Raw genomic sequence first — 229,943 nt, 5'->3', positions numbered from 1 at the left:
CTGACCGGCATGCTGGTTCACTAAAGTGACAGAGGCCGGGCGCCTTTCAGCGCGCCCGGCATCCGCCCTTTCAATCGACGCAGCGAGACCTCATGATCATTTCTGCCTCTACCGACTACCGCGCCGCAGCTCAACGCAAGCTGCCGCCGTTTCTGTTCCACTACGCCGACGGTGGCGCCTACGCCGAGTACACGCTGCGTCACAACGTCGAAGACCTGGCCAGCATCGCCCTGCGCCAACGCGTGCTGAAGAACATGTCCGAGCTGAGTCTTGAGACTCAACTGTTCAACGAAACACTGAGCATGCCGGTGGCCTTGGCCCCAGTCGGCCTGACCGGGATGTACGCCCGTCGCGGTGAAGTCCAGGCCGCACGTGCTGCTGCCGCCAAAGGCATTCCCTTCACTATGTCGACCGTATCGGTGTGTCCGATCGAGGAAGTGGCCCCGGCCATCGACCGGCCGATGTGGTTCCAGCTCTACGTCCTCAAAGACCGCGGCTTTATGCGCAACGCCCTTGAGCGCGCCAAAGCGGCTGGCGTCACTACCCTGGTGTTCACCGTGGACATGCCCGTACCGGGTGCCCGCTACCGTGATGCACACTCGGGCATGAGCGGCCCGAATGCACCGCTGCGCCGCGTCTGGCAGGCCATGACTCACCCACAGTGGGCACTGGATGTAGGTTTGCTGGGCAAGCCCCATGATCTGGGCAACATTTCCACCTATCGCGGCAGCCCTACTGGTTTGGCCGACTACATCGGCTGGCTGGGCGCCAACTTCGATCCGTCGATTTCCTGGAAAGACCTGGAGTGGATACGCGAGTTCTGGGACGGTCCGATGGTGATCAAGGGCATCCTTGATCCGCAAGATGCCAAAGACGCGGTGAAATTCGGCGCCGACGGCATCGTCGTGTCCAACCACGGTGGTCGTCAGCTCGACGGCGTGCTGTCCAGTGCTCGCGCCCTGCCGGCCATTGCCGACGCGGTGAAGGGTGACCTGAAGATCCTCGCTGACTCCGGCATCCGCAGCGGCCTGGACGTGGTGCGCATGATTGCCCTAGGCGCGGACACCGTATTGATCGGCCGTGCATTCCTGTACGCGCTGGCCACCGCCGGGGAAGCCGGGGTGAAGAACCTGCTTGAGCTGTTCGAGAAAGAAATGCGCGTGGCCATGGTGCTGACTGGCGCCAAGACCATCAGCGAGATCACCCGTGACTCGCTGGTACGCGAACTGGGCGCCTGATTGCCGCGCCCGCACCAATCACCGCCTGATTGACCGGGGCACACGGCGCGCCAGACGCCGCGGCCCCGCGAGGAGATTGCATGAGTCTGCCCGCCGCGTTCCTCGACACGGTTGAACACCTGATCCCCCGCGAGCGGCGTTTCGACGACCCGCTCTCGACCCTGGCCTTCGGCACTGACGCCAGTTTCTACCGCCTGATTCCCAAGCTTGTGATCCGCGTCGAGAGCGAGGATGAAGTCGCCACCCTGCTCAAGGCTGCCCACGCTGAGCAGGTTGCGATCACCTTCCGTGCCGCCGGCACCAGTCTGTCCGGGCAAGCGGTGAGTGACTCGGTATTGCTGGTGCTGGGCGACAACTGGAACGCGCGCGACATTCGCGACGGTGGCACGCAAATCCGCCTGCAGCCGGGTGTCATCGGTGCCCAGGCCAACGCCTGGCTGGCGCCGTTCGGGCGCAAGATCGGTCCCGATCCGGCCTCGATCAATGCCTGCAAAATCGGCGGTATCGTCGCCAACAACGCCAGCGGCATGTGCTGTGGTACCGCGCAGAACAGCTACCACACCCTGGCCGGCATGCGCCTGCTGCTCGCGGACGGCACCTTGTTCGACAGCGAACTGCCGGACAGCGTCGTGCGCTTGCAGCAAAGCCATGGCGAACTGCTTGCACAACTCGGCGAACTGGGTCGACAGACTCGCGCCAATACCGAATTGGCGGCCAAGATCCGTCACAAGTACCGCCTGAAAAACACCACTGGTTTATCGCTCAACGCGCTCGTCGATTACGACGAGCCTGTGGATATCCTCACCCACCTGATGGTTGGCTCCGAAGGGACCCTCGGCTTCATCAGTGCGGTGACCTACAACACCGTGCCGGACCATCCGCACAAGGCCAGTGCACTGATCGTCTTCCCCGATGTCGAGACCTGCTGCAAGGCAGTGCCCGTGCTCAAGCAGCAACCAGTGTCTGCGGTAGAACTGCTCGACCGCCGCAGCCTGCGCTCGGTGGAGAACATGCAGGGCATGCCGGAGTGGGTGAAGAGCCTGTCCGCCGGTGCCTGTGCGTTGCTGATCGAGTCACGCGCCGCGACGCAATCGCTGCTGCACGAACAGTTGGCACATATCAGTGCCTCCATCGCTGAGTTCCCGGTGGAAAAGCAGGTTGATTTCAGCGAAGACCCGGTGGTCTACAACCAGCTCTGGCGTATCCGCAAAGACACCTTCCCGGCCGTCGGCGCGGTACGCGAAACCGGCACCACAGTGATTATCGAAGATGTCACCTTCCCCGTCGAAAAGCTCGCCGAGGGTGTCAATCGCCTGATCGCGTTGTTCGACAAGCACGGCTACGACGAGGCGATCCTGTTCGGTCATGCCCTGGAAGGTAACTTGCACTTCGTCTTCACCCAAGGCTTCGACTCGTCAGAACAAGTGACGCGCTATTCGGCCTTCATGGATGACGTCGCGCAGCTGGTTGCCGTGGAGTACGGCGGCTCGCTCAAGGCCGAGCACGGCACCGGACGCAACATGGCGCCCTTCGTCGAGCTGGAATGGGGGCATGACGCCTATCAGCTGATGTGGCAACTCAAGCGCCTTCTGGACCCAGCCGGCATCCTCAATCCAGACGTGGTGTTGACCGACGACCCGCAGCTGCACCTGAAGAACCTCAAGCCCTTGCCTGCCGCCGACGAGATCGTCGACAAGTGCATCGAATGTGGTTTCTGCGAGCCGGTGTGCCCGTCCAAGGGGCTGACCCTCAGCCCGCGCCAGCGTATCGTTATGTGGCGCGACATCCAGGCGAAAAAGCGCGCCGGTAGCGATACTCGCCAGCTAGAGCGTGACTACCAGTACCAAGGCATCGACACCTGCGCCGCAACAGGTTTGTGCGCACAACGCTGCCCGGTGGGCATCAATACCGGCGAGCTGGTGAAGAAACTGCGCGGCCAGGTCGCTGGCCATGTGAAGACCGCCGATTGGCTGGCGGAAAATTTTCACACCGCACTCAGCGGCGCACGCTTTACCTTGCAGGCCGCCAACGCTGCGCGCAAGTTGCTCGGAGCACCGCGCTTGAGTCGCCTTAGCAGCCGCCTCAGCAAAGCCAGTCACGGCCGCGTTCCGCAGTGGACGTCGGCCATGCCGCAGCCGCTCAAAGCCATCTCACTGAGCCCCGCGAGTAACGATGCCCGACCTCGGGTGGTGTACCTGGCCGCCTGTGTGTCGCGGGTAATGGGCCCGGCAGCGACCGACCGTGAACAAACCTCATTGCTCGACAAGACCCGCACCCTATTGGAAAAGGCGGGCTATCAAGTAGTCTTCCCGGAGAATCAGGACAACCTGTGCTGCGGCCAACCCTTCGCCTCCAAGGGGTATGCCGAACAGGCCGAACACAAGCGCCAGGAGTTGATCAACGCCCTGCTGCATGCCAGCCGTGGCGGGCTTGATCCGATCTACTGCGACACCAGCCCCTGTACCTTGCGCCTGGTTCAGGACCTGGCTGAAACCCGCCTGGACCTCTATGACCCGGTGCGTTTCATCCGCACTCACCTGCTCGACAAACTGGAGTTCACGCCTCAGGACGAACCGATTGCAGTACACGTGACCTGCAGCACCCAACACCTGGGTGAAAGCCAGGCGCTGATCGACCTGGCCCGGCGCTGCAGCACACAGGTGGTGATTCCTGAAGGTATCCACTGCTGCGGCTTTGCCGGTGATAAAGGCTTCACCACGCCAGAGCTCAATGCCCACTCGCTGCGTAGCCTCAAGGATGCGGTGCAGTATTGCGGTGAAGGGATTTCCACCAGCCGCACCTGTGAGATTGGTTTGTCGAACCATGGGGGTATTGATTATCACGGCTTGGTCTACTTGGTGGACCGCGTTACCCGACCTCGAGCCATCTGAAGTCATCGGCACCGTGTCAGCTTTGGCGCGGTGCCAGTCAGATCTATCAATTCCATCTGAACCCCAGCAACACAGTGCAGTCCACCCTGATAGAGGCCTCATACGAGGCTGTCCTAGCCAAGGAGACTCACATGAAGCGTACTGCGATTTCCGGACTGTTCTTTGCCGCCGCACTGCTTGCCTCCCCTGTGTTCGCCGCCGAAGACCTGTGTACCCTCAATTTGCAGAAGATCAATGATGCCACCGCCACGGCAGGCGCTGGTGCCTCAGCCGAAAGCACCGATCAGGAGGTCATGGGTCAGGTCAAGGATGCCAAGGCTGCACAGGCCGCCGGCAATACCAAAGACTGCATCGCCATTACCACCAAAGCCTTGGACACCCTTGAAAAAGCCGACAAGAGCAGCAATGGTGGTAGTGGTCAGTAACGCCTCAACCGGGCGGCGCCAGACCAGCAGTCGACGTCGCCTGAGCGATGGCGTATACTCGACCTCAAGCGTTGAAAAGCGCTTACAGCTAGAGCGCAACAAATGGGGCCGATTAGGATTCGACGCCGGTAGTGAAACTCTAGGTGCATGCCGAGTTGGTAACAGAACTCGTAAATCCACTGTTGCAACTTTCTATAGTTGCCAATGACGAAAACTACGAGGGTTACGCTCTCGCTGCGTAAGCAGCTGAGCCCGCTCTCCTGGTAGCTTCGGCTCCAGCAATCACTAGGGGATGCCTGTAAACCCGAAGTGATTGTCATACAGAACAGGATCGCCGTGCAGTACGTTGTGGACGAAGCGGCTAAAACTTACACAACTCGTCCAAAGCACCCTGCCCGTCGGGCGGCTGCGGATTAACTCAATAGACACGGCTAAGCATGTAGTACCGACAGCGGAGCACTGGCGGACGGGGGTTCAAATCCCCCCGGTTCCACCAAATTTACATCTAAAGACGTCCACGGACGTCTTTTTTTGTGCCTGACATTCAGCAAAACCAAGGCTTTAGGGGCCAACGTCATTGATTCTGGCTTAGCGGAATATGGCGTACCACGTAGTCGAGCAATATCTTCAGGCTTTCCTCGACCGAAATTTTTCCAGTATCGATCACCAATTCAGGATGCTTCGGCGCCTCGTACGGCGCACTCACCCCCGTGAATTCAAGCAGCTTACCGGCGTGCGCCTTTTGGTATAGCCCCTTGGGGTCACGGGCTTCGCAGGTCGCCAGGTCTGCCGCGATATGTATTTCGTGAAACATTGGCCCGACCGCCTCACGCGCACGCTCGCGATCCTTGTAGTAGGGGGAAATCAAGGCGGTGATACAGATCAATCCGGCATTGGCAAACAAGCTGGCAACCTCGCCCACGCGGCGGATGTTCTCGCTCCGATGTTCGGCACTGAAACCTAAATTTGCATTCAAGCCTTTGCGCAGATTGTCACCATCGAGCACATAGCAGCTATAGCCCAGCTTCGTCAGCGCTAGTTCCAATGCCATGGACAAGGACGACTTGCCCGAAGCGGACAGCCCGGTAAACCACAGCACCGCGCCGCTGTGGCCGTAATGCGCGTTACGGTCCGACGCACTCAGGGCGTGCGGCACGCTTGTCAGGTTGTTATTCATGGTTTGTACTCACCGAGCACGGTAGAGGGGTTAATAGCAGTTCAGGCCAGCGCCGGGCCCAGTCGCTGTCATGGGCCATACCTGGGACGATCTGGCTGCGTGCACAACGGCTGGCCGTTGCGCGGACAAAATTTTGCGCGACCTGCGCCGGCACGACACGGTCATCGCCACCGCTGAAGTGGAGCTGCACGATAGACGAGACCTGCGGGGCAACGTCGATGGCATTGAGCGATTCAGGCATGGCCGAGACGTTATGCAAACGATTGACTTGCACGTGGTCCAGGTTACCGGCCACCGTGCGCAGCGAGGCAATGTCATGACGCCGGGCGGCAATCAAAATCGCCAGCGCCCCACCGCCCGAATAGCCGACCAGGTGAACGCGCTGTCCCGGTACCCGCGCGCAGTAACGGCTCAGCGCCTGGTTCATGGCCACGACGACTTCCTCGGCAAATCGCTTGTCGGTCCAGTAGGCTCGGCCGCAACGCGGGCTTTGCACTAACGGCGTGAATTGGCAAGGGCGTGCCAGGTACACGACGTTGGCCGCCGGGTCCACCGATGCCAGTGTCAAAGCCAGGGCCTGATGTGGCGTGGGGTTGTCCGAGGGCACCGTGCGCGAGCGCCAGGCCTTACCATCGCCCTCGATATAGACGGTCAATGGCAGATCCGGACGACTGATCCGGTAAAAACTGGTCAGCACGAAACCGTCGGTTTCGACCCGCTCACGCTGCAAGTGGCCGGTGAGCGCCAGGCTCTCGGCGTGCCGGTTCGGATCGGCACAACCGCTCAATCCTCCTAGCGCCACACTCACGCACGTGAGTACCGCGACGAGACAACGCGACAACGACGCGCTCGAACTTTTCACGCTTCACCTGATATGCCGCTCATAGGGGGCCTTTAAATCGGAAGTAAGACTATCTTGTACAAAAGGCGTTCGCTCTCTAGCGCTGGCGAACCTGAACGCCCATTGCCTATCACAGACAATGGGCGTTCAGGCTAAGCGCTGTTAGCCGATCAGAAGTTCCAACGCACCTGTACATCACCGGTATTGGCGGTGTAACCACTCGCCGCCTCCAGGGTGTACTTCGCCGACACGCTGAGGGCGCTACTTTGCAGCAGAGTCACGCCCAGTGTCAGCACGCCAGTGTCATCAACCGGCTTGACGCCCAGGTTGCTGAAGCTGGTGGCCCCTGCCGTGTCAGCGGCAAAGTTGGCGACCGACTGCAGACGGGTGTCATGGTACTCATGACGCCAGATCAACTGCGCCGACGGCACGACGTTGCCGTATTCAGTTGCGTAGGAGCGCTCCAGCTTGGCGCCCAGGTCGCTTTTCAGCGAGTGAGTGCTGGTGGAGTCCACATCCAGTGCCGCGCCATTGCCGCCTTCTTCGCTGAAGCTGTCTTGCTCCAGCGTGGTGTAGGTCAAGCCGCCAATCGGCGTCAGCACCGTATGGGAACCGAGGTTGATCGGGTAACCGACCTGGGCTGCAGCGATGTACTGCATTCCGTCATGCTCGCCCTTGGCCGTGCCATTGAAGCCAGGGAAGTTAACGTCACGCTGGGTGTCGTATTGGTGCTGGATCGCCCCTATCGACAGGTCCAGGTACCACGGATTGGCCGTATAGCTGGCATAGCCGAACACACCGTAAGACTTCACGTCGGCAGAGCTGCCAGCGTTATCGCCGTCGCTGTTGACCGTAGTCTGGGTGTAGCTGAACAGGCCACCGGCCTGCCAGCTGTCGTTGAGCGCCGTGTCGGCACCAATGAGCATGCCACTGTAATGGCTGGTATAGCCGGCGATATTATCACTCTCGCTCAGGCGCGAAGAACCGCCGAACGCCTGCCCCCACAGCCCGGAATTGCTGGCGGCTTCACCCGTGGCGATACCGCTGCCGGCCATGTCGTTCTGCGCAGTGCGCATCCCGTCCAGGCGTGCCGCCGTGACATTGAGCACTTGCACCGTGGACGCCATGGACGCCTGAGTCGCGGCCGACACGGTCGCCGCTGGGCTCAACTGCGCACCGGCCTTATTACCCTCAGCCGAAGAGCCAAGGGCGGCGGCAGCGTTGAACAGGTTCATCAACGGCGCATCGTAGCCGTTGTAGTTGAACAGCCCGGAGAGCGTTGCCATCCCGCTGGTGGTGGTCGCGCGATTGATCGGACCACTGGATGGCCCGTCAGGTGGCGGTGGCGTGACGTCAGGGGGTGGTGGTGTGACGTCAGATGGTGGTGGTGTGACGTCAGATGGTGGTGGTGTGACGTCAGATGGTGGTGGTGTGACGTCAGATGGTGGTGGCGTGACGTCAGATGGTGGTGGCGTGACGTCAGGTTGCGTAGCACCGCCCAATGTGACCAACAACAGGGTATTGCCGCCGCTGTCTACACTGGTACCGGAGGCGTTATAACCCGCTACTTTGTAGCGCAGGCTGCTGGCGTTATATTCGGTGTCAGGGGTGGCCGCCTGAATCACCACGTAGCGTTGACCCTGAGCAAAACCGTAGCTGCCCAGGCGCTGCAAGCCGATCGTGGAGCCCGAGGCGATGTTTGCCTTCCCGCTGACCACCAGGCGGCCATAGCCGCTGTCAGTGCTGGCATTACCGGTGGTCACGGCATTGTTGGCCACTCCGAGAATCAGGCTGGCATCGGCGCCCTGGTGGTAATTGCCAATGATATTAAGTGCATTGTTGACCTGCAGGACGCCGGTCGAATCATTGGTGACAGTATGAGTGCCGACGTCGATGTGGTCATTGAGCAACTGGTTACCCGGGCCAAACACCACGTTCGACCTGGTGTTGCTGATCTGGCCGATGTTGTCTGCCCCCACACCTGTGCCAGCACTGGAGCCCGTCAGCCTGCCGAACAGCGAGCCCGTGCCGCCGTTGATTATCAGGTCCTGCGAAGAATAGTTCATGATCTCACCGGAGATGATACCGGTGTTGGCTATGGCGCCGAGCCCGCCGTTCGATGAGGTATTTACAATTGCGTTTTGACCGCTGATGAGGCCACTGTTGTTCAGTGCACCGATGGTGCCGGAGTTGACAATGCCGTGACCACTGGAGATGGTGCCACTGTTGTTGAGCGTAGTGATGGTACCCTCGTTAGAAATGCCTATTCCTGTGCCCGAAATCGTACCATCGCCATCGTTGCTCAGGGTGGTGATAGTGCCGTCGGCGGCGTTGAAAATTCCAGAAACACCTCCAATTGTGCCCGCGTTGCTCAGCGCATCGATGGCGCCCTCATTTTTAATGCCTAACCCGCCATAGATAGTGCCGCCGGCATTATTGCTCAGTGTGGTGATAGTGCCGACGTCGGTGTTGAAAATACCAATGTTACCTTCGATATAACCTGTGTTGTTCAGGGCATCGATGATACCAATGTTACGAACCCCCGCGGCAGAACTGTCAAGCGGGTTGCCAACAATATGGCCTCCTGCGTTATTGTTCAGTCTGTTGAGGGTACCTTTGTTGAGAATGCCGTTATAACCGCTGATGGTACCGCTGTTGGTGATGGTGGAATTACCCGATGCGTCAATGCCGTCGCCGTCTATGCCCCTTTCGCCATTGTTGCCGCGTCGGCCGTCTGAGCCGTCTGTACCGCCAAAGATATATCCTTTACCACTTTCACCTCTTTTACCTCCTACACCTGCTGCACCTCCTATGCCCTGGGCCCCGCCAGTGCCGCCTTTAATAATCCCAGTGTTGACCAACACCATGTCGGAACCACTGACGCCAGCTCCACCGTTGCCCCCGTTGCCACCGTTGCCACCGTTGCCACCGTAGCCACCCCTGCCACCCTTGTTAGAATATCCACCACGACCACCAACACCACCACTACCGCCGGCACCACCAGCAGCGCCATCAGCACCATCGCCCCCAGTAATGCTGCCATTGTTGGTCAGCGTGAAGTTGTTGCCTGTGACGCCGGCACCACCGGAGGAGCCCACCCCAGCGCTAGCACCGGCACCACCGGCGCCACCAGCGCCACCAGCGCCATAAGGGCCACCAGCACCACCATTACCGCCATTGCCCCCAGCGCCCGCCGATACAACGGCAACACCCGCACCACCGCTTATGCTGGCATTGTTCGTGAGATTGAATCCGCTGCCACTGATTCCCGCTAAACCATCGCTCGGGGCAGAGTATTGGCCCTTTGAGCCCGACGTGCCGTTACCGCCCGCGACGGCATAACCACTGGAGTTCGCGCCATCCGTTCCCGAATCGCCATCCGTTGCAGACCCACCGCTACCCGGATCGCCAGTGAACTGGCCCGAAATCGTGAGGGTGATCGCGTCTCTATCTGGACCGTTCAATGACAACGATTTGCCGCCACCCACCAGGTCGCCACCGGTAATTGCCAGGGGAGCGAAAGCGTTCAGCGTCGTTGGGCCGTTACTAAATACGTCTAGGTCCCCGTCCAGGGTAATCATTGTCACTCCCGGATCGATGCTCACCGTCCCATTGTTTTTTAGTTCATCGTGCAGGGACCCCAGACCGGAACCCGCCCCCGTAGTGACGTCATAGGTCGTCGCCCACACTGAAGAGGCAATTCCCAGCGACAACAAAGCCAGTGGCCAGACGGCTCTTTTAGCGCATCGTTTCGACGCGCGAGTGCCCGACCCGGTGACGGCTACAGTGCCGCCACACGCCTTAGACTTGGCAACTTCAGAAACGACTTGCGGCGCCCCCAACCTGCTATTCCATACCAACCGATAAATGGCCTTGTTCATACGTGCAACCTATGTTTTGTTATTTTTTACCGGGGCGTTCAAAGAATCTTGACCCCGTGTGGGTTGTGCTGAGGGTGTTGCCAGAAAGCGTCACGGCTAAAGCGCGCAAATACATCAGGGGGCAGAATGGTCGAGCGGCTGGCGGCCTGTACGCTGGGCATGACGTCGTGTAGCCCAGGCGTGCCCGCCCGTTGATCGAACTCGCGAGCGTTGAACTGAACGTTGTCTGCGTTGTGCTTGAAGGGCGGCTCATCGATAAAGGCATAGATGCCGTCGAGGACCGCCTGCGGGTTGTCGACCAAACTCTCATAGCGCACCAACAGCAAACGGCTGGCGTGTGCGCCGTAAAACGCCTCTTTGAGGGCGTTGTAGGGGTAACCGAGCATGCCGTCGGCGTTGGCCACGCCATCGGTACGGCTATACACCGTGCCACCGGCCTGGTAGTTGAAAAGGACTGAAGGTGAGAGTGTATTGCGTTGGATCAAACGCTCGATGCTATCAATGATCCACGGCACCTCACGTACGCAGGCAATCACCTTGCTGCTCGGAAAAAGGCTGTGCAGCAATGCCATGCGTGAGCACCAGGCGCGATTACTGTCGAAGATCACCGACGCCGAATATTCCTCGCCATAGTACTGATCAAACAACCCGCGCATGATGCGTTGACGTTGCTGATCGGAAATAAACAGCGAATATTCGTTTTGCCCGCCCATGCCATTGAGCAGGTCATTGACCAGACCGGCCAAAGGGCTACTCATGTGCGCATGAAAGCGCGGATTTTGGCGCAACAGGGCCGACAATAACGTCGAGCCTGAACGGGGCAAGCCGGAAATGAAATGCATCGGGCGCCCGGAGTAAGTCATGTCGTTCATCCCCACGAACCACAAACAGGTACTAAACATTCAACTAGGCAAACCCACTGACCAAGCAGATCACCATTCTCAGGCGCGGCTTACCCCTCTGCGTCGGCATAGCCAAGCGCTGCCGTAGTAATGCATCTGCTCGACAAATTGGCTCTGAAATAGGTTGAACCGCCTGCCGCGGAACGATGAAAAATGCTGAAAACTTATGAAATACATTCTTTAAGCGCTGGCTCTTGCCCGCACATGGAGAAATAGGGACGCCTGCACGAAGATGACAAGTGCCTGGCAGCAGACGAGATTCAGAGCCCCAGAAAAGGACCGGAAGGGTTGTACGTTCAAGCTCAAAACCAAGGGGAAAACTGGCGGCACTCGCAAAGTAGATCAACCGACAGCGCAACAGCCGTGCATGCTCTTTATTCGCGCAGGCTCAGGCGCCGCGAGCCCGCGACTTCAGGAGGCCGAATGGAGGTACTTGTAGGGGCAGTGCCGATCATCCAAAAAAGGCCGGTGCATGCATTGCACCGGCCTCTTCATAACAACACCAAGGGCGCCTTACCAGCCGCCAGGCAACCAACCCAATGCACTGGCAATCGCATAAGCCATGCTGCACAGGTAAAGAATCACCACCATCACCTGAATCAGTGGGTGGGCAATCCAGCCACACTGCCAAGCCGGCACGATGTCACCGTTCTTGCGCGCCGAGCGCAGCATCAGGATCGGCATGATCGACAGGATCACACCGCTGAACACACCGGCAAAGTACAGCGCGTTGACGAAGCCAACCATGCCGCTATACGCCAGGATGAATGGCGGTACACAGACGATGCCCAGTACCAGCAGACGGTTCTTCGGGTTGCTTTCCGAGCCAAGGCTTTTGAACTTGTCGAAAATGTTGGTCAGGAAGCTACCGCCCAGCCCCCAGTACGAGGTCATCATCGCGCACAGGGCAAAGGTGTTGGCGGTGTAGAACGCCCATTGGCCCAAGGCCTGGCCCCACGCCAGCGTGGCCACTTCAGTCTGGTTTTCCAGGCCGTTGAGGGCAATCACCGACATCGGCACGATAGCCAGCAGGATGAAGGTGATGACCATCCCGGTGATCACTGCGACAGGCAGGCGCTTGGGCGCATGGCTGAAACCACGGGCCATTTCCGGCACCACGTACTGCGCCGAGAAGCAGAACACGGCAATGTTGAACACCGGAATCATGTAGATCCAGCTGCCGTCGAACAGGTTGCCGAAGTCAGTTTTTTCGTTGATCAGGGTCGCTGCAACCAACACCAGGGTCATCGAGACCATGCCGATGCTGATGAACTTCTCACCCTTGCCGATGGCCTTCAGGCCCAGGTACAAGACAAATGCCGCCGGCAGGAAGAACAGCAAGCTGCCCAAGGCCGGGCTGATGCCGAAGAACTCGCTGAGGATCTTGCCACTGCCGCTCATGTAGGCCGTCAGGGCGCCGATGCTGTTGACCGCCACCGACAGGAAGATCGCCCAGGCACCGAAGGAACCGACATAGCGTTGCGCCAGGCCACTCAATTGATGGTGGCTACGGGTACGCAAGGTGGTTTCCGACACATAAAGCATGGAAATGGTGGTGAAGACGCCCGCCACCGCCAGCCATAGCAGCAGAGGCATGTAACCGGCCAAACGGCTGGCATAGGCCATCGACAGTACGCCAGCACCAATGTTGGTGCCGACGATCATCGCCACAGCCTCAACGAAGGTCAGGCGTTTGACCTCCAGGCCCGACGATTCGGTAACGGACGCGTCAGCACCGCCCACGGCGGTGTTGGGGGTTGCACTCATGATCACACTCACTACGTATTTATATTTATTACCGGATGCACCTGAAGCGATGCGTCACAGGCCCATTGGGCGCTGTGCCATGGATTTCTCGAGCGGCGGGCAAAATATCACACAAGGTGTTCGAAATAACACCCAAACGAGGCGAAAGAGTGTGATCTCGGTTTTCCGAAAAATGATTGAAAAGCAGTGAGTTAGCGTTTTTTACGTGAGCCGGTGGCGGTCAAGCCCGACCAAGGTCGGGCTGCCACAAGGGAGAGGTCGATCAGAATTCCAGGCAGATTTTGCCAAAATGCTGATTGCTTTCCTGATAGCGGAACGCATCGGTGATTTGTTCCAGCGCGAAGGATTTATCGATAACCGGGCGCAGACCATTGGCATCAATTGCCCGAACCATCGCCTGCTGATGCGTCCGGCTGCCGACCAGCACACCTTGCAGACGGATCTGGCGCACCAACGCCTGTATCAGCGGGAGCTGGCCGGCGACGCCGGTCAGAATACCGATGAGCGAAATATGGCCACCGATACGCGCAGCGATCATTGATTGCTCCAGAGTGGCTGGGCCGCCCACTTCAATCACGTGATCAACGCCGCGGTTGCCAGTAAGCTGGCGTACTGTCTCACCCCAGGCTGGCGTCTTGCGGTAGTTGATCAAGTGATCAGCACCCATGGCTTTTAGACGCTCGAGCTTCTCATCGCTGGACGAAGTAGCAATTACCGTGGCACCGGCCAACTTGGCAAATTGCAGGGCGAAGATCGATACACCGCCTGTGCCTTGAACCAATACGGTATCGCCAGGCTTGAGTGAATCGTCAGCCATCAGTGCCCGCCAGGCAGTAACGCCGGCAGTGGTCAGGGTCGCCGCCTCGGCATGGCTATATCCCTTTGGGGCGTGGGTAAAGGACGTGGCGCGGGCGGTGACTTGCTCGCGGGCGTAGCCGTCGATGCCATCACCGGGGACCGTGGCAAAACCTTCCACCTGTGCCTGACCATCCTGCCAGTCAGGAAAAAACGTGCTGACGACGGCATCACCCACGGCAAACTCAGTGACACCGGCACCCACCGCCGTGACCACCCCGGCACCATCAGCCATCGGGATACGCGGCTCGTTCGGCCCCCAGATTCCGCTGACCACGGCAAAATCGTGATAGTTGAGCGAGTTGGCGTGCAGACGAACGGTGATTTCCCCCGATTTCGGCGCCGACGCTTCGCAAGTACCGACCTGCACCTTGTCGTAACCGCCGCCCGCTTGAACGTAAATGGCCTTGCTGGACATAAGCATCTCCTGAACTGATCCGACAAATAGCTGATCAGTCTTCGCCTCGCGTTGCCACCGGTCAAGCGCCAGCTCTTGCGAAATATCCTGACAAACTACAATAATGCGACTAATTATCAGTTACTGCATTGGTCAAGCCGTTCATGTCTGCTCCCGATCACGCTGCCCTGCATACGCTTTATAGCGAACATAACGGTTGGTTGAAGAACTGGCTGCGCGCCCGCCTGGGCAACGCCAGCGATGCCGCTGATCTTGCCCAGGACACCTTTATCCGGGTGCTGAGCGCGCGCAATGTGCACGCCATTCGCGAACCTCGCAGCTACTTGGGCGCCATCGCCCATGCGTTGATGGTCGACAAGTTCCGACGCAAGGCGCTGGAGCAGGCTTACCTTGCCGAGCTGGCAAACCGCCCGGAGCACTATGCCGACTCACCGGAAAGCCGTTTGCTGATCCTCGAAACCCTGGTGGGCGTGGACACCCTGCTCGATGGCTTGGGTGAGCGTACTCGGCAGATTTTCCTGGCGGTGCAACTCGAAGGCTTGAGTTATGTGGCAACCGCTGAGCGTCTTGAAATTTCGGTCACCACGGTGAAGAAGCACCTGATCCGCGCCATGACCCACTGCCTGTTGCTGACGGACGACTAAATGGCCCAGCCCCTGGATTACCACACCCTGGAAGCTGCCGCGACCTGGTACGTCCGCCTCAATGCCGCCCAGCCCAGCGACGCCCAACTGCGCGCCTGGCAGGATTGGCTAGGTAAAAGCCAGGCCCACGCCCAAGCCTGGGCACGGGTAGAGAAACTGCAGCGCCAGCTGGGCAGCCTGCCCGCCGATATCGCCCTGCCGACCCTGGCCGGTGTACGCGCCCGTCGACGCGCCGTGCTCAAGACGCTGGCCATGCTGTTGGCCGTCGGCGCCAGCGGCTGGGTCGTGCACGAAAGCAACCCGGCGCAAGCACTGATGGCCCAACTTCGCACCGGTAAAGGTCAACGGCGCCAGCTCAGGCTTAGCGATGGCAGTCAGTTGGAACTCAACTCCGACAGCGCGGTGGATATCCATTTTGACGGCCTGCAACGCCAATTGCAGCTGCACCGCGGCGAAATCATGGTGCAGACCGCCAGCGATGTCGCCGGTCGGCCATTTAGGGTGCGTACAGCCGAAGGCATGGTTCGCGCACTGGGCACCCGCTTTAGCGTGCGCAGTGAAGACGGCCTGAGCCGGGTCAGCGTGCTGCAGCACGCCGTGGAAATTCGCCCTGTGGATAAGCCGCTGTTGATGCTGCGCCTGGAAGCTGGGCAGTCGGGCAGTTTCGACAGACAGCAGATCGGCAACGCTCATGCCGCAGCACCAGGTACGGGCGCCTGGACCCAGGGCATGTTGACGGTGATCGAGTGGCGGCTGGCCGATTTTGTCAGCGAGCTGCGCCGCTATCGTCCAGGCGTGCTGCGCTGCGCCGAAGGCATCACCGACTTGCGCCTGTCCGGTGCCTTTCGCATCGATGATACCGACACCATCCTGGAAAACCTCAGCGCGTCCCTGCCCGTCAAAGTCCGCTACCTGACCCGCTATTGGGTGAGCATCGAAGCGGCCTGAAAAATTCATTCTCAAGGGTTGCCGATTTTCATTCTCATTCGGCTACGCAGTTAAAGCAGCAAATTCTAGCTGCCACTCTGCCCAGCCAATCGAAGGAAAACCTGCATGACCCGCATTTGCCCTCGGGCGCCCCGCCCTCTGGTTCGCGCCGTTCACCTGGCGCTGTTCGGCCTGACCCTGGCACCGCTACCGATGCTGGCGCTGCTGCCGACGCACGCCCAGGCGCAGAGCGTCAGTAAAGACTTCCAGATTGCGCCGGGGGCATTGGGGACCAACCTGAGCCTGTTCGCCACCCGTGCCAACATCACCCTGTCGTTTGATGCACGTCAAACCCAGGGCCGCCAGTCGGCTGGGCTGCAAGGCAATTACTCGGTGGAAGAAGGATTGGCGCGCCTGCTCCAGGGCAGTGGTTTGCAGGCCCAACGCCAGAGCAATGGCGGCTATGTGCTGGTGCCGATCAGCAGCGACGGCACGGTGGAACTGGGCGCCACTAGCATTAATGGGCAATTTCTCGGCGAAACCACGGAAAACACCGGCTCCTACACCACTGCCGTGACCCGCACCGCCACCAAACTGCCCTTGTCGATCCGTGAAACACCGCAATCGGTCACCGTCATTACCCGACAGTTGATGGACGACCAAGGCGCCCAGAGCATCTCCGATGTGTTGCGCAACACCCCGGGTATTTCTTCGCAAACTTATGACAGCGACCGCACCGAGTTCACCAGTCGCGGCCTGGTAATCACCAACTATCAATACGATGGCGTCAACACCATCTATGACGGTGTGTATGACGAAGGCACCGCCCACGTCGACATGTCGATCTATGACCGGGTTGAAGTACTCAAAGGCGCAACCGGCCTGATGACCGGCTCCGGCGACCCTTCGGCGACGGTGAACCTGATCCGCAAGAAGCCTACCGCGCAGTTCCAGGCCTCGCTCACCGGCAGTGCCGGCAGTTGGGATGACTACCGTGGCCAAGGTGATGTTTCCGGGCCATTGAACAGCACCGGCACCCTGCGTGGGCGATTCGTTGGTGCGCAGCAGGACAAGCAGGGCTACCAGGACCACTACGAGCAAAAGAAAGAGGTGTACTACGGTATTCTCGAAGCCGACATCACCCCTGACACCTTGCTGACGGTCGGCATCGATCAACAGGACACCACTCCGCGCGGCACCTCCTGGACCGGTAACCCGGTGTACTACACCGATGGCGGTCGTACCGACTTCTCCCGCTCGTTCAACCCCGGGGCCGACTGGAGTCGACGCGACTTTCAGAACCGCACCTACTTCGCCTCCCTGGAGCAGGCCCTGGCCAATGACTGGTCGCTCAAGCTCAGCGTCAACCAATTGCAGAGCGACCACGACACTCGCCTGGCATCGGCCAGTGGCGGTGCCCCTGACCGTGACGGCAACGGCATGTATTTCTTCTGGGGTCGCTGGGAAGGCCATCGGGTTCAGAACACTGCCGACCTAAACCTCTCTGGCCCGTTCAGCCTGTTTGGCCGCGAGCATGATCTGGTAGTCGGCTATAACGCCTCGTATTCACGCCAAACCGGCGCCACCTGGGACACCAGCGAATTCGCCATGGTGCCGGGCAGTATCTTTGACTGGAAGGGCCACATCGGCGTCCCCGACTTCCCGAAGAACGGCAAGTATGAGCAAAAGAAAAGCCAGACTGGCGCCTATATTGCCACCCGCCTGCGTCCAACCGATGACCTTTCGGTGATCCTCGGCACCCGCGTCAGCACCTTCAAGTACGACGACAATTATGACTATGACGGCCTGAACCCACTGTTCCCGGACAGCCAGGCCAGTTACAAGCAACATGGTGTGGTCACGCCCTACGCCGGTGTCGTGTACGACCTCAACGATACCTACTCGGTATACGCCAGCTACACCTCGATCTATCAACCGCAGAGCAATAAGGACAGTAATGGCAGCACGCTTGACCCGGTCGAAGGCGACAGCTACGAAACTGGTCTGAAAGCCGCCTACTTGGAGGGTAAGCTCAATGCCAGCCTGGCACTGTTCCGCACCGAACAAGACAATGTAGCGGAGCAGATCGGTACCAACCCGGCGACCAACGAAGGCATTTTCAAGGCCACCAGTGGGGCAACCACTGAGGGTGTGGAGCTGGAACTGAGCGGTGAGTTGCAGGAAGGCTGGAACCTGTCGGCCGGCTACACCTACGCCCGCACCCGCGATGCCGACGAACAGCGCATGTACGGGTTCCCGATGAGCACCAGCAAGCCTGAACATCTGGTACGTGTGTTCACCACTTATCGCCTGCCAGGGGTAATGGACAAGGTCACCGTCGGTGGCGGGGTGAATTGGCAGAGCGCGTTCTACGGCAAGATCTACAACCGATCAGTCAACGACTACACCTTTATCAAACAAGGCGGCTACACCCTGGTCGACCTGATGAGCCGCTACCAGTACAACGAACACCTGAGCTTTACCGTCAACGCCAACAACGTGTTCGACAAACGCTACCTGTCCGGGCTGGGTAACTTCGACACCACCTACTACGGCGAGCCGCGCAATATGATGTTGACCACGCGCTGGGATTTCTGAGAAGTGATCGCGGGCTTGTCCCGCGATTACCAACTCACTGGTTAAGCAATACCTGCAATGCCCGGCAATCCGCCGCATGCCAGTCGGTCAACTCCGGCCAGGGGTTGTCCGGCAGGTTGACCAGGACAGTCCTGGCCCCCGCCGCACGACCGCAATCGAGATCAAAACGATAGTCACCAACCATGACCATCTCGCTCGGCTGCACCTGCCAGGCGTTGGCCAGTTTCAGTAGGCCGCCAGGATGCGGCTTTGGTGGTGCCTCATCACGTCCCAGTACGTACGGCTCGGCGAAGCATTCAGCCAGGCCAATGGCTTCCAGCGTCACATGCGCCAACTCCAGCGCATTACGGGTAAGGATGCCTAACTGGCAGCCACGCCCAGCCAGCTCGCGCACCAACTCCACTGCACCGACCGCCGCCTGCGAGCCGATCGCCAGATCACGTTCGTGCTCCAGCAACCAGGCGTGCTTAGCCGCCGCTTCAGCAGCGGGCAACGCGGCCAGGTGGGTAAGGATGTCGTCCGCCGGTGGAATTTCCAGGGCCTCACGAATCGCCGCGAAATCATGCACGGCGACAGTCAAGGTGCCATCCATGTCGAACACCCAATGACGAATATCCTTGAGGCTCATGCCCAATCCTTGCGATGGCGAATCAACCCTTCCTGGCAAGACGAAGCCACCAACTGCCCGGCCTGGTTGTAGATGTTGCCGCGGGAGAATCCACGCGCATTGCCAGCCCACGGACTGTCCATGGCATACAGCAGCCACTCGTCAGCACGCAGATTGCCGTGAAACCACAGCGCATGGTCAAGGCTGGCGATCTGCATGTCCTTCTGCCACACCGATTTGCCATGGGGCAACAGCGAGGTAGTCAACAGGCCGAAGTCCGAGGCGTAGGCGAGCATGTACTTGTGCAGCGCCGGCACGTCCGGCAAGGTGCCATCGGCGCGGAACCAGATGTACTTCACCGGATCACCCGGCTTGGGGTCGAACGGATCTTCTTCCGTGACCGGGCGCATCTCGATCGGCTTGGCGCAGAGCATCTTGTCGCGGATCGTTTCCGGCAGGCGGTCAGCGATGCGCTGGAACAGCTCCACTTCCGAAGGCAGGTTCTGCGGGCCAACCACCGCCGGCATCTGCGTCTGGTGTTCAAAACCCTCTTCGTCGTATTGAAACGAAGCGCTGCAGGTAAAGATCGGCTGGCCCTTCTGAATCGCCGTCACCCGCCGGGTGCTGAAACTGCCACCGTCGCGAACCCGGTCAACCGAGTAGACCACCGGCATCGCCGCATCACCTGGGCGCAGGAAGTAACCGTGCAAGGAATGCACATGACGCGCTTCTTCAACCGTCTGGCTGGCCGCCGACAACGACTGACCCAGTACCTGGCCGCCATACAACTGACGAAAACCCAGGTCCTGACTGCGCCCGCGGAACAGATTTTCCTCGATGGCTTCCAGACTCAGCAGGTCAACCAGATCGTCCAACACGTGGCTCATTCAAGATTCTCCAAAGCAATGCGCAACTGCGACAAATGATACAGGGTTTGTCATAGCTCACCCGTATGTCGTGCAATTCAGCCGCGCAGGGTCTGTTGCCACTGGGCTCGGTTGATGCGGTACAGCACATGCGGCCGCAAGGGATGAAACTCGGGCAGTTTCGGGTGCAAGAAGCTGCCCTTCAGGTCTTGCTGCATGCCAATGGCTTGCATGACTTTCTGTGATGGCAAGTTGCTCTCGGTGGTGAAGGACACTACCTGCTCCAGGCCCAACTGGGCGAAGGCGCAGCGCAAGCTGGTCCAGGCTGCTTCGCTGGCAAAACCCAAGCCCCAGTGGCGACGGGCCAGACGCCAGCCAATTTCTACTGCGGGGGTGAAATCGGCGTCGAAATTAACGTTGAGCAGACCCGTCATGCCAATGAAGGCGCCGCTGTCTTTGCGCTCTAACGCCCACAGTCCAAAACCATATTCATTGAAATGACCACGGATACGGCCGATCAGGGCAGCGCTTTCCAGGCGAGTCAGGGGGGCAGGAAAATAGCGCATGACGTGTGGATCGGTGCACATGGCGGCGAATTCGCCGAGATCGTCGTCCTGCCATTGGCGCAGCACCAGGCGGGCGCTTTCCAGTTCAAGTATGGGGGTCATTGCCTGCTCCTCGACACATCCCCTGCAGTTTATAGCGTAGGCACCTGCAGAAAAATCGCGATTCAAACAGATAAAGACTTTTTTCACATTCGCTTCACCTGCTCTGCACAGGCCACTTTCTAAAGTGCCGCCATTCTCACCGCACCCATCGTCCTGGTTGCTACCCGATCCAATTACCCGCACGGAGTATTGTTGTTGCCAAACACCGCTGAGAACCTCGTTCTGTCCCCCTCCAAACGACGACGTTTATCCACACTCAAAACGCTGTGCATCGGGCTGAGTGTGATGCTTGCACTCGCCACCCTCAGCGCCTGGGCGTCAACGAGAACACATATCGTGGACTTGAGCAGAGACAATCGAATGTACAGCAGCGGCGTGTACCGTGAATGGTCCAAGGGCAAGGTGATCGTGCTGATCCGTCATGCCGAGCGCTGTGACCGTTCAAGCAGTACCTGCCTCAGCGACCCGAGCGGCATCACGGTGGCAGGCAGTCAGGTTGCTACAGACGTCGGAGACGGTCTGCAACATCTAGGGCTGGGCGATGCAGATGTGCTAAGTAGCCCACAAGTAAGGACCCGCCAAACGGCGCACTATATCTTTGGCAAAGCCATTAAAAGTGAAGAGTGGGTACAGCAATGCGACGAGGGCTTCGCCGAATCGGCCCTGGCGCATAAAGCTACCGATCACAATCTGGTGCTGGTCACCCATAGTGGTTGCATTGACCACCTGGAGCGTCAGCTGAATGTCCCTGGTGGTCAGCGCTCCAGCGACTATGCCAGCGCTTTGTTCGTCTCGGTCGCTGCCGATGGGAAACCGAGAATTCTCGGCAAAATGAACGCCGACCAATGGCAAAGGCTACTGGATAGCACAAACAGCTGAGCAGTTGTGCCAGCGAGTCGACACCATCAAACAACTCATAAAGTAGCGCAACGGCGCCAGCAACTGGCAAGATCAGCCTCTGTCCCGCTCAAGAATCTGTCATGCCGCTGCCGCTGATCTACCACGACGACTACAGTCCGGAATTTCCCGCTGATCACCGCTTTCCGATGGACAAGTTCCGTCTGCTGCGCGATCACCTGGTCGACAGCGGCTTGACCAGTGAGCAGGCGCTGCTACGTCCGCAGATCTGCCCCAACGACATCCTCGCCCTTGCCCATGACCGCGATTACATCGAGCGCTATATGAATGGCGAGTTGTCACACGAAGACCAGCGACGCCTCGGTCTACCCTGGAGCGAAGCACTGGCCCGACGTACGGTGCGCGCAGTGGGCGGCTCCTTGCTGGCGGCGGAACAGGCCCTGGAACATGGCATCGCCTGTCACCTGGCCGGTGGCACTCATCATGCGCACTATGACCACCCAGCCGGCTTTTGTATCTTCAACGACCTGGCCGTCATCAGCCATTACCTGCTGGAAGCCGGTCGCGTGCACAAGGTGCTGATCTTCGACTGCGATGTTCACCAGGGCGATGGTACCGCGCGGATTCTCCACGACACCCCGGACGCCATCACGGTGTCCTTGCACTGCGAGCAAAACTTCCCGGCACGCAAGGCCCAGAGCGACTGGGATATTCCGTTGCCACGGGGCATGGGTGACCAGGCCTACCTGAAAGTGGTCGAGGACGCGCTCAACTACCTGTTGCCGTTGTACCGTCCGGACCTGGTGCTCTATGACGCTGGAGTCGATGTGCACAAGGACGATGCCCTCGGCTATTTACAGCTGACCGATGAAGGCGTCGCCGCCCGTGACGAGCAGGTGCTGCGCCAGTGCCTGGGCCGCGATATTCCGGTGGTCGGGGTAATTGGCGGCGGCTACAGCAAGGACCGCCAAGCCCTGGCACGCCGTCATGGCATTCTCCATCACAGCGCCAGCCGAGTCTTGGGTTACTCACAATGACTGTGGAGCTGCCTGTGGATAACCTGAGCGAAAGCCACTGAAGCCCTTTGCCCGCTTGGCTTTGAGACGACTGTACGTTTTTTGCTCAGTGTTTCCACCTGCCCTGCTAGGGTAGAATGCCGGCTCTTTTTCCCAGCTTGCAGCCGACCATGACCGACACCCGTTCCGCCAACCGCCCACACGTTGCCATTATCGGAGGCGGGCCGGCCGGGCTGATGGCCGCCGAAGTGCTCGGCCAGGCCGGGGTCGCAGTGGACCTGTACGACGCAATGCCTTCAGTTGGACGAAAATTCCTTCTGGCTGGCGTCGGTGGCATGAACATCACCCATTCCGAACCTTACCCGGCCTTCGTCTCCCGTTACGCCGAACGCTCTGGCGAAATTGCCGGGTTGCTCGAAGGCTTTAACGCTGATGCACTGCGCCAGTGGATTCACGACCTGGGCATCGAGACGTTTGTCGGCAGCTCTGGCCGGGTTTTCCCCCGCGATATGAAAGCCGCCCCGCTGCTGCGTGCCTGGCTCAAGCGCCTGCGCGACAACGGGGTAGTTATCCACACCCGTCATCGCTGGCTCGGCTGGAATAGCGATGGCAGCCTGCGGTTGGCTTATCCACAAGGCGAACTGGCACTCAAACCTGACGCGACCCTGCTGGCGTTGGGCGGCGGCAGCTGGGCACGCTTGGGTTCCGATGCGGCCTGGGTATCTTGGTTTGTGGATAAAGGCGTGCAGGTCGCACCATTGCAGGCCGCTAACAGTGGCTTCGAGGTGCAGGCCTGGAGCGATCTGCTTAAGGCCAAATTCGCGGGTGCGCCGCTGAAGAACATCGCTCTGAGCCTTGCCGGTCAAACGCCGCGCCTGGGTGAGTGCATTGTCACAGCTCAAGGGCTGGAGGGTAGCCTGGTGTATGCCTGGTCGGCGCAGATTCGTGAGGCGATCAACCGGGCAGGCAGTGCCACTGTGCTGCTCGACCTATTGCCCAATCGCACTGTGGATAACATTCAAGCGGCCCTGGCAAAACCACGCGGCTCGCGCTCAATGGCCAAGCACTTGCACAGTCAGTTGGGTCTGGATGGCGTCAAGGCGGCATTGCTGCGTGAGCTGACCGACGCACAGTGCTTTGCTGATCCGCAATTACTGGCCCAATTGATCAAAGCCCTGCCTATTGTGCTGGTGCGCCCTCGCCCGCTGGATGAAGCGATCAGCAGCGCGGGCGGCGTAGCGTTCGAAGCACTGAACGAGGGCTTGATGCTCAAGCAACTGCCGAGCGTGTTTTGCGCTGGGGAAATGCTCGACTGGGAGGCGCCGACAGGTGGCTACCTGCTGACAGCGTGTTTTGCCAGTGGACGTAAGGCGGGTCTTGGGATTCTGGACTGGCTGAAACGCTAAGGAAAGCCAGCTCCCAGTATTACCGGTGGGAGCCGGTCTTGCCGGCGATGGGCCGCAAGGCGGCCCTAGGCGCTCAAGGCTTACGCTTGCGCGGCCCGGTATTGAACGTCGGCACCTTGCGCACCGGCTTGGCCGCAGGCGCTGCCGCCGGTGCCTCACCGCTGTCCATCCAGCGCCCCAGGCTACGTTTGCTGCTGCTTTCCTTGGGCTTCTTCGGTTTCTTGGGCTTCTTCAGCACCTGACCATTGGCATCGGTCATCGGCACCTTGTGATCAGGAATGAAGTCCGGCTCTTCGTGGCGCGGCAAGGTTTTGCGGGTCAGGGTCTCGATCGCCGACAGCAGCTGCACTTCATCAGCGCACACCAGCGAAATCGCCTCACCGGTATTGCCCTTACGGCCGGTACGACCGATACGGTGGATGTAGTCTTCGGCGACGATCGGCAGGTCAAAATTGACCACCAATGGCAGGTCGTCAATGTCCAAGCCGCGCGCTGCCACGTCGGTGGCCACGAGGATCTGGATTTCCCGCGCCTTGAAACTGTCCAGGGCACGCTGACGCGTCGCCTGGGGTTTGTCGCCATGGATGCCGTCGGCGTTCACGCCCAGGCCACGCAAGCGCTCAACCAGCTGATCGACCCCATTACGGGTCTTGGCAAACACCAGCACCTGCTTCCAGCGCTGCTTGCGCAACAGATGGCTGAACAGCTCCGGCTTGCGCTTCTTGTCCACCGGGACGATCCATTGCTTGACCGTGCTGGCGGTGACGTTACGCGGGCTGACTTCGATGCTCAGGGGATCATTCAGGGTCTGCCCGGCGAGCTGGCGGATCTCGTCAGAGAAGGTCGCCGAGAACAGCAACGTTTGCCGACGGGCCGGCAAGGCGGCATACACGGCGCGCAGTTCTTCGGCAAACCCCAGGTCGAGCATGCGGTCGGCTTCGTCGAGTACCAAAGCCTGCAATTGATTGAACTTCACCGCATTCTGGCGGAACAGATCGAGCAGGCGCCCGGGTGTCGCCACCAACAGATCGATGCCCTTGCGCAGCTTCATCATCTGCGGGTTGATACTCACCCCGCCGTACACTGCGTAGGTACTCAGGGGCAGGTGTTCGGCGTACTCGCGGATGTTGCTGTGGACCTGTTCGGCCAACTCGCGGGTCGGTACCAGGACCAGAGCACGTACCGAGTTACTGGCAACCTTGGCCCCTTCCAGGGTCAGGCGTTGCAACAGCGGCAGGGCAAAGCCTGCGGTCTTGCCGGTACCGGTCTGGGCCGCGGCCATCAGGTCACGCCCGGCCAGCACGGCAGGAATGGCCTGGGCCTGGACCGGCGTCGGGGTGTTGTAGTCCAGGCGCTCAAGCGCGCGCAGCAAAGGTTCAATCAGGCCAAGTTTGGCGAATGTCATGGCAGTACCGTCAGGGGAATTCAGCAATGGCGGCAGTTTACCTTGTTCCGCCAGCACCTTCCTGACAAACCGCTGCCTCGCTCACATGCGCTTGCGGCTTACTGACCACCGTTGTCGGTTTGCGCCACTGTGGCAGGCCAATCAACACCACTGCACCAATGATCACCGCCATGGCCACGCACTCCTCAAAGCCGATCTGCTCACCGGCAAACAGGATCCCCAGCAACACCGCCACAGCCGGGTTGACATAGGCGTAGCTGGTAGCCGCTGCCGGACGCACATGCTTGAGCAAGTACATATAGGCGCTGAAGGCCAGGATCGAACCGAACACCACCAAATACGCCAACGCCCCCCAACCGGCAGCCGTAGGCATCTGGGTCATGCGCTCACCGCTCAGGGCGCTGCCCAGCAGCAAGACGCCACCGCCCACCAGCATCTCTGCGGCACTGGCCATAGGCCCTTGGGGCAACGGCAGGCTTTTGCTCCAGACCGAGCCAAACGCCCACGAGGCGGCGGCAAACAGGATCAACGCGGCGCCCATCGGGCTGGCCTGCAGGTTTGACCCTAGGTTGAGCATGGCAATGCCGATCAGCCCGAGCAGGATCCCAGCCCATTCCAGGCGGGTGTTGCGCTGGCCCCAGAACAAGCCGAACAACAGGGTAAACAGCGGTACGGTGGCCACGGCCAACGCGGCAACCCCGGAGGCAACGCCTGCATGTTCGGCCAGGGTCACGCCCCCATTGCCACAACTGAGCAACAGTACACCGATCACCCCAGCTGCACGCCATTGTGGCCAGGTCGGTGCCGGCACCCCGCGCCAGCGCAAGAAGCCGTACAGCAGCGTTCCGGCAATCAAAAAGCGCACGCCTGCCATCAGGAGCGGTGGCCAGGACTCGACACCAATGCGAATAACCAGGTAGGTCGAGCCCCATACCAGGTACAGCGCGAGAAAGGCGCCGATCAAAACCAGGGGAAAGCGACGAGGGGCAGACATGGGAGGCTCGAATTCTGTTAACGGGAGGTTTAGTTTAGAAAGGCATATGCGTAAACATAAGTTACAAAACCTGTTTAAACGAACCATACACTTTTGAAACAACGGTTCTTCTAACCCTTAACCTTTGATTCAGCATGACCTTGAGAAATGCCATGGACAAGTACGATCGAATACTCCTCAGTGCCTTGCTGGAAAACGGCCGCGCCTCGTTTGCCGAGCTTGCGCGCAAGGTCAACCTGTCTGCTCCAGCAGTCGCCGAACGAGTGGCCAAACTTGAGGCCAGCGGTGTGATCACCGGCTACCAGGCAAAGGTCGATCTGGAGAAAATCGGCTTGCCAATCCAGTGCGTTATTGAACTGCGCTTGGCCAGTCATGGTAATCAGCAGACGTACGAAGAGCTCACCCAGATCCCGCAATTGACCGAATGCCACCGGGTCACTGGCGATCCTTGTGTGATCATGAAGGCCGCAGTGAGCTCAATGCCGGAGCTGGAAGCGTTGATCAACCGCATCGCCCAATTCGGGTTCAGCAAGACCTCGATCATTCTCTCCAGCGCAGTGGAACAGCGCTTGCCGCTGGGCCACCTTGAGCACAACGGCAGAAAAACCTAGCGGTAGGCCTGTAGCGCTTGAGCCACCTTCGCTGCCGGGACCTTCTGCAAACGGCACAGCAACTGGTGGGACACCGCATTGACGCCTTGCGCAAGCAACTGCCCAGCCAGGTGTTGAGCGAGGTTGGCGGCCATTTCCGCATCCGCCATGGCCCGGTGCGCGGTGCCGGTGTCTGGCAAGCCAGCCCAGCGGGTCAGGGTGCCAAGCTTGTGGTTGGGTGCTGTCGGCATCAAGCGTCGAGCCAACAACATCGAACAGGCAAAGTGTTGATTGCGACTGCGACCGATCTGCGCCAGCTCGTAGTCCCAGAACTTCTGGTCGAACGACGCGTTGTGCGCCAGCATCGGCGTTTCCCCGACGAACTCGGCCACTTCGTTCATCACCCGGGCAATCGGCGGGGCGCTGCGCAGCATGGACGTGGTGATGCCGGTAAGGCTCGCTACAAAAGCCGGCACTGACAACCCTGCGTTCATCAGGCTCTGGTAGCGTTCGACGATGCGCCCCTGCTCAAGCATGACCACTGCCACTTCAGTGGCGCGGCAATTGGCCCCCGGCGAAATGCCCGTGGTTTCAAAGTCGATGACAGCAATACGTTCCAAAACAAAACCTCAGTAAAACCTAGTGCCTGAGCAACAGGCCGCCCTCGATGGGCACATAACGACTGGCAGCGCGAATCAGTGAATTGGCGGTCAGGCCTGGAACGCCATAGGCAACGGCTTCGATGCCGTGACGACTGATTACCCGCTCCAGCAACAGGTCAAAATCTCCGTCACCGGACGCCAGCACCACTTCATCGACCCGTGCAGCGGCGTCGATCACGTCCAGGGTGATACCCACATCCCAATCGCCCTTGGCCGAGCCATCGCTGCGTTGAATGTAAGGTTTGAGTTTGACCGTGAAACCGAGGTTACGCAGGATCTGCTGAAACTGCTGCTGCTTGCTGTCGCCGCGATCGATGGCATAGGCCACCGCCTCGACAATCTGCCCATGCTGGCTGATGTCAGCCCAGAGCGCGGCATAATTGAAATGACAGCCATAGGCCTGGCGCACGGTGTAGTAGAGGTTCTGCACGTCGGCGAATACCGCGATCTTCTTCACCGTTTTTCCTCATGGCGCCGCGGCGCGGTTGCCGGCCTCCGCACACCGGGGCCGTTTCGGCGCCCAGTATGCCAGCCTGGAGGCGGTGCGGGTATGTGCGCTCAGACGAAGCTGTCGTCGCCGTCGAAGAAACCGCTGTCATCACTGCCGTAATCAGCGTCCATGAAGCCACCCTGATCGCTGCCGTAGTCACTGTTGTCGGCGGTCAGACGCTGGTCATCATTGCTGCCCCAGCCACCACTGTCGCTGGCAGGTGCAGGCTCTTCCTTGATCACCTCCACCACCTCTTCTGGCTGCGCGTTATGGTTGAACAGGCTGCTAATACCCTGGGCCAGCATGACGCCGCCTGCCACGCCCGCAGCGGTCTGCAGCGCACCCCCAAGGAAACTGCTCGCACCACCGCGTGGTGCCTGGGCAGGCGCTGCGTTAAAACCCTGCTGGCCGGTGAAACCTGGCTGATTGAACGAACGCGACGGTTCACGCCAGCCGCCACGGCTTGAGGCACTGGCCGGCGCTTGTGACTGCAGCGGCTGCGGATCACGAGAGCCACTGCCGAAGATACTCGACAGAAAACCACCACTGTTGCTCGGCGCAGTGGCCGCGACTTGCGCCTTCGCCTGCTTCAGTTCGGCCTGCAGTTGCTTGTTCTGCTCGTCCAGACGTTTGAGTGCAGCCTCCTGAACCAAAATCGCCTGGGCCATGTAATAAGGTGCCGAAGGTTGCTGTTGCAGGTGCTCGGCGATTCGCGCCTGGGCCTGAGCGTCGCGGGGCACGGCTGGGTCTTCGGCTTGCCTGAGTCGGCCGAACAGGCCATCGATCAGGGTTTGTTCTTCACTGTTCATGGGCAACCTCATACAAAAGCCGGGGAATTCAGGTTCACTGAAAATGGGGTGTCTGGGCCGTGGATTCAACACAAGGCGCGATGAAACTTTCTTCAGGTTAAGTGCTAGCTGGGCTAAAGTTACGCCCTGCTTTTTGCCAATACGATATCGACCGATGAATCCGCTCAGTGTTTTGCGTGACTCCCTGTATTTCTTTCGCCGCCACCTGCTGAGCATTGTTCAGCTCTGCCTGCCACTGGTGGTGCTCGAAGCCCTGTTCACCCAGTTGCTCTACCAGCAACTGGGCAAGGACGCGTCACAGGCCTACGGCATGCTCGCCAGCCTGTTGTTCTACCCACTGTACAGTGCCGCACTGATTCTCTACCTCGACACCCGCAGCAACGGTTACACCCCACTCAAGCGCAACCTGCTGGCCATGGCGTTGCGCCTGTGGCCATCGTTTGCCCTGATGGTGATGCTCAGTTCGCTGCTGATCATGGCCGGTGCTGCACTGTTTATCCTTCCCGGCATCTGGGTGATGGTCAACCTGGTGTTCGCCGAGTACCTGCTGGTGCTGCGCGGCTTGCCACCGATTGCCGCGATGCGCGAAAGTTTTCAGATGACCACCGGCAATTTCTGGCGAATCCTCACCTGTATCCTCGGCGTTCTTGCGCCGTTGTGGCTGGTTGATGGCCTGAGCCAGATGCTCGTCCCTGAGCCGTCGCCCTTGCTAGAACTGGCGCTGGACAGCGGCAACAGCTTCTTACAGCTGTTCAGTACCGTGGTGATGTTCCGTCTGTTCATGCTGATCAGCGAGCCTGCCGAGCAGCCGCCAACGTCCTGAGAAGGAAAGTTTTCGGTCTCCAATATCCGCTCACCGGATTTCACAATGCGTGCGCTGCAGCCAAGCGCTGCGCGCACCTCTGAAACCCGAAAGTTGAAAGGATAAGGAAATCACCATGACCGAAACTCATACCACAATGCTGTACGCCGAAGAGATCTCGTCATTTCAAGGCAGAATCTACCTCCTCGACGCCGGACGCAAAATCCCCCTGCGCCTCAGTCAATCTTCTGACAAGTTCACCTGGGGCATCACCCCTGAAAGCGACTGGCTCCAGGCAGGCGGCAAAGAAGAATCACCCGTGCTCAACTTCGTCTTTCATTCCCAGACCGAAAATCGTCTGCACTTCAATATCTCCGGCACAGGGCGAAATGCTGCGAAGAAACTTGGCATCAGCCGTAATGGCTACTTGGGACTGTACGAACAAGCGCAGGTCACGGATTTCTGGAAGTTCGAGCCGTTGGCCTGGACAGAGAACGGGCTGGTGTGTCGCTGGCGCGATCACCAGGGGCATCAGGTCAAAACGATCCTCGATGCCCCTCATCACGAACGAGGAACGTTCTTCCTCCTGAACGTCAAAGATGGTGAAACCCATGAGTTTCTGGTCGAACGAATCGGCTGACGGAATCGTTATGGGCTCATTGCAGTAGTGTACAAACCAGCCATCAGACCAGGTCGCCTGATGGCTGTCCGTCCTTCGCTCTCACCAAGAACGCAAGCTTCAGGTTCGCCGTGGTTTTGCTCGTGCTGTTGCCTCTGCCACCAGGGGATCATCCGGCCAATAGTGTTTCGGATAGCGGCCCTTGAGGTCCTTTTTCACGTCGGCATACGTCGTGCGCCAGAAGTTGGCCAGGTCCTGGGTTACTTGCACCGGCCGACGCGCCGGCGACAACAAGTGCAGCAGTACTTGCTGGCGACCTTGAGCAATGCGCGGGGTGTCGGCCAGGCCGAACAACTCCTGCAGACGCACGGCGAGAATAGGGGGCGTTGCACTGTAATCCAGGCGGATGTTCGACCCCGAAGGCACATTCAAGTGTACCGGTGCCCACTCATCCAGTCGCTGAGGCAAGGGCCAGGGCAGCAGATTCCGCAGGATTGATGACAGGTCGAGTTGGGCGAAATGACTCAGGCGAGTGACTTTACCCAGGTAGGGTTGTAGCCAGTCCTGCAAACTCGCCAACAACGCGCAATCACTCAGGTCTGGCCATTCACTGCTGTTTCCGGCCTGCAGATCCAGCTGGCGCAGCAGCGCCACACGCGCCTGCCATTGGCGCAATTCCGGGGTCCAGGACAGCAGCTCCAAGCCCTTGCGCCGCACCAACGCCAACAGTGCTCGGGCGCGAGCGTCTTCGTCCAAGCCGGTCAACGGCTCCCGGCTGAGCACCAACTCACCGACTTTGCGCTGACGCTCGGCGCGCAGCACATTCTCGCGTTCATCCCAATCGAGGATGTCCAGGCTTCGCACTTGTTCGGCCAGCACCCCGTCGAACAAGGCCGGATCGAACTCGGCGGCCAAATAGATACGTTCCTCACGCTGGCCCTGACGGCTGCCCAGGTCGGCGATCACCAGCCACGGGCACTTCATCAGTGCATCAGGCTCGCCAAACAGCGCCGCACGACCGTTGGCCAAGCGGTACTCAGCACCGCCCGCCCGACGTTGCTGGGCGACACGGTCCGGATAGGCTAGCGCCAACAGGGCTCCCAACCAGCGCGGATGTTCAGGATCGACAACCGCTGAGCGTGCACTGCCACGCAGGTAACCGCGATACTGCCGGGCCAATTGTCGGGCACGCTGCAACCCGCCCTGCCCGCCTTTGCTCGCCCGGGTTTCACCACTGAGCAAGGCCAGGCGGTTGTGCAGGTCTGCGCCCCCACCACGTAGAATATCGCGCTCGCCGAGTAGCGCGGCCACCTCACACGCCATGCCTGCCAGGCCCAAGTCCTGACCACGCAGCAACAGATGGGCGATGCGCGGATGCGCCGGCAGTTCGGCCATGGCCTGACCATGGTCACTGAGGTTGTCTTTACTGTCAGCTTTGAACGCCCCCAGACGCTGCAACAAGTCCAGGGCTTGGGCGAAAGCGGCGGGCGGTGGCTGATCAAGCCAGCGCAGTTGATCAGGCGTTACCCCCCAACGCGATAGCTGCAAAGCCAACCCGGCGAGGTCCGCCTGGAGGATTTCTGCTGTGCCATAAGCCGCAAATTGATCGTGCTGAGCCTCAGACCACAATCGATAGCACACACCGGGCTCAAGGCGCCCCGCACGCCCGGCACGCTGGGTGGCACTGGCGCGAGAAATACGCTGGGTGTCGAGTCGGGTCATGCCGCTGCCCGGATCAAAACGCGGCACCCGCGCCAGCCCAGCATCCACCACCACCCGCACGCCATCAATAGTCAAACTGGTCTCAGCGATGTTGGTGGCCAATACCACTTTGCGTTTACCTGCTGGTGCAGCATCAATAGCCGCCCGCTGGGCATTGAGGTCCAGTTCACCGTGCAAGGGGCACAGGAGCAGGTCCTGGCGATCAGTCAGCGCCTCCTGCAGGTGCTGGTGGACCCGACGAATTTCAGCCTGGCCAGGAAGAAACACCAGCACACTACCCGACTCATCGGCGATAGCCTGCAACACGCAATCAACCACCCGCGGCTCGATGAATTCGCCGGGCTGGAACGGCCGCCCCCAGCGTACCTCGACCGGGTACATACGCCCCTCACTGCTGATCACCGGCGCGTCACCCAGCAAGCTCGACAAGCGCTCGCCTTCGAGCGTTGCCGACATCAACAGAATCTTCAGCGGCGGGTCATCTCGCAGCAGTTCTCGGCCATTGAGGCTCAAGGCCAGAGCAAGGTCAGCATCAAGGCTACGCTCATGAAACTCGTCGAAGATCAGCAGACCAACGCCTTCAAGTGCAGGGTCAGCCTGCAAGCGGCGGGTGAGGATACCTTCGGTCACCACTTCGATGCGGGTAGTGGGGCCGACCTTACTCTCGAGGCGAATTCGATAGCCTACCGTTTGCCCGACCTGCTCACCCAGCTCACTGGCCAGGCGCTCTGCGGCAGCCCGTGCGGCCAGACGGCGTGGTTCGAGCATGAGAATGGTCTGCCCTGCCAGCCATGGCTCATTGAGTAGTGCCAGCGGTACACGAGTGGTCTTACCGGCTCCTGGCGGTGCCTCCAGCACGGTTTCATGGCGCAGGTTCAGCGCTTCACGCAAGGCTGGTATTACAGCATCGATAGGTAACGAAATCATGGTAGCCCTCAAACAATGCGCCGAGTATAACGGCGAACCGAGTCCGGCCTATCATGGTCTTAGCTGTAGATACCGGCTCATTGCCTGTATCTTTGTGGCCCTCATTCCGGAGATTTCCATGCGTATTCCTTCTCGTGTCATTGGCAGCGTTCTGGTTGCCACCCTGCTGACCCAACTGACGGCCTGTGGCACGATCTTCTACCCCGACCGGCGCGGCCAAATTGAGGGCAAGATTGATCCGGTGGTCGCCGCCATGGATGCTATTGGTATCTTGTTCTATGTACTGCCAGGCCTGATTGCGTTCGGTGTCGACTTCGCCACAGGCGCCATCTACCTGCCAGGGGGTAAATCGGCTCAGGTCGCGCCCGAGAAGCTCAACCAAGCGATCAGTGCCGACGGCAAGGTCGACAACCGCAAGCTGCAGGCTATCCTCGAAAGCGAACTGGGCCAGCGCCTGCCGCTGAACGACCCACGTCTGATCATGCATAAGGGCAGCGTTGAACAACTGGCGATGTACGGCCTCAAGCCCACCGCCTGAATTCACAGAGGAAGCTACCAGCAGCATGACACCCTCGGCTGAACATCAACGCCTGCTGCGCTTGGCCACCCGCGCGTCGTTGGCCGTGGCCAGTATCCTGATCCTGACCAAGGCGGTGGCCTGGTGGCTCAGTGGCTCGGTCAGCTTGCTGGCCGGCTTGACCGACTCGGCCCTCGATGGCGTCGCTTCGTTCCTCAACTTGCTCGCCGTGCATTACGCCTTGCGTCCAGCAGATGACGATCACCTTTACGGCCACGGCAAGGCTGAAGCCATGGCGGGAATGGCCCAAGCGCTGTTCATTGGTGTCAGCGCCGTGTTGATTGGTGTGCAGGCAGTGGAGCGTTTGCAGAACCCGCAGCCACTAGGCGACACCGCCATCGGCATTGCCGTGATGCTGCTGTCATTGGCGCTGACTGTGGCCTTACTGATGCTACAGGCCCGGGTGGTACGAATCACCGGCTCCACGGCGGTGCGTGCCGACTCATTGCACTACCGTTCCGACTTACTGCTCAATGCCAGTATCCTGCTTGCCCTGGTACTTGCGCGCCTGGGTTGGCCACAACTGGATGCCTTCTTCGGCCTGGGGATTGCCCTGTACATCCTCTGGAGCGCGCTGCAGATCGCCCGGGAAAGCTCGGCGATCCTGATGGATCAGGCTCTTCCTGGCGATATCAGTGAACAGATGCTGGCGCTGGCCTGCAGTGTGCCCGGTGTACGCGGTGCGCATGACTTGCGCACTCGGGTCTCGGGCAGCCATTGGTTCGTGCAGGTGCACCTGGAATTGCCTGGCGACTTGCCGCTGACCCAGGCCCATGCCCTGTGTGATCAGGCAGCGGCGGCAATCCATGGCAAGTACCCAAAGGCAGAAGTGCTGGTGCACGCTGATCCGGTGCAATAGGACCGTTGTGGAAACCGGCCTTGCCGGCGATGGCATCGGCGTGGTGCCAGTTGTTACGCAGTGCCTGCATCGCTGGCAAGGCCAGCTCCCACAAAAACAGACCAAGGCATCTGCACTTCATGGCCCGACGCAGTCAGTTGACAGTGTACCCGCGACCACTCAAGCAAGCACCCAATGCCCGCCGATAGCTGTCCGCCACCTGGGCCGCCGGTGCATAGCGTGCTTTCGCCGGGTCGAAGCCAGTCCGTTGCACCGCCCAGCGATGGCACTCATAGTGGTCACGGTCGACTTGCTCAGGGTACTGCCCCGTAGCCGGGTAGGCGATCACATCATAACCACCCCTCGCCTGAACCGGCGGGTGGACCACAACGTACTCACGACTGTGCTCCAGATACTGATAAAACGTGCCCGCTGCCTGAAAGAACAAGACATTCCCGACCCACACCTCACGGGCGTTGCGTGGCAAACGTTTAACCCGCGCACCATAAGGCGGCGGCATGTAGCCGTGATCTTGCCGGCCATGGCTTTCATAGCGCCGAGGAATGTCCTGGTAGTAGCCGGTACGCGGATCCTGGGTCTGGTGCACCTCATCCGGGCGCGACTGCAGCGGTGAGCCGCCCTGCTCTTCAGCCAATACCGGCAGGCTGCTGCATAACAAACCTATCCCGAGCAAATGCCAGATAGTCGACTTCATGCTGTTCCTCTGGGCATGTTGAAGGTCGCCTGGGTCAATCGATCAGGCTGTCTGACAAGGGATATCGGCCGCAGAAGTAAAAATCGCAGGCAATAAAAAAGGGAGACCTGAGGTCTCCCTTTGAGAATTTTGTCCGTGCTCGACGCTTGTGACGTCGGCTCACCTCACGCTGTCTTGTGAACAGTGTGTAGCCCGGGGGCCAAGCACAACCCTGTTGGGTTGCTGGCCGCAGCTGCCCCGATAAGGCCAGCTGCACTGGACTGATGTCCGGGCAGTGATTCTGTGTGTAAGCATAGGGCTAGAGCGGCGGCAGAGGATTGCTAAGATTGCTCAATCAAATACCACTTGCGCAATTTTTACCCAAGGATTGATAATTCAACGCAATCGAAACAGAAAAGGCATGTTCCATGAGCAAACTGGACCGCTACGACCTGAGCATTCTTGCCGAATTGCAACGCGATGCGCGTATCTCCAACCAGGAGTTGGCCGAACGCATTGGCCTGTCGCCCTCGCCCTGCTCACGCCGAGTCAAGCAACTGGAAGATGATGGCTACATCGCCCGCCAAGTAGCCTTGCTGGACCGCAAGAAGCTGGGCTTGAGCCTTACGGCTTATGTCCTGATCGGCATGGACCGCCACACCCCCGAGCGTTTCGAAGCGTTCGAAACAGCCATCCGCAACCTGCCCCAGGTGCTTGAATGCAGCCTGGTTACCGGGATGGATGCCGACTATCAGCTCAAGGTTGTGGTGCCGGACATGGATCACTATCAGAAGCTGCTGCTGGGCCACCTGACCCGCATAGAAGGCGTCACCAGCGTGCGTTCAAGCTTTGTGCTTAATCAGGTGCTGGCCAGCACCGAACTACCGCTGACGCACCTGCGTTAGTCAGACCTGCAGCCGAGGCGTATAATTGCGCGCCTCAACTTGCCGGAGAGTATCGATGGATCCTGCGTTGTTCGAAGAGTGGATGATGACCATCCTGGTCACCATCCTGATTGGTTTCATGGGTTTTATCGTCTGGGACCTGGCGAAGAAATCCAAGGCCGGTAAGTTCGGCACTTTCATCCTGTTTTTCGTCCTGGGCCTGGGCATCCTCGCCTTCATCATCAAGAGCGTGGTGATCGGCTACATCGAAGGCGTCTAGCGCCTAGCTGGCACTTCCCGCCACTGCCCTTGGTCAAGACCCTCCAGGGTCCAGTCGCCGATCCGCACCCGAACCAGGCGCAGGGTCGGCAGACCGACAGCGGCGGTCATGCGCCGTACCTGACGGTTACGCCCTTCCTTGATCACCAATTCCAGCCAACTGGTCGGCACGCTCTTGCGAAAGCGCACCGGTGGGTTGCGTGGCCACAGCTGCGGTTCTTCGAGCTGCCGGGCCTGGGCAGGCAAGGTGGGGCCATCGTTGAGGTCGACGCCATCGCGCAAACGCTGCAACTGCTCCTCGCTTGGCTCTCCCTCCACCTGCACCCAATAGGTTTTCGCCAACTTGTGCTTGGGGTCGGCAATGCGCGCCTGTAGCTGGCCGTCATTGGTCAGCAACAGCAAACCTTCACTGTCACGATCCAGACGCCCGGCCGGATAGACGCCGGGAATATCAATAAAGTCCTTGAGTGTCGCGCGCCCTTCGCCATCACTGAACTGGGTCAGGACGTCGAATGGTTTGTTGAATAGGATCAACCGCGGCTCGGCCGGCGGCGCCTTGGGTAGGCGACGCGGGCCGAGGGGTTTGGCCGCAGGTTTACGCGGCTTGGAGCGTGGGGGTAACGGCATGGGGCCTCAGCGGAACGGCGGCTCGTCAAAACTGCGCAGTTTACGCGAGTGCAGCGAATGCAGCTCGGTGCGCAGCAAGTCGAGGGCGGCGATACCGATTTTCAGGTGCTGGCTGACGGCCCGATTGTAGAAGGCATTCGCTGCACCTGGCAGCTTGATTTCACTGTGCAACGGCTTGTCGGAAACGCAGAGCAAGGTCCCATACGGTACCCGCAAGCGGTAACCCTGAGCAGCAATGGTGCCGCTTTCCATGTCGACCGCCACCGCACGCGACAGGTTGATCAGCGGCCGTTCCTGAGCCCAGCGCAACTCCCAGTTACGATCATCGTAGGTCAGCACGGTGCCGGTCCGCAGGCGTTTCTTCAGCTCCTCGCCGCGCTCGCCAGTGACTTGCGCCGCCGCTTCCTGCAGTGCCAATTGCACCTCGGCCAGGGCCGGAATCGGGATATGCGGCGGCACCACCCGATCAAGAATGCCGTCACGACGCATGTACGCATGGGCCAACACGTAATCGCCAATGGTCTGCGACTGCCGCAAGCCGCCGCAGTGACCGATCATCAACCAGCAATGCGGGCGCAGTACCGCCAGGTGGTCGGTGATGTTCTTGGCGTTGGAAGGGCCGACGCCGATATTGACCAGGGTGATGCCATCGCCATCGGCGGCGATCAGGTGATAAGCCGGCATCTGATAGCGGTGCCAGACCACGCCCGCTACCAGCGCCTGGGCCTCACCGTTGTCCATAGCCTTTTCAATGATCACATTGCCCGGCAGCACCATGCGCACGAACCGTGGGTCATCACGCAGGCGTTCCAGGCCATGGCTGACGAACTGGTCGACATAGCGGTGGTAGTTGGTCAGCAGGATCCAGGGCTGCACATGGCGCCAGTCGCTGCCGGTGTAGTGCACCAGGCGGCGCAAGGAGAAGTCCACCCGCGCCGCATCGAACAGTGCCAGCGGCAAAGGATCAACGTTAGCCCAGTCATACAAACCATCGGCGATGCCATCAGTGGCGGCCGACAGATCGGTGCTCGGGAAAACCCGTGCCAGCGCCGCTGCGGTAATGCCGGTACCCGCCAGCTCATCACCCTGTTCGACCACATAGGGATAGGGGATGTTCTGCTGACTGACGCCGACTTCGACAGTGACGGTAAAGTCGCGCATCAGCGGCTTAAGCTGCTCCAGCAGATAGCCACGGAAAGCGCCGGGATGGGTGACGGTGACACTGTAGGTGCCCGGCAACTGAACCTTGGCGTAGGCGCGGGTAATCGCCGGCACCTCACCATGGTACTGATAGGTCAGACGCAGTTCCGGGTAACGAAACAACGCGCGCTCTTCGCCAGTGGGCTCGGTGCGGTCCTTGAGGTAGCGCTTGAGCGCCAGGCTCAAGGCCGCAGTGGATTGCTCGTGCAGGCTGGCCAAACGATCGACAGCCTGCTCGGCGGTTTCTACGACAACGAAGACTTCATCAGTACGGCTCACAATGTACTTCCTGTCTGACATGCATGCGCCCATCTTGCCTATATATTCAGGCAAAGGCACGCATGTTAGAGCGGCCAGTTTGGCGTCGAGCGTGCCACCAGTTCGCCAACATTGATGCCTCGTGGCAGCACGCCATAGACGCGGCCACTACCGCTTAGGCGGCTGCCGATGAACGCATCGCTGACGGTGGCATTGCCGGCCTCAAGCAACAACTTGGCCTGCAGGCCCAAAGCGATGTCTTCGGTGAGCTGGCGGGCGCGGTATTGGATATCACCCGTGTCGGTAAACGCCGCCTTGAGGTTGCCAATGTGCGCGGCCAGCCGGGGATCGCCATGCCCGTCACCCAGCTCATCGAACAAGGCATCCAGCACACCTGGTTCCTTGGACAGGGCGCGCAGCACATCCAGGCATTGCACATTGCCCGAGCCTTCCCAGGTCGAGTTGACCGGGGCCTCACGGTACAAGCGCGGCAGGATGCTGTCTTCGACATAACCAGCACCACCCATGCACTCAGCGGCTTCGTTGATCATGGCCGGCGCACGCTTGCAGATCCAATATTTACCCACCGCAGTTACCAGGCGGGCAAAGCGTGCTTGCTGGGCGTCATCCGGCTGATCAAGGGCATGCCCCATGCGCAGGCTCAGAGCCAGCGCCGCTTCGCTCTCCAGGGCCAGATCGGCGAGGACATTCTGCATCAATGGCTGTTCGGCCAGCAGGCGTCCACCGACCTGGCGATGGGCACAGTGGTGCGCCGCCTGGGTCAGGGCCTGGCGCATCAGCGCGCTGGAGCCGACCATGCAATCGAAACGGGTCATGGCCACCATTTCGATGATGGTCGGCACCCCGCGGCCTTCCTCACCAATCATCCAGGCCAAGGCGCCGCGGAATTCCACTTCGCTGGAGGCATTGGAACAGTTGCCGAGCTTGTTCTTCAGACGCTGAATGTAGAACTGGTTGCGGTTGTCATCCGGGCGATGGCGCGGCAATAAGAAACAACTCAGGCCTTTGTCAGTCTGCGCCAAGGTCAGAAAGGCATCGCACATCGGTGCCGAACAGAACCATTTATGCCCAACCAGTTCGTACGCCTGCCCCGGCCCCGGCGTCCCCACGGGATAGGCGCGAGTGGTATTGGCGCGGACATCGGTGCCGCCCTGTTTTTCGGTCATGGCCATGCCCAGGGTAACCCCGACCTTGTGCCGGTCACCGATGTTGCGTGGGTCGTACTCGGTAGCCAGTACCTTAGGCAGCCAATATTCGGCCAGTTCCGGCTGCAATTTAAGCGCGGGTACGGCGGCAAAGGTCATGGTCAGCGGACAGCCGCTGCCCGCTTCGGCCTGGCTGTGCAGATAGGTCATTGAGGCGCGGGCAACATGAGCACCTTGGCGCGGTTCGGTCCAAGGCAGCGACGGCAAGCCGTGTTCGATGGCGGTGCGCATAAGCTCGTGGTAGGCCGGATGAAACTCCACCAGATCAATTCGGTGACCATAGCGGTCATGACTGCTGAACTGCGGCTTGTGTTGATTGGCCAAAAAACCTGCTGCCATCAACGGCCCGCCAGCCAGTGCCCCGTACGCATCAATCCGAGCCTCAGCCCAGCCTGCCCCATAGTGCCGCGACCATTGCTGCAACGGCAGGTCGATGCGATAGAGGTTGGCGCCATCCAGCGCTGGCGGCTGGTTGGTGACTTCATGGGTTTCAGCGTACTGGTGCAGGTTCATCAGGGGGCCTCCTGGATCTGACGTGACTGAAAATTCAGTGAATCACGCCCCGCCCCCCGGTCAAAGTGACAAAAACGCCTAACTAGCTGCGATTTAGCCCTGGCCTGGCCAGTGCATGCGGTTGGCTCAAGGCCAGACTCAGGCCCAGTTCAAAGCGGCTGCCCTGCCCTGGGTTAGACTCATGTTGCAGACGCGCGCCGATCAGTTCGGCCAGTTGCCGGCAAATAGCCAAACCGATACCCAGGCCACCGTATTGGCGGCTCATCGAACCATCAACCTGGAAGAAACGTTGATATAGCCCCGGCTCGGCCAAACGGTCGAAACCAATGCCACTGTCGCTGACGCTGATGGTTAGACCAAGCAGATCGGGCCCTTGCAAGCGCCCACGAACCTGCAGCATCACCCCACCCTGATGGGTAAATTTGATCCCGTTGTCGAGCAGATAACTGATACAGAGGGCCAGCTTGTGCCGGTCACCAACCAGCATCTCGGGCAAATCGGCTGGTGTGTCCAGTGTCAGGTACAGCCCCTTGCTCAATGCCGCAGCCGCGTACTTGGCACGTAACTCCTGCAGGAGGCTGCGTAGACCAAACGGCGCATTCTGCGCACTCAAACGTCCGGCCTGCAGTTCGGTGAGGATGAGGATGTCGTCGACCATACCCATCATGTCCTGGGCGGCGGAGCTGGCGGTGTGCTGGTATTGAGCCAACTCGCCGCCCATGGGCACGGTCTGCATCAGCTCCAGCGAACCGATCACACCATTCATCGGCGTGCGCAGCTCATGGGTCACGGTGGCGAGGAATTCGTCCTTCAAACGGTTGCTGTTGGCCAATTGCTGGTTGAGCACCTCCAGCGCCCGCCCGGTATCGCGCAAAGCCTGGGCCTGCTGATTACGCATGCTGTTGATGCGATCGGCCAGCGCCAACGACAGCAGGCACACTTCCAACGCCGAGCCGATCTGGCTGGCATACATCGTCAGGAACACATTGGGCAGGTAACCCAACACCATCAACGTGTTGAGCAGCCCCCCGAGCAGGAAGGCTGACCAGGCGATGATAAAGTAACGCGCCACCCGCAGGCCACGCCACCAGGCGTACACCCCGGCAGCGAAGATACTCACGGTAAACACCAAGGCCAGGGCCGTGGCCAGGCGCAGGGCGATGCCGTAACTGCTGATCAGCGACAGCAGCATAACCAGGGCACCGCTGGCCATCAGCACTTTGAGCAGGCCATCGAACGCCCGACTGTGCTGAGCCATTTGCAGGAAGCTACGAGCGAACTGGCAACCGAACAACCCCGAGGCGCCGATGAACAGAGGCGTGGCGGCATTTGCCCACCAGGGGTTGTCAGGCCAGAAGTACGCGACAGCGGCGCCGTTGACCGACACCTGGTAAAGGCCGAAAGAGGCGATATAGAGGATGTAATAGAGGTAGCTGGTGTCGCGTACGCTCAGGTAGATGAACAGGTTGTAGACCAGCATCCCCAGCAACACGCCATAGATCAGTCCGAGGACATACAGGCGTGTCGGCTGCGCTTCCAGATACGCGTCGGTGGACCACAAGGTCAGCGGCGCCTGGACCGAACCTTGGCTGTGCAAGCGTAAGTACGCGGTGGTGGTTTGCCCTGGATTAAAGGGCAACTCGAACAGGTAGTTGTTCTGCTCGATCTGGCGACTGGCATAAGGCAGTGCGTCACCGGTGCGCTGCGCGAGCCGGAAGGCCCCCGTGCTGTCCGGCAGGTACAGCTCCAGATGATCGAGCGGTGGGTAGGCCAGCTCCAGCAACCAGCTGCGCGGCGCGGCGCCAGGCAAGGCGTTGTAACGCAGGTCGAGGCGTATCCAGAACACCGAAGTTGAGTAACCGGCATTCAACACGTCAGAGTGATGGGGGCGGAAATGCTCGCTGAACGACGGGGCGCTCACCTGCGCAATACTGGCATTGCCATCGCGATCCTCAAACACCTGCATCACCCGCCCCAAGGGCAGGCTGCGCGTTGAGTCGTCGAAATCGACCGCTGTGGCCAGGAGTGGCAACCAGCTCAGCACAACAATCAGCAAATAGCGCATACAGCCCCAGCATGGTCTATTCCGGTCGTGTCGCGGTGGCCTCCTGTCCGTTTGAGGTGACGCGATCCGGATTAACCGTTATCGGTTTATTCGAGCACTCTAGCATAGCTTTTCAGGGCTGCCAGAAGCCACTTAAAATTTTAAACAAAAGGCTCTAGCACGGCACTTTCAGCGATTACAAAAACATTTTCCTGACCACTTGATCAAAAAAGCTTGGCGCCGGGGCAGACCCGACAAAAGCGTTTGGTGGTAAGCTCGCGCACCATGAATACCTACAGCTCCCGCCCCGTTGTCCTCTGTCTCTCCGGCCACGACCCCAGTGGCGGCGCCGGCTTGCAGGCAGATATCGAAGCCCTGATCGCCCAAGGCTGTCACGCCGCTCCCGCTGTGACCGCCCTGACCGTGCAGGATACCGTCAATGTCAGTGACTTCCGCGTGCTCGACCGCGAGTGGGTGCTGGCCCAAGCCAACGCCGTTCTTGCCGATTCGACGGTAGCGGCCGTCAAGCTGGGCATGCTCGGCTCACTGGAAATGGTCGACACCGTCGTCGAACTGCTCAGTGCCCACCCGCATCTGCCGCTGGTCTGCGACCCGGTACTGCGCGCTGGCGGCGGTGGCCGCCTGGGCAAGGATGAGGTCGGTTATGCCATGCGCGAACGCCTCTTACCACTGGCAACCATCGCTACCCCGAACCTGCCCGAAGCGCGCATCCTGGCTGAACTGCCTGAAGGCACGGCGGACGAGTGCGCAGAAAAACTGCTGCCTTTTGTCAGACACCTGCTGATCACCGGCGGTCACGGTGACGAGCACGAAATCCACAATCGCCTGTACAGCCGCGACGGTCAGCGTCATACCTGGACTTGCCAGCGCCTGCCGGGCAGCTACCACGGCTCGGGCTGCACCCTGGCCAGCACCCTGGCCGGTCGCCTGGCCCTTGGCGAACAACTGCAAAGCGCCGTACGCTCGGCTCTGGACTACACCTGGCGAACCCTGCGCGATGCCGAACAACTGGGCAAAGGCCAATTTGTGCCGCGTCGCCTGCCCCTGGATTTCTGCTCCTGAGCCCGAGGCCCCTAGATGAAGCTACGCGGTCTGTATGCCATTACCGACAGCCAATTGCTGGCCGGCAAGTTTCTTCCCTATGTCGAGGCCGCCCTTGAGGGCGGCGTGACCTTGCTGCAGTACCGTGACAAAAGCCAGGACGAGGCCCGCCGCTTGCGCGAGGCCGAAGCCTTGGCTGAACTCTGTGCGCGCTACAAGACCCGCCTGATCATCAACGACGATGCCGAACTGGCCGCCCGCCTGGGCGTTGGCGTCCACCTGGGCCAGACCGACGGACCGCTGACACCAGCGCGTACACTGCTTGGCCGCGAAGCAATCATCGGCTCGACTTGCCACGCCCAACTGGAGCTGGCCGAACAGGCCGCCCGCGAAGGCGCCAGCTATGTCGCCTTTGGCCGTTTCTACAATTCTGTGACCAAGCCGGGCGTTCCAGCTGCCGATCTCACTTTGCTGGAGCAAGCCCGCGCCCGGCTCAAACTGCCGATCTGCGTGATCGGCGGTATCACCCTGGACAACGCCGCCCCACTGGTCGCCCATGGCGCCGACCTGCTGGCGGTGATTCATGGCCTGTTCGGCGCCGACAGCACGCAGGAAGTTACCCGCCGTGCCCGCGCCTTCAACGCCCTGTTCGCATCTGCCTGATTGAGAGAGCCCATCATGTCTCGTTCCGAAATCCTGTTCGCCAACGCCCAGAAACACATCCCCGGTGGCGTCAACTCGCCAGTACGGGCGTTCAAGAGCGTTGGCGGCACGCCGCTGTTCTTCAAACATGCCGAAGGCGCCTACGTCACCGACGAAGATGACAAGCGCTATGTCGACTATGTCGGCTCCTGGGGCCCGATGATCCTTGGCCACAGCCACCCCGACGTACTGGATTCGGTGCGCAAACAGCTCGAACACGGTTTGTCCTACGGCGCACCGACGGCCATGGAAACCGAGATGGCCGACCTGGTCTGCTCGATCGTGCCGTCGATGGAAATGGTACGCATGGTCAGCTCCGGCACCGAAGCGACCATGAGCGCCATTCGCCTGGCCCGCGGCTACACCGGCCGTGACAGCATCATCAAGTTCGAAGGTTGCTACCACGGCCACTCCGACAGCCTGCTGGTTAAAGCTGGCTCCGGTCTGCTAACCCAAGGCGTGCCAAGCTCCGCTGGCGTACCGGCGGCGTTTGCCAAGCACACCCTGACCCTGCCGTTCAACGACATCGGCGCCGTCGAGCAAATGCTTGCTGAAGTTGGCCAGGAAGTGGCGTGCATCATCGTTGAGCCGGTGGCCGGCAACATGAACTGCGTGCCGCCAGCGCCTGGGTTCCTCGAAGGCCTGCGCAGCCTGTGTGACAAGCACGGCGTCGTGCTGATCTTCGACGAAGTGATGACCGGCTTCCGTGTTGCCCTGGGCGGCGCGCAAGCGCATTACGGGGTAACTCCGGACCTGTCGACTTTCGGCAAGATCGTCGGCGGCGGCATGCCCGTGGGCTGCTTCGGCGGCAAGCGCAAAATTATGGAGCAGATCGCACCACTGGGCCCGGTCTATCAGGCCGGCACCCTGTCGGGCAACCCGCTGGCCATGGCTGCCGGCCTGACCACCCTGAAGTTGATCAGCCGTCCGGGCTTCCACGATGAGCTCAGCGCCTACACCAGTCGTCTGCTTGATGGCCTGCAGCAACGCGCCGATGCCGCCGGCATTCCGTTCGTCACCACCCAGGCGGGTGGCATGTTCGGCCTGTACTTCAGCGGCGCTGACGACATCGTTACCTTTGATGATGTGATGGCCAGTGATGCCGAGCGCTTCAAGCGCTTCTTCCACCTGATGCTCGAAGGTGGCGTATACCTGGCGCCAAGCGCCTTTGAGGCAGGTTTCACCTCGATCGCTCACGGCGAAACCGAGCTGCAGATCACCCTGGATGCCGCTGAGCGGGCGTTCGCCAAACTCAAGGATTGATCCTGCCGGGGCTGCTTTCGCAGCCCATCGCCGGCAAGGCCAGCGCCCACAGGAATCTGCTGTGGGCGCCGGCGAAGCAGAAAATCGAGTAAAGACTTTGTAAGGTAGGCGTTGCTTATCCCATAATGTGCCACCAGACACTTTGGCCGCAGCTTTGCAGAGGTAAGTCGATCCCCATGAACCGCACCGGCCGCGCCCTCGCCCTGGGCTGCCTGTTGCTTCTTCAGCCCCTGCTGGCCTTGGCAGGCGGTAACTCGTTGCTGATTCCAGCAGCGGGCCGCTGCACCCTCAATTCCCAGCCTGAAGACCTGCCCCAAGCCTTGGCCACCTGCCAGAAGGCGGCGCAGGAAGGCGATGCGCAAGCTCAATACGAGCTCGGTGAGTTCTATTACGAAGGCACCAACACGCCACGCGACCTCAAACAAGCCCTGAGCTATTTCGAGCAAGCCTCGCTACAAGGCCATGCCCAAGCCCAATACCGCCTGGGTAGCATGTTCTTCAAGGGTGAAGGTGTTGCGGCCAACAACGTGCAAGCCTACATCGTGCTGAAAATGGCCGCCGTCAACGGTGCCGAAGAAGCCCTGGACCTGGCTGACGAAGTCTCCGAGCAAATGCCGCGTGAAGACCTGGAAGTGGCAACCCAAGTACTGGGACAGATCTTTCGCAAGTACCTGCTGGAACTGCAGACCGCCGAAGGACGCACGCCCTTCTCGCCACTTCCCTGAAACGCCGGCTTATTTTTCCGGCATCGGCATCGGGAACGGCATCACGTTGCTGACACCTCGGGCTTCACTGATCTTTGGCGTGCCCAAGCGCTCGACCTCATCAATACGCACGATTGAGTGCATCGGCACAAAACTGCGCACCACACCTTCAAACTGCGCCTTGAGCTTTTCTTCGCTCGGATCGACCACCACCTGAGTGCGTTCGCCGAACACAAATTCTTCAATTTCAAGAAAGCCCCACAGATCACTTTGGTAGATCTGCTTGGCATACATCTCGAATACCTGGCCCTGGTTGAGAAAGATCACTTTGTAGATCGGAGCTTCGCGTTTGGTCATTTCGGCGGGGACAGCCACAGGTTGTAAAGAAAGGGCAAACTATAACATAGCGCCCAGACCGAGAACGCTAGGATCCATCGCTCCAGCCCCCTATAATGTGCGGTTCTTCGAATTACCTGATGATCTCCCATGGCCAAGAAGCTTTATATCGAAACCCACGGTTGCCAGATGAACGAGTACGACAGCTCGCGCATGGTCGACCTGCTGGGTGAACATCAAGCCCTGGAGGTCACTGCGCGTGCCGAAGACGCTGACGTGATCCTGCTCAACACCTGCTCGATCCGCGAACGCGCCCAGGACCGGGTCTACTCCCAGTTGGGCCGCTGGCGCGAATTGAAGGACCTGAAGCCGGACATGGTCATCGCCGTCGGCGGCTGCGTAGCCAGCCAGGAAGGCGAATCGATTCGCAAGCGTGCGCCGTATGTGGATGTGGTGTTCGGCCCGCAGACCCTTCATCGTCTGCCAGAAATGATCGATGCCGCACGTACCACACGCTTGCCCCAGGTTGACGTGTCGTTCCCGGAAATCGAAAAATTCGACCACTTGCCCGAGCCGCGCATCGATGGCCCAACCGCCTATGTCTCGGTCATGGAAGGTTGCAGCAAATACTGCACGTTCTGCGTGGTGCCCTATACCCGTGGCGAAGAAGTCAGCCGCCCGTTCGATGATGTGCTGGCCGAAGTCATCCACCTGGCCGAAAACGGCGTGCGCGAGATCACCCTGCTGGGGCAGAACGTCAACGGCTATCGCGGCCAGACCCACGATGGCCGCCTGGCCGATCTGGCTGAGCTGATCAGGGTCGTGGCTGCCGTCGACGGAATCGACCGCATCCGTTACACCACCTCGCACCCGCTGGAATTCTCCGACAGCCTGATCCAGGCCCACGCTGAAGTGCCGGAACTGGTCAAGCACCTGCACCTGCCGGTGCAGTCGGGCTCTGATCGCGTGCTCGCAGCGATGAAGCGCAACCACACGGTCCTTGAGTACAAGTCCAAGCTGCGCAAGCTCAAGGCTGCGGTGCCGGGGATCTGCATCAGCTCTGACTTCATTGTCGGCTTCCCGGGTGAAACCGAGAAAGACTTCGAGCAGACCATGAAGCTGGTGGCCGATGTCGGTTTCGACTTCTCCTACTCCTTCGTCTACAGCCAGCGGCCGGGCACCCCAGCCTCCGACCTGCCGGACGAAACCTCGGAAGAGGTGAAGAAAGAGCGGCTCAAGGCATTGCAACATCGCCTGGATACCCAAGGTTTCGAGATCAGCCGACAAATGGTTGGCACCATCCAGCGCATCCTCGTCACGGATTACTCGCGTCGCGACCCCGGCCAACTGCAGGGGCGCACCGAGAATAACCGTATCGTCAACTTCCGCTGCGACAATCCCAAGCTGATCGGCCAGTTCGTCGACATCCAGATCGACGATGCCCGGCCCCATTCGCTGTTTGGTTCGCTGGCACATTGACCTGTCCTGCCGGGCCTGATTGCAGGCCCGGCGACCCTTGATCGTTTCAGCGCTTTCGCCCTGCAGCGGCTAGGGTTATCCTTGAGACCATCTCCATTGCCGTTGGGCGGCTGAAAAACGACCTTGAACGCACCCATAGAACCTCATCGTTTCATCCTCGAGCCTTTCGAGGCCCATCGCTTCGCCAATCTGTGCGGGCAGTTCGACGAGCATTTGCGCCTGATCGAACAGCGTCTGGCCATCGAAATCCGCAACCGCGGCAATCAGTTCGAACTGATCGGCGAACCCAAACACACCTCCTCTGCCGAGCAACTGCTGCGCCGTCTCTATCGCGAGACCAAGGCCACCGAGCTGTCGCCGGAAATGGTGCACCTGTTCCTGCAGGAATCTGCGGTAGAACAACTGGAAAACCCAGCCGTCAACGAAGTCAGTGTTTCCCTGCGTACGCGCAAGGGCATGATTCGTCCGCGCGGGCTGAACCAGCAGCGCTATGTGAAGGAAATTCTCGGCAACGACATCAACTTCGGCATTGGTCCGGCCGGTACTGGCAAGACCTACCTCGCCGTCGCCTGTGCTGTCGATGCGCTGGAACGTGAACAGGTGCGACGCATCCTGCTGGTGCGCCCTGCGGTCGAAGCGGGCGAGAAACTCGGCTTCCTGCCGGGCGACCTGGCCCAGAAGATCGACCCGTATCTGCGCCCGCTGTACGACGCGCTGTACGAGATGCTCGGCTTCGAACACGTCGCCAAGCTGATCGAGCGCCAGGTGATCGAGATTGCCCCGCTGGCGTACATGCGTGGCCGTACCCTGAACAACAGCTTCATCATCCTTGATGAGAGCCAGAACACCACGGTCGAACAGATGAAGATGTTCCTGACCCGTATCGGCTTCGGCTCCACCGCGGTGATCACCGGTGACATCACCCAGGTCGACCTGCCGCGCGGGACCAAGTCGGGCCTGGCGCATGTGATTGACGTGCTCAAGGGCGTGCCGGGCATCAGCTTTACCCATTTCCAGCCCAAAGACGTGGTTCGCCACCCCTTGGTGCAACGTATCGTCGAAGCGTACGAGCGCTTTGAGAACCACCAAAATGACATCAGCGAAGGCAACAAACGCGATGCTTGAGCTCGATCTGCAGCTGGCAAGTGATGCCCCTCACCCCACTGAAGAGCAGTTCCGCCAATGGTGCGAGCTGGCCCTGCGCCAGCGCACTGCCGACTCGGAGTTAACCATTCGTCTGGTTGATGAAGCCGAAGGCCGCGAACTGAATCACACCTGGCGTGGCAAAGACTACGCCACCAACGTTCTGTCCTTCCCGGCCGACGTACCCGATGAGCTACTCGACATTCCGCTGCTCGGCGACCTGGTGATCTGCATCGCCGTGGTCGAGCGCGAAGCGGCCGAACAGGGCAAGTCGCTGGAGGCCCATTGGGCGCACCTGGTTATCCACGGCTGCCTGCACCTGCTGGGCTACGACCACATCGAAGACGATGAGGCCGAAGAAATGGAAGCACTGGAACGAGAGTTGCTAGCGGAATTGGGTCATCCAGACCCTTACGCCGACGACGAACACGACGTACCCCACACTGATATCTGCAAGGATCACGAGTAACCGCCATGAGCGAAGATCGATCGAGCAACGGGCAAAAGTCCTGGTTAGGCAAACTGACCCAGGCTTTTGCCCATGAGCCGAAAAACCGCCAGGAGCTTCTGGAGCTGCTGCGCGAAGCCCATCAGAACAAGCTGCTCGACAGCGAGGCGCTGACCATTGTTGAAGGCGCCATCCAGGTAGCCGACCTGCAAGTACGCGACATCATGGTGCCGCGCTCGCAGATGATCAGCATCAAGGCCACGCAGTCGCCACGCGAGTTCCTCCCAGCTGTGATCGACGCTGCGCACTCGCGCTACCCGGTGGTTGGCGAAAGCCATGACGATGTCCTTGGCGTGTTGTTGGCCAAAGACCTGCTGCCGCTGATCCTCAAAGAGAACGGCGACAGCTTCAACATCAAGGACCTGCTGCGCCCGGCCACCTTCGTGCCCGAGTCCAAGCGCCTGAACGTGCTGTTGCGCGAGTTCCGCGCCAACCACAATCACATGGCCATCGTCATCGACGAGTACGGCGGTGTGGCGGGCTTGGTGACCATCGAGGACGTGCTTGAACAGATCGTCGGCGACATCGAAGACGAGCACGACGTCGAAGAAGACAGCTACATCAAGCCGCTGCCTAGCGGCGACTTCCTGATCAAGGCTCTGACCCCGATCGAGAACTTCAACGAGTTCTTCGACAGCCAGTTCTCCGACGATGAGTTCGACACCGTTGGCGGCTTGGTCATGAGCGCCTTCGGTCACTTGCCAAAGCGTAACGAGACCACTGAAATCGGCCCGTATCGCTTCCGCATTCTCAACGCCGACAGCCGCCGGATACACTTGCTGCGACTGACCCCTATCACCCGTTAAGGACAACCATGCGCTGGATCACCCGCCCCGGCTGGCCCGGTAACCTGCTGGCCGTGGCGGCCGGTGCAATCACTACCCTGGCCCTGGCGCCGTTCGACATTTGGCCACTGGCATTGCTGGCCGCCGGCCTGTTCTACCTTGGCCTGCGTGAGCTCAGCCCACGCCAGGCCTTGGGCCGTGGCTGGTGCTTCGGTTTCGGCTTGTACGCTGCCGGCACCAGCTGGATCTACGTCAGTATCAATACCTACGGCGGCGCCACGCCACTGCTGGCGACGGTTTTGCTGGTGGCGTTCTTCGCGGCCATCGCTTGGTTCTTCGCCCTGCCCGCCTGGATCTGGGCGCGTTGGCTGCGCCGCAACGAGGCCCCCCTGGCCGACGCCCTGTGCTTCGCTGCCTTGTGGGTCGGTCAGGAAGCCTTCCGCGGCTGGTTCCTCACCGGTTTCCCCTGGCTCTATTCCGGTTACAGCCAGCTTGACGGTCCGCTGTCCGGCCTGGCGCCGGTCGGTGGTATGTGGCTGATCTCCTTCTGCCTGGCCTTGTGCGCCGCCCTGCTGTGCAACTTGCCACGTTTACGTGAGCGCAAGTCGTTCCTGGCCGTAGCCATCGTCCTGTTGCTGGCGCCCTGGGCTGTGGGCCTGGCCCTGAAAAACCATGCCTGGACCGAACCTGCCGGCAAACCACTGACCGTGGCTGCGCTGCAAGGTAATGTCGAGCAGGAACTGAAGTGGAACCCGGAACACGTCAACGCCCAACTGGCCTTGTACCGGGACATGAGTTTCAGCTCCAAGCCGGTCGACCTGCTGATCTGGCCGGAAACCGCCGTGCCGATCCTCAAGGAACAAGCCCAAGGCTACCTGGACATGATGGGCAGCTTCGCCGCTGACCGCCATTCGGCGCTGATCACTGGTGTGCCGATACGTGAGGTGGTGCATCAGCAACGCCGCTACTACAACGGCATTACCGTGACTGGTGAAGGCGACGGTACCTATCTGAAGCAGAAGCTGGTGCCCTTCGGTGAGTATGTACCGCTGCAGGATATGCTCCGCGGGGTGATCGCCTTCTTCGACCTGCCAATGTCGGACTTTGCCCGCGGCCCAGAAGACCAGCCACTGCTGCAGGCCAAGGGCTACCAGATCGCGCCGTACATCTGCTACGAAGTGGTCTACCCGGAGTTCGCCGCAAGCCTGGCAGCCCGTAGCGACATCCTCCTGACCATCAGTAACGACACCTGGTTCGGCACCTCGATCGGCCCCCTACAACACCTGCAGATGGCCCAGATGCGTGCGCTGGAGGCCGGACGCTGGATGATTCGTGCCACCAACAACGGCGTCAGCGGCCTGATCGACCCCTTTGGACGCATCACCGCGCAGATCCCGCAGTTCGAGCGCGGCATCCTCTACGGTGAGGTGGTGCCAATGCAGCAGCTCACGCCGTACCTGCAATGGCGCTCCTGGCCACTGGTGATTGTCTGCGTACTGCTGTTCGGCTGGGCCCTGCTGGCCAGCCGGATCGCCAAGACTGTTTAGTAGAAGAGCCGGTAACCGAGCAGGCCAATTGCCTCATTGAGCAATTGGCCGCTCTGCCAGATCGCCTTGCTTTCCGGCAGCCAGCCGCCAAACGGGCGCGCGTGATCGCGGCCGAGAAAGCCCACTGGTGCTGGCACCACAGCAAATCCTGCGCGCTCGAAGCTCCAGCGTGAGCGCTGCATGTGCCAGGCTTGAGTCACCACGACCACCCGTTTGATACCCAGAGGCAACAGCATCTCGGCGCTCATCTGGGCATTCTCCCAGGTGGTACGGCTGCGCTCTTCCTTCCAACGCACACTCACGCCCAGGTCACGCTGCAGCGCATCGGCCATCAACTGTGCCTCGCTGGGCGGCGTGCCGTAGTGCAAGCCACCGCTGATTAACAACGGCAAGCCTGAGGCCTTGGCCAGTTGCGCGGCGTAACGCAGGCGCTCCATGGCAACACCCGTGGGCTGATCAACGAAATCCCAGGCCGGATCGCCGCGCTCACGCCCAGCCCCCAGCACCACAATGGCGTCTGCCTGCTCGGACAGGCGCGCCCATTGTTCATGACTCAGGGCAGGCTCGGTTTCCAGCACACGCGCTGAGCGCTCGACGACGATCGGCAGACTCATCGCCCACAAGCCACCCAGGCCCAGGACAAAACACAGGGCTGACAGTCGCGGCCAGGAACGGCGAAGCCACCAGGCCGCAATCAACAGCAGGAAGAGTACGCCAGGTGGCAGAAGCAATTGTTTGATGAAATAACGAATTGGCACAGGTCACCTCCATGGAGGTGCGCAGCCTAAGAGGATCGGCACCTGGCAACAATAGTCAGATGCCGATCATCTTATTTTTTGCAAAGGGGGCGCACTCCGCATTGCGCCTGGGAATCCGAACGGCTATTTGAATTGCAGCGTCCTGGATTTTGCCGTGGTGGTGGAGCGCGTCTTATCCTTGAGCCAGACGACTCTGGCCGACGGTGGCGGCTCCGCTGTTAGCTGTGCGCCAGCGCATCCATGCCTGCCCTCTGGAAGAGCATCCAGATAGGCTTTGATTACATCGAATTCAGCGCGGCTCAAGCCACGCAGTTCCAATTCAGCAGGCACTTCATCGCGTAACCGAACGGAGGTTCTGGCAACATCCAGGGCGAGCCCCAGACGATCGATCAACCGTTCGTAAAGCTCCGGTTTCGTTACTTGTAACTGCGACTCTCCCATCCGTTCACCTCATTGAAGATAAAATATCTCCCCCCAACAGTGAGCTTAGCGTCACTCGAAAAAGCAGCAGGACGCTGCGACCAACGGCCCGCAGCGGCTCTGGCAGTGCAATCAGGGTTTCCCTCGATGGACAGGGGTCATGTATGCTAGGCCGTTCACCATTTTGACACCGGATTGCCGATGCAGCGTTTTTACGCTGCCTGGATAAGGTCTCCCATTTCTCAGCGCAAAGTAGCCATGCACGAACTCTATCAGCCCCGCGAAATCGAAGCCGCCGCCCAGACCTACTGGGACGAGCGAAAGTCTTTTGAAGTCAGTGAACAGCCAGGCAAAGAATCCTACTATTGCCTATCGATGTTCCCGTACCCGAGCGGCAAGCTACACATGGGCCACGTGCGCAACTACACCATTGGTGACGTGATCGCACGTTACCAGCGCATGCAGGGCAAGAATGTCCTGCAGCCAATGGGTTGGGATGCCTTCGGTATGCCGGCAGAAAACGCCGCGATGAAAAACAACGTCGCGCCGGCCAAGTGGACCTACGAAAACATCGATTACATGAAGACCCAGCTCAAGAGCCTGGGCCTGGCCTTCGACTGGTCGCGTGAAGTCACCACCTGCAAGCCGGATTACTACCGCTGGGAACAATGGCTGTTCACTCGCCTGTTCGAAAAAGGTGTGATTTACCGTAAAAACGGTACCGTGAACTGGGACCCGGCCGACCAGACCGTACTGGCTAACGAGCAGGTCATTGACGGCCGTGGCTGGCGTTCGGGCGCGCTGATCGAGAAGCGCGAAATCCCGATGTACTACTTCAAGATCACCGACTATGCCGACGAGCTGCTGGAAAGCCTCGACGAGCTGCCGGGCTGGCCTGAACAGGTCAAGACCATGCAGCGCAACTGGATCGGCAAGTCCCGTGGCATGGAAGTCCAGTTCCCCTACGATCAGGCCAGCATTGGCCACGCCGGGGCACTGAAAGTCTTCACCACCCGTCCGGACACCCTGATGGGCGCCACCTATGTGGCCGTTGCCGCCGAGCATCCGCTGGCCACTCAAGCCGCTCAGGGTAACCCCGAGCTGCAAGCGTTCATCGATGAATGCAAGAGCGGCAGCGTCGCCGAAGCCGACGTCGCCACCCAAGAGAAGAAAGGCCTGGCCACTTCGCTGTTCGTCGAACACCCGCTGACCGGCGAAAAACTGCCGGTATGGGTCGCCAACTATGTGCTGATGCACTACGGCGATGGCGCGGTAATGGCCGTGCCGGCCCACGACGAGCGCGATTTCGAGTTCGCGAAAAAGTACAACCTGCCGTTCAAGGCCGTGATTCGCACCAGCCTTGGCGACCAAGTGGCTGCCGAATGGGATGCTGCTTGCGGCGAACACGGCGTGCTGATCAACTCCGGTGAGTTCGACGGCCTGGATTTCCCAGGTGCTTTCGATGCCCTCGAAGTGGCCCTGATCAAGAAAGACCTCGGCAAGTCGCGCACTCAGTTCCGTCTGCGCGACTGGGGTATCAGCCGTCAGCGTTACTGGGGCTGCCCGATCCCGATCATCCACTGCCCATCCTGTGGCGATGTGCCGGTCCCTGAAGACCAATTGCCCGTCATCCTGCCAGAAGACGTGGTACCCGATGGCGCCGGTTCGCCACTGGCGCGCATGCCAGAGTTCTACGAATGCACCTGCCCGAAATGCGGCACAGCGGCCAAGCGCGAAACCGACACCATGGACACCTTCGTTGAGTCGTCCTGGTATTTCGCCCGCTACGCCTCGCCGAACTACGAGGGTGGCATGGTCGATCCGAAGGCTGCCAACCACTGGCTGCCGGTAGATCAGTACATCGGTGGCATCGAACACGCCATCCTGCATTTGCTCTACGCACGCTTCTTCCACAAGCTGATGCGTGACGAAGGTCTGGTCACCTCCAACGAGCCGTTCAAGAACCTGCTGACCCAGGGCATGGTCGTTGCCGACACCTACTACCGCGTTGCCAGCAACGGCGGCAAGGACTGGTTCAACCCAGCCGACGTAGAAGTCGAACGCGACGCCAAGGCCAAGATCATCGGCGCCCGCCTGAAAACCGACGGCCTGCCGGTCGAGATCGGCGGCACCGAGAAGATGTCCAAGTCCAAGAACAACGGCGTTGACCCACAGGCAATGATTGATGCCTACGGCGCCGACACCTGCCGCCTGTTCATGATGTTCGCCTCGCCGCCCGACATGAGCCTGGAATGGTCCGACTCCGGTGTTGAAGGCGCCAACCGCTTCCTGCGTCGCGTCTGGCGCCTGGCCCAGGCCCATGTGACTCAGGGTCTGCCGGGCAAACTGGACATTGCCGCCCTGGACGACGCCCAGAAAGTGATCCGTCGCGCCATTCACGCGGCGATCAAACAGGCCAGCACCGATGTCGGCCAGCACCACAAGTTCAACACCGCCATCGCCCAGGTGATGACCCTGATGAACGTGCTGGAAAAAGCTCCGCAAGCCAGCGAACAGGATCGCGCCCTGCTGCACGAAGGCCTGGAAACCGTCGCCCTGCTGCTGGCGCCGATCACCCCGCACATCAGCCATGAGCTGTGGCAGCGCCTGGGTCACCAGGATGCAGTGATCGATGCCGGTTGGCCTGTACTGGACGAAAGCGCCCTGGTTCAGGACAGCATCGTTCTGGTCATCCAGGTTAATGGCAAGCTGCGCGGACAGATCGAAATGCCGGCCAGCGCCAGCCGCGAAGAAGTCGAAGCCGCCGCTCGCACTAACGAGAACGTACTGCGCTTCACCGAAGGCCTGAGCATCCGCAAGGTCATCGTGGTGCCGGGCAAGCTGGTCAACATCGTCGCCAACTGACAGGAATACCGGCCCGCATGAATGGCGGGCCGGTGCACAGAATCGGCCCACAAGGGAGCAACAAGATGATCAAACGCAATCTGCTGGTAATGGGCCTGGCCGTGATGCTCAGCGCCTGCGGTTTCCAGCTGCGTGGTACCGGCACCACTGAAATGGCCATCAAAGAACTGGACGTCAGCGCGCGCAACGCCTACGGCGAAACCGTGACCCAGCTGCGTCGAGCCCTGCAAACCAGCGGCGTCAACGTTCACACCGGCGCACCCTACCGTCTGGTGCTGACCAACGAAGCAGAATCCCAGCGTGCAGCCACCTATGCTGGCGGTTCGGGCAGTGCTGAGTACGAACTGACCACGGTGCTGAGCTACAGCATCAATGGCCTGAACGACACCAACCTGCTCAACGACAAGCTCGAAGTGCGCAAAGTCTACGTGTACGACGGCAACAACATCACCGGCGCCGACCAGGACTCCACCCAGACCCGCGAAGAAATGCGTCGCGAGCTGGTACAGAACATGCTGGTACGCCTGCAACTGCTGACCCCAAGCCAGCTCGACCAGCTGCAGGTAGAAGCCGATGCCCGCGCCAAGGCCGAAGCCGATGCTCTGGAAGCGGCCCGCCGCGCCCAGGACGAGACGCCTCAGCAGTCGCCCCTGCAACTGCCCGCCAACTGAGTTTGAACGGGGCACTTCGGTGCCCCGCATGCGCCCATGAAACTCGCCCCCGCCCAGCTCAACAAGCACCTGCAAGGCAGCCTCGCTCCAGTCTATGTGATCAGTGGCGATGATCCGCTGCTGTGCCAGGAAGCCGCCGACGCCGTACGTGCCGCTGCCCGCCAGCAAGGTTTTGACGAACGCCAGGTGTTCAGTGCCGACGCCAACTTCGACTGGGGTACCCTGCTCCAGGCCGGTGCCAGCCTGTCATTGTTCGCCCAGCGGCGCCTGCTGGAACTGCGCCTGCCTTCTGGCAAGCCCGGTGATAAAGGTGCTGCGGCACTGATCGAATACTGCTCGCGCCCCGCTGAGGACACCCTGCTGCTGATCAGCCTGCCCAAGCTTGACGGCAGTGCGCAGAAGACCAAGTGGGGCAAAGCACTCATTGAGGGGCAACAGGTCCAGTTCATCCAGATCTGGCCGGTCGACACCCAACAACTGCCACAGTGGATCAATCAGCGCTTGGCTCAGGCCGGGCTATCGGCTCAGCGCGACGCCGTCGACCTGATTGCCGCGCGCGTCGAAGGCAATTTGCTGGCCGCCGCCCAGGAGATCGAGAAGCTCAAGCTATTGGCTGAAGGCAATCAGATCACTGTCGAAACCGTGCAAGCGGCGGTGGCCGACAGTGCGCGTTTCGATGTCTTCGGCCTGGTCGATGCCATTCTCAATGGTGAGGCTGCGCATGCCCTGCGTATGCTCGAAGGGCTGCGCGGCGAAGGCGTTGAACCACCGGTAATTCTCTGGGCCCTGGCCCGGGAATTGCGCCTGTTGGCGAGCCTTGCTCAGCAGTACAGCCAGGGCGTGCCGTTGGACAAGGCCTTCAGCCAGGCGCGCCCACCGGTCTGGGATAAGCGCAAACCCTTGATGAGTAAAGCCTTGCAGCGCCATTCAGCACAGCGCTGGAGCCAGTTGTTACAAGATGCTCAGCGCATTGATGCGCAAATCAAGGGTCAGGCACAGGGCTCGCCCTGGACCAGCCTGGCGCGCTTATCATTGTTGATGGCGGGACAGCGCCTAGCCTTGCCAGCAGAGTGAATCTATCGCGCGTCTTCACTGGCCCCGTAGCCGCTGCCGTAAGGCTGCGATCGGGCGTGAAACGGCCGCAAAACCAGGCACCACAATCCGTCAGGTCCAACGAGGTGCCCGAGTTGCGACTGCTCTGCAGCCGATCGCAGCCTCGTGCCTCGGCAGCAGCTACAGCACGTGGTGCTCCACACGCAACTTGCCCCACCATGACTTCGCCCTTATATTGCGCAGCAACACCCACCCAGCAGGATTCCAGTCATGAGCAAAAAACCCGCAAAGCCCGGGCCCAACAAGGCCAAATCAATCATCGCCCAACCCCTGTTCCGCAGCCGCCAGGAACGAGCCGGCAAAGGCAAAGGCAGCTACCGCCGCGAAGCCTTCCAATCGAGAGATTGGGAGGCTTCTTACTTTTTGGCAGCATAAAAGCAAGAAATCGACAGGCATGGTATGGTCGTCACCTGACCTGAAATACCTGGACCTGTGCATGCCCCTTTGTCTTTCCCATCGCTGGCAACCTCGCCAGCTGATCGCTGCCTCCAGCCTCATCTTGCTTGTCGCCTGTGCGGAAAAACCCACCGCCGCCGATGCGTTGCCGCTGGCACCTGCCCAGCCTGCTCCGGTCGTGACCGTGCCAAATCCGGCGATCGACACCAGCACTGAAATTCAACCGTTACAAACCTTTGCGCAGTGGCAAGCGAGCTTCCGTCAGCAAGCCTTGCAAGCCGGCATCAATGCCAGCCTCTTTGACCGCGCCTTCCTCGGAGTCACGCCCGACATGGATGTGATCAAGGCTGACCGTAGCCAGCCAGAATTCACCCGGCCAGTCTGGGAATACCTCGACGGCGCACTGTCACCACTGCGCGTGCGCAACGGTAAAGCACTGCTGGAAAAACATGCCGAGCTGTTGGGCCAGATCGAACAACGCTACGGCGTCGACCGCAATGTGCTGGTCTCGGTCTGGGGCATGGAAAGCAACTTTGGCCAGTTCCAGGGCAGCAAATCCGTGATCCGTTCGCTGGCAACCTTGGCCTATGAAGGTCGGCGCCCACAGTTCGCCCAAGACCAACTGATCGCGGCCCTGCAGATTCTGCAGAACGGCGACATCCAGCCGGAGGCCATGCGCGGCTCTTGGGCCGGCGCTATGGGCCAGACTCAGTTCATCCCGACCACCTATAACACCCATGCGGTGGACTTCGACGGCGACGGCCGCCGGGATATCTGGAACAGCTCTGCCGATGCCCTGGCCTCCACCGCCCATTACCTGCAAAGCTCGGGCTGGAAACGCGGTCAACCCTGGGGCTTCGAAGTCCAAGTACCTGGCGGCTTCGACTACTGGATCGCCGACGGCGCGCAGCGCAAGACTGTCGCCGAATGGATGCAGTTGGGCCTGAAGCTACCGGCCGGAGTACGCCTGCCAGCCGGTAGTGAGCAGCTTTCTGCTGCCCTGTTGCTGCCCGCCGGTTATCGCGGTCCAGCGTTCCTGGTGCTGGATAACTTCCGCGCGATCCTCAGGTACAACAACTCGTCGTCCTATGCCCTGGCCGTCGGCCTGCTCGGTCAGCGTTTCGATGGCTCGGGCTACATTGCTGGCGGCTGGCCAAAAGACGATCTGCCCCTGAGTCGCAGCGAGCGCGTCGAGCTGCAGACACTGCTCAGTGCCAAAAACTACGACGCGGGCACCGCCGATGGCATTATCGGCGCCAACACCCGCAAGGCCATCCGTACTGCGCAGCAAGCGTTGGGGTGGCCGGCAGATGGCTATCCAACCCATAAGCTGCTGGACAGCCTGCGTCAGCCATAACAAAAACGCCCCGGTTACGGGGCGTTTTTTATTGTGCGAAGAGATCCTGCTGCAATCGCAGGCAATGCTGATCAGCATCCAGATGAACCTGCGCACCCAACGGCAAGGTGAGATTGGGATCGCAATGGCCACTGCGCCAACCGGCCAGCACCGGTATTTGCAAGGGTTCGAATGTTGCCTGCAACAACGGCCTCAGCGCCTCTACCTTCAATCCGGCAAAGTCCCCTACCAGCACACCGCGCAGCCCGTCAAACCTGCCAGCCAGACGCAACTGGGTCAACAACCGGTCGATGCGGTACAGCGGCTCGTTAACATCCTCGATAAACAGAATGCCATCGCGGCAGTTGAGTTCTGCTGACGTACATAAGGTTGCACAGAGCATCGCCAGATTGCCGCCCATCAGCCGCCCTGACGCAGCGCCAGAAACGATTGTGCTCAGCGGGTATCTGGCTGGGTGCTGGAAGCTGTCACCAGACTTCAACCGCCCGCTGAGCTGCTCGAAGAGCGAAGACACACTTGGCTCCTGCTTGTTTGCCAGCAACTCCGACTTGAGCATCGCGCCATGGAAGGTCACGAAACCGGCATGCCGGGCAATCGCATTGTGCAGCGCCGTGATATCGCTGTAGCCCACCAATGGTTTGGGATTACTGCGCAGCAGCGCATAGTCGAGCCCTTCCAGCAGACGCATGCTGCCGTAGCCACCGCGAAGACAGATGATGGCGTCGACATCGGTCGCCGCGAACGCCGCATGCAGGTCCGCCAGGCGCCGCGCATCACTTCCGGCCAAATAGCCCTCGGCTTCGGTGACCCCGGGATAGATCCGGCACAGGTAGCCACGTGCTTCAAACCACTTAATGGCCGTGAGCGTATCAAGCTGGGCAGGCCCAGCTGGGGCGATGATGGCGATACGACCGTTGTCAGGCAGTGCCTTGGGCAGTTTCGAGCTGTCTGCGTACAGACTGGGTTGATGATCGCAGGGAAGGTTCATCCAGACGACTCCTTGTATGGACATGAGCCCCAACGCTATGACGGTTGACGCTCAAATAGCGCGTGGAACAACTGCCAGAAACAAAAAATGCCGATGCCGCTGGCAAGCGGACATCGGCATTGTACAAAGCCAGGATCAGAGCTTGATCTTGGCCTCGTGCGCCTGCTGGTCAGCATGGTACGAAGAACGTACCAGAGGGCCGGACGCGACGTTCTTGAAGCCCATCTTATAACCTTCTTCGGCGAACCAGGCGAAGGTGTCCGGGTGCACGAAGCGCTGCACCGGCAAGTGGCTGCGCGACGGCTGCAGGTACTGCCCCAGGGTCAGCATATCGATGTTGTGCTCGCGCATGCGGTGCATCACTTCGATCACTTCTTCGTCGGTCTCGCCCAGACCCAGCATCAAGCCAGACTTGGTCGGTACGTGCGGCACCAGTTCCTTGAACTTCTGCAGCAGGGTCAGCGACCACTGATAGTCAGAACCCGGACGCGCGGCCTTGTACAGGCGCGGGACGGTTTCAAGGTTGTGGTTGAACACATCCGGCGGGGTTTCGGCGGTGATGGCCAACGCCACGTCCATCCGCCCACGGTAGTCAGGCACCAGGGTTTCCAGTTGGACACCCGGCGACAGCGCGCGGATCTCACGGATGCAGTCAGCAAAGTGCTGGGCACCACCGTCGCGCAGGTCGTCGCGGTCCACCGAGGTGATGACCACGTACTTAAGGCGCAGGTCAGCGATGGCCACCGCGAGGTTCTTCGGCTCGTCGACGTCCAGAGGCTTCGGACGACCGTGACCCACGTCGCAGAACGGGCAACGACGGGTGCAGATGTCACCCATGATCATGAAGGTCGCGGTACCACCGGAGAAGCACTCGCCCAGGTTCGGGCAGGAGGCCTCTTCACACACGCTGTGCAGCTTGTGCTTGCGCAGCAGTTGCTTGATACGGTCGACTTCCGGCGAAACCGGGATACGCACGCGGATCCAGTCAGGTTTTTTCGGCAGCTCGTCGGTGGGGATGATCTTTACCGGGATACGCGCGACTTTTTCCGCGCCACGCAGTTTGACACCCGCCTCGACCTTGGGCCGTGGTGCTGGTGTCACACTTTGCACTGGTTCTTGCACAACAGTAGTCATATTCAGAATATTCCGCCCGTAAGGGTCGTCTGCTCAGCATAGTCGAGGTGCTTGACCAGCTGCCCGCGCAGCCTTGCCCTTACCTCAGAGAGTTCGATCGAGCCTGCCTGATCGCGCAGCTGGGTCATAGCCAGCCCCGCATACCCGCAGGGGTTAATCCGGCGGAATGGCGCAAGGTCCATATCCACGTTCAAGGCAAGGCCATGGAACGAACAGCCATTGCGAATCCGCAAGCCGAGGGAGGCAATTTTCGCCCCGTCGACATACACGCCAGGCGCATCCGGCTTAGCCGCTGCCTCGACGTCATAACTGGCCAGCAACTCGATCAGGCAACGCTCGATCCGGGACACCAGATCACGCACGCCAAATCCAAGCCGGCGAACATCCAACAACAAGTAAGCCACCAGTTGGCCGGGACCGTGATAGGTCACCTGGCCGCCCCGGTCAGTCTGCACCACCGGAATATCGCCTGGCACCAGCAGGTGCTCGGCCTTGCCCGCCTGGCCCTGGGTGAACACCGCAGGGTGCTCAACCAGCCAGACCTCGTCGCCGGTTTGCGGGCCGCGCTGGTCGGTAAACCGGCGCATGGCCTCAAGTACTGGCTCGTAGGGCAACAATCCCAGATCGCGAAAGCCGAGGCTTGTCGGCATCACAGCACCATTTTTACGATGCCGGTGGCACGCAGGGCACTGTTGATATTGTGCAGCTGCTCTTCGCCAGTGGCGACGATGTGCAGTTGCACAGTGGTGTACTTGCCTTCCTTGCTCTGGCGTTCAGCCAGGGTGGCGAGGTCGACCTCGGCATATTTCTTGAGGATTTCGATCACCATGTCCTTGAAGTGGACCACGGTGTCACCGATCACCTTGATCGGGTAATCCGCGCAAGGGAATTCGATTTTGTGCGACTTATCAGCTTCGGTCATGGCAATAACGGCCTCGTAAGCCGTGGCAACAACAACGCCCCCGCGTGTGTTGGCGGGGGCGTGGCAGGTCACGATATCAGTTGAACAACCCGTAGAAGAATAGCCGAATGCTATCCCACACCCGACGGAAGAAACCACCTTCCTCGACGCCGTCCAGCGCGATCAGGTCGGCACTGTGTACAACGTTGTCATCCAGTTTGACTTCCACTTTACCGATCACGTCACCTTTGGCGATGGGCGCGGTCAGTTGTGGGTTCATGGTCATGCTTGCAGCCAGTTTCTTCAATTGGCCTTTAGGCAAAGTCATGGTCAGGTCTTGGGCCAGGCCTGCTTTGATCTGGCTCTCGGCGCCTTTCCAAACTGGCGCCTGGGCCAGCTCAGTACCCTTCTGGTAGAAGGTCTGGGTTTCGAAGAAGCGGAAACCATAGGTCAGTAGCTTCTGGGTTTCAGCAGCACGCGCTTGCTCGCTGTTGGTACCGAAGACTACGGCGATCAGACGCATGCCATCACGCACGGCCGAAGACACCATGCAGTAGCCCGCTTCGTCAGTGTGACCGGTTTTCAGGCCGTCGACGGTCTTGTCGCGCCACAGCAGCAGGTTGCGGTTAGGCTGTTTGATGTTGTTCCAGAAGAACTCTTTCTGCGAGTAGATCGCATAGTGAGCAGGGTCTTCGTGGATGATCGCGCGTGCCAGCACGGCCATGTCATGGGCCGACGAGTAGTGCTCAGGGTTCGGCAGACCGGTCGGGTTCATGAAGTGGCTGTTGCTCATGCCCAGATCAGTAGCCGTCTTATTCATCATGTCGGCGAAAGCGTCTTCGCTGCCGGCGATGTGCTCGGCCAGGGCGACGCTGGCGTCGTTACCCGACTGGATGATGATGCCGTGCAGCAGGTCGCTGACGCTGACCTGGGTGCCGACCTTGATGAACATACGCGAACCGCCAGTGCGCCAGGCGTTTTCGCTGACGGTCACCGGATCGTTCTCACCGATCTGCCCACGACGGATATCCAGGGTCGCAATGTAAGCGGTCATCAGCTTGGTCAGGCTGGCCGGCGGCAAACGCTCGTCACCATTGTTCTCGACCAGGATGTTGCCGCTGGAGGCTTCCATGAGCACGTAGGACTTGGCTGCCAGTTGCGGCGGCGACGGCATCATCTGCTCTGCGGCGAAGGCCGCAGGGGTGATCATCAGCGGTACAAGCAGGCAAAGGCGTTTGGCAAAGCTGGTTATGTTCATCCGTCTCTCGAAATGGCTAATGGGCTCATGCCCTTATGGGCAAAACGTCTTCAGGCGCAGGGCCTTGCGAGCAAAACGGCCATTGTACATGGCTGTTCCGCCCGCTTACATGACAAACCGACCAGTCCCCCCGGTCAGTCTGCCGTGACAACTTTTGGCTGGCCAAGATTGGCCAGACGCACACTGTCCTGCATCTGCTGGGCTTCGCCCTGGCTGTTGATCGGCCCCAAGCGGACCCGGTGCAGGGTCTGCTGATTGCGCACGATCGAACTGATGAAGACTGGCGCGCTGACCATACCACTCAACTTTGAACGCAGCAGTTCAGCTGCATCCGGGTTGGCGAAGGCGCCGACCTGCAAGTAAAGACCATTGCTGGCCTGACTAGCATTACTGGCGATCTGCACCGGCACTACTGCCGCGGCATGCTGTTGCGGCGGCGGTGTCCATTGCTCGACGGTGCCGGTACTGGCAGACAAGGCCTGGGTCTGGGCAACCTGCGGCTGATCCAGCACCATCGGCGCTGGCTGGCCCCGCTGGGCCCACCATTGTTTCGGGTCGATACCCTCGACACGCACCCGCGCCGTACCGGTTTCGGCATATCCGAGCTTTTTCGCCGCTGCGTAAGACAGGTCGATGATGCGGTCCGAGTAGAACGGTCCGCGGTCGTTGACCCGCAGGATCACGCTGCGATGGTTGTCGAGGTTGGTAACTTTTACGTAGGCCGGCAGTGGCAGGGTCTTGTGCGCCGCGCTCATGCCATAGAGGTCATACACCTCACCATTGGCCGTGTTCTGCCCGTGGAACTTGGTGCCATACCAGGATGCCGTGCCTTCGGCGCGGTAGTTACGCGAATCCTGGATCGGAAAGTAGGTCTTACCCAACACGGTGTAGGGGTTGGCTTTGTAATTACCGGTATGCACGGTCGGCGTCGCGTCGGGGATCTTCGAGACATCGACATCCCACCACGGCGCGCCATCTTTGTGTGCGCGGTTGATGTCCAGGCCCGGCTTGGCACGCACCACATTATTGCTGCTTTGCGGCGTCGGCTTGCTCGAAGAACAGCTGACCAGCAACAGCCCCATGGCCGCACAACCGATCAGTTTCACAGATGTAGCAGAAAACATTCCGCGCATTACTTGGCGCCCCGTGCTTGAACCAGCAGGTCCGATAGCTGATGTACCGCCATCGCGTACATCACGCTGCGGTTGTAGCGAGTGATCGCGTAGAAGTTTTTCAGGCCCAGCCAGTATTCGGGGCCGTTGTCGCCTTCGAGCCGGAAAGCGGTGACCGGCAGATCATCGCGCAGCGCATCATGACTTGACCAGCCCAGTGCCCGCAACTCCCCGACCGTCTTGACCGCGTCAATACCGGGGGTCAGGCCTTCATCGATGCGATCGCCCGTCGCCGTGGCGCGGCTAACCACTTGCTCACCGGCAACCCAGCCATGGCGCTTGAAGTAGCTGGCGACGCTGCCAATGGCATCGTCCGGGTTGTTCCAGATATTGATATGACCGTCACCATCGAAGTCCACCGCGTAGGCGCGAAAGCTGCTGGGCATGAACTGCGGCAAGCCCATGGCACCGGCGTAAGAGCCCTTGAGGGTCAATGGGTCGACCTGCTCTTCGCGGGCCAGCAGGAGGTACTCGCGCAACTCTTTGCGGAAGAAGTCAGCACGTGGCGGGTAGTCGAAGCCCAAGGTCGAGAGCGCATCGATGACCCGATAGTTGCCAGTGTTACGGCCAAAAAAGGTTTCAACGCCGATGATCGAGACGATCACCTGGGCGGGAACACCGTACTCCTGTTCGGCACGGGCCAGGGTCGCCTCGTGCTGACGCCAGAAGTCCACACCACGGGCGACCCGAGCATCGGTGAGGAACATCGGGCGGTAGTCCTTCCAGGGCTTTACCCGCTCAGCCGGACGAGAAATGGCATCGAGGATCGACTGCTTGCGCTTGACGTCGCGAAACACATCCATCAACTGCTCATCGGCAAAGCCGTAATCGCGGGTCATCTCAGCGACGAACTCAGCCACCTGCGGCGAGCCGTCATAGTCCCCGGCGGTCGCTTGCTGGCCACCACCAAGCAGGCCAAGCAGGCCTACCCAGGGCGCACAACGAGCAGCCCAGCCACGCATTGCTTGCATGTAATTCTTCACCTTATTCAAACTTGCGCAATCCATTTGCGATGCGTATGGATCGACATCAAAACTCCAAACGCTGACAGCAGCGTCACCAACGAAGTTCCGCCATAACTAATGAAAGGCAGCGGCACACCCACCACGGGCAACAAACCGCTGACCATACCGATATTGACGAATACATAAACAAAAAAAGTCATGGTCAGGCTGCCGGCCAGCAACTTGCCGTAGAGCGTCTGTGCCTGGGCGGTAATGACCAGGCCACGACCGATCAGCAACAAGTAGATCAGCAACAAGGCACAAATACCGACCAGACCAAACTCCTCGCCGAGCACGGCGATAATGAAGTCGGTGTGGCTTTCCGGGAGGAAGTCCAGGTGCGATTGAGTGCCGAGCAGCCAGCCCTTGCCGAACACGCCACCGGAACCGATGGCCGCCTTGGACTGGATAATGTTCCAGCCAGTGCCGAGCGGATCGCTTTCCGGGTCGAGGAAGGTCAGCACGCGCTGCTTCTGATAGTCGTGCATGACGAAGAACCACATCGCCACCGCCACCGGTACTGCAGCGGCGATTACACTGACAATCCAGCGCCAGCGCAGCCCCCCCATGAACAGCACGAAGGCGCCCGAGGCGAGAATCAGCAGCGCCGTACCCAGATCAGGCTGGCGCACGATGAGGATGAACGGCACGCCAATCATGATCAAGCTGATCATTACATGCTTGAGGTGCGGCGGCAGCGAGCGCTTGGCCAGGTACCAGGCGATGGTCGCCGGCATGATGATCTTCATGAACTCCGAGGGCTGGAAGCGGATCACCCCGGGAATGTTGATCCAGCGCGTGGCGCCCATGGCGTTATGGCCCATGACATCCACCACCACCAGCAGAATCACCCCGCAGACATAGGCCAAGGGCACCCAGCGCGCCATGAAACGCGGTTCCAACTGGGCGATGACGAACATCGACACCAGGCCGATGCCGAAGGAGCTGGCCTGCTTGAGCAGCAAGTCCCAATTCTTGCCACTGGCCGAATAGAGGACGAACAGGCTACCGGCCGCCAGGGTCAGCAGCAAAATCAGCAAAGGACCGTCGATATGGATGCGCTGTAGGAAACTGGCGCGGCGGCGCATCACATCCTCGCTGGAGAGCATGCGATCGAAATTACTCATCACGGGGCCGGTTCCTGGACAATGGACGGGTTGGCGAATTCAGGCTTGAGACGGCCGTCGGGGCCGAGCAACCAGGCATCCATGACCTGACGCACCACGGGTGCGGCAACCCCGGAACCGGACTCGCCGTTCTCGACCATCACCGACACCACGATTTTCGGGTTTTCGGCCGGGGCGAAGCCGACGAACAGTGCATGGTCACGGTGACGTTCCTGCAGTTTGTTTCGGTCGTAGCGCTCACCCTGCTTGATCGCCACTACCTGGGCGGTACCACTCTTGCCGGCAATCCGGTACTGGGCACCGATCGCCGCCTTGCGCGCAGTACCGCGGGCACCGTGCATCACCTGCTCCATACCGTGAGTGACCTTGTTCCAGTCGGACTTGTCACGCAGGACGATGTCTTCCATCGGGTTTTCATCCACCGGTGGCTGACCTTCGATGGTCTTGGCCAGGTGCGGGCGGTACCACTTACCCTTGCTGGCGATCAGTGCGGTGGCCTGGGCCAGTTGCAACGGCGTGGTCTGCATGTAGCCCTGGCCGATACCGAGGATCAGGGTTTCGCCCGGGAACCAGGCCTGACGGCGAGTGGCGCGCTTCCATTCACGTGAAGGCATCAGCCCCGGCGACTCTTCGAACATGTCCAGCGAGACCTTCTGGCCGATACCGAAGCGGTTCATGTAGGTAGACAGGCGATCAATGCCCATCTTGTGCGCCAGGTCGTAGAAGTAGGTGTCGTTGGAACGCATGATCGCCGTGTCGAGGTCGACCCAGCCGTCACCGCTGCGGTTCCAGTTACGGTACTTGTGATCGTAGTTGGGCAGTTGGTAGAAGCCAGGATCGAAGACCCGGCTCGAGGCGGTCACCACACCACTGTCCAGGCCGGCAATTGCCACCGCTGGCTTGATCGTCGAACCTGGCGGGTACAAGCCACGCAGCACACGGTTGAACAGCGGCCGGTCGATCGAGTCGCGCAGCTCAGCGTAGGCCTTGAAGCCGATACCGGTGACAAACAGGTTAGGGTCAAAACTCGGCTGACTGACCATCGCCAGCACTTCGCCAGTATTGGGATCAAGCGCAACGATCGCACCACGACGCCCAGCCAATGCAGCCTCGGCGGCTTCCTGCAACTTGATGTCCAGGCTCAGGACAATGTCCTTGCCAGGGATCGGGTCAGTGCGTTTGAGCACCCGCAACACTCGGCCTCGGGCGTTGGTCTCGACTTCTTCGTAACCGACCTGACCATGCAGTTCAGGCTCGTAGAAGCGCTCGACGCCAGTTTTACCGATATGGTGCGTGCCGCTGTAGTTAACCGGGTCGAGGGTTTTCAGCTCTTTCTCGTTGATCCGCCCGACATACCCGACCGAGTGGGCAAAATGCGCACCCTGCGGGTAGTGCCGCACCAACTGGGCCACCACCTCAACACCAGGCAGACGGAACTGGTTCACGGCAATCCGGGCAATCTGCTCCTCAGTCAGCTCGAACAGGATCGGCACCGGCTCAAACGGCCGGCGTCCCTGACGCATACGCTTTTCGAAGAGCGTGCGGTCATCTGGCGTCAGCTCGAGTACTTCGACGATCACGTCCAGCACCTGTTGCCAGTCGCCAGACCGTTCGCGGGTCATGCTCAGGCTGAAGCTTGGCCGGTTGTCGGCGATGATTACCCCGTTACGGTCGAAAATCAGCCCGCGGGTCGGAGGGATCGGCTGCACATGCACCCGGTTGTTTTCCGACAGGGTCGAGTGATAGTCGTACTGGATCACCTGCAGGTAATACAGGCGCGCAATCAGCACGCAAATCAGCAAGACGATCGCCACGGCACCGACCACGACGCGACTGCGCACCATACGGGCGTCTTTCTCGTGATCCTTGAGGCGAATCGGCTGCGTCATTGAAAGGCTTACAGGTTCATTTGTGGTAAGGGTGCCCGGACAGCACGGTCCAGGCGCGGTACAGCTGTTCGCCGATCAGTATCCTTACCAACGGGTGCGGCAGGGTCAGCGGCGACAGCGACCAGCGCTGCTCAGCACGCGCGCAGACTTCCGGCGCCAGCCCTTCCGGGCCGCCGACCATGAAGTTCACGGTACGCGAGTCCAACCGCCAGCGGTCCAGCTCGACCGCCAGTTGCTCAGTACTCCAGGGCTTGCCATGGACCTCCAGGGTGACAATCCGTTCCCCTGGCTGCACCTTGGCGAGCATGGCCTCACCCTCCTGACGAATCAGGCGGGCGACATCGGCATTCTTGCCCCGGGTGTTGAGCGGAATTTCCACCAGCTCCAGCGACAGCTCCGAGGGCAGGCGCTTGGCATATTCATGCCAACCGTCCTCAACCCACTTGGGCATGCGCGAGCCGACCGCGATCAGACGCAGACGCACGAGCCTTCCTTATTCCCGATCTTTCAGCTTGTCTGAAAAGTCGTGGGTGTTTTCCGGGCTGTGGTGCTTGCCATCGGCAGCGCGGCTCTGCTCGGCCCCCATCCACAGACGCTCAAGGTCGTAGAACTGACGGGCAGCGGCGGTCATCATGTGCACGATGACGTCGTTGAGGTCGAGCAGCACCCAGTCGCTGTCGCCCTTGCCTTCTTCGCCCAGTGGCTGCACGCCCTTGGCCTTGACCTGCTCACGGACCTTTTCCAGCATCGCGCTGATCTGGCGGTTGGAGGTACCAGTGGCGATGATCATGTAATCGGTCAGGCTGTGCTTTTCTTTTACGTCGATGACCTGGATGTCCTGGGCCTTGACGTCTTCCAGGGCGGACTTGGTCAGTTCGACCAGCTCTTCGGGGCTGACGTTGTGTTTTTGCTTGGTCATATAAAACTCATTCAACTCAATAGTATGAGGCGCTTCTCAGCACCCTCAGTTCGGCGCACGGTAAAGGTTGTGCGCATCGATGTAGGCCAGTACTGCGTCCGGCACCAGAAACCGCACCGACTTGCCGCTGGCCAGCAGCTGTCGGATCTGCGTGGCTGACACCGCAAGCGGCGTCTGCCAGACGAATGCAATATGTCCCGCCGGCCCAATCAGGGCCTGCGGATCACTGACTGAGCGTGCGGCCAACAGGTTGCGCAGGGCATCCGGTGGCTCGACGTCGGCATCCGGGCGTTGCAGCACCAGGATGTGACAGTGTTGCAGCAATTCTTCCCAACGGTGCCAACTGGGTAGGCCGCAAAATGCGTCCCAGCCCAGCAGCAGAAACAGTTGCTCCGAAGCGGCCATTTCGGCACGCATCAACTCAAGCGTTTCGATGGTATACGACGGTGTTTCGCGCGCCAGTTCTCGCGCATCCACCGACAAGGTCGGCACACCCTCTACCGCGCAGCGGACCATTGCCAGCCGGTCCTGCGCCGATACCTGCGGCGTGTCGCGGTGCGGCGGGCGGGCATTGGGCATCAGCCGCAGCTCGTCCAGCGCCAGCACCTCGGCCACCTCAAGCGCACTGCGCAGGTGACCGATGTGTATCGGGTCGAATGTCCCGCCGAGCACGCCGACGCGCCGGGCGGGCGACATCGTCATGACGTTGGCGAGCGTTTTGCGCTCGGCCAAGTCAGATCGACTCCTGCCCACGCAGTTGACCGTCGCCGATCACCACGTACTTTTCACAGGTCAGGCCTTCCAGACCAACCGGGCCGCGAGCATGCAGCTTGTCGGTGGAAATACCGATTTCTGCGCCCAGACCATACTCGAAGCCATCGGCAAAGCAGGTCGGGGTGTTGATCATCACCGAGGACGAATCGACCTCAGCAGTGAACTGACGGGCCTGGCCCTGGTGTTCGGTAACGATGGAATCGGTGTGGTGCGAGCCATAGTGATTGATGTGTTCGATGGCCTGGTCCAGGCCGTCGACGACACGAATCGACAGGATGGCTGCGAGGTATTCGGTGTTCCAGTCTTCTTCTGTCGCGGGTACCGCCTCGATAAAATGCCGGGTACGCTCACAACCACGCAGTTCGACGCCTTTTTGCCGAAATTGACGGGCCATTTCTGGCAAAAACTCCGCAGCGACCGATTGATCCACCAACAGGGTTTCCATCGCCCCGCAAATACCATACCGGTAGGTTTTGGCGTTGAACGCAATGCGTCGGGCCTTGTCCAGCTCGGCATGTTCAGCGACATAGACATGGCAAATGCCGTCCAGGTGCTTGATGACCGGCACCCGCGCATCACGGCTGATGCGCTCGATCAGGCCCTTGCCACCGCGCGGTACGATGACATCGACATACTCCGGCATGCTGATCAGCGCGCCTACCGCCTCGCGATCGGTGGTTTCCACCACCTGCACCACCGCGGCTGGCAAACCAGCCTCAGCCAGGCCGCGCTGAATGCAGGCGGCGATGGCGCGGTTGGAGTGAATGGCCTCGGAGCCACCGCGCAGGATGGTCGCGTTGCCCGACTTCAGGCACAGACTGGCCGCATCAATAGTCACATTCGGCCGCGACTCGTAGATGATCCCGATCACACCCAGTGGCACCCGCATCTTGCCGACCTGAATGCCCGAAGGCCGGTAGCTCATGTCGCGGATCGCCCCGACCGGGTCTGGCAGGCTGGCCACCTGACGCAAGCCGACGATCATACCGTCGATACGTGCAGGGGTCAGCGCCAGGCGCTCGAGCATGGCCGGTTCCAGGCCATTGGCGCGGCCAGCGGCCAGGTCCAGCTCGTTGGCGGCAGACAGCTCGGCGCGGGCGGCGTCCAGGGCATTGGCCGCGGCCTGCAGCGCACGGTTCTTCTGTGCGGTACTGGCGCGGGCGATGACGCGGGCAGCCTGACGGGCAGCGCGACCCAGGCGGGTCATATAGTCAAGAACGGACTCAGTCATGGGCTCAGTGTCTTGGCGAAGGGGAAATCGGCTGATTATAACTGGCACGTCGCCCCGCGCCCAGCGGTGACAGGCGGATGGTCGAAAACAGTCTGAGATTGCAGCATTTAGGCCCCCACCATGATCGGATGACGACTGCTTGTTCAGCCTCGATTAAGAGAGAAATTGCTATCATCCCGACCTGACCACCGTGAAACTGCCAGCATGCCTGACTCAGCCCCCTGCCCCGACCGGGCTTTGCCCGACAGCTTTTTCGACCGTGACGCCCAAGTGCTGGCCAAAGCCCTGCTGGGCAAGATCATCCGTCACCGCCAAGGCCCCTATTGGCTGTCGGCGCGGATCATCGAGACCGAAGCCTATTACTGCAGCGATAAAGGCAGCCACGCCTCACTCGGATACACAAAAAAACGTAAGGCGTTGTTTCTTGAAGGCGGTCACATCTACATGTATTACGCCCGTGGCGGCGACTCGTTGAACTTCAGCGCGCACGGCCCTGGCAACGCAGTGCTGATCAAATCCGCCTTTCCGTTCGTTGACGCCATCTCCGATGCCAACAGCCTGGCACAAATGCATGTGAACAACCCTGACGCCAGCGGCCAACTGCGCGCTGTCGAGCGGCTGTGCGCCGGGCAGACCCTGCTGTGTAAAGCCTTGGGCCTGAAAGTGCCACACTGGGACGCCAAGCGCTTCGATCCTGAGCAATTATTCGTCGAGGATTGCCGAATCAATGTGAAACACATTATTCAGACAACCCGTCTAGGCATCCCCACTGGCCGCGACGAACATCTGCCCTACCGTTTTGTCGACGCCGAGTTTGCCCGTCACTGCACGCGGAACCCGCTGCGCCGTGGCCAAGTCGAAGGTCGCGACTACTTTTTACTGACACAAGGAAACTGAGACGATGGGCCAATGGCTCGACAGCCTTACCGGTTGGCTAGGCGCCAACCCGCAATGGCTTGGCTTGGCGATTTTTCTGGTGGCCTGCGTGGAGTGCCTGGCAATTGCCGGGATCATTGTGCCGGGTACCGTATTGCTGTTCGCCGTCGCCGTTCTGGCAGGCAGCGGCGCGCTGTCGCTGGGCGAAACCTTGCTACTGGGTTTCTTTGGCGGCCTGCTGGGTGATGCTATCTCCTACACCCTGGGGCGCAAGTTTCACCAAAACATCCGACGCCTGCCCCTGTTGCGCCACCACCCAGAATGGATCGGCGGCGCCGAGACTTATTTCCAGCGCTATGGCATTGCCAGCCTGCTAGTGGGGCGTTTCATCGGCCCGCTACGGCCGATGCTGCCAATGGTCGCCGGCATGTTCGACATGCCTCTGCCGCGCTTTATCGCCGTCAGCCTGCTGGCTGGCGCCGGGTGGTCGGTCGCCTATCTGCTGCCAGGTTGGGCCACGGGCGCGGCGATGCGCTTGCCACTGCCCGAGGGTTTCTGGCTCGACGCCGGCATAATCGCCGCAGGCTTGGCGCTGCTGCTGGGCATCAGCATCAACTGCAGCTTACGCAGTATGCGTGGCGGCACCCGCGTGATTGCCGGCCTCAGCTTGCTCACCCTGGCCGCGCTGTTTTTTGGCTGGCCGTATTTGCATGAGTTCGATCAAGGCTTGATGACGCTGATCCAGGAGCATCGCAGCAACGTCATCGACGGCAGTGTGGTGCTAATTACGCGCATGGGCGATTTTCGCACGCAGTTTTTCCTCGGCGCCTTGCTGACCGGCCTGTTGCTGCTGGCGCGGCAATGGCGTCCGGCGATTTTTGCCAGCGCCACGCTGATCGGCACGGCACTGGCCAATGGCAGCCTGAAATGGCTGTTCGCCCGCGCCCGCCCAGAAGTACTGACAGACCCTTTGACCACCTACAGCATGCCCAGCGGTCACAGTTCGGCAGCCTTCGCGTTTTTTCTGACCCTGGCGGTACTGGCCGGACGCGGCCAACCGACACGCATGCGCCTGACCTGGATCTTGCTGGGCTGTTTGCCAGCGCTGGCGATTGCGCTTTCGAGGGTGTATCTGGGCGCTCACTGGCCAACCGATATTCTCGCTGGCGCCATGCTCGCCTGCTGTATCTGCGCCACCAGCCTGACCCTGATCCAGCACCGCGAGCCGCTCACCGCGCTGCCATTGAAAGCCTGGTGGCTGATTTTGCCGGCCTGTGTCGCCCTGCTGGCGTTTTTCAGCCTGCACTCGCTGCCACACGCCCTGCTGCGCTACCAATACTGAAGCCTCAGGCGAACAGCTCGCCCTGCAGTCGATCAAGCAACGCCTGAATGGCATCCAGGCGTTGCTGTGGAGAATCGATGGCCAGCAGGTCGAGTTTGTCTTCTTCGACAAAGGGCAGCAAATAAGCCAGTTGGTTGGCCAGCGATTGCTGACCAACGACTTCGCCAGGCATGTCCAGCGCCGCCACCATCGGGTGCTCGCCCAATGCTTTGAGTAGCGCCAGCAAGTCGTCGTCCTGATCACGCAATGGCCTATCGGGCTGCTCCTGCAACCATTGCACTTCGGCAAGCAGCAGCTGATCTTTCTGCACCTGCGCCTGGTCCACGCGGAACCGTCGGGTACCCTCAACACGAATGCCCAACAAGCCGTTGTCTTGCTGCTGGAAATCGCGAATCAGCGCCTCGCAGCCGATTGAGGCATAGCCCTCGGGCGCTTTGCCGACTTGCTCGCCCTCCAGAATGCAGACCACGCCAAACCCGCCCCCCTGTTTCATGCAGCGGCCGATCATGTCCAGGTAGCGTGCCTCAAAGATCTGCAAGTCAAGGTAGCAGCCTGGAAACAACACGGTATTCAGCGGAAACAGGGGTAACGTCATTGCAACTCCTCAAGCAACCAGGCTAACCGCCAGCGGCAGGAACACCGCTGTGGCAACCCCCATCAGGCTCATCGCCAGGGCCGCGAAGGCCCCGCACTCATCACTTTCCTGCAGGGCCACCGAGGTGCCCACCGCATGGGCCGTTACCCCCAGGGCCATGCCCCGCGCTTCCGGGCTGTGTACGCCGAACCGCGACAGCAAGCCAGGACCGAAGATTGCGCCGATCACCCCGGTGATCAGGACAAATACGGCAGCCAGCGCCGCCACGCCACCGATCTGCTCAGCGACCAGCATGGCAATTGGCGAGGTGACGGACTTGGGTGCCATGGTCATCAGGATCATGTGCTCGGCGCCAAACCACCAGCCCAGCAACAAACAGGCGCCGGTCGCCACCACCCCTCCGATTACCAGCGTAGTAAAGGTCGGCCAGAACAGCTGGCGAATACGCCGCAGATTAAGATAAAGCGGCACTGCCAAGGCCACCGTTGCCGGCCCAAGGAGGATGCTCATGATTTCGGTGCTTTTGCGGTACTCGCTGTACGTCAGGCCACAGGCAAGCAGTACGCCAATGACCGCCAGCATCGAGACCAGTACCGGCTGAAGGAAGATCCAGCGGGTTTTCTCATAGGCCGCCAGTACCAATTGATAGGCACCCAGGGTGATACCGATACCAAACAACGGATGATGAACGACAGCGTCCAGTGCGCCACTCCAATCCAGACTCATGGCTGCTCCTCACGCTTGCTCTGCCGGGCGATGAGTTTTTGCATCAGCACGCCGACAAACACCAAGGTGACCAACGCCGAGATCACCAAGGCACCAGCAATGGCCCAGAAGTCGGCAGCGATATCGGCGGCGTAAACCATCACCCCAACCGCTGGCGGCACCAGCAGCAACGGCAAGTAGCGCAGCAGGCTATTGGCCGCTTCACTCAATGGTGCGCCCACTTCACCGCGCACCATGAGAAACACCAGCAGCAGCAAAAGGCCAATGATCGGGCCAGGCAAAATCGGAACAAACAAATGATTGATCGCCGTCCCAAGCAATTGAAACAACACCAGCCAGGTCAAACCACGCAACAGCATAACTCTCTCCTTCGGGCCTGGCGGCCATTATAAGCACGCTAACGACCTGCCTATAACCTGATATTCGCTCCAAACATGCCATCTTGACCGCGTTAAGAAGGCGTGGTGATCTTAGGCTTTCGAGCTTGCCGTCGTCATAACAAAACCAAAGACAATCTGGAGAGTCACGATGCCCTTTGTACCTGTTGCAGAGCTTTCGCAGTACGTTGGAAAGGAACTGGGATGTTCCGAATGGCTGACCATCGATCAAGCGCGAATCAACCAGTTTGCCGAAGCCACAGGTGACTTTCAGTTCATCCATGTGGACCCGGTGAAGGCAGCACAAACGCCATTTGGCAGCACTATCGCGCATGGCTTTCTCACCCTGTCGCTGATTCCGAAATTGATGGAAGGCATTTTGGTGCTGCCTGAAGGCCTGAAGATGGTGGTCAACTACGGCCTCGATAGTGTGCGCTTCATCCAGCCGGTCAAGGTCGACAGTAAGGTCCGCCTCAAGGTTGGCCTGACCGATGCCACTGAGAAAAAGCCCGGCCAATGGCTGCTGAAAATCACCGCCACCCTGGAAATCGAAGGCCAGGAAAAGCCTGCTTACATTGCCGAGCCGCTGACGCTCTGCTTTGTCTGAACCTACCCGCTACTGAAACAGCCGCTGTGGCTGTTTCAGCCAGCACATTGTGCGGCATACTCGGGGCATCACCCGCCCGGACCCCGCCATGCGCCCACTCGTCCCCCTTGCCCTGACCTTGCTGCTCGCCGCCTGTGGCGATGGCGAGCCACTGTCCCCACCTGACGCCCGCCTGCCCGATGGCGGCCGCTTCCGGGGCGAGGTGGTCAATGGCCTGCTGCAAGGTGAGGGACGCATCGACTACCCCAATGGCAGCTGGTACGCCGGCAATTTCCACAATGGCCAGTGGCACGGTCAGGGCGAGTGGCATGGCAGCAATGGCGAGATATACCGCGGCCAGTTCCAACAGGGCCTGTTTCACGGCCAAGGCACCCTGAATACACCGGGCAGCAGCTATACCGGTAGCTTCAAGGTCGGTCGCCGGGAGGGTGAAGGCACCCTGAAAGAAAACGGCCTGGTGTATCGCGGCCAGTTCAAAGACGACCAATACAATGGCGCCGGGCAATTGGAGCTGGACGATGGCAGTCAATACCAAGGCCTGTTCGCCGGCGGCAAACCCAATGGCGAAGGTATTCGCAGTGACGCCAGTGGTAACCAGTTCAGTGGCCATTTTGTTAACGGCCAGCTCGAAGGCAGTGGCACCTTCAACAGCGCCGAAGGCGACCAGTACATCGGTGCCTTTCGTGACAATCGCCTGGAAGGCCGGGGCCGCTACGAGAGCAGCGAAGGCGATGTCTGGATCGGTCAGTTCAAGGACGGCACACTCAATGGCAAAGGCGAGCTGATCGGCGCCGACGGCAGCCATTACAAGGGCAGCTTCAACGATTGGCGTTTCTCTGGCAAAGGTCGCTTGCAGCTAGCCGATGGCAGCCTCTACGTCGGCGGTTTCGACAACGATACCTACCAAGGTCAGGGTCGCCTAACGTTAACCGATGGCAGCAGCCAGAGTGGCTACTGGGACAAGGGCCAGCGCGTGCGCGATGAAAAAGGCCAGCTGTTACCGGACCCTCTGGAGCAGGCTCTGCTCAATCAAGGGCCGCTGCTGGCGCAGGCGCTAGCCAAGATTCCGGCGTCAACACCCCCCATAGAGCTGTATAGCCTGGCCTTGGCCGGTGATGGCAATCAAAGCGTATTCTTGCGCGAAGTCGATTATGTCAGCAGCCTGCTCAAGAGCCGCTTCGGTGCTGTCGGTCAGGTCAAGCTGGTCAATCACCGTGACCATCTGCAAGACCGGCCCTTGGCAACCCGCGAAAACCTTACCCGCGCGGCACGCACGCTGGCCGAGCGTAGCGGCCCTGAAGATCTGGTGTTTATTTACCTGACCAGCCACGGTAGTCATGAACACGAGCTGGTGCTGGACGTACCGCGCCTGCAACTGGCCGATTTACCTGCCGATGCCCTCGCCAGCGCCCTGGCCCCCCTGAAGGAGCGCGATAAGGTTATTGTTATCTCGGCCTGTTACTCAGGCGGTTACATTGACGCACTGAAAGACAACAAGACCCTGATCATGACCGCCTCGCGCGCCGACCGGGTGTCTTTTGGCTGTTCTGAAGAGGCTGATTTCACCTATTTCGGCGATGCCTTGTTCGCCCAGGCGCTGAACCAGACCGATGACCTGCGCCAAGCCTTTGACATGGCCCGCGCCAGCATCGCCGAACGCGAGGCTGCGCAAGGATTCGAAGCCTCCGAACCACAAATCTGGGCGCCAAGCGAAGTACTGGCGCATTGGCAACGTTTGCGCCAACAGCAAGCGCGTAAAGCGCTGCAGAGTAGTGCAGGCAAGCACGCAGAGCATGCAAAAAGTACCAGTAACCACTAAGCTGACTGTATCAAGGGAGAGACATCATGTACTTGACGCCTCAGCATATCTTGCTTGCCGGAGCCACCGGACTTACCGGTGAACATTTACTCGATCGGTTGCTCAATGAGCCTACCGTGAATCGAGTGCTGGCCCCTACCCGACGCCCACTGGCCGAACACCCGCACCTGGAAAACCCGGTTGGCGATCCGGCGGTGTTCCTGCCGCAACTGGCCGGCCGCGTCGATATCGCCTTCTGCTGCCTGGGCACCACCATCAAACAAGCCGGCTCCGAGCCTGCCTTCCGCGCCGTCGACCTGGACATGGTCGTGGCCTTTGGCAAGCGTGCCCGGGAGATGGGCGCGCGCCACCTGCTGGTGGTCAGTGCGTTGGGTGCCGACCGCAGATCGCCGGTTTTCTACAACCGGGTCAAGGGTGAGATGGAAGCAGCGCTGAAGGCCCAGGATTGGCCGCAGCTGACCATTGCCCGACCTTCTTTACTGCTGGGCGACCGGCCTGAGCCACGACTGGCCGAGCGCGTTGCCGGCCCATTGTCGAAGCTGATTCCCGGAAAGTACCGTGGCATTGAAGCCTGCCAACTGGCCCGCGCGCTGTGGCGCTTGGCGCTGGAAGAGCAAGATGGCATTCGTATTGTCGAATCCGATGAACTGCGCAGGCTCGGCAAGTAAGGACACCGTAGCCGCTGCCGAGGCACGAGGCTGCGATCGGCTGCAAAGCAGACGCAATTGGGGTCATGGCCGCTCCGCGCCCAATCGCAGCCTGGCGGCAGCGGCTACGGCGACCTACAAACCACCTGTTGCCTGAAAGCCGATCCCCAACGCCGTCAATACCGACAACGGCAACAACAGGGTGTCGAGCAGCATACTGCCCGGCAGGTCCAACCCCGGATAACGCGGCGCTTGCGCACCAAAGCGATCCATCGGGCAACAGCCACCCTGCATCACATACCAGTCCAGCCGGGTGCCACTGTAGACCAGCGGCGCTCCCGGCTTGGCGGCATCCAGCGTACGCACCGTAGCGCAACCGCTAACCAGCAACCCCAGCAGCGCTACACCCAGCAGTCGCTTCATTCATCCGCGCCGAAGTGATGCTCACCCCAACGCGGCAGCATGTCCTGAGGAATGTTCAATAGGTTGAGAATCCGCGCCACAACAAAGTCGATCAAGTCGTCGATGGTCTGCGGCTGATGATAAAAGCCAGGTGCTGCCGGCAAGATCACCGCGCCCATGTTCGACAACTTGAGCATGTTCTCAAGGTGAATGGTCGAAAAGGGCGCTTCACGCGGCACCAGGATCAACTGCCGACGCTCTTTGAGGGTGACATCGGCAGCGCGTTCGATCAGGTTGTTGCAAGCCCCGGTGGCAATCGCGGACAACGTGCCCGTGGAACAGGGCACCACCACCATTGCCGCCGGCGCACCAGAACCGGATGCCACTGGCGACATCCAGTCTTCCTTGCCATACACACGAATCTGCCCGGGGGCAGCGCCGGTGTATTCGGTCAGAAAGGCCTGCATCATCTGCGGTTTAGCCGGAAGCAGCACATCGGTCTCGGTCGACATCACCAATTGCGCCGCCTTGGAGATCAAAAAATGCACCTCGCGGTCTTCGCGCACCAGGCAATCGAGCAGGCGCAGCCCATACTGCGCCCCCGAAGCCCCGGTCATGGCCAGAGTGATGCGTTCCGGCCCGCTCATTTCAACGCCTCGGCGAGCTTGCCGTGCAAGCCGCCAAAACCACCGTTGCTCATGATCACCACCTGAGTGCCGGGCTTGGCCTGGCTCTTGACCCGCTCAATGATCGCTTCAAGGCTGTCGGCGACAATCGACGGCACCTTGCATTCGGCAGCGGTGGCGGCCAGGTCCCAACCCAGGTTAGGCGGTGCATACCAGATCACCTGATCGGCGTCGTTGACACTCTCCGGCAAGCCATCACGGTGAGCGCCCAGCTTCATCGAGTTGGAGCGTGGCTCGATCACAGCGATCAGCGGTGCATCGCCGATGCGCTTGCGCAGGCCGTCGAGGGTGGTGGCAATTGCTGTCGGGTGGTGCGCAAAGTCGTCATAGATGGTGACACCCTGCACTTCAGCCACCTTCTCCATGCGCCGTTTGACGCTCTTGAACGCGCTCAGTGCGGCAATACCCATGGCTGGCACCACACCGACATGGCGAGCGGCGGCCAGAGTGGCCAGGGCGTTGGCGACGTTGTGCTGACCGGTCAGCTCCCACTCGACCACACCTTGGGTTTCGCCCTCGAAGCTGACTTCGAAGCGCGAGCCGTCGGCGCTGAGCAGTTTGACCTGCCACTGCCCGCCTTCGCCGGTGGTTTGCACCGGGGTCCAGCAGCCCATCGAAATCACCCGCTCCAAGGCTTGCTCAGTGGTGGGATGAATCACCAGGCCTTCGCTTGGAATGGTGCGCACCAAATGGTGGAACTGCCGCTCGATCGCAGCCAGATCAGGGAAAATATCCGCGTGATCAAACTCAAGGTTATTGAGGATCGCCGTGCGCGGGCGGTAGTGAACAAATTTCGAGCGTTTGTCGAAGAAGGCGCTGTCGTATTCATCGGCCTCGACCACGAAGAACGGCGTGCCGCCCAAACGTGCCGACACCGAGAAGTTCTGCGGTACGCCACCGATCAAGAAGCCCGGACTCATGCCGGCATGCTCCAGCACCCAAGCCAGCATACTGCTGGTGGTGGTTTTACCGTGGGTACCGGCCACCGCCAGCACCCAGCGCCCTTGCAGGACGTGATCCGCCAGCCACTGCGGGCCGGAGACATAAGGCAAGCCTTTGTTGAGCACATACTCGACTGCAGGGTTACCGCGCGACAGCGCGTTGCCGATGACCACCAGGTCAGGTGCCGGGTCCAGCTGAGCGGCGTCATACCCCTGGGTCAGCTCGATACCCTGGGCTTCAAGCTGGGTGCTCATGGGTGGATAGACATTGGCGTCGGAGCCGGTGACCCGATGCCCGAGTTCTTTGGCCAGCACTGCCAGAGAGCCCATGAAAGTGCCGCAAATACCAAGAATATGAATGTGCATTATCGACCTCGCAAAACGTCGAGGCAGGGTAGCCCAGGGCGCAGGAATTCGCATCCTGTGTTTCGCTCAAAGGCTACGGGCGATACCGTGTTTGCGAAGTTTTCGATACAAGGTATTGCGACTGACCCCCAACTGCGCGGCGACATGGGTCATGTGCCAGCGATATTGTTCCAGAATAGCGAGCAACGCCATGCGCTCGGCATCCTCCAACGGGAATTCACTTTTGCCCTGTGGCAGCGGCGCTGCGACGACAGCCCCATTGCGCACGATAGGCGGCAGATCACGCTGCTTGATACAGCCGTCATCACACAGCGCCACCAAGGTGCGCAAGACGTTGCGCAACTGACGCACGTTGCCCGGCCAGGCAAACCCCAGCAGCGCATCCCGCGCGCCTGGCTCGACACTGATCGCCTGATCGCCCGCCTCCTCAGCGAGGATGAAATCGAGCAATTGGGTTTTATCACTGCGCTCGCGCAGGGCTGGCAGTTCGATTTCCAGGCCGTTGAGGCGGTAATAAAGGTCTTCGCGAAAACTGCCATCCTCAACCCGTTCGAGCAGGTTGCGGTGGGTGGCACTGATGATGCGCACGTTGACGGCCTGTGGCTCGCCGCCGATCGGCACCACCATACGATCTTCCAACACCCGCAGCAGGCGGGTCTGCAAGGCCAGGGGCATGTCGCCGATCTCATCGAGCAGCAAGGTGCCGCCGTCAGCCTGTTGCAACTTACCGCGCATACCCTCCTTGCGTGCACCGGTGAAACTGCCACCGCGATAACCGAACAATTCGCTCTCGATCAGGCTTTCCGGAATGGAGGCGCAATTCAAGGCTACAAAAGCCCGCTCGCGACGCTCACTGGCCTGATGCACAGCCTTGGCGAAGGCTTCCTTGCCACTACCGGTTTCACCATTTATCAGCAGCGGCACGTCACGCTCGAACACCCTCACTGCACGACGAAACTCATGTTGCAGTTGTGGATCGAGCAGGCAGATCGCCCCCGCTTTCTCCCCCTTGGCGGCCGGCTGCGGGGTTGGCAACGAAGGTTGCAGCGGGGAGCGCACCTGGCCACGCACACTGGCGAACAGCAAGCGACCATCACGGGTGCGTAGCGGCCAGCTGGTATTGGCTTGTACGGTGGCACGGCTGAACAGCTCATCCACCGCACAATCGAAGAACATCTCCACCGGCTTGCCCAAGGCGCCGCCACGAATGGTGCCGAGCAAATTCAGCGCACTCTGGTTCACAGCGCAGATCCGCCCCTCGCCATCGAACGCCAGCAAGCCTTCACTGAACAGGCCCACCGATTCGGCCTGCAGGTGAAAGCGCAGCAACCATTGATTCTCGAAATAACGCAGGAAATAACAGCTCTCGATCATCTTCGCCGAGAGGTTGACCAGGGCCATGGTGTGGAACTGGCTCTGGCGTGAAACATCCGGACGCGCCGAAGAAACATCCAATACCGCCAGCAGCTCGCCATGTGGGTCGAATACCGGGCTCGCCGAGCAGGTCAGGCCGGTGTGCCGGCCACGGAAATGTTCGTCTTGATGGATGGTCAGTGCCTGACGCTCGACCAGACAGGTGCCAATACCGTTGGTCCCCTCGCGCGCCTCGCTCCAGTCCGCCCCCAGCCACAGCCCGGCGCGCTCGAAGATACGCCGCTCGGTCGGTGCCGTGACGCAATTGAGGATCACCCCGCGGGCATCGGTCAGCAGCACCGCATGCCCGGCGCCGGACAACTGCTGGTGCAGGCTGTTCATTTCGTTGCCGGCAATCTGAAGCACCTGCTGCAGGCGCTCGCGGCTTTCCAGCACGCGGCCGTGCTCGAGGACCGTCGGCGCCATGCTCTGCGCCGGGTCCAGATGGTAATCCTCAAGGCAACGCAACCAGGAGCGGGCAATCGACGGATCACTGCCAGGCCCATGCATCTGCGCCTTGCCCTGGGTCACCGTAAGGACTTGCCGGGCGTGCCGGCTGAGGTGATTGTTCTGCACTTTTTATTGTTCTCCCCAGACGAGTCAGGCCCAGCATCCTCCACCCGTCCACGCATTGCAATGCCGGTTCGACCGCTCAGTCACGGCCTGTGCCATTAACGGTACAAAGTGTCACCCGTACTGTACCGCCGCTGCCACAGCCCTCCCCTTCAAGGGCTGCAAAACCCCCGCAACCCATTGATTTACCTAGCCCTGGCAACAGTGGCCCAAGCCTTGCTCTATGCTTTAACTATCCTCCCAACAAACAAAATAGCCAGGAGACACACCATGCGTTACGCACATCCCGGTACCGAAGGCGCCAAGGTTTCCTTCAAGAGCCGTTATGGCAACTACATTGGTGGCGAGTTCGTTGCGCCGGTCAAAGGGCAGTACTTCGAAAACACTTCCCCGGTGAACGGCCAACTGATCGCCGAATTCCCACGCTCCACTGCCGAAGACGTCGAAAAAGCCCTGGACGCGGCCCATGCCGCCGCTGATGCCTGGGGCACCACCTCGGTGCAGGCACGCTCGCTGATCCTGCTGAAGATCGCCGACCGCATCGAACAGAACCTCGAACTGCTGGCCATTACCGAGACTTGGGACAACGGCAAAGCCATCCGCGAAACCCTCAACGCCGACATTCCCCTGGCTGCCGACCACTTCCGCTACTTCGCCGGCTGCCTGCGCGCCCAGGAAGGCGGCGCCGCTGAAATCGACGGCAATACCGTGGCTTATCACATTCATGAACCGCTGGGCGTGGTCGGACAGATAATCCCGTGGAACTTCCCGATCTTGATGGCCGCCTGGAAGCTCGCGCCAGCCCTGGCCGCTGGCAACTGTGTGGTGCTCAAGCCCGCCGAGCAGACCCCGCTGGGCATCAGCGTGCTACTGGAAGTGATCGGCGATCTGCTGCCACCGGGCGTACTCAACGTAGTTCAAGGCTATGGCCGCGAAGCCGGTGAAGCCCTGGCCACCAGCAAGCGTATCGCCAAGATTGCCTTCACCGGTTCCACCCCGGTGGGCTCGCACATCATGAAATGCGCTGCCGAGAACATCATCCCGTCGACTGTGGAACTGGGCGGCAAATCGCCGAACATCTTCTTCGAAGACATCATGCAGGCCGAGCCTTCGTTCATCGAGAAAGCGGCCGAAGGCCTGGTGCTGGCGTTCTTCAACCAGGGTGAAGTGTGCACCTGCCCATCGCGGGCTCTGGTACAGGAATCGATCTACCCAGCGTTCATGCAAGAGGTGATGAAGAAGATCAAACAGATCAAGCGCGGCGACCCACTGGATACCGACACCATGGTCGGCGCCCAGGCCTCCGAGCAACAATTCGACAAGATCCTCTCCTACCTGGAAATCGCCGAGAAGGAAGGTGCCGAGCTGCTCACCGGCGGCAAGGTGGAAAAACTCGAAGGCAGCCTGTCGACCGGTTACTACATCCAGCCGACCCTGCTCAAGGGCACCAACCAGATGCGTGTGTTCCAGGAAGAGATCTTTGGCCCAGTGGTCAGCGTCACCACCTTCAAGGATGAAGCCGAAGCCCTGGCGATCGCCAACGATACCGAATTCGGTCTCGGTGCTGGCGTCTGGACCCGCGACATCAACCGCGCCTACCGCATGGGCCGCGGCATCAAGGCGGGCCGCGTGTGGACCAACTGCTACCACCTGTACCCGGCCCACGCCGCGTTCGGTGGCTACAAGAAGTCCGGCGTCGGCCGTGAAACCCATAAAATGATGCTCGACCACTACCAGCAGACCAAAAACCTGCTGGTCAGCTACGACATCAACCCACTGGGCTTCTTCTAACCCGCAAACAGAGCGGTCCCCGCACGGGACCGCTCTGGCTCGCTTCCTGCAAGACCATCACCACAGGAACCGGCACTCGCCGGTGACGATAAAAAAAACAGGTGAACCCTATGCCAAGCGATCAATCCGGCAGCGTGCCGGCAGGCTCCTCTGTTGACTTCGAAAAAGTCGGCCACGATTACTTCCAACAACGTGAACTGAAAAAAGGTGCCGCAGGCTGGGTCCTGCTGGTAGGCCTGGGCGTTGCCTATGTGATTTCCGGCGACTACGCCGGCTGGAACTTCGGCCTGGCCCAAGGCGGCTGGGGTGGCATGTTCCTCGCCACCTTGCTGATGGCCACCATGTACTTGTGCATGTGCTTCTCCCTGGCGGAACTGTCGTCGATGATTCCCACCGCCGGTGGCGGCTACGGCTTTGCCCGCAGTGCGTTCGGGCCCTGGGGCGGGTTTCTGACCGGCACGGCAATCCTGATCGAATACGCCATCGCCCCGGCCGCGATTGCCGTGTTCATCGGTGCCTATTGTGAGTCGCTGTTCGGCATTGGCGGCTGGATGATCTACCTGGCCTTCTACATCATCTTTATCGGCATCCACATCTTTGGCGTCGGTGAAGCGCTGAAGCTGATGTTCATCATCACCGCCGTGGCGGCGATTGCCCTGGGCGTGTTCCTGGTCGCGATGGTGCCGCACTTTGATGTGAACAACCTGTTCGACATCGCCCAGACCGATGCCGCTGGCGCCAGCAGTTTCCTGCCGTTCGGCTATGTCGGAGTGTGGGCGGCGATCCCCTATGCCATCTGGTTCTTCCTCGCGGTCGAAGGCGTGCCGCTGGCCGCCGAAGAAACCAAGAACCCCAAGCGTGACCTGCCTCGCGGTCTGATTGGCGCCATGTTGGTGCTGCTGGCCTTCGCCCTGCTGATCCTCGTGGTCGGCCCTGGCGGCGCAGGCGCCGACGCACTGAAAAGCTCGGGTAACCCGCTGGTTGAAGCACTGTCCAAAGCCTATGGTGGTTCGACCTGGATGGGCGGTTTCGTCAACCTGGTGGGCCTGGCCGGCTTGATCGCCAGCTTCTTCTCGATCATCTACGCCTACTCGCGGCAGATCTTTGCCTTGTCCCGCGCAGGCTACCTGCCACGCAAACTCTCCCAGACCAACAAGAGCAAGGCGCCAGTGCTAGCGCTGGTGATCCCCGGGATTATCGGTTTTGGCCTGTCGCTGACCGGCCAGGGTGACCTGCTGATCCTGGTTGCGGTGTTCGGCGCTACGCTGTCTTATGTACTGATGATGGCCGCGCACATCACCCTGCGGATCAAACGCCCCAAAATGGAGCGCCCATACCGCACGCCGGGCGGGATCTTCACTTCAGGCGTTGCCTTGGTGCTGGCGTGCATCGCCGTAATCGCCGGCTTCCTGGTTGATCCACGGGTGGTGATTGGCGCTGCGATCATCTACGGCGTACTGATTGCGTACTTTGCGTTCTACAGCCGGCACCACCTGGTCGCCGGGACACCGGAAGAGGAATTCGCCGCGATCCAAAAGGCCGAACAGGCCCTGCACTGATCAACGCCACCTGCGCCGCAGGTTCGGCCTGCGGCGTTCTGGAGATTCTGTATGGCAAGTTTTGTACACACGGCAGGTCAGCAGACCTACCGCTTCGACAGCCTCAAAGACGTCATGGCCAAGGCCAGCCCAGCGCGCTCGGGTGATTTTCTCGCCGGCGTGGCAGCCAGCAACGATGGCGAACGGGTTGCCGCGCAGATGGCTCTGGCGGACATCCCGCTCAAGCACTTTCTCACTGAAGCCCTGATCCCTTACGAAGACGACGAAGTTACCCGCCTGATCATCGACACCCACGATGCCAGCGCCTTCGCTGCCGTAAGTCACCTGACCGTGGGCGGGTTGCGCGACTGGTTGCTCAGCGACCAAGCCGATGAAGCCAGCCTGCGCGCCCTGGCGCCAGGGCTTACGCCAGAGATGGCCGCCGCCGTGTCAAAGATCATGCGCGTGCAGGACCTGGTACTGGTGGCGCAAAAGATCCGCGTGGTCACCCGTTTTCGCGGCACCATGGGCCTGCGTGGGCGCCTGTCGACCCGTCTGCAGCCCAACCATCCGACCGATGATCCGGCCGGCATCGCCGCGAGCATTCTCGACGGCCTGCTCTATGGCAATGGCGACGCCATGATCGGCATCAACCCGGCCACTGACAGCATCGCTTCAATCTGCGCCCTGCTGGAAATGCTCGATGCCATCATTCAACGCTACGACATCCCCACCCAGGCCTGTGTACTGACCCATGTGACCACCTCCATCGAGGCGATCAACCGCGGCGTACCGCTGGACCTGGTGTTCCAGTCCATCGCTGGCACCGAAGCGGCCAACGCCAGTTTCGGCATCAACCTCAATGTCCTGCAGGAAGGCTACGACGCCGGCCTGAGCCTCAATCGCGGCACCCTCGGGCAGAACCTGATGTACTTCGAAACCGGCCAAGGCAGTGCGCTGTCGGCCAACGCCCACCACGGTGTCGACCAGCAAACCTGCGAAACCCGCGCCTATGCCGTGGCCCGGCACTTCAAACCGTTTCTGGTCAATACCGTGGTCGGTTTCATCGGCCCGGAATACCTGTACAACGGCAAGCAGATCATCCGCGCCGGCCTTGAAGACCACTTCTGCGGCAAACTGCTCGGCGTACCGATGGGCTGCGACATTTGCTACACCAACCATGCCGAAGCCGACCAGGACGACATGGACATGCTCCTGACCCTGCTGGGCGTGGCCGGGATCAACTTCATCATGGGCATCCCCGGCTCCGACGACATCATGCTCAACTACCAGACCACCTCGTTCCACGATGCCCTCTATGCCCGCCAGACCCTGGGCCTGAAACCGGCACCGGAATTCGAAGCCTGGCTGGCACGCAATGGCATCTTCACCCAAGCCGATGGCCGCGTGCGCTTCGGTGACAACCTGCCACCGGCGTTCCGCCAGGCCTTGGCACAACTGGGATAAGCGAGGCGAGCATGGACAACACCCCACAACCTGACAACGGCGCCAACCCTTGGTTGGAGCTGCGCCGCCTGACCCCCGCACGCATTGCTCTGGGCCGCACCGGCACCAGCTTGCCGACCGGTGCCCAGCTGGATTTTCAGTTCGCCCATGCCCAGGCCCGTGACGCCGTGCACCTGGCCTTCGATCACCAGAGCCTGCGTAGCCAGTTAAGTGAGCGCCAGCGTGACAGCTTGCTGCTGCACAGCGCCGCCGCCGACCGTGACAGCTACCTGCAGCGCCCGGACCTGGGTCGGCGCCTGCACCCCGACTCGGCGCAACAACTGCGCGAGCACGCCCAGGCCAATCCTGGTGGCGTCGACCTGGCGATTGTCATCGCCGATGGCCTTTCGGCCCTGGCCGTACACCGCCACACCCTGCCCTTTCTGACCCGTTTTGAAGAACAGTCTGCCGCCGACGGCTGGTCGACTGCACCGGTGATAATGGTGGAACAAGGCCGAGTGGCCGTGGCCGATGAAGTGGGCGAGATACTCGGGGCGAAGATGACCGTAATCCTCATCGGTGAGCGCCCGGGCCTGAGTTCACCGGACAGCCTCGGCCTGTATTTCACCTACAACCCCAAAGTCGGCCTGACCGACGCCTACCGCAACTGCATCTCCAACGTGCGTTTGGAGGGGCTCAGTTATGGCATGGCTGCCCATCGCTTGCTGTACCTGATGCGTGAGGCCTGCCGCCGGCAACTGTCTGGGGTAAACCTCAAGGATGAAGCACAGGTGCACAGCCTTGAGTCAGACGCCGATGCGCCGAACAAAGGAAACTTCCTGTTAAGCAAACCTTGAACGGGCATTCAATTCGTAGATTGCACTTTCTAATTACCTTCAGGCAGCATCTGCCGAGGCTGCCGGCGATAAGCCGCAAACTCCCATGGACCCTGAGGCCTGCTTATGCGGATCATCAAAGCAACCCTGGAACATCTGGACCTGCTTGCCCCCCTGTTCGTCAAATACCGTGAATTCTACGGACAACTGCCCTACCCGGACTCCTCGCGCAAATTCCTGAAAAAGCGTCTGGAGCGCGGCGAATCGGTGATCTACCTAGCCCTGCCAGACGATGACGACAACAAGCTGATGGGTTTTTGCCAGCTCTACCCGAGCTTCTCATCGCTATCGCTCAAACGCGTGTGGATCCTCAACGACATCTACGTGGCCGAAGATTCCCGGCGCATGCTGGTTGCCGACCACCTCATGCGCGAAGCCAAGGCCATGGCCAAAGAAACCAACGCCGTGCGCCTGCGAGTCTCCACCAGCAACGACAACGACGTGGCGATGAAGACCTACGAGTCCATGGGTTTTCGCGAAGACAACGAGTTCAAGAGCTACATCCTGCCCATCAACTCGGATTGAAGCCTGACGCTGAACCTGTGGGAGCTGGCGGCAGCCTGCGATAGGCTGCGCAGCGGCCCCATTGGCCTTGACTGACTGCTGGGCTGATACCTGAAATCCGCCGCTACAAACTGCGCAGGCACAATCTCGTCGCCGCCGTATAATGCGCCTCCTCAAAATGTGTGAAACTTTACCCACTACTCGGGTAGCGGCTGATCGCATTCGCACGACCAGTCAATCGCATGCCCTCGACCGGGTTCAAAGAACACAGGTGCTGTACATGGACTTCAACCCGCTGGACCTTATTCTGCATCTCGACACCTACCTCGATTTGCTGGTCAACAACTACGGCCCATGGATCTACGCGATCCTGTTTCTGGTGATCTTCTGCGAGACCGGTCTGGTGGTCATGCCGTTCCTGCCGGGCGATTCCCTGCTGTTCATTGCCGGCGCGGTTGCTGCGGGTGGCGGCATGGACCCGGTGTTGCTCGGTGGCTTGTTAATGGTGGCGGCGATCCTCGGTGACAGCACCAACTACATCATCGGCCGCACAGCGGGCGAACGCTTGTTCCGCAACCCCAACTCGAAGATCTTCCGGCGCGATTACCTGCAGCAAACCCACGAATTCTATGAGCGCCATGGCGGCAAAACCGTGACCCTGGCGCGTTTCCTGCCGATCCTGCGCACCTTCGCCCCGTTTGTCGCTGGCATCGCGAAAATGCATTACCCACGTTTTCTCGGCTTCAGCGTCGCCGGCACCGTGCTCTGGGTCGGTGGCTTGGTGACCCTTGGCTACTTCTTCGGCAACGTGCCGTTCATCAAGCAGAACCTGTCGCTGATGATCGTCGCGATCATCCTGCTGTCGCTGGTGCCGATGATCGTTGGCATCGTGCGCAGCCGCCTGCACCGCACCGCCAAGGTCAACTAAGCCCTGGCCATGTGGTCACTGAACGCCTGGCGTCGGCGCCGCACACTCGCCCGTCATCCCGTCGACCCGCAGCGCTGGCAGCGGGTTCGCCAGCGGCTGCCGATACTCGACGGCCTGAGCGCCGACGAACACCAGCGGCTACTGGAAGCTTGCGTGCTGTTTCTCGATGAAAAGCACCTGAGCCCCTTGCCCGGAGTCGAACTGGACGGTGAGCAGCGCCTGTTCCTCGCCGCTCAGGCGCAATTGCCGTTGCTGCACCTGGGCGAGCTGAACTGGTACCAGGGCTTTCACGAAATCATTCTCTACCCCGACGACTTCCTCAGCCCCCAGCGCCATCGCGACGCCAGCGGCGTGGAACATGAATGGAATGGCGAGCACAGTGGCGAAGCCTGGCAACAAGGGCCGGTGATCCTCGCTTGGCCGGGTGTGCTGGCCAGCGGGGGCTGGGAAGGCTACAACCTGGTAATCCACGAACTGGCGCACAAGCTCGACATGCTCAACGGTGACGCCAATGGCCTGCCACCGCTGCACAACGACATGCGCGTCAGCGACTGGGCGCAGGCCATGCAAGCGGCCTATGACGACCTCAATCGTCAGCTGGATCGCAACCCGGATGCCGAAACCGCCATCGACCCTTATGCGGCGGAAAACCCGGCGGAGTTTTTCGCCGTCACCAGCGAATATTTCTTCAGTGCCCCGGACCTGCTCAACGAGGCTTACCCGTCGGTGTACCAGCAACTGTGCGGTTTTTACCGCCAGAACCCACTGACGCGCCTGCAGCAATTGCAGCACAACCACCCCGGCTACCAGCAGTCGCCCGAGTAACACTGCCGGACATCAGGGCGGGCGTGGCAAGCACGGTGGAATGTGCCTATAATCGCGACCAATTTTTGGCCAAACATGGGGGCACTGCCCAATGAGCTACAGCAAGATTCCGGCTGGCAAAGACCTGCCGAACGACATCTACGTCGCCATCGAGATTCCAGCCAACCACGCCCCGATCAAATACGAGATCGACAAGGACAGCGATTGCCTGTTCGTTGACCGTTTCATGGCCACCCCGATGTTCTACCCGGCCAACTACGGTTACATCCCCAACACCCTGGCTGACGACGGCGATCCGCTGGACGTGCTGGTTGTTACGCCATACCCGGTTGCCCCAGGTTCGGTTATCCGCGCCCGTCCGGTTGGCATCTTGAACATGACCGACGACGGCGGCGGCGACGCCAAAGTCATCGCCGTACCGCACGACAAACTGTCGCAGCTGTACGTTGACGTCAAAGAGTACACCGACCTGCCAGCGCTGCTGATCCAGCAGATCGAGCACTTCTTCGCCAACTACAAGGATCTGGAGAAGGGCAAGTGGGTCAAGATCGAAGGCTGGGATGGCGCTGACGCCGCTCGCGCCGCGATCACCAAGTCGGTTGCTGCCTACAAAGGCTAAGCAAACCGCAATAAAAAAGCCCCGACCTGGTCGGGGCTTTTTATTGCTGTAGCCGCTGCCGCCAGGCTGCGATCGGGCGCGAAGCGGCCGCCTATCAGGCCCATCAGGGTGACAGGATGGCGGCTGCTACGCAGCCGATCGCAGCCTTACGGCAGCGGCTACGGCTTGTTCATCCCCAACCCCACATCATCAATGATCGCCTTGGCGAACCCGCTGAGGTAATAGGCTGCCAAAATCGTGTCTTCGTCTTTATCCGTGACACCGATCAAGATCAGCTTATGCACACACCCAAGCAACGTTGAGGCCTCTTCCAGCGCGTAGTCGCAAGGCACGCCGGGTGAAATTCGAAACAGGTCCACAGGAGGATCCTGACTTCGAATGAAGCTGGCGACCCCCACCGTCTCGTCATCCTTTGTATTCATCCCATCACTCCTCTATCCATGCCTTGCAGCTTGCTCAGCGCATGCTCGACCAACGCTCTAGCCATCTCCGCCGAATGCAGCACATTCACCAGCATGCCCTGGCCAGGTTCATTGGCGTGGGCGCGGCAGAATTCGTCGGTGGTTTCGTGGATGCCACGCAGTAGCTCACTGGCGAAGGCGAGGGAGTCAGGGGGGATGAGGTCGCTGTGGATCGAGAAGTAGGGACTGGTGACGAGGGGGCTAGGTGGATCGGGGACGATCTTTTTCATGGCGTAACTCCTAGGATCAGACAGGAGCCACCTCCCAGTCCCTCTCACAGGATTAGGGTGGCAGCCGCACGCGGGGTGAGAGACCGGAGACCTAGGAACCCGGCCAGACTAAAGTCTGCCCGCGCACGGCTGCCATAACATCGCTGCCAATAGGTCAAAGACGGGCTCTCACACCCGGTCGCCAAAACGACGACCCGAGGAAGTTAGCCCTCATGCATCTTCCCAGCAACCGGGAAAAGGCGGCAGCGTGCGTAGGATAGTTCCGAAACTCGCAAACTCTGAAATTTTTCGCCTGATTCCTGCGCGGCCAGCAAATGAAAACTCCTACTTCACCTAGGAAAATTTCTGTAAACCCATGCCATTTCACGCCTTGAAAATGAACACTCTGTTTATGGTTCAGACCGCTCAAGCCCGCTAGACTCGGGCCTCATGAATACATCCGGTGATCGTCTTAAAAACCTACTGCACGAGTGCAACCTTTCGCCTTCGGATTTTGCCGCCCAGCGCCAGGTCACCCCGCAGCACGTCAACAACTGGTTCAAACGCGGTGTGCCCTTGGCCCGTCTCGATGAAATTGCCGAGCTGCTGTGCGTGTGCAGCAAATGGCTGCGTACAGGCGAAGGCCCCAAACACCCCACCCCCTTACCGCGCTTGAACGCGGCACCACGCATACCGGGTACAGAACCGGCGGACCCAAGCCTGCTGGCTGCCCACACCCACGAAGATATTCAGTTGCCGTTCTACAGCATGCAATCGCGGCAACTAAAACCCATCGACAACCGCTACCTGCGCCTGCCTGCATACGCCCTTGACGCCCTCGGCGTAGACCCAGGCCTAGCCCTGTGCCTGAGCATGCCCGCAAGCAACATGAGCCCCTTGCTGCCGCGCGGCACCACCTTGGCCATCGACACCGGCCTTACGCGCATTGTCGAAGGTGAACTCTATGCTTTGCTGCACAACGGCCGGTTGCGCATCCACAGCCTCAGCCAGCGTGCCAATGGCACCTTGCGCTTGCACAGCCATGACAGCGACCAGCACCCGACTGAAACCTACAGCCCGGCGCAGCTTAAAAACCAGAAGCTGAGCGTGTTGGGTTGGGTGTTCTGGTGGGGGCATTTGCGTGACAGCCGCCCGTATTGAGCGGTGGCGGGTGATTTTTTGCTGGGCATCTGGCGTGAGAGCCAGTATGCTACGCCGCACATTTCGCCCCGGCTGCTTAGCACGCCAGCGGGCCTGGCGCGGCAACACATTGCCTGTCTGCCACCTCCCGGCCCCAGCGCCGGAGCAACGATTTTAAGGCGGTTGCGGCTTACCATAAATTAGCCAAGACCGTCCCCTAGGAGCCGGCCACAAGCCGGCTTTTTAATGCCTGAAATCTTTCCCCTTTCTCAGTCCCCCTCAAACACCACCGGCTTCATCGCCGCCGTATTAACCTTCAGCGTAAACACATCCGGCCGCGCATAGTGCCCGCACACATCAAAGTCCAGGTTGCTGGCCTGCCCTTCAGTCAGGTCGATTTCAGCATAAAGAATCGTCTCCTGATCAAACACCGGCCCAGCCAGCACTTGCCCGGCGGCACTGACGATCATGCTGCCACCGTGCATGATGTAGTCGCCCTCACCCGCCGCCAGACCGAAGTCCTCTCGATAGGACGCCGGATACTCACCCAGGGTGATCGCCTGACACGCAGAAAGCACCGGCACACGCCCTTCCAGGGCGATGTGCACCATCGATGCAGCCCAGGTCGGGCGGTCGTCGGCGGTAGGCGCGCAGTAGATTTCGGTGCCCTGGGCGTACATCGCCTGACGTAGCGCCGGCATGTAGTTTTCCCAGCAGATGACCGTACCCAGTTTGCCAAAGGACGTGTCCACCGGAGCAATGCTTGAGCCATCACCAAAGCCCCAGATGATGCGCTCCTGCCCCGTTGGCATGAGTTTGCGGTGATAACCGGCCACGCCCCTGCCCGGCGCCAGGGTCACGGCGGTGCAGTACAGGGTCCGGCCCAGGCGTTCGATGATGCCCATGACCACATGGACCCCGGTTTCGTTGACCACCTCGCAAAGTCCCGCCAGTTCGGGGCCGTCCAGGCTGACCGCGCCCTGCACATAGCGCAGGTACTGGGCCCGGCCGAGGTCACTGCGGCTACCGACGACGGTGCCGAACGCGGCACCTTTGGGGTAACCGCCGAGAAACGCTTCGGGGAACACCGCCAGATCGGTGTCTTGACCGGCAGCGTCGCGGATCAAGCCGGCCGCTTTCTCGGCACTCAGTTGTGGCTCGAACGGAATGGATGAAGCTTGAACAACTGCAACCTTGATCATGTGTCTTCCCTTAATGATGTTGAAGATCGGCGTTAACCACGGGTGATGTCGCGGTCCTTGGTTTCCGGGAGCAGCAACCAGAGCACGATGAAGCAGATCGCCGACACCACCGCCAGGTAGGCCGCCGGGATGTTCGGGTTGTGCGTGGCCTGGATCAGGGCGACGGCAATGAACGGGCCGGGGCCCGCCAGCAGCGCCAGGGCGACGTTGTGGCCAACAGCAGCACCAGTGGAGCGGATCGAGGCCGGGAATACTTCAACCAGCAGCACGACATCCATCACGGCGGTAATTGCGACCAGCACGGCCATGATCACCAGCCCCAGCAGAATCGCGGCGAAGCTGCCGGTGTTCATCAGCAGAAACACCGGGTAGGCCAACAGCGTCAGGCCCGCAGCCGAAGCCAATACCAGCGGACGACGACCGAAGCGATCGCTCAGACGGCCGACCAGCGGGTTGAACAGGGTGTAGAGCACCAGGGCAATACTGCACAGCCACAAGGCGGTAGATTTGCTCAGGCCAACCGTCTGGGTCAGGTGGGTGTTGGCGTAGGTGATGAAGTAGTACAGCGAGACGCCGAACAAGGCGGAGAAAGCGAACGAGATGACAAAGGCGCGCTGCTTGGCCGGGCGCGATACCTGCTCCAGAGAATTGGTCGCACGCTTATGCTCCAGCGCTTCATAGACTGGCGTATCACCGAGTTTGCGGCGGATGTACATGGCCACACCGGCCATGATGATTGAAGCGACAAAAGGTACGCGCCAGCCCCACTGCATCAGGTCGGCTTCTGACAGCGTCGCGTTGATGATGGCAGCGATCGCCGTGCCGCACAGAAATGCCGCGCCCGCAGTGCCGGTGATTACACTGGCAGCGGTCGCCCGGCGGTTGGCCGGTGCACTTTCGACGATGTAGATACCGGCGCTGGACCACTCGCCACCAACCATCATCCCTTGCAGAAAGCGCAGCGTGATCAACAGGATCGGAGCGGCAATGCCTATGGTGGCGTAGTCGGGCAACAGACCGATCAAGGTCGTCGCCAGGCCCATGCCGAACACGGTAATGATTAGCACCGCACGGCGCCCCAGCTTGTCACCGATTGGCCCCAGCACCACGGCGCCCAAGGGGCGAGAAAGAAAGCCCACGGCAAACACCGCCAATGACGACAACAGCGACACACCGGGCGCAGTGGAAGGAAAAAACAATTGCCCGATCACCGCGGCGAAATAGCCGTAGATGGCAAAGTCAAACCACTCCATGAAGTTGCCAATGCCGACGGCGATGGCCCGTTTGCGCAGCTCTGCCGCGTCGCTTGATGAGGCTGCAGGCTCACCCTGTTGCGCTTGCACTATCGAATCTTGCATCCCGAGCCACCTGTTTATTGTTGTGTTTAAGCCCTTCGAGATTAAGAATGTTGAGGCAAATTAATCAAACGAATACTAGAGATGACCATGATTAGTGTTGCTAATATCAGCAGAGTCGACCTCAACCTGCTCATCGTTTTCCAGTGCTTGATGAATGAGCGCAGCGTGACCCGTGCAGCAGCCGTGCTGCATGTCACCCAAGGGGCGGTAAGCTCCTCGCTAAAGCGGCTGCGTGAACAATTTCACGACGAGTTGTTCATTCGTACCGGCACCGGCATGGTGCCGACGCGGCGGGCGCTGGAGATCGCGCCCAAAGTCACCGAGGCGTTGACCGCGATCACCGCCATTGTCGAAAAACGGCCACAGTTTTCCGCCGAATCCTCCACTCGGGTGTTCAACATCGCGCTGTCGGACGACATCGAAAGCTATCTCTCGCCACGCCTGGTGAACGAGGCGAAGGCCCGCGGCCTTTCAGTGAAGTTTGCCTTTCACCAGAGCAATAGTTCGCTGTGGAAAACCTCGCTGGCGGACACGGACATCGACCTGGTGCTGTGTTCAGAGCCCAAGGAGCTCACTTCGCACTACAGCTCACAAGTACTGTTCTCTTCGTCTTACTCATGCTTGTACGACGGCCCGCGGCTCAATCTGAAAAGCCCACTGACCCGTGATGAATACCTCAGGCATGAGCATGTGCGGATCTCCTACGATGGTCGTCGGGGGTTTGTTGATGACCTGCTCGAAAGCGAAGGCGTCGCCCGCCGGGTTTCGGCCTCGTTCACCCACTTCAGTGGCGCTTTGGCGACTCTGGTACACAGTGACGTGATCGCCACCTTGCCGACGTTTGCCGCCCTTTCTTATGCGCGCATCGCACGCTTGACCGTAAGCCCGGTGCCCATTTTCGTCCCGGCCTTTCGCGTGTTCATGGTCTGGGATGTGGAACACAACGACGACCCGCACAACCGCTGGCTGCGCAGGTTTATCATCGACACGACGCAAGAGCTGCAGCGCGGATCAATCACCCCCACCTGAGCCTAGACACGGGTCAATGCCACTACATTGACATCAATGCTATTAGCCTCGAGACTCGCCGCTTCTCCAAGATCCTCATTGAAATGGAACGCTACATGAGAAATCTACTTGCAGTCGCTTTGGCCGCCGTCGTCCTTACCGGCTGCAGTGCCGAAATCGACAACGCGGAAGTTGTGACTAGAAACGGCTTGATCTACAAATACGCAGACGCTGACCCCTTCAGCGGCAAAGTGCTGAATATGCCAATAGGCCTGCCAGGCCTCACAGCCTTGTGCAATTCTGAGGTAGAAAAGGGACGCTTCAGCGGCAAAAGCGAATGCTCCTTTAACGGCAAAAAGGTTTACGAGGTCGAATACCTTGCCGGTAAAAAGAACGGTACCGAAGCCGTTTTCGATGCCACATCAGGTGCCAGGGTGTCGGTCAAAAACTGGAAGGATGGCCGCCAGGATGGGGTCACAGAAGCGTTTGAGAACGGTGTACTGGTTCATCAGCAAAGCTTCAAGAATGGCCAGCCGGATGCACAGGAAACCCGCTGGACCGCCGACGGCAGCAAGGTGATCACTGAGCTCACCTGGAGCAACGGCAAGAAACTCAGCGGTTATGAGACCGACTCAAACGAGACGTCGAACTATGCCAACGGCCAGCTTCACGGCGCACAGATCAAGTACGGCTACTTGATCGGCAGCCTGAAACAATACGTGGCGGCAGAACTGAACTACAACGACGGCAAGCTGGATGGCGTTCAGAAGCAGTACAAGAATATTCTGCACACCAACATTGTTCAGCAAGAGTCCGAGATCAACTACGAGAACGGCACTGCAGTTTCCGGATGGTTCCGGCAATTCAGCACACCGGATGGCAAAGTACTGCAGGAAATAAAACTCGTACGCACCGAGGAAGCTGAAGATGAGGATTTCTACAGCGGCTATCCGGGCAACCTCGTACCCGACGGCGTCATCCAGTCGTACAACCCACAAACCGGCCAGCTGGAAGGCGAAGAACGCTGGGTCAATGGCGTGAGAGAAACGCAATCATCCGTGCTTTCCACTGTTGCTGCAGTGTCTGCCGAGACCTGCCAGGATGCCTGGATGACTGCGTACCGCGCAGAGGTCGGCGAAGAAGCGATGATCACCCACGACCAAATCGGTGAATGGGAACAATGGTGCGCCGAAGGCAAGATGCCGTAACCGGCACTGCTAAGCGGGCATGCAATGAGGGCGGCTCAAGGGCCGCCCTCATTGCTTTACAGCATGTCCCCCACACGCTCAGCCCTTGACGCACACCAGCTGGCGCAAGGTATGCACGACTTCCACCAGCTCACGCTGCGCCTTCATCACCGCATCAATGTCTTTGTAGGCCATGGGAATCTCATCGATCACGTCTTTGTCCTTACGGCATTCGACATGCGCGGTGGCGCGTCTCTGGTCTTCGAGGGTGAACTGCTTTTTCGCTCGGGTGCGGCTCATTGTCCGCCCTGCACCGTGGCTGCAGGAGCAGAATGAATCTTCATTACCCAGGCCACGGACGATAAAACTCTTTGCGCCCATGGAGCCGGGGATGATGCCCAACTGGCCTTTCTGCGCCGAGACCGCGCCTTTGCGGGTGACCAGAATATCCTGGCCGAAATGGCGCTCACGCTGCACATAGTTGTGATGGCAGTTGACCGCCTCAAGGTTGGCATCAAACGGCCGCCCTATTACCTGGCGTGCTGCGGCAATCACCGCCTGCATCATCAACGCACGGTTCTGCCGGGCAAAGTCCTGGGCCCATTCGACTGCTTCGACATAGTCGGCAAAGTGCCGACTGCCTTCTTCGAAATACGCCAGGTCTTTGTCCGGCAGGTTGGCGATGTGCTGACGCATGTCAGCCTGTGCCAGCTCGATGAACAGGTTGCCGATGGCATTGCCGACGCCACGAGAGCCGCTGTGCAGCATGAACCAGACGCGGTCGGCTTCATCCAGGCAGACCTCGATGAAATGGTTGCCACCGCCCAGCGTGCCCAGGTGTTGGCGGTTGTTGGTCTTTTCCAGTTGCGGGTACTTGCCGGTAATCGCCGTGAAGCGCGTGGCCAAGTCCTTCCAGGCGTGGTCGGCCTGCGCCGGGACCTTGTCCCAGGCGCCCTGGTCGTGACGGCCGAAGGTCTTGCCGTGCGGCACGGCTTTCTCGATGGCGCTGCGCAGGCGGTGAAGGTTGTCGGGCAGGTCACGGGCAAGCAGTGAAGTACGTGCGGCAATCATGCCGCAGCCGATGTCGACACCGACCGCCGCCGGGATGATTGCCCCGAGGGTCGGAATCACGCTGCCGATGGTCGAGCCTTTGCCCAGGTGCACATCCGGCATCACCGCCAGATGCTTGAAGATGAAGGGCATCTTCGCCGTGTTCATCAGTTGCTGACGGGCCTCGTCTTCCACCGGCACGCCCTGGGTCCAGAGCTTGATCGGTTTACCACCGGCCACTTCGAGCAGGTTCATCGCACACCTCTGAATTGACACACGCCGATATACAACCTGAAACACAATCCGTTCGAGAAAATTTACAGTACACCAGACAGCAACTAAGGTGTATTTAGAGGACCGAATCGCGACTGGCAGTATGCCAGCCGACACATGCTGAGCAGGTGCCCTTCGGCATCTGGATTTGCCTCTTTTCGAGGGTGGGAAGACGACTCCATGGGGCCCCGCAAGCCAACCCGGAGTCGTCCCCACCTCTCCTTTTCCCGCCTTTACTGCAACTTCAGCTGCGTGCGCAGGTAGTCATTGAGCCCAGCCGCACTTTTGCGATAGCCGTCCGCTGTCAGGTGCACCAGATCGCCCCGTGCCAAGCCTTGCGCCTGCCAAGCAGCAATCGAACACTGCCCGCCCATATAGGCCTGCCAATCCCAGAACAGCGCATTGGCCTGTTTAGCGGCCTCACGCTGGATGCGGATGACGGCCGCCAGCTGTCGCGGCTGACGTGCTGCACAACTGCGTGCCTTGCGCTGCTTGATCGAGTCGGGTGGTCCGACGACCAACACCACAGCCCGCGGCATGTCACGGCGCAGGCGCGCAAGGGTGTTTTTGAGCTGGGTCTGATACAAGCCCAAATCCAGGGTATCGTCGAACGCTTCGTTGGTGCCGTAGGCGAGAATCACCAGATCTGGGCGCAGCAACTTGAGCGTGTCCTGCCAGCCAGGCTGCCATTTGTCCTGAACCTCGAGCCGAGCGCCATTGATGCCCAGGGCTGAATAGATCACCCCGGCATTTTTCTGCCCCTGCAGGTACCAGCCACCCAATACTGTGCCGGGGCGGCTGTCGAGGGTCAGGTCCAGCGGTAAGCCGACATTGTTCACCACCGGGCCAAAGCGCCATTGGCCACCGGTGGCTGCCAGTAGCCGACGGTTCTGGCCACGCGGGTCCCGCATGAGCAGGCTGGTGCTTTCCCGGGCCTGGTACAAAGCCGACACCCGATAACGCTGACTACTCGGCTGGCGTGCCTCGATGCGCACAGCGGGTTTTGCCACCAGTGGCACCGACAGATAGCCACCGAGGGGAAACTGCGCACTCTGCTGGTTGCGCGCCGACACCAGCTCCCACTCGCGCTTGGCCGCTTTGAGAATCACCTGGTCATAGCGCGTGCCGGGCACTGGCGTGGCGCTAACCAGGCCGATGCCGCCATCGCCATAGCGCGCCTGCAGCAAGCGGCGCATCTCACCGCTGAACAGGTCGGCAGCGGTATGCGAATCGCCAAACTGGACGATCGTGACCGGCGCACGGTTGGCGCCCTTGAACTTGCCGGCCAACACCGCCAGGTTGCCATTGCCCTGGCTTGCCACAGGCTTGGCCGGGGCATGGACCGGCCTGGCCGTGGTATTGACCGCCGCCACCGGGCTACAGCCCGGCAGCGTGCAAATCAGCAGGGCCAGTCCAAGAATGTTGTGCAGTTGACGCATCAGTGTCCCGTAACAGTGAGGCCCGGGAAGGCGATCAGCGAGAGTATCTGTTCGGCGATCAGCTTCTGCCCGGTAATGGTGAAATGGATGCCGTCATCGACCCGAGTCTTGACCCGTTTGCCCTGGCTGTTTTGCAAGGTATAGGAGAACGCGTCGTCCTGGTAACCCAGCACCGGGTTGGCCGAGAGGTAATGTTGCTGATAGAGCCCGACCTGCTCCTGGTACAGGCCGCTGAGGTAGGCCATGGCACTGGACAGTCGCGGCTTCTGCATATTCGGCGGACCGACCCAGATCACCTGTACCTGATGCTCACGGGCTTGATCCAGAATGGCATCGATACGCTGGCGGTAGGCAGTCTCCCATTCCGGCGACTTGAAGCGCAGGAATGGCTTGCCCTTGCCCTGGGGCATGTCCCAAGGATCGTTAGGGCCGAGGAAGATCACCATCAGGCGTATATTGGGGGAGTTCTCCAGGGTGCGGGCCACAGTTTGCGGCCAGTTGAAGAAACCTGGATATGCCAGCCCGGTGCTCTGCCGACTGAGGTTGACGCTCTTGATCTGATAGCGCTTGCGCAGGCTGTTGGACAGATGTGGGGCGACCCCTTGCATCAGCGAGTCCCCCACCAGAAACACTTCGTCACCTGCGGCGAGGGAGACCACGGTGGCAGACGGCAACGGGTTTGGGGATACGGCTGCAGCAGGCTTTGTCGGCGTCGCGGCCACAGCCGGAGCAGCCACCTTGGCCGCTATCGGCTTGGGCGCCACGACGGGCGGCGCGCCATGCGGTGCCTCCAGGTTCACTGGAACGACGGGCATAGGCGCTGGCAATGCAACGCTGTCGACCTGTGCCACCGCCGTACGGCTTTGCTCCAGACTACCGACAAAGCTGTCTCGGGCGGCGCCCAAGGCCTGGGTCAAGTTGCCGCCCAAGCGCCAGGCCGGGCTTTGTCCAAGTACCGGCAGCTCGCAGCTCTGGTGGTACTTCTGCTGGCAATAGAGGCTGATCGAGTCCTGATTCAGCCAGAACAGCAGCACCGTCGTCAGGACTATGCCGTAGAAGGCTTTGGCCGCATCCAGTTGCACGCGCAACAGCTGGCCGGAATTAGAAGCTGGCATAGATGAACCCCGGCACGCCCGACTGCGAAGCGAAGATAACCAACGACACGAACACCCCGAGCGGAATCGGATAGAACTGCCAGGGCAAACGGGTGGTAGCGGCAAACAACTGACGTAGCAGGGCCAGCACCTGCGGATAGACTGCGACATACAGCACACTGGCCAACAGCAGCAGACCAGTCGCCGAGAACAGCCCTTCAATGCTCAAGCCACCAATGCCGGCGAGCATGTCCATAGCGTCATCAAGGGTGCTCGCGCGGAAAAAGATCCAGGCAAACGCGACGTAGTGGAAGGTCAGCAAACGCGCCGCCAGCCCAGCCCCAGGCCAGCGCATGGGCTGCGGCAGGACATACGTGGACGCCTTGTAAAGCGCCAGCCCGATACCGTGCAGCGCGCCCCAGATAATGAAGTTGATGCTCGCGCCATGCCACAAGCCTGAAATCAGCATGGCCAGCAGCATGTTCAGGTTGCCACGCCAGACACCCTGGCGGTTGCCGCCCAGCGGGATGTAGACATAGTCGCGGATGAAAAGCGACAGGCTGATATGCCAGCGCCCCCAGAACTCTTTGAGGTTGTGCGCGGCATAAGGGGCGTTGAAGTTGTCCGGTAGGCGAAAACCCAGCAACAAGGCAATCCCGGTGACCAGGTTGGTGTAGCCACTGAAGTTGAAATAAATCAAAAAGCTGTAGCCGTAGACACTCAGCAGGATCTGTTCCGGCGAGTAACCACCTGGGGTTTCGAATACCGGGTCGACCCATTCGCTGGCCAGCCAGGCACTGCAGAAAAACAGTTTAACCACCGCCAAAGCGATCAGCCCCAGCGCCCGCTGGGGCTCTAGTACCTGGCGGATCGCCTGTGGACGGATCTGCGGCAGCATATGCGCAGCACGATTGACCGGGCCGGCGACCAAGCTGGGGAAAAAGGCCAGGTACAGGGCCAGGTCCGGCAGACTCGCCGAAGGCATTTCGCGGCGGTTGATCGACACCAAGTAGCTAACCGAATGAAAGGCGTAGAACGACAAGCCAATCGGCACCAGCACTTGCAACACCGGCAGCGATACATCGAATCCGGCACTGGCCAGCGCACCCTGCACGCCAGCCACAAAGAATTCTTGATACTTGAACAGGTAGAAGCAGCCCAAGACCAGCAAGAGCACCAACAAATAGCTGAAGCGTCGCCCGGGATACCGTTCACCCAGCCGGCCAAGCAAGTACACCAGCGCGGTATAGCCGAGCAGAACATACAGGGAATTGAGGCTGAAACTGGCCACCAGGCCATAGCTTGCCGCGAGCAGTAGCGCGTTCTGCAGCCGAACGCTCCAGCACAAGCTCCAGTAAAGGACGAAAAACAGGGTGAAGCTGAGGCCAAACTCGATCGAAAGGAAGCTCACAACGTAGTCCATTACGTGACATCAGATAAAGGAGGCTCTACCCACAGGAACCCCGCGAGCTAAAGCGGCCGCGATTATGGCAGAGAGCCACAACCCCCCACAATGCAAGCCTTGCAGGAAAATCAAGCGTAAGCCGTCAGTCTTTATGCAACAGAATGCGACGAAAGATCCGACCGCTCGATTTGCTCCCCCCGCCCCGCTCTGCTAGTGTCGCGCCGTTTATACCGCCACCGAGACAGCCGCCATGGCCCGAAAAAAAGCCTCTATTGATTTCGAGCAATCCCTCGCCGACCTGCAAGCGCTGGTCGAGCGCCTGGAGAACGGTGAGCTGTCGCTGGAAGACTCGCTGACCGCGTTCGAGCAAGGCATCAGTCTGACCCGTGACTGTCAGAGCGCCTTGGTCCAGGCCGAGCAAAAGGTTCAGGTACTGCTGGAACGCGACGGTGAACTGAAGGCTGAGCCTTTCGATGCGGAACAGGCAGAATGATTACCGACTATCAGGCCAACTGCCAGGCTCGGGTCGATGCGGCCCTTGAACAACTATTTGTTGCTCCTTCTGCAGAGCTGACCCGCCTGTACGCTGCCATGCGTTACAGCGTGATGAACGGCGGCAAGCGTGTACGCCCGCTGCTCGCCTATGCGGCCTGCGAAGCCCTCGACGTTGCGCCTGAGCACGCCAATGGTGCGGCCTGTGCCGTCGAACTGATCCATGCTTATTCACTGGTCCACGACGATTTGCCGGCGATGGACGATGACGACCTGCGCCGTGGCCAGCCGACAACCCACAAGGCCTTTGACGAAGCCTGCGCGATTCTCGCCGGTGACGGCTTGCAGAGCCTGGCGTTCAGCGCCCTGCTCGATCCGCAACTGAGCCCGCAGGCGGACAGTATCCGCCTGGCCATGGTCCAGACCCTGGCCCTGGCTGCAGGTCCGGCTGGCATGGTCGGTGGCCAGGCTATCGACCTTGGCTCGGTGGGGATCAAGCTTGATCAGCAAGCCCTTGAATTCATGCACCGGCACAAAACCGGCGCCCTGATCGAAGCCAGCGTCAGGCTCGGCGCCCTGGCCAGCGCTCGCGCCGATCACGCGCAGCTGCAAGCCCTGCAGGCTTACGCTCAGGCGATCGGCCTGGCGTTCCAGGTTCAAGACGATATTCTCGATGTCGAGAGCGACACCGCCACTCTGGGCAAACGCCAGGGTGCCGATATTGCCCGAGACAAACCGACCTACCCGGCACTGCTCGGGCTCGATGCAGCCAAGGCCTATGCGCTGGAGTTGCGTGATCAGGCCCTGGACGCATTGCGTCCGTTTGGCGCAGCAGCCGAGCCGTTGCGCGAGCTGGCCCGCTACATCGTCGAGCGACGCAACTAAGTCGCTTGGTCCGGCCTCATCGCCGGCAAGCTGGCTCCCATAAGAGCCCGCGTTGAACTATTACTGTGGGAGCCGGCCTTGCCGGCGATAGGGATCAAAGCCCCCACTCAATGGGCAGCCATTACCGCAATAAGGTAAACTGCCGCCACTTCATATCTATAACGATTCGCCTGATGCCCACGACGTTTCAAGAGATCCCCCGCGAACGCCCGGTCACGCCGCTGCTCGACCGTGCCGATACGCCTGCCGGCCTGCGTCGGTTGGCTGAAGCCGACCTGGAGAACCTGGCTGACGAACTGCGCCAGGAGCTGCTCTATACCGTTGGTCAGACCGGCGGGCATTTCGGTGCCGGCCTGGGCGTCATCGAGCTGACGATTGCCCTGCACTACGTTTTCGACACCCCGGACGACCGGCTGGTGTGGGACGTCGGTCATCAGGCCTATCCGCACAAGATCCTCACCGGTCGCCGCCAGCGCATGAACACCCTGCGCCAGAAGGACGGCCTGGCCGCCTTCCCGCGTCGCGCCGAGAGCGAGTACGACACCTTTGGCGTCGGTCACTCCAGCACCTCGATCAGTGCTGCCCTGGGCATGGCCATCGCCGCCCGGCTGCAGAACAATCCGCGCAAGTCGATTGCCGTGATCGGTGATGGCGCGCTGACAGCCGGCATGGCCTTCGAGGCGTTGAACCACGCCCAGGAAGTCGATGCCGACATGCTGGTGATCCTCAACGACAACGACATGTCGATCTCGCGCAACGTCGGTGGCTTGTCCAACTACCTGGCCAAGATCCTCTCCAGCCGTACCTATTCGAGCATGCGCGAGGGCAGCAAAAAGGTCCTCTCGCGCCTGCCAGGTGCCTGGGAAATCGCCCGCCGCACCGAAGAGTACGCCAAGGGCATGCTGGTGCCTGGCACCCTGTTCGAAGAGCTCGGCTGGAACTACATCGGCCCGATCGATGGCCACGACCTGCCAACCCTGATCACCACCCTGCGCAACATGCGCGACCTCAAGGGGCCGCAGTTCCTGCATGTGGTGACCAAAAAGGGCAAAGGTTTCGCCCCGGCAGAAGTCGACCCCATTGGCTACCACGCCATCACCAAGCTTGAGCCAGTCGACGCACCGGCCGCAGCGCCGAAAAAAGCCGGCGGCCCGAAGTACTCGGCGGTGTTCGGCCAATGGCTGTGTGACATGGCTGCCGCTGACCAGCGCCTGGTCGGCATTACCCCGGCGATGAAGGAAGGCTCAGACCTGGTGGCCTTCAGCGAACGCTATCCGGATCGCTACTTCGATGTAGCGATTGCTGAACAGCACGCGGTCACCCTGGCTGCCGGCATGGCCTGCGAAGGCGCCAAGCCGGTGGTGGCGATCTATTCGACGTTCCTGCAGCGCGCCTACGATCAGTTGATCCATGACGTTGCCGTACAAAACCTGGACGTGCTGTTCGCCATCGACCGTGCAGGTCTGGTTGGCGAAGACGGCCCGACGCACGCCGGCAGCTTCGACCTGTCCTTCTTGCGCTGCATCCCCGGCATGCTGGTGATGACCCCTAGCGACGAGAACGAGCTGCGTAAGATGCTCAGCACCGGCCACTTGTACAACGGCCCGGCGGCCGTGCGTTACCCACGCGGCAGCGGCCCGAACGCAACCATCGACAGCAGTCTTGAAGCGCTGGAAATCGGCAAGGGCGTGGTTCGCCGCCAAGGCAGCAAAGTTGCCCTGCTGGTATTCGGTGTGCAGCTTGCTGAAGCCCTCAAGGTTGCTGAAAACCTCGATGCCACGGTCGTCGACATGCGCTTCGTCAAACCCCTGGATGAAGCCATGGTCCGTGAAATGGCCACCAACCATGAACTGCTGGTGACCATCGAAGAGAACGCCATCATGGGTGGCGCCGGTGCTGCGGTCAGTGAGTTCCTGGCGCGCGAAGCCGTGCTCAAGCCGGTACTGCACCTAGGCCTGCCAGACGTTTATGTCGAACATGCCAAGCCTGCACAGATGCTGGCTGAGTGTGGCCTGGACGCTGCCGGGATCGAAGCGTCGGTGCGTCAGCGGATGCAACTGCTCGGTCTTTGATCTTTCGGGGGCCGGTTGGGCCTCATCGCTGGCACGGCCAGCTCCCACACATTCGGTATGCACTGAACCTGTGGGAGCCGGCAATGCCGGTGATAGCGATGGTACTGCCCATGAAATTCTTTCGCCTCACCCCGCTACTGCTGTGCCTGCCGACCTCCGCCCTCCTCGCCGACCCGATCGACCGTGACAGCGCCCTGAAGCTGCCCAATACCCTGATCAGCGCCAACCGCCAGGTCGAAGACCGCACGCAAACCAGTGCGGCCAACACCGTGTTTACCCGCGATGACATCGACCGGCTGCAGCCCTCCAGCGTCACGGATCTGCTGACCCGCGTGCCGGGTGTTCAGGTATCGCGCACAGGTGGGCGCGGCAGCCTGCCTGGTATTTTTATTCGCGGTACCAAGTCTGCTCAGAGCCTGGTTCTGGTCGATGGCATGCGCATCGCCAACACGTCCTCCGGCGACAGCGGCCTGCAATTTCTGAACATTGACCAAGTCGAGCGCGTAGAGGTGTTGCGCGGCTCGCGTTCAGCCATCTACGGCAGTGATGCCATCGGTGGGGTAATCCAGATTTTCACCCGCCGCGCAGACAAACCCGGCCTGCAGCCACGTTTGCACCTGGGCGCCGGCAGCAACCAGACCTGGCAACGCGATGTTGGCCTGTCTGGCGGTGATGACCGCACCCGCTTCAACCTCGCCGCTGGCCTGGAAGAGAGTGCGGGCATCGACGCAACACGCGAATCCTATCCCGCCAACGCTGATCACGACGCCTACCGCAACAAGAGCCTGAGCCTGAACCTCAGCCATGTCGTCAGTGAGTCGCTGGAGCTGGGCCTGAACCTGCTCGACAGTCGCGGGCGCAGTGAATACGACAACCTGTTCGGTGATGGCAGCGAGCCTTACACTGACTTCACCGTCAGCAGCGTCGGCACCTATGCCGACGCACAGCTCACGGAAACCTGGCACTCGCGCCTGGAACTGGGGCATAGCGAAAACCGCGACACCAAGCGCGACTCGTTACAGGCGGGTGGTAGCGAGTTCAATACCTACCGCGACGCCATCAACTGGCAGAACGACCTCAGCCTTGATGAGCGCCACAACCTTTTGCTGGGTGGCGACTGGTATGAAGACCGCTTGCATGCCAGTACCGATTTTGACGAAGACAGTCGCTGGAACCGAGCAGCCTTCGTCCAGCATCGCTACAAGGGCGACAGTTTCTCGACAGAATTGGGGGTAAGACGCGACCAGAACCAGCAGTTTGGCGGGCAGAACAGTTGGAGCGCGAGCCTTACTGTGCCGATCAATCCCGATAACGACCTGCTGTGGTCCTATAGCGAGGGCTTTCGGGCGCCCACGTTCAACGATCTCTATTACCCGGATTTCAGCAACCCCGATCTCAAGCCTGAGCGTTCAAAGAGTTACGAGCTGCAATGGCGCAGCCGGTTGAGCGAGTCCTCACAGCTGGAGGCTTCGCTATACCGAACGGATCTTCGCAACGCGATCACCTTGGGCGACAACTTTATTCCGCACAATGTCGGCTCGGCCCGAATCAACGGCTTCGAAGCCAGCTTGCGCCAGGACTGGTTTGGCTGGCAAAGCAACCTGGGCCTGTCACTGATTGATCCACGTGACCGCGATTCAGGGCACACCCTTGAACGCCGCGCGCGCCGTACACTGAGCCTGGACCTGGATCGGCAGTTTGATCGCCTGGGCCTGGGTGCCAGTTGGCAAGCGGTCAGTAGCAGTTATGCGGATGCGGAAAATGAAAGGAAGCTCAGTGGCTATGGCTTGCTAGGTTTGCGCAGCAGCTGGGCACTCAGCCGTGAGATCCGTTTAGAGCTAAAGGCCGAGAACGTATTGGACAAGACCTACAGCCGTGCGCAATACAACTATGGAACCGAATACGCGGACTACCGCGAAGAAGGCCGCACCTGGCTGCTCGGCATCACCTGGACGCCGGCGCTTTAGCCTCAAGCAGGCGACACAACTGCGCCGTCGCGTCGATCATCTGTCCACTGGGCCGCTCCAGGCCCTTGTCCGGCACCTGCAACAAACGCCCATCGCGCACTGCATTGACCTGTGGCCAAGCCTTCCAGGCGTCCAGCTGAGCCTGGTCGGGCGCCAGGATCACTTGTGGATTGCGCAGCAGCACCGACTCCAGGTTGACCTGCGGCGCTGGCACTTTCAGCTCGGCAAACACGTTGCGCGCCCCGCACACTGCCAGGGCATCGCTGACAATCTGGCCGCCACCCACGGTGTACAAGGGTTTGTCCCAGACTTGATAGAACACCTGCAACGGCTGCTCACGGTGATAGCGCTCACGTAACGCCTGTAACTGCGATCGCAACTGCTGGGCACGCACTCGCCCCTGCTCGGCGCGCCCCAGCTGCACGCCGATGGCTTCGATCTGTTCGATCAATTCATCGATACCATGGGGTTCGGCACTGTAGGTAGGGATCCCCAGGCGCTTAAGCTGGTCACGCTGGGCAGCTGGCACACTGTCCGGCCAGAGCAGCAACAGGTCAGGCTTGAGGCTGAGCAATCGCTCCATGTCGATCTGCCCGTAGCGCCCGACCGAAGGCACCTGGGCCAAGGCTGGCGGACGCTCGCCGCCATCGAGCACCCCCACCAACAGATCAGCGGCGTGTAACTCGACGACAATTTCCGACAGTGAAGGCGCCAGGCTGACCACCCGCGTGGCAGCTGTCAGCGGCGCGGCCAGCAACAGCAATATCAGCAGGCAAATGCCACGCATCAGCCCAGCTGACGCGGAATACGGTAGAGGTAGAGCAGCACCAGGCTCGAAATCGCCAGGAGGATTTGCGGAACCGCCTCCAGGCCGACAAATACCGACAAGGCCGATACCCAAGCGGGCAGGCAGGCAAATAGCATCCCAATGCGCCGGACACGCGCCAGTTCAATCCAGGCAGCGGGCTCGGCATCAGTGTTCAGGGCTTTCTGGGTAGCGATCAGCGCACGCTTGTAGGCACCGAAGCGCGGCAGGCTAAGAAACATCGAGGCCACACCAGCGATGAACATCGGCATGGCCAGGATCGGGATCAGCGCCTGCAGGTCGCCGAAGGCCCAGGCAAACACCAGCAACGGTGCCAGTGCCACCGCCAGGTACTGCCACCAAGCCAGCTCCAGCCGGCGCCGCACTTGCGCGCGGGTCACGCCCGACCGGCCTCGCCCTGGTGCTCGTTACCCATCATATGGCCGAGCTTGCCGGCCTTGGTGGCCAGGTAGTGCTTGTTATGCGGGTTATGACCGGTGTGCAGCGGTACACGCTCGGCGACCGGGATGCCCATGCCGGTCAGTGCTTTGACCTTGCGCGGGTTGTTGGTCATCAGTCGCAGTGACGTGACCCCCAGGTGTTCGAGCATTGGCTGGCACATGCCATAGTCACGCTGGTCGGCAGCAAAGCCCAGGCGCTCGTTGGCCTCGACAGTATCAGCACCACCATCCTGCAGCTCGTAGGCGCGGATTTTGTTCAGCAGGCCAATACCACGGCCTTCCTGACGCAGATACAGCAGCACACCACGCCCTTCACGGGCGATAGCTTGCAGCGCAGCCTCAAGTTGCGAACCGCAGTCACAGCGCTGGCTGAACAAGGCATCGCCGGTCAGGCATTCGGAGTGCAGGCGTCCCAGTACCGGTTGCCCATCGGCTACATCACCCAGGCTGAGCACAACATGCTCACGGCCGGTGGCTTCGTCGAGAAAACCATGCATGGTGAAAGTCGCAAACGGGGTAGGCAGCTTGGAAGCGGCAACAAAGACGACGGGCACTTTGTGCTCCTGATTTGAAAGCTTGAAGAATAAAGTGAGCCGATTGTATCAGTATGTGGACGGACTGCTCAGGTCGAATGTTTGCTCAAACCCATCGATAGGTACGATTTGACCTACTTCTGGCTTCCTTCCTGATCGAACGGGTAGGGTTGGGACCACTTGCTGAAGATTTCACGCAGCTCGCCGCTGGCTACCAGTTTTTCCATGCGCTGATCAAACAGCGCCATGAGCGCACGACCTTTTTCGGTTTTGCCAAAAGCCAGGTACATCGGCAACTCGGCAATGTGTGTGCTGCGAAATTTGCTGCGCTCATTGTCGCCCGCCTGATCCATGACATATTCGACTTCGGTCTGCGCATCAATGTAGACATCCACGCGCTTGCGCTCAAGCATGAGCAAGATCCCTTCACGCCGCTGCACCTCACGGTATTCGCCGACGTTGGGCAGGTAGCGCTGGTAGTCATAGCCACGCACCCAGGAAAGCTTGAACTGGCCCAGGTTGTCGGGGCTCGGCAACGGTATGCTGGCCAGGCTCAGGGCGTAGATATGGTCGACGTCGAAATGCCAGCGTGGATAGAGGTTGTCAGCGAGCTCTTCAAAGTAGGAACCTACCCAGGCATCGGCTTCACCGCGCTTGACCAGGCCGATCGCGCGGCTATAAGGCACGCTGATCACGGAGACACTGACCCCGGCGGGTTCGAACACCTTGCGCAGGATATCCCAGGCGATGCCGGTACCATCGGCATTGGTGTAATCCTCCCAGCGCTCACTGGCCAGTCGCACTTCTTTAGGCAGGTTGGTCGCCTCGCTGGCGTGAACACCGTTGGCGACCAGCGCCAGTATCATCAGGACCACTCGCCATCCACGCATCCTACGACTCCCTTATGTGACACTCCATACCAGCACTTGCATTCCCAACCAAGCAAAGACACCCGCCAGCACATCGTCAAGCATGATCCCCACACCGCCATGCACATGGCGGTCAATCCAGCGAATCGGCCAGGGCTTGAGAATGTCGAAAAAGCGGAACATCAAGAAACCCGCCAATAGCCATTGCCAGCCTTCGGGGACCAACCAGAGGGTGATCCACATACCGACCATTTCGTCCCAGACAATGCCTTCATGGTCGTGCACACGCAAGTCATCTGCGACTTTGCCGCACAGCCAAAAGCCGAACAGCATGGTCAGGCCAAGCATCAGCCAATAACCCCAATCGGGCAGCATCTGCCACAACGGGATAAATGGTAGAGCCACCAGCGAGCCCCAGGTTCCTGGCGCCTTGGGCAGTGTCCCGGAGCCGAAGCCGAATGCGAGAAAATGCCACGGATTGCGCCAGACCGACGGCGGAACGTTTTCCGCAGGCACCTGATTGGGGTGATCGGTCACGGTTTCTCCCTAAAATGTTGATAGCCCCGAGTTGTCGGGGTGATGTCTTGACCCTGGCCATCCACCAGGCTGACGCCAGCGCCTGTACCGGCTCGTCCCACTACTTGGATCGACCAGCCAGCCGCCAACAGCGGCGCCAGCTCAGCTTCAGGCAAGGTGAAGGCCAGGACATAGTCGTCGCCACCGGCCAATGCGGCTTGCTGGGCGCCCTCATGGCCGAGGAACGCTTGCAGCGCAGCAGACAGTGGCAGGCGATCGAGCTCGACCCGCAGGGACACCTGCGAAGCCTTGGCGATATGCCCACAGTCGGCCAACAGGCCATCGGAGATATCCAGCGCTGAAGTGGCTTTGCCACGCAGGGCCTGGCCCAAGGCGAATTGCGGCTGCGGCGACCAGTAATGGGCAAGCAGTGTTTCGGCCACAGATGCTTCGGCTTGGCGCTCGGCGAGCACCAATGGCAAAGCCCCGGCAGCATTGCCGAGGTTACCGCCGACACACAGCAGATCACCGGCGCGGGCACCACTGCGGGTCAAGGCCTGGCCTGCTGGCACACGGCCAAACACGGTCATGGTCAGGCTCAACGGGCCACGGGTGGTATCACCACCGATCAGGCTGAGCCGGCAGGCTTGAGCCATCTGGTTCAGGCCTTGGGCATAGGCTTGCAGCCAGTCGGCACGCACCTCTGGCAGGGTCAGGGCAAGGGTAAAGCCGATGGGTGTGGCACCCATGGCAGCCAGGTCACTGGCAGCGACGGCCAGCGAACGCTGACCGAGCAGAAAAGGATCGCAGACGGCCGGGAAATGTACCCCGGCCACCAGCGTGTCGGTGGAGATCGCCAACTGTTCGCCAGGCGGCAAACTGAGCAACGCACAATCGTCGCCGATGCCCAACGCCACCGCATCGCCGCCTTGCGCACAGGGCGCAGCGGCGAAGTAATGGCGAATCAGCTCGAACTCACCCATTGGCAAAAAGCGCCGGAATCAGCGCTTGAACGCCTTTACTTCGGCTTCACGCAGCCGTGGTGCCAGCTTGTCGAGCACACCGTTGACGAACTTGTGTCCGTCAGTGGCACCGAAGACCTTAGCCAGTTCGACGCCCTCGTTGATCACAACGCGGTACGGCACGTCGGCGCGCATCATGAACTCCCAGGTGGACAGGCGCAGTACCGCCAGCTCAACCGGATCGAGTTCTTCCAGAGCCAGGTCCAGGCACGGCTTCAGCGCTTCGTCGATTTCAGCCTTTTTCACCGGAACCCCGTGCAGGATTTCGCGGAAATAGGCACCGTCGACATCGGTGAAATCGTTATCGACCCGGAACTGCGCTTCGATCTCGTTCAGCGATTGCTTGGCCATGTGCCATTGGTACAGGGCCTGAGTCGCGAGCTGACGAGCTTCGCGACGCTTGGCGCTTTTCGATGGTTTGCCAGCATCCGCAGGTTTTGGATCGCGCGGGTTGAAACGATCGCTTTCGTCGCTAATCACTTGGCCTCCAACTGCGCCAGCAGGCTGACCATTTCCAGAGCGGACAGGGCAGCTTCGGCGCCTTTGTTGCCGGCTTTGGTGCCGGAGCGCTCAATGGCCTGTTCGATCGAGTCGACAGTCAGGACACCGAAGGCAACCGGTACGCCGAACTCCATGGACACCTGGGCCAGGCCCTTGGTGCATTCGCCCGCTACGTATTCGAAGTGCGGGGTACCGCCACGAATCACAGCGCCCAGGGCGATAATTGCGGCATATTCGCTTTGCTGAGCGACTTTCTGTGCTACCAGCGGGATTTCGAAGGCACCCGGGGCACGGATGATGGTGATGTCGCTTTCGCTCACGCCATGGCGAACCAGGGCATCAACAGCACCGCTTACCAGGCTTTCGACGACGAAGCTGTTGAAGCGGCCAACCACCAAAGCATAGCGACCTTTGGGGGCAATGAAGGTACCTTCGATGGTCTTCAGGGTCATTGCGGAGTTCTCATCTTAAAGAGCCAGGCCGCAAAAGGGCGGCCTGTGAGGGTTTGGGACACGAATGGCAGCGCGACAGACCGCCTGCTTTATTCGGAGGGCACGTATTCTACAACTTCCAGATCGAATCCGGATATCGCATTGAACTTCATTGGCGAACTCATCAGGCGCATTTTACGTACGCCCAAGTCGCGCAGAATCTGCGAACCGGCACCAACGGTGCTGTAAGTGGTCGGAGTTTTCGCCTGGGAAGCCTCGGCGCTTTCACGAATATGCGCCAGCAACACATCACCATCGAGCGGGTGGCCAAGCAGCAATACGACACCGCTGCCCGCCTCGGCAACCGCGCTCATGGCGGCGCGCAGGCTCCAGCGGCCGGGCTGTTTGACCATCAGTAGGTCACGCAGCGGGTCCATGTTGTGGACCCGAACCAGGGTGGGCTCTTCAGCACAGATGTTGCCCAGGGTCAGGGCCATGTGCACGTCACCTTCAACCGAATCGCGGTAGGTCACCAGGTTGAAACTGCCCAGTTCGCTGTCCAGCGGCTGCTCGGAAATCCGCTGAATGGTACGTTCATGGATCATCCGGTAGTGGATCAGGTCGGCGATGGTGCCGATCTTGATGCCATGCTCGGCGGCGAACGCTTCCAGCTCAGGGCGACGCGACATGGTGCCGTCGTCGTTCATCACTTCGCAGATCACCCCGCTCGGCTCGAAACCAGCCATGCGCGCCAAGTCGCAGGCCGCTTCGGTGTGACCAGCACGAGCCAGAGTGCCGCCAGGCTGAGCCATCAGCGGGAAGATGTGGCCCGGGCTGACGATATCTTCGGCCTTGGCATCACGGGCGGCAGCCGCCTGCACAGTACGTGCACGGTCAGCGGCGGAGATACCGGTGGTGACGCCTTCGGCGGCTTCGATCGAAACGGTGAACTTGGTGCCGAACCCCGAACCGTTGCGCGGTGCCATCAGTGGCAGCTTGAGCGTTTCGCAGCGCTCGCGCGACATCGGCATGCAGATCAGGCCACGGGCGTGCTTGGCCATGAAGTTGATGTGTTCGGCCTTGCAGCACTCGGCGGCCATGATCAGGTCGCCTTCGTTCTCGCGGTCTTCGTCATCCATGAGGATGACCATTTTGCCCTGGCGGATGTCTTCTACCAGTTCTTCGATGCTGTTGAGCGCCACGCGGCACCCCCTTTCAAATCAGGATTTCAGGTAGCCGTTGGCGGCCAGGAAACTTTCGGTAATGCCGCTGCCGTTGCTTGGCTCGGCGGCTTTGTCACCCAGCAGCAGACGCTCCAGGTAACGGGCCAGCAGGTCGACCTCAAGGTTGACCCGACGACCAGGACGGTAGTCGGCCATGATGGTTTCGGCCAGGGTATGCGGGACGATGGTCAGCTCGAACTCGGCGCCATCGACAACGTTCACGGTCAGGCTGGTGCCATCGACGGTGATCGAGCCTTTGTGGGCAATGTACTTGGCCAGCTCCTTGGGTGCACGAATGCGGAACTGGATGGCGCGGGCATTATCGCTGCGCGAAACCACTTCGCCGACACCGTCGACGTGACCGCTGACCAGGTGACCGCCAAGGCGGGTGGTCGGCGTCAGGGCCTTTTCCAGGTTGACCCGACTGCCGCTCTTGAGGTCGTCAAAGGCGGTGCAGTCCAGGGTTTCGCGGCTGACATCGGCCCAGAAGCCATCGCCAGGCAGCTCTACCGCCGTTAGGCACACGCCATTGACGGCGATGCTGTCACCGAGTTTGACGTCGCCCAGATCGAGCTTGCCGGTTTCGACATACACCCGCACGTCGCCGCCTTTGGGGGTCAGAGAACGGATGCTGCCAATCGATTCGATAATGCCGGTGAACATGAAGTCCTCCTCGAGAACAGGGCTGCGCAAGGCGCTAGCCGCAAATTATACGCCTGACGCGGGTTTCGGCACTGCAGTGACTCGCCAGTCATCGCCTACCGCGCGCATTTCAATAATTTTCAGGTGTGGCGCCTGACTCATCGTTTCCAGCGGCCACTCCAGCAGCGGCCGTGCATTGGAACCGAGAATCCGTCCGGCGACAAAAATCTGGTACTCGTCGATCAAGCCTTTCTGCGCGAAGGCGCCCACCAGCCTGGCCCCTGCTTCAAGCAGCACCTCGTTGACGCCACGGGCAGCCAGTGCCACCAGCAACGCGTTCAAGTCAATGCGGCCCTCTGCACCCGGCAGACGCAGCAATTCATGGCCAGCCTCGGCGTAGCGCGGGTCGAACTCAGCAGCGGTGACCACCAGAGCAGGCCCAGCCTGATAGAACGGTGCATCAAGGGGCAGGCGCAGGCGACCGTCGATCAGCACGCGCAAGGGTGGACGAGCCAGGACCAAGGCCGTGGTCTCCGGGTCAAGGCCCAGCTCTTCGCCACGCACCGTCATCCGCGCCTTATCGGCCAGCACACTCTCGGCGCTGGTCAACACCACACTGGAACGTGCCCGCAAACGCTGCACCGCTGAACGCGCAGCGGGGCCGGTGATCCACTGGCTCTCGCCGCTGGCCATAGCCGTACGCCCGTCCAGGCTCATCGCCAGCTTGGCCCGCACAAACGGCAACCCTTGCTCCATGCGCTTGAGGAAGCCCGGGTTCAACGCCCGCGCTTGCGTCTCGAGCACACCGCTGGCGACTTCAATGCCGACCTCAGCCAAACGCTTGAGCCCCTGCCCCGCCACTTGCGGGTTGGGGTCCTGCATGGCGGCGACTACACGTGCCACGCCGGCCTTGACCAGCGCCTCAGCACAGGGCGGCGTACGCCCGTGGTGACTGCACGGTTCAAGGGTTACATAGGCACAGGCACCGCGGGCCAGCTCGCCGGCCTGGCGCAGTGCGTGCACTTCGGCATGTGGTTCACCGGCACGCACATGCCAGCCTTCACCGACAATCTGGCCGTCGCGCACAATCACACAGCCAACGCGCGGATTCGGATGGGTCGAATACACGCCCTTACGGGCCAGCTCCAGGGCTCGGGCCATGTAGTGGGCGTCGAGTACCGCGCGTTCGTTGGACATGCTCACTCTTTAGCCGGCACACGCGCCAGGCGGTCGATTTCTTCTCGGAACTCGTTGAGGTCCTGGAAGCGGCGATAAACGGAAGCAAAGCGGATATAGGCGACTTCATCGAGCTTCTGTAGCTCGGCCATGACCAGTTCACCGACAACCAGCGACTTGATCTCGCGCTCGCCAGTGGCCCGCAGCTTGTGTTTGATGTGCGCCAGCGCCGCTTCCAGACGCTCAACGCTGACCGGTCGCTTTTCCAGCGCGCGCTGCATACCGGCGCGCAGTTTTTCTTCGTCGAACGGTTGGCGGCTGCCGTCCTGTTTGATCAGGCGCGGCAGCACCAGCTCGGCGGTTTCGAAGGTGGTGAAGCGTTCACCGCAGGCAACGCATTCGCGCCGACGGCGCACTTGCTCGCCCTCGGCAACCAGTCGCGAGTCGATGACCTTGGTGTCGTTGGCACCGCAGAAGGGACAGTGCATGGTGGCAGGCAACAAAAAAAGGGAGGGCCATGGTAGCGCATCCCACTGGCAAGACAAGCCAAAGGGGTTACCATCCACTGAGGAAATATGCCGCGAAGGAATTCCCCATGCCATTTCGAGCGCTCGTTGTGCTCAGTTTTGCCGCCTTGCTGGCAGCCTGCAGCAGCGACCAACCGCAGACCGCACCAGAGCCCAAAGCCCCGGTTGCCAGTAAAACGCCCAAGCCTCTTGGGCCGTTGCCAGCCTATCAACGGGAGTTGAGCGGGACCTTGCTCAACATTCCAGCCGGTGCCGAAGTCGAATTGGCCTTGCTGGTGATTGATGCACGTGGTCGCCCACAGAATTTACTGGCTAGCAGCACGCTCACCGGCAATGGCCTGGACATGCCATTCCAGCTGCGCTTCAACCCCGACGCCTTTCCCTCCGGGGCACGGGTGGAGTTGCGTGGCCGCGCGAGCAAGTCCGGACAATTGATACTGCACCTGCCGCCACTGCGCATCGCCCAGGCACAGAGCCAAGCCACCGGCCCACTGCGCTTTGAAAAAGCGCCATGATCGCACCGGCGCCCTTGCAACAGGCATTAGGCGAACTGCTTGGCGATGCTCGGCTGGTGATCAGCGACTTGCCTGAGTGCGCGCTCAAGCTGTGGCTGATTGATGCGCAGAACATGGACCGCGCGTTCAGCAGCGAAGAAACCCGGCGCATCCTGCATGAACCGCCGTACTGGAGCTTTTGCTGGGCCAGCGGCCTGGCCATGGCCCGCTACCTGGACCAGCACCGTTACTGGGTGGAAGGCAAGCGTGTGCTCGACTTTGGCGCAGGCTCCGGGATCGCTGCCATTGCCGCCGCCCGTGCTGGCGCCCTTGAGGTCGTGGCATGTGACCTTGATCCACTGGCCCTGCAAGCCTGCCGGGCCAATGCCGAGCTCAATAACGTGGAACTGAGCTATTCCGAGGATTTTTTCCAGGAGGCCGACCGCTTCGACCTGATCCTGGTGGCTGACGTACTCTATGACCGCGCCAACCTGCCACTGCTCGACCAATTCCTCAGCCGCGGCCAACAGGCGTTGGTGGCCGACTCGCGCGTGCGCGACTTCAGCCATCCGCTGTACCAGCCCTTGGGCGTGCTTGAGGCGCTGACCCTGCCGGACCTGGCCGAACCACACGAATTCCGCCAGGTCAGCCTGTACCACGCCAGCCGCCAGCCTTTATAGTGATGCCATTCACGGATTTTCGAGAGTCGCGATGAGCCAAGACACACCCTATGTTTTCGATACCAGCGCTGCCGATTTCGATCAGCTGGTAATCGCCAACTCCCACCACAAACCGGTGCTGGTGGATTTCTGGGCCGAATGGTGCGCGCCGTGCAAGGCGATGATGCCGTTACTCGCGCAAATCACCGAGAGCTATCAGGGCGAGCTGTTGTTGGCCAAGGTCAACTGCGATATCGAACAGGACATCGTTGCCCGCTTCGGCATTCGCAGCCTGCCTACCGTGGTGCTGTTCAAAGATGGTCAACCGGTAGACGGTTTTGCCGGTGCCCAGCCGGAGTCGGCGATCCGTGCCTTGCTTGAACCCCACGTACAAATGCCACCGCCGGCGGCCGCAGACCCGCTGGAACTGGCCCAGGCACTGTTTGCCGAAGGTCGCTTCAGCGAAGCCGAAGCCACCCTCAAGGCCTTGCTGACAGAAGACAACAGCAATGCTGCGGCGTTGATCCTGTATGCCCGCTGCCTGGCTGAGCGCGGCGAATTGGCTGAAGCTCAGACGGTGCTTGATGCGGTCAAGAGCGATGAGCACAAAGCCGCCCTGGCGGGCGCCAAGGCTCAGCTGACCTTCCTGCGTCAGGCCGCCAGCCTGCCGGAAGTGGCTGACCTCAAGGCACGCCTGGCGCAAAACAGCGAGGACGATGAAGCGGCCTACCAACTGTGCATTCAGCAGCTGTCGCGCCAGCAGTACGAAGCGGCGCTGGACGGGATGCTCAAGTTGTTCATGCGCAATCGTGGCTATGAAGGCGGCCTGCCGCATAAGACCTTGCTGCAGGTGTTCGACTTGCTGGGTAATGACCACCCGCTGGTGGGCACCTACCGTCGCAAGTTGTTTGCTGCTTTGTACTGAGCAAGGCTCCCACATTTACTGTAGCCGCTGCCGAGGCACCAGGCTGCGATCGACTGCGGAGCAGTCGCAACTCGGCCACCTCGTTGTGCCTGATGAATCGCGGCGTCAAGTTTTGCGGGCGTTTCACGCCCGATCGCAGCCTCACGGCAGCGGCTACAGGGCTACAATGCCTCACCCCACCCAGTGATAGATCGGCGCATCCGCGCCGCTTTCCACCTTCACGTCTGCACTATGGCGCAAGCGCACCAACAGGCGCTTACCCGCGGCAGTATTGCCCGCCAGCCCTTCCAGATGCTCAAGCAACGCCGGCCCATTGAGCTGCCCGGCCTTGCGCAGCACTTCCCGCGCCGCCTGCCAGAGCGCATCGTCCGGCCTGGCGTTCGCCACCGACGCCACTGCAGCCGTGGTCGCAACCGGCGTCACAGCGGTCAGTTGTCCACCCAGTTGCGCCCATTCCGCTGGCTCAAGCTCCAGGGTCAAATCCACCGGCCAGTCGCCGATATGTCCACGAATTCGCACGGTCGTTTCCTCACTCTGTGACGAGCACCATGCTCCCACGCTGACGATCCGTCGCCAAGCACGCTGGCGCCGCGCGAACAAGTTGTTATAACATAACCAAACATTTCCTGTGCTCTCGTGGAGTCTGCCCATGCGTCGCGTATTCCTTGCCTTGCCATTCGCCTTGCTGCCCCTGGCCGTCGCTCATGCCCATGAGGACCACGACCACGATCATGACCACGCTCATGGCAGCCTCGCCGCCCACGAACACGGTGTTGCCCGTCTTAACGTGGTGCTTGATGGCAAGGCACTGGAATTGGAACTGCAAAGCCCGGCGATGAACCTGGTCGGTTTCGAGCACAAGGCCAGCAGTGAGGCCGACAAAGCCAAGGTCGCTGCCGTGCGCGCCCAGCTGGAAAAGCCATTAGCGCTGTTCACCCTCGCTAAGGCTGCCGAGTGCAGTGAAAGTGCTCAAGCGCTCGAAAGCCCATTGTTCGGCGACACACCGGCAGCTACAGCAGCTGACAAACATGACCACAGCGAAATTCACGCTCACTACACATTTGCTTGCGCCAAGCCCGAGCAGCTCACTGGCTTCGATCTGAGTCCGCTGTTCAAGGCCTTCCCCGCCACGCAGAAAATTCAGCTGCAACTGATCGGACTCAACGGACAACAGGGCATTGAAGCCACCGCCGCCAACGCATCAATTCCTTTCTAAAAGCCCCTTAGCTATGAGCCAGGCATTAATTGAACTGACCGATCTGGGCTTTGCCTGGCCGGGCCAAGCCCCTTTGCTGGATATTCCAGCCTTGCGCCTTGAAGTCGGCGAATCGCTGTTTCTCAAAGGCCCCAGCGGCAGTGGTAAAACTACCCTGCTTGGTCTGCTCGGCGGCGTGCAGAAGCCTGACCGTGGCAGCATTCGCCTGCTCGGCCAGGATTTAAGTGGGCTCACGCTCGGCGCCCGTGACCGCTTTCGGGTCGATCACACCGGCTACATTTTTCAGCAATTCAACCTGCTGCCTTTTCTTTCCGTGCGCGAAAACGTCGAGTTGCCCTGCCGCTTTTCGCGCAGCCGCGCGCAACGTGCGGCGCTGCGCCACGGCAGCATCGACCAAGCCGCCGCCAGCCTGCTGGCTCATCTGGGTTTGAAAGATCCGAGTCTGCTCGCACGACGCGCCGACAGCCTGTCCATCGGCCAGCAGCAGCGAGTGGCCGCCGCCCGCGCACTGATCGGCCAGCCCGAACTGGTGATCGCTGACGAACCTACCTCAGCCCTCGACGCCGACACCCGCGAAGCCTTCATTCGGCTGTTATTCGCTGAATGCCGCGCCGCCGGCTCCAGCCTGCTGTTTGTCAGCCATGACCAGAGCCTGGCGCCACTGTTCGACCGCCAGCTGTCACTGACCGAACTCAACCGCGCCGCGCTGCCAGCCAACGACATGGAGGCCTGATGTACCTGCTCCGTCTTGCCTTGGCGAGCCTCGCCAACCGCCGTTTTACCGCCTTTCTTACGGCCTTTGCCATTGCCCTGTCGGTGTGCCTGCTGCTGGCCGTCGAACGGGTACGCACAGAAGCCCGCGCCAGTTTTGCCAGCACCATCAGTGGCACTGACCTGATCGTCGGTGCCCGTTCCGGCTCAGTCAACTTGCTGCTGTATTCAGTGTTTCGCATCGGCAATGCCACCAACAACATCCGCTGGGATAGCTACGAGCACTATGCCAATGACAAGCGAGTGAAATGGGCAATTCCCATTTCGCTCGGTGATTCGCACCGCGGTTACCGGGTTATGGGCACCACCAGCAGCTACTTCGAACATTATCAGTACGGCCGCAAACAGCCTCTGCAAATCGCCCAAGGCCGAGCGTTCGCCAACGATCCATTCGAAGTGGTGCTCGGTGCCGAAGTTGCTCAGGCCCTGCACTACACGCTCGGCGACAAGCTGGTGCTGGCCCACGGTGTGGCCGCCATCAGTCTGGTCAAGCATGACGACAAACCCTTCACTGTCGTCGGTGTGCTGCAACGCACCGGTACCCCGGTAGACCGCACGCTGCATATCAGCCTGGGCGGCATGGAAGCGATGCATATTGACTGGCACAACGGTGTCCCGGCTCGTGGAGCCGGACGAATCAGCGCCGAGCAAGCGCGCGATATGGACCTTCAGCCCGCGGCCATCACCGCGTTCATGCTGGGCCTGAATAACAAGATCGCCACGTTCAGCCTGCAGCGCGAGATCAACGAATACCGAAATGAACCGCTGCTGGCGATTCTGCCGGGAGTCGCCCTGCAAGAGCTCTGGAGCTTGATGGGCACTGCCGAGCAGGCGTTGTTCGTGGTCTCTCTGTTCGTCGTACTGACCGGGTTGATCGGCATGCTCACCGCCATCCTCACCAGCCTCAACGAGCGGCGCCGGGAGATGGCCATTTTGCGCTCGGTCGGTGCCCGTCCGTGGCATATTGCCGGGCTGCTGATGCTTGAGGCGCTGGCCCTGGCAATGCTCGGCATCGCTGCCGGTCTGGGCTTGCTGTACCTGGGGATCGCCCTGGCCCAGGGTTATGTACAAGCCAACTACGGACTGTTCCTGCCCCTGGCCTGGCCAAGCGCCCACGAATGGAGTCTGCTGGCGATCATTCTCGGGGCCGCACTGCTCATGGGTAGCGTGCCTGCCTGGCGCGCCTATCGGCAGTCCCTGGCCGACGGCCTGTCCATTCACTTGTGAGAGCTTTGATGCCACGCATTCTGCTGTCGATACTGCTGCTGATGAGCACGCCCTTATGGGCGGACGAACCGCGCACCCTGGAGTGGCCGCAACTGATTCCCGCCGGTGCGCCAATCGTCCAGCCGCAACTGGCGCCGCTGCACGACCTGTCGCAGTTAAGCGACGCCCTGGCCGCCGAGTCGGCTCCGGCCGCCCACCAACAGGTGCCGAACGCGCCGGTGGTCAAAGCCCTGGATGGCCAGCAGGTGAAGCTGCCGGGCTACATCGTACCGCTGGAAGTCAGTGAAGAGGGGCGCACCACAGAGTTTCTCCTGGTGCCCTACTACGGTGCCTGCATCCATGTGCCACCGCCACCGTCGAACCAGATTGTGCATATCGTCAGTGAGATGGGTGTCAGGGTTGAGGACCTCTATCAACCCTACTGGATCGAAGGCCGGATGCAGGTAAAGAACATCAGCAGCGAACTAGCCGACGCCGGTTACCAAATGGAAGCCGAGAAAATCTACGCTTATGAGCTAGAGTAATCAGCTTTGAATAGTGCCTTTGACGCTTTCATTGAGCTGGGTCAAATCGCCAAATCAGCGGCTCCTTACCATTGAAGGCACTTAACTCTAAACGTCCTCTGGGAGCTTCCATGAACAAGTCCTTGCTCAGCGCCTCGCTTTTCGCCTTGGCGCTCGCAGCCCCTGTTGCCCACGCCCACCAGGCTGGCGACATCATCGTGCGTGCCGGCGCAATCACTGTTAATCCCAACGAGGAAAGCAGTGACATCAAGCTCGACGGCACCAAGGTGTCCGGTACCAAGGCGACTCTGGATAGCGATACCCAACTGGGCCTGACCTTCGCCTACATGCTGACCGACCACATCGGTCTGGAGCTGCTGGCCGCCACGCCGTTCCACCACACTGTCGGCGTCAAGGGCCTCGGCCCTGGCCTGGATGGCAAGCTGGGCGACATCAAGCAACTGCCACCGACCCTGTCGCTGCAGTACTACCCGATGGAACCAAGTTCGAAGTTCCAGCCGTATGCCGGTATCGGTCTGAACTACACCATGTTCTTTGACGAAGATCTGGACAGCAACCGCAAGGCTCAGGGCTTCAGCAACCTGAAAGTCAAAGACTCGTTTGGTCTGGCCGGTCAGTTGGGCATGGACTACATGATCACCGACCACTTCCTGGTCAACGCCGCAGTCTGGTACATCGACATCGACACCAAGGCCACCATGGACGGCCCGACCGCTCTGGGCGTCGGCAAGACCAAGGTCGACGTAGATGTCGATCCATGGGTCTACATGGTCGGTGTCGGTTACAAGTTCTAAGGCTGCGGGGCCTCGGAAAGAAAAAAGCGGCGATTAAATCGCCGCTTTTTTTATTCTTTGCCGAGCAATCGGGCCAGGCCAACGGCCAACGGTGTCGGCTGCGGGAACTCAAATCGCGCCAGCAGCCGCTGGTTGTTCGCCCGTGAGTGGCGAATATCGCCAGAGCGCGCAGGCCCGTGACTGATCGCCGGTAACCCGCCCAATACTGATTTGAGCGCGTCCAGCAACTGATTCAGGGAAGTCGCCTGGTTCAGGCCGATGTTGATTGCCCCCTCTTCAACTTCCCGCAACTCCAGCGCCTGTACCATTACCGCGACCAGATCGGCGATGTAGAGAAAATCACGGGTCTGCTCGCCATCACCGAACAGCGTGATGGGGGTACCGCTCAAGGCGCGCTCGCAGAAAATGCTGATCACCCCGGAATACGGCGAAGACGGATCCTGGCGTGGCCCGAAGATGTTGAAGAAGCGGAACACCACCGGCTCCAGACCATGCTGGCGACGATAGAAGTCCAGGTATTGCTCACTGGCCAGCTTGTCCACGGCATAGGGCGTGAGAGGCGCTTTGGGTGCATCTTCCTCGACCGCCAGGCCTTCGCCGTTGTTGCCATAGACGGCCGCGCTGGAGGCAAACAGCACCCGTTTGATGCCATTGAGGCGCATGGCTTCGCAGACATTCAAGGTGCCGATGAAGTTGCTCTGGTGAGTTTTCACCGGGTCGTCCACCGAGGCCTGCACCGAGGCAACGGCGGCCAGGTGCACAACGGCCTGGCATCCCGCAGCGGCTCGCTTGACCAGTTCAGCGTCGGCTACATCACCCTCGATCAACTCAAGTTTGGGGTGGTCCATTTGCAGGTTGCTGGCTTTGCCGGTGGAAAGGTCATCGAGGATCCGTACCGCATAGCCTTTTTCCAGCAACGCATCACTCAAGTGAGAACCGATGAAACCGGCGCCACCGGTGATCAGAATTGGGGCATCAGCCATGACGATAGAATCGATCCAGTAGGGGCGGCAAACCCGAGCGCCAGGCGCGGGGTTTGATACCGAAAGTGTGCAGGATTTTCTTGCAGGCCAGCACTGCGTGTTGCGGTTCTTCGCTGGCATCCGGGCGCGCGGCGTGGGCCTGTGCAGTGGGTGCGGTCACTGCCAGTTTGTGCAGTTGCGCCGCCTCACTGAGGATAGCCTGACCGAGCGCCAGCGGCGTGGTGGCTTCATTACCGGCGTAGTGATACGTTCCCCACAGCGGCGCGGCGCAATCGAGCTGCTTGAGCACCGAAAGAATCACCCGCGCAGCGTCGTCCACCGGGGTTGGATTGCCGCGGCGGTCGTCGGCCAGCAACAATTCCTGGGGCTGCTCGGCGCGCGTCAGGAAGCGCCCTAGCACGCCATCGATACTCTCATCGAGCAACCAGCCAAAGCGCAGCATCACATGCTGCGGACAGGTTGCCCGGACACTCTGCTCAATCCGCCAGAGTGCCTGGCCACGCTGACCGAGCGGCACCGGCTCATCCTTCTCGCTGTACGCAGTGGCACGCGAGCCATCAAAGACCCGATAGCTCGACGGCTGGACCAGAATGATGTTGTGGTGCTGACACAGCTCAGCCAGACGCTCCACCGATCGTTCCTGCTGGGCCAAACGCTTTTCGCTGACCGACTCGGCCTGGAACCAATCGAAGTAATAGGCCAGGTTCACCAGGGCATCAGGACGGGTGTCGTCCAGCAGCTGGGTTAGGCTGGCCGGATCCCAGCCGTGCTCTGGCGGTCGTGGAGCCAGAAAGCCGATATCTTCCTCGGCCCCGAGGCGAATCAGCGCTTGCCCAAGGGCATTTCCACCACCCAACAGCATCAGGCGCATTCGCATAGAGTCAGCAGGTCCGATCAGATTGATTGAGGGAAAGGGTTCATTTTGCTTTTTCCAGCTGGGGAAGTCCAACGCTGGCCTGCCAAAGCGCTACTTGCGTCTGGTGTTCACGCATTTCTACTTCCAACGGCGCCATTTAGGAATCTACCTATAGTGCATGCGGAATCATCTGACCGCCCTGAATGGATTTTACCGAGTTGAATGACGGGTTCATCCATTCGCCGACTGCCAGGTCTTCCGCTTGGCATCCGGTCGATTCGGATTCCCCAATAAGATCAACAACAAGGAATGTTTGCTCATGCAGGATTCGGACGTTGTGAAATGGTGCACCCTCGCTCGTTTGCCTTTGACATCGATAACCTGGGCCAGCAGGTGCGCCTGTTCGGCTACTCCCGCTTCGCCCAACCGATTGTGATCACACAAGACCCGCTACTGGTTCGTGGCTGACACCGGAGACCGCCCCAATGCTGGAAATCGATATCACTTTGTTACTGACCCTGGCCAGCGTGGCCCTGATGGCTGGCTTTTTCGATGCCATTGCCGGTGGGGGTGGCCTGATCACCTTGCCCGTCCTGTTCGTCGCCGGCATTGACCCCTTGGCAGCAATCGCCACCAACAAGTTCCAGGCGGCGTCAGCCACCGTGTCAGCCACCTATGCCTTTACCCGTAAAGGCATGATCGACTGGGCCAGCGGCTTGCCCATGGCCGCTATGTCGTTCGCGGGTGGCGCCTTGGGAGCTTTGTCTGTGAGCCTGGTGCCAAAGGCACTTCTTCAGGCCTGTGTGCCGGTGCTGCTGATTCTGGTCGCCGCCTACTTCGCCTTCAGCCCCAAACCGGACGATCATCAGCGCAAAGCGAAGATCACCATCAGCCTGTTTTGCCTGGCTGTGGCGCCAGTCATTGGCTTTTATGACGGTGTATTTGGCCCCGGGGTTGGCTCGTTTTTCATGCTTGCCTGTGTCATTTTGCTCGGCCAGCCCTTGCTGCAAGCGGTGTGTAATAGCAAGCTGCTGAACGCGGCCTGCAACCTTGGTGCGCTATCGGTGTTTTCCCTGAGTGGCGCAATTGTCTGGCCGCTTGCACTGGCGATGGCGGGCGCGGCTTTTGTAGGTGCGCAATTGGGCGCACGGTGTGCCGTGCATTTCGGCCCTAAACTGATCAAGCCGTTGTTGGTCTGCGTGTGCTGCATCATGGCGCTAAAGCTATTGCTCAGTGCAGATAATCCGCTCGGCGAATGGCTACAACTTCAGTTCTTTTAGGCGGTGTCCATGCAACTCGACACGGATTCAACACAACGCTCTGCCTGGCAATACGATGAACCCAGCCCTGGAGCCGAGCGGTTTATCACCGAAACGTTCGACACCTATCAGCAACAGGCGCGGTTGCTGATTCCCGATGAGGAGCGCGCACCACCGCTGTTCGTCGTCGGTGGCGCACAATCAGACTTCACCCGGCTCAACCCCCTGCTCTACCGCCTACAGGCGATGGGTATCGGTTCACTGACTGCCAACCTGTCAGGGCACAGTCTGGCCAGCGAGCCCGGTGCACGCGCGCCTTCGCTTGCCACCAACCGTGAAGAAGCACTGCGCTTTCACCGGCATCTCGCACCGCGCTGCCATACCGTGATCGGTCATAGCTTGGGCGCTGCGATTGCCCTAAAGCTGGCAGCGCAGCAAGCGACTGTGGATAAGTTGATTCTCATCTGCCCCGCCGTCTATCCCGACAGCGCCCACGACGCGCCCTTTGGCCCGGCCTTCAAGTCGGCAATCAGCCAGCCCTATGGCTTTCTGGACTGCGATAGTTTCGAGTTTCTGCGCCAATTCACCGGCCGGGTATTACTGGTGATGGGGGAGTTCGATGGGCTCAACTCTCAGGCCCACGGGCAAGGTGCCGGTACGTCAGCCGGCACCCTCTGGTTGGCCGGTGCGCAACGTTACAGTCCGATTCCGGAGGAAGTTACCCGCACCCTGCTCAAATCGGTGCCTCCGCCGCATCTGGAATGCTTGTTGCTCTCCAACTGCGATCACGGCATCGCCGCACATTTGCGCAGTACACCAGGGGTAGCGGATCAGGTGGCGCAGACGGTGGCCGAATTCATTCTGGCCGACAGCTGATCGCAAAGGCGAGATCAAAGCAGTAGAAAATGGCGGAAGGCAGCGGGAGTCGAACCTGCCCGGGAACGGCTGCCGTCCCCAACCGGGTTTGAAGCCCGGCCGCGCCACCGGGCGCGATTGCCTTCCATGAATCACTCTCCTGGCGATTGTGCCAAGGCGTTGTCGGCTCGAATTTGACGCCGATCAGCCATACGTCGGGTCAGGCCGATACGATCAAAGTACTCCAGCACCTGAACGCTGCGCTTGCGACCGATCCCTAGCACATCACGAAAGGCGGCCACTTGCACCACCGGATCGTCGCTGGCCAGCTGCAAGAGCATAGCTGCCATTTGTCGGATTGTGGCTTGAGGATAAAACAGATCACGCACCACCTGGTGCACCTGCCCCAATCGCGCCAACTTGCGCAGCAACAGACGAACCTGTGCCTCCTCTTGCGCAACAGCCTTGGCCAAGTCACGGACCCAGGGCGGATCGAATCGCCCTTGCTCAAGCAACGGCTGTAATTGCAGCCACAGCGCTGCATCGGCATCACTCAGGCGAATCTGATGTTCGGGTAGATGCAGCCACGGGCCGTTGCCAACAATGGCGCCACTGGCGAGCAACTCATCAAGCAGGCTGATAAAAGCTGGACGCTCCAGCGCCAAGGCGGCAAACCGGCGCAGCCGGTCCCGATCCGGTCCAAGCTGGTCCGGCTCCTGCTGATGAAACAGCGCCAGTTGTGCCAGCATCGTCTGCTTTAACGCCTGCCATCGTGCAGCGGTAAACAACAACGGCCCCTGACGCGTGGCGATGACCTGCACATCGGTGGGCAATTCCCAGCTGCTGCGCAGGCGATTGAACTGACGCTCCAAACGCTGTGGATCGAGACCAACTTCGTCATTGGCCAGCAGCGGCGGCAAGGCCTGTTCCAGGCTGTCGACACGGGTCAGCGCCTGCAACTGCGCCAGACGCGCCGCGCTGCGCCGCTGTCGCGCCGGAGGATACGGATCAAGCACCCGACCACCGCCGAGGGTCCGCTGAGCACTGTGGTCTCGCAGGACCAGACGGTCACCATGCACAGCCTGCAGCGGCGCGTTGAGTTGCAACTGGGCAAACATCCGGCCACCGGGAAGCAGCAGCTCTCCCTGCAGCAACGCCACCCGTGCACTGACATCCTGAGTGCCCAAATGCACATGGACCGGGCTGAAATGGGTAAAGCTGCGGATTTCACTGACCAGTAATTGCAGCTCGATATCCACCCTCTGCGTCGGCCCGTGCAGCCATTCGGCGAGCAACCAGTCACCGCGACGAATCTGCGCAAGCTCCAGGCGCTCGGCGCTGATGTTCAACGCCACCCGTTGCCCCGCCCAGGCTTCGGCTACTCGCTGGTTCTGTGCATGCAGACCGCGCACCCGCACCGATTTTCCGCTCCTGCCCAGCACCAATGTATCGCCCAGTTGCACCTGGCCATCGAGCGCGGTACCGGTGACCACGATACCAGCACCGGTCACGGCGAACGCACGGTCGATGGCCAGGCGAAAACCGCCCCGGCGGCTACGCTCGTGGGCCACACGCTGAGCTTCAATCAAGGCCTCACGCAGGGCATCGACACCTTCGCCAGTGACACTGGACAGTGGAAATTGTGCAGCATTGGCATAGGGCCCAGTCGCCAGCAGGAGACTGACTTGCGCCTGAACCTCAAGGACCCGACTCGGCTCAACCCGATCGCATTTGCTGATGGCGACCAATGCCCGAGGAATCCCCAACAACTGTACGATGGCCAAGTGTTCGCGGGTCTGCGGCATCACGCCGTCATCGGCGGCAACCACTAGCAGCACTAGGTCGATGCCCTGGGCTCCGGCCAGCATGTTGTGGATAAATCGCTCGTGGCCGGGCACGTCGATAAACCCGGTCAAGGGCGCCCCCGGCTGCAGGCTCGCATAGCGATAACCGAGGTCGATGGTCATGCCACGTTCGCGTTCTTCGCGGCGATGATCGCCCGCCTGACCGGTCAGCGCTTCGAGCAACGACGTCTTGCCATGGTCGATATGCCCTGCGGTGCCAACGATCACCTCGGCGCCTCCGCCAGGTGCAAGTCCGGCAATTGCGCCAGCCAGCCCACCTCATCATCCAACTGGCGCAAGTCGAGCCATAGGGCGTCATCATCAATACGTCCGAGCACCGGGATCGGCAGCGCTCGCAAGGCCTCTTCAAGGCCGCGCAAGCTGCGCCCGCGCAAGCGCTTGGACAGTTGCGGGCGCAGGCACAAGGCAGCGCTGGGTAAACGCGCCACCGGCTGGCTGCCACTGCCAATCATGCTCAGGGCAGGCACTGCAGCGACATCCCAGTCGGCGCCCAAACGCTGCCCCAGCACCGGCGCCAGACGCTGCGCCTGGGCCAGGATCTCGGTCTGGGGGCGGGTCAACAAGCGCAGGCTAGGCAGCCGTTCAGCCAGCAGGTCAGGGTTTCGATACAAGCCCAGCACCGCCTCCAGCGCGGCGAGCGTCAGCTTGTCGACCCTGAGTGCGCGCTTGAGGGGGTTCTTCTTGATCTTCGCAATCAACGCCTTGCGTCCGACAATAATGCCGGCCTGTGGACCGCCGAGCAGCTTGTCGCCACTGAAGGTGACAATGTCTGCGCCATCAGCCAAAGCTTGTCGAACCGTCGGTTCGGCTGGCAGCCCCCAGCGGGTGAGGTCCAGCAAGCTGCCGCTACCCAAGTCCTCCAGCAACGGTAAGCCGTGCTGATGGGCCAACTGTGCCAACTGTGCCGTAGCAACCTGGGTGGTGAAGCCCTGGATGCTGTAGTTGCTGCAGTGCACTCGCATCAGCAGGCCACTGCGCGGGCCGATGGCCGCTTCATAGTCGCGGGCGTGGGTACGGTTGGTGGTGCCTACTTCATGCAGCTTGACCCCGGCCCTGGCCATGATGTCCGGTATGCGAAAAGCGCCGCCGATCTCAATCAGTTCACCACGGGAGATGATGCCTTCCTTGCGCGCGCCCAGACTGTTGAGCGCCAGCAACACCGCCGCTGCGTTGTTATTGACCACCGTCACCGCTTCAGCACCCGTGAGCTCGCGGATCAGCCCTTCAATCAGGTCATCGCGATCACCGCGCTTGCCGGTGGCCAGGTCGAACTCGAGGTTCAGTGGGTAACGGGCAGCCATTTGCACTGCATCAATGGCTTCCTCGGGCAGCAGCGCCCGCCCCAGGTTGGTGTGTAGCACGGTGCCGGTAAGGTTGAACACTCGCCGCACCTGGCTGCGGTGCTGGGCAGCAAGGCGTTCACCGGTACGGCCGGCCAGTACTGAGGGCGCCAGCTCGGCAGCATCCAGCTGGCCTTGGCGAGTGGGTTCGCGTAGATCGTCGAGCAACTGGCGCAATGTGGCCAGCACGGAATCACGGCCGTAGCGGTCGATCAGCGGCTGGCAAGCAGGGTGACGCAATAGGGTATCGATAGAGGGCAGGCGTGCAGGAAGAGCAGTGACATTCGCAGGCATTCAAAAACTCCGGCCATTTCCACTGTGGGAGCCGATGTTGCCAGCTCCCACCCCACAAAAACCTCAGTGTAGACGCTGAACTCACTCCCCTCCCGGCGCCAGCATCAGGTTCGGTGCCAGCCGCTGATAGCCTTCCTGGTCCAGACGCAGGTCCAAAGCCAGGCTTGCCAGATCCGCCGACAAGGCCTCGGCCTCGGCGTCACATTCCAGGTACAACTGTTTCAGATAGCTTTTACAGCCCGGGCAGCATTCCGCCCGTAGCGGCGCCTTACCCGCAGCATAGCGATCATCCTCAAGGCTGAAGTAGGTAAGCCCTTTGCTCTGTTCGCAATAGACGCATTTGACCCGCACCACATGCCACTCACAGGCACACAATGAGCACACCAGATAGCGCAGGCCGTTGTACTTGCCACGATGACGGATTACCCCAGCCATTGCCGGCGAACCACAGCCTGGACACTGACAGAGGCTGTCGCCAGCCTTGAGTTCAGTGTTCGGCAGGCTCAGCAGCCAATGACTCCAGGCCGCCTGCAAGGCAGCCCCGAGAAACGGCACCAGGGCTGCTGGCACCGCACTGAACTGTCCGGTGAGCAAGGCGATGCCCCAAAGCTTGCGCTGTTCGACACTGGCATCATGCAAGGTGCTCACTGCAGCACCCAGCTCGACGCTGGCAGGTGCGTGATAGCGCTGCAACAACGCATCCAGGTAAGCCAGCCAGTGCCCTTCGCGCACCAGGCTGTCAGCGGCCAGTGGCGGCAAGCCGTGCTCCAGGCACAGACGCTGACGCTCAGTTTCGGCAGGTGCTGGCACAGGTGGTTGATCGAGCAGGCTTTGCTGGATGCGGCACAGCTCGGCTATCAAACGCAGGTAATCACCTAGCGCGTTGCCCTCGGCGAGGCTGTCCAGCCGGGCCGCGCGCAAGGCGAACAGGTTGGCGGGCGGCAGGTAGAGAAACGGCGGCGTGCTGGCCGCCGCTTCGATCTGCCCAGGTTCAAGAATGGTGCTCAAGTGGTCATCCTTTTTTGCCTATCTGCGAGTCCGGCGGATCCTCGCGGGTTACTTCCCGATACCACAGTTCATGATGCTTTTTCGCCCAGGCGCGACTGACCCAACCATGCAACATCGCGCTGACCGAGCCCTTGATCCAGATCCCGGCGTAGATGTGCACAATGATGCTCAACACCAGCACAAAGGCCGCCAAGGCGTGCAGCAACGTTGCCAGGCGAATCGAGCCGATATCGAAGTACTGGCTGAACCAGGCCCTCCAGATCACTACACCACTGATCAACAGTACCAGCATGCACAGCAGCAGCGTCCAGAACAGCAGCTTCTGACCGGGGTTGTACTTGCCGATGGGGGGAACGCCCTCCTCTTCGTTGCGCATGACCCGGTCGATGCGACGTAGCCACAAGCGATCATTACCACTGATGAAGTTGGCGCGCCAAAAGCGAAACACCAGGCCGAGGAAAAACACGAACATCGCCAGCCCCAGAAACGGATGCAGGATCCGCGTCCAAGGCCCGCCACCGAACAGGTGGCTGAGCCAGAACAGCGCCGGATGAAACAGCGCCAGCCCTGACAACGCGGCGACAATGAACAGGATCGCCACTATCCAGTGGTTAGTCCGCTCATTGGCGTTGTAGCGCAGGATGGGTTTGTCGTTCATGGCCGTTCCTCCCCTTGCGCACCTGGCTTGTTCGGGTCAAACACATGCACGGTCGGATCCACCACATGCACACTGGTATCCGGCGCGCGTGGGTGCTCGTCCTCCTCGACCCGGTTCGGGCCGATGCGCACATAGTGGAAGAACCCGGCCAATACCGCCGCGCCCATGGCCAGCAGCGCCAGCGGTTTGCTCACGCCTTTCCACAGCCCTACCAGCGGGCTGATCACCGGTTGGTCCGGCAGGCCGGCGTACAGCTTGGGTTGATCAGCGTGGTGCAATACGTACATCACATGGGTCCCGCCGACGCCATCGGGGTCATACAAACCGGCGTTGTCGAAACCGCGCGACTTGAGGTCGACGATGCGTTCGGCGGCGTGCTCCTTCATGTCCTCCTTGCTGCCGAAAACGATGGCCCCCGTTGGGCAGGTCTTCACACAGGCCGGCTCCAGCCCTACCGCGACACGGTCGGAACACAAGGTGCACTTGTAGGCCTTGTGGTCTTTCTGCGAAATCCGCGGAATGTTGAACGGGCAACCGGTGATGCAATAGCCACAACCGATGCAGTGGTCCTGATTGAAGTCGACGATGCCATTGGCATGCTTGATGATCGCACCTGGGCTCGGGCAGGCCTTCAGGCAGCCAGGCTCGGCGCAGTGCATGCAGCCATCCTTGCGGATCAGCCACTCCAGGTTACCGTCGGTGTTTTCATGTTCGGTAAAGCGCATCAAGGTCCAGGTTTCTGCGCTCAGGTCTTGTGGGTTGTCGTAGGTGCCATAGCTGTGACCCACCTCGTCACGCAGCTCGTTCCACTCTGAACAAGCCACCTGACACGCCTTGCAGCCGATGCATTTGGTAGTGTCGATCAGCTTGGCCACCTCCTCCTGATGGCGGATCGACGGCGGCGCAGTGGTGGTGGCCGAACGGGCAATGATGTCTTGGCTAGCCATCAGATTTTCTCCACGTTGACCAGGAACGACTTCGATTCCGGCGTTTGGGTATTGCCGTCACCGAGGAACGGCACCAGGGTGTTGGTCAGGTAGCCGTGCCGGGTCACTCCGGTAAAGCCCCAGTGCAGCGGAATGCCAATCTGGTGCACGGTCTGGTTGTTGACCTGCAGCGGACGAATCCGCTTGGTCACCACTGCCACGGCTTCGATATGCCCGCGCTTGCAAGTGACGCGCACCCGGTCGCCAGCAGCAATGCCTTTCTCTTTCGCCAGCACCTCGCCGATTTCGACGAACTGCTCCGGCTGGGTCACGGCGTTGATCGGACAGTGTTTGGTCCAGAAGTGGAAGTGTTCGGTGAGCCGGTACGTGGTGGCAGCGTACGGGAAGTCCTTGGCTTGCCCCAACGTGTCCCAGACCGAATCGAACACCCGCCCCGCCGGGTTGCTGATCGCCTTCTTGTTGTTCGGGTGCAACGGGTTGACCCCGATGGGTGTCTCGAACGGTTCGTAATGCTCCGGGAACGGCCCTTCGGCCATTTTGTCGAGGGCAAAGAAGCGCGCTACACCCTCGGGGTTCATGATGAACGGATTCATCCCGGCTTCCGGCGGCACATCGACCTTGAAGTCTGGCACGTCGGTACCGCCCCAGGTTTTGCCGTTCCACCACACCAGACGCTTTTCCGGCGACCAGGGTTTGCCCTGCACATCCGCCGATGCCCGGTTGTAGAGAATCCGCCGGTTGGCAGGCCACGCCCAAGCCCAGCCCAGGTTCTGCTTCATGCCGAATGGGTCAGCGTTGTCGCGCCGGGCCATCTGGTTGCCCTGCTCGGTCCAGCTACCACAGAAGATCCAGCAACCAGAGGCGGTACTGCCATCGTCCTTGAGTTGTGCGAAGCCGGCCAACTGCTGCCCGGCCTTGATCGTCGCCCCGCTGGCATCAGTGACGTCTGCGACTGCGTAACCGTTGAACTCCTTGGCAATTTCTTCCGGGGTCGGCTCGTGGGCCACCTTATACGGCCAGTTGAGCTTGAGAATTGACTCGGCCCAAGCGCCACCCTCGCGTTGATAACGCTCACGCAGGCGCAAGAACAGCGCACTCATGATCCACACGTCGGTGCGCGCCTGGCCGGGGCCTTCAGCGCCCTTCCAGTGCCATTGCAACCAACGGCTACTGTTGACCAACGAGCCGTCTTCTTCGGCAAAGCAGGTGGTAGGCAGACGAATGACTTCGGTTTGCACGTTCGCCGAATCGACATCGTTGTACGGCCCGGCATTACGCCAGAACTCCGACGTTTCGGTGGCCAGCGGGTCCATCACCACCAGCCACTTGAGTTTGCTCAACGCAGCGGTGACACGGTTCTTGTCCGGCAAGGCGGCAATCGGGTTGAAGCCCTGGCAGAAGTAACCGTTGACCTGTTCCTTGGCCATCATGTCGAACATCTTCAACACGTCGTAACCGGGGATATCCAGCTTCGGCAGGTAGTCGAAGGCCCAGTTATTCTCAGCCGTGGCATTAGCGCCATACCAAGCCTTCATCAGGCTGACATGGAACTTGCCGTAGTTCTGCCAGTAGGACATCTGCCCCGGCCGCAGCGGCTTGGAAGCGCGCTTGGCAATGTAGGCGTTGTAGTCCTGTTCACCATCCGCCGGCAGGGTCAGGTAGCCCGGCAGCAAGTTGGACAGCAGCCCCAAGTCCGTCAGCCCCTGAATATTGGAGTGGCCGCGCAACGCGTTGACCCCGCCACCCGGCATACCAACGTTGCCCAGCAACAACTGGACCATCGCCGCACTGCGGATGATCTGTGAGCCGATCGAGTGCTGGGTCCAGCCCAAGGCATAGAGAATCGTCATGGTCTTGCCCGGTTTCGAGCACGTGGCGATCTCTTCCCAGACCTTGCGCATGCTGTCCACCGGCATGCCACAGATCTGACTGGCCAACTCCGGCGTGTAGCGGCTGTAGTGCTGCTTCATCAGTTGGAACACACAACGCGGGTCTTGCAGGGTCGGGTCGACCTTGGCAAAACCGTCTTCACCGATTTCATAGCTCCAGCCGGACTTATCGGTGTAATTGCGCTTGGCTGCGTCGTAGCCGCTGAACAAGCCGTCCTCGAAGCTGTAGCCCTGTTTGACGATGAACGACACGTCGGTGTAATTGCGCACGTACTCGTGCTGAATCTGGTCGGTGCTGATCAGGTAATTGATCAGGCCGCCCATGAAGGCGATATCCGTACCGGTACGAATTGGCGCGTAATAATCGGCCACCGATGCAGTTCGGGTAAAACGCGGGTCGACCACGATCAGCCGAGCCTTGTTATGGGCTTTGGCCTCGGTTACCCATTTGAAGCCACACGGATGGGCCTCTGCAGCGTTGCCACCCATCACCAGGATCAGATTCGCGTTAGCGATATCGGTCCAGTGGTTGGTCATGGCACCACGGCCGTACGTCGGGGCAAGACTTGCCACCGTCGGGCCGTGTCAGACACGCGCCTGGTTATCAAACCCCAGCATGCCTAGACTGCGAATAACCTTGTGGGTCATGTAGCCGGCTTCGTTGGACGAAGCTGAAGCGGCCAGAAAGCCTACGCTCAGCCAGCGATTGACCGTCTGTCCCTGGGCGTTCTTCTCGATGAAGTTGGCGTCGCGATCGGCCTTCATCAAATCGGCAATGCGATCGAGCGCGTCATCCCAGGACACCCGGGTCCATTCCTTGCTGCCCGGCTTGCGTACCTGAGGGTACTGCAGGCGGTTAGGGCTGTGGATAAAGTCGAGCAGACCGGCGCCTTTCGGGCACAGGGTGCCGCGGTTCACCGGGTGGTCGGCATCGCCTTCAATATGAATGATGTTTTGCGCAACGTTCTTGGCCGCATCCCCCTGGCTGTACATGATCAAGCCGCAGCCGACGGAGCAATATGGACAGGTGTTACGGGCTTCTTTGGTATGCGCCAGCTTGAAGTGACGCACCTGCTCGGCGAAGGCCGGTGTCGGGGCCATGCCCAACGCAGCCAGGCTCGAGCCTCCAAGGCCAATAGCGGCGACCTTGAAGAACTGCCGACGGTTGAGATCCATCGTGCACTCCTGATCAGGTGGTGGACGCGCGGGACGTTGCCGGCGTCTCTTGAACGATCACGGTGGTGACGTTTGTAGCAGTCACCAGTTGATACTGTAGTCAAGAATCAGGCAACGGGTGGTGAAAGCGACGCAATCGGTTGCGACAGGTCAATAAAAAAGGCCTGTAGCGCAAGCTACAGGCCTTTACGATCAGACACGGGCGTGTCAAATCAAAAAGGTAATGAGCACCTAGAAACCTAACGCTTGCGATAAAGCCATGATATCTAAGGCCTTTCTCAGAAATCGTAAAAATCTCTGTCAAATTTAGGCCCCAACGAACCTAAATTCTTTACGTTTGCAGACGCGACCTCAATCATGATTTCGCGTCGCTGCTGCTAAAGGGCAGCTACCTTCCTGATGAATTCAGCAGGTATTGTGACATGCTACTACCACGTACTCAGCCAACACAATATCGACTTCTCTATTGCCCCTAACAATGTCAGCAACGCACCCCCAACCGTCCGTATGATTTAGCCGCAGGCTGTGGCGAAAGAGCGGCAAAAAGTCGCCCGCTGGCCGGAGACTCGGGAAATTACCCTGCTTGGCTGTTATTTCAGCTCCCTTTCCGATGGCATCGCCGTTCTCGTTGAGCAGAACAACTGTGACGATCACCCTGAGGTAGCATCGAATTTAGGGACCAATGCGCGAAATCCCTAGTATTACCGGGAGGCTCCGGAAAGCATGGATATGCTGAACCACGTTTCGCATCGAGCGCCCTCCTGAACAGTGACCTCTTCATCACCGTAGAAATAGGTCCGATTACCGAGAACCTGGTAAGCGTAGGCAACCCCCACAGAAGACTCAAAACGTGTAATCGCCTCTAGAGGCTCCATCATCCATCGCCCAGACTTGTTAACGTGATCTGGGCTAACGAGCAGTACGCTTTCCAGCAGCAAACCGTCCCTCTGACTGTCCACGAGTGATCGCAGCAACTGATCGCTACTGACCATCAACATGGAATGCAAGGGAAATTCTTCGTCTTGATCCGCAGTAGCCACATAGAACCAAGGGCGATGAATGTTGTGCTCGACGTAGCTCCACGTCGTGGGGTCATCTCCAAAAAGCCCAAACCGATCGACTTTCGCTTGCTGGTAGGTCAGAAACATGTCCGCGCCCTTAAAATATACTATATATAGCATAGAACTAAGCGCTCCGACACGGCTTCATCGTTCCCTTTGCGAGTTGTTGAAATGCAAACGGAACTCAAGCGGGCGCTTGGAGAGGTACTGAAATCTTACCGACTGAATCGGAATTTCTCTCAAGAGGGTATGGGACCGAGCCAGACCTACATCAGCAATATCGAGCGAGGCAGGTGGAGCGCTTCACTCGACAAGATCGAGCAGATGTCCAATGTCCTTGGTGTACACCCTGCCAGCATCATCATCGCTGGTTACCTCACAGCACAGGGCGGTAAGACGTCGGATGAAGTTCTTGAGCGCATTCGCAGTGAACTGAAAGAGATTGGGCTTTAAGGATGCTGTGGACGACCGGCGCGACAATGCAAATAATTTCAAAGGATCTATTGGGAAGTATCACTGGTAACAGAGTAAGCGTCCCTTCAAGCCACCTTGCGTCCCACATGCCAACACCCACTGATGCGGCAGAGTTGCCCGATCTCACTTGCATGCTACGTCGGCACCTTCCTGACTCTGTCGCTTGAAGCGGTGGTGTCTACCTGAATTTTGGTGTCCCCCGACTTCTAAATAATATCGTGTCGGTTCCGAAGGGGCTCCACAAAGGAAGCGATCAACCTGGCGTCCTCGAGAGCATGGTGCGGAAACACAATACCTTCCATTAATGCCTTGTCAGCATACGAAATTGTCCCTGCAGATACTCCTTTTGGAAGCCCGGAAGGGCCAGCGAGGCGAATTAGCAATGGCCAATCCCAATGCGGCGCGTCACTTATTATTTCTAATTCATCGAACTGTCGGAGCCAGAGTTGTAGCTCATCTCTGGCTACTGTCATCGGTCTGCCGTATCGTTCAAGCGCAAGCAATGGAAGCACTATCCCTTGAACAAAATTCGAGCAATCGTTGCGCACCCAGCCATCTTCGATCTCGACATAAAATTCTGGTCCATCAGGAACGACTAACGCGAGGCTAATTAACTCGCGAAATTCGTCCAGCGAAGTGAACTCACAATCTAGATAGGCTCTGCGCATGTGGGCTACCGAATCAACGCCGTGAATTATGTGTCTCGTGATTGTCGTAGCACATAAGCAAGGAGTCGAGCACCTTTTACTTTTAAAGAAAGGAGTCCGGGAACGCGCTGAGGCCCATTTCGCTGATAGGTTTCCCGGCGGGAAGCCGCAAACGACCCTGCCGGAGTGAAACGTCATGAACGAATCGAACACGGTATTTTTATTTGAAATCCGTGATTCTTTGGCTGGTTGGCCAGAGCTAGATTTTGTGTATAGGCGTGATTTCGGTCTGTTTCTGGACGCCCTAAAGGCTCGACTACGTTCTCACACAGCCTTCACTGTGTAATTGCATGGACTTGACTACTCATTTGCATTGCCACTGTCAATTGCATCCGTGCTGACCAACCGTTTGCATTCGATTTGACCAGCACACGCCAGGGTAACGACCGACAGAGAACGACCCAAATCGGTCTCTCGCGAAGGGAAGCAATCGGCCAGAAGCGGTCATTCCGCCTGCGTACAAAACTAGAAGGATTCGGACTGCAATATATGGCCTCTTCTAGGCCTGCTGCGCTCATTCGGTACGATCCTTCTTTAGGGTTTAGAAACGTCCAGAACAAACACATCGATTAGCCCAGCTAGCTCTGGTGGCATCGTTTTCTCGATGCTGCTTTTCAGCTCCTGAGAGGTGTGGATATTTCGGTTTTTAATTCCTGCGACGTTCACATCTCGGCCAAACCAGATCACAAGATAAATGCCTTGGTGTTCAGCATCGGGGTGGATGGAGTAGCGCGCATATAGTTGCGCCGCCGCGGCAGTATATAACTCTCTATGCCACTGACCTTTTACCTCAGTCACAAGCAGCCGTCTTGTACCGCCAATCAATTTTGTCGCAGTGAAATCGCTGCGGTTAGCACTTTTTAGCTGGTGCTCCGTCGTAATTGTGATGCCTTGAGGCTTGAGTATTAGACTGAGACGTTCAGCAATGATCTCGGTAGCTCGTACTTCGTTCAAGTGCTTATCATTGTCGTAAAAGCGATCCGCAGAGTTAAATTCACCACCATTTATTGCTTTCTGAAAATCTTGAAGCTCTTGGAGGACGACTTGGCGCAAACCCTCAACATTCACCACCATGTCGCGATCCAGTCGATCGACGATTTCCTGTGGCGTTGGCGGTTCGAAAGACCTCCGTGCAATCTGACTGATTTTACGAGCACGTATGCTCCTAAGATCGTTGTACATGTCTGCGAACTTCGGATCGGCAAGGAGACGATCAATGACACGGACGGCGTCATCGGAGACGTCTAAATCGATTAACCAAACAATTTCTTTCAAAAAGCGGTACGCATTTTCTTCATCGGGGCTTCCCGTACCCCAATGGCTCGGGAGGTCTACCTTTGGCCACTTGTCAATGAAGGCCTCTAGAACCGCCACCACTTTTCTTAATGTGAGCTTGGGCCAATGGGAGTGCTCGCCATAGTTAAATCTTCCTGAGCGCTCACTAAGCGAAAATATGTTATTCTTTTCGGTTTTTAGCCAGTTCCAATATGTTTCAGGCGCGTCTTCTAAAAAATAGAAAGTGCGCACTAACCAGAAAATGCGCCTATTTTCGAGGTCTTCATCGCCGGTCGGACTGGGCCACGCGGACATAAAAGCTGAGCAACGTTCTGCGATGATTTTTTGAAGAGCATCGCGATCACCGAATTCGGCCGCAATTTCAAAGAGCGTATCAAGCGGCCCGAGCGCCAGATCAGAAAATCGGTCAAGCCATTCTATTGAGATTGCTGCCCGTAGTTGGCTGAAGACCTCATCACCGCGTAACAACCAAATTTCGGGGTGTTGACAGCCCTTTTGTGCGAGTTGGGGCTCGACATATTGCCGGAGAAAGGTTTCGGCACTTCCCGTACCTGCGAAAATCAATCGGTTGACTTCATCTTTCAGCGCATCACGTTCTTCATCCGACACTGCACCGTAGCCCATGTCGAGATTAGTTCGTAGCGCATTCAGTAACGGCAGATCGACATTTTCTAGGTTTCCGTCGCTGCGCATGATTTCCAAGCAAGCTGCAAAAAGAACAGGCTCAGTGTGCGCGCCCTGCGATGCACACTGTAATTGTGCAAGCCTGAGCAGATTAGGTACATTGGGAGCAATGAAATCCAGGCAGTTTCTGAGAGCTTTACGAACGAGCACTTCATCACCGAATTCATGCTCAATTTGATCGGGCGCGTTAAGTACGAGATCAGCAAAGCGCGCAAGGCAATTCCAATGCCGACCACTTTCAATAAGCTCTCGGTTGTCCCGCAAATATTGGATGTTCAACTTATTGATGTCGCTTTGTTCCCGGTGGCGGCGTCTCATTATCCGTCTGTGGGTAGACATGCTTTTTTTTTGGGATTGTGCAAGTTGCGCGATTGCTCTGTTGAATTTTGCCCACTCGCGCATTAAAGAAGGCTTCTCCAATGCCTGTTCACGCATGTGTCGTCGCAATTTGTTTGGGCCTCGCAGTGCTTGGCTTTGATTGAAGCTATGCATTGCGATGTAGCTCGCCCACAGGGCTGGGTTATCAATTTCAAATGCCAGGTCGACTATAAATTTGTAATCATCGGATTGAAAGCGAAGGCCGGAGTGAGCGTGAAAATCAAATTTCTGTATTTTGGTCTCGAAAATATCATCGCTATTGGTAAGGGGGCCAAGTGCCTGCGCCATAATTTCTCGGCGCAATCCATCGTCATTTTGAAGTACTTGAACTGACTTGCTCTGATCTGTTGATTTTTGCTCATGAAAAATCAGATTTTCGATCCAATGCCAAACCTTTTTAGCGGCAAAAGGAGGCATTGCCAGGTCAAAGTATCGATCCAGCATTAGTCCTACAATTTTGCTGATTCCAATTCGACAGTCGCATTCATAATGTTTTTTCTTGCATGTGCAAGCAAGGTCTTTGGTTAAGTCATCAAGTAGCCACTCGATTGACATTAAATTAAGTCCGCCAACGAAGCGCTTTATGAAGTAACGAGTGCCGACTGAGGACTTGTAAGGTACTTGATGACGAGGATAAAGGCTTGAGCAGACTCGAAAAAAGCTGGCGAGGTAATCTAAACCTAAAGCTTCTACGCCGATAGTCGTTAGGATGGTTACCGCAATTTTCAGAGAAGTATGACTGGCCTCAGAGACTAGGACTGCTAAATCGGCGCGATGGTCATGGCCGGACAGGTCGAGCAGACATCTGCTAGCCAACAAGCGAGTGTGTTCGCTCTCGCTTGAGTCTAACACTAGTTGACGCAGCTCTTGCGTCAGATGCGCAATCGCTGGTGACCCCGTCAACAGTTCAAGAATTAAATCACGCAAATGCCCATCACTGCCGCTCGCTAGCAGGGGTTTAATCTCTGTCATAACCTCTTGGGTGAAGAAACCTGAAGCACTGAACCGGCGCCAAGCATCTCCTCGGCGGAAATAGGGGTCCTTCGTTTCGACGTCTTTCAGGCCCTGTATAAGTAGACGTTTTGAGGAGTGCTCAAGTTGAGAGGGATCACCGTTCGCAAGTACCGCATAGGGATCAAGCTCAATAGCAGTCTCTTGAATGGATCTGTTGCCTAGCGCCGCGAGCCAACCCAGTAATCCCCGGAGTTCATCTCGAACTGCATTGTTCGGAGCGATGATAGGTAGGCATTTATGTAATGTCAGAGGGTCAACTGGATCAGCGATCCGCTTTGCAAGGTAGTCTGCCGCACAGTATTCAGCAACGATCTTGTGGACGGGTCGATGCTGATCTGCACTATCGCCAGGTTTGAAAAGCCGAGTTGCCAAGATGCCTTCAGCAGCAGTGTGCTTGTCAAAAAGTGATGCCAGCAGTGGATAGATTCGATCTGCGGTTAACTCGCTCGTCCCTATGCCTTCTGCTCCGGCCAGCAAAAGCTTGGCGAACACTTCGGACGACAGAGCAACCCTTTGTTTGATGGATAGCGTTTGTGCTACATTGACGTTAGCTTCCTTCGCCAGCCGCTCGACCGCTTGTGAAAATATATTTCGCTTATCTGTAAAGTGTCTGCCGCTTTCAATATAGGCATCTGCAAACATCTTGAGAAATTGGGGGTTAGGGAGTAACGCTCCTAAGTCGAATCGAGCTACTTCTGCTTGGAACTTTGAAAATTCCTCACCCCGGACATGATGATGAAAAATTTCTCGCTGTTCCCCCTCTTCAAACTCGCAAAGCCTAACCACCAGCGGTGAGCATCCTAGATAGTCTTCGAATGCATTGGTGGCAGCAGTACCCCACTCGCTGGATCGGCTCGAAATAATGACGTGCGTTGGCTTAGCTTTTCTGGCGTTAGCAAGAAGGCTGTGAATGCCCGTTTGATCGAGTTTGGCCAACTCATCAAACGCATCGATCACGAGCGGGGAATTCTCGGTGTCGGCCCCCAAGTGTTTGAACTTATTTGCGGTAACGGTTGAGGTTCCTAGCTGTCGCGCTAGGCTTCCCATAAGTTCAGTTTTTCCGCCTCCGGGTTCTGCTAGGACAACAACGTAATTCGAAGCGGCAAGCAACGCTTCTTCAGTGTAAATTCTTTCTTTACTGGAGAGGCTGCGCGGAAGGTAGAAAGTTGAATTCATAGGATAAATTCTGCGTTTTTGAATGCACCTTATTTACGGTGCTACGTCATCTCAGTCAGGTCAGTTTCACTGACTGTTCCTGCTGATGATGGTAAGCCATTTTTACCCAAAATTGGGCTTGTAAAAAACTTGACGCTCAGTTTTTTCGGTACGGTGCCAATCTCAGCAAGAGCTAGCTGTCTGATCATCGGTGCGTGATGCTGTTTTGCGTTTACACTCTACATCGCCTCCAAGTTGGTAGATACATCTGAATGACCGCTTTTGGCTGTGGATTCAACCGGTGGATGCAACACATTGGCTGAACCTGTCTGCCGGTGTTTCATAGTTTAGTGTCTTTCGAGGGCGCTCATTCAGCGTCCTCGCCACCGCATTGAGCTGGTCTTGCGTGTAGACCGAAATGTCGGTGCCCTTGGGAAAGTACTGCCGTAGCAGGCCGTTAGTATTTTCGTTTGAGCCACGTTGCCAGGGATTCTGAGGATCACAGAAGTAGACCTGGATATCGGTCGCCAATGTGAAACGCTTGTGGGCAGCCATCTCTTTACCTCTGTCCCAAGTCAGTGACCTGTAAAGCTCTTGGGGCAGCAGGCGAGCGTTCTCAATGAGTGCGTTGATTACTGACTCGGTGTCCTTGCTGGCAACTTTCACAAGCATCACGTAGCGGCTATGACGCTCGACAAGCGTGGCGATTTGGCTGTTCTTACTGCCGAATAACAGATCACCTTCCCAGTGGCCAGGTACTGCTCGATCTTCAACCGCAGCTGGACGTTCACTAATTGAAACCGTATCGCTAATCTTGCCGTGATTCTCATTCTTCTGCGTGTGATGGCGCGAACGTCGCATTGCTCGGGTGCGCCGCAAGTGCTCTAGCAATTCCTTCTTCAGGGCTCCACGAGCTTGAATGAAGAGGGTTCGATAGATCGTTTCGTGTGACACCTGAGAGCTCGCATCATCTGGAAATTCGCGCTTTAACCATCCAGCAATTTGCTCCGGCGACCACTGCAATTGGAGCTTGCTTGCTACGATCTGCGCCGCTGTTGGGTTCTTAGCCAGTTTACATATCTTGGGGCGACATGCTCGGCTCCAGGCAGCTTGCTCGGCCTGACTTGCTCGATAGCTTCCAAGACCGCCGTTGCGCTTGATCTCGCGACTGATGGTGGACGGTGCTCGCCCTAGTACCGATGCCACCGAACGGATCGACTTTCCTGCCACCACCGCACGTGAAATCTCTTCGCGCTCAGCCAATGACAACGCCAATCTGGAGCGATGACGCGCAGGAGGCTGGATACCCCCGGTCTCCGCCAAAATGCGTTGTATCGATGAGTGATTGCGGTCGAACAACTGCGCGATCTGCTGGAGAGAATCTCCCTTACGCCAGTGCTCCCACATCAAAGCCTTCTGGGTTTCGGTGTAATAGATCCGTGGTCTTTGCTTCATATGCAACACCCCTCCCGCTTACACAGAATCTAGTGTGTTGCATCGACCGGTTGAATCCACAGCCGATTTCTGCCTGTCGCCGCCGGCAGCAATGCACAGCTCTCAGCCGATCATGTTTACTACACCTGCTGGTAAAATCCGATGCAATCAGTGGTCAAGTGGAGTGCAATTTCACACTTCACCCGAAGCTGTCTGATTTGACAGGCAAAAAACGGTCTTCCTCTGCCGCTTTGGGCTGATTCTACAAGTAGCGACTGAAAGCTATGGGCGCTTACGGCTCGGTCTAGCTGTTTAAAGTTATGCCAAATAGTGATTAATTATGCATCACTGCGGATAAGTGAAAAGGCACCAAATCTCCTTTGTATAGAGCTTTGGCGCCTATTCTCGTTAATACTAAAGCACCGTCGGAGTGAGTTCTGCTGAGATAGCATTTATCGCTTTTTACTCGAGTGAAACAATAAGATTCCAGGAATACCTTCGTAAGAGCGCGGGTTATCAGTCCAGGCAAAATGGTCACTGCCGTCGATATTCACTCACAACGTCCAGGTCATTTGTGTGCCAAATCGGCCCTTCAACAATCCGGCGCATGAGTTAGGAAAGTTGAGCAACATGCTCCCACTCCATACCTATTATTTTAAAAAGTTGAATGACACTCAGCCCGAGTTTAAACTTAGGGCTGAGCGCCACCTTAAGCTCCTTGTTTTTTATTTATTAAGCTTGCAGTAATAGCATCGCTTAGGATTTCATTTTCTGTAGCGGATTTTGATATTGCGAATATTACTTTGTATCTTGCCCGAGTAACCGAAAGATACGTTTCGCGGATCATCTGTTGCTCTATTGCAGACTCAAGGGCTGGGTTTTCCTTGACCGTCAGCGCGCCTTTTTCTAATCCAACAATAATAACAGCATCAAATTCTTGGCCACCAACTTGAGCAGGTCGACATAGCACTACTACAGGTTGATCCGCCTTGATTTTTTCTCCTCGCTCGCGCAAGACTTGAAACGGCAAATCGGATTTTGATAGCTCGCCTTCAATCTCGGCCCAATAGTTTTCGGTATGACAGATGATCGCAATTTGCCGAATATTATCGGCGCGCATTTCACGAACCCGGCGAAGAATGAACCGCCCGAAGTCTCGGGAGTCAATAGCCTCCTTTTCTAAAGATGGCTTTCCAAATCGCTTATCCTTTGCAGGCATGTGAAAGCTTTCAATTGATGTGAAGTCAGGGAAATCACTACTGAAAAGATTTGTGCTTCGCTGGATGACAAAGAACGCTAGCTTTGCAATTTCTACAGTAGAGCGCCTAATGGAATCAAGGCTCTGGTTTGATATATCTTTAATTCCGAGCGTTGCAAGCCCCGCATTAGACTGCCCATAAAAAGATTGAGCCTCGTCTAATGCTAAAGCAATTGGGATGTGAGATTTTTTGTCATTCGACAGTAGGGAAAATAGGCGCTTTTCATTTTCATTAAACAGTTGCGCTTCATCTACAAAAATATAATCGAAGCCTTCGCTTTTCCGTCGTAGTCGCCAAACTGGTGTTTTTATCGAACCAAACAATGAAAGCGCAATATCGTCTGGATCTAGAGCTCCATATTTTTCAAACACTTCACTATGGTACCATTCGAATAGGCTGAAAACGAAATCCCGTTCGTCGCGCGTCAGAATCCCGTGAAATCTACTAAGATTTCGTTCGGATTCGACGTAGCGTCGACGGTCTTGCTCATACCCATGACCTTTAATGGCAATTGAAATTTCAGCAAGGACTAGCTTCGCAAAAATATCAGTTAAGTTTTTGTTCTGGTACACTGTAGTTAGCAAGCTGCTTGAGGATATTTGCTTCTCATATGATGATCTTTCCTGAGCTAAAGCCTCAAGTATTTGATGCAGTTGGTATAGCTTAGCGTCGGTGGCATCAGGATCTAGAATAGACTCTAGCTCCAAGCCAAGTTTCTTTCTGCAATATTCCGAAAGAGTAGTAACAACTACATGATCTTGATATAGCTCGGGATGTTCACTTGACAATATCTCGAATTTTTGAATGACTTTTGCACGCATCGCATCACTGTGGACAATGTACAGAATTTTGCATTCGTCACCTCGAGCCTTACAATTAACTACTTTAAATAGTGCAAGTAGCTGCATTAACAGGGTTTTCCCAGACCCGCCTGGCCCTAGGATTCGAATGGGGTTTCTATCGAGTGCATCTGGTGTAAGGATTTTTCTCTGGGCCTCGGTCAGGGGGCTATCGACCTTTACCCAGTCCCTCAAGGTGAAGTTTAATGTTTTGTAAACCTCATCGTTTGTAATCGAGGACTCGCTTGTATTTACTTGGGCATGAAAAAAGTCTTCTTGCTTTGTATTTTCTTCAAAGTAACTCTTAACACTTGCAGCCAGAAGATCAAGAGTCTCACATGCCTTGGGCTTCTCGAGCTTGCTATCATTTATTAAAGTATTAGCTTGGCGCTCAAGTGATTCTAGATTTTTTATTTCAGCTTTAATACATTGCACTACGGCGCGAAAGCTGTCGCTCGGGCCGGCCGAGACTAGGGTGCGAGTAGAGGATTCTTCCGCGCCTTTGACAACATCAAAATATCCGAGGCTATATTGCCTGGCCTCTGTTCCGCGGCCGGCCAGAAGGGTGTGTATGTTGTCATCATGTTTCCGGTGCATAAATGCACCCTCGACAAGTAACCCTTGTAGCCGTTGATTCGCAAGGTATATGGAGCGCTCAAATGACTCTTTGCTAATTCCCGGCTCTGAAAAAAGAGAAGTGCTACCAGAAAGTTTGATTAGAGCGAATGATTCGTCACCAGTTCCGCTGAGGTAGTCGGCGTGCCACAGGCATAGAAGCGTTCCTTCAGTGTTAGCAGCTAATCGGAATGGGCCTTCCAAAAAAATTGAACCCGACAGTATTTTAGGAGTGCAAACTATCTCGAATAGAGTATTGTGAATTCTTTCGATCACTCCAATTTTAGGAAGCAACCACTCTGCCATACCTTGGGTTAAAGCTAAATACATGATTAAAGCCCCTTCATTTCTGTTGCGAATTTATCAAGCGATGCCTTGGTGAAGTCTCGCGACCCTAAGCGCATAAACATACCGAGATATCTAGAAATCAAGTCTGTTAGGAAATCATCCTTTAGCCTGGAAACTTTTAATGGGTATTCCTCGAAGTGCTCAATTAGTGGAGTGGTACCGCTCATGCCCCGGCAGTCGTTTTTCCACCATTCTTCTCTCGAGGACTGTGCTGCGTCAAGAATCTCAAGAGGAATGGAGTAAACGTACCTAAACAATGCTACAGAGTGGTGTGGAATTGGCGCGAAGTCACTTGGGGCTCCGTAAGCAGGAAAAAAGTGAATATCTGATTTAAAAGAGTTGCAGAATATTTTCTTTAGAATTTCACCATACCTTCTCCCTGAAAAAATAACTTCAATATCTGGCTTTTTACTGCCTCTTGCGCCAGGAAGCGCTTGCGTATATTGAATGTACTCTTTATAGGCGGCTAGACGGTTATATAAACTGATCTGCTTTCGATCGCCTTCAAGCTGTTGAAGCGATTTCTCTATGAGATGGAGGGGTGGGTGGGAAAATCTATCAGAAGGGGCATGATCATCTGCACCATAGGGCTTTAAGCGATCGGATAATTCATTCCAGATTTCGCTATAAAACGATTTACTGTAAAGATATTCGTGTATGGGAATTATAGGAATCACTGTTGCTGTTTCAGTTTTTTTTTGACTCAAATCGCAGGCTGGAGAGATTACAATCCCAGTGGTCATTAGGTTATATGGAAGACCAAATCCGGGGAGGTTGTGCCATATGTCCCCAGTCTCATGGTCAAGGCTGGGCATATTCTTGTAGAAATCGCGAGCTTCAATCTGTGGAACTAATGGCATTTTTTTAACGTCCGAGTTAAATGCTTGTATAAATCTTTCATTAGGGTAAAGCGACCGAGACGTGATTCGCGATCACGGATTACGCAGCATTGCCGTTCGTCCTATTCAGATGCTGGTTGATGGAAGGCATAATGCCATACTCACGCCGGGGAGGGGCAGCGCCAGGGTGCTTAGAGACCTAACGGGAGACCGCCCTTATAAGGAAGTATGATCGAGGCGGCAGAGCCTTTGATTCAGCAAGCCATCGACACTCAATCCTCTGGGATCGGTAGCCCCTTCCAATGCCACGCAATCTAAACTGCTTTGACCAAATGATTAATGGCGTAGTCTCTATGGGCAAAGATAACGAGCGGCTAGAAGTGGACCTGGAAGAACTGATGAAAGCAGGCGAACCGTTGATGGCTCAGGCGGTGGCCGCATTACGTCGATACCAAGAAGCACAGGGGGAGCTACCTGCGGAGAAAGTGGAGAGCCTTCGCCTGGAGGCCGAAGCGCTTTTTACAGCGGTCAACGAGTATCAGCGACAGGCGCTGGGCGATCCCCCTCCTCGTTTTCATTGATCGAAACCTATCACCTCAGTCGGCAGTAATCGACCCAGGCTGTGTGGAAACATGCTGGACGAATTGAAAACCGGGAGTGGCTTGTATTCCGGTGTATGCAGTTCACGACGCAGCACTTTCAATGACGGTTTCACACCCTGCATGCTCATTCGCTTTTCTCTGCCGAATCGCGATCAATCCGCGGCAACGCGGCATCAAGCACGCCTTGAGAGAGGCCATGTTTTAGAGCGTTGTACTGCCATCGAACGAAGCGCTCCAGTAGGTGGCTATTCTCAGCCTTCAGCCGCTGGTTTTCACTTTCCAGACGATGAATGCGCTGCTCCGCAATAGTCAAACTTGCTGGACGCTTCGTGGGCTGAAAGCCCGCTTTCTGCTGGGTCTTCTTATCGCCAAACGCACTCTTGATTCGAGCATGCGCATTGAGGGTCTGCCGTGTTGGCCGCGTACCAATCAAGCCCTCGGCTCCATCACACAAGGCATCCCATGTGAGCTTGCCATTCCATCCATCAATCAAACCAACCAGCAGTTCAATGTCTCTCGTCGTCAGATGTTTGGCCATAACTAGAAAGCCCCCAGCAGATTTCGCAGCTCATCAATGTCGGGCTCTGGAGAAGGGAGCCTGGGGGAAGACCGGCGGGCAGCAAGCTCTCGCCTCAGCAGGCTGAACTCCTGTTCATTGCTGAGCCGAATGGCAGTACCGTCCGGGAGGTCGGGCGACTCGAGTATCTCAATCAACTGGTCCAGCCGCTCCAGAGTCTTGATCTGATGCTGACTCCAGCGGTCGGCGCCATAGGTTCCCGATGTATCTGCCGCTTTGGCCTTTTCCAGTTGCACACGAGTGAGGCTCCGCTGCTGCCTGAGACGATCAAGCTTGGTCGCGTCGCCTTTTATGCATACCTGTTCGGTACAGTTCAAGCAATCACGATGCTTCTGGCAGGGCAGCATCGAGTAGTCATGTACGCAGAATCCATACTCAGTGACATGGGCGATACCCTCCCCTGCTGCCTCGAGATCGGCGTAGGTTACCGGCATATTGGCGTGGATCTTTTCGAGCACACCACCGACGCCCGCGTTTCTGGCCAGCTCGACGTACTCGTCGTCGCTCATATGGTTGTACACGGCGTTTTGATGGATGTTTGCCCGACCCGACCACTTGGCGATGTCTAGCTGCCCCAACGCGCCCCGCTGTGCCACGGTATTGAGGAAATGACGCACCTGGTGAGAGGTCATCGAAATTTCACTGCCATCCGGATTCCTGTAACCGTGGCGCTTCCAGATGCTGTGCTCCTGGCCATCAATTAAGTTCAGGTCAGTGGTAAACGTACTCTTACCGGCTCCCCATATCTTGATAGGGCTCGGGCTAAAGTCCAAACGGAATTCGTGAGCCCTGAAACAGCAAAGGGCCTCCGAGTACTTGATGTTGCGTTCCTGACTCTTCCAAGGCCATCCGCTAGGTAGTTGGCTATGACAGTAATCATTTAAAAATGCCAGCGTCAGTGGCTCACCCTTTGACCTCAAAGTACGATAGGGGGAGTATTTCGAGAATACCTGGTTCAATGCCCCTCTCGATGCCCTAATGCCAAGCGCCATGCAACCTTGCTCGTCAGTCAGTGGATGGTCGTCAGGCACTTGGGGACAGCTTTCGTGGCGGTAGAATTTTCCGGGGTGGTCTTCATACCATTTCGCCAACGCCCGTCCTGGAGCAGACAACTCAACTAACCGGCGCACGGCTTCTGTGGCGATATCCTTGAATATGGTCGGGACCCACTTAATATCCGACCCGTAACCCTTGCCGGCATAAAACCGTAGCCCTAGTCTTTCGAGACCGTTTCCATCTGTCTCAGGATGCAAACAATTCACCGGCAGGTCTTGAACCTCCGAGACGCGAGATGGCGCGCACATCAACAGGGCAAATACGGACGTTGTGAATCGATCCCGAGCATTCACGAGATCGTTGGCAAACATCTCTGCCATTGCTTCCAGCCAGTGATCCTCTGGTAACTTTTCTGCTCGTTTTCTTTTGCCTTCCGCGTCCGTCCGGTTCATCTCTTTTGGCTTGGAGATAGGATTACGCCAGGTGATCTGATCGGGAACAATCCGACTTTCATTTAGGAACTCCACCAGCTTCAACAAGCTAACACCTGCTTGGTAGCCCGTGACCTTGTATTCCCTTGCCACTTGACCCGCTGCGTCCATGACGAGTTGATCTACCTGCGTAATGTCTGCTTTGCCCTTAACCGTCAACAAAGCCTTCTCGATGCAGCGAATCGCCTTAAATTCGCTTTTGAGTTGGGTGGGGTTGTGACCTTGCTGGTAGCGGACATATGCCTTGGCAAAGGGAATGATGTCAGCGCTCAGCAACTGTTCAGTCGTGTAGCCCCGAGCAGGTGCCCCCATTACCGTAAAGTTGCCGACCTTGGGCCAGGCATTGGCATACCAGTCCAAGTCTGCCCCGAATACCGTCAGGCGGTCACGGCACATCGCAATGAAGTCCTCTAGATTATTCTGGCTGTCACGCTGATGCTTGGGGATGAATAGCAGTATGTCAGCCATTCGCAACCTCTCCCTTGGCCTGTTTGCAGCGGTTGATCACGTCACTCACTGCCAGGATCAACCGATCATTGATCGAAGCAATTTTCAGATCTTCACAATTGTCGCGAATCCGATCCCTCTCCTCGATTAAGCGATCTAAAACCTCTTCATGCGGGCCATCAAGCCAGGGCTGAAAATGGATACAGGTATAACAAGCGATGGGGGCCAATGCACCACAGAAACCGTAGCTGCCACAGGTGCCAATGTTAGCCCTGCCGTTCGAAACCCGACTGGTCGGATCATCGCCTCGGCGTGCATCCTGCTCTGAGGTAACAAGCACCCCTCGAAATGCCTGAGCAAATGGCGCGAGCTGCAAGGCGACAGCTTTATCAATGCGCTCGACGATCTCAGGAATGTTTTTGACGTATACGCCAACGTTCTGGGTATCGGAGTGATCCAGCGCTTCAGCAATGACCATCTCCCCTCGCCCCTCACGGGCTAGATTCGTGCCGAGCGTATAGCGGAAGCGATTAGGGTTGAGAGCGATAGGCGCCCCAGTGCGCTCACTGATGACGGCAATCGTCTTTGCAACTCTCAACATCGCCTGATAGACCTCTTTGGAGGGAATATGCAGCCGATCGCTGTCGAGCAGCGCCTCAACATCGGAATCGGCTTTAAGGAAGTGCGATACGGGAAACAACGGCAGCTTTTCCTGCATTTTCTTTGGCAGAGGGGCACCTGACGGCTCGGAAAAAGCCGCTCTCACAAACTCCGCTTGCTGCTGCAAAAGCAACCAAAGATCCTCAACAATCGCAAAACGATTGAATGCACAGCGCCAGGGTGTATTTCTCTGCTTAGCCCTGGGGAAATTGATGCCATAGTCCCCTGGCAAACTGGAGTCCAAATCTTTGAGTTTGAGTGCCGCGATTTGTCCAGGGCGACGCCCCGTCATCGCCAATATCATTGAAAGACAGGTCTCCTCCAACGTAAGGCGTTGGCCGGTGAATGCATCGACCACCGCTGCGATAACACCTTGGAGTTCAATATCGGACAGCGGCCCATCCTCTGGGCACATCGACTGGACAGCGAAACCTTTCTCGTTCCCCTTGATGACCCACTTATCCAGCAGGATCAAAACTTCATCAGAGATACCTGGATAACCAAGCCTCGACCATTGACGGATCGCACCACGTAATACCCCCATGTAATACTCTGTTTTCTTGCTCAACGACGATCGATAGGAGATCAACGAGGCGACGGTAAGCAATTCAGAATCTTGCATTTGCTCGCAGTAATGCAAAAAATAATAAAAAATATTCTTTGCATGTGACGGCGACCCCGTTCTTACGTAAAACTCCAGAACCCGCCGAAATGAATAATCTCTTTCCGCTAAATATTTCGAGATTGAGCCAACCGGAATTGTTACATCCTTGCTCAGCTCCCATCGAGGGCTATCGAACTGCACGAGATAACCCTCTCTAGAATAAAAGCGATCGACTACCGCTGCCTGAAGAGCAGTCTTATCCACCGGCCACCTCATTACTGGACTTTTTCAGGTGTTTGATCTGAAGGGCAAGCACAGCTTCAGCAGCTTTTTGTTTGATATGCCGCTTGTCGTAGGTTCGAGCAGTGCCTGAGGTCTCTTCCCATCCCATCAGATAGGAGCGAGTTTTTTCCTCTGCCGCGGGGGAAATTCCCATAGCGTCACAGTGCTGGGAAAATTCGTAATTCCAATGGTGCCGGAGGGCATGCGCATGGACACTCGAGTCCTCAATGATAGAAGCGACGTCTAACATCCATTTCTGAAAGGCTGAAATCGACAGAGGGCGACCTTGAGTAGGGCCTTCCTTGTGGGTCACAAACAAATACCCATGCTTCTTCGCCCCGGGTACTTTGTTCCGATAGCGAAGCACGTATTCGTGAATCCGGGCGATGAGTTCCTGCGCGAGTGGAAAGGTTCGTTGACGAGTCTTAGCCGTAGGCTGATGAGCCCGTGAATCTCCTTTCGAATCAGGACGCCTAACTACTCGCAGCGTGTTCTTAGCGAAATCGACGTCGTCAATCTTGAGGTTCAGCAGCTCTCCGCGGCGTACCCCGGTCAGGCGAAGAATCATGAACATCAATGCATTACGCACCTGAACTGCGTGCCCCTTGGCCGGATTGTGCTCCGAACCAGGCCTAAGAGCCTGCTCCACTGCCTCTACAACGGCCTCGTCCAGATATCGCTCATCTTTGTCCAATACTGATTTGTTGGGCTTGCTGGGACGGTGAGCCCTAATCGACGCCACCATCAGTTCGACTTCCCTATCAGTTCGATTGGACGGGCACAGCCGTTTGGCCAGAAAGCCCAAATAGTCGGCCACGACGGTTAATCTGAAATAGTGGTTACTGGTACCGACTGTCTTTGCCCGTCGAGTGATTGAAACAACCTTTTTACCACTCCCCCCCGGAGCGAGAGCAAGCTGCAAGAAGTCACTAAGTCCTCTCACTCGCTCTTCCCCAAGCAACTCGCCTTGCGAAAAAAGCGGCATGAGGTCGATTCCAACCTGAGCTTCCCAGACGTGCAGGGCCTTGATTGCGCTCAACGCATTCGCAATCGAGTTGGCGGCCAAAGAGCGCGACCGCAAATGCCAAGTGGTGAAGAGAGTGGGGTAGTAAAGCGGCACACCTGAACTATCGACCAGTACCGCATAACGCTCGCCATCGGCCCCAATGAACCTACGCATGGATATATCCATCACACCTCCATAATTTACGTTTTCACATGGTGTGAAACAAATAGAAGACCATGACGGGATTTTTCACACGCTGAAAATGAAAAAACCCCGCAAGCGCGGGGTTCTTAAAGGAAAACTTTACAGTTTTCGCTAAGGTGCTCGTCAGAACGGAATATCGTCATCAAAGCTGTCGAAATCCGGAGCTGGCTGCGGTGCGGCCTGCTGAGGCGCCGGACGCTGCTGCGGAGCCGACTGCTGTGGACGCGGAGCCTGCTGGCGTGGCGCCTGGTTGTAGTTGTTGCCACCCTGCTGCTGCGCGCCATCCTGGTTCTGTGGACGGCCGCCGAGCAGCTGCATGGTGCCCTGCATGTCGACGATGATTTCGGTGGTGTAACGCTTGATGCCGTCTTTTTCCCACTCGCGGGTCTGCAGCTTGCCCTCGATGTAAACCTGCGAACCTTTACGCAGGTACTCGCCGGCGATCTCGGCAACCTTGCCGAACATCGACACGCGGTGCCACTCGGTGCGCTCGACCTTCTGGCCAGTCTGCTTGTCAGTCCACTGCTCGCTGGTAGCCAGGCTCAGGTTGGTCACGGCGTTACCGTTGGGCAGGTAGCGGACTTCTGGATCCTGACCGCAAGTACCGACCAGAATGACTTTGTTAACCCCACGGGCCATAACGTTCTCCTAGGCTTCGCACGTTGAGGAGGCTGGGTTTACCAGACGCTCCAGGGTCGTGCGATCCAAAATTTGTGTATCAAGTTTGATATAGATGGCGGCTTCATCGGCTACCACCACTGCGTCGGTCACACCCGGTACGGCCAACAGCCGTTCGGTCAGCCCTGCTTCGCGGACCGCCTCGGCCGACAACGGCATGCGCAGGCTGGTCACGTACGGCGGCTCACGCATGCTCAAGGCAACGATCCACCACACTGCGCACAAGGCCGCGCAGCCCAGGAATACTGTGCTCAGGCCTCCGTGCTGGAACAACCAGCCACCGAGAATTCCTCCCAGCGCGGCACCAAGGAACTGGCTGGTGGAATACACCCCCATGGCCGTGCCCTTGCCACCGGCGGGCGACACCTTGCTCACCAGCGAAGGCAAGGATGCCTCCAGCAGGTTGAAGGCTGTAAAGAATATCACGGTGCCGATCACCAGTTCGTGCAAGTTGTCAGCCGACAGCCAGAAGAACACCTCGGTCAACATCAACACACTGACCGCGCCCAGCAGGACACGTTTCATCTTGCGCTTTTTTTCGCCGTAGATGATGAACGGGATCATTGCAAAAAATGAGACCAGCAAGGCGGTCAGGTACACCCACCAATGCTCTTCCTTGGGCAGACCACCCCGCTCAACCAATGCCAGCGGCAAGGCGACGAAGCTGGCCATCAGAATCGCATGCAGAACGAAGATGCCGACATCCAGGCGCAGGAGGTCGGGATGACGCAAGGTCGGCCCCAGCGCCTGCTTCGCCACACCCGACTCGCGGTGTTGCAACGCACCGTGAGACGCCGGCACGACAAACGCAATCAAGGCAATACCCACCACGGCCATGGCGGCAGTGGCCATAAATAGCCCGGACAAGCCGAAGGCACGCGTCAGCAGCGGCCCGATCACCATGGCTACAGCGAACGACAAACCGATGCTCATGCCAATCATGGCCATGGCTTTGGTTCGGTGCTGTTCGCGAGTCAGATCCGATAGCAGTGCCATCACAGCCGCCGAAATCGCCCCGGCACCTTGCAGGATACGTCCGGCAATTACCCCCCAGATCGAATCAGCCTGAGATGCAAGCACGCTGCCCAGGGCAAAGATCACCAGGCCCAGGTAAATAACCGGACGCCGGCCGATCCGGTCGGAAATGACCCCGAATGGAATCTGCAGGAATGCCTGAGTCAGGCCATAGGCACCAATGGCCAGGCCAATCAGCGCCGGAGTGGCGCCCGCCAGGTCCATGCCATAGGTCGCCAGTACCGGCAGGACCATGAACATGCCCAGCATACGGAACGCGAACACCAGGGCCAGGCCGCCTGCGGCGCGGGTTTCGCTGCCACTCATGCGTTCGCTGTGGGTATCGTGCATGGATAAACCTCGTGTGAACCGGCGGCGATTCTACCAGTCCCATCGCTTAACGGCATATACGTGACGCTTTGCCGCGTAATGGCTCTGCGCCGTATACTCAACCGTTTATGCCCGCCAAGCGAGGCCGCAGTGGACAAGATTCTGATTCGTGGGGCACGGACCCACAACTTGAAGAACATCGACCTGACCCTGCCCCGGGACAAGTTGATCGTGATCACCGGCCTGTCCGGTTCCGGCAAGTCATCGCTGGCTTTCGATACCCTGTACGCTGAAGGCCAGCGCCGCTACGTCGAATCGCTATCGGCCTACGCCCGGCAGTTCCTGTCGATGATGGAAAAGCCTGACGTCGACACCATCGAAGGTCTGTCGCCAGCCATTTCCATCGAACAGAAATCGACCTCGCATAACCCGCGTTCGACTGTCGGGACTATCACCGAGATCTACGACTACCTGCGCCTGCTCTACGCCCGCGTCGGTACGCCGCGCTGCCCGGATCACGACATCCCGCTGGAGGCTCAGACCGTCAGTCAAATGGTTGACCTGGTACTGGCCCAGCCTGAAGGCAGCAAACTGATGTTGCTGGCGCCGGTGATTCGCGAGCGCAAGGGTGAGCACCTGGCGGTGTTTGATGAACTTCGCGCCCAGGGTTTTGTTCGTGCACGAGTCAACGGCAAGCTGTACGAACTTGATGAGCTGCCCAAGCTGGATAAACAGAAGAAGCACACCATCGACGTTGTGGTCGACCGTTTCAAGGTCCGTGAAGATCTCCAGCAACGTCTGGCCGAGTCTTTCGAGACTGCGCTGAAGCTGGCCGATGGCATCGCCCTGGTCGCCTCGATGGACGACGAACCGTTCGAAGAAATGATTTTCTCCGCACGCTTCGCCTGCCCAATCTGCGGCCATGCCATCAGTGAGCTGGAACCCAAGCTGTTCTCCTTCAACAACCCGGCTGGCGCCTGTCCGACTTGTGATGGGCTGGGGGTCAAGCAATTCTTCGATACCAAGCGCCTGGTCAACAGTGAACTTACTCTGGCCGAAGGTGCGATACGCGGCTGGGACCGGCGTAACGTCTATTACTTCCAGATGCTCGGCTCGCTGGCCGCGCACTATGACTTCAGCCTGGAAATACCATTCGGCGAGCTGCCGGCCGACCAGCAGAAAGTCATTCTCCATGGCAGCGGCAAGCAAAACGTCGACTTCAAGTACCTCAACGACCGCGGCGACATCGTCAAGCGCTCGCACCCATTCGAAGGCATCGTGCCGAATCTGGAGCGCCGTTACCGCGAGACCGAATCGGCAACCGTGCGCGAAGAACTGGCCAAGTTTCTTAGCACCCAGCCCTGCCCGGATTGCCGCGGCACGCGCTTGCGTCGTGAAGCACGCCACGTCTGGGTAGGTGAAAAGACCCTACCGGCGGTAACCAACCTGCCAATCGGTGATGCCAGCAATTACTTCGGCGGCCTCAAACTGACGGGGCGTCGCGGCGAAATTGCCGATAAGATTCTCAAGGAAATCTGCGAGCGCTTGCAGTTTCTGGTCAATGTCGGCCTGGACTACCTGACCCTCGACCGCAGCGCCGACACCCTCTCCGGCGGTGAAGCTCAGCGTATCCGTCTGGCCAGCCAGATCGGTGCCGGCCTAGTTGGAGTGATGTACATCCTCGACGAACCTTCCATCGGCCTGCACCAACGTGACAACGACCGCCTCCTGGGCACCCTTAACCATCTGCGTGACATCGGCAACACGGTAATCGTCGTCGAACACGACGAGGACGCCATCCGCATGGCCGACTATGTCGTGGATATCGGCCCAGGTGCCGGTGTACATGGCGGACAGATCGTCGCCGAAGGTTCACCAGCCGAGGTCATGAACCATCCAGACTCACTGACCGGCAAGTACTTGTCCGGGCGGGTGAAGATTGCCGTACCGGCCAAACGCACCCCACGCAACAAGAAGCTTTCGCTCAAGCTCAAGGGTGCCCGCGGTAATAACCTGCAGAATGTCGACCTGGAAATCCCGATTGGCCTGCTGACCTGCGTGACCGGGGTATCCGGCTCGGGCAAGTCGACGCTGATCAACAACACCCTGTTCCCGCTCAGTGCCACTGCGCTCAATGGTGCCAGTACCCTGGAGGCTGCAGCACACGACAGTTGTGACGGTCTGCAGCATCTGGACAAGGTCGTGGACATCGACCAGAGCCCGATCGGCCGCACCCCGCGCTCGAACCCGGCAACTTACACCGGACTGTTCACGCCCATCCGTGAACTGTTCTCCGGCGTCCCAGAGTCCCGCTCGCGCGGCTATGGCCCAGGGCGTTTCTCCTTCAACGTCAAAGGCGGACGCTGTGAAGCCTGTCAGGGCGACGGCCTGATCAAGGTCGAGATGCACTTCCTGCCGGACATCTACGTGCCCTGCGACGTGTGCAAGAGCAAGCGCTACAACCGCGAAACCCTGGAAATCAAATACAAGGGCAAGAACATCCACGAGGTCCTGGAAATGACCATCGAGGAAGCCCGTGAGTTCTTCGACGCGGTGCCGGCCCTGGCGCGTAAACTGCAAACCTTGATGGATGTCGGCCTGTCCTACATCAAACTGGGGCAATCGGCGACCACCCTCTCCGGTGGTGAAGCGCAGCGGGTCAAACTGTCTCGCGAGCTGTCCAAGCGCGATACTGGCAAAACCCTGTACATCCTCGACGAGCCGACCACGGGCCTGCATTTCGCCGATATTCAGCAGTTGCTTGATGTTCTGCACCGTCTGCGCGATCACGGCAACACAGTGGTAGTGATCGAGCACAACCTGGATGTGATCAAGACAGCCGACTGGATTGTCGACCTCGGCCCCGAGGGTGGCTCCAAGGGCGGACAGATCATCGCCTTCGGCACGCCGGAAGAAGTGTCCGAGATGAAACAGTCACATACCGGGCACTACCTCAAACCGTTGCTGCTGCGCGACCGCGCCTAGTCTGTTGCTCCCAGCACACAACAAAAAGCCCCGCACTGCGGGGCTTTTTTCGTTCCGGGACATTACATCTGCGATTGCAGGTAATTCTCCAAACCGATGGCTTTGATCAGGCCCTGCTGCTTCTCCAGCCAGTAGGTGTGATCTTCTTCGGTGTCAGCCAGTTGCACACGCAGGATATCGCGGCTGATGTAGTCTTTGTGCAATTCGCACAGCTCGATGCCTTTGCACAATGCGGCACGCACTTTGTACTCCAGACGCAGGTCGGCAGCGATCATTTCAGGGACCGTCGCGCCCACATCAAGATCGTCCGGGCGCATACGTGGCGTACCTTCAAGCATGAGGATACGACGCATCAGGGCATCGGCGTGCTGGGTCTCTTCTTCCATCTCGTGGTTGATACGCTCGTAGAGCTTGCTCAAGCCCCAGTCTTCGTACATCCGTGAGTGGATGAAATATTGGTCACGTGCCGCCAGTTCGCCCGTCAGCAACGTGTTGAGATAATCGATTACGTCCGGGTGACCTTGCATCGCCCTGCCTCTCCCTGTGTGAAAGTCATAGTTTGAACCAGGATCAGCGTAAGGTCACTTGAAATTGGGCAAAAAAGTGCAAAAAAGCGGGTAAACGGTAGTGATATTCATTGAAAAACCGCCCAAATGAGGGCGGTTCTTCTTATCACTTCGACTTAAGCGAGATTTATGCCCAACGCCTTGGCAATTCCTTCTCCATAGGCCGGATCGGCCTTGAAGAACTGCTGTAACTGTCGCTGAACCACATCCTCGGAAACGCCAGTCATGGCGCCGGCAATGTTACTGATCAGCAGCGCTTTCTGCTCAGCGTTCATCAAGCGGAACAGCGCGCCAGCGTGACTGTAGTAGTCAGTATCTTCACGGTGATCGTAGCGATCAGCCACGCCATTTAGGGTCAAGGCCGGTTCAGCGTATTGCGGCGCCTGTTTAGGCGCATTGGCATAACTGTTCGGCTCGTAGTTCGGTGCTGCACCGCCATTGCTGCCAAACGCCATGGCGCCGTCACGCTGGTAGCTGTTCACCGGGCTGCGTGGGGCGTTAACCGGCAATTGCTGATGGTTGGTACCAACGCGGTAGCGATGAGCGTCTGCATAGGCGAATACGCGGCCCTGAAGCATGCGGTCAGGCGACAACCCCACCCCAGGGACCATGTTGCTCGGTCCAAAAGCAGCCTGTTCGACTTCGGCAAAGTAGTTGAGCGGATTACGGTTCAGCTCCAACTCACCGATTTCAATCAGCGGGTAGTCCTTCTGCGACCAAGTCTTGGTCACGTCGAACGGGTTTTCATCGCGGCTATCAGCCTCTTCTTCGCTCATCACCTGAATGCATACAGCCCATTTCGGGAAGTCGCCGCGCTCAATAGCCTCGAACAGGTCACGTTGAGCGTAGTCAGGGTCAGTACCGGCCAGGCGAGCGGCGTCAGCCGGCGCCAGGTTCTTGATGCCCTGCTTGGTCTTGAAGTGCCACTTGACCCAGGTACGTTGACCTTCGGCGTTGATCAGGCTGTACGTGTGGCTGCCAAAGCCGTGCATGTGACGGTAACCGTCAGGAATACCGCGATCAGAGAACAGGATGGTGACCTGGTGCAGCGCTTCAGGCGAATGCGACCAGAAGTCCCACATCATTTGCGCGCTTTTCAGGTTGCTTTGCGGCAGACGCTTCTGAGTGTGGATAAAGTCCGGGAATTTGAGCGGGTCACGGATGAAAAACACCGGAGTGTTGTTACCAACAATGTCCCAGTTGCCTTCTTCGGTGTAGAACTTCAAAGCGAAACCACGCGGATCGCGTTCGGTATCAGCAGAACCACGCTCGCCCCCCACCGTGGAGAAGCGCAGGAAGGTCTCGGTTTGCTTGCCGACATTGCCGAACAGCTTGGCGCAGCTGTATTGGGTGATATCGCGGGTCACCGTGAAGGTGCCATAGGCACCCGAGCCCTTGGCGTGCACACGGCGCTCTGGGATGTTCTCGCGGTTGAAGTGCGCGAGCTTCTCGATCAAATGGAAGTCATCCAGCAACAACGGGCCACGCGGGCCTGCCGAACGCGAATTCTGGTTATCAGCGACCGGTGCACCGCTGGCGGTGGTCAGTATCTTGGTCTGGCTCATGTGCTATCTCCCTATCGGTCTCAAACTGCCGGCTAATCGGCTTGGGATGAGTATCGACCAGAACTATGACAGCAACAAATTCATTACCTGACTTGGATCAATAGATTGTTTCAATACGTACAGACACAAAAAACCGGGCACTAGGCCCGGTTTTCTGTTTCAGACTGTCGCCTTACTCAGCAGCTTCTACCGAGCCACCGACAGGACGATCAACCAGCTCGACGTACGCCATTGGTGCGTTATCGCCAGCGCGGAAGCCGCACTTGAGGATACGCAGGTAGCCGCCCTGACGGGTGGCATAGCGCTTGCCCAGATCGTTGAACAGCTTACCGACGATTTCTTTCGAACGGGTACGGTCGAAAGCCAGACGACGGTTAGCTACGCTGTCTTCCTTGGCCAGGGTGATCAGCGGCTCGGCAACGCGGCGCAGTTCCTTGGCTTTTGGCAGGGTAGTTTTGATCAGCTCGTGCTCGAACAGCGACACCGCCATGTTCTGGAACATAGCCTTGCGGTGAGAGCTGGTACGGCTCAGGTGACGTCCACTTTTACGATGACGCATGATTCATTCCTTACCAAACACTACGTTCGGTGATTACGACGATCAGGCAGTCGCCTTGTCGTCTTTCTTAAGACTTGCAGGCGGCCAGTTGTCGAGGCGCATGCCGAGGGACAGACCACGGGAGGCCAGAACGTCCTTGATTTCAGTCAGGGACTTCTTGCCCAGGTTCGGAGTCTTCAACAGTTCTACTTCGGTGCGCTGAATCAGATCGCCGATGTAGTAAATGTTCTCCGCCTTAAGGCAGTTGGCCGAACGCACGGTCAATTCCAGATCGTCAACCGGACGAAGCAGGATCGGATCGATCTCGTCTTCCTGTTCGACAGCCAATGGCTCAACTTCACCTTTGAGGTCGACGAACGCAGCCAGCTGCTGTTGCAGGATGGTTGCAGCACGACGGATAGCCTCTTCAGGATCCAGGGTACCGTTGGTTTCCAGATCAATAACCAGCTTGTCCAGGTTGGTACGCTGCTCGACACGGGCGTTTTCCACCACGTATGCGATACGGCGAACCGGGCTGAACGAAGAGTCAAGCTGCAAGCGACCAATGCTGCGGCTTTCGTCTTCATCGCTCTGACGCGAATCGGCCGGCTCATAACCACGACCACGAGCTACGGTGAGCTTCATGTTCAGGGCGCCGTTAGACGCCAGGTTAGCGATTACGTGATCGGGGTTAACGATCTCGACATCATGATCCAGCTGAATATCGGCAGCGGTAACCACCCCCGAACCCTTCTTCGACAAGGTCAGCGTAACTTCGTCACGACCGTGCAGTTTGATAGCCAGGCCTTTCAGGTTCAACAGGATTTCAATGACATCTTCCTGTACACCTTCGATTGCCGAGTACTCATGGAGCACACCGTCAATCTCGGCCTCGACCACTGCACAGCCAGGCATAGAGGACAACAAGATGCGGCGCAGCGCGTTGCCCAGGGTATGGCCAAAGCCACGCTCGAGAGGCTCGAGCGTGATTTTAGCGCGGGTTGGACTGACGACCTGCACATCGATGTGGCGGGGCGTCAGGAACTCATTTACCGAAATCTGCATGGATGCACCTATTTTCTAGCCCTTACTTGGAGTAGAGCTCGACAATCAGGCTTTCGTTGATGTCGGCGGACAGGTCGCTGCGAGCAGGAACGTTCTTGAAAACGCCCGACTTCTTAGCAGCATCCACATCTACCCACTCAACGCGGCCACGCTGGGCGCACAGTTCAAGGGCTTGAACAATGCGCAGCTGGTTCTGCGACTTCTCGCGAACCGCGACCACGTCACCCGGACGAACTTGGTAGGACGGAATATTTACAGTCTTGCCGTTAATGCTGATCGCTTTGTGCGAAACCAGCTGACGGGATTCGGCACGAGTAGCGCCAAAGCCCATACGATAAACGACGTTATCCAGACGGCATTCGAGCAGCTGCAGCAGGTTCTCGCCGGTTGCACCCTTCTTGGAGGCTGCTTCCTTGTAGTAACCGCTGAACTGACGCTCGAGAACGCCATAGATGCGACGTACTTTTTGTTTCTCACGCAGCTGGGTGCCGTAGTCGGACTGACGGCCACGGCGCTGGCCGTGGATACCTGGGGCTGCTTCGATGTTGCACTTCGATTCCAGAGCGCGAACGCCGCTCTTCAGGAACAGATCGGTGCCTTCACGACGAGACAGTTTGCATTTTGGACCAATGTAACGTGCCATTTATCTGTCTCCTGATTACACGCGGCGCTTCTTCGGCGGACGGCACCCGTTATGCGGGATTGGCGTCACGTCGGTGATGCTGGCGATCTTATAGCCACAACCGTTCAAAGCACGAACAGCGGACTCACGACCTGGACCTGGACCCTTGACGTTAACGTCGAGGTTCTTCAGACCATATTCCAGCGCAGCTTGACCAGCACGTTCAGCAGCTACTTGAGCAGCGAACGGGGTGGACTTGCGAGAACCGCGGAAACCCGAACCGCCGGAGGTAGCCCAGGACAGAGCGTTACCTTGACGATCGGTGATGGTCACGATGGTGTTGTTAAAAGACGCGTGGATGTGGGCGATGCCATCAACCACTGTCTTTTTGACTTTTTTACGAGGACGAGCAGCAGGTTTTGCCATTTCTAAATTCCTGTCGATTCGCTGGTGCGATTACTTGCGGATCGGCTTACGCGGGCCCTTACGGGTACGCGCGTTGGTCTTGGTACGCTGACCGCGTACTGGCAGACCCCGACGATGACGCAGGCCGCGGTAGCAACCCAGGTCCATCAACCGCTTGATTTTCATGTTGATGTCACGGCGCAGATCACCTTCGGTGATGTACTTCGCAACTTCAGTACGCAGCGATTCAACCTGCTCGTCGCTCAGATCCTTGATCTTAGCGGCTGGGTTGACCCCAGTCTGTGCACAGATGCTCTGTGCAGTAGTGCGACCAACACCATAGATGTAGGTCAGCGAGATAACAGTGTGCTTGTTATCTGGAATGTTGACGCCTGCAATACGGGCCATTCAGTGGGACTCCAATTGACAGCTACCTACGCCCCGGAAGCCAAGAAATAGGGCGCGAGATAATATCGCTGTAGAAACAAATAATCAACCCAGCAGCGCACTAGCTGCTGGGTTTGAAGCGCAAATCACACTCAGCCTTGGCGCTGCTTGTGACGTGGTTCCGCACTGCAAATTACTCGAACAACACCTTCGCGGCGAATAATCTTGCAGTTACGGCACAGCTTTTTCACCGATGCACGAACTTTCATCACCAACTCCTCGAACCTTAAGGGTCTCTCAGCGCAGCAAACCGCTGCCACCGTAGCCTTTCAGGTTGGCTTTCTTCATCAGGGATTCGTACTGGTGCGAAACGAGGTGCGATTGTACTTGGGACATGAAGTCCATCACAACCACTACCACAATCAGCAACGAGGTCCCGCCAAGGTAGAACGGAACGTTTGCCGCAACCACCAGGAACTGGGGAAGCAGACAGACGGCCGTCATATAAAGAGCACCGAACATGGTCAAGCGGGTCAGAACGCCATCAATATAGCGTGCAGACTGCTCACCTGGACGGATGCCCGGAATAAAGGCACCGGACTTCTTCAGGTTCTCCGCTACGTCTTTCGGATTGAACATCAACGCCGTATAGAAGAAGCAGAAGAAAATAATCCCTGCACTAAACAGCAGAATATTCAACGGCTGACCAGGAGCGATCGACTGCGAGATGTCCTGCAACCAGCCCATACCTTCGGACTGACCGAACCAGGCACCCAGCGAAGCCGGGAACAGCAAGATGCTGCTCGCGAAAATGGCAGGAATAACGCCCGCCATGTTCACTTTCAGCGGCAAGTGGCTGGTCTGCGCAGCAAAGACCTTGCGGCCCTGCTGACGCTTGGCGTAGTGAACGGCGATACGACGCTGACCACGCTCAATGAACACCACAAAACCGATAATCGCTACTGCCAGCAAACCGATAGCGACCAGAGCGAAAATGTTGATATCGCCCGTACGTGCAGACTCGAAAGACTGCCCGATTGCTCTCGGAAGACCGGCGACGATACCTGCGAAGATCAACATCGAGATACCGTTGCCTACACCGCGCTCCGTGATCTGCTCACCCAGCCACATCATGAACATTGCGCCAGCCACAAATGTGGACACCGCAACGAAATGGAAGCCAAAGTCAGCAGAAAACGCCACGCCCTGACCGGCCAGGCCAATGGACATGCCAATGGCCTGGACCAGCGCCAGGATTACGGTGCCGTAGCGGGTGTACTGGCTGATCTTACGACGGCCAGCTTCACCTTCCTTCTTCAACTGCTCCAGCTGCGGGCTGACGGCGGTCATCAGTTGCATGATGATCGATGCCGAAATGTACGGCATGATCCCCAGTGCAAAGATGCTCATCCGTTCCAGCGCGCCGCCGGAAAACATGTTGAACAAGCTAAGAATGGTCCCCTCATTCTGTCGAAACAGTTCCGCCAGCCGGTCCGGGTTGATACCTGGAACTGGGATGTGTGCGCCTATCCGATAGACGATGATCGCCAGGAACAGAAAACGCAGACGAGCCCAAAGTTCAGACATCCCGCCTTTGCCGAGCGAAGAGAGAGCACCTTGCTTAGCCATTTATTCCTCGAACTTGCCGCCAGCTGCTTCGATAGCCGCACGCGCACCTTTGGTGGCTGCGATACCCTTGATGGTGACTGCGCGAGTAACTTCGCCCGACAGCATGATTTTCACACGCTGTACGTTCTGGTTAATCACGTTGGCATCCTTCAGGGATTGCACGGTGACAACGTCGCCTTCCACTTTGGCCAGCTCGGACAGACGCACTTCTGCGCGGTCCATGGCTTTCAGGGAAACGAAGCCGAATTTCGGCAGACGACGGTGCAGCGGCTGTTGACCGCCTTCAAAGCCTGGAGCGATGGTGCCACCGGAGCGGGAGGTTTGACCTTTGTGACCACGGCCACCAGTCTTACCCAAACCACTACCGATACCACGACCCGGACGATGCTTCTCGCGACGGGAACCCGGCGCTGGACTCAGATCATTGAGTTTCATCGATTAACCCTCGACGCGCAGCATGTAGTAAGCCTTGTTGATCATCCCGCGGTTCTCGGGAGTATCCAGGACTTCTACAGTGTGACCGATGCGGCGCAGACCCAGACCCTTAACACACAGTTTGTGGTTAGGGAGACGGCCGGCGGTGCTTTTGATCAGCGTTACTTTAACGGTAGCCATGATCAACGGATCTCCTCAACGCTCTTGCCGCGCTTGGCAGCAATGGACTCAGGAGATTGCATAGCTTTCAGACCCTTGAAAGTGGCGTGAACCACGTTTACAGGGTTAGTCGAGCCGTAGCACTTGGCCAGGACGTTCTGAACGCCAGCAACTTCCAGGACGGCACGCATGGCGCCACCGGCGATGATACCGGTACCTTCAGAGGCAGGCTGCATGTACACCTTCGACGCGCCATGGGCGGACTTGGTAGCGTACTGCAGAGTGGTGCCGTTCAGGTCAACCTGAATCATGTTGCGGCGAGCAGCTTCCATAGCCTTCTGGATCGCAGCAGGTACTTCACGCGACTTGCCACGGCCGAAACCAACACGACCTTTACCATCACCAACCACGGTCAACGCGGTGAAAGTGAAGATACGGCCGCCTTTTACGGTTTTGGCAACGCGGTTAACTTGAACCAGCTTCTCGATGTAGCCTTCGTCGCGCTTTTGATCGTTATTTGCCATAACTTAGAACTCCAGCCCGCCTTCACGAGCAGCATCAGCCAGCGCCTTGACGCGGCCGTGGTACTTGAAGCCGGAACGGTCAAAGGCAACTTGAGATACACCGGCGGCTTTCGCGCGCTCAGCTACCAGCTTGCCAACCTTAGTGGCCGCGTCGATGTTGCCGGTGGCGCCATCACGCAGTTCTTTGTCCAAAGTCGAGGCGCTGGCCAGGACTTTGCTGCCGTCGGCCGAAAGGACCTGGGCATAGATGTGCTGCGAGGAGCGGAACACGCAGAGACGCACGACTTCGAGTTCGTGCATTTTCAGGCGTGCTTTGCGAGCGCGACGCAGTCGAGTAACTTTTTTGTCGGTCATTTGCTAGGCCCTACTTCTTCTTGGCTTCTTTACGACGGACGACTTCGTCCGCGTAACGCACACCCTTGCCTTTGTACGGCTCTGGTGGACGGAAGTCGCGGATTTCAGCGGCCACCTGACCTACCAGCTGCTTGTCGATACCCTTGATCAGGATATCGGTCTGGCTTGGGGTCTCAGCGGTGATACCGGCCGGCAGTTCGTAATCCACTGGATGCGAGAAGCCGAGCGCCAGGTTCAGCACGGTGCCTTTGGCTTGTGCTTTGTAACCAACACCGACCAGCTGGAGCTTACGCTCGAAGCCTTGGCTTACGCCTTGGACCATGTTGTTAACCAGGGCGCGGGTGGTACCGGCCATAGCGCGAGTTTGTTGATCGCCATTGCGAGCAGCGAAACGCAGCTCACCGGCTTCTTCAACGACTTCTACTGACGAGTGAACGTTCAGTTCGAGAGTGCCCTTGGCACCCTTCACCGAAAGCTGTTGGCCGACGAATTTGACTTCGACACCAGCCGGCAGCTTAACGGGGTTCTTAGCGACGCGAGACATGCTTATCCCCCCTTAGAACACTGTGCAGAGAACTTCGCCGCCGACACCGGCAGCGCGCGCAGCACGATCCGTCATCACACCTTTGTTGGTGGAGACGATAGACACGCCCAGACCGCCACGTACTTTCGGCAGATCTTCGACGGACTTGTACTGACGCAGGCCTGGACGACTTACGCGCTTGACTTCCTCGATGACCGGACGGCCTTCGAAGTATTTCAGCTCGATGGAAAGCGATGGTTTTACTTCGCTGCTGACCTGATAGCCAGCGATGTAACCTTCGTCTTTCAGAACTTTGGCTACCGCAACCTTCAGAGTCGACGAAGGCATGCTTACGACGGACTTTTCAGCCATCTGGGCATTACGGATGCGAGTTAGCATGTCCGCTAACGGGTCCTGCATACTCATGGGCTAGACGCTCCTGATACAAGAAAAATTAGCCTCTCGGCTACTACAGTCGCCTGAGTTCGCCAGGTCAAAAAACCCGGGCTCAGGAGAGCCGGTCATTCTAGACAGATCCCAGAAACGAAACAAGCCCCAGAAGGGGCTTGTTTCGTTGCAAAGTCACCGGTGGTCGGAAGATTACTCTCCCGCCACCTGGACGCTGCCGGTACGTCTTACCAGCTGGCTTTAACCAGACCTGGAACGTCACCGCGCATTGCTGCTTCACGCAGCTTGTTACGGCCGAGGCCGAACTTGCGGTAAACGCCGTGTGGACGACCGGTGATGCGGCAGCGGTTACGCAGGCGCGAAGCGCTAGCGTCACGTGGCTGCTTCTGCAGAGCTACGACAGCGGCAAAACGCTCTTCTGGAGTTGCTTCCAGATTTACGATGGTCGCTTTCAGCTCGGCACGCTTCTTGGCGTACTTGGCAACAGTGAGCTGACGCTTCAGCTCACGGTTTTTCATGCTCTTCTTGGCCATTTTCCTACTCCAATCAGTTGCGGAACGGGAATTTGAAAGCACGCAGCAGAGCGCGGCCTTCGTCATCGTTCTTGGCAGTGGTGGTCAGGGTAATGTCCAGACCGCGCAGAGCATCGATCTTGTCGTAGTCGATTTCCGGGAAGATGATCTGCTCTTTCACGCCCATGCTGTAGTTGCCACGACCATCGAAGGACTTGGCATTCAGGCCGCGGAAGTCGCGAACCCGAGGCAGGGAGATCGCCAGCAGGCGGTCCAGGAATTCGTACATACGATCACGGCGCAGAGTAACTTTAACGCCGATCGGCCAGCCCTCACGGACTTTGAAGCCCGCGATGGATTTCCGAGCGAAAGTCACAACGGCTTTTTGACCGGTGATCTTCTCCAGGTCAGCAACAGCGTGTTCGATGACTTTTTTGTCGCCGACAGCTTCGCCCAGACCCATGTTCAGGGTGATCTTGGTAACGCGCGGAACTTCCATCACGTTCGCCAGCTTAAGTTCTTCCTTAAGCTTCGGAGCAATTTCCTTCCGGTAAATCTCTTTCAGTCGTGCCATGGTCTTCTACCTAGCAGTGTTCAAGCATCAACCGCTTTTTGGGTCGACTTGAAGACACGAATTTTCTTGCCGTCTTCTACTTTAAAACCAACGCGGTCAGCCTTGTTGGTTTCGCCGTTGAAAATGGCGACGTTGGAAGCGTGCAGTGGCGCTTCTTTCTCGACGATACCGCCTTGTACGCCCGACATCGGGTTAGGCTTGGTATGACGCTTCACCAGGTTGATCCCACCAACGACCAGACGGTCGTCAGCGAGAACCTTGAGCACCTTACCGCGCTTACCTTTGTCTTTGCCGGCGATCACGATGATCTCGTCGTCACGACGAATCTTTTGCATGTCGGATCTCCTTACAGCACTTCTGGGGCGAGCGAGACGATCTTCATGAACTTCTCAGTACGAAGTTCACGGGTCACTGGCCCAAAGATACGGGTGCCGATCGGCTCTTGCTTGTTGTTCAACAGAACAGCAGCATTGCCATCAAAGCGGATGATGGAGCCGTCAGCGCGACGGACACCGTGGCGAGTGCGGACTACAACAGCAGTCATCACTTGGCCTTTCTTCACTTTACCGCGCGGAATTGCTTCCTTGACGGTTACCTTGATGATGTCACCGATGCCGGCGTAACGGCGGTGCGAACCGCCGAGAACCTTGATGCACATGACGCGACGAGCGCCGCTGTTATCGGCCACATCGAGCATGGATTGAGTCTGAATCATAAAATTTCTCCGACCCTTAGCCCTTAGACTTCAACAGCGCGTTCGAGAACTTCAACCAGTGCCCAAGCTTTGGTCTTGGCCAGCGGACGAGTCTCGCGGATGGAGACCTTGTCGCCGATGTGGCACTGGTTGGTTTCGTCGTGCGCGTGCAGCTTAGTCGAACGCTTAACGTATTTACCGTAGATCGGGTGCTTTACGCGACGCTCGATCAGTACGGTGATGGTTTTGTCCATCTTGTCGCTGACGACACGGCCAGTCAGCGTACGGACGGTTTTTTCAGCTTCAGCCATGATCACTTACCTGCCTGCTGGTTGAGCACAGTTTTCACGCGAGCGATGTCACGCTTAACTTGCGAGAGCAGGTGCGACTGCCCCAACTGGCCAGTTGCTTTCTGCATACGCAGATTGAACTGGTCGCGCAGCAAGCCGAGCAGTTGCTCGTTCAGCTGCTGTGCTGATTTTTCACGAAGTTCATTCGCTTTCATCACATCACCGTCCGCTTAACAAAGGAGGTGGCGAGAGGCAGCTTTGCAGCCGCCAAGGCGAAAGCCTCACGCGCCAGCTCTTCAGAAACACCCTCGATCTCGTACAGGACTTTGCCTGGCTGGATCTGGGCAACCCAGTACTCCACGGAACCCTTACCTTTACCCATCCGCACTTCGAGAGGCTTCTTGGAGATCGGCTTGTCCGGGAATACACGGATCCAGATCTTACCGCCACGTTTTACGTGACGAGTCAGGGCACGACGTGCCGATTCGATCTGGCGAGCGGTGAGACGACCGCGAGCAACAGCTTTCAAGGCGAATTCGCCGAAGCTTACTTTGCTACCGCGCAGTGCCAGACCACGGTTGTGGCCAGTCATCTGCTTGCGGAATTTTGTACGCTTTGGTTGCAACATTTGGCGTACCCCTTACTTAGCAGCTTTTTTACGAGGCGCTGGTGCTTGTGGTTTCAGTTCTTCTTGGCGACCACCAATAACTTCGCCTTTGAAAATCCAAACCTTCACACCGATCACACCGTAAGTGGTGTGAGCTTCGTAAGTGGCATAGTCGATATCAGCACGCAGGGTGTGCAGCGGCACACGACCTTCGCGATACCATTCAGTACGTGCGATTTCAGCACCACCGAGACGACCGCTCACCTGGATCTTGATGCCTTTGGCACCAATGCGCATGGCGTTCTGTACGGCGCGCTTCATGGCGCGACGGAACATCACACGACGCTCCAGCTGCTGAGCTACGCTCTGAGCAACCAGCATACCGTCGAGTTCCGGCTTGCGGATCTCTTCGATATTGATGTGCACAGGCACACCCATTTGCTTGGTCAGGTCCTGACGCAGTTTTTCAACATCTTCACCTTTCTTCCCGATAACGATACCTGGACGAGCGGTGTGGATGGTGATGCGTGCAGTTTGAGCCGGACGATGGATATCGATACGGCTAACGGACGCGCTTTTTAGTTTGTCTTGGAGGTACTCACGCACATTCAGATCTGCGAGCAAATAGTCCGCATAAGTCCGACCGTCTGCGTACCAGACGGAGGTGTGCTCCTTGACGATTCCCAGGCGAATGCCAGTGGGATGTACTTTCTGACCCATCTGATCGACTCCGTTACTTGTCCGCAACCTTGACAGTGATATGGCAAGACCGCTTGACGATGCGATCAGCGCGGCCTTTGGCACGCGGCATGATGCGCTTCAGCGAACGCCCTTCGTTGACGAAAACGGTGGAGACCTTCAGGTCATCAACGTCTGCGCCTTCGTTATGCTCGGCGTTGGCTACGGCCGACTCGAGGACTTTCTTCATGATTTCAGCGGCTTTTTTGCTGCTGAAAGCCAACAGGTTGAGCGCTTCGCCCACCTTCTTCCCGCGGATCTGGTCGGCGACCAAGCGGGCTTTCTGGGCGGAGATTCGAGCGCCCGACAACTTAGCGGCTACTTCCATTTCCTTACCCCTTAACGCTTGGCTTTCTTGTCAGCCACGTGCCCACGATAAGTGCGGGTACCGGCAAACTCGCCCAGTTTATGGCCGACCATGTCTTCGTTCACGAGAACTGGGACGTGTTGGCGACCGTTGTGTACCGCGATGGTCAGACCGACCATTTGTGGCAGGATCATCGAACGACGCGACCAGGTTTTAACTGGTTTGCGATCGTTCTTTTCCGCCGCCACTTCGATCTTCTTCAGTAGGTGAAGATCGATAAAAGGACCTTTTTTCAGAGAACGTGGCACTGTCGTATCCCTCTATTTACTTGCGACGACGGACGATCATGTTGTCGGTACGCTTATTACCACGAGTCTTCGCGCCCTTAGTCGGGAAGCCCCATGGCGATACCGGATGACGACCACCGGAGGTACGACCTTCACCACCACCATGTGGGTGGTCAACCGGGTTCATGGCAACACCACGAACGGTTGGGCGAACGCCACGCCAGCGTTTGGCACCAGCTTTACCCAGCGAACGCAGGCTGTGCTCGGAGTTCGAGACTTCACCCAGGGTCGCACGGCATTCAGCCAGGACTTTACGCATCTCACCAGAGCGCAGACGAACGGTCACGTAGACACCTTCGCGAGCGATCAGCTGAGCCGAAGCACCAGCGGAACGAGCGATCTGTGCACCTTTACCCGGCTTCAGTTCGATGCCGTGAATGGTGCTACCGACTGGGATGTTGCGCAGTTGCAGGGAGTTGCCTGGCTTGATTGGAGCCAGAGCGCCTGCGATCAGCTGGTCGCCAGCACTCACGCCTTTAGGGGCGATGATGTAGCGGCGCTCGCCGTCTGCGTAGCACAGCAGTGCGATGTGAGCAGTACGGTTTGGATCGTATTCAATACGCTCGACAGTGGCGACGATGCCATCTTTGTCGTTGCGACGGAAATCGACCATACGGTAATGCTGCTTATGACCACCACCTACGTGACGAGTAGTGATGCGGCCATTGTTGTTACGACCACCAGACTTCGATTTTTTCTCGAGCAGCGGTGCGTGAGGAGCGCCTTTGTGCAGCTCCTTGTTGACCACCTTGACCACGAAACGGCGGCCAGGGGAAGTCGGTTTGCATTTAACGATTGCCATGATGCACCCCTTCCTTACTCAGCACTGCTGCTGAAATCGAGATCTTGGCCTGGCTGAAGGGAGACAATCGCCTTCTTCCAGTCATTGCGCTTGCCCAGACCACGTGCGGTACGCTTGGTTTTACCCAGAACGTTTACAGTCGACACGTTTTCGACTTTTACGCCGAACAGGCCTTCGACAGCTTTCTTGATTTCCAGCTTGGTTGCATCAGTAGCAACCTTGAATACGAACTGGCCTTTTTTCTCAGCCAGAACGGTAGCCTTCTCGGAAACGTGCGGGCCAAGGAGGACTTTAAATACGCGTTCCTGGTTCATCCCAGCAGCTCCTCGAATTTCTTCACGGCCGACACAGTGATCAACACTTTGTCGTATGCGATCAGACTGACCGGATCGGAACCCTGTACGTCACGTACGTCGACGTGCGGCAGGTTACGAGCAGCCAGGTACAGATTCTGATCAACAGCGTCAGAAACGATCAGTACGTCGCTCAGACCCATGCCGTTCAGCTTGTTCAGCAGGTCTTTGGTTTTCGGTGCTTCAACAGCGAAGTCCTGAACCACGACCAGACGGTCGGTACGCACCAGCTCAGCGAGGATGGAACGCATTGCTGCGCGGTACATCTTCTTGTTGAGCTTCTGCGAGTGGTCTTGAGGACGAGCTGCAAAAGTGGTACCGCCGCCACGCCAGATTGGGCTACGGATAGTACCGGCACGAGCGCGGCCAGTACCTTTCTGACGCCATGGGCGCTTACCGCCACCAGCAACGTCGGAACGGGTTTTCTGCTGCTTGGTGCCCTGACGGCCGCCGGCCATGTAGGCCACGACTGCTTGGTGAACCAGCGTCTCGTTGAATTCGCCGCCGAAAGTCAGTTCGGAAACTTCGATCGCTTGAGCGTCATTTACATTTAGTTGCATGTCAGCTTCCCCTTAACCGCGAGCCTTGGCAGCCGGACGCACAACCAGATCACCGCCAGTAGCGCCAGGAACGGCACCCTTGACCAGCAACAGATTGCGTTCAGCGTCGACGCGCACTACTTCCAGGGACTGAACGGTCACGCGCTCGGCGCCCATATGACCGGACATTTTCTTGCCCTTGAATACACGACCAGGAGTCTGGCACTGGCCGATAGAGCCCGGGACGCGGTGGGAAACGGAGTTACCGTGGGTGTTATCTTGACCGCGGAAATTCCAACGCTTGATGGTACCGGCAAAGCCTTTACCTTTCGACTGACCGGTAACATCTACCATTTGGCCAGCAGCGAAGATTTCTGCATTGATCAAGTCGCCAGCCTGGTAGTCGCCTTCTTCAAGACGGAACTCCCAGACACCGCGACCAGCGGCAACGTTCGCTTTAGCGAAGTGACCTGCTTGAGCAGCAGTCACGCGCGAAGCACGACGCTCACCCACAGTGACTTGCACTGCACGGTAGCCATCAGTTTCTTCGGTTTTGAACTGGGTGACGCGATTCGGCTCGATCTCAATGACCGTGACCGGAATGGAGACACCTTCTTCGGTGAAAATACGGGTCATACCGCATTTACGACCGACTACACCAATAGTCATGTTGTAAACCTCATGAGTGTACGGGGCTTTCACCCGCTATGGCCGCCCATTTCAGAGCGTTACACGACTAAGACCGTGTCTTAGCCGAGGCTGATCTGCACTTCCACACCTGCTGCAAGATCAAGCTTCATAAGAGCATCAACGGTTTTATCCGTTGGCTGGACGATGTCCAGAACGCGCTTATGAGTACGGATCTCGTACTGGTCACGCGCGTCTTTGTTGACGTGCGGGGAGACCAGAACGGTGAACCGCTCTTTGCGAGTAGGCAGTGGAATTGGACCACGCACTTGAGCACCAGTACGTTTCGCGGTTTCCACGATTTCCTGGGTGGATTGGTCGATCAGGCGATGGTCAAAAGCCTTCAACCTGATACGGATTTGCTGATTTTGCATTGGATTTCAGACTCCAGGCTGCTATTCCCACCGGGCGCACTACGCCCGTTAAAAGGAGGCGTGATTCTATAGACGCCCCTATTGGGTGTCAACCCAATAAAAAAAGCCCCCGCTGAGCGGGGGCTTTTTCAACCTATCGAGGATTACTCGATGATTTTGGCTACGACGCCAGCGCCGACGGTACGACCGCCTTCACGGATAGCGAAACGCAGACCATCTTCCATTGCGATGGTTTTGATCAGAGTGACAGTCATCTGGATGTTGTCACCTGGCATTACCATTTCAACGCCTTCTGGCAGCTCGCAGTTACCGGTCACGTCAGTAGTACGGAAGTAGAACTGTGGACGGTAGCCTTTGAAGAACGGAGTATGACGGCCGCCTTCTTCCTTGCTCAGAACGTAAACTTCTGCGGTGAACTTGGTGTGCGGCTTAACCGAACCCGGCTTAACCAGAACCTGACCACGCTCAACGTCGTCACGCTTGGTGCCACGCAGCAGAACGCCGCAGTTCTCGCCAGCACGACCTTCGTCCAGCAGCTTGCGGAACATCTCAACACCGGTGCAGGTGGTGGTGGTGGTGTCACGCAGACCAACGATTTCCAGGGCGTCCTGAACGCGGACGATACCACGCTCGATACGACCGGTAACAACGGTACCACGACCCGAGATCGAGAATACGTCTTCGATTGGCATCAGGAACGGCTTGTCGATAGCACGCTCAGGCTCAGGGATGTAGGTATCCAGAGTCTCAACCAGCTTACGAACGGCAGTGGTGCCCATTTCGTTGTCGTCTTTGCCTTCCAGCGCCATACGAGCCGAACCGATGATGATCGGAGTGTCGTCGCCTGGGAAGTCGTAGGTGGACAGCAGGTCGCGAACTTCCATCTCGACCAGTTCCAGCAGCTCAGCGTCGTCTACCAGGTCAGCCTTGTTCAGGAAGACCACGATGTACGGAACGCCAACCTGACGGGACAGCAGGATGTGCTCACGGGTTTGTGGCATCGGACCATCAGCGGCCGAACAAACCAGGATCGCACCGTCCATCTGGGCAGCACCGGTGATCATGTTCTTCACGTAGTCAGCGTGACCTGGGCAGTCAACGTGAGCGTAGTGACGAATAGTCGAGTTGTACTCAACGTGCGCAGTGTTGATGGTGATACCGCGAGCTTTCTCTTCTGGAGCGCTGTCGATCTTGTCGAAGTCGACGATTGCGGAACCGAAAACTTCGGAGCAAACGCGAGTCAGAGCTGCGGTCAGAGTGGTTTTACCGTGGTCAACGTGACCGATGGTGCCAACGTTGACGTGCGGAAGGGAACGATCAAATTTTTCTTTAGCCACGACAGTGAACCTCTTGCCTAAAGGGCTGGATTAGCCTTGTTTTTTAACGAGTGCTTCGACGATATTCGACGGAGCTTCGGCGTATTTGGAGAATTCCATGGAGTAGCTCGCGCGACCCTGAGACATGGAACGAACGTCGGTTGCATAACCGAACATCTCTCCGAGCGGAACTTCAGCACGGACAACCTTGCCGGACACCGAATCTTCCATACCCTGGATCAGACCACGACGACGGTTCAGGTCACCCATCACGTCACCCATGTAGTCCTCAGGGGTCACAACTTCTACCTTCATGATCGGCTCAAGCACTTTACCGCCGCCTTTGGCAGCCAGCTGCTTGGTCGCCATGGAGGCCGCCACCTTGAACGCCATCTCGTTGGAGTCGACGTCGTGGTAGGAACCATCAAACACGGTTGCCTTCAGGCCGATCAGCGGATAGCCGGCAACGATGCCGTTCTTCATCTGCTCTTCGATACCCTTCTGGATCGCCGGGATGTATTCCTTAGGAACCACACCGCCTACAACTTCGTTGGTGAATTCCAGGCCTTCGGTGATGTTGCCTTGCGCGTCCACTGTTGGCTGCGAGAAGCGAATCCAGCAGTGACCGAACTGACCGCGACCACCAGACTGACGAACGAACTTACCTTCGATTTCGACGTTGTCTTTGGTGATCTGCTCGCGGTAGGAAACCTGCGGCTTACCGATGTTGGCTTCGACGTTGAACTCGCGCTTCATGCGATCAACGAGGATGTCCAGGTGAAGCTCGCCCATACCCGAGATGATGGTCTGGCCGGTTTCTTCGTCGGTCTTGACGCGGAACGAAGGGTCTTCCTGAGCCAGTTTGCCCAGTGCAATACCCATCTTTTCCTGGTCTTGCTTGGTCTTCGGCTCAACAGCTACCGAAATCACAGGCTCCGGGAAGTCCATACGCTCGAGGATGATCGGCTTGTCGGCGTTGCACAGGGTGTCACCAGTGGTGACGTCCTTCATACCGATCAGAGCAGCGATGTCGCCTGCCAGTACTTCTTTGATCTCTTCACGCTGGTTGGCGTGCATCTGCACCATACGACCAACGCGCTCTTTCTTGCCTTTGACCGAGTTGATCACGGAGTCGCCAGACTGCAGCATACCCGAGTAAACGCGGACGAAAGTCAGAGTACCCACGAACGGGTCGGTGGCAATCTTGAACGCCAGAGCCGAGAACGGCTCGTTGTCGTCAGCGCGACGCTCGTCGTAGTCTGCGTCAGTCAGCTCTTCCTTCGGCTTCTCGATCAGGTCTGGGTGGATACCCTTGATCGCAGGAATCTCGGTAGGAGCAGGCAGGAAGTCGATAACGGCATCGAGAACCAGAGGAACGCCCTTGTTCTTGAAGGAAGAACCGCAGACAGCCGGAACGATCTCGCTGGCCAGGGTGCGCGCACGCAGACCGGCTTTGATTTCTTCGACGGTCAGCTCACCTTCTTCAAGGTACTTGTTCATCAGCTCTTCGTTGGCTTCAGCAGCGGCTTCGACCATATTGGCGCGCCACTCTTCAGCCAGCTCCAGCATATCGGCAGGAATTTCTTCCTCGCGATAGGTGGTGCCCTTGTCGTCGTCGTTCCAGTAGATAGCCTTCATCTTGATCAGATCGACCTGACCTTGGAAGTTATCTTCCGAACCGATGGCCAGCTGAACAGGAACCGGGGTGTGACCCAGGCGGTTCTTGATCTGACCTACGACGCGCAGGAAGTTCGCACCGGCACGGTCCATCTTGTTCACGTAAACAACACGTGGAACGCCGTACTTGTTGGCTTGACGCCATACGGTTTCGGACTGCGGCTCAACGCCGGAGGTACCGCAGAAAACAACGACCGCGCCGTCGAGTACGCGCAGCGAACGTTCTACTTCAATAGTGAAGTCAACGTGGCCAGGGGTATCGATAACGTTTACGCGGTAGTTGTCGTACTGACCCTTGGAGCCCTGCCAGAAGGTGGTAACGGCAGCGGAGGTAATGGTAATACCCCGCTCCTGCTCCTGCACCATCCAGTCGGTGGTCGCGGCGCCATCATGCACCTCGCCCATTTTGTGGCTCAGGCCTGTGTAAAACAGGATCCGCTCGGTAGTGGTAGTTTTGCCCGCGTCAACGTGCGCGCAAATACCAATGTTACGGTAGCGGTTGATTGGTGTAGTACGAGCCATAGAGCCCTCGCAAAAATAGTGATGCCTGAATTAGAAGCGGTAGTGCGAGAACGCTTTGTTGGCTTCGGCCATACGGTGTACGTCTTCACGCTTCTTGACTGCAGCACCTTTGCCTTCAGCAGCATCCAGCAGCTCGCCAGCCAAGCGCAGAGCCATGGACTTCTCGCCACGCTTACGGGCGTAGTCTACCAACCAGCGCATTGCCAGGGCGTTACGACGGGATGGACGAACTTCAACAGGAACCTGGTAAGTGGCACCGCCAACACGGCGCGACTTAACTTCGACCAGCGGAGCGATGGCGTCGAGAGCTTTCTCGAAGATTTCCAGGGGATCGCTGTTCTTGCGTTCTTTGACCTTGTCCAACGCACCGTAAACGATACGCTCGGCAACGGCTTTCTTGCCGCTTTCCATAACGTGGTTCATGAACTTGGCGAGGATCTGGCTTCCGTATTTAGGATCGTCCAGAATCTCACGCTTGGCTGCTACACGACGTCTTGGCATTGATAAGCCCTCAAACGGTCTTCAGGTTAGCCCGGGACAAGTGCCCCCAAGGGGTGCGTGCCCGACCTTACTCTTATCGACTCAATAAAATGAATAACTGCAAATTGCTGCAAACGGCCGATTACTTCGGACGCTTGGTACCGTACTTCGAACGACCTTGGTTACGACCTTTAACACCGGAGGTATCCAGGGAGCCGCGAACGGTGTGGTAACGAACACCTGGCAAGTCTTTTACACGACCGCCACGGATCAGTACGACGCTGTGCTCTTGCAGGTTGTGGCCTTCACCGCCGATGTACGAGGAAACCTCGAAACCGTTGGTCAGACGCACACGGCATACTTTACGCAGTGCCGAGTTAGGTTTTTTCGGCGTAGTGGTGTACACACGGGTGCACACGCCACGACGTTGCGGGCAGTTCTGCAGCGCAGGAACGTCGGATTTCTCGACGATACGCTTACGCGGCTGACGTACCAGCTGGTTGATAGTTGCCATCTACTAGCTCCACTGTTGTCTTGCGACGCTATTGTCTTGCAAGAAAAGCAAAAATTGGCAGGACGAAGCCCCACCAAATTTAGGGGTACAAGAGTCTAAAGAGGATCTTGCCCCCAGTCAAGACGAGGCCCCAGCCTCCCTCCTCCAGTCATCGGCAACAATTTAAGTCGTCAATGACCAGATCGGGTCAGCCAGGGCCCTGTCCTACTTTCAGTTACCGCTGGAATTCAGCGCTTCTGTCAGTGCGGCTTCCACCTCACTGGCACTTACGCGCAGCGGCTTGTCGGCATCACGGCGACGCTTACGCTCGCTGTGGTAGGCCAGACCGGTACCGGCCGGGATCAGACGACCCACGACCACGTTTTCTTTCAGGCCGCGCAGGTAATCGCGCTTGCCGGTTACCGCCGCTTCGGTCAGAACACGGGTGGTCTCCTGGAAGGAGGCCGCCGAGATGAACGATTCGGTGGACAGCGAGGCCTTGGTGATACCCAGCAGTACACGAGTGAACTTGGAGACAAACTTGTCTTCCGCGTTGAGACGCTCGTTCTCTACCAGTACGTGGGTCAGTTCCATCTGGTCGCCCTTGATGAAGCTGGAATCACCCGACTCGGCAATCTCAACCTTGCGCAGCATCTGACGCAGGATGGTTTCGATGTGCTTGTCGTTGATCTTCACGCCTTGCAGACGGTAAACGTCCTGAATCTCGTTGACGATGTACTTGGCCAGCGCGCTTACACCCAACAGACGCAGGATGTCGTGCGGATCGCTAGGACCGTCAGAGATAACTTCGCCGCGGTTCACCTGTTCGCCTTCGAAGACGTTCAGGTGGCGCCACTTCGGAATCAGCTCTTCGTACGGATCGCTACCGTCATTCGGGGTGATAACCAGACGGCGCTTGCCTTTGGTCTCTTTACCGAAGGCGATGGTGCCGCTGACTTCAGCCAGAATCGAGGCTTCTTTCGGACGACGGGCTTCGAACAAGTCGGCAACCCGCGGCAGACCACCGGTGATGTCACGGGTCTTCGACGTTTCTTGCGGAATACGCGCGATAACGTCACCAACACCGATCTGAGCACCGTCAGCCACACCGACCAGGGCGTTCGCCGGCAGGAAGTACTGAGCCGGTACGTCGGTACCTGGCAGCAGCAGATCCTTGCCATTGGCGTCGACCATCTTGATTGCAGGACGGATTTCCTTACCTGCAGCCGGACGGTCTTTGACGTCCAGAACTTCAATGTTGGTCAAACCCGTCAATTCGTCAGTCTGACGCTTGATGGTGATGCCTTCTTCCATGCCCACGAAGGTCACGGTACCTTTCATTTCGGTAACGATCGGGTGGGTGTGCGGGTCCCACTTGGCAACGATTGCGCCAGCGTCGACCTTGTCGCCTTCCTTGACCGAAATCACCGCACCGTAAGGCAGCTTGTAGCGCTCACGCTCACGACCGAATTCGTCGGCAATAGCCAACTCACCGGAACGCGATACGGCAACCAGGTTACCGTCGGCACGCTCAACCTGCTTCAGGTTGTGCAGACGAACCATACCGCCGTTCTTCACCTGGACGCTGTCGGCAGCCGAGGTCCGGCTTGCAGCACCACCGATGTGGAACGTACGCATGGTCAGCTGGGTACCCGGCTCACCGATCGACTGAGCAGCGATAACGCCGACAGCTTCACCGATGTTCACCTGGTGACCGCGAGCCAGGTCACGACCGTAGCACTTGGCGCAGATGCCGTAGCGGGTTTCGCAGCTGATCGGCGAACGCACGATCACTTCGTCGATGCTGTTCAGCTCGATGAATTCAACCCACTTCTCGTCGACCAGAGTACCGGCCGGAACGATTACGTCGTCGGTGCCTGGCTTGAACACGTCACGGGCGATCACACGACCCAGTACACGCTCACCCAACGGCTCTACAACGTCGCCGCCTTCAATGTGAGGCGTCATCAGCAGACCTTGCTCGGTACCACAGTCGATCTCGGTTACGACCAGATCCTGAGCAACGTCTACCAGACGACGAGTCAGGTAACCGGAGTTCGCGGTTTTCAACGCGGTATCCGCAAGACCCTTACGAGCACCGTGAGTCGAGATGAAGTACTGGAGTACGCTCAGACCTTCACGGAAGTTCGCGGTGATCGGCGTCTCGATAATCGAGCCGTCCGGCTTGGCCATCAGACCACGCATACCGGCCAGCTGACGAATCTGAGCTGCCGAACCCCGGGCACCGGAGTCAGCCATCATGTACATCGAGTTGAAGGACTCTTGCTCGACTTCGTCGCCGTTGCGGTCAATGACTTTCTCTTTCGAGAGGTTGGCCATCATCGCCTTGGAAACTTCGTCGTTCGCCTTGGACCACAAGTCGATGACTTTGTTGTACTTCTCGCCCTGGGTTACCAGGCCGGAGGCGTACTGGCTCTCGATCTCTTTCACTTCGTCGGTAGCAGTACCGATGATGCGGGCTTTTTCATCCGGGATAACGAAGTCGTTAACACCGATGGAAACGCCGGAGATAGTCGAGTAGGCAAAACCGGTGTACATCAGCTGGTCAGCGAAGATAACGGTCTCTTTCAGACCAACCACGCGGTAGCACTGGTTGATCAGCTTGGAGATCGCCTTTTTCTTCATTGGCTGGTTGACCACGTCGTACGACAGACCTGGCGGTACAACCTGGAACAGCAGTGCACGGCCGACAGTGGTGTCGACGATACGGGTGTTCTTGACGCTGCCACCATCACGATCGTTAACGGTTTCGTTGATACGAACCTTGATCTTGGCGTGCAGGGCAGCTTCGCCGGCGCGGAATACGCGGTCGACTTCCTGCAGGTCGGCGAATACACGACCTTCGCCCTTGGCGTTGATAGCTTCACGGGTCATGTAGTACAGACCCAGTACAACGTCCTGCGACGGAACGATGATTGGCTCACCGTTAGCTGGCGACAGAATGTTGTTGGTCGACATCATCAGCGCGCGCGCTTCGAGCTGGGCTTCCAGCGTCAGCGGCACGTGAACGGCCATTTGGTCACCGTCGAAGTCAGCGTTGTACGCAGCACAGACCAGCGGGTGCAGCTGGATAGCCTTACCTTCGATCAGTACCGGTTCAAACGCCTGGATACCCAGACGGTGAAGGGTCGGTGCACGGTTGAGCAGTACGGGGTGTTCGCGAATGACCTCAGCGAGAACGTCCCAAACCTCTGGCAGCTCACGCTCGACCATCTTCTTGGCGGCCTTGATGGTGGTCGCCAGACCACGCATTTCCAGCTTGCCGAAAATGAACGGCTTGAACAGCTCGAGAGCCATCTTCTTCGGCAGACCGCACTGGTGCAGACGCAGGGTCGGACCTACGGTAATTACCGAACGGCCGGAGTAGTCAACACGCTTACCGAGCAAGTTCTGACGGAAACGACCTTGCTTACCCTTGATCATGTCGGCCAGGGATTTCAGAGGACGCTTGTTCGAACCGGTGATGGCACGACCGCGACGGCCGTTATCCAGCAAGGCGTCGACCGCTTCCTGCAGCATGCGCTTTTCGTTACGCACGATGATGTCCGGCGCGGACAAGTCGAGCAGGCGCTTCAGACGGTTGTTACGGTTGATCACCCGACGATACAGATCGTTCAGGTCGGAAGTCGCGAAGCGACCGCCATCCAGCGGAACCAATGGACGCAGGTCTGGCGGCAGAACCGGCAGAACAGTCAGGACCATCCACTCAGGCAGGTTGCCCGAGCCCTGGAAGGCTTCCATCAGTTTCAGACGCTTGGACAGCTTCTTGATCTTGGTTTCCGAGTTGGTCTGCGGAATTTCTTCGCGCAGGCGACCGATCTCGTGCTCCAGGTCAATAGCGTGCAGCAGCTCACGGACAGCCTCGGCACCCATGCGGGCGTCGAAGTCATCACCGAACTCTTCCAGCGCTTCAAAGTACTGCTCGTCGTTGAGCAGTTGGCCTTTTTCCAGCGTGGTCATGCCTGGATCGATAACGACATAGCTCTCGAAGTAGAGAACGCGCTCGATATCACGCAGGGTCATGTCCATCAGCAGGCCGATACGCGACGGCAGCGATTTCAGGAACCAGATGTGGGCAACTGGAGAGGCCAGTTCGATGTGCGCCATGCGCTCACGACGAACCTTGGCCAGGGCGACTTCAACGCCGCACTTCTCACAGATAACACCACGGTGCTTCAGGCGCTTGTACTTACCGCACAGGCACTCGTAGTCCTTGACTGGGCCAAAGATCTTGGCGCAGAACAGGCCGTCACGCTCAGGCTTGAACGTACGGTAGTTGATGGTTTCCGGTTTTTTAACTTCACCGAACGACCACGAACGGATCATCTCAGGCGAGGCCAATCCGATACGGATGGCGTCGAACTCTTCGACTTGACCCTGGTTTTTCAGCAAATTCAGTAGGTCTTTCAAGGCCTTTCCTCCTGGCGGAGCAGGGAGCGGGCTTTTCAGCCACGCTCCCGATTCGCGTCACGTGTTATTCGGTTTCCAGATCGATATCGATACCGAGCGAACGAATCTCTTTGATCAACACGTTGAAGGACTCGGGCATGCCCGGCTCCATACGGTGATCGCCGTCCACGATGTTTTTGTACATCTTGGTCCGACCGTTCACGTCGTCCGACTTCACTGTGAGCATTTCTTGCAGGGTGTATGCCGCGCCGTATGCTTCCAGCGCCCACACTTCCATCTCCCCGAAACGCTGACCACCGAACTGCGCCTTACCACCCAGCGGCTGCTGGGTAACCAGGCTGTAAGAACCAGTGGAACGCGCGTGCATCTTGTCGTCCACCAAGTGGTTCAGCTTGAGCATGTACATGTAACCAACGGTCACTGGACGCTCGAACTTGTTACCGGTACGGCCGTCGAACAGCTGCATCTGACCGCTTTCTGGCATGTCTGCCAGTTTCAGCATGGCCTTGATCTCGCTTTCCTTGGCACCGTCGAAGACTGGAGTGGCCATAGGCACACCGCCTTTGAGGTTCTTCGCCAGGTCCAGGATTTCCTGGTCGGAGAAGTCTTCCAGGCTTTCCTGACGACCACCGATCTCGTTGTAGACCTCGGTGAGGAACTTACGCAGCTCGATGACCTTGCGCTGCTCTTCGAGCATGCGGTTGATCTTCTCGCCCAAACCTTTGGCCGCCAGGCCCAGGTGGGTTTCGAGGATCTGACCAACGTTCATCCGTGATGGTACACCCAATGGGTTCAGTACCACGTCCACCGGCGTACCGTTGGCGTCGTGCGGCATGTCTTCGACCGGCATGATCACAGAGACCACACCTTTGTTACCGTGACGACCGGCCATCTTGTCGCCCGGCTGGATGCGACGACGGATTGCCAGGTAGACCTTGACGATCTTCAGTACGCCCGGAGCCAGGTCATCGCCCTGCTGCAGCTTGCGCTTCTTGTCTTCGAACTTGTCGTCCAGCAGACGGCGACGATCAACGATGTAGGCCTGGGCCTTCTCAAGTTGCTCGTTCAGCGCGTCTTCGGCCATGCGCAGCTTGAACCACTGACCATGCTCCAGACCGTCCAGCACTTCGTTGGTGATGACAGTGCCCTTCTTCAGGCCTGCACCACCATCGACGACCTGACCGTTCAGGGCAGAACGCAGACGTTCGAAGGTTGCACCTTCAACAATACGGAACTCTTCGTTCAGGTCCTTGCGGATCTCGTCGAGCTGCATCTTCTCGATCGACAGCGCACGGCTATCACGCTCAACACCGTCACGGGTGAAGACCTGTACGTCAATGACAGTACCCTTGGTGCCAGTTGGCACGCGCAGGGAGGTGTCCTTAACGTCGCTAGCCTTCTCACCGAAGATCGCGCGCAGCAGTTTCTCTTCTGGGGTCAGCTGAGTTTCGCCTTTTGGCGTTACTTTGCCGACCAGAATGTCACCAGCGCCAACTTCAGCACCAACGTAAACGATACCGGCTTCGTCCAGCTTGTTCAGCGCAGCTTCACCGACGTTCGGGATGTCCGCAGTGATTTCCTCTGGGCCAAGCTTGGTGTCACGGGCCACACAGGTCAGTTCCTGAATGTGGATCGTGGTGAAGCGGTCTTCCTGAACCACACGCTCGGACAGGCAGATGGAGTCTTCGAAGTTGAAGCCGTTCCATGCCATGAACGCGATGCGCATGTTCTGACCCAGTGCCAGCTCACCCATGTCGGTGGACGGGCCGTCGGCCATGATGTCGCTACGCTGAACCACGTCACCTTTGCTCACCAGCGGACGCTGGTTGATGCAGGTGTTCTGGTTCGAGCGGGTATACTTGGTCAGGTTGTAGATGTCGACACCGGCTTCGCCGGTTTCTACTTCGTCATCAGCAACACGAACCACGATACGGCTGGCGTCAACGGAATCGATAACACCGCCACGACGAGCCACGACGCAAACGCCGGAGTCACGGGCAACGTTACGCTCCATGCCGGTACCGACCAGCGGCTTGTCAGCACGCAGGGTTGGTACAGCCTGACGCTGCATGTTCGAGCCCATCAACGCACGGTTGGCGTCGTCGTGCTCGAGGAACGGAATCAGCGACGCTGCGACCGAAACTACCTGCTTCGGCGAAACGTCCATCAAGGTGACGTCTTCCGGCGCCTTGACGGTGAATTCGTTCAGGTGACGAACGGCTACCAGCTCGTCGATCAGCTGCTTCTTCTCGTTCATCGCGGCCGAAGCCTGAGCGATAACGTGATCGGCTTCTTCGATCGCCGACAGGAACACGATGTCGTCGGTGACAACACCCTCTTTCACCACGCGGTACGGGCTTTCCAGGAAGCCGTACTGGTTGGTGCGGGCATAGGCCGCCAGGGAGTTGATCAGACCGATGTTCGGACCTTCAGGGGTCTCGATCGGGCACACACGGCCGTAGTGGGTCGGGTGTACGTCACGGACTTCGAAGCCAGCGCGCTCACGGGTCAGACCACCAGGGCCGAGTGCGGAGACACGACGCTTGTGGGTGATCTCGGAGAGCGGGTTGTTCTGGTCCATGAACTGCGAGAGCTGGCTGGAGCCGAAGAACTCTTTCACCGCCGCCGCTACCGGCTTGGCGTTGATCAGGTCCTGTGGCATCAGGCCTTCGCTTTCGGCCATCGACAGACGCTCTTTGACCGCACGCTCAACACGCACCAGGCCAACGCGGAACTGGTTCTCGGCCATCTCACCGACACAACGAACACGACGGTTACCCAGATGGTCGATGTCGTCGACGATGCCTTTGCCGTTACGGATATCGACCAGGGTCTTGAGAACCTCGACGATGTCTTCCTTGCTCAGCACGCCCGAACCTTCGATCTCGGTACGACCGATACGACGGTTGAACTTCATGCGACCAACAGCCGACAGGTCGTAACGCTCGGCGCTGAAGAACAGGTTATTGAACAGGGTCTCAGCGGCATCCTTGGTTGGCGGCTCGCCAGGACGCATCATCCGATAGATTTCGACCAGCGCTTCCAGCTGATTGCTGGTGGAGTCGATCTTCAGCGTGTCGGAGATGAACGGACCGCAATCGATGTCGTTGGTGTACAAGGTCTCGATGCGGACAACCTGAGCCTTGGCGATCTTGATCAGCAGCTCGGTGTTCAGCTCGGTGTTGCACTCGGCCAGGATTTCGCCCGTCGCCGGGTGAACGATAGCCTTGGCGGTGGTGCGACCCAGGACGTATTCCATAGGAACGTCGAGATGCTTCACACCAGCTTTTTCCAGCTGGTTGATGTGGCGAGCGGTGATACGACGACCTTGCTCGACAATGACCTTGCCGGTTTCGTCATGGATGTCCATGACCGCGATTTCACCACGCAGGCGCTGAGGCACCAGCTCCAGGCTGAGTTTCTCGCCCGAAACGTGGAATACGTTGGTGGTGTAGAAGGCGTTCAGTACTTCTTCGGTGCTATAACCCAGCGCGCGCAGCAGTACCGACGCAGGCAGCTTGCGACGACGGTCGATACGGACGAATACACAGTCTTTCGGATCGAATTCGAAGTCCAGCCACGAACCGCGGTAAGGAATGATCCGTGCCGAGTACAGCAGCTTGCCCGAACTGTGCGTCTTGCCACGGTCGTGGTCGAAGAACACACCCGGCGAGCGATGCAGCTGGGAAACGATAACACGCTCGGTACCGTTGATTACGAAGGTACCGTTTTCAGTCATCAGGGGGATTTCACCCATGTAGACTTCTTGCTCTTTGATGTCCTTGATCGCTTTGTTCGACGACTCTTTGTCGAAAATGATCAGGCGGACTTTTACCCGCAGCGGAACCGCGTAGGTCACACCGCGCAGTACGCATTCTTTGACATCAAAAGCCGGTTCGCCCAGACGATAGCCAACGTACTCCAGGGCAGCATTGCCGGAGTAGCTGATGATCGGGAAAACCGATTTGAAGGCCGCATGCAGGCCCACGTCGCGGAACTGATCTTTAGTCGCTCCCGCTTGCAAGAATTCACGATACGAATCCAGCTGGATGGCCAGGAGGTAAGGCACATCCATGACGTCCGGCAACTTGCTAAAGTCCTTGCGGATACGTTTTTTCTCAGTGTATGAGTAAGCCATCAGCGTTCCCCAGCTTGGTCACCTGCTTGTTTGGCTTCTCCCGACGGGAGCAGCCAGAAAATCGTGCAAACCCCATGGTTTGCGCCACCGTCATCGGTGGTTACTGCTCGCTATCAATGCCGACCTGGTCGGCCACCAATAACGGAAAAAGGCCGGTGGCAAGAGCCACCAGCCATCAGCCTTTCGCTTATCGCTCGGGCTGGAGACGCACAGTCGAAATTACTTCAGTTCGACGGTAGCGCCTGCTGCTTCCAGGTCAGCTTTAGCTTTGTCAGCGGCTTCTTTCGAAACGCCTTCAGCAACAACCTGAGGAGCGGTATCAACCTTTTCCTTGGCTTCTTTCAGGCCCAGGCCGGTCAGTTCACGAACAGCCTTGATCACGTTTACTTTCTTGTCGCCAGCGGCAACCAGAACAACGTTGAACTCGGTTTGTTCTTCAACAACGGCAGCGGCAGCAGCTGGGCCAGCAGCGGCAACAGCAGCGGTAACGCCGAAGGTTTCTTCCATTGCTTTGATCAGCTCAACAACTTCCAGAACGGTTTTCTGGCCGATTGCTTCGATGATTTGCTCGTTAGTCAGAGACATGACTTAAATCCTGTATTGGGGTGACAGCCTACGCAGCCATCAAATTAAACGTATGATTTCGAAAGGGCTTGCAGTGCCTTAGGCAGCAGCAGCTTCTTTCTGGTCGCGAACGGCTGCCAAAGTACGAGCCAGCTTGCTGGTAGCGCCTTGAATCACGCTCATCAGCTTCGCAATGGCCTCGTCGCGGGTCGGCAGGGAAGCCAACACGTCGATCTGGTTTGCGGCAAGGAACTTGCCGTCGAACGCAGCTGCCTTGATCTCGAACTTGCTCTGACCCTTGGCGAATTCAGCGAACAGACGAGCAGCAGCGCCCGGGTGTTCGTTGGAGAACGCGATCAGGGTAGGGCCGGTGAAGGCGTCGTTGAGGACACTGAATTCAGTGTCAGCAACAGCGCGCTTGAGCAGGGTGTTACGTACAACACGTACGTATACGCCAGCTTCACGAGCCTCTTTACGGAGTCCGGTCATTGCGCCTACAGTCACGCCACGGGCATCAGCCACGACAGCAGACAGAGCGACTTTGGCAGCCTCGTTGACTTCAGCGACGATGGCCTTCTTGTCTTCGAGTTTAATTGCCACGGGTAAAACTCCTGCTTGTTACCGTTTCATCCAGCCGAGGCCAGATGTCGTTTTGGTGTCTGATTCGATACGGAACCAGGGGCACCATCTGCGTAGGCTTGAGGTTTAAGGCTTGCGCCGCCTACGGTCTTGGATAGCCCCCGCCAGGCAGGGACCCCAATTTTTTCAAGTCGACGCGATCGCTCGCGCCGGCTTTTGTCTTACGCGTTCAGCGAGCTCTGGTCGATGACCAGACCTGGGCCCATAGTGGTGCTCAGGGTAACGCGCTTAACGTAGATACCTTTCGAAGAAGCTGGCTTGATACGCTTCAGATCAGCGATCAGGGCTTCAACGTTTTCCTTCAGCTTGCCAGCTTCAAAGCCAACCTTGCCAACGGAGGTGTGGATGATGCCGTTTTTGTCGGTGCGATAACGAACCTGACCAGCCTTGGCGTTTTTAACCGCGGTGGCTACGTCTGGAGTTACGGTACCGACTTTCGGGTTAGGCATCAGGCCGCGAGGACCCAGAACCTGACCCAGCTGACCTACAACACGCATTGCGTCCGGGGAAGCAATAACGACGTCATAGTTCAGGTCGCCGCCTTTCATTTCGGCAGCCAGATCGTCCATACCTACACGGTCAGCGCCGGCAGCCAGAGCGGCCTCAGCAGCTGGACCCTGGGTGAAGACAGCAACACGTACAGTCTTGCCAGTGCCGTGTGGCAGCACGGTAGCGCTACGAACGACCTGGTCGGATTTACGTGGGTCAACACCGAGGTTGACAGCAACGTCGAAGGATTCGCTGAACTTCACGGTGGACAGTTCGGCCAGCAGCACTGCTGCGTCTTCGAAGTTGTAGACTTTGCCAGCTTCGAGCTTCGAAGCAATGGCCTTTTGGCGCTTGGTCAGCTTAGCCATTACACACCCTCCACGTTGAGGCCCATGCTGCGAGCGGAACCGGCGATGGTACGCACGGCCGCATCCAGGTCAGCAGCGGTCAGATCAGCATTTTTGGTTTTTGCGATCTCTTCCAGCTGAGCACGGGTCACAGTACCGACTTTAACGGTGTTCGGACGTGCAGAACCGCTGGTCAGGCCAGCTGCTTTCTTCAGCAGAACCGAAGCAGGGGTGCTTTTGGTTTCGAAGGTGAAGCTGCGGTCACTGTAAACAGTGATGATCACAGGAGTCGGCAGACCGGCTTCTTGACCCTGAGTACGGGCGTTGAAGGCCTTGCAGAATTCCATGATGTTCACACCGTGTTGACCCAGTGCTGGACCAACGGGTGGGCTTGGGTTGGCCTGGCCGGCCTTTACTTGCAGCTTGATGTAAGCCTGAATCTTCTTAGCCATGAGCTACTCCAATATCGGGTACGAACGCCTGAAGGCTCCCCGGATTACTTGCGTTTTATCCCAGTGACGACAAAACCCCGCAGCACATAGGGCTGCGGGGTATGGGATGCGTCGTTCTGCTAGACCTTCTCGACCTGGCTGAACTCGAGCTCTACCGGGGTAGAGCGACCGAAAATAAGCACGGCCACTTGGATCCGGCTCTTCTCGTAGTTAACTTCTTCAACAGTACCGTTGAAATCAGCAAACGGACCATCGATAACGCGAACCACTTCGCCTGGCTCAAACAGAGTCTTAGGCTTAGGCTTGTCGCTGCCATCAGCAACGCGACGCAAGATGGCTTCGGCTTCTTTGTCAGTGATCGGCGCAGGCTTATCTGCAGTACCACCGATGAAGCCCATGACGCGAGGGGTATCCTTGACCAAGTGCCAAGTCCCTTCGTTCATGTCCATTTGCACCAGAACATAGCCTGGGAAGAACTTACGCTCACTTTTGCGCTTCTGGCCATTGCGCATCTCAACCACTTCTTCAGTGGGGACCAGAATCTCGCCGAAGCCATCTTCCATGCCAGCCAGCTTTACGCGCTCGATCAGCGAGCGCATTACATGCTTCTCGTAACCCGAGTAAGCATGCACAACGTACCAACGCTTAGCCACGGGACACCCTTAGCCAACAATCAAGGAAATCAACCAACCGAGCAGGGAGTCGAGACCCCACAGCAGCAACGCCATAACCAGAACAACCGCCACTACGATGAGCGTGGTTTGCATGGTTTCTTGACGGGTTGGCCATACGACTTTACGAATCTCGGTGCGCGCTTCCTTTAGCAACGTAAAGAACGACTTGCCTTTAGCAGTTTGCAGGGCCAAAAAGCCAGCTACAGCAGCAAGAGCAAGCAGTGCGAGTACGCGATACAGAATCGGGAAGTCGGAATAATAAATATTACCCACGACACCTACGAATACCAAAGCGACAACAGCCAGCCACTTGAGCAGGTCAAAACGAGAGTCTTGGGCTTCAGCCTTGGGAGTCATCTAGGAAGATCCTGTGAAAAGAAAGCCAGACACACGAGGTGAATCTGGCAGGTCAGGAGGGAATCGAACCCCCAACCTACGGTTTTGGAGACCGTCGCTCTGCCAATTGAGCTACTGACCTAAAAGCTTATCAGGCCGGCCATTATGCCGACCTGATCGAGAGAAATCAACTACTTATTCGATAATCTTTGCTACGACGCCAGCGCCGACGGTACGACCGCCTTCACGGATAGCGAAACGCAGACCATCTTCCATTGCGATGGTTTTGATCAGAGTGACAGTCATCTGGATGTTGTCACCTGGCATTACCATTTCAACGCCTTCTGGCAGCTCGCAGTTACCGGTCACGTCAGTAGTACGGAAGTAGAACTGTGGACGGTAGCCTTTGAAGAACGGAGTATGACGGCCGCCTTCTTCCTTGCTCAGAACGTAAACTTCTGCGGTGAACTTGGTGTGCGGCTTAACCGAACCCGGCTTAACCAGAACCTGACCACGTTCAACGTCGTCACGCTTGGTGCCACGCAGCAGAACGCCGCAGTTCTCGCCAGCACGACCTTCGTCCAGCAGCTTGCGGAACATCTCAACACCGGTGCAGGTGGTGGTGGTGGTGTCACGCAGACCAACGATTTCCAGGGCGTCCTGAACGCGGACGATACCACGCTCGATACGACCGGTAACAACGGTACCACGACCCGAGATCGAGAATACGTCTTCGATTGGCATCAGGAACGGCTTGTCGATAGCGCGCTCTGGCTCTGGGATGTAGCTATCCAGAGTTTCAACCAGCTTCTTGACGGCAGTGGTGCCCATCTCGTTGTCGTCTTTGCCTTCCAACGCCATACGAGCCGAACCGATGATGATCGGAGTGTCGTCGCCTGGGAAGTCGTAGGTGGACAGCAGGTCGCGAACTTCCATCTCAACCAGTTCCAGCAGCTCAGCGTCGTCTACCAGGTCAGCCTTGTTCAGGAAGACCACGATGTACGGAACGCCAACCTGACGGGACAGCAGGATGTGCTCACGGGTTTGCGGCATCGGACCATCAGCGGCCGAGCAAACCAGGATTGCGCCGTCCATCTGGGCAGCACCGGTAATCATATTCTTCACGTAGTCAGCGTGACCTGGGCAGTCAACGTGAGCGTAGTGACGAATGTTCGAGTTGTACTCGACGTGCGCAGTATTAATGGTAATACCACGAGCCTTCTCTTCTGGAGCGCTGTCGATCTTGTCGAACTCGACAACAGCCGAACCGAAAACTTCGGAGCAAACGCGAGTCAGCGCTGCGGTCAGCGTGGTCTTGCCATGGTCAACGTGACCAATGGTGCCGACGTTCACGTGCGGCAGACTACGATCGAACTTTTCCTTAGCCATCGAGACAATCCTCAGCAAGAAGAAATAAGCAAGTTAATACGACCATTAAAACAAAGGCAGATATTTTCATATCTGCCTTGTTATATGGAGCTCTTGAGCGGATTTGAACCGCTGACCTCACCCTTACCAAGGGTGTGCTCTACCAACTGAGCTACAAGAGCGTAACACTATGCAACAACAGCAAACTTGGAGCGGGTAGCGGGAATCGAACCCGCATCATCAGCTTGGAAGGCTGAGGTTCTACCACTAAACTATACCCGCGGAGCTTGCAGCTCTCGCTAAAACTGGTGGAGGGGGAAGGATTCGAACCTTCGAAGTCGTAGACGTCAGATTTACAGTCTGATCCCTTTGGCCGCTCGGGAACCCCTCCTGAACGTGGGCGGCATTTTCAACTCTTGCCGTCCTGCTGTCAAGCTTTTTCTCATTAAAATCTTGAGGTTAGCTAATTTGACAGCTGCTTCTCAGTGTTGCCACTTAGTGGTCATCCCTGTGAAGCGGGCGCCATTCTATCAAGCTATTCGCCAGTTGCAATACCCTCGCACAACATTATTTTATGTTTTAAGTCTTTGAAATCTCGAGAAAGTGCCCCCAGCAGGGTTTGATCCAACAAACGCAGGCTCTGCGGCGCGATCTGCAGCCAAAAACCTGTCGAATCACCGAGCCGCCCAACCACCGGCTTCGCCGCAACATCCAGAGAAAGCAGTCGCTGACGCAGCGCATCAAGCTGCTCCTGGTTACTTAAACCGCCAACATACAGGCATTCCTGGCCGCGCTCAGGAGGGCGCTGCCCCTTCGGAGACTCGCTCAACAGGTGAATGCCCTGCTGATTACCCTTGTAGAGCGATAGCGGCGCCACCTCCTTGGCCTTCAGCGGCGCTTCCTGCTGATGCCAGACGTAATAGACACCATTAAGCACCACCAACAACAGAAACAACCAACGCATAGTCACCTCAACTCAGGGGACAGGCCATTGCCAGGCCGACAAATACCAGATCCGGCACCACTCGGGCATTCGGCGCAGCCTCCTGCACCAGGGGTGCATCCCCGCCTGTCAGCAACACCGTGAAATTATCACCCCACAACGCGCGCGCGTGCTCAATCTGGGAACGAACGAAGCCCTGAAGCATATGCACGCAGCCGCGTTCAACTGCCTCCACCGTTGAACGCCCTGGGGACATACTCGACAACGCTCGTTCAGCCGACGCATCGTCGTAGCGAATACGCCGGGTATGCGTACGCAGCTGACTACGCATCAGCGGCATACCAGGACAGATAAAACCACCCAAGTGCTCGCCATCTGCCGCGACGAAGTCAGCCTTGGCTGCAGTGCCAAAATCCATGACCAGGCACGCGCCTTTAGCCAAACGATAAGCCCCTAACACCGCCAGCCAGCGATCAAGGCCGAGACGTTGATAGTCGTCATAGCCATTACGCACACCCGCCACCTCTTTCGCGGGCTGGGCAACCAGCACGTCCAGGCCAAAATGCTGGAGCAGCAAAGCCGAAAGACTGCTAGTTTCCTCTTCGCTACGAACACTCACCAAGCGACAGCGCTGAGGCGCCTGCGGCAGCGCAGTGACCGCGGCCAGCAATGCCTGGTCGGAAGCGACTACGCCACCAGCAACGATCGAGGCGTCGGCACGCCGAATGACGCGCCATTTGATAAAGCTGTTACCGCAATCGAGCTCAAGAATCATCACGCAACCTCAAACTGAGCTCACCACCGCTGAAGCTCTTCTCTACACCATCGACCATAAGGCGCAATGCCCCCTGACCATCAATACCTACTACTACGCCATCAATCTTGTTAGCTCCGGCAATCAAGGATACCGCGCGACCTTGCCACTGGTGCGCCTCTTCCCATTCACGCTGAAATCCGGCAAAACCGCTCTGGCGATGCCGTTCAAGGTCGATCTGCAGGTTTTGGTTTAACCTGGCGACCAATATATTGCGATCGACTGCCACTCCCGCCTCACGACGCATAGAAGTCCACTGCTGATCGACTTCACTGGTTACCTGCATGTTTACATTGATGCCAATACCCAGCACCACATGACAGACATCCGCAGGATCACCCACCAACTCCAAAAGGATGCCGGCGATCTTTTGATTATTGACCAGCACGTCATTCGGCCATTTCAAGCCCACATCAGCAACGCCAAAGGACTGTAAGGTACGCATGACCGCAAGCCCTACTACCAGGCTCAAGCCTTCGAGCTGACGCATGCCACCGTCGATACGCAGCACCAGGCTGTAATAGAGGTTTTCGGCAAAAGGACTAACCCACTGACGACCACGCCTCCCCCGCCCAGCTGTCTGGCGCTCCGCCAGGACCAGGAACGGTGCAGCCTGCCCTTCAGCAACTGCGCGTAAGGCCTGGGCATTGGTTGAGTCAATGGAGTCGAATACCAGCGCCGGCCAGTGCTCACCTTGCGAGTATTCGGCAATAACCGACTCCTCCAGCAACGACAAAGGCGTTGCTAACTGATAGCCGCGACCACGCACTTTATGAATGGGTAGATTCAGTTCGGCCTCGAGGTGCTGTAGTTGCTTCCAGACAGCACTACGACTTACGCCAAGGGCGACCCCCAGATCCTGCCCGGAATGGAACCGGCCATCCTTGAGGAGCTTCAACAACTTCAGCATGCCAATCTCGACTCGTAATGAGGCTGGCATGATAGCTATGCAGGTAGGGATTGCATAGAAAACTGATGGGATTGGGTGAGGTGCGGATCACGGATTTGCCCGCTGCGGGAGCCAGCCTTGGCGGCGAGGATACCACTGAGGTGTCAGCGATTGCGCAGTGGCGGTATCGCCGGTAAGCCCGGCTCCCACAAGGGCACCTCCCAGGCAACGGCCGGGGCCAGGGCCGGAAAAGACAAAACCCCTACCTGCATACGCAGATAGGGGTTTCGGAATTTAATCTTGACGATGACCTACTCTCACATGGGGAAACCCCACACTACCATCGGCGATGCATCGTTTCACTGCTGAGTTCGGGATGGGATCAGGTGGTTCCAATGCTCTATGGTCGTCAAGAAATTCTGTTGCCAGAAGGTCTTGTTAGACACTCCAGCGAATTGGGTATGTGACAGTTTGTGGTTTACGAACTTTCGGTTCATTTCGTCTTCACCACCACAATCTGCGTTGCAGATTGCTTGGGTGTTATATGGTCAAGCCTCACGGGCAATTAGTATTGGTTAGCTCAACGCCTCACAGCGCTTACACACCCAACCTATCAACGTCGTAGTCTTCGACGGCCCTTCAGGGAGCTCAAGGCTCCAGTGAGATCTCATCTTGAGGCAAGTTTCCCGCTTAGATGCTTTCAGCGGTTATCTCTTCCGAACATAGCTACCCGGCAATGCCACTGGCGTGACAACCGGAACACCAGAGGTTCGTCCACTCCGGTCCTCTCGTACTAGGAGCAGCCCCTCTCAAATCTCAAACGTCCACGGCAGATAGGGACCGAACTGTCTCACGACGTTCTAAACCCAGCTCGCGTACCACTTTAAATGGCGAACAGCCATACCCTTGGGACCGGCTTCAGCCCCAGGATGTGATGAGCCGACATCGAGGTGCCAAACACCGCCGTCGATATGAACTCTTGGGCGGTATCAGCCTGTTATCCCCGGAGTACCTTTTATCCGTTGAGCGATGGCCCTTCCATACAGAACCACCGGATCACTAAGACCTACTTTCGTACCTGCTCGACGTGTCTGTCTCGCAGTCAAGCGCGCTTTTGCCTTTATACTCTACGACCGATTTCCGACCGGTCTGAGCGCACCTTCGTACTCCTCCGTTACTCTTTAGGAGGAGACCGCCCCAGTCAAACTACCCACCATACACTGTCCTCGATCCGGATAACGGACCTGAGTTAGAACCTCAAAGTTGCCAGGGTGGTATTTCAAGGATGGCTCCACGCGAACTGGCGTCCACGCTTCAAAGCCTCCCACCTATCCTACACAAGCAAATTCAAAGTCCAGTGCAAAGCTATAGTAAAGGTTCACGGGGTCTTTCCGTCTAGCCGCGGATACACTGCATCTTCACAGCGATTTCAATTTCACTGAGTCTCGGGTGGAGACAGCGCCGCCATCGTTACGCCATTCGTGCAGGTCGGAACTTACCCGACAAGGAATTTCGCTACCTTAGGACCGTTATAGTTACGGCCGCCGTTTACCGGGGCTTCGATCAAGAGCTTCGCGTTAGCTAACCCCATCAATTAACCTTCCGGCACCGGGCAGGCGTCACACCCTATACGTCCACTTTCGTGTTTGCAGAGTGCTGTGTTTTTAATAAACAGTCGCAGCGGCCTGGTATCTTCGACCGGCATGAGCTTACGGAGCAAGTCCTTCACCCTCACCGGCGCACCTTCTCCCGAAGTTACGGTGCCATTTTGCCTAGTTCCTTCACCCGAGTTCTCTCAAGCGCCTTGGTATTCTCTACCCAACCACCTGTGTCGGTTTGGGGTACGGTTCCTAGTTATCTGAAGCTTAGAAGCTTTTCTTGGAAGCATGGCATCAACCACTTCGTCGCCTAAAGGCAACTCGTCATCAGCTCTCGGCCTTAAGATCCCGGATTTACCTAAGATCTCAGCCTACCACCTTAAACTTGGACAACCAACGCCAAGCTGGCCTAGCCTTCTCCGTCCCTCCATCGCAATAACTAGAAGTACAGGAATATTAACCTGTTTTCCATCGACTACGCTTTTCAGCCTCGCCTTAGGGACCGACTAACCCTGCGTCGATTAACGTTGCGCAGGAAACCTTGGTCTTTCGGCGTGGGAGTTTTTCACTCCCATTGTCGTTACTCATGTCAGCATTCGCACTTCTGATACCTCCAGCAAGCTTCTCAACTCACCTTCACAGGCTTACAGAACGCTCCTCTACCGCATCACCTAAGTGATACCCGTAGCTTCGGTGCATGGTTTGAGCCCCGTTACATCTTCCGCGCAGGCCGACTCGACTAGTGAGCTATTACGCTTTCTTTAAAGGGTGGCTGCTTCTAAGCCAACCTCCTAGCTGTCTAAGCCTTCCCACATCGTTTCCCACTTAACCATGACTTTGGGACCTTAGCTGACGGTCTGGGTTGTTTCCCTTTTCACGACGGACGTTAGCACCCGCCGTGTGTCTCCCATGCTCGGCACTTGTAGGTATTCGGAGTTTGCATCGGTTTGGTAAGTCGGGATGACCCCCTAGCCGAAACAGTGCTCTACCCCCTACAGTGATACATGAGGCGCTACCTAAATAGCTTTCGAGGAGAACCAGCTATCTCCGAGCTTGATTAGCCTTTCACTCCGATCCACAGGTCATCCGCTAACTTTTCAACGGTAGTCGGTTCGGTCCTCCAGTCAGTGTTACCTAACCTTCAACCTGCCCATGGATAGATCGCCCGGTTTCGGGTCTATACCCAGCGACTAAACGCCCTATTAAGACTCGCTTTCGCTACGCCTCCCCTATTCGGTTAAGCTCGCCACTGAATATAAGTCGCTGACCCATTATACAAAAGGTACGCAGTCACCTAACAAAGTAGGCTCCCACTGCTTGTACGCATACGGTTTCAGGATCTATTTCACTCCCCTCTCCGGGGTTCTTTTCGCCTTTCCCTCACGGTACTGGTTCACTATCGGTCAGTCAGTAGTATTTAGCCTTGGAGGATGGTCCCCCCATATTCAGACAAAGTTTCTCGTGCTCCGTCCTACTCGATTTCATGACTAAGAGATTTTCGCGTACAGGGCTATCACCCACTATGGCCGCACTTTCCAGAGCGTTCCGCTAATCTCAAAGCCACTTAAGGGCTAGTCCCCGTTCGCTCGCCACTACTAAGGGAATCTCGGTTGATTTCTTTTCCTCAGGGTACTTAGATGTTTCAGTTCCCCTGGTTCGCCTCTTGCACCTATGTATTCAGTACAAGATACTCAGCTTATGCTGAGTGGGTTCCCCCATTCAGAGATCTCCGGATCAAAGTCTGTTTGCCGACTCCCCGAAGCTTATCGCAGGCTACCACGTCTTTCATCGCCTCTGACTGCCAAGGCATCCACCGTATGCGCTTCTTCACTTGACCATATAACCCCAAGCAATCTGGTTATACTGTGAAGACGACATTCGCCGAAAATTCATGAAAACTCACAAATTTTACCTTAGCCTGAACAAACACCAGTGAAAGTGCTGTCCAGTCTATCTTTCTATCACATACCCAAATTTTTAAAGAACGATTCTGAAAAAGTTCAGAAATCAATATTCGATGCGAATATTCATTTCTAAGCTTTGACATGGTAACAAGGGGGTGGTGGAGCCAAGCGGGATCGAACCGCTGACCTCCTGCGTGCAAGGCAGGCGCTCTCCCAGCTGAGCTATGGCCCCAACAAGAAACTGGTGGGTCTGGGCAGATTCGAACTGCCGACCTCACCCTTATCAGGGGTGCGCTCTAACCAACTGAGCTACAGACCCAGTTAAGAGCTGTTACCGATATCGTCTTCTTCAATGAATCAAGCAATTCGTGTGGGAGCTTATGAAACAGCTGATGTCGTCGATTAAGGAGGTGATCCAGCCGCAGGTTCCCCTACGGCTACCTTGTTACGACTTCACCCCAGTCATGAATCACACCGTGGTAACCGTCCTCCCGAAGGTTAGACTAGCTACTTCTGGTGCAACCCACTCCCATGGTGTGACGGGCGGTGTGTACAAGGCCCGGGAACGTATTCACCGCGACATTCTGATTCGCGATTACTAGCGATTCCGACTTCACGCAGTCGAGTTGCAGACTGCGATCCGGACTACGATCGGTTTTGTGAGATTAGCTCCACCTCGCGGCTTGGCAACCCTCTGTACCGACCATTGTAGCACGTGTGTAGCCCAGGCCGTAAGGGCCATGATGACTTGACGTCATCCCCACCTTCCTCCGGTTTGTCACCGGCAGTCTCCTTAGAGTGCCCACCATAACGTGCTGGTAACTAAGGACAAGGGTTGCGCTCGTTACGGGACTTAACCCAACATCTCACGACACGAGCTGACGACAGCCATGCAGCACCTGTCTCAATGTTCCCGAAGGCACCAATCCATCTCTGGAAAGTTCATTGGATGTCAAGGCCTGGTAAGGTTCTTCGCGTTGCTTCGAATTAAACCACATGCTCCACCGCTTGTGCGGGCCCCCGTCAATTCATTTGAGTTTTAACCTTGCGGCCGTACTCCCCAGGCGGTCAACTTAATGCGTTAGCTGCGCCACTAAAATCTCAAGGATTCCAACGGCTAGTTGACATCGTTTACGGCGTGGACTACCAGGGTATCTAATCCTGTTTGCTCCCCACGCTTTCGCACCTCAGTGTCAGTATGAGCCCAGGTGGTCGCCTTCGCCACTGGTGTTCCTTCCTATATCTACGCATTTCACCGCTACACAGGAAATTCCACCACCCTCTGCCCTACTCTAGCTCGCCAGTTTTGGATGCAGTTCCCAGGTTGAGCCCGGGGATTTCACATCCAACTTAACGAACCACCTACGCGCGCTTTACGCCCAGTAATTCCGATTAACGCTTGCACCCTCTGTATTACCGCGGCTGCTGGCACAGAGTTAGCCGGTGCTTATTCTGTCGGTAACGTCAAAACACTAACGTATTAGGTTAATGCCCTTCCTCCCAACTTAAAGTGCTTTACAATCCGAAGACCTTCTTCACACACGCGGCATGGCTGGATCAGGCTTTCGCCCATTGTCCAATATTCCCCACTGCTGCCTCCCGTAGGAGTCTGGACCGTGTCTCAGTTCCAGTGTGACTGATCATCCTCTCAGACCAGTTACGGATCGTAGCCTTGGTGAGCCATTACCTCACCAACTAGCTAATCCGACCTAGGCTCATCTGATAGCGCAAGGCCCGAAGGTCCCCTGCTTTCTCCCGTAGGACGTATGCGGTATTAGCGTTCCTTTCGAAACGTTGTCCCCCACTACCAGGCAGATTCCTAGGTATTACTCACCCGTCCGCCGCTGAATCAAGGAGCAAGCTCCCGTCATCCGCTCGACTTGCATGTGTTAGGCCTGCCGCCAGCGTTCAATCTGAGCCATGATCAAACTCTTCAGTTCAATACTGCTTGGGTTTTGAGAAAACCCTAAACTTGGCTCAGCAATCTCAAATGACTAATTCGAAGTCTTTCGACTCCTCGTGCAGTCACTTGTGATGCTGATAATCTTTCTGACTATCAGTCTGAGTCACAAGCACCCACACGAATTGCTTGATTCGATTGTTAAAGAGCGGTGGTTGAAGTCTTTCGCTTCAACCGAGGCGCGCATTCTACGCTTTCCTCAGAGTCTGTCAAGCGTTTATTTTGAAGTTTTTCAGAATTTCTCTTTCAACTTCAACCGCTTAACTCGCTGCGATCTCTCGTCAGCGGGAGGCGAATTCTACAGCGTTTCAATCCGCTGTCAACCACCTTTTTCACCGCTGCCGATCTTTCGATCGAAGCCCCTCCGGCACTACTTGGAACATCTAACTCGTTGAATCTCAAGGAGTTTTCCGTTCCGACTACGCCGGAAGTGGGGCGAATTATAGAGAGATCTACAGGGGCGTCAAGGGTTAATTTCAAACTTCTGCAAATCAGCCTGCGCCCCACTCTATATATAGGTACTTTACTCAGCCTTCAGGGTAATACGCGCAAACGCCTTCTTGCCCGCCTGGCAAACATGGGTAGCGCCCAGAGCAAAGACAAAACCGCGATCAACCACTTCGCCATCGACGCGAACACTGCCGGCAGCAAGCAAATCACGGGCTGCTGCGGAGTTTTTCACCAGACCTGCCTTATTAAGGACAGCAGAGATAGGCATTTCTTCGCTTGCCAGCACTTCAACCTCTGGCAGGTCTTCCGGAAGCTCGCCTTCCTTCATGCGATTGCCCGCACCACGATGAGCGTTTGCTGCCGCCTCTTCACCATGGAAGCGCGCAACGATCTCTTCGGCCAATTTGATCTTGATGTCACGCGGGTTGGCACCAGCATCCACGTCGGCCCGGAACACCTCGATTTCTTCCATTGAACGGAAGCTCAGCAGCTCGAAGTAACGCCACATCAGCGAGTCAGGGATCGATACCAGCTTGCTGTACATTACCCCCGGCGCTTCCTGGATACCGACATAGTTACCCAGCGACTTGGACATCTTCTTGACGCCATCGAGCCCCTCGAGCAGCGGCATGGTCACAACGCTCTGCGCCTCCTGACCATACGAGCGTTGCAACTCGCGCCCCATCAGCAGGTTGAACTTCTGGTCGGTACCACCCAGCTCGACATCAGCCTTGAGCGCTACCGAGTCATACCCCTGCACCAATGGGTAAAGGAACTCATGAATAGCGATTGGCTGATTGGTGGTGTAACGCTTATCGAAGTCATCGCGCTCGAGCATGCGCGCCACGGTGTACTGCGAAGCCAGGCGAATGAAGTCGGCCGGCGTCAGCTTGTCCATCCAGGTGGAGTTGAACGCAACCTCGGTCTTGGCCGGATCGAGAATCTTGAACACCTGCTGCTTGTAGGTCTCGGCATTATCCAACACCTGCTCGCGGGTCAGCGGCGGACGCGTGGCGCTCTTGCCGCTCGGGTCACCGATCATGCCGGTGAAGTCGCCGATCAGGAAAATCACCTGATGCCCCAGATCCTGGAACTGACGCAGCTTGTTAATCAGGACGGTATGCCCCAGGTGCAGGTCGGGTGCAGTCGGGTCAAAACCCGCCTTGATCCGCAGCGGCTGCCCGCGCTTGAGCTTCTCGACCAACTCGGACTCTACCAGTACCTCTTCCGCACCACGCTTGATCAGCGCTAGCTGCTCTTCAACCGACTTCATAACAGACCCGCAGGCTCAGATTCAAAGGGCCCCAACCATACAAGATCAGCCATCAATTACAAGTTTTTGCCCCGGATGTGACCCCGTAGCCGACTGATGACGTCTGCGCGCTTGCGCTGAAAGGGATTTGGTTATATTTTATACAGTTATTTCATCTTCATCATGTCATTCATCTTTTCCAATTCATCTATTTCAAAGTCAATTCATCTATGACCAACGAACCGCCTAAAGCGCCCCCGCTTTATCCGAAGAGCCATCTGTTGGCCGCCAGCGGCATCGCTGCCTTACTCAGTCTGGCCCTGCTGGTGTTCCCGTCCAGCGAAGTAGAAGCCAAAAAAACCACCCTGAATCTAGAGCTGGAGAGCCCTGCCGAGGAACTCAAGCAAGGGCCTGACGCCCCCCTGACCCAAAACGCAGAGGCTTCCAGCCCTTCCCCGTTTGCTCAAATCGATAACAGCAGCGCCCCATCCGAGAAAACAGCCAAGGTTGAAGCGGCACCCGCGCCAGAGTCAGCTGCCCCGGCCAAAGACCCAAGCCATCGCGAAGTCACCGTGAGCAGGGGCGATACCCTGTCGACCCTGTTTGCCAAAGTCGGCCTGCCGGCCAGCGCCGTGCACGAGGTACTGACCAGTAATAAGCAGGCCAAGCAGTTCAGCCAGCTCAAGAGCGGCCAGGTGCTGCAGATCGAGCTGGACAAGGACGGTCAACTGGCCAGCCTACACAGCAAAGTCAGCGACCTGGAAACCATTCGCCTGACCAAGAGCACCAAGGGTTACGCCTTCAATCGTGAAGTCAGCAAGCCGGTAGTACGCTCAGCCTACGCCCACGGCATGATCAAGAGCTCGCTGTCGGCCTCCGGCCAACGCGCAGGCCTGCCTCACAGCCTGACCATGGACATGGCACGGATTTTTGGCTACGACATCGACTTCGCCCAGGATATTCGCCAGGGTGATGAGTTCGACGTGATCTACGAACAGAAGGTCATGGGCGACAAAGTGGTTGGCAACGGCAATATCCTCTCTGCCCGCTTTACCAATCGCGGCAAGACCTACAGCGCCATTCGCTACACCAACAAGCAAGGCAATACCAATTATTACACCGCCGACGGCAACAGCATGCGCAAGGCTTTCATCCGCACCCCGGTTGATTTCGCCCGCATCAGTTCTCGCTTCTCGGCCGGCCGCAAGCACCCGATCCTGAACAAGATCCGCGCCCATAAGGGTGTCGACTACGCCGCACCACGGGGCACGCCAATCAAGGCTGCCGGTGATGGCAAGGTACTGCTCGCCGGACGTCGTGGTGGCTACGGCAACACCGTTATCATCCAGCACGGCAACCGCTACCAAACCCTCTACGGGCACATGCAGGGCTTCGCTAAAGGTGTGAAAACCGGCGGTAGCGTAAAACAGGGCCAGGTCATCGGTTACATCGGCACCACCGGCCTGTCCACCGGGCCACACCTGCACTATGAGTTCCAAGTCAATGGCGTCCACGTCGACCCACTGGGGCAGAAGCTGCCAATGGCCGATCCGATCGCCAAGGCCGAGCGTCAACGCTTCCTGCAGCAAAGCCAACCGCTGGTGGCACGCATGAACCAGGAAAAAGCCACCATGCTCGCCTCCAACAAGCGCTAAGCAATGGCTCTTTACTTGGGAGTGATGTCCGGGACCAGCCTCGATGGCCTGGACATTGCCTTGATCAAACAGGGGCAGGACACCCACCTGCTCGCGACACACTACATTCCCATGCCCGCCAGCCTGCGCCAGGATCTGCTGGGCCTGTGCGCCAGTGGTGCTGACGAAATCGCCCGCGCAGCACTGGCTGAGGCACAGTGGGTGCGTTTGGCAGCGCAGGGAATCGAACATCTGCTGGCAGCCCAAGGCCTTACCGCCGCCGACATTCGCGCCATCGGCAGCCACGGCCAGACCATCCGCCATGAACCGGCACGCGGCTTCACCGTGCAGATCGGCAACCCGGCCTTGCTCGCTGAGCTCAGCGGCATCTGTGTCGTCGGAGACTTTCGGCGCCGTGACGTTGCTGCGGGAGGCCAAGGCGCGCCGCTGGTCCCGGCCTTTCATGAAGCGTTGTTCGAGCATCAAGGGCAACGTTTGGCCGTGCTCAACGTCGGTGGGTTCAGCAACCTCAGCCTGATCGAGCAGGACAAACCGGTCAGCGGCTTCGACTGCGGCCCAGGCAACGTTTTACTCGACGCCTGGATTCACCAAAAGCAAGGCCACAGCTACGATGCCAATGGTAGCTGGGCGGCCAGTGGCCAGGTGCACACTGGCTTGCTTGCTAGCCTGCTCAGCGACTCGTTCTTTGCCGGCACCGGACCGAAGAGCACAGGCCGTGAAGTCTTTAACCTGCCGTGGTTGATGGGCCATCTGACGACACAACCGGCGATTGCCGATGCTGACGTCCAGGCTACGTTGCTGGAGCTCACCGCCCACAGCATAGTCAGCTCCTTGCAGGCCGCCCAGGAAGACACCCAGGCGCTGCTGGTCTGCGGAGGAGGCGCGCACAACGGTGCACTGATGGACCGTCTGGCCGTGCTTCTACCCCACGCACAGGTCAGTAGCACAGCCGCTCATGGCATTGATCCCGACTGGGTCGAGGCCATGGCCTTTGCCTGGCTCGCCCATTGCTGCCTGCAAGGCATTCCCGGCAATCGCCCCAGCGTTACTGGCGCTCGCGGGCTGCGGGTGCTCGGCGCAATCTACCCAGCCTGACCCGCACACAGCAAAACGCCGCGCATTAGCGCGGCGTTTGCGGTGCAACTTACCTAACGATCAGATCGAGAACGACGAACCGCAACCACATGTGGTGCTGGCATTCGGGTTCTTGATGACAAAACGTGAGCCTTCCAGGCCTTCCTGGTAATCCACCTCAGCTCCTGCCAGGTACTGGAAACTCATCGGATCGACCACCAGGGCCACGCCTTCGCGCTCAACGATAGTGTCGTCTTCAGCGACGTCTTCATCGAAAGTAAAACCATACTGAAAACCCGAGCAACCGCCGCCAGTCACGAACACTCGTAACTTCAGGCGATCATTGCCTTCTTCATCGACCAGGGTCTTCACCTTGTGCGCTGCACCCTCAGTGAACTGCAAAGCTACGGGGGTGAAGGATTCGACGCTCATGCTGACTATCTCCCGGCGCTGTGCCGCCATAATGCGTGATGACGCGCATTATCCGCTTCTCCGAGAAAATCGGTCAAGAATACAAAAGCCGCAAGCGGTTAGCTGCAAGCTATAAGCGGTTCGCGCAGGGCTTTAACTTGCAGCTTGTATCTTGTCGTTTGCGGCTTAGGGCAGCAGGCCCGCGTGAGCAAGGCCCATGCGCTCATCAAGCCCGAAGAGGATGTTGAGGTTCTGCACGGCCTGACCCGACGCGCCTTTGACCAAGTTGTCGATGACAGAAAGTACCACGACCAGATCACCATCCTGCGGCCGATGCACGGCAATACGGCAGACGTTGGCACCGCGCACGCTACGGGTTTCCGGATGACTTCCAGCTGGCATCACATCGACGAACGGTTCATTGGCATAGCGTTTTTCAAACAGCGACTGCAGGTCAACCGAGGTGTCGGCAACTGTCGCGTACAGGGTGGAGTGAATACCGCGAATCATCGGCGTCAGGTGTGGTACGAAGGTCAGACCAACATCGCTGCCTGCTGCCCGGCGCAGGCCCTGGGTGATCTCTGGCAGGTGCCGGTGTCCTTTGACCGCATAGGCCTTCATGCTTTCGCCGGCTTCGCAAAACAGCGAACCAACAGACGCGCCACGACCCGCACCGCTCACGCCCGACTTACAGTCGGCAATCAGGCGCGAAGCGTCGGCGATACCGGCCTCCAGCAGTGGCAGGAAGCCCAGTTGGGTGGCAGTCGGGTAACAACCCGGCACGGCGATCAGGCGAGCCTGGCGAATCTGCTCGCGGTTGACCTCTGGCAGACCGTAGACCGCGTCCTTGAGCAACTCAGGAGCGCCATGGGGCTGGCCATACCACTTGGCCCATTCATCAGCATCCTGCAGGCGGAAGTCAGCAGACAGGTCGATAACCTTGGTACCTGCCGCCAGCAACTCACCCGCCAGGGCATGGGCAACACCATGCGGAGTGGCGAAAAACACCACGTCGCAGGCTGCCAGGGTTTTCACGTCTGGCACGCTGAACGCCAGGCCATCGTAATGGCCGCGCAGGTTCGGGTACATATCGGCAACCGCCAGGCCTGCTTCGGAGCGCGAAGTGATGACCGCCACCTCAGCCTGTGGATGCTGAGCCAACAGACGCAGCAACTCGACCCCGGTATAACCCGTGCCGCCAACGATACCAACCTTGACCATAACGCGTGCCCCTTATCAACGAACCGACTGGAAAGCCCACGATAATAGGGGGCCGGAAACACGCCCACAACTGTTGAGATAGCCCGTCAGGCCCCTAGCCACTACTATCTGACGACCGTGAACCCTGAAGGAACTCAACTCCATGCTTTTTCTCTGGATCAAAGCGCTGCATATCGTCAGCGTGGTCTGCTGGTTTGCCGGGCTGTTCTACCTGCCGCGCTTGTTTGTCTACCATGCGCAAAGCCAGGACAGTATTAGCCAGGAACGCTTCGTAACCATGGAACGCAAGCTGTACCGCGGCATCATGCTGCCCGCGATGATTGCCACCTTGGTCTTCGGTATCTGGCTGATGAGCCTGACGCCGGGCTTTCTCAGCCAGGGCTGGATGCATGCCAAGCTCACCCTCGTGATCCTGCTGATCGGTTACCACCATATGTGTGGCGCTCAGCTCAAGCGCTTCGCTCGCGGCGAAAACACTCGCAGCCATGTGTTCTATCGCTGGTTCAACGAGGTGCCAGTACTGATCCTGCTGGCCATCGTAATTCTGGTGGTGGTCAAACCGTTCTAACCTAAACCCTTACTTAGCCTCGGGAAACTCGCCATGTCATTGCCTGCCCTGCTTGAACAACGCTTGCGCCTGCCGGTGGTTGCGGCACCGATGTTTCTGATCTCCAACCCGCAACTGGTACTGGCTTGTTGTGCCAATGGGATCGTCGGTAGTTTCCCGGCGCTGAATCAACGCGACAGTAGCGGTTTCAAGGCCTGGCTCGAAGAAATTGAAGCGGGCCTGGCTACCCTGACCAAGCCTGCTCCCTATGCAGTCAATTTGATCGTGCACCAGAGTAATCCGCGTCTGCAGGCAGATTTGGCACTGTGCGTCGAACACAAAGTGCCAATCGTCATCACCAGCCTTGGGGCGGTTAAGGAGCTGGTCGATGCCGTGCATAGCTATGGTGGCCTGGTGTTCCATGACGTAACCACCCGACGCCATGCTGAGAAAGCGGCTGAAGCAGGAGTCGATGGATTGATCGCCGTTGCGGCAGGCGCTGGCGGCCATGCCGGTACCTGGAGCCCTTTCGCGCTCATTGCCGAGATTCGTCAGTTCTTCGATAAGACATTACTGCTGGCTGGCTGCATCAATCGCGGCCATGAAATTCTCGCGGCACAGCTTCTCGGCGCAGATTTGGCCTATCTTGGCACCCGTTTTATCGCCACCCACGAAAGCCAAGCCCCAGGTCCTTATAAAGAAATGATGCTAGAGGCCAAGGCGGCCGATATCATCCACACCGCTGCGGTTTCCGGGGTACCTGCCAGCTTCATGCGCCAGAGCCTGGAAAACGCCGGTTTCGACATGGCCGCCCTGCGCAGCCACACCGAAACCAAGCTCAAACCTATTCACGATGAGGCCAAGGCCTGGAAGACCGTCTGGTCTGCAGGGCAAGGTGTCGGCGCCATCGACGGGCTGTGCTCTGTCGAGCAGCTGATTACTCGCCTGGATAGCGAATACCGCCAGGCACAAGCCTCGGCCACAGCCCTGAGTCGACACTGGCCGGGCTGATCCACAATTTTTGACGGCAAAGGAAGCCTGCATGAACACCCCGCTGATCCTGGAGAACTCCAGCAAACCTCAATTTATGAGCACCAAAGGGCGAATCGGCCGGGTCCGCCTGCTGGCCTGGACGTTATCGTTAGCGCTAGCAACGATCGCAGGTATGTTGGTACTGGCTTGGTTAGCCACCACGGTGGTGCGGGATCTATCGGGACTACTGCTGATAGCCGGCTTGGTCATTGCCCAGATCCTGAGCATGCTGTTGATCATTCGCCGACTTCATGATTTGAACCGCAGTGGCTGGTTCTGCTTGTTGGTGTTGGTACCCTGGTTCGGCTATGTGTTTATTTTGCTACTGATGTTGGTACCCGGTAATCGTTGTAGCAACCGCTTTGGCCCTGTACCTGCGCCTAATAGCATCGGCGAACGGATCCTCGCCTGCCTATGGCCAGTACTGATTCTGGGCTTTATTGGCGTAGCGGCACTCAAGAGCGCGTTCTAGCGTCTGCCAGCAGCACGCCTGGCGCTGTACCTGTAAACTGGGCGCTTTGGCCACCCATCCCGACTGGAGAACTGCATGACCCGTTACGCCATGATCACCGGTGCCTCCAGCGGCTTGGGCCTGGCACTGGCCGAGGCGCTGGCACGTCGGGGACGCAATCTGATCCTGGTGGCCCGCCAACGTGACCCGCTGGAAAGCATTGCCATCGAGCTGACCCAGCGGTTTGGCGTTGAAGTGCTGTTTCGCGCCTGCGATCTGGGCGAACCACTGCGCTTGTCCGGGTTCCTGTTGGAGCTGGAAGAAAGCGAGCGACACATCGATCTGCTGGTCAACTGCGCGGGCATTCGCAGCTATGGGCCGTTCCTGGCACAGGAATGGGGCGACGAGCAGGACCTGATCGAAGTGAACATTCTTGCCCTGACCCGTCTTTGCCACGCACTGGGCAACGCCATGGCGGTTCAGGGCGGCGGGCAGATTCTCAATGTCGCGTCTGTTGCAGCCTTTGCGCCCGGCCCATGGATGAGCAGTTATGCGGCCAGCAAAGCCTATGTTCTGAGCTTTTCAGAAGGCCTGCGCGAAGAACTCAAACGCACAGGCATCAAGGTCTCAGTGCTCTGCCCTGGCCCCGTACGCTCGCCGCTGCGGCGTATTCCCCGCCTGGAAAAGGGCCAACGCTGCCTGACTCCAGAAGAAGTGGCGCTGTACACCGTCCGCGCACTGGACAAGAACCGTGCGCTGATCATTCCCGGGCGGCGCAATCACTGGCTGGCATTTAGCCCGCGGCTGCTGTCGCGCTGGCTTACACGCAAGCTGGCAGGCGCCATCAATCAGGCTTATTGCCCGCGCTGAGCGCGTGGGACTGGGCGTCGACACCCAGCCTGAGTACACTCAGGCCCGATCCCTCACATGGAGCAACCGTAGTGGAAACTCTGTTCACCAAGATCATCAACCGGGAAATCCCGGCCAAGATCATCTACGAGGACGACCAGGTTCTGGCCTTCCACGATATCGCCCCACAAGCACCGGTGCATTTTCTGGTCATCCCGAAAAAGCCGATCCGCACCCTCAATGACCTGACCGAAGAGGACAAGGGGCTGGCAGGACATATCCTGTTCACCGCCCAACGTCTGGCCAAAGAGCTGGGCTGTGAAGAAGGTTTCCGCGTGGTCATGAACTGCAACGAGCTGGGTGGACAGACGGTCTACCACATTCACATGCACGTCCTCGGTCAGCGCCAGATGCACTGGCCGCCGGGCTGATCCAGGGCAAGCCCGATCAACACGATTGCGGTAAACTGTCGGGCACATTCTTGCGGAGGTGCCCGATGGCTACCGAACGTCACTATTCGCCGCTCGACCGCTTGTTGCTGCAGGCCGATACGGCCATGCGCACCTTGCTGCCCTTCAGCGGCCAACCTTCCCGTCCGTCGCCGGCCATCATCCAACCGGATGCCACCCTGGACGATACCCAGACCCGCCACGTCGCTGGGCTGATGCGTATCAACCACACCGGTGAAGTCTGCGCCCAGGCGCTGTATCAAGGCCAAGCCCTGACGGCCAAGTTGCCACAAGTGCGCAAGGCAATGGAGCACGCGGCCGAAGAAGAGATCGATCACCTGGCCTGGTGCGAGCAACGTATTCGCCAGCTTGGCAGTCACCCGAGCGTACTCAACCCATTGTTCTACGGTATGTCGTTTGGGATCGGCGCACTTGCCGGCCTGGTCAGCGACAAGGTCAGCCTGGGTTTCGTTGCCGCCACTGAACATCAGGTGTGCAAACACCTGGACGAGCATCTGGAGCAGATTCCGACCGAAGACGAAAAGTCCCGGGCGATCCTTGAGCAGATGCGCGTCGACGAAGAACAGCACGCGGAATCGGCCCTTGAGGCTGGCGGTTTCCGTTTCCCTGCCCCCGTGCGCTTTGGCATGAGCTTGATAGCCAAGGTCATGACCAAGAGCACCTATCGTATCTAGGACACACCATGACGGAACGCTTCGATGCCAAGGACCTGGCTCGCGCTGTCAGCGCCGGAATTCTGAGCCCCGGCCAGGACCAGGCACTGCTTGAGTTTCTCAAGCGCCAGCCAGCCACCCAGGCCAGTTTCCAGCTGGCCCATGTGGCGTTCTACCTCGGCGCGCTATTGATCATGGCGGCCATGGGCTGGCTACTCAACGAGGCCTGGATGCGGATTGGCGACAGCGCGCTGCTGCTGATCGCGTTGCTGTACATTGGCACCCTGACCTTGGCAGGCGGGTTCATGCAACGCCGTGGCCAGATCATTCCAGCAGGCGTGCTTGGCGCTGTGGCCGTCAGTATCGTGCCGCTGGCGGTGTTCGCTGCAGAGCGGCTCACCGGCTTCTGGCCGATGGACGACACCCAGACCGGATATCACAACTACTACACCTATGTGCAAGGCGGCTGGCTGCTAATGGAAGCGGCTACGGTGGTTGCCGGCCTGCTGATGCTGCGCCTGATTCCCTTCCCCTTCATTGTGATGCCGATTGCCGTAGCCCTGTGGTTCATGTCCATGGACCTGAGCGAATGGTTCTACGGCTTTAGCTTCACCTGGGAGCAGCGCCTCAGCGTATCGTTGTGGTTTGGCCTGATGGTGCTTCTGGTATTCCTGGTCATTGATGGCCGAACGCGTCAGGACTTTGCGTTCTGGGGCTACCTTGCCGGTCTATTGGCGTTCTGGCTGGGGCTGAGTCTGATGGAAAGCGACAGCCAACTGAGCAAGGCCCTGTACTGCCTGATCAATATTGGCCTGATGGGGGTGGCGGTGCTGTTGCGCCGGTCAATGTTCATGGTCTTTGGCGCCATGGGCGTAGCCGCATACCTGGGCTATCTATCCTACGAAGTGTTTGCCGACTCCCTGCTGTTCCCAGTGGTGCTGAGCATAATCGGTCTGGGCGTGATTGGCCTGGGGCTGTTTTACCAAAAGCATCGCGAAGTATTGAGCACTCGTCTGCGCGCACTGGTACCCCATGGCTTGCAGCAGATGCTCCCAGGCCTACGTCACTGAAGATGCGTCTGTTTACGGTACGCCTGCTACAAAGCCTGGGACTGGCGCCGGTTGCCTACCTGTTTGTGTGCCTGATCAACGCCAGTATCGGGCAGACGCCATTTGGCCTGGCACTGCCGAGCATGGTCGACCCTGACAGCAACAGTATGGTTGAACTGCTGCTGTTCACCGCGCCCGGGCAACTGCTTTTTCTGCTGGCCAGCTGTTTTATCCACAGCAGGCGACTGCTCTGCGGCGCCTTTGTGCTGTCTGCCACATTGACCATGCTGCTGCAGTGCCTGTTGTTTGCTCAAACCTTCGGCGCGACTTGGAGCAGTGCAGAAATCCTCGGCCTGTGGGTCATAAACCTACCTTGGTTGCTGCTGGCTCTGATTCCTGGGCTGGGCTTGCTGATTGCCCTCGATCCATTGAAAGGCCCGTTCCCAACGGGCCCCACGATGACTGCAAATCAGCCGAGTTCAACAATCTCGTAGCTATGGGTAATCTCAACACCCGCCCGACCGAGCATGATCGAAGCCGAGCAGTACTTCTCGGCTGAAAGCTCCACCGCACGCTTGACCTGAGCGTCCTTGAGCCCACGGCCCTTGACCACGAAATTCAGATGAATCTTGGTAAATACTTTCGGGTCTTCGCTGGCGCGCTCGGCCTCCAGGAAGGCTTCGCAGCTCTCTACCGCCTGGCGGGATTTTTTCAGGATGCTGACCACATCGAAGTTACTGCAGCCGCCCAGGCCCAGCAGGAGCATTTCCATTGGCCGCACGCCGAGGTTACGCCCACCGGCTTCAGGTGGACCGTCCATTACCACAACATGGCCGCTGCCTGATTCGCCCAGAAACATGGCTTCACCTGCCCACTGGATACGCGCCTTCATCATCCGGACTCCATTGTTTGAAAAAAGGCTGCCAGCTTAGACCTAGAATGCCTGGCGGAAAAGCTCAAGCATGCGAGTAAATCTGCCGATATACATACACGCGTCTGATAAGCTGACGCCAAATCACTGGCGCAGCTGGCCAGACTCTCTATAAAAAAGTACAAGCGTTGCCTCTTACCGGGATTCAGCCATGGTTGCATCAGCCCTTCCAGCGAAGATCAAGAACATCGACAAACTGCTCGCCCATTGCCAGCGGCGCCGCTTTGCGGCCAAGAGCAATATCATCTGTGCCGGCGACAAAGCCGATAGCTTGTCATTCATCGTCAAAGGTTCGGTGACCATCCTGATCGAGGATGACGACGGCCACGAGATGATCATCGCCTACCTCAACAGCGGCGATTTTTTCGGCGAGCTTGGGTTATTTGAACCTACTGGGCAGGAACAACAGCGCAGCGCCTGGGTTCGAGCCAAAAGCGAATGTGAAGTGGCGGAGATCAGCTACGAGAAATTCCGCGAACTGGCGCGCCAGGACCCCGACATTCTCTATGCCCTGGGTAGCCAAATGGCCCAGCGGCTGCGCAACACCACACGCAAGGTCGGTGACTTGGCATTTTTCGACGTCACCGGACGCGTTGCCCGCTGTTTGCTGGAGCTGTGCAAGCAACCCGATGCCATGACTCACCCCGATGGCATGCAGATCAAGATCACCCGTCAGGAGATCGGGCGTATCGTCGGCTGTTCACGGGAGATGGTCGGCCGCGTCCTCAAGGACCTGGAAGAACGCAGCCTGGTTCACGTCAAGGGCAAGACCATGGTGGTCTTCGGTACCCGTTAATCGCGGGCTATGCCCTCGATTACAGTAGCGTAGGCCTCGCCCAGGCGCTCCAGCAAAGGCGCCTCGGGCATCACTTCATGCAGGGCGATATGACTGTCCGCCAGGCAGCGCTGCTCTAGCTGGCAACATTCGTTGAAACGGTTGACCGCCGCCACCATCGATTCCCGCTCGTTGTCCACCAGCAACGCACCGTGAACCAGCACGACCGGACGTTTGCCGCCCAAACCCTGACGCCAGCGCTGGGCGGTGCCCACCAGTTTGCGACCATTGAGGTTGACGTTGTAACGCCCATCGCAGAACGCACCTTCAATTTCGCCTACCGAGGCCAGACCGCCCCATTCACGCAGCACGTCACACAATGGCAGACACAGGCGTTCATAGGCGTTTTCGATACGTCCATGGTCGCCTTCGCTACGCGGCGCCACATAGACCAGGGCGATGTTGATCACCGCAGGCGATTGCGGCACTGGCTCACCGCCCGTTTCACGCAACAGAACTGGCCAGCCGGCAATCGCAAGCTCAGCACAAGCGGCCTCGAAACCCTCCTGGCGGCTCATGCGTCGCGGCATGACCAATGCGTGGTCGGTTGGTCGCCAGAACAACAAGCCGTAATCCTTTTCACCCTTGCACACCGCCGCCAGCAGATCCTGCTCGGCATGCAGGCCGGTCTCGACAGTCACATCCAGTAGTTGCTCAGTCATCGCGAAAACCTTGTCGATACAAAAAAGCCGGCAATGCCGGCTTCAGAGTTGAATCAGTCCAGTCCTTGCACCGGATTCTGCACCGTCCGCTCAGGGAAGAATAGGCGCTGCAGTTCAAGCCCCGGGTGCTCGGCGCGCATGAAGGCTTCACCGACCAGGAACGAATAGACCTCATTGATTTCCATCAGCTCAACGTCCGCACGGTTGAGAATGCCACTTTCGGTAATCGCCAGACGGTCGCGAGGAATCCGCGGTAACAAGTCGAGAGTAGTTTCCAGGCTGACCTCGAAAGTGTGCAGGTTGCGGTTGTTGACGCCGACCAGCGGCGTATCGAGGGTTTTCAGGGCCCGCTCCAGCTCATCGCCATCGTGTACTTCAACCAGCACATCCAGGCCAACGCCTTTCGCCGTGGCCGCCAGCTCAGCCATTTTCACATCATCCAGCGCCGAGACGATCAGCAGCACGCAATCGGCGCCCAGAGCACGGGCTTCGACGATCTGATAAGGATCGATCATGAAGTCTTTGCGAATCACCGGCAGCTTGCATGCTGCGCGAGCCTGCTGCAGGTAAACATCGGCCCCCTGAAAATAGTCGACATCGGTGAGTACCGACAAACAGGTGGCCCCACCCTGCTCGTAGCTCTTGGCGATATCGGCCGGCACGAAGTTCTCGCGGATTACCCCCTTGCTTGGCGAGGCTTTCTTGATCTCGGCAATCACCGCAGGCTGCTTGCGCTTGGCCTGTTCGATCAGCGCATTGGCAAAACCGCGTGGGGCATCAGCGACGGCGGCCAGACGCTCAAGCTCGGCGAGGCTGACCCGGGCACTACGCTCGGCGACTTCCTGGACCTTACGCGCCAGAATGTTTTCCAGAACCGTCGGCACACTCATCCTTCATTCTCCTGCTTGAATACGGCGGTGAAAGCGCCCAGTTCTTCGAGTTTTTCCCGGGCAAGACCGGTATGCAGTGCGTCGTGGGCAAGCTCGACACCTTGCTTGAGGGTCATGGCGTGGTCAGCGGCATACAACGCAGCACCGGCGTTGAGCACGATCATTTCCGCAGCCTTCTGACCATTTTCGGTCTTGCGCCGACCCAGGGCATCGCGAATCAATTCGAGAGACTTCTCCGGGCTCTCAACCGCCAGGCCATGAAGGCTCTGGCTCTTCATGCCAAGGTCTTCAGGCTCAACCCAGTATTCAGTGATCTGGCCATTCTTCAGTTCGGCAACGAAGGTCGGTGCCGCCAGGCTGAACTCGTCCAGCCCGTCCTTGGAATGCACCACCAGTACATGCTTGCTACCCAAGCGCTGCAGTACTTCAGCCAACGGCCGACACAGGGCTTGATTGAAGACACCTACCACCTGGTGTTTCACACCGGCCGGATTCGTAAGCGGGCCGAGCATGTTGAACAGTGTACGCAGCCCTAGGTCACGACGTGGATAAGCAGCATATTTCATGGCTTTGTGATGGGTCTGGGCAAACATGAAGCCGATGCCGACGCTATCAATGCAACGAGCAACCTGCACAGGCGTCAGGTTCAGGTAGATCCCGGCAGCTTCCAACAGATCAGCGCTACCGCTTTTGCCTGAGACAGCACGGTTGCCATGCTTGGCCACGGTGCAGCCGGCGGCGGCAACAACGAAAGCGGAAGCGGTAGAGACGTTGAAGATGTTTGCTCCATCGCCACCGGTGCCAACCACGTCGACTACCTGATCGAGGGTGTTGAGTTCGACCTTGTCAGCCAACTCACGCATCACCGACACCGCACCAACAATTTCGTCGATACTTTCGCTCTTCATGCGCATGCCCATCATGAAGGCGCCGATCTGCGCTTCAGTGCACTGGCCCGTCATGATCTCGCGCATAACATCGCGCATTTCTTCGGTGCTCAAGTCCAGGTGGCCGACAATGCGGCTGAGCGCGCTCTTGATATCCATGATCGATCCTTAGCGGCGGCCGCCGGTCTGCTTGAGGAAGTTAGCGAACAGCTCGTGGCCCTGCTCGGTGAGGATCGACTCAGGGTGGAACTGCACCCCTTCGATGTTCAGTTCTTTATGACGCAAGCCCATGATCTCGTCTACCGAACCATCTTCAAGGGTGGTCCAGGCAGTCAACTCCAAGCATTCAGGCAAGGTTTCACGCTTGACCACCAGCGAGTGATAGCGGGTTACAGTCAACGGATTGTTCAGACCGGCAAACACACCCTGGTCCTTGTGGTGTACCGGACTGGTCTTGCCATGCATGACCTGGCGGGCACGTACGACATCGCCACCAAAGGCCTGGCCAATGGACTGGTGACCCAGGCAAACGCCGAGAATCGGCAGCTTGCCGGCAAAATGCAGGATGGCCTCGATGGAAACACCGGCCTCGGTCGGGGTGCACGGGCCGGGGGAAACCACGATGCGCTCGGGGTTCAGGGCTTCGATCTGGGCGATGGTCAGCTCGTCATTGCGAATGACCTTGACCTCAGCACCCAACTCGCCGAGGTACTGCACGACGTTGTAGGTGAAGGAGTCATAGTTGTCGATCATCAATAGCATCTGGGTTCAACCTCTAGAATCAATTTCGCCGGGTGGACAGGCGCAAGACGGCGCGCTGCGGGCGCCGTGGGTTTCAATCAGCTACGTGGCGTCTGTTCTGCCAGCGCCACCGCGCGGAACATCGCCCGGCGTTTGTTGATGGTTTCTTCCCATTCCAGTGCAGGTACCGAGTCGGCGACGATGCCGCCACCAGCCTGTACATGCAGTTCGCCATCCTTGATGACCGCAGTGCGAATGGCGATCGCCGTGTCCATGTTGCCGTTCCAGGCAAAGTAACCGACTGCACCACCGTAGACGCCGCGTTTAACCGGCTCGAGTTCGTCGATGATTTCCATGGCGCGGATCTTCGGCGCCCCGGACAAGGTTCCGGCTGGCAGGATTGCGCGCAGCGCATCCATGGCGCTGAGACCTTCCTTCAAATCACCGGTAACGTTGGAAACAATGTGCATGACGTTGGAGTAACGCTCGATGACCATCTTCTCGGTGACTTTGACCGTACCGGTTGTCGACACCCGGCCGGCATCGTTGCGGCCCAGATCAATCAGCATCAGGTGCTCGGCGATTTCCTTGTCATCCGACAGCAGGTCCTCTTCCAGTGCTAGATCCGCCTCTTCCGTGGCCCCACGCGGACGTGTGCCGGCGATCGGGCGGACGGTGACGAGGTTGTCTTCAACCCGCACCAGCACTTCCGGCGAGCTGCCTACCACATGGAAGTCGCCGAAATTGAAGAAGTACATGTACGGCGTCGGGTTGAAGCAACGCAGCGCCCGATACAGATCGATGGGTGCGGCCTTGAAATCAATCGACATACGCTGGGACGGCACTACCTGCATACAGTCGCCAGCAAGGATGTACTCCTTGATGGTATCGACCGCACGCTCGTAGTCACTCTGGGTGAAACTGGAACGGAAGGTCGGTTCAGCCGCTTGCGGGCCACCCAGTTCCAGGCCGCGGCGCGGAGTGATTGGCTGACGCAGTTGCTCAAGCAGCCCTTCAAGACGGGCCAGACCGTTTTCGTAGGCGTTTTCCTGGGCTGGATCGGCCAGGACAATGGCGTGCATCTTGCCCGCGAGGTTGTCGAATACCACCACGGCATCGGAAACCATCAGCAGAATATCCGGTACACCCAGTGGATCGGGATTCGGGCACTTGCCCAGACGCTTCTCCACATAACGCACGCAGTCATAGCCGAAGTAGCCCACCAGGCCACCGTTGAACCGTGGCAGACCGGCGATGGTCGGCACCTTGTAGCGCTCTTTGAAGGACTCAACAAAGGCCAGCGGGTCTTCTACATCGTAGCGCTCGATCTCAACGCCGTCGTGACTGATCCGCACCTGATGGTCATACACACGCAGCACGGTGCGGCACGGCAAGCCAATAATCGAATAGCGCCCCCACTTCTCGCCGCCCTGCACCGACTCGAGCAGGTAGGAATTGGCTTGGTCGGCCAGTTTCAGGTAGATCGACAGCGGCGTGTCGAAGTCAGCCAGGGTCTCGCAGGCCAGGGGAATGCGGTTGTAGCCTTCAGCGGCCAGGCGCAGGAATTCTTCGCGGGTCATGATAGCCTCGTGGCAAGCAGCAAATGGGTCAAACAGGCAAACGGGCCGGCAACGGCCGGCAGCGAACAGTCAGGCGCGCCAACGCCAACGGGCCAGGGCCTTAATGACTTTCATCCAGAGTTTGCCGATAACCGCCACGATGGAATCTCGATCTGAGGGGGATTGAACGTCAGCCAACGTTATCCCAGTGGCCGCATCTAAGCAACCAGGCAACAATGCCCGCAGGTCATCAATGACCAGGCACGGCTGCTCTTCACTGATTGGCCGGCCATGATTGTAGCCATAGCTCAAGCCTACACATTTGACCCCGGCGGCCTTGGCCGCCAGTACGTCACTGCGCGAATCCCCTACGAACAGAGCATCGGCTGCCGAAACGTTGGCCATTTTCATGACGAACAACAGTGCTGCCGGATCTGGCTTTTTCTGCGGCAGGGTATCGCCACCAATGATCCAGCGAAAATAACGACCGATCTTCATTTGGTCGAGCAACGGCGCGACAAAGCGCTCCGGCTTGTTGGTGATCAGGGCCATTTCCACACCCTGCTTTTGCAGCCACTTGAGGGTGTCACGCACACCGGGGTACACCACCGTCAACTCGTGATGGTCGGCATAGGCCTGCATGAACAGTTCAAGGCCCTTTTCTGCTTCGTCGTCATCGACGGCGGCATGATCCAGGCCACCGGCCAGGGCCCGGCGCACCAGCACCGGGGCACCATTGCCGACCCAGTGGCGTACAGCCTCAAGGCCTGCGGGCTTACGCCCCATTTCGAGCAGCATGTAATCCACCGCTGCGGCCAGGTCAGGGACCGAATCGATCAGGGTACCGTCCAGATCGAACATCACCAGCCTGGGCAGCGCCCCGGGGAACAGCTGCTCGAAGCCGCTCATGCGCGGGCCAAAGCCAATTCGGCACGCATTTTGGCAATCACTTCCTGGTAGTTCGGGGTGTTGAAGATGGCCGAACCAGCAACGAAGGTATCGGCACCGGCGGCAGCGATCTCACGGATGTTGTTCACATTCACGCCGCCGTCGATTTCCAGGCGGATATCGCGGCCGCTGGCGTCGATCAGCGCGCGAGCTTCGCGCAGCTTGTCGAGGGTGCCAGGAATGAATTTCTGCCCGCCGAAGCCTGGGTTGACGCTCATCAACAGGATCATGTCGACCTTGTCCATCACGTACTTGAGGGTGTCGAGCGGGGTTGCCGGGTTGAACACCAGGCCGGCCTTGCAACCACCGTCACGAATCAACTGTAGTGAACGATCGATGTGCAGGGAGGCTTCCGGATGGAAGGTAATGTAACTGGCGCCCGCTTCAATGAAGTCACCGATGATGCGGTCAACCGGGCTGACCATCAGGTGCACGTCGATTGGCGCGGTGATGCCGTATTTGCGCAGAGCGGTACAGACCATCGGGCCGATGGTCAGGTTCGGTACGTAGTGGTTGTCCATTACGTCGAAGTGAACGATGTCGGCACCAGCGGCCAGCACGTTGTCGACTTCCTCACCCAGGCGAGCGAAATCGGCAGAAAGAATCGAGGGGGCAATAGCGTAGGGCTGCATGGCGCACCTGTAGGGCAGAATCACGGTGGCGCGCATTGTACCTCAGGCAAACGGCCAGGGGCTGACTGGTATCAAAGTGCTCGATGGATGTCGTATAGATCGCCAGCGAGGCCGGCGCCCACAGGAATACGTGTGGGCGCTGACCTCGCCGAGCAATCATGCTGGCTGTTGAGTCCGCAATTTCTCGCTACGCCCACGCAACCATTCAAGGGTCAGCAGCAACACCACCGAAAATGCGATCAGCAAGGTCGCCGCCGCTGCAATCGTCGGGCTGAGGTTTTCGCGGATGCCGCTGAACATCTGCCGTGGCAACGTTGCCTGCTCAGGGCCCGCCAGGAACAGGGTCACTACCACTTCATCAAACGAAGTGGCAAAAGCGAACAAGGCACCGGAAATAACCCCAGGCGCAATCAATGGCAGCGTCACCCGACGAAAGGCAGTCAACGGTGAAGCACCAAGGCTGGCGGCTGCACGCACCAGGTTGTAGTTGAAGCCCTGCAGGGTCGCCGACACGGTGATGATCACGAACGGCACACCCAGTACTGCATGCACCAGGATCAGCGAGATAAAACTGTTACCCATACCCAATGGCGCGAAGAACAGGTAGCTGGCAACCCCAATGATCACCACCGGCACCACCATCGGCGAAATCACCAGGGCCATGATCAGCGGCTTGCCCGGGAAGTCGCCGCGGGTCAGACCGATCGAAGCCAGTGTGCCGAAAATCATCGCCAACACGGTGGCCGCCGGGGCGACGATGATGCTGTTTTTCAGCGCGCGCATCCATTCAGCCGAGGCAAAGAAGTCCTGGTACCACTGCAGCGAGAAGCCCTGCAGCGGATAAACCAGAAAACTTCCCGAGTTGAACGACAACGGAATGATCACCAGCACCGGCAACACCAGGAACAACAGGATCAGCCCGCAAAGGATGCGCAAGCTGTAGAACCAGACCCGCTCAACGGGCGACATGTAAGGGCTCAGCATGACAACGCTCCTCAGCTCAGGCGCAGACGGCTGGCGCCGACCAGCCAGCTATAGATCAGATACAGAATGACGGTGGCAAGCAGCAGCAGGCCGCCCAACGCAGTTGCCATACCCCAGTTGATGCTGGTGTTGGTGTAGAACGCCACGAAATAACTGACCATCTGATCGTTAGGGCTGCCAAGCAGCGCCGGGGTGATGTAGTAACCAATCGCCAGGATGAACACCAGCAGGCAACCCGCGCCGACGCCAGCGTAGGTCTGCGGGAAATACACACGCCAGAAACTGGTGAACGGGTGACATCCCAGCGAGATCGCCGCACGCATATAGGTTGGCGAGATGCCCTTCATTACGCTGTAGATCGGCAGGATCATGAACGGCAGCAAGATGTGGACCATGGAGATATAGACACCGGTGCGGTTGAACACCAGTTCCAGCGGCTTATCGATAATGCCCACAGCCATCAGTGCACTATTGATCAACCCGCCCGACTGCAGTAACACGATCCAGGCCGCCACCCGTACCAGGATTGAGGTCCAGAACGGCAACAGCACCAGAATCATCAGCAGGTTGCTCTGACGGGTCGGCAGATTGGCCAGCAAGTAGGCCAGTGGATAGGCCAGTACCAGGCAAATGGCGGTGATGACGAAGCCCATCCACAGGGTGCGGGTAAAGATGTCCAGGTAAATGGCCTGGTCCGGGGTGGTCTTGGCCAGCTCCCCTAGGTCATCGATGCGATGGTCCAGAGCTGCCAGCAAATAGAAGGGTGTGACGCTACTGGTGTTACGGCGGATGGCCTGCCAGTACGCAGGATCCCCCCAGCGCTCATCCAGTTCTTGCAACGCTTCTTTATAGGAGGCCGGTTCTGTCTTGAACGGCAAGGCACGGGCGGTCTTCGACAACAGACTGCGATAGCCGGCCAGTTCCATGTTCAGGCGCTTGGAGGTATCGCCCAAGGTCTGGTTCTTGCGCGCCTGGGCCAAGTCATCGCTCAGTGCCTTATACACCGCCTCGCCTGGCAGGCCTTTACCATCCCATTGCGTGACGGCGGTAACGGTCTGCGGCAAGCCAGTGACGACTTCCGGGTTGCCGACGCTCTTGTAAAGCAGTGCGGCAATAGGCACCAGGAAAACCAGCAGCAGGAACAGCGCCAACGGCGCAATCAGGGCCTGCGCCTTCCAGCGGTTGACCCGCTCGGCACGTGCCAGGCGCTGCTTGAGGGTGGATCCGGCGCCTTCATTGAGGGGCACTGCGATGGCCATAGCGAACTCCGAAATCTTGAGAACAGGGAGCGTCGGCACGCTGCCGACGCTCCATCAGCCGACCTTACTTGGCAGCCCAGGCGTTGAAGCGTTGCTCCAGTTGCTCGCTGTTGTCAGCCCAGAAGGCGACGTCGATCTGCACTTGGTTGGCAATGTTTTCCGGGGTAGTCGGCATGTCTTTTTTGATCTCGTCAGAGAGCAGGCTCACCGCTTTAGCGTTAGCTGGGCCGTAAGCAATGTTTTGCGAGTAGATCTTCTGCTGCTCAGGCGTGACCGAGTAGGCGATGAACTTCTTGGCTTCTTCGGCATTCTTCGCGCCCTTTGGAATGGCCCATGCGTCGAAGTCATAGATGCCGCCGTTCCACACCACCTTCAGGTTGCTTTCTTTCTGTACTGCAGCGATCCGGCCGTTGTAGGCCGAGCTCATGACCACGTCACCCGAAGCCAGGTACTGCGGCGGCTGGGCACCCGCCTCCCACCACTGGATGCTTGGCTTGAGCTCGTCGAGTTTCTTGAAGGCGCGGTCCTGGCCTTCCTTGGTGCCGAGCACCTTGTAGACATCCTTGGGCGCGACGCCGTCGGCCATCAAGGCGAACTCCAGGGTGTACTTGGCGCCCTTGCGCAGGCCACGTTTACCTGGGAACTGTTTGGTGTCCCAGAAATCGGCCCAACTGGTTGGGGCCGTTTTCAGTTTGTCGGCGTTGTAAGCCATGACTGTGGACCAAACGAAGAAGCCCACACCGCACGGTTGGATGGCACCAGGGACATAGTCGGCCTCGTCGCCGAACAACGCTGGGTCGAGCTCTTCGAACATGCCTTCGTCGCAACCACGAGCAAGCTCCGGCGACTCAACTTCGACCAAGTTCCAGGACACGCTCTTGGTGTCGACCATGGCTTTGACCTTGGCCATCTCACCGTTGTATTCGCCAGCCACGATCTTGCCGTTGCCTGCCTTTTCCCATGGTTCGTAGAACGCTTTGGTCTGTGCGGCCTTGTTGGCGCCGCCGAAAGAGATCACGGTAAGATCAGCCGCCGCCATTGCCTGGCCCGCCGCAAACAGCCCCAGCGTCAGCGCGGTCAACTTCAAGTGTTTGAGCATTATTATTCTCTCCACAGTACAGGGTTGGTGAAGCAAACCTTCAATTGGCTTCGAGGATTGGATCAAGCGCGCGGGCGTGCTCCACTTCCCAGCCAAGCGGTACCACATCGCCCACGGCCAGCGCCGGGTCGAGCTCGGCAATCGGCTGCTTCACGAAGAAATCGGCCTTGCCGCAAACCTCCAGACGGACGCGTACGTGGTCGCCCAGGTAAATGAATTCGGCGACTCGACCCGAGAAACGGTTGACGCAGCTTTCGCTGTGACCGTTCAGGCGTACGCGCTCCGGACGAATCGACAGGGTGACTGGCTCACCGCTCTGGCCGACATTGACAGCCAAGGCTTCAACCTTTTCTCCGCGGGCGAGCTGCACCAGGCAACGCTCACCGTCCTGACTGATCAGGCGGCCATTGATGCGGTTGTTTTCACCGATAAAGTTGGCAACAAAGGTGTTCTTCGGCTCTTCATAGAGGGTGCGAGGATCGGCAATCTGCTGAATCTCGCCCTGATGGAACACCGCTACACGGTCAGACATGGTCAGTGCCTCGCCCTGGTCATGAGTGACGTAGACGACGGTGACACCCAGACGCTGGTGCAGGTGTTTGATCTCCATCTGCATGTGCTCACGCAGCTGCTTGTCCAGCGCACCGAGCGGCTCATCCATCAACACCAGCTGTGGTTCGAACACCAGCGCTCGGGCAAGCGCCACGCGTTGCTGCTGGCCACCGGACAGTTGACCGGGGTAGCGCTGAGCGAACGCGTCGAGCTGCACCATATTCAGCACCCGCTTGACGCGTTCGCTGATGTCGGTCTTGCTCAAGTTGCGCACACTCAGAGGGAACGCCAGGTTCTCGGCCACCGTCATGTGCGGAAACAGCGCGTAGTTCTGGAACACCATACCGATGTCGCGTTTGTGCGGCGGCACGTTGTTGATCGAGCGACCGGCCAGCTGGATCTCACCGGCGGTCGGGGTCTCGAAGCCTGCGAGCATCATCAGGCTGGTGGTCTTGCCGGAGCCGGACGGGCCGAGCAAGGTCAGGAACTCGCCTTTGCGAATATCCAGATTGAGGTCTTTGACGATCAGCGACTCGCCGTCGTAGCTCTTCTGCACACCGCGGAAGCTGACCAGCACTTCGCCGGCTGCAGCGCTCGAATTCACCTCACTCATACCCGTACCTTCTTGTTGGATGACTGCGTGTTTACAGCCTAGTGAAGGTGCGAGTCGGCGAAAATCGGGGGTGGGGAGAGTTTGATATCAGCGAGATGGAAGGCTTGGGGTAGGGATTGCCCTACAAGGATGGCGTTTTTGGATATGACTTTCCTTGTCGCAACCAGCACGACGGATGTTGCCACCCAGGCCAGCCCCGACAGAAAGCCATCTGCAAGTAACCCTGTGGGAGTTTGCCTTGCCCGCAGTAGGAGCGACACGCTGTCGCTAACAGAACACTCAGAGCAGCTTGTGCTCCATGGCGTACTTCACCAACTCCGCCAGCGAATTCACGTTGAGTTTCTGCATCAACCGCGCTTTATGGGTACTGATAGTTTTGTTGCTCAGCGCCAACTGCTGGGCGATGTCGTTGACGTTAGCGCCCTGAGCCAGACGCTCGAACACCGAGAACTCACGCTCAGACAGCAGCGAATGCAAAGGCCGCGCATCCGTCAAGCCAACTTCGAAAACCATCCGGTCGGCCAATTCCGGGTCAATGTAGCGACCACCACCGGCCACCCGGCGAATGGCCGTCAGCAACAAAGCCGGGTCACTGTCTTTGGTTGCGTAACCTGCAGCCCCAATCTTCAAGGCGCGCGCGGCCATTTGCGCCTCATCATGCATCGACAGCACCAGGATGGCCGGGGGATTATTCAGGGCACGGATCCGTGGAATCGCCTCCAGACCATTGACCCCCGGCATGGAGATATCTAGCAACACCACTTCACAGTCGGTATGTCGCAACGTTTCCAGCAGTTGCTCACCGTTACCAGCCTCCCCTGCCACCTGCATGTCCTTGGCCAGGCCAATCAACTGCTTGATACCCTCGCGAACGATGGTGTGGTCTTCGGCAACCAGAACTCGAATCACAGTACCGCTCCTATTTCAGGGGAATCGCCACGCTTAGGCTGGTGCCTTCGCCGGGCTCGCTCTCAAGGGTCATCTGGCCGCCGAGCATCAACACCCGCTCACGCATCCCGACCAGGCCGAAGGATGCCGGGCGACTTTGCTCCAGGGCAAAGCCGAGGCCATCGTCGATCACCGTCAAACGCAAGATTCGACCATCCAGACTCAAGCTTATCTGGACAGTATGCGCTTGGGCATGACGCATGACATTGGTCAGCGCCTCTTGCAGGATACGGAACAAACCAATTGCCTTGGCATCGCTCAGGGGTGGCAGGTTTTCCGGCACCTGGACCAGGCAGGGGATCTGCGTTCGCGCTTCAAAACGTCGTGCCTGCCACTCGATCGCCGAGGCGATACCTGCATCCAGGATCGGCGGACGCAACGCTGTGGCGACATCACGAACCAATTGAAACAGCTGAGCGATCAGGCGTTTCATGCTGGCCAGGCGGTCGTTGAGGCCCGGATCGAGGTCGGCATAGGCCAGCTCGCACATGGACGTTTCCAACTTGAGTACGGTCAGCATTTGCCCCAGCTCGTCATGCACTTCCCGGGCGATACGGGCCTTCTCTTCCTCGCGGACACTTTCCAGGTGCGCCGACAGCTCGCGCAGTTGTTCCTGAGAGCGAGCCAGTTCCAGCTCCGCCCGCTTGCTCTGGGTAATGTCCCAGACCACCCCGTCCCAGACCACGCGGCCATCACCCAGACTGCGGGTACTGGCCTTGATATCAGCCCAGCGCTGCTCACCCTCACGCGTCAAGATCCGCCCCTGCCAGGACCAATCGCGGTCGGTCGCCAAGGCCAGATCCTGGACCTTGTGGTAGTCCGCGCGGTCATCCGGGTGAACCAGGTTACGCAAGCCCATGTCCGGGCGTTGTAATGCGGCGGGGGTATAACCGACCAACGCCTCGCTGCCTTCGCTGATGTAGGGGAATTCCAGGTCGCCCTCGGCCGGGTTGCGCTCAAGCCGAAACACCAGCCCCGGCACGTTGCCAGCAATGCCCTTGAGTCGGGCCTCGCTTTCGCGCAGGGCCGCCAAGGCCCGACGCCGTTCGGTCACATCCGTGAGGAACACCACCAGGTACTCGGCATCGCGAAAGCGCAGAAAGCTCAACGACACGTCCACCGGCAACAGGCTGCCATCAGCGCGCAGGCACTGGGTTTCGAAATGCTGGGCCAGATCATTACTGGCCCGAGCGCCCTTCCACAGCTCCAGCCAGCGATCCATGTGCAAGCCGGGCTCGAAGTCGATCAGCGGCCGGTCGATCACGGCACCCTCGGCATAGCCGAGCATGCTTTCAGCAGCACGGTTGGCATAACGCACATGACTGTCCCAGTTAACCCAGAGAATTCCTACCGTGCTCTGGTCGATGGAGAATTGACTGAGGCGCAAGGCCTCTTCGCGTGCCTGACGCTGGTTGATGCTCTCGCGTGCCGTCAGCAGATTGTGCTCCAACTGCTGCAACTGACGGCGCTGCCAGATCACGATGGCGACACTGCTCAACAGTAAAGCGGCGAGTAACAATCCCAGGTTCTGCCAAAAGCCCGGCGACTCACTCAAGCGTGGGTATTTAGGCTCCAGCCAACGTTGATGCAACTGTTCCAAGTCCTTGGCCGGGATGGCCTGCAGGCCGCGCTCAAGAATCTCCGCCAGCTGCGGCCAATCGCGCCGGGAGGCAACCCGCAACAATTGCGGCAGGCCGATATCGCCGACCACGGCCAGGTCACTGAACTCATCCTCTCGCGACAGCCGGCTCAACTGCGCTTCATCCACCACGGCGTAACGGGCCTGTTCACTGAGCACCAACTGCAGTGCCTGGCGTTCCTGAGGTACGCCTTGCAGATTAAGATTCGAATAGGTCGCACGCAGATAGTCAGCCACCGCACTCGGCATGCGCACTGCCACCCGCTCATTGCTGGTGAGTTTCTCAAGATCGACGGCTACCGCACCGTTGCGCGGTCCGACAATAAGCTGCGGCACACGCATGTACGGGTCACTGAACAACCACAACCGCAGACCGGCCGGTGTCTGGGTCAGCCCTGGCGCCAGGTCGACTTCACCCGCCACCAGCGCCCGCTCCAGCGCCGTCTGATCGGGGAAGTTACGCCAGGTCAGGTCGAGGCCAAGCGAACGGCCCAACCAGTTCATCAGCTCGACATTGACCCCATAGAGCTGCTGCAGGCGCCGATCAAACTGGGCAAACGGCGCTTGCAACACCAAACCGACGCGCAGGCTGCGATGTTGCTCCAACCACTGCTGTTGCTCAGGCTCCAGGAGCACAGTAGCAGGCGGGCTTGCAGGCGCTGCCGCAGCAATCAAGGACCAGCAAAAACAGCCGATAAGCAACAGGCAGCGCACTGATTTCATCTAAACGCTCATCAAAGAATGGATGGCCACCGAGCATGGCCCTCCCGGACAAATACTATTAGGCTGCCGGTATTATTCTGGCCTGGAGCAATCCATGTTTGCACTTTATCGCACGACGCTTCCCGCGTTGTGCCTGACACTGATACTACCTTGTAGCGCACTCGCGGCTGCGGGTGAACCACCAGAAGCAGCGGCCAAAGAGCAGCCGGCCCCTGTCCAGCGTCAACCACTGCTCGAACGCAGCCAGGAAGATGCCCTGGCGCTGGAGCGCCAGGTCCCGCAAGTCGAGCAGCAAACCCTGCAAGCCGGCAGTGATACCTTCCTCGCGCTCTGGAAACCGGCCAACAGCGGCGAGCCAACTGGCGCCCTGATCATCCTGGCCGGTGCAGGCGAAACCGCTGATTGGCCAAAAACCGTTGGCCCCTTGCGCCGCAAGTTTCCAGACGCAGGCTGGCATAGCCTGAGTCTGAGCTTGCCTGATCTGTTGGTCGACAACCCACAGGCTCGCGTCGAAACCGCGCCTACCCCGAGCCAGCCGGTGACACAAGGCCAGAGCGCACCCGCCAAGGACACGCCTGAAGACGCCAATGCCGCTGTCGAACGGGCCACCGCCGTCGAAAGTGAAGTCAGTGAAAGTGCATCCTCGTCCCAGCC

224 protein-coding genes, 7 tRNA genes, 3 rRNA genes and 1 other RNA gene (2 of these 235 only partly in view) are annotated in these 229,943 nt (G+C 58.5%); 78 read left to right on the top strand and 157 right to left on the bottom strand.

Annotation, left to right across the window (positions count from 1 at the left end):
- The 5 genes from CX511_RS04105 to ssrA form a co-directional block, all read left to right on the top strand.
- Positions 1-24, top strand: partial view of a lactate permease LctP family transporter gene (locus tag CX511_RS04105; protein WP_045182725.1) — the end only. 1,644 nt of this gene lie to the left of the window's left edge; only the last 24 of its 1,668 coding nucleotides appear in the window; its start codon lies beyond the left edge, outside the window; the stop codon is at positions 22-24.
- 68 nt (positions 25-92) lie between these two features.
- Positions 93-1,238, top strand: a complete 1,146-nt coding sequence (lldD, locus tag CX511_RS04100) for an FMN-dependent L-lactate dehydrogenase LldD (protein ID WP_045182724.1) — start codon at positions 93-95, stop codon at positions 1,236-1,238.
- An 80-nt stretch (positions 1,239-1,318) separates the two neighbouring features.
- On the top strand, positions 1,319-4,129 hold the full coding sequence (locus tag CX511_RS04095; RefSeq protein WP_045182722.1) for an FAD-binding and (Fe-S)-binding domain-containing protein: 2,811 nt from the start codon (positions 1,319-1,321) through the stop codon (positions 4,127-4,129).
- 131 nt (positions 4,130-4,260) lie between these two features.
- Positions 4,261-4,554, top strand: a complete 294-nt coding sequence (locus CX511_RS04090; protein WP_045182719.1) for a PA2433 domain-containing protein — start codon at positions 4,261-4,263, stop codon at positions 4,552-4,554.
- Positions 4,555-4,658: 104 nt separating this feature from the next.
- Positions 4,659-5,050, top strand: a transfer-messenger RNA (tmRNA) gene (ssrA, locus tag CX511_RS04085).
- A gap of 78 nt (positions 5,051-5,128) precedes the next feature.
- On the opposite strand, the gene cysC is transcribed toward ssrA, so the two are convergent.
- From cysC to CX511_RS04045, 6 genes are all read right to left on the bottom strand, one after another.
- Positions 5,129-5,731 carry an adenylyl-sulfate kinase gene (gene cysC, locus CX511_RS04080; RefSeq protein ID WP_101292257.1) on the bottom strand — a complete coding sequence of 201 codons (603 nt, stop codon included), beginning with the start codon at positions 5,729-5,731 and terminating at the stop codon, positions 5,129-5,131.
- Complete coding sequence (locus CX511_RS04075) at positions 5,724-6,593, bottom strand: alpha/beta hydrolase family protein (protein ID WP_231353369.1); 870 nt, start codon at positions 6,591-6,593, stop codon at positions 5,724-5,726. The genes cysC and CX511_RS04075 overlap by 8 nt, the downstream gene beginning before the upstream one ends.
- Before the next feature lie 149 nt (positions 6,594-6,742).
- Positions 6,743-10,453, bottom strand: a complete 3,711-nt coding sequence (locus tag CX511_RS25400) for an autotransporter domain-containing protein (protein ID WP_220639101.1) — start codon at positions 10,451-10,453, stop codon at positions 6,743-6,745.
- 38 nt (positions 10,454-10,491) lie between these two features.
- On the bottom strand, positions 10,492-11,325 hold the full coding sequence (locus CX511_RS04055; protein ID WP_231353366.1) for a sulfotransferase family protein: 834 nt from the start codon (positions 11,323-11,325) through the stop codon (positions 10,492-10,494).
- A 543-nt stretch (positions 11,326-11,868) separates the two neighbouring features.
- Positions 11,869-13,122, bottom strand: coding sequence for an aromatic amino acid transport family protein (locus CX511_RS04050; RefSeq protein WP_045182705.1), 1,254 nt, complete (start codon positions 13,120-13,122; stop codon positions 11,869-11,871).
- Between the two features lie 262 nt (positions 13,123-13,384).
- Positions 13,385-14,395 (bottom strand): zinc-dependent alcohol dehydrogenase family protein, encoded by a 1,011-nt coding sequence (locus tag CX511_RS04045; RefSeq protein WP_045182703.1) that lies wholly within the window; start codon positions 14,393-14,395, stop codon positions 13,385-13,387.
- Positions 14,396-14,538: 143 nt separating this feature from the next.
- Here CX511_RS04045 and CX511_RS04040 point away from each other — a divergent pair, with 143 nt between their 5' ends.
- The 3 genes from CX511_RS04040 to CX511_RS04030 all read left to right on the top strand — a co-directional run bounded on the left by CX511_RS04040 (position 14,539) and on the right by CX511_RS04030 (position 18,564).
- Complete coding sequence (locus tag CX511_RS04040; protein WP_101293021.1) at positions 14,539-15,039, top strand: sigma-70 family RNA polymerase sigma factor; 501 nt, start codon at positions 14,539-14,541, stop codon at positions 15,037-15,039.
- A complete protein-coding gene (locus CX511_RS04035) occupies positions 15,040-15,987 on the top strand; it encodes a FecR domain-containing protein (RefSeq protein WP_101293016.1) in 948 nt (315 codons plus the stop codon).
- Between the two features lie 105 nt (positions 15,988-16,092).
- Positions 16,093-18,564 carry a TonB-dependent siderophore receptor gene (locus tag CX511_RS04030; protein ID WP_052675491.1) on the top strand — a complete coding sequence of 824 codons (2,472 nt, stop codon included), beginning with the start codon at positions 16,093-16,095 and terminating at the stop codon, positions 18,562-18,564.
- Between the two features lie 34 nt (positions 18,565-18,598).
- Here CX511_RS04030 and CX511_RS04025 read toward each other — a convergent pair whose 3' ends face one another.
- The 3 genes from CX511_RS04025 to CX511_RS04015 form a co-directional block, all read right to left on the bottom strand.
- The gene (locus CX511_RS04025) at positions 18,599-19,192 is read right to left on the bottom strand and encodes an HAD family hydrolase (protein WP_101293015.1); all 594 of its coding nucleotides are present in this window, start codon (positions 19,190-19,192) and stop codon (positions 18,599-18,601) included.
- Positions 19,189-20,058 (bottom strand): acyl-CoA thioesterase II, encoded by an 870-nt coding sequence (gene tesB / locus CX511_RS04020; RefSeq protein ID WP_045182698.1) that lies wholly within the window; start codon positions 20,056-20,058, stop codon positions 19,189-19,191. Before tesB ends, CX511_RS04025 begins: the two co-directional genes overlap by 4 nt.
- A gap of 77 nt (positions 20,059-20,135) precedes the next feature.
- The gene (locus CX511_RS04015) at positions 20,136-20,705 is read right to left on the bottom strand and encodes a GNAT family N-acetyltransferase (RefSeq protein ID WP_045182696.1); all 570 of its coding nucleotides are present in this window, start codon (positions 20,703-20,705) and stop codon (positions 20,136-20,138) included.
- A 189-nt stretch (positions 20,706-20,894) separates the two neighbouring features.
- On the opposite strand from CX511_RS04015, the gene pmrG reads away from it, so the two are divergent.
- The 3 genes from pmrG to CX511_RS04000 all read left to right on the top strand — a co-directional run bounded on the left by pmrG (position 20,895) and on the right by CX511_RS04000 (position 23,985).
- Positions 20,895-21,584 carry a lipopolysaccharide core heptose(II)-phosphate phosphatase PmrG gene (gene pmrG / locus CX511_RS04010; RefSeq protein WP_045182694.1) on the top strand — a complete coding sequence of 230 codons (690 nt, stop codon included), beginning with the start codon at positions 20,895-20,897 and terminating at the stop codon, positions 21,582-21,584.
- A 101-nt stretch (positions 21,585-21,685) separates the two neighbouring features.
- Positions 21,686-22,600, top strand: coding sequence for a histone deacetylase family protein (locus CX511_RS04005; protein ID WP_045182692.1), 915 nt, complete (start codon positions 21,686-21,688; stop codon positions 22,598-22,600).
- Between the two features lie 149 nt (positions 22,601-22,749).
- Positions 22,750-23,985: a TIGR03862 family flavoprotein gene (locus CX511_RS04000; RefSeq protein ID WP_045182690.1), complete on the top strand. Its 1,236-nt coding sequence runs from the start codon at positions 22,750-22,752 to the stop codon at positions 23,983-23,985.
- Positions 23,986-24,058: 73 nt separating this feature from the next.
- On the opposite strand, the gene rhlE1 is transcribed toward CX511_RS04000, so the two are convergent.
- Together rhlE1 and yedA are read right to left on the bottom strand one after the other, a co-directional pair.
- Positions 24,059-25,390: an RNA helicase RhlE1 gene (rhlE1, locus tag CX511_RS03995; RefSeq protein WP_045182866.1), complete on the bottom strand. Its 1,332-nt coding sequence runs from the start codon at positions 25,388-25,390 to the stop codon at positions 24,059-24,061.
- Between the two features lie 37 nt (positions 25,391-25,427).
- A complete protein-coding gene (yedA, locus tag CX511_RS03990) occupies positions 25,428-26,384 on the bottom strand; it encodes a drug/metabolite exporter YedA (RefSeq protein WP_045182689.1) in 957 nt (318 codons plus the stop codon).
- Between the two features lie 152 nt (positions 26,385-26,536).
- On the opposite strand from yedA, the gene CX511_RS03985 reads away from it, so the two are divergent.
- A complete protein-coding gene (locus tag CX511_RS03985; protein WP_045182687.1) occupies positions 26,537-26,995 on the top strand; it encodes an Lrp/AsnC family transcriptional regulator in 459 nt (152 codons plus the stop codon).
- Here the strand turns inward: CX511_RS03985 and CX511_RS03980 are convergent.
- From CX511_RS03980 to CX511_RS03970, 3 genes are all read right to left on the bottom strand, one after another.
- A complete protein-coding gene (locus CX511_RS03980) occupies positions 26,992-27,594 on the bottom strand; it encodes a 3'-5' exonuclease (protein ID WP_101293014.1) in 603 nt (200 codons plus the stop codon). The two genes, CX511_RS03985 and CX511_RS03980, sit on opposite strands and share 4 nt — an antisense overlap.
- Before the next feature lie 19 nt (positions 27,595-27,613).
- Positions 27,614-28,093: a LabA-like NYN domain-containing protein gene (locus CX511_RS03975; protein ID WP_045182683.1), complete on the bottom strand. Its 480-nt coding sequence runs from the start codon at positions 28,091-28,093 to the stop codon at positions 27,614-27,616.
- A 101-nt stretch (positions 28,094-28,194) separates the two neighbouring features.
- A complete protein-coding gene (locus CX511_RS03970) occupies positions 28,195-28,935 on the bottom strand; it encodes a DUF2076 domain-containing protein (protein WP_045182682.1) in 741 nt (246 codons plus the stop codon).
- A gap of 154 nt (positions 28,936-29,089) precedes the next feature.
- Between CX511_RS03970 and CX511_RS03965 the strand changes: the two genes are divergently transcribed.
- Both CX511_RS03965 and CX511_RS03960 read left to right on the top strand, forming a co-directional pair.
- Positions 29,090-29,758 carry a DUF7847 domain-containing protein gene (locus tag CX511_RS03965; protein WP_045182680.1) on the top strand — a complete coding sequence of 223 codons (669 nt, stop codon included), beginning with the start codon at positions 29,090-29,092 and terminating at the stop codon, positions 29,756-29,758.
- 115 nt (positions 29,759-29,873) lie between these two features.
- The gene (locus CX511_RS03960) at positions 29,874-30,377 is read left to right on the top strand and encodes a hypothetical protein (RefSeq protein WP_231353364.1); all 504 of its coding nucleotides are present in this window, start codon (positions 29,874-29,876) and stop codon (positions 30,375-30,377) included.
- Between the two features lie 99 nt (positions 30,378-30,476).
- On the opposite strand, the gene hrpB is transcribed toward CX511_RS03960, so the two are convergent.
- Complete coding sequence (hrpB, locus tag CX511_RS03955) at positions 30,477-33,005, bottom strand: ATP-dependent helicase HrpB (protein ID WP_101293013.1); 2,529 nt, start codon at positions 33,003-33,005, stop codon at positions 30,477-30,479.
- Positions 33,006-33,123: 118 nt separating this feature from the next.
- On the opposite strand from hrpB, the gene pmcY reads away from it, so the two are divergent.
- Together pmcY and CX511_RS03945 are read left to right on the top strand one after the other, a co-directional pair.
- Positions 33,124-33,543 carry a periplasmic Zn2+ metallochaperone PmcY gene (gene pmcY, locus CX511_RS03950; protein ID WP_045182674.1) on the top strand — a complete coding sequence of 140 codons (420 nt, stop codon included), beginning with the start codon at positions 33,124-33,126 and terminating at the stop codon, positions 33,541-33,543.
- A 25-nt stretch (positions 33,544-33,568) separates the two neighbouring features.
- On the top strand, positions 33,569-34,441 hold the full coding sequence (locus CX511_RS03945) for a cation diffusion facilitator family transporter (RefSeq protein WP_101293012.1): 873 nt from the start codon (positions 33,569-33,571) through the stop codon (positions 34,439-34,441).
- Between the two features lie 133 nt (positions 34,442-34,574).
- Here the strand turns inward: CX511_RS03945 and CX511_RS03940 are convergent, their stop codons facing one another.
- Positions 34,575-35,135: a DUF6515 family protein gene (locus tag CX511_RS03940; RefSeq protein WP_101293011.1), complete on the bottom strand. Its 561-nt coding sequence runs from the start codon at positions 35,133-35,135 to the stop codon at positions 34,575-34,577.
- 407 nt (positions 35,136-35,542) lie between these two features.
- Between CX511_RS03940 and CX511_RS03935 the strand changes: the two genes are divergently transcribed.
- Both CX511_RS03935 and CX511_RS03930 read left to right on the top strand, forming a co-directional pair.
- Positions 35,543-36,019: an Lrp/AsnC family transcriptional regulator gene (locus CX511_RS03935; RefSeq protein WP_045182667.1), complete on the top strand. Its 477-nt coding sequence runs from the start codon at positions 35,543-35,545 to the stop codon at positions 36,017-36,019.
- Between the two features lie 55 nt (positions 36,020-36,074).
- Positions 36,075-36,278 (top strand): DUF2788 domain-containing protein, encoded by a 204-nt coding sequence (locus CX511_RS03930; RefSeq protein ID WP_045182665.1) that lies wholly within the window; start codon positions 36,075-36,077, stop codon positions 36,276-36,278.
- Here CX511_RS03930 and CX511_RS03925 read toward each other — a convergent pair.
- The 4 genes from CX511_RS03925 to CX511_RS03910 form a co-directional block, all read right to left on the bottom strand.
- Positions 36,275-36,904 (bottom strand): pseudouridine synthase, encoded by a 630-nt coding sequence (locus tag CX511_RS03925; protein ID WP_101293010.1) that lies wholly within the window; start codon positions 36,902-36,904, stop codon positions 36,275-36,277. The two genes, CX511_RS03930 and CX511_RS03925, sit on opposite strands and share 4 nt — an antisense overlap.
- A gap of 6 nt (positions 36,905-36,910) precedes the next feature.
- Positions 36,911-38,416: an AMP nucleosidase gene (gene amn, locus CX511_RS03920; RefSeq protein ID WP_101293009.1), complete on the bottom strand. Its 1,506-nt coding sequence runs from the start codon at positions 38,414-38,416 to the stop codon at positions 36,911-36,913.
- Between the two features lie 32 nt (positions 38,417-38,448).
- A complete protein-coding gene (locus CX511_RS03915; protein ID WP_045182660.1) occupies positions 38,449-40,101 on the bottom strand; it encodes an acyl-CoA dehydrogenase family protein in 1,653 nt (550 codons plus the stop codon).
- 82 nt (positions 40,102-40,183) lie between these two features.
- Positions 40,184-42,166 (bottom strand): sensor histidine kinase, encoded by a 1,983-nt coding sequence (locus tag CX511_RS03910; RefSeq protein ID WP_101293008.1) that lies wholly within the window; start codon positions 42,164-42,166, stop codon positions 40,184-40,186.
- 264 nt (positions 42,167-42,430) lie between these two features.
- Here CX511_RS03910 and CX511_RS03905 point away from each other — a divergent pair, with 264 nt between their 5' ends.
- The 4 genes from CX511_RS03905 to CX511_RS03890 all read left to right on the top strand — a co-directional run bounded on the left by CX511_RS03905 (position 42,431) and on the right by CX511_RS03890 (position 45,897).
- Positions 42,431-43,228: a hydroxymethylpyrimidine/phosphomethylpyrimidine kinase gene (locus CX511_RS03905; RefSeq protein WP_045182864.1), complete on the top strand. Its 798-nt coding sequence runs from the start codon at positions 42,431-42,433 to the stop codon at positions 43,226-43,228.
- A gap of 15 nt (positions 43,229-43,243) precedes the next feature.
- On the top strand, positions 43,244-43,870 hold the full coding sequence (thiE, locus tag CX511_RS03900; RefSeq protein ID WP_101293007.1) for a thiamine phosphate synthase: 627 nt from the start codon (positions 43,244-43,246) through the stop codon (positions 43,868-43,870).
- 15 nt (positions 43,871-43,885) lie between these two features.
- Entirely contained in the window at positions 43,886-45,172 is a 1,287-nt protein-coding gene (gene hemL / locus CX511_RS03895; RefSeq protein WP_101293006.1) for a glutamate-1-semialdehyde 2,1-aminomutase, read from the top strand.
- Positions 45,173-45,348: 176 nt separating this feature from the next.
- Positions 45,349-45,897 carry a tetratricopeptide repeat protein gene (locus CX511_RS03890; RefSeq protein WP_045182652.1) on the top strand — a complete coding sequence of 183 codons (549 nt, stop codon included), beginning with the start codon at positions 45,349-45,351 and terminating at the stop codon, positions 45,895-45,897.
- A gap of 9 nt (positions 45,898-45,906) precedes the next feature.
- Here the strand turns inward: CX511_RS03890 and CX511_RS03885 are convergent, their stop codons facing one another.
- The gene (locus CX511_RS03885) at positions 45,907-46,233 is read right to left on the bottom strand and encodes a DUF1820 family protein (protein ID WP_038606593.1); all 327 of its coding nucleotides are present in this window, start codon (positions 46,231-46,233) and stop codon (positions 45,907-45,909) included.
- A gap of 129 nt (positions 46,234-46,362) precedes the next feature.
- Between CX511_RS03885 and miaB the strand changes: the two genes are divergently transcribed.
- The 5 genes from miaB (at position 46,363) to lnt (ending at position 51,674) form a co-directional block, all read left to right on the top strand.
- Entirely contained in the window at positions 46,363-47,691 is a 1,329-nt protein-coding gene (miaB, locus tag CX511_RS03880) for a tRNA (N6-isopentenyl adenosine(37)-C2)-methylthiotransferase MiaB (protein ID WP_045182648.1), read from the top strand.
- 123 nt (positions 47,692-47,814) lie between these two features.
- A complete protein-coding gene (locus CX511_RS03875) occupies positions 47,815-48,816 on the top strand; it encodes a PhoH family protein (protein WP_045182647.1) in 1,002 nt (333 codons plus the stop codon).
- Complete coding sequence (gene ybeY / locus CX511_RS03870) at positions 48,809-49,303, top strand: rRNA maturation RNase YbeY (protein ID WP_101293005.1); 495 nt, start codon at positions 48,809-48,811, stop codon at positions 49,301-49,303. The genes CX511_RS03875 and ybeY overlap by 8 nt, the downstream gene beginning before the upstream one ends.
- A gap of 5 nt (positions 49,304-49,308) precedes the next feature.
- Entirely contained in the window at positions 49,309-50,148 is an 840-nt protein-coding gene (locus tag CX511_RS03865; RefSeq protein ID WP_028944390.1) for a CorC family transporter, read from the top strand.
- Positions 50,149-50,156: 8 nt separating this feature from the next.
- Entirely contained in the window at positions 50,157-51,674 is a 1,518-nt protein-coding gene (gene lnt, locus CX511_RS03860) for an apolipoprotein N-acyltransferase (RefSeq protein WP_045182645.1), read from the top strand.
- On the opposite strand, the gene CX511_RS03855 is transcribed toward lnt, so the two are convergent.
- Positions 51,671-52,432: a YdcF family protein gene (locus tag CX511_RS03855; protein ID WP_045182644.1), complete on the bottom strand. Its 762-nt coding sequence runs from the start codon at positions 52,430-52,432 to the stop codon at positions 51,671-51,673. The genes lnt and CX511_RS03855 overlap by 4 nt on opposite strands.
- 123 nt (positions 52,433-52,555) lie before the next feature.
- Positions 52,556-52,873 (bottom strand): hypothetical protein, encoded by a 318-nt coding sequence (locus CX511_RS03850; protein ID WP_045182642.1) that lies wholly within the window; start codon positions 52,871-52,873, stop codon positions 52,556-52,558.
- A gap of 237 nt (positions 52,874-53,110) precedes the next feature.
- Here CX511_RS03850 and leuS point away from each other — a divergent pair, with 237 nt between their 5' ends.
- The 5 genes from leuS to CX511_RS03825 all read left to right on the top strand — a co-directional run bounded on the left by leuS (position 53,111) and on the right by CX511_RS03825 (position 59,254).
- The gene (gene leuS / locus CX511_RS03845) at positions 53,111-55,717 is read left to right on the top strand and encodes a leucine--tRNA ligase (RefSeq protein WP_101293004.1); all 2,607 of its coding nucleotides are present in this window, start codon (positions 53,111-53,113) and stop codon (positions 55,715-55,717) included.
- 65 nt (positions 55,718-55,782) lie between these two features.
- Positions 55,783-56,388, top strand: coding sequence for an LPS-assembly lipoprotein LptE (locus tag CX511_RS03840; protein ID WP_045182862.1), 606 nt, complete (start codon positions 55,783-55,785; stop codon positions 56,386-56,388).
- 36 nt (positions 56,389-56,424) lie between these two features.
- Positions 56,425-57,462, top strand: coding sequence for a DNA polymerase III subunit delta (holA, locus tag CX511_RS03835; protein ID WP_045182638.1), 1,038 nt, complete (start codon positions 56,425-56,427; stop codon positions 57,460-57,462).
- A 249-nt stretch (positions 57,463-57,711) separates the two neighbouring features.
- Positions 57,712-57,876: an alternative ribosome rescue factor ArfA gene (gene arfA, locus CX511_RS03830; protein ID WP_010222906.1), complete on the top strand. Its 165-nt coding sequence runs from the start codon at positions 57,712-57,714 to the stop codon at positions 57,874-57,876.
- 61 nt (positions 57,877-57,937) lie between these two features.
- Positions 57,938-59,254, top strand: coding sequence for a lytic murein transglycosylase (locus tag CX511_RS03825; RefSeq protein WP_101293019.1), 1,317 nt, complete (start codon positions 57,938-57,940; stop codon positions 59,252-59,254).
- A gap of 28 nt (positions 59,255-59,282) precedes the next feature.
- On the opposite strand, the gene CX511_RS03820 is transcribed toward CX511_RS03825, so the two are convergent.
- The 13 genes from CX511_RS03820 to CX511_RS03760 form a co-directional block, all read right to left on the bottom strand.
- Positions 59,283-60,242: a S66 peptidase family protein gene (locus CX511_RS03820; RefSeq protein WP_045182635.1), complete on the bottom strand. Its 960-nt coding sequence runs from the start codon at positions 60,240-60,242 to the stop codon at positions 59,283-59,285.
- Between the two features lie 135 nt (positions 60,243-60,377).
- A complete protein-coding gene (gene lipA / locus CX511_RS03815; protein ID WP_010222903.1) occupies positions 60,378-61,376 on the bottom strand; it encodes a lipoyl synthase in 999 nt (332 codons plus the stop codon).
- 2 nt (positions 61,377-61,378) lie between these two features.
- The gene (gene lipB, locus CX511_RS03810) at positions 61,379-62,026 is read right to left on the bottom strand and encodes a lipoyl(octanoyl) transferase LipB (protein WP_045182631.1); all 648 of its coding nucleotides are present in this window, start codon (positions 62,024-62,026) and stop codon (positions 61,379-61,381) included.
- Positions 62,026-62,298 carry a DUF493 domain-containing protein gene (locus tag CX511_RS03805; RefSeq protein ID WP_045182629.1) on the bottom strand — a complete coding sequence of 91 codons (273 nt, stop codon included), beginning with the start codon at positions 62,296-62,298 and terminating at the stop codon, positions 62,026-62,028. Before CX511_RS03805 ends, lipB begins: the two co-directional genes overlap by 1 nt.
- Before the next feature lie 76 nt (positions 62,299-62,374).
- Positions 62,375-63,535, bottom strand: coding sequence for a D-alanyl-D-alanine carboxypeptidase family protein (locus CX511_RS03800; protein WP_101293003.1), 1,161 nt, complete (start codon positions 63,533-63,535; stop codon positions 62,375-62,377).
- 134 nt (positions 63,536-63,669) lie between these two features.
- Positions 63,670-64,668, bottom strand: a complete 999-nt coding sequence (locus tag CX511_RS03795) for a septal ring lytic transglycosylase RlpA family protein (RefSeq protein ID WP_045182625.1) — start codon at positions 64,666-64,668, stop codon at positions 63,670-63,672.
- The gene (gene mltB, locus CX511_RS03790) at positions 64,668-65,678 is read right to left on the bottom strand and encodes a lytic murein transglycosylase B (RefSeq protein ID WP_101293002.1); all 1,011 of its coding nucleotides are present in this window, start codon (positions 65,676-65,678) and stop codon (positions 64,668-64,670) included. Before mltB ends, CX511_RS03795 begins: the two co-directional genes overlap by 1 nt.
- 17 nt (positions 65,679-65,695) lie before the next feature.
- Positions 65,696-66,799: a rod shape-determining protein RodA gene (gene rodA, locus CX511_RS03785; RefSeq protein WP_045182857.1), complete on the bottom strand. Its 1,104-nt coding sequence runs from the start codon at positions 66,797-66,799 to the stop codon at positions 65,696-65,698.
- A gap of 38 nt (positions 66,800-66,837) precedes the next feature.
- The gene (gene mrdA, locus CX511_RS03780) at positions 66,838-68,727 is read right to left on the bottom strand and encodes a penicillin-binding protein 2 (protein ID WP_045182621.1); all 1,890 of its coding nucleotides are present in this window, start codon (positions 68,725-68,727) and stop codon (positions 66,838-66,840) included.
- A gap of 16 nt (positions 68,728-68,743) precedes the next feature.
- Entirely contained in the window at positions 68,744-69,211 is a 468-nt protein-coding gene (rlmH, locus tag CX511_RS03775) for a 23S rRNA (pseudouridine(1915)-N(3))-methyltransferase RlmH (RefSeq protein ID WP_010222895.1), read from the bottom strand.
- 9 nt (positions 69,212-69,220) lie between these two features.
- Positions 69,221-69,646, bottom strand: coding sequence for a ribosome silencing factor (gene rsfS, locus CX511_RS03770; RefSeq protein ID WP_045182618.1), 426 nt, complete (start codon positions 69,644-69,646; stop codon positions 69,221-69,223).
- A gap of 45 nt (positions 69,647-69,691) precedes the next feature.
- Positions 69,692-70,348, bottom strand: coding sequence for a nicotinate-nucleotide adenylyltransferase (gene nadD / locus CX511_RS03765; protein WP_373432756.1), 657 nt, complete (start codon positions 70,346-70,348; stop codon positions 69,692-69,694).
- A gap of 31 nt (positions 70,349-70,379) precedes the next feature.
- Positions 70,380-71,651: a glutamate-5-semialdehyde dehydrogenase gene (locus CX511_RS03760; protein ID WP_101293001.1), complete on the bottom strand. Its 1,272-nt coding sequence runs from the start codon at positions 71,649-71,651 to the stop codon at positions 70,380-70,382.
- 204 nt (positions 71,652-71,855) lie between these two features.
- On the opposite strand from CX511_RS03760, the gene CX511_RS03755 reads away from it, so the two are divergent.
- Positions 71,856-72,548 (top strand): DNA-3-methyladenine glycosylase, encoded by a 693-nt coding sequence (locus CX511_RS03755; protein ID WP_101293000.1) that lies wholly within the window; start codon positions 71,856-71,858, stop codon positions 72,546-72,548.
- 4 nt (positions 72,549-72,552) lie between these two features.
- Positions 72,553-73,869, top strand: a complete 1,317-nt coding sequence (locus tag CX511_RS03750) for a bifunctional DedA family/phosphatase PAP2 family protein (protein WP_101292999.1) — start codon at positions 72,553-72,555, stop codon at positions 73,867-73,869.
- A gap of 4 nt (positions 73,870-73,873) precedes the next feature.
- Here CX511_RS03750 and CX511_RS03745 read toward each other — a convergent pair whose 3' ends face one another.
- From CX511_RS03745 to CX511_RS03735, 3 genes are read right to left on the bottom strand one after another with little or no spacing between them, the layout of a single operon-like run.
- Positions 73,874-74,464: an LON peptidase substrate-binding domain-containing protein gene (locus CX511_RS03745; RefSeq protein WP_101292998.1), complete on the bottom strand. Its 591-nt coding sequence runs from the start codon at positions 74,462-74,464 to the stop codon at positions 73,874-73,876.
- Positions 74,465-74,473: 9 nt separating this feature from the next.
- Positions 74,474-75,184, bottom strand: a complete 711-nt coding sequence (locus CX511_RS03740) for an LrgB family protein (RefSeq protein WP_177409689.1) — start codon at positions 75,182-75,184, stop codon at positions 74,474-74,476.
- 2 nt (positions 75,185-75,186) lie between these two features.
- Positions 75,187-75,549 (bottom strand): CidA/LrgA family protein, encoded by a 363-nt coding sequence (locus CX511_RS03735; protein WP_045182609.1) that lies wholly within the window; start codon positions 75,547-75,549, stop codon positions 75,187-75,189.
- A gap of 169 nt (positions 75,550-75,718) precedes the next feature.
- Between CX511_RS03735 and CX511_RS03730 the strand changes: the two genes are divergently transcribed.
- From CX511_RS03730 to CX511_RS03720, 3 genes are all read left to right on the top strand, one after another.
- Positions 75,719-76,174: a MaoC family dehydratase gene (locus CX511_RS03730; RefSeq protein WP_045182607.1), complete on the top strand. Its 456-nt coding sequence runs from the start codon at positions 75,719-75,721 to the stop codon at positions 76,172-76,174.
- An 88-nt stretch (positions 76,175-76,262) separates the two neighbouring features.
- Positions 76,263-77,993, top strand: coding sequence for a C13 family peptidase (locus CX511_RS03725; RefSeq protein WP_101292996.1), 1,731 nt, complete (start codon positions 76,263-76,265; stop codon positions 77,991-77,993).
- A gap of 26 nt (positions 77,994-78,019) precedes the next feature.
- Positions 78,020-78,661, top strand: coding sequence for an oxidoreductase (locus CX511_RS03720; protein WP_045182603.1), 642 nt, complete (start codon positions 78,020-78,022; stop codon positions 78,659-78,661).
- 114 nt (positions 78,662-78,775) lie between these two features.
- Here the strand turns inward: CX511_RS03720 and CX511_RS03715 are convergent, their stop codons facing one another.
- From CX511_RS03715 to CX511_RS03700, 4 genes are all read right to left on the bottom strand, one after another.
- A complete protein-coding gene (locus CX511_RS03715; RefSeq protein ID WP_045182602.1) occupies positions 78,776-79,063 on the bottom strand; it encodes a YceK/YidQ family lipoprotein in 288 nt (95 codons plus the stop codon).
- Positions 79,060-79,689 carry a flavin prenyltransferase UbiX gene (gene ubiX / locus CX511_RS03710; protein ID WP_045182601.1) on the bottom strand — a complete coding sequence of 210 codons (630 nt, stop codon included), beginning with the start codon at positions 79,687-79,689 and terminating at the stop codon, positions 79,060-79,062. The genes CX511_RS03715 and ubiX overlap by 4 nt, the downstream gene beginning before the upstream one ends.
- Entirely contained in the window at positions 79,686-81,035 is a 1,350-nt protein-coding gene (gene mpl / locus CX511_RS03705) for a UDP-N-acetylmuramate:L-alanyl-gamma-D-glutamyl-meso-diaminopimelate ligase (RefSeq protein ID WP_045182600.1), read from the bottom strand. Before mpl ends, ubiX begins: the two co-directional genes overlap by 4 nt.
- A 66-nt stretch (positions 81,036-81,101) precedes the next feature.
- Entirely contained in the window at positions 81,102-83,024 is a 1,923-nt protein-coding gene (locus CX511_RS03700) for a sigma-54-dependent Fis family transcriptional regulator (RefSeq protein WP_101292995.1), read from the bottom strand.
- Positions 83,025-83,291: 267 nt separating this feature from the next.
- Between CX511_RS03700 and exaC the strand changes: the two genes are divergently transcribed.
- The 8 genes from exaC to ppa all read left to right on the top strand — a co-directional run bounded on the left by exaC (position 83,292) and on the right by ppa (position 91,568).
- Positions 83,292-84,812 carry an acetaldehyde dehydrogenase ExaC gene (gene exaC / locus CX511_RS03695; RefSeq protein ID WP_045182596.1) on the top strand — a complete coding sequence of 507 codons (1,521 nt, stop codon included), beginning with the start codon at positions 83,292-83,294 and terminating at the stop codon, positions 84,810-84,812.
- A gap of 110 nt (positions 84,813-84,922) precedes the next feature.
- Entirely contained in the window at positions 84,923-86,371 is a 1,449-nt protein-coding gene (gene eat / locus CX511_RS03690) for an ethanolamine permease (protein ID WP_045182594.1), read from the top strand.
- Positions 86,372-86,422: 51 nt separating this feature from the next.
- Positions 86,423-87,817: an ethanolamine ammonia-lyase subunit EutB gene (locus CX511_RS03685; protein WP_045182593.1), complete on the top strand. Its 1,395-nt coding sequence runs from the start codon at positions 86,423-86,425 to the stop codon at positions 87,815-87,817.
- Between the two features lie 11 nt (positions 87,818-87,828).
- Positions 87,829-88,653, top strand: a complete 825-nt coding sequence (gene eutC, locus CX511_RS03680) for an ethanolamine ammonia-lyase subunit EutC (protein WP_045182591.1) — start codon at positions 87,829-87,831, stop codon at positions 88,651-88,653.
- A gap of 105 nt (positions 88,654-88,758) precedes the next feature.
- Positions 88,759-89,217 (top strand): GNAT family N-acetyltransferase, encoded by a 459-nt coding sequence (locus CX511_RS03675; RefSeq protein ID WP_045182590.1) that lies wholly within the window; start codon positions 88,759-88,761, stop codon positions 89,215-89,217.
- A gap of 259 nt (positions 89,218-89,476) precedes the next feature.
- Positions 89,477-90,124, top strand: a complete 648-nt coding sequence (locus CX511_RS03670) for a DedA family protein (RefSeq protein ID WP_045182588.1) — start codon at positions 89,477-89,479, stop codon at positions 90,122-90,124.
- A gap of 9 nt (positions 90,125-90,133) precedes the next feature.
- Positions 90,134-90,949: a M90 family metallopeptidase gene (locus CX511_RS03665; RefSeq protein WP_101292994.1), complete on the top strand. Its 816-nt coding sequence runs from the start codon at positions 90,134-90,136 to the stop codon at positions 90,947-90,949.
- Between the two features lie 91 nt (positions 90,950-91,040).
- Positions 91,041-91,568, top strand: a complete 528-nt coding sequence (ppa, locus tag CX511_RS03660; RefSeq protein WP_007933577.1) for an inorganic diphosphatase — start codon at positions 91,041-91,043, stop codon at positions 91,566-91,568.
- A 158-nt stretch (positions 91,569-91,726) separates the two neighbouring features.
- Here the strand turns inward: ppa and CX511_RS03655 are convergent, their stop codons facing one another.
- Together CX511_RS03655 and CX511_RS03650 are read right to left on the bottom strand one after the other, a co-directional pair.
- Complete coding sequence (locus CX511_RS03655) at positions 91,727-91,990, bottom strand: DUF3077 domain-containing protein (protein ID WP_101292993.1); 264 nt, start codon at positions 91,988-91,990, stop codon at positions 91,727-91,729.
- Entirely contained in the window at positions 91,987-92,259 is a 273-nt protein-coding gene (locus CX511_RS03650) for a hypothetical protein (RefSeq protein WP_045182582.1), read from the bottom strand. Before CX511_RS03650 ends, CX511_RS03655 begins: the two co-directional genes overlap by 4 nt.
- Before the next feature lie 429 nt (positions 92,260-92,688).
- On the opposite strand from CX511_RS03650, the gene CX511_RS03645 reads away from it, so the two are divergent.
- Positions 92,689-93,399, top strand: a complete 711-nt coding sequence (locus CX511_RS03645) for a LexA family transcriptional regulator (RefSeq protein ID WP_101292992.1) — start codon at positions 92,689-92,691, stop codon at positions 93,397-93,399.
- 248 nt (positions 93,400-93,647) lie between these two features.
- On the opposite strand, the gene CX511_RS03640 is transcribed toward CX511_RS03645, so the two are convergent.
- The gene (locus CX511_RS03640; RefSeq protein WP_101292991.1) at positions 93,648-94,580 is read right to left on the bottom strand and encodes a carbon-nitrogen hydrolase family protein; all 933 of its coding nucleotides are present in this window, start codon (positions 94,578-94,580) and stop codon (positions 93,648-93,650) included.
- Between the two features lie 32 nt (positions 94,581-94,612).
- Positions 94,613-95,938 carry an MFS transporter gene (locus CX511_RS03635; RefSeq protein WP_052675487.1) on the bottom strand — a complete coding sequence of 442 codons (1,326 nt, stop codon included), beginning with the start codon at positions 95,936-95,938 and terminating at the stop codon, positions 94,613-94,615.
- 87 nt (positions 95,939-96,025) lie between these two features.
- On the opposite strand from CX511_RS03635, the gene CX511_RS03630 reads away from it, so the two are divergent.
- Both CX511_RS03630 and CX511_RS03625 read left to right on the top strand, forming a co-directional pair.
- Positions 96,026-96,967 carry a LysR family transcriptional regulator gene (locus CX511_RS03630; protein WP_231353363.1) on the top strand — a complete coding sequence of 314 codons (942 nt, stop codon included), beginning with the start codon at positions 96,026-96,028 and terminating at the stop codon, positions 96,965-96,967.
- Between the two features lie 95 nt (positions 96,968-97,062).
- Complete coding sequence (locus tag CX511_RS03625; protein ID WP_101292989.1) at positions 97,063-98,154, top strand: toxin-antitoxin system YwqK family antitoxin; 1,092 nt, start codon at positions 97,063-97,065, stop codon at positions 98,152-98,154.
- A gap of 78 nt (positions 98,155-98,232) precedes the next feature.
- Here CX511_RS03625 and CX511_RS03620 read toward each other — a convergent pair whose 3' ends face one another.
- The 4 genes from CX511_RS03620 to CX511_RS03605 all read right to left on the bottom strand — a co-directional run bounded on the left by CX511_RS03620 (position 98,233) and on the right by CX511_RS03605 (position 103,400).
- Positions 98,233-99,438, bottom strand: coding sequence for an RtcB family protein (locus CX511_RS03620; protein WP_045182572.1), 1,206 nt, complete (start codon positions 99,436-99,438; stop codon positions 98,233-98,235).
- A 251-nt stretch (positions 99,439-99,689) separates the two neighbouring features.
- Positions 99,690-100,895: an SGNH/GDSL hydrolase family protein gene (locus tag CX511_RS03615; protein WP_052675485.1), complete on the bottom strand. Its 1,206-nt coding sequence runs from the start codon at positions 100,893-100,895 to the stop codon at positions 99,690-99,692.
- Positions 100,895-102,010, bottom strand: a complete 1,116-nt coding sequence (locus tag CX511_RS03610; RefSeq protein ID WP_045182570.1) for an SGNH/GDSL hydrolase family protein — start codon at positions 102,008-102,010, stop codon at positions 100,895-100,897. The genes CX511_RS03615 and CX511_RS03610 overlap by 1 nt, the downstream gene beginning before the upstream one ends.
- The gene (locus tag CX511_RS03605) at positions 101,997-103,400 is read right to left on the bottom strand and encodes an MBOAT family O-acyltransferase (protein ID WP_045182848.1); all 1,404 of its coding nucleotides are present in this window, start codon (positions 103,398-103,400) and stop codon (positions 101,997-101,999) included. Before CX511_RS03605 ends, CX511_RS03610 begins: the two co-directional genes overlap by 14 nt.
- Positions 103,401-103,644: 244 nt before the next feature.
- Between CX511_RS03605 and CX511_RS03600 the strand changes: the two genes are divergently transcribed.
- The 4 genes from CX511_RS03600 (at position 103,645) to CX511_RS03585 (ending at position 108,810) form a co-directional block, all read left to right on the top strand.
- Entirely contained in the window at positions 103,645-103,887 is a 243-nt protein-coding gene (locus tag CX511_RS03600) for an exodeoxyribonuclease VII small subunit (RefSeq protein WP_045182568.1), read from the top strand.
- On the top strand, positions 103,884-104,771 hold the full coding sequence (gene ispA, locus CX511_RS03595) for a (2E,6E)-farnesyl diphosphate synthase (protein WP_101292988.1): 888 nt from the start codon (positions 103,884-103,886) through the stop codon (positions 104,769-104,771). The genes CX511_RS03600 and ispA overlap by 4 nt, the downstream gene beginning before the upstream one ends.
- A 173-nt stretch (positions 104,772-104,944) precedes the next feature.
- Positions 104,945-106,843, top strand: a complete 1,899-nt coding sequence (gene dxs, locus CX511_RS03590) for a 1-deoxy-D-xylulose-5-phosphate synthase (protein ID WP_101292987.1) — start codon at positions 104,945-104,947, stop codon at positions 106,841-106,843.
- A gap of 110 nt (positions 106,844-106,953) precedes the next feature.
- Positions 106,954-108,810 (top strand): TonB-dependent receptor domain-containing protein, encoded by a 1,857-nt coding sequence (locus CX511_RS03585; RefSeq protein WP_101293018.1) that lies wholly within the window; start codon positions 106,954-106,956, stop codon positions 108,808-108,810.
- Here CX511_RS03585 and CX511_RS03580 read toward each other — a convergent pair.
- The 12 genes from CX511_RS03580 to nrdR all read right to left on the bottom strand — a co-directional run bounded on the left by CX511_RS03580 (position 108,788) and on the right by nrdR (position 117,477).
- Positions 108,788-109,597: a cobalamin-binding protein gene (locus CX511_RS03580; RefSeq protein ID WP_045182562.1), complete on the bottom strand. Its 810-nt coding sequence runs from the start codon at positions 109,595-109,597 to the stop codon at positions 108,788-108,790. The two genes, CX511_RS03585 and CX511_RS03580, sit on opposite strands and share 23 nt — an antisense overlap.
- On the bottom strand, positions 109,597-110,016 hold the full coding sequence (locus tag CX511_RS03575) for a hypothetical protein (protein ID WP_045182560.1): 420 nt from the start codon (positions 110,014-110,016) through the stop codon (positions 109,597-109,599). The genes CX511_RS03580 and CX511_RS03575 overlap by 1 nt, the downstream gene beginning before the upstream one ends.
- Positions 110,013-110,630, bottom strand: a complete 618-nt coding sequence (ribA, locus tag CX511_RS03570; RefSeq protein ID WP_045182558.1) for a GTP cyclohydrolase II — start codon at positions 110,628-110,630, stop codon at positions 110,013-110,015. The genes CX511_RS03575 and ribA overlap by 4 nt, the downstream gene beginning before the upstream one ends.
- 113 nt (positions 110,631-110,743) lie before the next feature.
- Positions 110,744-111,499, bottom strand: coding sequence for a substrate-binding periplasmic protein (locus tag CX511_RS03565; protein ID WP_045182557.1), 756 nt, complete (start codon positions 111,497-111,499; stop codon positions 110,744-110,746).
- Positions 111,500-111,511: 12 nt separating this feature from the next.
- A complete protein-coding gene (locus CX511_RS03560; protein ID WP_045182556.1) occupies positions 111,512-112,015 on the bottom strand; it encodes a phosphatidylglycerophosphatase A family protein in 504 nt (167 codons plus the stop codon).
- Positions 112,012-112,977 carry a thiamine-phosphate kinase gene (thiL, locus tag CX511_RS03555; RefSeq protein ID WP_045182554.1) on the bottom strand — a complete coding sequence of 322 codons (966 nt, stop codon included), beginning with the start codon at positions 112,975-112,977 and terminating at the stop codon, positions 112,012-112,014. Before thiL ends, CX511_RS03560 begins: the two co-directional genes overlap by 4 nt.
- 18 nt (positions 112,978-112,995) lie before the next feature.
- Positions 112,996-113,496, bottom strand: coding sequence for a transcription antitermination factor NusB (nusB, locus tag CX511_RS03550; RefSeq protein ID WP_028944445.1), 501 nt, complete (start codon positions 113,494-113,496; stop codon positions 112,996-112,998).
- Positions 113,493-113,969: a 6,7-dimethyl-8-ribityllumazine synthase gene (gene ribH, locus CX511_RS03545; protein WP_028944446.1), complete on the bottom strand. Its 477-nt coding sequence runs from the start codon at positions 113,967-113,969 to the stop codon at positions 113,493-113,495. Before ribH ends, nusB begins: the two co-directional genes overlap by 4 nt.
- An 89-nt stretch (positions 113,970-114,058) precedes the next feature.
- A complete protein-coding gene (gene ribBA / locus CX511_RS03540; protein WP_045182552.1) occupies positions 114,059-115,150 on the bottom strand; it encodes a bifunctional 3,4-dihydroxy-2-butanone-4-phosphate synthase/GTP cyclohydrolase II in 1,092 nt (363 codons plus the stop codon).
- 18 nt (positions 115,151-115,168) lie between these two features.
- Entirely contained in the window at positions 115,169-115,834 is a 666-nt protein-coding gene (locus CX511_RS03535; protein ID WP_101292986.1) for a riboflavin synthase, read from the bottom strand.
- Between the two features lie 45 nt (positions 115,835-115,879).
- Positions 115,880-117,010, bottom strand: coding sequence for a bifunctional diaminohydroxyphosphoribosylaminopyrimidine deaminase/5-amino-6-(5-phosphoribosylamino)uracil reductase RibD (gene ribD / locus CX511_RS03530; RefSeq protein WP_045182548.1), 1,131 nt, complete (start codon positions 117,008-117,010; stop codon positions 115,880-115,882).
- A 2-nt stretch (positions 117,011-117,012) separates the two neighbouring features.
- Entirely contained in the window at positions 117,013-117,477 is a 465-nt protein-coding gene (nrdR, locus tag CX511_RS03525; protein WP_010222838.1) for a transcriptional regulator NrdR, read from the bottom strand.
- Positions 117,478-117,584: 107 nt separating this feature from the next.
- On the opposite strand from nrdR, the gene CX511_RS03520 reads away from it, so the two are divergent.
- From CX511_RS03520 to trxA, 3 genes are read left to right on the top strand one after another with little or no spacing between them, the layout of a single operon-like run.
- On the top strand, positions 117,585-118,031 hold the full coding sequence (locus CX511_RS03520; protein ID WP_045182537.1) for a YbaY family lipoprotein: 447 nt from the start codon (positions 117,585-117,587) through the stop codon (positions 118,029-118,031).
- A complete protein-coding gene (locus CX511_RS03515; RefSeq protein WP_045182844.1) occupies positions 118,031-118,690 on the top strand; it encodes a class I SAM-dependent methyltransferase in 660 nt (219 codons plus the stop codon). Before CX511_RS03520 ends, CX511_RS03515 begins: the two co-directional genes overlap by 1 nt.
- A 31-nt stretch (positions 118,691-118,721) precedes the next feature.
- The gene (trxA, locus tag CX511_RS03510; protein WP_045182535.1) at positions 118,722-119,594 is read left to right on the top strand and encodes a thioredoxin; all 873 of its coding nucleotides are present in this window, start codon (positions 118,722-118,724) and stop codon (positions 119,592-119,594) included.
- A 171-nt stretch (positions 119,595-119,765) separates the two neighbouring features.
- Here the strand turns inward: trxA and CX511_RS03505 are convergent, their stop codons facing one another.
- Positions 119,766-120,113: a hypothetical protein gene (locus CX511_RS03505; protein ID WP_045182532.1), complete on the bottom strand. Its 348-nt coding sequence runs from the start codon at positions 120,111-120,113 to the stop codon at positions 119,766-119,768.
- 130 nt (positions 120,114-120,243) lie between these two features.
- Between CX511_RS03505 and CX511_RS03500 the strand changes: the two genes are divergently transcribed.
- From CX511_RS03500 to CX511_RS03480, 5 genes are all read left to right on the top strand, one after another.
- Positions 120,244-120,810, top strand: a complete 567-nt coding sequence (locus tag CX511_RS03500; RefSeq protein ID WP_101292985.1) for a DUF2796 domain-containing protein — start codon at positions 120,244-120,246, stop codon at positions 120,808-120,810.
- A gap of 13 nt (positions 120,811-120,823) precedes the next feature.
- Positions 120,824-121,543, top strand: coding sequence for an ABC transporter ATP-binding protein (locus CX511_RS03495; protein WP_101292984.1), 720 nt, complete (start codon positions 120,824-120,826; stop codon positions 121,541-121,543).
- Complete coding sequence (locus tag CX511_RS03490; protein ID WP_045182526.1) at positions 121,543-122,808, top strand: ABC transporter permease; 1,266 nt, start codon at positions 121,543-121,545, stop codon at positions 122,806-122,808. Before CX511_RS03495 ends, CX511_RS03490 begins: the two co-directional genes overlap by 1 nt.
- Positions 122,809-122,816: 8 nt before the next feature.
- Positions 122,817-123,332, top strand: coding sequence for a DUF3299 domain-containing protein (locus CX511_RS03485; RefSeq protein ID WP_045182524.1), 516 nt, complete (start codon positions 122,817-122,819; stop codon positions 123,330-123,332).
- Positions 123,333-123,442: 110 nt separating this feature from the next.
- Positions 123,443-124,126 (top strand): OmpW/AlkL family protein, encoded by a 684-nt coding sequence (locus CX511_RS03480; protein ID WP_045182522.1) that lies wholly within the window; start codon positions 123,443-123,445, stop codon positions 124,124-124,126.
- A 50-nt stretch (positions 124,127-124,176) separates the two neighbouring features.
- On the opposite strand, the gene CX511_RS03475 is transcribed toward CX511_RS03480, so the two are convergent.
- Positions 124,177-125,109 carry an NAD-dependent epimerase/dehydratase family protein gene (locus CX511_RS03475; RefSeq protein ID WP_045182520.1) on the bottom strand — a complete coding sequence of 311 codons (933 nt, stop codon included), beginning with the start codon at positions 125,107-125,109 and terminating at the stop codon, positions 124,177-124,179.
- The gene (locus CX511_RS03470; RefSeq protein ID WP_045182518.1) at positions 125,102-125,986 is read right to left on the bottom strand and encodes a sugar nucleotide-binding protein; all 885 of its coding nucleotides are present in this window, start codon (positions 125,984-125,986) and stop codon (positions 125,102-125,104) included. The genes CX511_RS03475 and CX511_RS03470 overlap by 8 nt, the downstream gene beginning before the upstream one ends.
- A gap of 321 nt (positions 125,987-126,307) precedes the next feature.
- Here CX511_RS03470 and CX511_RS25395 point away from each other — a divergent pair, with 321 nt between their 5' ends.
- Genes CX511_RS25395 through CX511_RS03460 form a run of 3 tightly spaced genes read left to right on the top strand, consistent with a single transcriptional unit; the run spans position 126,308 to position 128,100 of the window.
- Positions 126,308-126,433 (top strand): hypothetical protein, encoded by a 126-nt coding sequence (locus tag CX511_RS25395; RefSeq protein ID WP_259407430.1) that lies wholly within the window; start codon positions 126,308-126,310, stop codon positions 126,431-126,433.
- Positions 126,434-126,450: 17 nt separating this feature from the next.
- Positions 126,451-127,245, top strand: a complete 795-nt coding sequence (locus tag CX511_RS03465) for a TSUP family transporter (RefSeq protein ID WP_045182516.1) — start codon at positions 126,451-126,453, stop codon at positions 127,243-127,245.
- A 9-nt stretch (positions 127,246-127,254) separates the two neighbouring features.
- A complete protein-coding gene (locus CX511_RS03460) occupies positions 127,255-128,100 on the top strand; it encodes an alpha/beta hydrolase (protein ID WP_045182514.1) in 846 nt (281 codons plus the stop codon).
- Positions 128,101-128,130: 30 nt separating this feature from the next.
- Here CX511_RS03460 and CX511_RS03455 read toward each other — a convergent pair.
- The 8 genes from CX511_RS03455 to CX511_RS03420 form a co-directional block, all read right to left on the bottom strand.
- A tRNA-Sec gene (locus CX511_RS03455) sits at positions 128,131-128,226 on the bottom strand.
- A 5-nt stretch (positions 128,227-128,231) separates the two neighbouring features.
- Positions 128,232-130,151 carry a selenocysteine-specific translation elongation factor gene (gene selB / locus CX511_RS03450; protein WP_101292983.1) on the bottom strand — a complete coding sequence of 640 codons (1,920 nt, stop codon included), beginning with the start codon at positions 130,149-130,151 and terminating at the stop codon, positions 128,232-128,234.
- Positions 130,148-131,578, bottom strand: coding sequence for an L-seryl-tRNA(Sec) selenium transferase (gene selA / locus CX511_RS03445; RefSeq protein WP_045182511.1), 1,431 nt, complete (start codon positions 131,576-131,578; stop codon positions 130,148-130,150). Before selA ends, selB begins: the two co-directional genes overlap by 4 nt.
- An 81-nt stretch (positions 131,579-131,659) precedes the next feature.
- A complete protein-coding gene (gene fdhE / locus CX511_RS03440) occupies positions 131,660-132,586 on the bottom strand; it encodes a formate dehydrogenase accessory protein FdhE (RefSeq protein ID WP_045182509.1) in 927 nt (308 codons plus the stop codon).
- 4 nt (positions 132,587-132,590) lie between these two features.
- Positions 132,591-133,244 carry a formate dehydrogenase subunit gamma gene (locus CX511_RS03435; protein ID WP_045182507.1) on the bottom strand — a complete coding sequence of 218 codons (654 nt, stop codon included), beginning with the start codon at positions 133,242-133,244 and terminating at the stop codon, positions 132,591-132,593.
- Positions 133,241-134,191 (bottom strand): formate dehydrogenase subunit beta, encoded by a 951-nt coding sequence (gene fdxH / locus CX511_RS03430; protein ID WP_045182505.1) that lies wholly within the window; start codon positions 134,189-134,191, stop codon positions 133,241-133,243. Before fdxH ends, CX511_RS03435 begins: the two co-directional genes overlap by 4 nt.
- A complete protein-coding gene (gene fdnG / locus CX511_RS03425) occupies positions 134,191-137,256 on the bottom strand; it encodes a formate dehydrogenase-N subunit alpha (protein ID WP_143527752.1) in 3,066 nt (1,021 codons plus the stop codon). Before fdnG ends, fdxH begins: the two co-directional genes overlap by 1 nt.
- Before the next feature lie 701 nt (positions 137,257-137,957).
- Positions 137,958-138,404, bottom strand: a complete 447-nt coding sequence (locus tag CX511_RS03420) for a hypothetical protein (protein ID WP_143527750.1) — start codon at positions 138,402-138,404, stop codon at positions 137,958-137,960.
- An 84-nt stretch (positions 138,405-138,488) separates the two neighbouring features.
- Here CX511_RS03420 and CX511_RS03415 point away from each other — a divergent pair, with 84 nt between their 5' ends.
- A complete protein-coding gene (locus tag CX511_RS03415; RefSeq protein WP_101292981.1) occupies positions 138,489-138,770 on the top strand; it encodes a helix-turn-helix domain-containing protein in 282 nt (93 codons plus the stop codon).
- 227 nt (positions 138,771-138,997) lie between these two features.
- On the opposite strand, the gene CX511_RS03410 is transcribed toward CX511_RS03415, so the two are convergent.
- The 5 genes from CX511_RS03410 to CX511_RS03390 form a co-directional block, all read right to left on the bottom strand.
- The gene (locus tag CX511_RS03410; protein ID WP_101292980.1) at positions 138,998-139,459 is read right to left on the bottom strand and encodes a hypothetical protein; all 462 of its coding nucleotides are present in this window, start codon (positions 139,457-139,459) and stop codon (positions 138,998-139,000) included.
- Between the two features lie 573 nt (positions 139,460-140,032).
- Positions 140,033-144,046 carry an NACHT domain-containing antiphage protein EruA gene (eruA, locus tag CX511_RS03405; RefSeq protein WP_101292979.1) on the bottom strand — a complete coding sequence of 1,338 codons (4,014 nt, stop codon included), beginning with the start codon at positions 144,044-144,046 and terminating at the stop codon, positions 140,033-140,035.
- A 273-nt stretch (positions 144,047-144,319) separates the two neighbouring features.
- Positions 144,320-145,480, bottom strand: coding sequence for an IS30 family transposase (locus tag CX511_RS03400; RefSeq protein ID WP_220639100.1), 1,161 nt, complete (start codon positions 145,478-145,480; stop codon positions 144,320-144,322).
- A gap of 688 nt (positions 145,481-146,168) precedes the next feature.
- Positions 146,169-148,502: a UvrD-helicase domain-containing protein gene (locus tag CX511_RS03395; protein WP_101292014.1), complete on the bottom strand. Its 2,334-nt coding sequence runs from the start codon at positions 148,500-148,502 to the stop codon at positions 146,169-146,171.
- 2 nt (positions 148,503-148,504) lie between these two features.
- A complete protein-coding gene (locus CX511_RS03390; RefSeq protein ID WP_101292013.1) occupies positions 148,505-149,380 on the bottom strand; it encodes a hypothetical protein in 876 nt (291 codons plus the stop codon).
- A gap of 332 nt (positions 149,381-149,712) precedes the next feature.
- Here CX511_RS03390 and CX511_RS03385 point away from each other — a divergent pair, with 332 nt between their 5' ends.
- Positions 149,713-149,940, top strand: coding sequence for a hypothetical protein (locus CX511_RS03385; RefSeq protein WP_101292012.1), 228 nt, complete (start codon positions 149,713-149,715; stop codon positions 149,938-149,940).
- 145 nt (positions 149,941-150,085) lie between these two features.
- On the opposite strand, the gene CX511_RS03380 is transcribed toward CX511_RS03385, so the two are convergent.
- From CX511_RS03380 to CX511_RS03355, 6 genes are all read right to left on the bottom strand, one after another.
- On the bottom strand, positions 150,086-150,499 hold the full coding sequence (locus tag CX511_RS03380; RefSeq protein ID WP_101292011.1) for a hypothetical protein: 414 nt from the start codon (positions 150,497-150,499) through the stop codon (positions 150,086-150,088).
- 2 nt (positions 150,500-150,501) lie between these two features.
- Entirely contained in the window at positions 150,502-152,493 is a 1,992-nt protein-coding gene (locus tag CX511_RS03375; RefSeq protein ID WP_101292010.1) for an integrase, read from the bottom strand.
- A complete protein-coding gene (locus CX511_RS03370; protein WP_101292009.1) occupies positions 152,486-154,000 on the bottom strand; it encodes a site-specific integrase in 1,515 nt (504 codons plus the stop codon). The genes CX511_RS03375 and CX511_RS03370 overlap by 8 nt, the downstream gene beginning before the upstream one ends.
- Positions 153,993-155,210, bottom strand: a complete 1,218-nt coding sequence (locus CX511_RS03365) for a tyrosine-type recombinase/integrase (RefSeq protein WP_177409670.1) — start codon at positions 155,208-155,210, stop codon at positions 153,993-153,995. Before CX511_RS03365 ends, CX511_RS03370 begins: the two co-directional genes overlap by 8 nt.
- Before the next feature lie 141 nt (positions 155,211-155,351).
- Entirely contained in the window at positions 155,352-155,867 is a 516-nt protein-coding gene (locus CX511_RS03360) for a single-stranded DNA-binding protein (RefSeq protein ID WP_045182499.1), read from the bottom strand.
- Between the two features lie 9 nt (positions 155,868-155,876).
- On the bottom strand, positions 155,877-157,271 hold the full coding sequence (locus CX511_RS03355; RefSeq protein WP_045182497.1) for an MFS transporter: 1,395 nt from the start codon (positions 157,269-157,271) through the stop codon (positions 155,877-155,879).
- 129 nt (positions 157,272-157,400) lie between these two features.
- Here CX511_RS03355 and uvrA point away from each other — a divergent pair, with 129 nt between their 5' ends.
- Positions 157,401-160,235, top strand: coding sequence for an excinuclease ABC subunit UvrA (gene uvrA / locus CX511_RS03350; RefSeq protein ID WP_045182495.1), 2,835 nt, complete (start codon positions 157,401-157,403; stop codon positions 160,233-160,235).
- A gap of 62 nt (positions 160,236-160,297) precedes the next feature.
- Here the strand turns inward: uvrA and bfr are convergent, their stop codons facing one another.
- The 56 genes from bfr to tyrS all read right to left on the bottom strand — a co-directional run bounded on the left by bfr (position 160,298) and on the right by tyrS (position 203,996).
- A complete protein-coding gene (gene bfr / locus CX511_RS03345) occupies positions 160,298-160,762 on the bottom strand; it encodes a bacterioferritin (protein ID WP_045182494.1) in 465 nt (154 codons plus the stop codon).
- Positions 160,763-160,917: 155 nt separating this feature from the next.
- The gene (locus CX511_RS03340; RefSeq protein WP_045182492.1) at positions 160,918-162,366 is read right to left on the bottom strand and encodes a catalase; all 1,449 of its coding nucleotides are present in this window, start codon (positions 162,364-162,366) and stop codon (positions 160,918-160,920) included.
- A 172-nt stretch (positions 162,367-162,538) separates the two neighbouring features.
- Complete coding sequence (gene rplQ, locus CX511_RS03335) at positions 162,539-162,925, bottom strand: 50S ribosomal protein L17 (protein ID WP_002555463.1); 387 nt, start codon at positions 162,923-162,925, stop codon at positions 162,539-162,541.
- 42 nt (positions 162,926-162,967) lie between these two features.
- A complete protein-coding gene (locus CX511_RS03330; RefSeq protein ID WP_045182490.1) occupies positions 162,968-163,969 on the bottom strand; it encodes a DNA-directed RNA polymerase subunit alpha in 1,002 nt (333 codons plus the stop codon).
- Between the two features lie 22 nt (positions 163,970-163,991).
- Complete coding sequence (rpsD, locus tag CX511_RS03325) at positions 163,992-164,612, bottom strand: 30S ribosomal protein S4 (RefSeq protein WP_038606186.1); 621 nt, start codon at positions 164,610-164,612, stop codon at positions 163,992-163,994.
- A 15-nt stretch (positions 164,613-164,627) separates the two neighbouring features.
- The gene (gene rpsK / locus CX511_RS03320; protein WP_002555466.1) at positions 164,628-165,017 is read right to left on the bottom strand and encodes a 30S ribosomal protein S11; all 390 of its coding nucleotides are present in this window, start codon (positions 165,015-165,017) and stop codon (positions 164,628-164,630) included.
- A gap of 30 nt (positions 165,018-165,047) precedes the next feature.
- Positions 165,048-165,404 carry a 30S ribosomal protein S13 gene (gene rpsM / locus CX511_RS03315; RefSeq protein WP_045182488.1) on the bottom strand — a complete coding sequence of 119 codons (357 nt, stop codon included), beginning with the start codon at positions 165,402-165,404 and terminating at the stop codon, positions 165,048-165,050.
- Positions 165,405-165,535: 131 nt separating this feature from the next.
- Positions 165,536-165,652 carry a 50S ribosomal protein L36 gene (gene rpmJ / locus CX511_RS03310; RefSeq protein ID WP_002555468.1) on the bottom strand — a complete coding sequence of 39 codons (117 nt, stop codon included), beginning with the start codon at positions 165,650-165,652 and terminating at the stop codon, positions 165,536-165,538.
- Between the two features lie 28 nt (positions 165,653-165,680).
- A complete protein-coding gene (gene secY, locus CX511_RS03305; RefSeq protein ID WP_010220319.1) occupies positions 165,681-167,012 on the bottom strand; it encodes a preprotein translocase subunit SecY in 1,332 nt (443 codons plus the stop codon).
- Positions 167,013-167,447 (bottom strand): 50S ribosomal protein L15, encoded by a 435-nt coding sequence (rplO, locus tag CX511_RS03300; RefSeq protein ID WP_010220318.1) that lies wholly within the window; start codon positions 167,445-167,447, stop codon positions 167,013-167,015. It abuts the gene before it with no gap.
- A 3-nt stretch (positions 167,448-167,450) separates the two neighbouring features.
- Positions 167,451-167,627 (bottom strand): 50S ribosomal protein L30, encoded by a 177-nt coding sequence (gene rpmD / locus CX511_RS03295; RefSeq protein ID WP_010220317.1) that lies wholly within the window; start codon positions 167,625-167,627, stop codon positions 167,451-167,453.
- Positions 167,628-167,629: 2 nt separating this feature from the next.
- Complete coding sequence (gene rpsE / locus CX511_RS03290; RefSeq protein ID WP_010220316.1) at positions 167,630-168,130, bottom strand: 30S ribosomal protein S5; 501 nt, start codon at positions 168,128-168,130, stop codon at positions 167,630-167,632.
- A gap of 3 nt (positions 168,131-168,133) precedes the next feature.
- Positions 168,134-168,484, bottom strand: coding sequence for a 50S ribosomal protein L18 (rplR, locus tag CX511_RS03285; RefSeq protein WP_038606178.1), 351 nt, complete (start codon positions 168,482-168,484; stop codon positions 168,134-168,136).
- 10 nt (positions 168,485-168,494) lie between these two features.
- Positions 168,495-169,028 carry a 50S ribosomal protein L6 gene (rplF, locus tag CX511_RS03280; RefSeq protein ID WP_038606175.1) on the bottom strand — a complete coding sequence of 178 codons (534 nt, stop codon included), beginning with the start codon at positions 169,026-169,028 and terminating at the stop codon, positions 168,495-168,497.
- A gap of 12 nt (positions 169,029-169,040) precedes the next feature.
- Positions 169,041-169,433, bottom strand: coding sequence for a 30S ribosomal protein S8 (gene rpsH, locus CX511_RS03275; RefSeq protein WP_045182484.1), 393 nt, complete (start codon positions 169,431-169,433; stop codon positions 169,041-169,043).
- Between the two features lie 209 nt (positions 169,434-169,642).
- Positions 169,643-169,948 (bottom strand): 30S ribosomal protein S14, encoded by a 306-nt coding sequence (rpsN, locus tag CX511_RS03270; protein ID WP_010220312.1) that lies wholly within the window; start codon positions 169,946-169,948, stop codon positions 169,643-169,645.
- Between the two features lie 13 nt (positions 169,949-169,961).
- A complete protein-coding gene (rplE, locus tag CX511_RS03265; protein ID WP_028944480.1) occupies positions 169,962-170,501 on the bottom strand; it encodes a 50S ribosomal protein L5 in 540 nt (179 codons plus the stop codon).
- 20 nt (positions 170,502-170,521) lie between these two features.
- Positions 170,522-170,836, bottom strand: coding sequence for a 50S ribosomal protein L24 (gene rplX / locus CX511_RS03260; protein ID WP_009397501.1), 315 nt, complete (start codon positions 170,834-170,836; stop codon positions 170,522-170,524).
- 11 nt (positions 170,837-170,847) lie between these two features.
- Entirely contained in the window at positions 170,848-171,216 is a 369-nt protein-coding gene (gene rplN / locus CX511_RS03255; RefSeq protein ID WP_002555479.1) for a 50S ribosomal protein L14, read from the bottom strand.
- 23 nt (positions 171,217-171,239) lie between these two features.
- The gene (gene rpsQ, locus CX511_RS03250) at positions 171,240-171,506 is read right to left on the bottom strand and encodes a 30S ribosomal protein S17 (protein WP_028944481.1); all 267 of its coding nucleotides are present in this window, start codon (positions 171,504-171,506) and stop codon (positions 171,240-171,242) included.
- A 2-nt stretch (positions 171,507-171,508) separates the two neighbouring features.
- A complete protein-coding gene (gene rpmC, locus CX511_RS03245; protein WP_002555481.1) occupies positions 171,509-171,700 on the bottom strand; it encodes a 50S ribosomal protein L29 in 192 nt (63 codons plus the stop codon).
- Complete coding sequence (rplP, locus tag CX511_RS03240; RefSeq protein WP_003255479.1) at positions 171,700-172,113, bottom strand: 50S ribosomal protein L16; 414 nt, start codon at positions 172,111-172,113, stop codon at positions 171,700-171,702. Before rplP ends, rpmC begins: the two co-directional genes overlap by 1 nt.
- A gap of 12 nt (positions 172,114-172,125) precedes the next feature.
- Positions 172,126-172,812 carry a 30S ribosomal protein S3 gene (gene rpsC / locus CX511_RS03235; RefSeq protein WP_010220308.1) on the bottom strand — a complete coding sequence of 229 codons (687 nt, stop codon included), beginning with the start codon at positions 172,810-172,812 and terminating at the stop codon, positions 172,126-172,128.
- Between the two features lie 13 nt (positions 172,813-172,825).
- On the bottom strand, positions 172,826-173,158 hold the full coding sequence (gene rplV, locus CX511_RS03230) for a 50S ribosomal protein L22 (RefSeq protein WP_003103908.1): 333 nt from the start codon (positions 173,156-173,158) through the stop codon (positions 172,826-172,828).
- Between the two features lie 11 nt (positions 173,159-173,169).
- Positions 173,170-173,445, bottom strand: coding sequence for a 30S ribosomal protein S19 (gene rpsS, locus CX511_RS03225; protein ID WP_002555486.1), 276 nt, complete (start codon positions 173,443-173,445; stop codon positions 173,170-173,172).
- 16 nt (positions 173,446-173,461) lie between these two features.
- Complete coding sequence (rplB, locus tag CX511_RS03220; RefSeq protein ID WP_028944482.1) at positions 173,462-174,286, bottom strand: 50S ribosomal protein L2; 825 nt, start codon at positions 174,284-174,286, stop codon at positions 173,462-173,464.
- 14 nt (positions 174,287-174,300) lie between these two features.
- Positions 174,301-174,600, bottom strand: coding sequence for a 50S ribosomal protein L23 (gene rplW, locus CX511_RS03215; RefSeq protein ID WP_010220306.1), 300 nt, complete (start codon positions 174,598-174,600; stop codon positions 174,301-174,303).
- Positions 174,597-175,199 (bottom strand): 50S ribosomal protein L4, encoded by a 603-nt coding sequence (gene rplD / locus CX511_RS03210; RefSeq protein WP_010220305.1) that lies wholly within the window; start codon positions 175,197-175,199, stop codon positions 174,597-174,599. The genes rplW and rplD overlap by 4 nt, the downstream gene beginning before the upstream one ends.
- A 12-nt stretch (positions 175,200-175,211) precedes the next feature.
- On the bottom strand, positions 175,212-175,847 hold the full coding sequence (gene rplC / locus CX511_RS03205) for a 50S ribosomal protein L3 (RefSeq protein WP_028944484.1): 636 nt from the start codon (positions 175,845-175,847) through the stop codon (positions 175,212-175,214).
- Positions 175,848-175,927: 80 nt separating this feature from the next.
- A complete protein-coding gene (gene rpsJ / locus CX511_RS03200; protein WP_003186070.1) occupies positions 175,928-176,239 on the bottom strand; it encodes a 30S ribosomal protein S10 in 312 nt (103 codons plus the stop codon).
- A 143-nt stretch (positions 176,240-176,382) separates the two neighbouring features.
- Positions 176,383-177,576, bottom strand: coding sequence for an elongation factor Tu (gene tuf, locus CX511_RS03195; protein WP_220639099.1), 1,194 nt, complete (start codon positions 177,574-177,576; stop codon positions 176,383-176,385).
- A gap of 30 nt (positions 177,577-177,606) precedes the next feature.
- Entirely contained in the window at positions 177,607-179,754 is a 2,148-nt protein-coding gene (fusA, locus tag CX511_RS03190) for an elongation factor G (protein WP_045190255.1), read from the bottom strand.
- A 30-nt stretch (positions 179,755-179,784) separates the two neighbouring features.
- A complete protein-coding gene (gene rpsG / locus CX511_RS03185; RefSeq protein WP_008089143.1) occupies positions 179,785-180,255 on the bottom strand; it encodes a 30S ribosomal protein S7 in 471 nt (156 codons plus the stop codon).
- Positions 180,256-180,376: 121 nt separating this feature from the next.
- Positions 180,377-180,748, bottom strand: coding sequence for a 30S ribosomal protein S12 (rpsL, locus tag CX511_RS03180; RefSeq protein WP_003186084.1), 372 nt, complete (start codon positions 180,746-180,748; stop codon positions 180,377-180,379).
- A gap of 210 nt (positions 180,749-180,958) precedes the next feature.
- Positions 180,959-185,158: a DNA-directed RNA polymerase subunit beta' gene (gene rpoC, locus CX511_RS03175; protein WP_045190253.1), complete on the bottom strand. Its 4,200-nt coding sequence runs from the start codon at positions 185,156-185,158 to the stop codon at positions 180,959-180,961.
- Between the two features lie 64 nt (positions 185,159-185,222).
- Positions 185,223-189,296, bottom strand: a complete 4,074-nt coding sequence (gene rpoB / locus CX511_RS03170; protein ID WP_045190251.1) for a DNA-directed RNA polymerase subunit beta — start codon at positions 189,294-189,296, stop codon at positions 185,223-185,225.
- Positions 189,297-189,515: 219 nt separating this feature from the next.
- Positions 189,516-189,881: a 50S ribosomal protein L7/L12 gene (rplL, locus tag CX511_RS03165; protein ID WP_043861936.1), complete on the bottom strand. Its 366-nt coding sequence runs from the start codon at positions 189,879-189,881 to the stop codon at positions 189,516-189,518.
- Positions 189,882-189,959: 78 nt separating this feature from the next.
- The gene (gene rplJ / locus CX511_RS03160) at positions 189,960-190,460 is read right to left on the bottom strand and encodes a 50S ribosomal protein L10 (RefSeq protein WP_045190247.1); all 501 of its coding nucleotides are present in this window, start codon (positions 190,458-190,460) and stop codon (positions 189,960-189,962) included.
- A gap of 200 nt (positions 190,461-190,660) precedes the next feature.
- On the bottom strand, positions 190,661-191,356 hold the full coding sequence (gene rplA, locus CX511_RS03155; protein WP_028944938.1) for a 50S ribosomal protein L1: 696 nt from the start codon (positions 191,354-191,356) through the stop codon (positions 190,661-190,663).
- Positions 191,356-191,787 (bottom strand): 50S ribosomal protein L11, encoded by a 432-nt coding sequence (rplK, locus tag CX511_RS03150; protein WP_017901523.1) that lies wholly within the window; start codon positions 191,785-191,787, stop codon positions 191,356-191,358. The genes rplA and rplK overlap by 1 nt, the downstream gene beginning before the upstream one ends.
- A gap of 119 nt (positions 191,788-191,906) precedes the next feature.
- Positions 191,907-192,440, bottom strand: coding sequence for a transcription termination/antitermination protein NusG (gene nusG, locus CX511_RS03145; RefSeq protein ID WP_010220294.1), 534 nt, complete (start codon positions 192,438-192,440; stop codon positions 191,907-191,909).
- A gap of 9 nt (positions 192,441-192,449) precedes the next feature.
- Positions 192,450-192,818 carry a preprotein translocase subunit SecE gene (gene secE / locus CX511_RS03140; protein WP_045190239.1) on the bottom strand — a complete coding sequence of 123 codons (369 nt, stop codon included), beginning with the start codon at positions 192,816-192,818 and terminating at the stop codon, positions 192,450-192,452.
- Positions 192,819-192,863: 45 nt separating this feature from the next.
- Positions 192,864-192,939: transfer RNA gene (locus CX511_RS03135), tRNA-Trp, on the bottom strand.
- A 53-nt stretch (positions 192,940-192,992) separates the two neighbouring features.
- Positions 192,993-194,186 (bottom strand): elongation factor Tu, encoded by a 1,194-nt coding sequence (gene tuf, locus CX511_RS03130; RefSeq protein WP_010220303.1) that lies wholly within the window; start codon positions 194,184-194,186, stop codon positions 192,993-192,995.
- A gap of 85 nt (positions 194,187-194,271) precedes the next feature.
- Positions 194,272-194,347: transfer RNA gene (locus CX511_RS03125), tRNA-Thr, on the bottom strand.
- A gap of 26 nt (positions 194,348-194,373) precedes the next feature.
- Positions 194,374-194,447 (bottom strand) — tRNA-Gly (locus CX511_RS03120).
- Between the two features lie 24 nt (positions 194,448-194,471).
- Positions 194,472-194,556 (bottom strand) — tRNA-Tyr (locus CX511_RS03115).
- Positions 194,557-194,700: 144 nt separating this feature from the next.
- Positions 194,701-195,129: a hypothetical protein gene (locus tag CX511_RS03110; protein ID WP_045190662.1), complete on the bottom strand. Its 429-nt coding sequence runs from the start codon at positions 195,127-195,129 to the stop codon at positions 194,701-194,703.
- A 7-nt stretch (positions 195,130-195,136) separates the two neighbouring features.
- Positions 195,137-195,883 (bottom strand): pantothenate kinase, encoded by a 747-nt coding sequence (locus CX511_RS03105; RefSeq protein ID WP_045190664.1) that lies wholly within the window; start codon positions 195,881-195,883, stop codon positions 195,137-195,139.
- Entirely contained in the window at positions 195,873-196,832 is a 960-nt protein-coding gene (birA, locus tag CX511_RS03100) for a bifunctional biotin--[acetyl-CoA-carboxylase] ligase/biotin operon repressor BirA (protein WP_045190666.1), read from the bottom strand. The genes CX511_RS03105 and birA overlap by 11 nt, the downstream gene beginning before the upstream one ends.
- Before the next feature lie 277 nt (positions 196,833-197,109).
- Positions 197,110-197,225, bottom strand: a 5S ribosomal RNA gene (gene rrf, locus CX511_RS03095).
- A gap of 130 nt (positions 197,226-197,355) precedes the next feature.
- Positions 197,356-200,246: ribosomal RNA gene (locus CX511_RS03090) — 23S ribosomal RNA — on the bottom strand.
- A gap of 223 nt (positions 200,247-200,469) precedes the next feature.
- A tRNA-Ala gene (locus tag CX511_RS03085) sits at positions 200,470-200,545 on the bottom strand.
- A 10-nt stretch (positions 200,546-200,555) separates the two neighbouring features.
- Positions 200,556-200,632 (bottom strand) — tRNA-Ile (locus CX511_RS03080).
- Between the two features lie 84 nt (positions 200,633-200,716).
- Positions 200,717-202,253, bottom strand: a 16S ribosomal RNA gene (locus CX511_RS03075).
- Together the 16S, 23S and 5S rRNA genes with 2 tRNA genes alongside form the textbook arrangement of a ribosomal RNA operon.
- A gap of 543 nt (positions 202,254-202,796) precedes the next feature.
- Positions 202,797-203,996 carry a tyrosine--tRNA ligase gene (gene tyrS, locus CX511_RS03070; RefSeq protein ID WP_045180333.1) on the bottom strand — a complete coding sequence of 400 codons (1,200 nt, stop codon included), beginning with the start codon at positions 203,994-203,996 and terminating at the stop codon, positions 202,797-202,799.
- A gap of 209 nt (positions 203,997-204,205) precedes the next feature.
- Here tyrS and CX511_RS03065 point away from each other — a divergent pair, with 209 nt between their 5' ends.
- Both CX511_RS03065 and CX511_RS03060 read left to right on the top strand, forming a co-directional pair.
- Complete coding sequence (locus tag CX511_RS03065; protein ID WP_045180336.1) at positions 204,206-205,630, top strand: peptidoglycan DD-metalloendopeptidase family protein; 1,425 nt, start codon at positions 204,206-204,208, stop codon at positions 205,628-205,630.
- 3 nt (positions 205,631-205,633) lie between these two features.
- Positions 205,634-206,725, top strand: a complete 1,092-nt coding sequence (locus CX511_RS03060; RefSeq protein ID WP_101293354.1) for an anhydro-N-acetylmuramic acid kinase — start codon at positions 205,634-205,636, stop codon at positions 206,723-206,725.
- Positions 206,726-206,785: 60 nt separating this feature from the next.
- Here the strand turns inward: CX511_RS03060 and erpA are convergent, their stop codons facing one another.
- Together erpA and argC are read right to left on the bottom strand one after the other, a co-directional pair.
- Positions 206,786-207,136 carry an iron-sulfur cluster insertion protein ErpA gene (gene erpA, locus CX511_RS03055; protein WP_028942121.1) on the bottom strand — a complete coding sequence of 117 codons (351 nt, stop codon included), beginning with the start codon at positions 207,134-207,136 and terminating at the stop codon, positions 206,786-206,788.
- A gap of 165 nt (positions 207,137-207,301) precedes the next feature.
- Positions 207,302-208,336: an N-acetyl-gamma-glutamyl-phosphate reductase gene (gene argC / locus CX511_RS03050; protein WP_045180345.1), complete on the bottom strand. Its 1,035-nt coding sequence runs from the start codon at positions 208,334-208,336 to the stop codon at positions 207,302-207,304.
- A gap of 142 nt (positions 208,337-208,478) precedes the next feature.
- Here argC and hemJ point away from each other — a divergent pair, with 142 nt between their 5' ends.
- The 8 genes from hemJ to CX511_RS03010 all read left to right on the top strand — a co-directional run bounded on the left by hemJ (position 208,479) and on the right by CX511_RS03010 (position 213,881).
- Positions 208,479-208,904, top strand: a complete 426-nt coding sequence (gene hemJ / locus CX511_RS03045; RefSeq protein WP_045180348.1) for a protoporphyrinogen oxidase HemJ — start codon at positions 208,479-208,481, stop codon at positions 208,902-208,904.
- Between the two features lie 33 nt (positions 208,905-208,937).
- On the top strand, positions 208,938-209,894 hold the full coding sequence (locus CX511_RS03040; protein ID WP_045180351.1) for an NAD(P)H-dependent flavin oxidoreductase: 957 nt from the start codon (positions 208,938-208,940) through the stop codon (positions 209,892-209,894).
- Between the two features lie 31 nt (positions 209,895-209,925).
- The gene (locus CX511_RS03035; protein ID WP_101293355.1) at positions 209,926-210,387 is read left to right on the top strand and encodes a DUF805 domain-containing protein; all 462 of its coding nucleotides are present in this window, start codon (positions 209,926-209,928) and stop codon (positions 210,385-210,387) included.
- A gap of 75 nt (positions 210,388-210,462) precedes the next feature.
- A complete protein-coding gene (locus CX511_RS03030; RefSeq protein WP_045180354.1) occupies positions 210,463-211,236 on the top strand; it encodes an SDR family NAD(P)-dependent oxidoreductase in 774 nt (257 codons plus the stop codon).
- Positions 211,237-211,307: 71 nt separating this feature from the next.
- A complete protein-coding gene (locus CX511_RS03025) occupies positions 211,308-211,646 on the top strand; it encodes a histidine triad nucleotide-binding protein (protein WP_045180357.1) in 339 nt (112 codons plus the stop codon).
- A gap of 65 nt (positions 211,647-211,711) precedes the next feature.
- Positions 211,712-212,359, top strand: a complete 648-nt coding sequence (coq7, locus tag CX511_RS03020) for a 2-polyprenyl-3-methyl-6-methoxy-1,4-benzoquinone monooxygenase (RefSeq protein ID WP_045180361.1) — start codon at positions 211,712-211,714, stop codon at positions 212,357-212,359.
- An 8-nt stretch (positions 212,360-212,367) separates the two neighbouring features.
- Positions 212,368-213,408 carry a hypothetical protein gene (locus tag CX511_RS03015; protein ID WP_045180364.1) on the top strand — a complete coding sequence of 347 codons (1,041 nt, stop codon included), beginning with the start codon at positions 212,368-212,370 and terminating at the stop codon, positions 213,406-213,408.
- Between the two features lie 2 nt (positions 213,409-213,410).
- Entirely contained in the window at positions 213,411-213,881 is a 471-nt protein-coding gene (locus CX511_RS03010; protein ID WP_101293356.1) for a hypothetical protein, read from the top strand.
- Here CX511_RS03010 and CX511_RS03005 read toward each other — a convergent pair.
- Positions 213,857-214,279 (bottom strand): OsmC family protein, encoded by a 423-nt coding sequence (locus tag CX511_RS03005; RefSeq protein WP_038616192.1) that lies wholly within the window; start codon positions 214,277-214,279, stop codon positions 213,857-213,859. The genes CX511_RS03010 and CX511_RS03005 overlap by 25 nt on opposite strands.
- Before the next feature lie 190 nt (positions 214,280-214,469).
- Here CX511_RS03005 and crp point away from each other — a divergent pair, with 190 nt between their 5' ends.
- Complete coding sequence (gene crp, locus CX511_RS03000; RefSeq protein ID WP_045180374.1) at positions 214,470-215,114, top strand: cAMP-activated global transcriptional regulator CRP; 645 nt, start codon at positions 214,470-214,472, stop codon at positions 215,112-215,114.
- Here crp and CX511_RS02995 read toward each other — a convergent pair.
- The 13 genes from CX511_RS02995 to CX511_RS02935 form a co-directional block, all read right to left on the bottom strand.
- The gene (locus CX511_RS02995) at positions 215,111-215,815 is read right to left on the bottom strand and encodes a lipoate--protein ligase family protein (RefSeq protein ID WP_101293357.1); all 705 of its coding nucleotides are present in this window, start codon (positions 215,813-215,815) and stop codon (positions 215,111-215,113) included. The genes crp and CX511_RS02995 overlap by 4 nt on opposite strands.
- A gap of 53 nt (positions 215,816-215,868) precedes the next feature.
- A complete protein-coding gene (trpC, locus tag CX511_RS02990; RefSeq protein WP_045180380.1) occupies positions 215,869-216,705 on the bottom strand; it encodes an indole-3-glycerol phosphate synthase TrpC in 837 nt (278 codons plus the stop codon).
- Positions 216,702-217,751, bottom strand: coding sequence for an anthranilate phosphoribosyltransferase (gene trpD, locus CX511_RS02985; protein WP_101293358.1), 1,050 nt, complete (start codon positions 217,749-217,751; stop codon positions 216,702-216,704). The genes trpC and trpD overlap by 4 nt, the downstream gene beginning before the upstream one ends.
- Before the next feature lie 9 nt (positions 217,752-217,760).
- Positions 217,761-218,354, bottom strand: coding sequence for an aminodeoxychorismate/anthranilate synthase component II (locus CX511_RS02980; RefSeq protein ID WP_045180385.1), 594 nt, complete (start codon positions 218,352-218,354; stop codon positions 217,761-217,763).
- Positions 218,355-218,431: 77 nt separating this feature from the next.
- Positions 218,432-219,913: an anthranilate synthase component I gene (gene trpE / locus CX511_RS02975; protein ID WP_101293359.1), complete on the bottom strand. Its 1,482-nt coding sequence runs from the start codon at positions 219,911-219,913 to the stop codon at positions 218,432-218,434.
- 69 nt (positions 219,914-219,982) lie between these two features.
- Positions 219,983-220,801, bottom strand: a complete 819-nt coding sequence (locus CX511_RS02970; protein ID WP_045180391.1) for a phosphoglycolate phosphatase — start codon at positions 220,799-220,801, stop codon at positions 219,983-219,985.
- Positions 220,798-221,472 carry a ribulose-phosphate 3-epimerase gene (gene rpe / locus CX511_RS02965; protein WP_045181241.1) on the bottom strand — a complete coding sequence of 225 codons (675 nt, stop codon included), beginning with the start codon at positions 221,470-221,472 and terminating at the stop codon, positions 220,798-220,800. The genes CX511_RS02970 and rpe overlap by 4 nt, the downstream gene beginning before the upstream one ends.
- 156 nt (positions 221,473-221,628) lie before the next feature.
- On the bottom strand, positions 221,629-222,456 hold the full coding sequence (locus tag CX511_RS02960) for an ABC transporter permease (RefSeq protein ID WP_045180393.1): 828 nt from the start codon (positions 222,454-222,456) through the stop codon (positions 221,629-221,631).
- 11 nt (positions 222,457-222,467) lie between these two features.
- The gene (locus CX511_RS02955) at positions 222,468-223,715 is read right to left on the bottom strand and encodes an ABC transporter permease (RefSeq protein WP_045180396.1); all 1,248 of its coding nucleotides are present in this window, start codon (positions 223,713-223,715) and stop codon (positions 222,468-222,470) included.
- A gap of 64 nt (positions 223,716-223,779) precedes the next feature.
- Positions 223,780-224,814 carry an ABC transporter substrate-binding protein gene (locus tag CX511_RS02950; RefSeq protein WP_101293360.1) on the bottom strand — a complete coding sequence of 345 codons (1,035 nt, stop codon included), beginning with the start codon at positions 224,812-224,814 and terminating at the stop codon, positions 223,780-223,782.
- Between the two features lie 40 nt (positions 224,815-224,854).
- Positions 224,855-225,979 carry an ABC transporter ATP-binding protein gene (locus CX511_RS02945; RefSeq protein ID WP_045180402.1) on the bottom strand — a complete coding sequence of 375 codons (1,125 nt, stop codon included), beginning with the start codon at positions 225,977-225,979 and terminating at the stop codon, positions 224,855-224,857.
- Positions 225,980-226,258: 279 nt separating this feature from the next.
- The gene (locus CX511_RS02940) at positions 226,259-226,888 is read right to left on the bottom strand and encodes a response regulator (RefSeq protein ID WP_045180405.1); all 630 of its coding nucleotides are present in this window, start codon (positions 226,886-226,888) and stop codon (positions 226,259-226,261) included.
- A 10-nt stretch (positions 226,889-226,898) separates the two neighbouring features.
- Positions 226,899-229,289 (bottom strand): PAS domain-containing sensor histidine kinase, encoded by a 2,391-nt coding sequence (locus CX511_RS02935; RefSeq protein WP_101293361.1) that lies wholly within the window; start codon positions 229,287-229,289, stop codon positions 226,899-226,901.
- Between the two features lie 94 nt (positions 229,290-229,383).
- On the opposite strand from CX511_RS02935, the gene CX511_RS02930 reads away from it, so the two are divergent.
- On the top strand, positions 229,384-229,943 hold the 5' portion of the coding sequence (locus CX511_RS02930; RefSeq protein WP_045180411.1) for an alpha/beta hydrolase family protein. Its footprint extends 445 nt past the window's final position; the window shows 560 of its 1,005 coding nt (coding positions 1-560); its start codon is at positions 229,384-229,386; the stop codon falls past the right edge of the window.

The sequence above is a fragment of the Pseudomonas sp. S06B 330 genome, assembly GCF_002845275.2.
Taxonomy (GTDB): domain Bacteria; phylum Pseudomonadota; class Gammaproteobacteria; order Pseudomonadales; family Pseudomonadaceae; genus Aquipseudomonas.
This window is presented reverse-complemented; position numbering and strand designations above follow the sequence as displayed.

Coding starts and splice junctions, on each gene's coding strand:
- lldD (WP_045182724.1), top strand. CDS start 93: ATGATCATTTCTGCCTCTACCGACTACCGCGCCGCAGCTCAACGCAAG.
- CX511_RS04095 (WP_045182722.1), top strand. CDS start 1,319: ATGAGTCTGCCCGCCGCGTTCCTCGACACGGTTGAACACCTGATCCCC.
- CX511_RS04090 (WP_045182719.1), top strand. CDS start 4,261: ATGAAGCGTACTGCGATTTCCGGACTGTTCTTTGCCGCCGCACTGCTT.
- cysC (WP_101292257.1), bottom strand. CDS start 5,731: ATGAATAACAACCTGACAAGCGTGCCGCACGCCCTGAGTGCGTCGGAC.
- CX511_RS25400 (WP_220639101.1), bottom strand. CDS start 10,453: ATGAACAAGGCCATTTATCGGTTGGTATGGAATAGCAGGTTGGGGGCG.
- CX511_RS04055 (WP_231353366.1), bottom strand. CDS start 11,325: ATGAACGACATGACTTACTCCGGGCGCCCGATGCATTTCATTTCCGGC.
- CX511_RS04050 (WP_045182705.1), bottom strand. CDS start 13,122: ATGAGTGCAACCCCCAACACCGCCGTGGGCGGTGCTGACGCGTCCGTT.
- CX511_RS04045 (WP_045182703.1), bottom strand. CDS start 14,395: ATGTCCAGCAAGGCCATTTACGTTCAAGCGGGCGGCGGTTACGACAAG.
- CX511_RS04040 (WP_101293021.1), top strand. CDS start 14,539: ATGTCTGCTCCCGATCACGCTGCCCTGCATACGCTTTATAGCGAACAT.
- CX511_RS04035 (WP_101293016.1), top strand. CDS start 15,040: ATGGCCCAGCCCCTGGATTACCACACCCTGGAAGCTGCCGCGACCTGG.
- CX511_RS04030 (WP_052675491.1), top strand. CDS start 16,093: ATGACCCGCATTTGCCCTCGGGCGCCCCGCCCTCTGGTTCGCGCCGTT.
- CX511_RS04025 (WP_101293015.1), bottom strand. CDS start 19,192: ATGAGCCTCAAGGATATTCGTCATTGGGTGTTCGACATGGATGGCACC.
- tesB (WP_045182698.1), bottom strand. CDS start 20,058: ATGAGCCACGTGTTGGACGATCTGGTTGACCTGCTGAGTCTGGAAGCC.
- CX511_RS04015 (WP_045182696.1), bottom strand. CDS start 20,705: ATGACCCCCATACTTGAACTGGAAAGCGCCCGCCTGGTGCTGCGCCAA.
- CX511_RS04005 (WP_045182692.1), top strand. CDS start 21,686: ATGCCGCTGCCGCTGATCTACCACGACGACTACAGTCCGGAATTTCCC.
- CX511_RS04000 (WP_045182690.1), top strand. CDS start 22,750: ATGACCGACACCCGTTCCGCCAACCGCCCACACGTTGCCATTATCGGA.
- rhlE1 (WP_045182866.1), bottom strand. CDS start 25,390: ATGACATTCGCCAAACTTGGCCTGATTGAACCTTTGCTGCGCGCGCTT.
- yedA (WP_045182689.1), bottom strand. CDS start 26,384: ATGTCTGCCCCTCGTCGCTTTCCCCTGGTTTTGATCGGCGCCTTTCTC.
- CX511_RS03985 (WP_045182687.1), top strand. CDS start 26,537: ATGGACAAGTACGATCGAATACTCCTCAGTGCCTTGCTGGAAAACGGC.
- CX511_RS03970 (WP_045182682.1), bottom strand. CDS start 28,935: ATGAACAGTGAAGAACAAACCCTGATCGATGGCCTGTTCGGCCGACTC.
- CX511_RS03965 (WP_045182680.1), top strand. CDS start 29,090: ATGAATCCGCTCAGTGTTTTGCGTGACTCCCTGTATTTCTTTCGCCGC.
- CX511_RS03960 (WP_231353364.1), top strand. CDS start 29,874: ATGACCGAAACTCATACCACAATGCTGTACGCCGAAGAGATCTCGTCA.
- hrpB (WP_101293013.1), bottom strand. CDS start 33,005: ATGATTTCGTTACCTATCGATGCTGTAATACCAGCCTTGCGTGAAGCG.
- pmcY (WP_045182674.1), top strand. CDS start 33,124: ATGCGTATTCCTTCTCGTGTCATTGGCAGCGTTCTGGTTGCCACCCTG.
- CX511_RS03945 (WP_101293012.1), top strand. CDS start 33,569: ATGACACCCTCGGCTGAACATCAACGCCTGCTGCGCTTGGCCACCCGC.
- CX511_RS03940 (WP_101293011.1), bottom strand. CDS start 35,135: ATGAAGTCGACTATCTGGCATTTGCTCGGGATAGGTTTGTTATGCAGC.
- CX511_RS03935 (WP_045182667.1), top strand. CDS start 35,543: ATGAGCAAACTGGACCGCTACGACCTGAGCATTCTTGCCGAATTGCAA.
- CX511_RS03930 (WP_045182665.1), top strand. CDS start 36,075: ATGGATCCTGCGTTGTTCGAAGAGTGGATGATGACCATCCTGGTCACC.
- CX511_RS03925 (WP_101293010.1), bottom strand. CDS start 36,904: ATGCCGTTACCCCCACGCTCCAAGCCGCGTAAACCTGCGGCCAAACCC.
- amn (WP_101293009.1), bottom strand. CDS start 38,416: ATGGGCGCATGCATGTCAGACAGGAAGTACATTGTGAGCCGTACTGAT.
- CX511_RS03915 (WP_045182660.1), bottom strand. CDS start 40,101: ATGAACCTGCACCAGTACGCTGAAACCCATGAAGTCACCAACCAGCCG.
- CX511_RS03910 (WP_101293008.1), bottom strand. CDS start 42,166: ATGCGCTATTTGCTGATTGTTGTGCTGAGCTGGTTGCCACTCCTGGCC.
- CX511_RS03905 (WP_045182864.1), top strand. CDS start 42,431: ATGAATACCTACAGCTCCCGCCCCGTTGTCCTCTGTCTCTCCGGCCAC.
- thiE (WP_101293007.1), top strand. CDS start 43,244: ATGAAGCTACGCGGTCTGTATGCCATTACCGACAGCCAATTGCTGGCC.
- hemL (WP_101293006.1), top strand. CDS start 43,886: ATGTCTCGTTCCGAAATCCTGTTCGCCAACGCCCAGAAACACATCCCC.
- CX511_RS03890 (WP_045182652.1), top strand. CDS start 45,349: ATGAACCGCACCGGCCGCGCCCTCGCCCTGGGCTGCCTGTTGCTTCTT.
- CX511_RS03885 (WP_038606593.1), bottom strand. CDS start 46,233: ATGACCAAACGCGAAGCTCCGATCTACAAAGTGATCTTTCTCAACCAG.
- miaB (WP_045182648.1), top strand. CDS start 46,363: ATGGCCAAGAAGCTTTATATCGAAACCCACGGTTGCCAGATGAACGAG.
- ybeY (WP_101293005.1), top strand. CDS start 48,809: ATGCTTGAGCTCGATCTGCAGCTGGCAAGTGATGCCCCTCACCCCACT.
- CX511_RS03865 (WP_028944390.1), top strand. CDS start 49,309: ATGAGCGAAGATCGATCGAGCAACGGGCAAAAGTCCTGGTTAGGCAAA.
- lnt (WP_045182645.1), top strand. CDS start 50,157: ATGCGCTGGATCACCCGCCCCGGCTGGCCCGGTAACCTGCTGGCCGTG.
- CX511_RS03850 (WP_045182642.1), bottom strand. CDS start 52,873: ATGGGAGAGTCGCAGTTACAAGTAACGAAACCGGAGCTTTACGAACGG.
- leuS (WP_101293004.1), top strand. CDS start 53,111: ATGCACGAACTCTATCAGCCCCGCGAAATCGAAGCCGCCGCCCAGACC.
- CX511_RS03840 (WP_045182862.1), top strand. CDS start 55,783: ATGATCAAACGCAATCTGCTGGTAATGGGCCTGGCCGTGATGCTCAGC.
- holA (WP_045182638.1), top strand. CDS start 56,425: ATGAAACTCGCCCCCGCCCAGCTCAACAAGCACCTGCAAGGCAGCCTC.
- arfA (WP_010222906.1), top strand. CDS start 57,712: ATGAGCAAAAAACCCGCAAAGCCCGGGCCCAACAAGGCCAAATCAATC.
- CX511_RS03825 (WP_101293019.1), top strand. CDS start 57,938: ATGCCCCTTTGTCTTTCCCATCGCTGGCAACCTCGCCAGCTGATCGCT.
- CX511_RS03820 (WP_045182635.1), bottom strand. CDS start 60,242: ATGAACCTTCCCTGCGATCATCAACCCAGTCTGTACGCAGACAGCTCG.
- lipA (WP_010222903.1), bottom strand. CDS start 61,376: ATGACTACTGTTGTGCAAGAACCAGTGCAAAGTGTGACACCAGCACCA.
- lipB (WP_045182631.1), bottom strand. CDS start 62,026: ATGCCGACAAGCCTCGGCTTTCGCGATCTGGGATTGTTGCCCTACGAG.
- CX511_RS03805 (WP_045182629.1), bottom strand. CDS start 62,298: ATGACCGAAGCTGATAAGTCGCACAAAATCGAATTCCCTTGCGCGGAT.
- CX511_RS03800 (WP_101293003.1), bottom strand. CDS start 63,535: ATGAACATAACCAGCTTTGCCAAACGCCTTTGCCTGCTTGTACCGCTG.
- CX511_RS03795 (WP_045182625.1), bottom strand. CDS start 64,668: ATGCGCGGAATGTTTTCTGCTACATCTGTGAAACTGATCGGTTGTGCG.
- mltB (WP_101293002.1), bottom strand. CDS start 65,678: ATGCAAGCAATGCGTGGCTGGGCTGCTCGTTGTGCGCCCTGGGTAGGC.
- rodA (WP_045182857.1), bottom strand. CDS start 66,799: ATGCGCCGCCGCGCCAGTTTCCTACAGCGCATCCATATCGACGGTCCT.
- mrdA (WP_045182621.1), bottom strand. CDS start 68,727: ATGACGCAGCCGATTCGCCTCAAGGATCACGAGAAAGACGCCCGTATG.
- rsfS (WP_045182618.1), bottom strand. CDS start 69,646: ATGACCAAGCAAAAACACAACGTCAGCCCCGAAGAGCTGGTCGAACTG.
- nadD (WP_373432756.1), bottom strand. CDS start 70,348: ATGACGATGTCGCCCGCCCGGCGCGTCGGCGTGCTCGGCGGGACATTC.
- CX511_RS03760 (WP_101293001.1), bottom strand. CDS start 71,651: ATGACTGAGTCCGTTCTTGACTATATGACCCGCCTGGGTCGCGCTGCC.
- CX511_RS03755 (WP_101293000.1), top strand. CDS start 71,856: ATGCCTGACTCAGCCCCCTGCCCCGACCGGGCTTTGCCCGACAGCTTT.
- CX511_RS03750 (WP_101292999.1), top strand. CDS start 72,553: ATGGGCCAATGGCTCGACAGCCTTACCGGTTGGCTAGGCGCCAACCCG.
- CX511_RS03745 (WP_101292998.1), bottom strand. CDS start 74,464: ATGACGTTACCCCTGTTTCCGCTGAATACCGTGTTGTTTCCAGGCTGC.
- CX511_RS03735 (WP_045182609.1), bottom strand. CDS start 75,549: ATGCTGTTGCGTGGTTTGACCTGGCTGGTGTTGTTTCAATTGCTTGGG.
- CX511_RS03730 (WP_045182607.1), top strand. CDS start 75,719: ATGCCCTTTGTACCTGTTGCAGAGCTTTCGCAGTACGTTGGAAAGGAA.
- CX511_RS03725 (WP_101292996.1), top strand. CDS start 76,263: ATGCGCCCACTCGTCCCCCTTGCCCTGACCTTGCTGCTCGCCGCCTGT.
- CX511_RS03720 (WP_045182603.1), top strand. CDS start 78,020: ATGTACTTGACGCCTCAGCATATCTTGCTTGCCGGAGCCACCGGACTT.
- CX511_RS03715 (WP_045182602.1), bottom strand. CDS start 79,063: ATGAAGCGACTGCTGGGTGTAGCGCTGCTGGGGTTGCTGGTTAGCGGT.
- ubiX (WP_045182601.1), bottom strand. CDS start 79,689: ATGAGCGGGCCGGAACGCATCACTCTGGCCATGACCGGGGCTTCGGGG.
- mpl (WP_045182600.1), bottom strand. CDS start 81,035: ATGCACATTCATATTCTTGGTATTTGCGGCACTTTCATGGGCTCTCTG.
- exaC (WP_045182596.1), top strand. CDS start 83,292: ATGCGTTACGCACATCCCGGTACCGAAGGCGCCAAGGTTTCCTTCAAG.
- eat (WP_045182594.1), top strand. CDS start 84,923: ATGCCAAGCGATCAATCCGGCAGCGTGCCGGCAGGCTCCTCTGTTGAC.
- CX511_RS03685 (WP_045182593.1), top strand. CDS start 86,423: ATGGCAAGTTTTGTACACACGGCAGGTCAGCAGACCTACCGCTTCGAC.
- eutC (WP_045182591.1), top strand. CDS start 87,829: ATGGACAACACCCCACAACCTGACAACGGCGCCAACCCTTGGTTGGAG.
- CX511_RS03675 (WP_045182590.1), top strand. CDS start 88,759: ATGCGGATCATCAAAGCAACCCTGGAACATCTGGACCTGCTTGCCCCC.
- CX511_RS03670 (WP_045182588.1), top strand. CDS start 89,477: ATGGACTTCAACCCGCTGGACCTTATTCTGCATCTCGACACCTACCTC.
- CX511_RS03665 (WP_101292994.1), top strand. CDS start 90,134: ATGTGGTCACTGAACGCCTGGCGTCGGCGCCGCACACTCGCCCGTCAT.
- ppa (WP_007933577.1), top strand. CDS start 91,041: ATGAGCTACAGCAAGATTCCGGCTGGCAAAGACCTGCCGAACGACATC.
- CX511_RS03655 (WP_101292993.1), bottom strand. CDS start 91,990: ATGAATACAAAGGATGACGAGACGGTGGGGGTCGCCAGCTTCATTCGA.
- CX511_RS03650 (WP_045182582.1), bottom strand. CDS start 92,259: ATGAAAAAGATCGTCCCCGATCCACCTAGCCCCCTCGTCACCAGTCCC.
- CX511_RS03645 (WP_101292992.1), top strand. CDS start 92,689: ATGAATACATCCGGTGATCGTCTTAAAAACCTACTGCACGAGTGCAAC.
- CX511_RS03640 (WP_101292991.1), bottom strand. CDS start 94,580: ATGATCAAGGTTGCAGTTGTTCAAGCTTCATCCATTCCGTTCGAGCCA.
- CX511_RS03635 (WP_052675487.1), bottom strand. CDS start 95,938: ATGCAAGATTCGATAGTGCAAGCGCAACAGGGTGAGCCTGCAGCCTCA.
- CX511_RS03630 (WP_231353363.1), top strand. CDS start 96,026: ATGATTAGTGTTGCTAATATCAGCAGAGTCGACCTCAACCTGCTCATC.
- CX511_RS03625 (WP_101292989.1), top strand. CDS start 97,063: ATGAGAAATCTACTTGCAGTCGCTTTGGCCGCCGTCGTCCTTACCGGC.
- CX511_RS03620 (WP_045182572.1), bottom strand. CDS start 99,438: ATGAACCTGCTCGAAGTGGCCGGTGGTAAACCGATCAAGCTCTGGACC.
- CX511_RS03615 (WP_052675485.1), bottom strand. CDS start 100,895: ATGCGTCAACTGCACAACATTCTTGGACTGGCCCTGCTGATTTGCACG.
- CX511_RS03610 (WP_045182570.1), bottom strand. CDS start 102,010: ATGCCAGCTTCTAATTCCGGCCAGCTGTTGCGCGTGCAACTGGATGCG.
- CX511_RS03600 (WP_045182568.1), top strand. CDS start 103,645: ATGGCCCGAAAAAAAGCCTCTATTGATTTCGAGCAATCCCTCGCCGAC.
- ispA (WP_101292988.1), top strand. CDS start 103,884: ATGATTACCGACTATCAGGCCAACTGCCAGGCTCGGGTCGATGCGGCC.
- dxs (WP_101292987.1), top strand. CDS start 104,945: ATGCCCACGACGTTTCAAGAGATCCCCCGCGAACGCCCGGTCACGCCG.
- CX511_RS03585 (WP_101293018.1), top strand. CDS start 106,954: ATGAAATTCTTTCGCCTCACCCCGCTACTGCTGTGCCTGCCGACCTCC.
- CX511_RS03580 (WP_045182562.1), bottom strand. CDS start 109,597: ATGCGTGGCATTTGCCTGCTGATATTGCTGTTGCTGGCCGCGCCGCTG.
- CX511_RS03565 (WP_045182557.1), bottom strand. CDS start 111,499: ATGCGTGGATGGCGAGTGGTCCTGATGATACTGGCGCTGGTCGCCAAC.
- thiL (WP_045182554.1), bottom strand. CDS start 112,977: ATGGGTGAGTTCGAGCTGATTCGCCATTACTTCGCCGCTGCGCCCTGT.
- ribH (WP_028944446.1), bottom strand. CDS start 113,969: ATGACCCTGAAGACCATCGAAGGTACCTTCATTGCCCCCAAAGGTCGC.
- CX511_RS03535 (WP_101292986.1), bottom strand. CDS start 115,834: ATGTTCACCGGCATTATCGAATCGATTGGCAGCATCCGTTCTCTGACC.
- ribD (WP_045182548.1), bottom strand. CDS start 117,010: ATGTCCAACGAACGCGCGGTACTCGACGCCCACTACATGGCCCGAGCC.
- nrdR (WP_010222838.1), bottom strand. CDS start 117,477: ATGCACTGTCCCTTCTGCGGTGCCAACGACACCAAGGTCATCGACTCG.
- CX511_RS03520 (WP_045182537.1), top strand. CDS start 117,585: ATGCCATTTCGAGCGCTCGTTGTGCTCAGTTTTGCCGCCTTGCTGGCA.
- trxA (WP_045182535.1), top strand. CDS start 118,722: ATGAGCCAAGACACACCCTATGTTTTCGATACCAGCGCTGCCGATTTC.
- CX511_RS03500 (WP_101292985.1), top strand. CDS start 120,244: ATGCGTCGCGTATTCCTTGCCTTGCCATTCGCCTTGCTGCCCCTGGCC.
- CX511_RS03495 (WP_101292984.1), top strand. CDS start 120,824: ATGAGCCAGGCATTAATTGAACTGACCGATCTGGGCTTTGCCTGGCCG.
- CX511_RS03490 (WP_045182526.1), top strand. CDS start 121,543: ATGTACCTGCTCCGTCTTGCCTTGGCGAGCCTCGCCAACCGCCGTTTT.
- CX511_RS03485 (WP_045182524.1), top strand. CDS start 122,817: ATGCCACGCATTCTGCTGTCGATACTGCTGCTGATGAGCACGCCCTTA.
- CX511_RS03480 (WP_045182522.1), top strand. CDS start 123,443: ATGAACAAGTCCTTGCTCAGCGCCTCGCTTTTCGCCTTGGCGCTCGCA.
- CX511_RS03475 (WP_045182520.1), bottom strand. CDS start 125,109: ATGGCTGATGCCCCAATTCTGATCACCGGTGGCGCCGGTTTCATCGGT.
- CX511_RS03470 (WP_045182518.1), bottom strand. CDS start 125,986: ATGCGAATGCGCCTGATGCTGTTGGGTGGTGGAAATGCCCTTGGGCAA.
- CX511_RS25395 (WP_259407430.1), top strand. CDS start 126,308: ATGGTGCACCCTCGCTCGTTTGCCTTTGACATCGATAACCTGGGCCAG.
- CX511_RS03465 (WP_045182516.1), top strand. CDS start 126,451: ATGCTGGAAATCGATATCACTTTGTTACTGACCCTGGCCAGCGTGGCC.
- CX511_RS03460 (WP_045182514.1), top strand. CDS start 127,255: ATGCAACTCGACACGGATTCAACACAACGCTCTGCCTGGCAATACGAT.
- selA (WP_045182511.1), bottom strand. CDS start 131,578: ATGCCTGCGAATGTCACTGCTCTTCCTGCACGCCTGCCCTCTATCGAT.
- CX511_RS03435 (WP_045182507.1), bottom strand. CDS start 133,244: ATGAACGACAAACCCATCCTGCGCTACAACGCCAATGAGCGGACTAAC.
- fdxH (WP_045182505.1), bottom strand. CDS start 134,191: ATGGCTAGCCAAGACATCATTGCCCGTTCGGCCACCACCACTGCGCCG.
- CX511_RS03420 (WP_143527750.1), bottom strand. CDS start 138,404: ATGTTTCTGACCTACCAGCAAGCGAAAGTCGATCGGTTTGGGCTTTTT.
- CX511_RS03415 (WP_101292981.1), top strand. CDS start 138,489: ATGCAAACGGAACTCAAGCGGGCGCTTGGAGAGGTACTGAAATCTTAC.
- CX511_RS03410 (WP_101292980.1), bottom strand. CDS start 139,459: ATGCGCAGAGCCTATCTAGATTGTGAGTTCACTTCGCTGGACGAATTT.
- eruA (WP_101292979.1), bottom strand. CDS start 144,046: ATGAATTCAACTTTCTACCTTCCGCGCAGCCTCTCCAGTAAAGAAAGA.
- CX511_RS03400 (WP_220639100.1), bottom strand. CDS start 145,480: ATGAAGCAAAGACCACGGATCTATTACACCGAAACCCAGAAGGCTTTG.
- CX511_RS03395 (WP_101292014.1), bottom strand. CDS start 148,502: ATGTATTTAGCTTTAACCCAAGGTATGGCAGAGTGGTTGCTTCCTAAA.
- CX511_RS03390 (WP_101292013.1), bottom strand. CDS start 149,380: ATGCCATTAGTTCCACAGATTGAAGCTCGCGATTTCTACAAGAATATG.
- CX511_RS03385 (WP_101292012.1), top strand. CDS start 149,713: ATGGGCAAAGATAACGAGCGGCTAGAAGTGGACCTGGAAGAACTGATG.
- CX511_RS03380 (WP_101292011.1), bottom strand. CDS start 150,499: ATGGCCAAACATCTGACGACGAGAGACATTGAACTGCTGGTTGGTTTG.
- CX511_RS03375 (WP_101292010.1), bottom strand. CDS start 152,493: ATGGCTGACATACTGCTATTCATCCCCAAGCATCAGCGTGACAGCCAG.
- CX511_RS03365 (WP_177409670.1), bottom strand. CDS start 155,210: ATGGATATATCCATGCGTAGGTTCATTGGGGCCGATGGCGAGCGTTAT.
- CX511_RS03360 (WP_045182499.1), bottom strand. CDS start 155,867: ATGGCCCGTGGGGTTAACAAAGTCATTCTGGTCGGTACTTGCGGTCAG.
- CX511_RS03355 (WP_045182497.1), bottom strand. CDS start 157,271: ATGCACGATACCCACAGCGAACGCATGAGTGGCAGCGAAACCCGCGCC.
- bfr (WP_045182494.1), bottom strand. CDS start 160,762: ATGCAAGGTCACCCGGACGTAATCGATTATCTCAACACGTTGCTGACG.
- CX511_RS03340 (WP_045182492.1), bottom strand. CDS start 162,366: ATGAGCCAGACCAAGATACTGACCACCGCCAGCGGTGCACCGGTCGCT.
- rplQ (WP_002555463.1), bottom strand. CDS start 162,925: ATGCGTCATCGTAAAAGTGGACGTCACCTGAGCCGTACCAGCTCTCAC.
- CX511_RS03330 (WP_045182490.1), bottom strand. CDS start 163,969: ATGCAGATTTCGGTAAATGAGTTCCTGACGCCCCGCCACATCGATGTG.
- rpsD (WP_038606186.1), bottom strand. CDS start 164,612: ATGGCACGTTACATTGGTCCAAAATGCAAACTGTCTCGTCGTGAAGGC.
- rpsK (WP_002555466.1), bottom strand. CDS start 165,017: ATGGCAAAACCTGCTGCTCGTCCTCGTAAAAAAGTCAAAAAGACAGTG.
- rpsM (WP_045182488.1), bottom strand. CDS start 165,404: ATGGCCCGTATTGCAGGCGTCAACATTCCAGATAACAAGCACACTGTT.
- rpmJ (WP_002555468.1), bottom strand. CDS start 165,652: ATGAAAGTTCGTGCATCGGTGAAAAAGCTGTGCCGTAACTGCAAGATT.
- secY (WP_010220319.1), bottom strand. CDS start 167,012: ATGGCTAAGCAAGGTGCTCTCTCTTCGCTCGGCAAAGGCGGGATGTCT.
- rplO (WP_010220318.1), bottom strand. CDS start 167,447: ATGAAACTCAATGATCTGAGTCCAGCGCCGGGTTCCCGTCGCGAGAAG.
- rpmD (WP_010220317.1), bottom strand. CDS start 167,627: ATGGCTACCGTTAAAGTAACGCTGATCAAAAGCACCGCCGGCCGTCTC.
- rpsE (WP_010220316.1), bottom strand. CDS start 168,130: ATGGCAAATAACGATCAAAAGCGCGACGAAGGCTACATCGAGAAGCTG.
- rplR (WP_038606178.1), bottom strand. CDS start 168,484: ATGACCGACAAAAAAGTTACTCGACTGCGTCGCGCTCGCAAAGCACGC.
- rplF (WP_038606175.1), bottom strand. CDS start 169,028: ATGTCTCGCGTCGCTAAGAACCCCGTTAAGCTGCCGGCTGGTGTCGAA.
- rpsH (WP_045182484.1), bottom strand. CDS start 169,433: ATGAGTATGCAGGACCCGTTAGCGGACATGCTAACTCGCATCCGTAAT.
- rpsN (WP_010220312.1), bottom strand. CDS start 169,948: ATGGCCAAGAAGAGCATGAAAAACCGTGAGCTGAAGCGTCAGCTCACT.
- rplE (WP_028944480.1), bottom strand. CDS start 170,501: ATGGCACGACTGAAAGAGATTTACCGGAAGGAAATTGCTCCGAAGCTT.
- rplX (WP_009397501.1), bottom strand. CDS start 170,836: ATGCAAAAGATTCGTCGTGACGACGAGATCATCGTGATCGCCGGCAAA.
- rplN (WP_002555479.1), bottom strand. CDS start 171,216: ATGATTCAGACTCAATCCATGCTCGATGTGGCCGATAACAGCGGCGCT.
- rpsQ (WP_028944481.1), bottom strand. CDS start 171,506: ATGGCTGAAGCTGAAAAAACCGTCCGTACGCTGACTGGCCGTGTCGTC.
- rpmC (WP_002555481.1), bottom strand. CDS start 171,700: ATGAAAGCGAATGAACTTCGTGAAAAATCAGCACAGCAGCTGAACGAG.
- rplP (WP_003255479.1), bottom strand. CDS start 172,113: ATGTTGCAACCAAAGCGTACAAAATTCCGCAAGCAGATGACTGGCCAC.
- rpsC (WP_010220308.1), bottom strand. CDS start 172,812: ATGGGTCAGAAAGTACATCCCACTGGCATTCGCCTGGGAATCGTCAAG.
- rplV (WP_003103908.1), bottom strand. CDS start 173,158: ATGGAAGTAGCCGCTAAGTTGTCGGGCGCTCGAATCTCCGCCCAGAAA.
- rplB (WP_028944482.1), bottom strand. CDS start 174,286: ATGGCAATCGTTAAATGCAAACCGACTTCCCCTGGCCGCCGTTTCGTG.
- rplW (WP_010220306.1), bottom strand. CDS start 174,600: ATGAACCAGGAACGCGTATTTAAAGTCCTCCTTGGCCCGCACGTTTCC.
- rplD (WP_010220305.1), bottom strand. CDS start 175,199: ATGCAACTAAATGTAAATGACGCTCAAGCGATCGAAGTTTCCGAACTG.
- rplC (WP_028944484.1), bottom strand. CDS start 175,847: ATGACTATTGGTGTAGTCGGTCGTAAATGCGGTATGACCCGTATTTTC.
- rpsJ (WP_003186070.1), bottom strand. CDS start 176,239: ATGCAAAATCAGCAAATCCGTATCAGGTTGAAGGCTTTTGACCATCGC.
- fusA (WP_045190255.1), bottom strand. CDS start 179,754: ATGGCTCGTACTACACCAATCAACCGCTACCGTAACATTGGTATTTGC.
- rpsG (WP_008089143.1), bottom strand. CDS start 180,255: ATGCCAAGACGTCGTGTAGCAGCCAAGCGTGAGATTCTGGACGATCCT.
- rpsL (WP_003186084.1), bottom strand. CDS start 180,748: ATGGCAACTATCAACCAGCTGGTACGTCAGCCGCGTAAGCGTATCGTC.
- rpoB (WP_045190251.1), bottom strand. CDS start 189,296: ATGGCTTACTCATACACTGAGAAAAAACGTATCCGCAAGGACTTTAGC.
- rplL (WP_043861936.1), bottom strand. CDS start 189,881: ATGTCTCTGACTAACGAGCAAATCATCGAAGCAATCGGCCAGAAAACC.
- rplA (WP_028944938.1), bottom strand. CDS start 191,356: ATGGCTAAGCTGACCAAGCGCCAAAAGGCCATTGCTTCGAAGCTCGAA.
- rplK (WP_017901523.1), bottom strand. CDS start 191,787: ATGGCTAAGAAGATTCAGGCTTACATCAAGCTGCAAGTAAAGGCCGGC.
- secE (WP_045190239.1), bottom strand. CDS start 192,818: ATGACTCCCAAGGCTGAAGCCCAAGACTCTCGTTTTGACCTGCTCAAG.
- tuf (WP_010220303.1), bottom strand. CDS start 194,186: ATGGCTAAGGAAAAGTTCGATCGTAGTCTGCCGCACGTGAACGTCGGC.
- CX511_RS03110 (WP_045190662.1), bottom strand. CDS start 195,129: ATGCGTTGGTTGTTTCTGTTGTTGGTGGTGCTTAATGGTGTCTATTAC.
- CX511_RS03105 (WP_045190664.1), bottom strand. CDS start 195,883: ATGATTCTTGAGCTCGATTGCGGTAACAGCTTTATCAAATGGCGCGTC.
- birA (WP_045190666.1), bottom strand. CDS start 196,832: ATGCTGAAGTTGTTGAAGCTCCTCAAGGATGGCCGGTTCCATTCCGGG.
- tyrS (WP_045180333.1), bottom strand. CDS start 203,996: ATGAAGTCGGTTGAAGAGCAGCTAGCGCTGATCAAGCGTGGTGCGGAA.
- CX511_RS03065 (WP_045180336.1), top strand. CDS start 204,206: ATGACCAACGAACCGCCTAAAGCGCCCCCGCTTTATCCGAAGAGCCAT.
- CX511_RS03060 (WP_101293354.1), top strand. CDS start 205,634: ATGGCTCTTTACTTGGGAGTGATGTCCGGGACCAGCCTCGATGGCCTG.
- erpA (WP_028942121.1), bottom strand. CDS start 207,136: ATGAGCGTCGAATCCTTCACCCCCGTAGCTTTGCAGTTCACTGAGGGT.
- argC (WP_045180345.1), bottom strand. CDS start 208,336: ATGGTCAAGGTTGGTATCGTTGGCGGCACGGGTTATACCGGGGTCGAG.
- hemJ (WP_045180348.1), top strand. CDS start 208,479: ATGCTTTTTCTCTGGATCAAAGCGCTGCATATCGTCAGCGTGGTCTGC.
- CX511_RS03040 (WP_045180351.1), top strand. CDS start 208,938: ATGTCATTGCCTGCCCTGCTTGAACAACGCTTGCGCCTGCCGGTGGTT.
- CX511_RS03035 (WP_101293355.1), top strand. CDS start 209,926: ATGAACACCCCGCTGATCCTGGAGAACTCCAGCAAACCTCAATTTATG.
- CX511_RS03030 (WP_045180354.1), top strand. CDS start 210,463: ATGACCCGTTACGCCATGATCACCGGTGCCTCCAGCGGCTTGGGCCTG.
- coq7 (WP_045180361.1), top strand. CDS start 211,712: ATGGCTACCGAACGTCACTATTCGCCGCTCGACCGCTTGTTGCTGCAG.
- CX511_RS03015 (WP_045180364.1), top strand. CDS start 212,368: ATGACGGAACGCTTCGATGCCAAGGACCTGGCTCGCGCTGTCAGCGCC.
- CX511_RS03010 (WP_101293356.1), top strand. CDS start 213,411: ATGCGTCTGTTTACGGTACGCCTGCTACAAAGCCTGGGACTGGCGCCG.
- CX511_RS03005 (WP_038616192.1), bottom strand. CDS start 214,279: ATGAAGGCGCGTATCCAGTGGGCAGGTGAAGCCATGTTTCTGGGCGAA.
- crp (WP_045180374.1), top strand. CDS start 214,470: ATGGTTGCATCAGCCCTTCCAGCGAAGATCAAGAACATCGACAAACTG.
- CX511_RS02995 (WP_101293357.1), bottom strand. CDS start 215,815: ATGACTGAGCAACTACTGGATGTGACTGTCGAGACCGGCCTGCATGCC.
- trpC (WP_045180380.1), bottom strand. CDS start 216,705: ATGAGTGTGCCGACGGTTCTGGAAAACATTCTGGCGCGTAAGGTCCAG.
- trpD (WP_101293358.1), bottom strand. CDS start 217,751: ATGGATATCAAGAGCGCGCTCAGCCGCATTGTCGGCCACCTGGACTTG.
- CX511_RS02980 (WP_045180385.1), bottom strand. CDS start 218,354: ATGCTATTGATGATCGACAACTATGACTCCTTCACCTACAACGTCGTG.
- trpE (WP_101293359.1), bottom strand. CDS start 219,913: ATGACCCGCGAAGAATTCCTGCGCCTGGCCGCTGAAGGCTACAACCGC.
- CX511_RS02970 (WP_045180391.1), bottom strand. CDS start 220,801: ATGAGCGGCTTCGAGCAGCTGTTCCCCGGGGCGCTGCCCAGGCTGGTG.
- rpe (WP_045181241.1), bottom strand. CDS start 221,472: ATGCAGCCCTACGCTATTGCCCCCTCGATTCTTTCTGCCGATTTCGCT.
- CX511_RS02960 (WP_045180393.1), bottom strand. CDS start 222,456: ATGCTGAGCCCTTACATGTCGCCCGTTGAGCGGGTCTGGTTCTACAGC.
- CX511_RS02955 (WP_045180396.1), bottom strand. CDS start 223,715: ATGGCCATCGCAGTGCCCCTCAATGAAGGCGCCGGATCCACCCTCAAG.
- CX511_RS02950 (WP_101293360.1), bottom strand. CDS start 224,814: ATGCTCAAACACTTGAAGTTGACCGCGCTGACGCTGGGGCTGTTTGCG.
- CX511_RS02945 (WP_045180402.1), bottom strand. CDS start 225,979: ATGAGTGAGGTGAATTCGAGCGCTGCAGCCGGCGAAGTGCTGGTCAGC.
- CX511_RS02935 (WP_101293361.1), bottom strand. CDS start 229,289: ATGAAATCAGTGCGCTGCCTGTTGCTTATCGGCTGTTTTTGCTGGTCC.